Below are 230,686 nucleotides of genomic sequence, written 5' to 3' on the forward strand. Positions count from 1 at the left end.
GTCTCGACCAATATAACAATGGTGCTCCAAGCTGAGCTTATGTTGAAGCTTCCTCGTCCCCATTCGAGGATGCTTTAAACGAATACGTTGCACTCGATTGACCACATCATTGTTTAAGTCGTCTTCTTGTTTGGCTAATAAACAGCGTTTGTAATAAGCTTGTCTTGTGATACCAAGATAGCGACAACATTCAATGACGCTAAAACCATCTACTTTCTTTTCTTGGATCGTTTGGCAAGCGGCTTTTTTGACACGTTTACTCCGTAATCGCGCTTTAAAACCATGATCATGTGCTCAAAGAACTCAGCCTTTCTCTTAGTCTCAACCAGCTCAGTCTCAAGCGCTTTAATTCGTTGCTCTGGGGTAAGCTCATTCGCCTCATTCATAAGATCTCCTTTTGGATGTAAAGGTGAAGCACCTTGCTCCCAATTTAGTCGACCATGCTTTCGAAGCCAAATTAAAACAGTTGATCGGCCCTGAATGCCGTATTTACTTTGAGCTTGTTTATAGGTCAACTCGCCTTTTTCTACTTGATCAACAACTGCCAATTTAAAGGCGAAGGAATAGTCTCTCTGTGTACGCTTAGGTGTTGTAGTCATTGCACTCTCCAATTGAAGTATTGAAAAGTGACAACCTTATTTAGGACGGGTCATTCCATAAAAAAAGGACTCTATTTGAGAGTCCTTTTTCATCCCGTTAAAACGAATTAAAGATTGATTCTATTTAGTTTTAACGACGCTTTATCTACATTTACCATTTTAGCTAATGCTTCTTGTAACTCACCCATATTGCTGTATTGAGTCGTTGGATCATATTCGTCTCTAAAATAGTGACCTTCTTTGTTAAATACTTGGCCAAGCTGAAACTTGTCACCCTTTTCACCACGCCCACAAATTAAATAGACATCAAGTTCCATAAATACTCCAACCGTCATCATAAATAAGAACGATTATTATACATATAGAAACAAGGTGAGAAAGACAAAGATCACTAGGAAGAGCCATTTTGTGTGAATCAGAATGAAACACTCTAAACTCTTCTATCTAGTCATTTAAATCACAATGTCTTGTTGTTGACTGAATTCGATGAATGCTTTTTCAAATGCTCTGATGCCTTCTTCAAATTCATTTCTTGTATTGAATCCACCAAGGGAAATTCGTAAGGCGTTTAAGCCAATGGAAACAGTTGACGAACTTGGATGTCGAAATAAATCTGCGGTTCTAACTTTCACGTTTTTGGACAATAAAAAAGCGTTGAATTGGTTTACATTTATGTTATCCGGCAAACTGAGCCATACATTTAAGCCACCACAACGAACACTTAAACCCTGTTTTTCCACCATTACTTTAAAGGCATTTTGGCGATAACGCATTTCACTTTCTAACAAGGACTGGTTATGAATAAAACCTTCATTGGTTAAAAATCGCGCTGCAAGTTCGAAGTTCAACGTAGAAACCATCCAGCACTGGCTGTGTACATTGGCGTTAAATGCTTGTTGCCAATCTTTCGGAACGATTGTGTAGGCGACACGTAATCCACCAGCAACGTATTTGGATAAACTGGAAACATAAAACACTCGATCTGGTGCTTTCTGCTGTAAAGGCAAACGCCAACTTTCTGATAAACAATAGTTCACATCATCCTCAATGATGTAGAAATCGTATTGTCGACTTAACTCCACAATGCGACCAAGCTGATCCTGAGTGTACTGAATGTTGGTTGGATTCTGCATATTAGACGTGATGTAAAGCAACTTAGGTTTATATTGCTGGCAATACTCTTCCAAAACTTTTAGATCTAGGCCATGCGGTGTAATGGGTACGCCTAATGGCTTTACTCGACTTGCATCTACTGCACGAAAAAAGCCTGGGTAGGCTAATTCTTCATGCAATACGTAGTCGCTTTCTTTAGTGAGGATTTGCAAGCAAGTATAAATCCCCTGCTGCGCACCTTGAGTGAAGACAAGGTCGTGTGTTTGTATTGTGATATTTTTTCTGGCTAACCAATCTGTGAACACTTGTTTGTGTTTGGCTACACCTTGAGGTGAATATGTCATCACTTGCGTAACCGCACTCACATCTTGAGCAAGTTCGCTTAGTGCATTTTTCACCAACACCTGCTGACCAAGCATAGGCTGCATACTGGATGCGAAATCATACTCTTTAACCTTAGATCCGTTCAGCTGATCGTTTTTTTCGCTATGATTTCTTGCTGAACCAGGAGAGTTCACATACGTCCCCGCGCCTAATTTCGCAGTCACTAAACCTTTCTTTTCCAACAACTCATAAGCTCTGGTCACTGTGCCATGAGTAATACCTAAATGATCTGAAAGTAATCGCTGTGCAGGCAATTTTTGCTTATCTGGCAGCTCTTCCGCCAAGATAGCTTGCTCAATTAACCACACCAATGCTTTGTATTTTGGCTGAGCCAAACAAGCCTCATCAAACTCTATTTTACTAATATTCAAAATTGTATTCATAACAATAAATAAATTGCCCGTTATTGTATTATGTGAGAATCTTGATGCATACAATAAACCACAAATTGTATCAATACAATTTCCAAATCACATATTGATTTTTTGGACCACTAAAATGAACCCTGCTTTGTTAGACATCTTGCCAGCCCTCATCCTTTTTTGCCTTGTGGCTACGGTAACACCTGGGCCTAATAATATTTTGCTAGCCAATTCCGGTGCCCATTTTGGCGTCCGAAAAACCCTACCTCATGTACTTGGTATTCGTATTGGTATGACTGTATTGCATATTGCTGTTTTGCTTGGCCTAGGCCAAATATTTAAGCATTGGCCTATCCTACATGATGTATTCACGGTCGTTGCCGCCGCTTACATTATTTATATGTCAGCCAAAATTGCTTTCGCAAAACCTCATGATACTAAGAATAACTTACAACCTATGAGCACCAAAGAAGCAGCGCTTTTTCAAGCTATTAATCCAAAATCTTGGTCGATGTTAATAACTGCAAGTTCTGTTTTCACCTTAACCGGAGATCTTTTCTGGCCATCCGCCATAATGTGCCTTATTGCTTTTAACACAGCCACTCTGCCTGGAACTTTTATGTGGATCACCATTGGAAAACTGGTTGCTAGTAAACTGCAGAATCCTGTCTTTCATCGAAACTTCAATCGTTTAATGGGGGTGTTACTGCTAACAACTCTTCCAATGATGTTTCTCTAAAATAAAAAAGGCGACATCGAGTCGCCTTTATAAAAGAAACCTGTTTTATTCCGGTATAACAACTTTCACAACGGAAGAAATGGCCTTTCCCTCTTTTGCCCATTCACTGTGATTGTTCGCATTCAAGGTCACTTTCACCAGGTTTTCGCCCGGCTTTAATGCACTGGTCGGTAAATGGAACCAAGTAGAATAGACTCGAGCATATTTAACGCCGTTTACATAAATATGAGCATGCCCTGAATTATATTCAGGCTGACGATTAATGGCTGCTGGTGTGAACTCAAAATTACGCGCTAAGATTTGAATATTAAACCCACCCATCACATCAGGAAACATTAGATGCGTCACTGATGGAACAGGAAGTGTCTCAGAGACAGGCAACAAAGGATGGTCATGCATTTCCAGTGGATCAAGCATAGTGCTGTCAGATGTATTCATGACATTGTCAGCGGTTTGCTGTGAAGGCAAAAAAGTCATGACAGTCACACTAATAGCCGCACCAATCACTAAATAGGCAATTCTTTCAATCATAGTAAACTCAGTGCTGTGGCGGCGGAGGTAGCGCTGCACGTAACGCTTCTTCTGTTACACCCAGCTTTTCTGCTGCATCTGCAAAGTTAGGCGGCATTTCCTGACCTAATGCTTGGCGGATTTCATCTTGCGTCACATTCAAAGCAACGGCTGCTTCAGAGAAGTCTGGCCCTTGTCCTTGCGGGTGACCTTGTTTAGCGAGATCACCGACATCGCCGTGGTAGCAATTAATCATGTAAGGCGCTTCATCGGCGGTTAAATGATAATGATAAATCCCTTCTGGAAATTCAGGTGTTGGACCAAAATGGCCACTGCATTCATCTAGATCATCATTGGTTACGATGACGCCTGCTGTATCGTGATTTCCATAGACAGGGAATCCATCTTCCAATACACCAATCATTGTTGAATGCTGACCTTCTTGATCAAGCTCCCCAGTGATACACAAAGGAATACCGTGATAATGATAGTTGGTACCATCCACCAAGGTGTGTCCATTACATTCGTCCACAAAAGGAACATGATCATGAACAACATTGTCGTCTAATGCGGTGATAGAACGTTCCATATCTTCATAGTCATTGAAGATTTGCGCACCGGTAATGGCAACACCGATACGACCTAGAGACGTATTAGTAACATCGTCCACATAAGCAGGACGCGTTGTAATCGTGGTGTCAATCTTGGTTTCTTTGAAGTACTCACTTGATTTAACCACGGTAAATTCGTCTGCCGCATTGTCAGAAAATGGCATAGAACCCACATCATTTGGAATCAGATACTTTTCTGCAAAACCATGACTAGGAATCCCATTTGATTGGAAGCGAAAGGTGTTTTCATCATCATTTATGGTAATGGTGACATTATCAGCCCAGTTCGCATTTGCGACCGCTTGTGAAGTATCGACATTACTGCCAGATTTTAATTGCACAGCAGCAAAAGCCATGGCAACTGACGCAAGCGCAACGCCAAGGAGTACTTTTTGTTTCATTCAGTTAGATTCCAAATTTCATTGATTATAAGTTACTAAGAAATATACATAATTAAAAAGTAGACAATGTGAAGACTCACAACAAGAAATGAGAACAAACACACATTCTCTACTCACTTAATCGAGATTTAGAGTACCAACTGATGCATGACCGCTTTTTAAAAGTCAGCCAAGCGAAAGCCTGCAATCTTATGAACTTCATTTAACGCGCGATCAAACTCTGTTTGCCAATCATTTGGCGTTCTTTTTTCAAATCCATCTAATATTTGATCTTTGGTTGCGCCTTTTACCGCCATGATAAAAGGAAAACCGAACTTGCTGCGGTATTCATCATTTAATTGAAGAAAGCGAGCCAATTCTTCATCGCTGCATTGATCCAAACCGGCACCAGCTTGCTCAGATTTTGATTCGTTAGTCATAGTACCCGCCAACGCTGCTTTTCCGGCTAAGTCTGGGTGAGCACGCAACAGCATCAATTTTTGCTCGTCTGTGCTTTGATCTACCACCTCTTTCATGGCTGCTTTAACTTTCTCGATGTCATCGAAATAGTCTTTTGGATGCTCGGCTTTTTGTCGCCACACTTGCTCAGCAACCCAAGGAGAGTGTTCATACACACTTCCAAATAAAGAAACAAAGTCCGCTTCGTCTAATGAATCAAACAAGACTTGTTCGTTTTGCATAATCGCTCTCCAACACCTAATAAAATACGGGGTAATCGCTCTTTCATTGCCATCGATCACTAAAAACTAGATAAAACAAATGGCACACATATTGATTATCATGAAACAATACTTTCATTGTTTGTTAATATCAAAAAATAATACACAGAAAGTGTCTGCAAAAAACAGGCAAACTCTTTTTATGACATCACTTAGCTAAGGAAACATTATGGGCTACTTAACAACACATATTCTCGACACAACAAAAGGCATAGCTGCGGCTAATGTTGAAATACAGTTATTCAAGCACAATGCTGACGGCCAACGTACTCTCATCCACAGCACAGTTTCAAATAGCGACGGCCGATGCGATAAGCCTTTACTAGAAGCTGACAACTTTACCGCTGGCGTTTATGAACTAGAGTTCGCGATTGATGAATACTTCGCCAAGCAAGGTATTGAATCGAAAGAGCCAAGTTTCTTAAATACCGTTGTTATTCGCTTCGGTATCTCTGATGAAGCAGCTCATTACCACATTCCTTTGTTGGTCTCGCCTTATTCGTACAGCACTTATCGCGGCAGCTAGCACTTATTACGCACCAAAAACAAACAAAGCACCAAAAAAGTTCATCAGACACATTAAAAACGGAAAATAGTCGCTTAACTAGCTTATCTTTGGAAAAGGATTTCCATTCCAAAAAGATCAATAAAACAAAGGTTTCACATTTTATTTTATGGTAACTTTTGTTTCATGGTACGCATTTTGCGTTTTAGATTGCAAATAGACACAGAGGAAATGACATGAAAGCATTAATCATTGGCGCTGGCATCGGCGGCATGACCGCAGCAGCGGCATTAAAACAACAAGGTATTGATTGTGAAATTTTTGAAGCCGTAAAGGAAATCAAACCTGTTGGTGCTGCCCTTTCTATTTGGTCTAACGGTGTGAAATGTATGAACCATTTAGGCATGGGTCATATTATGGATGAACTTGGTGGTCCGATGCATAACATGGCTTACCATGATGGTTTAAGTGGCGAAGTCATGACTCAATTCAGCCTTAGCCCATTAGTGGAAGCCGTTGGCGAACGTCCTTGTCCTGTTTCAAGAGCCGGATTGCAAAGCCAAATGATTGATTGGTGGGGCCGCGATAAGATCCAATTTGGAAAGCGCATTGAAAAAGTTGAGCAAACAGACACAAGCGTAACCGCATATTTCACCGATGGAAGCTCCGCTACGGGCGACTTTATGATTGCGGCAGACGGCACTCACTCCATTGTTAGAACCCATGTTTTGGGCTACCAAACTGAACGACGTTACGCAGGATATGTGAACTGGAATGGTTTGGTTGATATCGATGAAAACATTGCTCTAGCTGACCAATGGACAACATTTGTAGGCGAAGGCAAACGTGTTTCCATCATGCCAATTGCTGGCGGACAATTTTACTTCTTCTTTGATGTGCCATTGCCTTTGGGCTTGGAAGAAGACAGATCCACAGTCGTTTCTGACCTAAAGGGTTATTTCGAAGGTTGGGCAGAACCTGTACAAACACTGATTGACGCCATTAATCCAGAAACAACCAATCGTATCGAAATCCATGACATCGAACCATTTGATACGCTCGTAAAAGGCAACATCGCTTTGCTTGGTGATTCTGCGCACAGCACAACGCCAGATATCGGCCAAGGTGGTTGTTCCGCCATGGAAGACTCTGTTGTATTAGGAGAATGCTTCGCAGAAACAAAAGATATTGTCGCTGCTCTTAAAAGCTATGAAGAGAAACGTCGCTTCCGAGTGAAAGACCTAGTCTTAAAAGCTCGTAAACGATGTGATGTTACTCACGCCAAAGACCCAGAGGAAACGCAAGCTTGGTACGATGAGCTAAGAGTAGAGAAAGGTGACAATATTATCGAAGGCTTACGTAACACCATAATCAATGGCCCGTTGGGCTAAACAAGACTCAATATCAAATAACTAAAAAGGTGGGCATTTAAATAATGTTCACCTTTTTTATTTTGCTTTCTCTTTTAATTTTGCTACCAAAACCCTTTCCTAAAAATACCTTAAAGCAGCCATTTCTAACCTAGTTGCCCTTCAATCATTATTAAAAATTTGGTTCATCTCACAAATATTTACAAAACATTTAATTTAACCGATAAAAAACTACCTAACTTAATAATCACGCTATAAGATATAGCAATCCCCTAGTAAAACCGATAAGGAAACCACCTCTATGACGGCTAAAGGCAAGTTACTTGGATACATAGGCGCTTTGTTTGTATCTGCAATCTTAATTGTATCCGCTACAGGCTATTTCAATTTCAAATCAGCATCTGACCAAAACGCTACCGAGAAATTAAAAATTGAATCCTTTCTTATTTCCAACGCAATAGATCAAAGGGTACAAAGGTACTTTGACAGCCTAGAAGCCATTCGAAATGATTTAGCCATCGACAAAACTGGCATCACGGATGTAGAACCAACCGTTAAAAAATTCCAAGAAATGAAACAGTCTCTTGACGTTTCCTCTGTTTATGTAGGCCTTGCCAGCGGCATAACCTATACAGAAAATGGAGAGCTAGCGAACTTTAACGCCAAAGACCTTAACCGAGAGTGGTTTAGACGCATCTTTGGCGGTGAAAAACGCATTATGACAACACCTTTTAATGCGGCGGATGGCACATTTTCAATGGCATTAGCCGTACCGATTTTGCGAAACAATGAGGTTGTATCGACTTTAAATATCAACCTTCCAGTTGATGCCATCACTCGTTTTGCGGCAGGTCTTTCTGAACTAAACCAACTTATTGTCAGTCGATCTGACGGCTTCATTTTGGCTTCGCCCGATACCGAAAGCATAGGCAAAAATGTCTTTGAGCTTTTCCCATCATTTAAAGAGCATTACAACAAAGACGTTAGCCAACATTCATACTACCATCAGGGTGAAGATTACCTTGTTAGCAGTGCAAAAGTGGCTTCTTTAGGTTGGACGGTTTGGGTATGGGATAAAACCAGCCATATTAATGCGCCTTCAAATTCCAATCTAATCGAAGGTTTAACCTTATCCATTATTTTGATTTTGATCTCTCTCGCGATCATCTACTTAACTGTTGTTAAATTGATGTACAAACCGATTGGCGGCGAACCAAAAGAAATCGAAGAACTTGTTAAGCGTGTTGCGAACGGTGATTTAACACTGAATACACAAGTGACAGGTCAAGAAACAGGGGTTTATGCAGCCACTATTTTGATGATAAATAACCTAAAATCCATTATCCGTAACATCGATAATGCGACTGGGCAGCTTAAATCTTCTTCAGACAAGGTTTCTGAATCAGCAACTAAGACAAACCAAAGCTCTGAAGATCAAATGGTGCAGTTAGAAAACACATCAACCGCCATGAATGAAATGACCATGACGGCTGAAGAAGTAGCCCGCAACGCAGTACAAGCATCTTCTGCGGCAAAAGAAGCGAATCAATTCTCTGATGAAGGTATCAAAGTCGTTAAAGAAATGAATGACGATATTGCCACTCTATTGTCTGGTATTGAAAAAGTAATGCTTGTTACTACGAAACTTGAACAAGAAACCCAAGGCATTGGCGCAATCCTAGAAGTCATCGATGCGATATCTGAGCAAACCAACCTACTGGCATTGAACGCAGCAATTGAAGCAGCTCGTGCTGGTGAACATGGTCGTGGCTTTGCCGTCGTTGCCGATGAAGTTCGTAACCTTGCTAACCGCACTAAAGAAAGCACAAACGAAATCCAAGGTGTGATTAGCAGTTTACAGGGTGAAGCAAAACGCTCTGTTCAATTGATGAATAGCAACATGGAAGATGCGAAAACAACCGCGAGTAAATCAGACGATGCTAACAAAGCACTGCAATCTATCAGACAATCTGTCTCTGTGATACAAGACATGAACGTCCAAATTGCAACCGCCGCAGAAGAGCAAACTCACGTTGCGTCTGAAATTAACGTCAGCATTGTTTCCATTAACGACCTTGCTAAAGCAACTTATGAAAGTTCCAACAGCAACAAGAACATGGCATCTGACCTGACTAACTTAGCGCTAACATTAGACAAATCGGTAGATGTGTTTAAGTTGTAACTTAATGTTAGACAAATGAACGTCTTTTAATTAAGACGTTCTACTGCAACAAAGAAAACGCCACCTGTACAAAATATCGGTGGCGTTTTTTTACCTAAAAAGTCAAAGGATTATCTATGTTAGGCTTAACCGTTTGGGGCTTATCTCTTGGGCAAGCACTGTTAATTACAGGCAATATTTTACTCGTCTCTGTAACCGCATTGGTTGGTAATGAGATCAGTCCATCAGCCGACCTTGCGACGGTTCCTGTAGCACTGCAATTCATCGGTCTAATGGGAGCAACCTTACCGGCTGCATTATTGGTACGCTTGCTCGGTCGAAAGAAAGTCTTCTTGATTGGCAATAGCATCGGTTTATGTGGTGCCGCTCTGGCCTATTATGCTTTGAATCAAAGTGATTTTTGGCTGTTCTGCCTGTCCACTTTCTTACTTGGTGTTGCCATCGGCATTGGCCAGCAATATCGCTTCGCAGCGGTTGAAAACAGCCCAGAAGGTAAAGGCCCACAAGCCATCAGTTTGATCATGGGTGGCGGTGTATTGGCCGCTGCACTTGGTCCTAACCTCGCCGTCTGGTCTGAATACATCATTCCAGATACTCAATACGTTGGTGCTTTTGCCGCCTTGTTTGTGCTTTATGCAATCACCACATTACTCGTCGCTGTTCTGCCACTGAAACCAGCCAGCCTTGAAGAGCAAACGGGCACTCCTCGCTCATACAAAGAACTACTTAGCCAGCCGCTACTGCTGGCTTCCATTATCTCTGGAGCAATTGGTTACGCCGTCATGGTCTTGATTATGACAGCAACGCCACTTGCCATGCACAGTCATGGATTTCATTTCGGACACACGGCCAGTGTGATTCAATGGCATGTGCTAGGTATGTTTGCTCCGTCATTTTTTACTGGCTATTTAATTAAAAAATTCGGTACTAGCAATATTGTTCAAGCAGGTTGCCTGTTGCTGATTGCCTGCATTCTGCTAAACCAATTTGGCACCTCTTACTGGTACTTTTGGACCGCATTAGTTTTTCTCGGCATCGGCTGGAATTTCACTTTTATCGGTGCAACCAACCTACTCACGCAGACTTATCAACCAGCGGACAAGGCAAAAACTCAAGGCTTGAATGACTTTTTGGTATTTGGCTCTTCCGCCGTGGCAAGTATTCTTGCAGGCTATTGGCAGAGTTTATTTGGTTGGGAAGTTTTGAACTTATTAATGCTACCAGCGATTTTCATTGCCATGTTTGCTGTTTACCTCAGTATGAAACGATCAAAGTAAGTCATTTAGATTAAAAATCAATCAAACTGAACAATATACACACAATAAATAACGGTAAGAAATACTGGAAGGAGATGTAACCAATAAGAACGTTTTGCCATCTTTTTCCATGCAAAATACAACACAGTCAAAGCAACAATGATGCTAGATAATGGAATGACTATAAAAGATAGAGTAAAAATAAGATCTTGAAATTCGCTAATCTCATTGTTGTTTACAACGCCTGCCGCAGAAAAAATAACGAACATGGCCGTCATACCTGCAAAAGAGAGTTGCGCGAAAGTCATTAAGAAAAGTACAAAGTAACGCATAAAATCGGCCTATTCTTTTTATATTGAGCACTTACGTAAAGTAAATAGCCAAGAAGACCATATTAAATGACAGCTACAGAGAAAATGCCACTTCAATAGATTTTATTACGCTAGCCACTTCAGGCAATACGCTGATATTGTCACCTTGCATATCTTTAAACAAAGCAAAAATAAAAGGTCGTTGTTCAGGATAATCTTGCAACCAAGCATGCAAACGAGCCTGTACGTCTAACATCTGCATATCCTCCTCAACGGGCACGCCAAGGCCTTTTAACTTTTCAATAAAATCCACTTCATCGATTAAATCTACAATCATCATAGAAGGCTTACTCCTAAATTTAGGCTTAACGAATGACCTTCTCTTCCAATAAAAGGTCAAAGATCGCCTGAGCTTTTTCAGCTGGCGTTCCTTCTTTCAGAACTTGACCGCCGCCACCTGCTGGTTTGGCTGTAGCGGCTTTAAAACGATCTGCCGCTGTTTTCGCTTTCACCACCTTCATACGTTTAGGGCGAGGTTTGGCCGGTGAAACTTGCCAATTCAGCGCCAAATCGTCCACAGTCGATTCGCTTGAAACCACCTCAATCTTTGCGCGTAAGCCTGAACCATAAGCGGTTTGACGAGGCGCAGACGCCGCATTATCAAGCGTTGCAATAAAAGGCAAAGCAACCTGTACCGCGCGACGTTGACCACGAGGCAAAGCCAATAACACATCGGCCACGCCCTCTTTGATATCAACAATGTCCGCAATACGAGAAACAATAGGCCAACCCAGCTTTTCCGCAAGCAAATAAGGCAGCAGACCTGATGATTCACCAGACTCAGCACGCACGCCCATTAACACAATACCGGCCTCGTTATCCTGCAAAAACTTGGCCAAACTGGGTAAGACATCCGCATTTTCTTCCTGCTCTAGCAGTGTCAAAGCGGGCAGCCCCATTCCAGCGTATTGGCGCAAGACTGAATCATCCTGCTGAGCACTGCCAGCGTGCACAAGATTCAAATCACGCCCCACCAAGGTTAGTCCTAATTCGACTGCTCGGGCATCTTGTTCAGCTCGACGAGCACGCCCTGATTGAGGGTGACGACCAATAGACAAAAGGGAAAACACTTTTACATCAGGCAACATGATTTTCCTCCTTTGGCAGAGCATCATCGACCAAAATGCCTTTGCGCTCATTCGCCAGTGCCATCAATGCTTGCAGCACTTCTTCGCTGTCACCGATCACAGCCAGGTCCGCTCGCTTCACCATGTCACAACCCGCATCGGTATTAATGGCAATCACCTTGTCGCATTGCCCGATACCTTGCATGTGCTGTATCGCACCTGATATGCCAACAGCCAAATAGACTTGCGCCGTCACCCAAGTACCAGACGCGCCCACTTGTCGAGTCCGTGGCATAAATCCGTCGTCCACCGCCACGCGGCTCGCGCCTTCTGTTGCGCCCAATGCTTTCGCACAGGCATGAAATTGCTCCCAATTATGAATGCCATTACCCGCAGACAAGATGAATTCTGCTTCCGCCAAAGGCACCGCATTAGGATCAACATCAACCAAGCCGTTGTCTTCAATACGCGTATCCGTCATTTCAAAACGGTCCAAGGTTAATGGCAAAACTTCATGGCGTGTTTCATCAATGGCGTTTCCACACTCTTCTAGTAGCATTAAAATACGCGGTGTTTCCCGTTTGATATCTAGGCTTGCTGACGCACCTCGACACACAGTTTGAGCAATCGACACCTGCCATGCTTGTGCCGCCGCTCGCTCTCCAATACGCGCAGACAAGCGCGACGCCAAATCCGTTCCACCATTGATGGAATCAGGAAACAGCCAATGCTTCGGTTGGTACATTTGATGAATATTTTGCAACGCCGCTAAACGAGCTTCTGGCGAGAAACCTTCGTATTCCGCGCTGGACAAATGAATCAAGCGATCCACACCAGCCAATTCAAATTGGGTTTCTTTACTTTCCCCAAAACACACCGCCACCACGGCCATGTTATCGGCGTACTCTTTTATTAAGCTGTGAGCCAGACCTAAAATATCTTTATCATGGGTAGTTAAACGCCCACCGACCATGTCTGGCACAACCACAATGTAACCCGTTGGATCGATCACTTGATGCAAAGGAAGCTCAATGTCTTGCGCGGTAGTCGAGCGTTTTTTCCCCGCCATTAAGCCAGAAGACGTATTCGCCCGATCAATTCGCTTAATGCCATTTGGCCCAATAAAACCGATAACATGAGGATTTTTACGCAGCAAACCCGAAGGGCCACGGACTTCTGCGCCATTGGCCGCCATGATGCTGTCATGCAAAGGATGTAAACGATTTCGTGCAATCCATTCCGCTCTTGGGTCACGACGAAGAATCTGAGAGAAAGTGTCTGTCATGAATGCACCTCAATCAACTGGCTCGCTAATATTTCGGCAATGTCTTTCACCACAGGTCGAGGCTCCACAACGCCTTCCAGCATGGCCGTACACTGCTGACAACCCACGGCAACCATTTCCGCGCCTGTGCTGACCACATCTTCCATGCGCATATCCGCAATACGTCTTTCGCCAGGAATATCGGTAATAGGTGCACCGCCGCCACCGCCACAACAACGAGAGCGATAACCTGAGCGTTCCATTTCTTCTATTTCAATGCCCAATGATGCCAGCAATTCCCGTGGCGCTTCGTATTCCCCATTGTATCGACCAAGGTAACAAGGATCGTGATACGTCACTTTTCCACCTTTAAAACCTTCTACTTGCAAACGCCCAGCCTTAATCAACTGATTCAAAAAGGTCGTATGATGAAGCACGTCAACGCCTTCCAAGGCATCGGAGCCAAAGTCCCCATACTCATTTTTCAAACAATGAAATGCATGAGGGTCAGTTGTCACAAGCGTTTTAAATTCATACTGTCCTAACGTCGCCAAGTTACGTTTTGCAAGACTTTGGAAGGTGGCATCGTCACCCAAACGTCTCGCCACATCGCCACTGTTACGCTCCTCGTCTCCCAGAATCGCCACATCCACATTGGCGGCTTTTAATAGCGTCACGAAGGAACGTAAAATCCGCTGACTGCGCATATCAAAGGCGCCATCAGACACCCAAAAAAGCACCTCGGCTTTTTTCACGTCTTTCATCAGATTCAAATTTTGGTCAGCCGCCCAGTGTGTTCGGCTGGCTGGCGAGTAACCATTTGGGTTGTCTGTGGCAATAATATTGTCGAGAATTTCTGCGCCTTTGTTTGGTGTTTCGCCTTTTTCTAAGGTCAAAAAACGACGCATATCGACAATCGCATCCACATGTTCAATCATCATCGGACACTCTTCAACACAGGCGCGACAAGTGGTACAAGACCACAAGGTTTCAGGGTTGATTAAACCGTTGGTGATGATGTGATCTACGCCACCTTTGGCCTCGCCAACCGCTTTGCCTTCGACCGCTTTATCTGGATAACGGCTGCCCGCGTAGTGTTCATCTGTTCCACCAGCAAAACCCACCACCATATCTTGAATCAGCTTTTTCGGGTTCAACGGCTGCCCTGCGGCAAACGCCGGACAAACCGCTTCACATCGTCCGCATTGCACACAGGCATCAAAACCTAATAGCTGATTCCATTTAAAATCGGAAGGCTTCGCCACACCGAGCACCTTACCAGACGCTAAGGCATTATCTTCTAAATCCACTGGTTTCAGTCCGGTAGAACGGCCTCCGCCAAAGCGTTCTGGTCGACGGTGAAATGCCAAGTGCAACGCGCCAGCAAAGGCGTGTTTCATCGGCCCGCCCCACGTCATGCCAAACAACATTTCGCTTAGGCTCATCAACACCAAGGCAGACAACACAAGCGTCAAAAACCATTGCCCCATAACGCCTAATGTAAAACTCGCTGGCAACACACCCGCCGCTGGCAAGGTTAAAACAAAGAAGGTAACGGAAAAGATCAGGAGATTTTTCGGCAACCGCATCCACGGGCCTTTTGACAAACGAGACGGTGGATTTCGTCGACGCTTAAAGACAAACACCGCACCACAAAACATCATACTCAAAGCCCCTAACAGCATCCAAGAAAGCACCTTGCTTTCAATACCAATTAGGTGAACTAAGATCACCAACGCCATGGCCAAAACAAAACCACCACCTGTGGCAACGTGAGTGCGCGACATGTATTTGTCGCGCTCAACCACATGATGCAAATCGTGCAGATAACGCTTCGGCATCGCCAACAAACCCGCGACAATATCGACCTTTTCCGCCTGTCCCGCGCGCCACATATTCATACGACGTACAGCACCGATTCCCGCAAGCACCAGAAGCGTTAAAATGAGAGTCGGAAGTAACCAATCAAGAATCATTTTTCACCCTCAACATTGGGCATATTTAGCACAAAAAATATCATTAACGATGAGATGAGCGATTTAAAGACAAGGCAAAAATGAACGAGAAAGCAGAGTTTATAAGTATAAATGAGCATTTCGAGTTCATTTTTAACACAGTATTTACGAGCTCAACCATCGTTTCCTATAGGTCTTTGCAGAGGCGAAGAGCATCATACATAGCCGCATGAATATTGCGCTGCGAAACACAATCTCCCAAGCGCCACAAAATCATGCCTTCGCTATCACCACTCAAAACTGGCTGAGGTTTGATATCGAACAAGGTTTCATTATCGATTTGGCCTTTATTCACCGAGCTTTCCTTCAGTGCGTAATACAGCTCATCATTGGCTTTTGTACCATTCTCGACAACAATCTGATCCACCACGCGTTCTTCTTGTTGGGCTGTGTATTCGTTCTCTAGCACAGCAACCAATTTATCTCCTTCGCGATAGACTTTTTCCAGCAACATGTCCGACGTCATGATGACTTCTTTCTCATAAAGCGAACGGTAATAGGTTGGGAAAGTCGTACCGCCAATGCCAACCCCCGGTTTGATGTCGTCTGTCACCAATTCCACCAACGACCCTTTTGACGCCAAATAATCCGCTGCAGACATACCAGAAAATTCACAGATGGTGTCGTAGATTAAAACGTTTGTACCCGGCTCTACTTTGCCACTCAAAATATCCCAAGTGGACACAACCAAACCTTCCGCGGCGCCCCATTCTGGATTTTGATCCAAGAAAGGACGACCGCCAGTAGTTAAAATACACACGTCTGGATTCAGTTCTTTAACAAGGTTTTCATCCGCTGCGGTATTCAAACGAATCTCAACACCTAAGCGCTCTACTTCCATGACTAACCAACGAGAAATTCCTGCAATTTGGTCCCGCTGTGGGGCTTTCGCCGCCAAGGTGATTTGGCCGCCAAGCTCTGGGGCTTTTTCAATCAGGGTAACTTTATGACCGCGCTCTGCTGCAACTCGCGCCGCTTCCAGACCGCCAGGCCCACCGCCAACGACAACCACATTACGAATGGGGCCGGTGGTTTTTTCAATGATATGAGGCAAGCCCATGTACTCACGAGACGTGGCGGTATTTTGAATACACAAAACGTCCAAACCTTGGTACTGGCGATCAATGCAATAGTTGGCGCCAACACACTGGCGAATTTGATCCACCTGATCCATTTTGATCTTGGCAATGAAATGCGGATCGGCAATATGCGCTCGGGTCATACCAACAAAATCCACATAACCTGCTTCAATGATGCGTTTCGCTTGATTCGGATCTTTGATGTTTTGCGCGTGAATCACTGGCACATTCACCACTTCTTTGATGCCTGCTGCCAAATGTAAGAAAGGCTCTGGCGGATAACTCATGTTTGGGATTACGTTCGCCAAGGTGTTGTGTGTGTCACAACCAGAACCCACTACACCAAAATAATCCACCATGCCAGTGGCATCGTAATATTGCGCGATTTGTTTCATGTCGTCGTGGTTCAAACCGTCTGGGTGAAATTCATCTCCCGTAATACGCATTCCCACCACAAAATCTGGGCCGACTTCTTCTCGTACCGCTTTCAGCACTTCCATGCCGAATTTCATGCGACCTTCAAAGGTTCCGCCCCACTCGTCCGTGCGTTTGTTCACTCGTGGCGACCAGAACTGGTCAATCATATGTTGGTGAACCGCAGACAATTCAACACCATCCAAACCGCCTTCTTTAGCTCGACGAGCCGCTTGCACGAAATCGCCGATAATGCGCCAGATTTCTTCTACTTCGATCACCTTACAGGTCGCGCGATGCACAGGTTCACGAATGCCTGAAGGCGACATTAAGTTCGGCCAGTTTTCACCGTCCCAACGAGAACGACGACCCATGTGGGTGATTTGAATCATGATCTTGCCGCCGTGTTTATGTACCGCGTCAGCAAGGTTTTGGAAATGCGGAATAATGCGATCCGTGGACAAATTCACCGAGCTCCACCAGCTTTGCGGGCTATCAATCGACACCACGCTGGAGCCACCACAAATGGACAAGCCACAACCACCTTTGGCTTTTTCTTCGTAATATTTCACATAGCGATCTGTCGTCATGCCGCCATCGGTTGCATACACTTCAGCGTGAGCCGTACTGACTATTCGATTTCGGATGGTAAGTTTATTGATTTTAAGAGGCTCGAATAGAACATCATATTGGGACATAAAAAGGACTCCCGCTTAACTGGAAAATATAAAAATAAAGAAAACGCTGTGCCTTGCCCGCACAACGTGTATTCACTAGCTACAATCTAAAAAGAAAAACGAATCACAATATAAAAAGGAAACCTTAAAGAGGAAGAACCTCAAAATACCCAACATCATGCCCTTCTTCCGCACCACTTTGTGTTTGCATGGCTTTGGTTCTTAAAGACAAACCTTGGCTTTCTAAGATCTGATCCAACGCGCCAGCAAACCAGCCAGTAAACATATAATCCACCTTGCGATTCACTTTTTTACCGTGGATTTTTTCGTAGTGATAAACAAAAGCAGAGTTTTCTAAGCGAACTTTTGCGGTGCCTTTTTCAATGTCCAATTCTTCGGTGATAAAAAAGCCCCAACCGCGCTGAGATAAGCGTTTTAGATAATGATCCCAAATGTCTTTGCCATAAATTCCATGGCATTCTGATTCTTGCTCACACCAAAAATACGCTGATTTATAACCCGCTTTGTACAAGATTTCGGCATAACGCTCAGCGCCAATTTCGTCTTCGATTCCCATGTGATTATTCACAAAGAAATGACGAGGCACATAAAGCATTGGCAAGGCATCGGTATTCCAAACACCGGTTTCATCGTCTACTAGAATTGGCATTTCTGGTGCGTGAAAACCCATCTTTATTCTCCCCAAACTTCTTTTAAAAGATTCACCCAGTTCTCGCCCATAATCTTCTCCACCTGACGCTCGCTAAAACCATGTTTCAACAAGGCTTCTGTCAAGTTAGGAAAATCCCCCACTGTACGCATGCCCAGCGGATTAATGATCTCGCCAAAACGGGTTAAGCGGCGCGCATAGCCTTTATCGTGAGTAAGGTATTCGAAGAAGTCTTGACCGTGACCTTGAGTAAAGTCGGTGCCAATGCCAATCGCGTCTTCACCGACTATGTTGTAAATGTATTGAATGGCCTCGACGTAATCGTCAATGGTGGCGTTGATGCCAGCTTTTAAGAAAGGCGCGAACATGGTGACACCAACAAAACCGCCTTTGTCAGCAATGAACTTAAGCTCTTCATCGGTACGGTTTCTCGGATGTTCTTTCAGACCAGCTGGTAAACAGTGGGAATAAGCAACAGGTTGTTTAGAGGCTAGGATCACTTCTTTCGCGGTGTTTGGCCCAACGTGAGATAAATCACACAACATGCCAACGCGATTCATTTCTGCAACAATTTCATGACCAAATCCAGACAAGCCGCCATCGCGCTCGTAGCAACCTGTGCCAACCAAATTCTGCGTGTTGTAGCACATTTGCACTATGCCAACGCCCAAGTCTTTAAAGACTTGTACATGGCCAATTTGGTCTTCAAACGCATGGGCATTTTGAAAGCCCATCATCACACCTGTTTTGCCTTCGGCTTTGGCGCGATGAATGTCTTTTGTTGTGTAGACTTTTAACAGTAGGTCACTGTTCGCTTCAATAAGCTGATTCATTTCAATGACATTTTTCACTGTGCCTTTGAAGTCTTCCCAAAACGACACAGTACAATTTGCCGCGGTTAACTTGCCTTTGGCCATGTCTTCGAATAGATCTCGATTCCATTTCGCACAAATTAAACCATCGATAATAATGGATTTATCATGTAACTCTGCTGCGTTCATTGCTCTTCCTTACCTAATAAATCGGCGCTTTAAGTAAATAACGATTGATGAACTCAGTGTAATTTTTCACGAAAGGAGGAAGCAGGCTGTAAACGACGAGACAATTACCAAAAGCGACTCGACTTGAAAACTGATGTCGTATTAATGCAAGATGGACATAGGCAGTGTTTTTAACTCTGTTTTCACATCACACTTTGTTAATCGAGTTCTCAATTTTATTGGTTTGGAAGAATATGAATAATAAATTAACCGGAAAAAATGTTCTCATCACCGCAGGTGCCCAAGGCATCGGCGAGGCCATCACAAAACACTTTATTGATAGTGGCTCAAATGTCGCTATTCATTATTTCTCAAGTGCAGACACCGCGAATCAGTTAATCGCATACGCGCACAGCAAGGGACAAAAAGCCATTGCGATCAGTGGCGACTTAACCAATGAAGCCGATGCTAATGCCTTGGTCGAAAAAACTGTCGAAGCGCTTGGCAGTCTAGACATACTGATCAACAATGCAGGATCTTTAGTGGCTAGGAAGTCTCTTAATGATATGGAAGCCGATTTTTGGCACAAAGTGATGGACATCAACATGACGTCCATGATGTTTGTGACTCGCGCTGCGTCGCCTTATCTGGCTAAGCAAGAAAACAGCAGCATTGTGAATCTAGCATCCCTTGCTGGCCGTAAAGGTGGTCATCCTGGCTCTCTCGCCTACTCAACAAGTAAAGGCGCCATTCTCACTTTCACTAGAGCACTCTCTGCTGAGTTAGGCCCTCAAGGTACTCGTGTTAACGCAGTTGCTCCGGGTCTAATTCTTGGTACGTCCTTCCACAATACGCATACAACCAAAGAATCTGCGGATGAAACCATTAAAGGTATTCCGATCCAGCGAGCAGGCAATGCAGAGGATGTTGCCAGAGCCGTGGCGTATTTGGCCTCTGAATACGATGGTTTTATCACTGGTGCCACACTGGACATCAATGGCGGTGTTTTTAACATGTAAACTTTTTTGTTATTCGCCCTGAAAACAAGAAAGCCAAATCCTAGAATTTGGCTTTCTTGTTTTACTTTCTCGCTTCGAAGAAGATTATTTCTTAATCAGCAAGTCTTCTAGTTTCAATCCTGTTGCCTTATGAATACTGCGCCACAGGTAATAAAAAATCGCCATCATCATGATCATGGAAGGAATCGCGATCATTGGGTAACTGTATAGCGTCATTTGCCCTAGCTCTTCGTTAAAAGCTTCTGTTCCTGCAGGGCTGGTTACAATCCACTTAGCCAGTACGTAATTCATCGTCGCAGAAAAAGCAAAAGAACCTGCGATAAAGTAGGTCGCATTCATCAACTTCTTCTCGAACATTTCTGTGCTGTTATTTTCCTCTAACTTTTGCTTGATGGTTTCTGTATCCATAACAGAGGCATTAAACAACAAGGCACGAATTAGAGGATAAGGCGTAAAAGTAGACACCAACACAGCAATACCAATGATGGCTGGAACCGCTGCTTCTTTTATCGCCAACCATTGATTATCCAACTCAAACAGACCAATACTGCCCGTCATCAAAACACTCACCAAACCCAGTAAAGCAATAAAGTTAAATTTCTTATACTTCACTAGCTCGAAAATCCCCCAACCAAGAGGAAACGCCAGCGCGGCAATCAAACCACCACTCACACCTAATGCATCTTCACCACTCAACTTCATCAAAATAAGGGATGGCAAAATAACACTGACAATAAGATCCACCATCGGACGTGGCTTATGTGTAGGAGAACTGCTCATAATTTTAAAATTCCAACTTAAGTTCAAACACGATTCAAAATACTATTGGCGACTATCATAAAGGAAAAATCATCATGGCAGTACATAGACACTTTCAAAAAATGAGAAATGCCAAGGAAATTTGGTTAAATGTTCTGACAAGCCACCTCAACACCACTAAGCGTTTTTTGTAAAAAATTAAATACAATTTTTTAGGCAACTGAAAACATAGTATTCATATAACTTGAGCTACAACGCTCTAGACAATAAAAAATTGGAGAAGGTATGAACAACCGAATCATGAAAGGTGGTCTGAAAATTGATTCAGATTTATACAACTTAGTAACTAACGAAATTTTGCCTGAAACCGGTGTCAGCGAAGAACAAGTTTGGCTTGGATTAGAATCAATTGTTAATAGTCTTGGCGGTCGTAATAAGGCTCTCCTAGAAAAGCGCCTAGAGCTTCAAAATCAGCTAGATAAATGGCACCTTCAAAATAAAGGACAAGAAATAGACATACCAGCTTACCAAACCTTCTTAAGTGATATTGGCTACCTTACTCCCATTGAAGAAGAAAGCTTCAGTATATGTCCAACGAATATCGATGATGAAATTGCCACCATCGCAGGGCCACAGTTAGTTGTACCAGTAAACAATGCACGCTTCGCTTTAAACGCAGCCAATGCCCGCTGGGGAAGCTTATACGATGCACTTTATGGTACGAATGTTGTGCCTTATGAAAACGGTGAAAAGCCAAAAGGATTCGACCCTGTTCGTGCGAAGAACGTAATCGATTGGGCCTCTGAATTTTTAGATGGCGCGGTACCGTTAAAAGAAGGCTCCCACACTCAAGCTTCTCATTACACTTTTGAAAACAACACCTTTAGTGTTGAACTGACTGATGGCACCACTACGTCACTCAAAGAGCCTGAAAAATTTGTTGGTTTTTCTGAATCTGGGGCAATTTTAACTCTTCTACTTTGCAACAATGGTTTGCATATTGAACTCGTCATTGATACTGCTAGAGCAAAAGAAGATGCCGTTTTAAAAGACGTCATCATTGAATCTGCTATCAGCACTATCATTGATTGCGAAGATTCTGTCGCTGCTGTAGACGCTGAAGATAAAGTCCTCGTTTATCGTAATTGGTTAGGCTTGATGCAAGGCACCTTGGAAGAAAGTTTTGATAAAGCAGGTAAAACCATTACTCGTCGTTTAAATGCAGACAGAACTTACACTAACACTCAAGGCAACACCTTTACTCTACCTGGCCGAAGCTTGCTATTAGTACGAAATGTCGGACATTTAATGACCACTGACGCAGTACTTGACAAAAACGGTAATGAAGTCCCAGAAGGCTTTTTAGATGCGGTTATCACAACACTTTGTGCCCTTCATGATTTGAAAGGCAACAGCCGTGTTAAAAATAGTCAAAAAGGCAGTATCTATATTGTTAAACCTAAGATGCACGGTCCAGAAGAAGCAAAACTGACCAATGACTTATTTGAACAAGTTGAACAAGTATTCGGACTTACTCCATTCACACTGAAAGTAGGCCTTATGGATGAAGAACGTCGTACTTCAGTAAATCTCAAAGCTTGTATCAAAGCAGTCAAAGAGCGCCTATTCTTCATTAATACAGGTTTCTTAGATCGTACTGGTGACGAAATCCATACTTCAATGGAAGCTGGTGCAGTCCTACCAAAAGAGACCATCAAGGAACAACCTTGGATCGCTGCCTATGAAGATCGTAACGTAAATATTGGCATTGAATGTGGCCTACGTGGTTTTGCTCAAATTGGTAAAGGAATGTGGCCTAAACCAGACGAAATGCTTGAAATGATGGAAACCAAAATCACAGCACCAATTTCTGGCGCAAACTGCGCATGGGTTCCTTCTCCAACTGCCGCGACACTTCATGCCACGCATTATCATCAAGTAAATGTATTCGAGCAACAGTCATTAATAGCAGATCGTGAACAAACGACACTAAATCCCCTGTTAAACATCCCATTACTGAAAGATAAAAAACTGTCTGCAGAGCAAATCAAATTTGAACTAGACAACAACGCCCAGGGTATTCTTGGCTACGTTGTTCGTTGGGTTGAACAAGGTATCGGCTGTTCTAAAGTACCTAATATCAATGATGTGGGCTTAATGGAAGATAGAGCAACATTGCGCATTTCTAGTCAACATCTTGCAAACTGGATACACCACGGTGTTTGCACAGAAGCACAAGCATTAGAGTCTCTAGAAAGGATGGCAATTGTTGTTGACCAGCAAAACAGCGCAGATAAAGATTACAAGAAAATGGCACCCGACTTTGCTTCCAGTATTGCTTTCAAAGCTGCTTGCGACCTAGTCTTCAAAGGATGTAAACAACCTAATGGTTATACAGAACCTTTATTACATGCACGACGTCGTGAAGTAAAAGAAAACAATCAGTAATTTACTATTCAAGTGGCATCGAAAAACCACTTACATTTTTAAGATAAGGAAAGCACATGTTAACCATTACACGTTTAGATCAAAGTGATGCGCAATTATTAATTCAAGGCGCTCGTGAAAAAGCCTTAGAAATCGGCATACCAATGTGTATTGCTATTACAGATGAATCTGGCTCCTTAATTGCTTTCGAACGCATGGACGGAGGTAAAATCACCAGCATTACTGTAGCGCAAGACAAAGCCTTCACAGCTGCCGCAGCTAGAAAAGCAACACACGAATACAACCAAGCTTGTGTGCCAGGGAACCTTGTTTTCGGTATTCATACCGAAGTGGGTGGACGATTGAGCATTGTAGGCGGCGGTTTACCTATCACTGTAAATGGTGAAGTTGTTGGCGGGATTGGTTTAAGCTCAGGCACTCCTCAACAAGATATGGAGTGTGCAGCTGCCGGCATTGAGTACTTCTTGAGTAAAATTTAGCCCAGATAAAATCAAAAAAATAGCTAGAAACACGAAAGCCAGTATCTTTTACTGGCTTTTTTCTACATCTATCTTTCTCTTAAAAATCATCTATAGCTCCCAACTTACTCAATGAGAAAGTAACGGATGATTCCATAAATGTACAAAACAGAAAAAATAATATTGATGTACTTAAGCTGACGCTCCGTGTGCAACCATGCGCAATAAACCCAGATCAAACAAAAAGGCAAACTGATGAACATGGTGTAAGGATACCAATCTTGCACTGTTGCAATTGTGCTCATCACTCCTAATACCAAGGCAAACCATTTTAGGTTTTGCTCCTGCTTAGCAAGCACTTTCCCAATATCCTGTGTTAGATAGGATTTCAATCTTACATACATTCCTTTTCTCCCTCTTAGCTAAGCATTTTCCTATAATTTTAATCTATCAGAACTAGCCCAAATATAGATAAAAATCATGCACCGAATAGCATTACACTCTAAGTTATCTAGTAAGTAATCACCACTATTCAGAAACAAAAGACCGCATTATGAATGCCGTGGTTGAAATTCGCCCCATCAAAAGTCACTTTTTTAAGTGCACCAATAACTCGCACTAAAATATCAAACTTTGGTATAAATTCTTATTTTTGACCAAAAGGTTATGTTTTAAAAGAGTTTTCCAAAAGCGCCAAATAAACGCACAAAATCATCGAAATACCCCTTTTTTGTGCATAAAAACTTAATTTTAGAAATTTTAAAAATTCGATTGATACACCAAAAAAAGTATGTAATAACAAAAAAGCTGACCAAACGGTCATACATAATTAATTACAAATACCAAAGGGGACATATCAGTGAAAAAGGCTATTTTAGGTCTATCAAGCATGCTGCTAGCCGGCAGCGCATTAGCGGCGGATTATTCGGATGATATCCACAAAAACGATTACTCATGGAGTCAGTTTAATTTGATGTACGCTGTTGATGAGCTACCTGGCGAATCAACACACGATTACCTAGAAATGGAGTTTGGTGGACGCTCAGGTATTGTTGATTTATATGGATTTGTTGATATTTTCAACGTCACTTCCAGCGAAGACAGTGACAAAGCAGACAGTGATAAAATCTTCCTGAAGCTCTCTCCACGCTTCTCCCTAGATGCCATCACTGGCAATGATTTATCTTTCGGTGCCGTTCAAGAAGTTTACTTAGCAACTCTATTCACTCTTGATGGTGGACAGAATGGTGTAAACAACTCATATCTAGGTTTGGGTGCAGATGTGAACGTACCTTGGCTAGGTAAAGTCGGTATGAATGTTTACGCACTTTACGATCAAAGTTTTGGTTCTCGTGATGGCTTAAATGGTTACCAATTTTCTATGAACTGGTTTAAACCATTCAAGTTCTTTGAAAATGGTTCATTCCTATCTTACCAAGGTTACCTTGATTACCAGTTCGGCATGGACAGCGATTATGTAAGTGCAACGTCCGGTGGCGCGACTTACCAAGGCCTTTACTGGCATTCAGATCAATACTCTGTTGGTTATGGTTTAAAACTGTACCAAGACATTTACGGTATCGAAGATTCTGAAGGATTCAAATCTTCTGGCGTATCTCATTACTTTGCAGTGACATACAAGTTCTAAGCACGACGCAAGGCATAATAAAAAAGAGCCAAGTGGCTCTTTTTTATTTCAAAGCTCACCATGAAACTGCTTTACCCATTCTTTTGGCGACAAGCCTGTTTTCTTACGAAATACCCTAGCTAATACTGAACCATGCTCATAGCCAACTTGATTCGCCACAAAGCCCACCGACTTTTCTTTCACCAATAATTGTTGCGCCAATGAAATGCGTAAATCCGTTAAGAAGTCATTCGGTGTTTGCCCAACGGTATCGCGGAAGACTTGAGCAAATTTAGAACGAGACATGGCCGCATCTTGCGCCATCATATCCAAAGTCCAAGCCTCTTCTGGCATTTCTTGTAGTTTCACTAAAACTGGCGCCAAAGCAGGATGACTCAATCCAGCCAACATGCCTTCAATCACTACACCATCTTGAGATAAGGTACGCAGCATTTGGATTAGCAAAATATCGCACAGTTTTCCCAACATGCTTTTTTGCCCTAAACCACCAGATGACACTTCAGAAAAAATCCATTCAACCGTATTCGCCATAGGCGTGTTCTCAAGCGTCAAACACACTAACTTTGGCAAACTAGACACCAATTGCTGTTGCTCTAATGCCGAAAAGTGAATCGCCGCACACACCAGTTCCGCTTGGTCTGTTTCAGAAGAGATAATGCGATGCGTAGTGGAGAAAGGTAAAAGAATAACGGCAGGACGATCAAACACCACTTTACGGCCTTCTGCATCGATCACAGTCAATGTCCCAGATCGAAGATAATGTATGTGTCCACCATTGTGCTCTTGGTCATGACCTAGGCTTTTATCGCCACAAAAGCCACCGCTAAAAATCACTTCAGACTGAAGAGAAAAACGCTCTAATATATTGTCAAATTTGCTCACACATTCACACTTTCATCAGGTTGGACGATTGGTTTCAACTTTTGGACATTTGGATGCTTTATCCTTCAAGATAAACCCTAAACTGGTTTCATTCTTTCAACATGACATAAGGTTCAAACAATGAAACTAACTAATCTAATCAAAACTCTATTAGCAAGCGCAACCATCTTAATGAGCGCTTCCTCATTTGCTGCGGATATTGACATGAATGCAGACAAGCACAACGTGTCTATTAAAGGCTACGATACTGTTGCTTACTTCACCGAAGGCAAAGCGGTACGTGGTAATGCCAATTTCACAGCAACCTATAAAAACACCACATTCCATTTTTCATCTGCTGAAAATAGAGATCTATTTAATTCAGATAAAGACAAGTACGCGCCACAATACGGCGGCTTCTGTGCAATGGGTGTTGCGATGAATCAAAAGTTCGATGTTGACCCACAAGCGTGGAAGATCGTAGACGATAAGTTGTATTTAAACTACAACAAAGATGTTCAGAAAGCATGGTTAAAAGACGTACCAGGCAACTTGAAAACAGCTGAGCAGAATTGGCCTGAACTAAAAGGCCTAACACCTGAAGAAGCACAAGCAAAAAACGGCTAATTCTTCTTCATAAAATGCAAGAACGATAAAACCTACAAAGCCAGTATTCAACATACTGGCTTTTTTGGCGCTATAACAAAATAGAGTCGGAGAATAAAAGACTCTCAGTGAGTTTATATGCGTTTTCTATCACTCTTCAAAGCGATCGGACGATATCCAAAAGTCTTTAATGAATTGCCTGAAATCGGCTGTATCATCTTCTTCCAATAAACTTTCACGTCCAGCTTTGGCAACATCAGCACCCACGGTTTCTTCAAGCATATGACATAAGCCAAGAATGTATTGAGATGACATTTCTGGATGGCCTTGCGTCGTTAAAATTTGATTCTTATATTGAGTCACAAAATACGGTGTGAAATCGCTTTTTGCGCAAACCTCAAAACCTTCCGGTAACACATCCACCTGATCTTGATGAAAGACTAACAAGTTTAACGCCTGCCCTTTCTGCCAACCTATTTTACTAGCTGGCGGATGACACCATTCATTTTGATAATGCCCAATGCCCCAGCCTTTTTCTGATTTAGAGACAGAACCGCCTAATGCACAAGAAATGGCTTGATGGCCAAAACACACACCTAGCAGCTTTTTATTCGCCGCCACTATGTCACGAATACAGGCAAACAACGGCGCGATCCAAGGTAAATCTTCATACACTCCCGCTTTACTACCAGACACAATAAACCCATCGAACTGTTCCACTTTCGGGAAGCTTTGCTCAATATCTCCATGCTCATTGGTGCTTAAATAAATCGGAAAAACAGTCAGTTCATCTGTTTCATTAATCACATCGAGAAACATATTTCGATAACCTCCAAACTCACTTAACAGCTCAGAGTTGGATTCATCACACAGTAGCAATGCTATTTTCATTCTTTTCCTTTGATTCTTCGAAGACAAGAGAATTGCGATTTTGGTTTTTAATAAGAAAAAAGGCCACACATAAAAAAATTGGCTAACAAATGTCAGCCAATTTCATATTCTACGAGCATTAAAGAATACTTATTTTGAAATAAATTGATTCCAAAAAGTATTCTTTTCCAGTCTGATTAGTACTCAAACTTGTGCGCTGTGTACAGTTTGAAAGCGGCTTCCCATACTTTGCCAACAGTGCCATTGCCAACTGTTTTGCCATCAATGCTTGTTACAGGCGCGATTTCTTTACTTGAGCTAGTTACCCAAACTTCGTCCGCATTAAAGACTTCTTCCATTGTGATATCACGTACTTCAAACGGAATAGAGCCGTCTTTTTCCAAAATATCAAGAATCAGCTTACGCGTAATACCTGGTAAGATTTGGTTATCTAAAACAGGCGTAATTACCACACCGTCTTTCACGATAAACGCATTAGAAGAGCTAGCTTCCGTCAACACATTGTCTTCGTTATAAAGTAGGATCTCATCGTTTCCACCTTCATAACCTTGTTGGAAATGCATAACGTTACCTAGCAATGCCGTTGATTTAATATGGCAACGCTTCCAACGCATATCTTGAGTCGTACCAACAGAAAAACCTTTTGCTGTGCTAGCGTCTGCTTCTACAGGTGGTTTGATTGCATTGGTCATGGCAAAGATCGTTGGCTCAACGTTTTCTGGGTAAGCATGGTAACGCTTTACGTCAGCACCACGGCTCACTTGCAAGTACACACCAAGGTTGCCATTGCCATTTTTACTTAGCAACGTTTGGATAATTTCTTTCCATTCTTCTAACGTTTTTGTGCTCTTGATGCCAATCGCTGCTAGGCCATCAAACATACGCTGCATGTGAGGCTCTAAACCAACGGTCTTACCATCGTAAGATGGAATCACTTCATAAATGCCATCGCCAAAAAGAAAACCACGATCAAGTGGTGAAATTTTCGCGTCTTCAATTGGCATGAAAGTGCCATTTAAATAAACAGTGCTCATTGTTGTCTCCGTATCAATAATCAAGGCACTTACTTATCGTTATGTAAGTGCCATAAAGTTAAAAGCCCGACAAGCGGCGCAATTCTAAAATTAAAGCGTCTCCGACTTCGACGTCTTGACCATCTTCTGTAAGCTGGTTTAAGCGAGTCACGCCATCCACACTGCCTAAACTGGATAAATAACGCAGAATCTCCAACGGATTGATGTCTGCCAATAAATCCGTATTAGCTAATCGACCTATCATAGCGATCAAGCCATAAGCGCCCCAGTTGGACACATCCGCTACCAATAATTCATCGCATTTCGTCGTCGCAGCCACTATGTCTAAAGATTTCAGCGCTTCTGTAATATTGCCCATACCGATTTCATTACCGCCATCGCCAATCGCAATGGTTGGGCAAGTCGCCTGATTCATAAAGCTATCGAAGCAGGCAGAACGAGCGCTGATGTTTTCACCACGCATGTTGTAATAATGGCCGTCTTCCGCCTGACCTGGACGCTCAATGGAAAACACCACTTTCGGTTGCAACTCATCTAATACTGCTTGCGCTTCTTGGTCTTGCTTGTCGTGTTTGCCAAGCTGAATATCAATCACTCGATAATCATTTTTAAGCGCTTGGGACAAAGGCGCACCACACACAATGTAAGGTGTTGAGCCAATTTTCTCTAATGTTTTATAAAGCGCAATTGCTCCTAATGGGCCGTCTGTTTCGAACGTATCTGTGACAGGAAAACCGGTACCAATAAGCACAACGCCCTTTGCATCAAACAAGGTTTGCGCAGCTCGTAAACAGTAACCTTCTTGCAAAGCAGGTCGCACATCGGCCATGCCGCGTAAATTGCGAGCCACTAGGGCTTCTTCAATATTGGTACTGATTGTCTCAAGTGAGTTCGACATTTCTATTTCCTATCATGGATAAGTGAGCTCTGGATTAATCCAGACTCAATAACTGTATTTGTGATTCTTTGTATTCCGCCAACAAGTTAATAGCGTGAGCATCTTCAATGCTTACCGCTTCAAAAAACACCTTATTACCTTGTGTCATTTGCGCCAATCGAGCTGTATCTCGCGCCATTACGGAACCCAACTTTGGGTAGCCGCCAATGGTTTGTCGATCGTTCAACAAGATGATTGGCTGCCCGTCTGGCGGTAGCTGAATCGCTCCGTGACAAATCCCTTCAGACAACATGTTACTGATCGTTGAGCGGCACTCTGGGCCAGTTAAGCGATAGCCCATGCGGTCCATGCGCTCACTAACCGTGTATTCGCTGCTAAAAAAGTGCGCTTTATCAACACGGCTAAAACTGTCTGCTTGATAACCCAGCACCACTCTTAATGGCTGAATCTTGTACGCTTTTTCACTTGAGCTATTCTGCGGATACACAGGTCGGCTGTTCTCTGGCATCATCAGCATTGGCTTGGCTTCCAAAGGTGCTAACTCAATGCTTGTCCCTTTGCTTAATGCTTCACCGCTTAACCCGCCCATTTTTTCTCGTACTACAGTGGCGCTACTGCCAAACTGTGGCGCTACTTGTAAACCACCTTGTACAGCAATATAGATACGGCATCCGGCGCTAGCAAAGCCCAGTTTTAATACGTCACCCGCATTCACTGACAAGGTTTGCCATTGTTCAACCGCTTGGTTATTCAGTTTTACATCAACCTCAGCGCCCGTCACAGCAATTTGTGTTGCTTGAGTAAACTCAGCCACAAAACCACCGATACTGACTTCAATCGCACTGGCATTATCATCATTACTACACAATCGATTTGCCCAACAAAAAGCAAATGGATCCATTGGGCCACCAACGGTTAAACCAATACGATGCTGACCAAGGCGACCACCATCTTGCACCAAAGCCAAAACTCCCGGATTGTTAACAATCAAACCGGACTTTGTCTGAGAAGAAAGGTTGTTTGTACTCACAAAACACCTCCCATAGAAATAAACTCAGCTTTAGAAATGGCTTCAAACTTCACTTTATTACCCGTCGCCAATGGCATACTCGGTGTTTTTAATGGTTCAAACATAGGCACAGGGCATAAACCAATAAGGTTCCAACCACCAGGAGAAACTGATGGATAAACCGCTGTTTGTCTGTCTGCAATCGCAACCGCACCTTTCGGTACCGCTTTACGAGGCGTGGATTTACGAGGCGCAGCAATGCGCTCATCCACTTGCCCTAAAAAGGCAAAACCTGGAGCAAAACCAATCGCATACACTTGATAAAGCCCAGCTTGATGAATAGCAATCACCTCATCGGTTGTTAATTGCACATTTCTCGCCAATTCTTCAAGGTCTGGCGCGGCTTCTACACCATAATAAACAGGCAAAGTAATAATCGGAGCATTGCCCTCTTCTGCAGTATTATCTGCCTGTTGTGCCGCTTCTATTTGAGAAATAATTGTCTGCAAATATTGTTTCAGCGAGTAATAGTTGTAACGGTTGTGATCATAAATAATCAGCAACGAAGCATAAGATGGAACAAGATCAATAATACCATCGCCAACCAAAGCTTCTAATGCTTGTGTCATCGCGTAAATTTGCGCACTGGACGCATCGCTGACTTCGTCAGAAAAATACAAAATTAATGCATTTTCACCGGCTACTTCTATCTTCATTTTTTATCCTGTTACCATTGCTTTGATTGCTTCAATTGCACGAACACCAGCTTCGTTATCGCCGTGAACACACAAAGTATCAACCTCTAGAGCCAGTTCTGTACCACTGACCGTTGTCACTGTGCCTTTTTCTACTAATTGTTTCACTTGTGCCAGCATTTTCTCTTTCGTATGCACTGCACCTTCTTTTGAGCGAGCAAGCAAACGACCATCGTCGTCGTAGCAGCGATCGGCAAAGGCTTCAAACGCCAGTGTAATACCCAATGCTTGCGCTTCTTTTTTATGCTCTTCCGAAGCAGGCGTTGCTTGCAAAACAAGGCGAACAGGACGATAGTAATTTGCCACCGCCTGCATGATATTCTTGCGAACAAAAGCATCAGCCATCATGTCGTTATACAAAGCGCCATGGGGCTTCACATACGTCATTTCTAACCCCTGACAACGTGCCATACCGTCTAACGCTGCCATTTGATATTGCACAAGGCTTTGAATTTCTTCCGCTGAACATTTCATACTACGACGACCAAATCCAACCAGATCTGGATACGCAGGATGCGCACCGACTTCCACACCATGTTGAGCCGCTAAGGCTAGCGTTTTTGTCATCCACAAAGGGTCGCCCGCATGAAAACCACAGGCAATATTCGCCTGATCAATATGAGGCATTGCTTCGCTGTCTAAGCCCATTTTCCAAGAGCCGAAACTTTCCCCAAGATCACAATTTAGTTTCATTACTACACATCTCAAATTTGTTACAAAATCATTAGCTCAATCAGGCTATGACGACTTAAAGCACTGCCAACTGACTATTGCGCAAATCCGTCACCAACATACAACCAGGGCTGTGAGTAATGCACAAAGGTGGCTTAGCTTGTTCTAGCGCGACCTGAGGTGTAACACCACAAGCCCAAAACACTGGCACTTCACCTTCTTTAATGGTTACCGCATCGCCAAAATCTGGCTGGTCAATATTACTAATACCGATGTCAGCAGGATTACCAAAATGCAAAGGCGCACCATGAACAGAAGGGAAACGTGTGCAAATTTGAATGGCACGAATCGCGTCTTTTGGCTTCATTGGACGCATGCTCACAACGGTTGTGCCTGAAAATGGTCCAGCAGAGCGACACTCAATATTGGTGCGATACATAGGTACGTTCACGTTTTCTGTGATATTACGAATTTCCAATCCGTCCGCCACCAAAGCTTCCTCAAAAGAGAAAGAACAACCTAATACAAATGTCACTAAATCATCTTGCCAAACGTCACTAATGTCTGTGACTTCATCAACTACTTCGCCATTACGGAAGACTTTATAACTTGGCACGTCAGTACGAATATCAACGTCCTGACCAACCGAAGGCAATAGAAAATCACCCGGATTGTCAGACATTCCAACAATTGGGCATGGCTTAGGATTCATTTGGCAGAACTTTAAAAAGTCGTCAGCCCAGCTTTTTGGCAGGATCACAATGTTGCCTTGAACAAAGCCAGAAGACACACCAGATGTGTTTGTTTTCCACTCGCCAGAACGAATCAATGCTCTGACTTCTGCTGGCGTCATTGCTTGCGCTGCTTTTTCATGAACAGACATAAATACCCCTTACAAATGCGATTTTTCCGAATTAAACCATCAAAGCCCTAAATCTGCTACAAATAGAATACAGGAGAGCCAAAAAAACTTAAAAACAAAAACATTACAAAATAATCACCTTAAAAACTAATATTTTTCAGTCATAAAAACCAAAACACAAAAAACAGATCCATAACATAAAATGAGATGTTCAAAAGGTGATTTTCTGTCGTTCTGCGCTTTCGTTGCAATACTTCTGCCAAGCACTCTCAATAAAGCAAACAAAAGCTTCATAAGAAGAGAGACGAACAATAAAAGCACAACAGGAATAAACGACATTCTTTAATTTATATAATGTGCCCTAATACTAGACAAAGCTACCCTATCTATCTTGAAAGTTATTGAAATGAACTGTGTTACCCGCTGATAAAACCCCGTAAAATCCCTGCTATTGGTACATGTGTGCTGTTAAGTGAAATGACAACAAGATAAGAGACTGTAGAATGACAGAACAAGTTAAAGTAATCGCAACGCACAATGGAAACTTTCACGCAGACGACGTATTTGCTGTCGCCGCCCTTAAACACATTTTGCCTTCCATAAAATTAATCCGCACACGTGACTTAAACGTCATCGCCAAAGCAGACATAGTGTTAGACGTAGGTGGAATATACGATCCAGAAACAGACCGTTTCGATCATCACCAAAAAGGTGGCGCAGGCGCACGAGAAAACGGCATTCCCTTTTCATCCTTTGGATTAATCTGGCAAAAATACGGAGTGGAAATCTGCTCGGACAGCAAAGAAATCGCCGATTCATTAGACAAAAACCTGGTATCCGTTATCGATGCGATCGACTGCGGACACGTAGAGGGTGTTCAAACTGGTATCAGCCTAAGCCAAACCATTTCCATGTTTAACCCAACATGGCAGGAAGAAAGCAGCTTTGATGAGTGTTTTAACGAAGCCGTTGACTACGCATCACGCCTATTAACGAGATTCATTGCCGCGGCCAGCGGAGGCATAAACGCAAAAGAAATCGTCGCCAACGCCATAGAAAAAGCCGCAGACCCAAGAGTGATTGTGTTAGAGCAATACACGCCGTGGAAAACCACTGTGCTTAGACTATCGCAAAACGCCTTGTTTGTGGTTTACCCATCCGAAACAGGACAATGGCGCATTCAAACCGTACCGGTTGAACTGGGTTCATTTGAAGACCGCAAAAAACTGCCTGCTCCTTGGGCTGGATTGTCAGACAAGGAACTGCAAGACGTCACAGGATTAAGCGACGCCATGTTCTGTCACAACGGCTTATTTATCGCAGGCTGCGCCTCATTTGAAAACACCATGAAAATGGCGCAAATGGCACTGGAAGCGTAAATCGCGCTCATAAAAAAACCGATGTTATGAAAATAGCATCGGTTTTTTCGTTTAAAGGGATCAGATCCCTTTAAGTTAAAACATTTCACCACTCTGCTTATCCGCTAATTTTAAAGAAAGATAGCTCTTTATTTTGCTTAATAATCAATTCAGAGAGGCTTTGTATTTCAGTTTCAGTCTCTTTAACTGAATCCACATTTTCATTCACTAAATCAAATGTTCTAACTGCATTTTTGTCTATGCCTTCAGTAACATCCTGTTGTTGCTGTGAAGCCGTAGCGACAAGGGTGTTTGTATCAGAAATTGTGTTAACCGATTCCACAATGTTATCAAAAGAAGCTTTAACATTTTTTGAGATCACAACAGACTCTTTTATTGAGCTAACATTATTAATCATGTTCTCATTGGCTTTTTCTGACTGGGCCTGCAATTTAGCAATAATCTCTTGTATATCTTTTGTCGATTCTTGGGTTTTTGCGGCTAGACTCCTCACTTCATCGGCCACAACAGCAAAACCACGCCCTTGCTCACCTGCTCGTGCTGCTTCAATGGCTGCGTTTAACGCCAATAAGTTTGTTTGCTCTGAAATAGAGTTAATAACATTCGTTACTTCACTAATATCAAAAGAGTTATTTTTTAATTGCTCTATCATAGAAGCCGTATCTTGTACGGATTGATTGATGCTTTCTGTTAACGCAATAGATTGATCAAGCGCATGACTTCCTTCGTCAAGGTTCTTAATTGCTCTTTTCGTTTCATCTTGAGCCTGTACAGCATTCAGAGACATTTCTTTTGATGTACTCGAAAGCTCACTAATCGCTGTCGATATTTCACTGATTTGTAGCATCTCATTTTGAGTGTTTCGGGATGTCTTCTCCATTACATTGGTTAATTTATTTGATGACGACATTACGTTATCAGATACAGAAATTAAAGATTCAACAATAAGTACCAACTCTTGGCTTAACGCCTGACAGGATGACGTCAGTATCGATAACTCACTGTTACCAGTCACTGCAATATGTGTTTTTTTGATTTTGCCAACAGAAAGGTCTTTTAATGTAGATGAAACAGAAGCCAAAGAGCTTGTTAATGATTTGGTAATAAAATATATAACAAATAGGATCGTAAAGAAGAGCAAGGTACTCATACCGATAATCAGAGTTCGAGTTTCATCACTGATAACAATAATATTATTACTGAATGAATCGAGCTTCCCGCGGGCAAATACTTCAAATTCTTTAGAAATAGACATAGCTTCCTCTATGTCCTTGTCTTGAATCGACTCTTCAAGCTTTTTAATAACCGCTTTATCGCCTAAAAAACGCTCTTCCAATACCTTTATTTTCTGTTGTGCCTGATCAAACTCACTATTTAAGATAAACGCTTTAATATCTTTAATCGCTAAGAGCACAGTGATTGGATGTCGTTCCATTTTTATTAGGTTTTCATGAATATTATCGAACTTAGTATTAACCGTTAAAGCAATAACAAGAAAACCAATAAATATAACCCCACATAAAGACAGCATAATTGTCTTAAGGTTGTACTTAACCAGCAAATTATTCATGTAAATTTTTCCTATTTTTTTAAAATTCAACGACAAAGCAGAACATTTCCTAAATTAAGCTATATTCCTTAGCAACTCCTCTACTATCTTAGTTGTTAATCTAAATATTTCCCATTTTTTAATACCCCTGAATTCTTGTCTCCCGTGGTCTTTAACAATACGAGGCCTTCAAAACATACTTTGGATCTATATCGACAGTTTTCAATAACACCTTGGCTGGCCTTGTTGGTTGGTGTTTAGGAACTGCAAGACGTCACAGGTTTAGACGACGCCATGTTCTGTCACAACGGCTTATTTATCGCAGGCTGCGCCTCATTTGAAAACACCATGAAAATGGCACAAATGGCGCTGGAGTATTAGAAGCATTTAAGACAAAAAAGACCGATTTTCTCATTTAACAATTGAGGCACGCCTCATAAAATCGGTCTTTTTTATTTGCTAGAATTGGAAGCGTGATTGTTCAATCATAGAAATAAACAAGCATTTACCCTAGACCTGTACACGCCGCAGATACTTTCCAAAACTTCTTTTGTAGATCGACTTTTTTCGCGCGTTTATGCGGATTAATCTGTTTTTTCTTATAAAAATATTTCCCTGACACACCCTCAACTTCAGGAGATGTACAAAGATAAATAGACGTGCTCGCACCCTGTTCTGGCTTTTTTAAGTTTTTAACTATCTTCCGCCTAATCATCCCAATAATCCCTTTCGAATCAGGCCATATATTGCTTGCTACTCCTCCCGGATGTAGCGCATTTACAGTCACTTTATGATCGCTTAAACGCTCAGCTAACTCTTGAGTGAAATAAATATTCGCTAACTTTGAATCCGCGTAAGTGATAAGCCCACGATAAGGTCGTCGCTCTTTAATCGTATCCCCAGAAAATTTAATCTTTCCTTTCATATGAGCTTTAGAAGAAACATTAACAACTCGTGCTCCAGGGGTCTTTATCAGTGCATCTAACAAGAGGTTTGTTAACAAGAAAGGTCCCAAATGATTAACCCCCATTGTCAATTCGAAACCATCAACAGACTTTTGCTTATCAAGACAAACCACTCCCGCATTATTGAGTAAAACATCAAGGCGATTGTGTTTTTGATTAAACTGACTAACAAAGTGTCGAATAGACTCAAAACTCGATAAATCTAAAGGGATAAAAGACAGCTGAGCATTGGGAACCGATGCTTTAATTTCTTCCATGACATCAAATACTGACTTCTCATTGCCGTAGGCGGTTTCCCTGCATGCCATGACAACATGAGCGCCCATTTCACACAACTCAAGTGCTGATTGTTTTCCAATACCAGAATTTGAACCAGTAACAATGACCGTTTTATTCAACATCAGCATATTAAACTTCTTCCTTAGGCATCTACTGAATCCCCTATTAGAGATTCAACACCTCATGTTCTCCGCACAAAAACGAAGAACCATTAATAATAAGTAACCTCACGATTATCAATGACCCTATTGATTTCCAACAATATTCTCAAGATATTTTTTTCTAACAGGGCATCAGGTTTTAACTTTAAGAAAATCAGACTCCTTTAAGTATTCGTCCAGCTCATTTCAAACTGTTCTTTCCCTGTATGTTCACAGGTACATTTTCCGACATCAACGAAGCCATGATAAAGATAAAACTGATGTGTTTTTTCATTCTCGGCATAAACCGTTAAAGTGAGTTCCCTGTACTTGCCTTTTACATGGTTTAATAACTGAGTGCCGATACCAGCAGATTGTGATTTTGGGTCTACAAAAATAGCGGGTATGCTCCCTTCATAATAAGATACAAAACCCAGAATATTTCCTGCGTCTTCATAAACCCAGGATTCACAATTCGGTAAATACATATCACGCATGTTCTTCTTCTGAGAGCGCCAATAGTCGTCAGAAATGAAGTTGTGAGCTTTAATTGATGCCGAAAACCAGATAGATACGGCACGATCTAGATCTTCCGTGCGTAATTGTCTAATCATATTTTCTCCAATAATTCATAAAATCGAATGATGGCTAATAGCCTTTTTTAAATCTTCGGGATGCGTTCTGGGTGCTATTTATTAACTTGCCAAACGCTTTGTCTTTGGATCTTTTCTCTGCCAACGAGGCGCCATTGAAAGCTTGCTCTCGCATCAGTTTTTGATAATTCATTAGGCGTCGTTCCGACAGGAGCCCAGATGCAATGGCTTGCTGAATGGCGCAATCAGGTTCAGAGGTGTGTGTACAACCAGAGAAACGGCACGTATCTGCAAGCTCAGCTATCTCGCTGAAAGTCTCCTTAACGCCTTGCTCACAACGACTGAGTTGCAGCTCTCGCATTCCTGGTGTGTCCATAAGAATCCCGCCTTGAGGAAGGAGCTTGAGCGCCCTGTGAGTCGTGGTATGCCTTCCTTTGCTATCTTCTTCTCTAATGTCTCCTGTCTGCTGAGACTCATAACCAATTAACGCGTTTACTAACGTAGATTTTCCAACTCCAGACGATCCTAAAAACGCCAGAGTAGAACCGTCGTAGCAGTAGCTTTTAAGCGGTTTAATATCGTCTTTATCCAACGCATTTATCGTGTAAACCACCAACATAGGATCGAGCTCTTGAACCTGTAACCGTTTGCTATCGGACTCTTCACATAAATCAGATTTAGTCAGAATGACCACAGGCTCAACCATTGCTTCCCGTGCAATGGCTAAATATCGCTCTATTCTGTTAAGGCTAAAATCGTGATTGAGCGAGCAGACAATCATGACGGTATCAACATTGGCCGCTATCAGTTGTAGTGAGACTTTGGAGCCAGAAGCTTTACGCTGGAATATCGACTGTCGCTCTAAAAGACGGCATATTCTCAATGCCTCATCGAACAATACCCAGTCACCTACGCAGAGTTGTTCATCAAAAGACAAAGGCCTTAAGCTTGATTTACCTTGCGGAGACATAACGACAATGCGATCTCTGTGCTGTTCCACAACCCGACCAATAGCGAGATTGCTAAGCTCTTCAAGATTGACTTGTTGTTGAAAGAAAGGCTTCCAGCCAAGCTGTTGAAGTGTAGGGGTTGGGCTGTTCATATTGTTGTTCCATTAAACTGTTCAGATCATAATAGTGAAACGGAAGCGAACAAGATTGAACATTTCCGGCAGATTATGTGGAGCTAACCCCACCATAAACATCAATCGTTAAACCTCGTTCTTTTTCATATGTTTTAGGGGTTAAGCCAATGTGCTTTTTTAAATAGCGAATAAGATGTGGTTGGTCACTAAAACCAAACTGAAAGGCGATCTCAACCCAATCAATATCATCTGCATCTCGCTGATAAAGGTATTCCAACATCGCCTCAAGTTTATTCATAGATTGGCACTGTTTTAGCGTTAAGCCCGTCACTCTGTTGAAACTTCTTTCTAATCTACGTTGTGAGCAATAGAGCTGGTTGCCCAGTTCAGAAATTGTGCCTGAGTTCAGCACGTTAAGTGCCTTTCGAGTAATCAGGCTATGTTGATCCTCGTGACTGTTTAACGCCAAGGGTAGAAACAAACTATCCAATGTCTCACAACACAAATCTGGGTTACTTCGCGCCAGTTCAATCAGTTGCGTTTCACTCTCAAATAAATCAGCAAACAACATACTTAGCTGAACTTCGTCCACGCAATCGAGTATCGGCTGTTGGCCTGAAAATGCTGACAGTGAATAAAGAGCTCCAACATGAAATTTGACGCCAAGATGAGCAAAAGGTCTGGAGTGATCGAGTTGATAGGTCTGATGGTGAGGGAACAACCAGTGACTTCCTTTACCCTTCACCACGCCAAGATTCATATCATAGTGATAATCCTGCTTCTCTGGAGAAATAATAAGATGAGCAGACGGATCTGGGTTTAATTTGGGGTAATCGAAACTCTTGCCATCTGGTCGTTTTTCAATAAACCAATAACACTCGATGTATTTTGCTACTTCAGGTATTTTTGATGGCTTCAACCAGTGAATCATAATGCTCTCAAAAAATGTGCGATATGGACAATCACTAAATGCTAGGTTCGTGATCAAATTCTATCTGAATTATACGGTTTAAAGGTCTTAGCCCCGCTCGATGTATTGCTTTTTGTGCTCCCAAATTGCTACTTTCCGTTGAGCAAATAGCGAGTAAACCACGTTCATTTGCTAACCCCACTAAACGGCTTAACACGCGAGTCGCTATGCCTTGGCCTCGTTCAGACTCAGCGACAATCATGCCTAGATCGGCATATTTCGTCTGATACTCATCAAATAAACGGCATTCTCCCGTTGCTAATAATGCACCGTCTTTCCAATAACCCCAAAGCTCTTTTCGTTCGATTAGGTTATCAAAGTACCCAGATAACCATTCTGCAGGCGCACCAATATTCTTCGTTGCAAATTCAACGAAGCTTGGTAACTGCTCCTGACCTGCAAGAACTAACTCTAAGTCTATTGCGTTTTTAGAATCGAAAGGAGCAACTTGCTGATACATTAGCGCATTCACGTTAAATGAAGAGGAATTATCAAGGCAAAGTGACAGGTAACGAGGCTCAGCTGTACTCACAAACGCACCTTTAATCAAACCGATCACCGAGCTGTTTTGCTCTGCAATCAAATTAAACAATTCTCTCGGTTGAGTGTGAGCTGACTCTGACAAATAAAACTGCAACATATAACCGTCACCATTAATGCAGCAATAGCCCATTAATAAGTCACCCTCATAAAAACCGTAATGAGAAGACATAGGAACAAAACCAAAGTGCCACATTCCATCAAGTGGTGCTGTTGATTGCTCAAAATACTGCTTTTTAAATTCGTTAATTTCTTCTAATTCTTCAATGGGCTTAATTACTAACATGGCTATTTTTCCTAACTATAAATGTAATATTACTGTGAAAGAAAACACCACATCAGAGACGACGTATCGCTTTCAATAACGAAAATAGTAGGCAATGGTAGACATGAAAGATTGAACAAAAACGGCAATATGTATTAGGTGATTGCGGAGTTTAAAGGGGTATTTAATCAGCCACCCGCTTACGCGTTAATCCTATCCCTAAAATGATTAGTATCATCGCCGCTAGGCTGTGCCATTCAATGGCTTCGCCCAATAGAAGCACGCCAGTGAAATAAGCCACAACAGGAATCACGTAATTAATGTACGAAAGAAACGTAGGGCCCGCCGTGGCGATAACAGCAAATAAGAGAATGGTGCCAAATGCAGTTGGGCCAACACCTAACCACAACAAGGATAACGTGGCTTTTAAAGAGTAACTTTGTTGCCACGGTAAATCTTGCCACAACCACAATGGCAAGATAACAATGCTGGAAATAATCATCATACCAGCCGCTTTGACAACGGGATTATAAGAAGGCAATCGCCTCACTAAAATGGCATTTATCGCATAACTAAACGTAGCGAGAAAAATCAATAAACCACTTATTAAGTTACTGTGAGCATTAACCAAGGATGGCCAAAGCACAATCGCCACGCCAGTAATGCCTAATACAAAACCGAAGATCTTAAATCGATTAAGACTTTCTCCTACCACAAAATAATGTGCCAAGATCATGGTCGCCAACGGCATAAATGCCATCAACAATCCCGTAATGCCTGAACTAATGTCCTTCTGGCCTGTGGAAATCAGAAAGAATGGTAACAGATTCCCCATAATACCCAGCAGCAAAAATACCGCCCAAGCCAACGGCTCCACCGGCAAACGCCAACCTTTAGCATACATAAAGAGCGTTAGAATAATCGCTGCAATCAAGACTCTGAGAGAGACTATCGCCACTGGGCTAAAGCTTTCTAGTGAGACAGCGGTAAACATAAATGACGTCCCCCACAGCAGAATAAGCATCAGCAGAGAAAGCCAGTTTTTAAAAGTCGGAGTGTCGTTGTGAGCCATGTAATTGATCCAATTAGCTTTAAAGGGGTCAGATCCCTTAAACACCGAGTAAAGTTATAGAGTTAACATCGTGATTATTTTTAAGGGATCTGACCCCTTTAAGTCATTACAAGTAGCGTTCTTCTAAATGCTTTCTAAAGTGCGAGGCATTCAGCGTCTCGCCCGTGGCACGTTTCACCAGTTCATCCGTGGTATGAAGCGATGCCTGTGACCAGATGTTGCCGCTAAGCCATTGGAAGATTGGGCTTAGGTCGCCGTTTTGAATAGCTGCTTCTATGTCGACGCTGTTGGTCATGGTCGCTTTGTATTGCGCGGCGTACATGGCGCCAAGTGTGTAGCTTGGGAAGTAGCCGAAGGCGCCGTCTGTCCAGTGAATGTCTTGCATGCAGCCGTTTTTAAAGTTGCCTTTGGTGGTGATGCCAAGAGCCGTTTTCATTTTCTCATCCCAAATGTCTGGCACGTCTGTGTGTTCAATCACGCTGTTAATTAAGTCGCGTTCGATCTCATAACGCATGATGACGTGCGCTGGGTAAGTCAGTTCGTCGGCGTCCACTCGGATAAAGCCTTTTTCAACGCGAGTGTAGAGTTTGTAGAGATTCTCTTCCGCGAATACTGGGTCTTTGTGTGCGCTGAAAGCGTCAGCAGAAAGACGTGACAAATGGGTGATGAAATCTTTGCTGCGGCCAATTTGCATTTCAAAGAACAAAGACTGGGATTCATGAATTCCCATGGAGCGGGCTTCACCAACTGGCAAACCTGAAAAGGCTTTTGGTAAACCTTGTTCATAACGCGCGTGGCCGGTTTCGTGAACGATGCCCATGAGCGCTTGTATAAAGTCACTTTCATCGTAGCGCGTTGTGATGCGCACATCAGACGGCACGCCACCACAAAATGGATGAACACTTTGGTCAAGGCGGCCGTGGTCGAAATCGAACTTTAATAGCTTCATGATTTCTAAACCCAATGATTTTTGCGCGGCGGTTGGGTAAGTGCCAGATGGCATTATGATGGATTCAGACGCTTGCTTGGTGAGTGCTTTTTCGATCAGTTCTGGCAACCATGTTTTTACATCGGAAAAAAGCACATCAAGCGACGCCGTCGTCGTGCCCGGTTCAAACTTGTCGAGCATGGCGTCATAAGAGGTTAAACCAAGCGCTTCGCCTCGGATTTTTGCCTCCTCGCGAGATAAGGCAACCACTTCTTTCCAGTTTTTCTCGAAGCCTATCCAGTTGTTTTCTTGGCGTTGTGATCGCCATGCGTGTTCGCATTTTGAACCAGCGATAGATTGCGCTTGTACCAAGTCTTCTGGCAAAAGCGTGGCTTGCAGCCATTGGCGTTTCATTTCTCGCAAGCTGGCGGTTTGTTCTGTGTTTAAGGCTTCGTTTTCTGCATTGTTAAACCACTCGCCAAGCTGTGGCTGAGTCGATAAACGATGTACATGAACAGACAATTCCGCCATGGCGTTTGAACGAGCTTCGTTGCCACCAGCAGGCATGTTTGCAGCAGCGTCCCAACCCAACATGGCTTGAGCATGATTAAAGTGGCTAATAGTTTGATAGTGGGCGGTGAGTTTTTCGTAATGTGACATAAAATTCGGCTCTGCTTGTTCGAGGCTGTTGTTTAAAAACGATTATCAGCATCTTATTACATCCCTCTTTCGTGGAACAGACCAAGCCAAAAACAAGCACAATAAAGGTGATTCACAATTACTAAACGTAATGGTAAAGAAATTTAACTATCCCCTATTGACGCGAGCTCTAATCTCAATTAACTTTACCATATCGTTTAGTTAATAGTTGAGACGAAGATGACACTTCGTCCGTTCCAGTAGGAGTCTTTCATGAAAAGCAATAATGGTTATTACGGAGAATTTGGCGGCAGCTACATTCCCGAAATACTCTACCCTAGCCAACAACAAATTCTTCATGCTTTTGAAGAAGCGAAAAATGACCCAGAGTTTATTGCAGAACTGAAAGACACTTGGCAGAACTACTCTGGTCGCCCTACGCCGTTAACCTTTTGTAAGAACTTAACGGAGCATTTTGGTGGTGCTCAGATTTACCTAAAACGCGAAGATCTAAACCAGTCTGGCGCGCACAAAATGAACAATGTAATTGGCCAAGCTTTATTGGTTAAACGCATGGGGAAAAAGCGCGTTATTGCGGAAACAGGCGCAGGTCAACACGGCGTTGCAACAGCTTTGATCGCTGCGCGTCTTGGCTTGGAATGTACCATTTACATGGGTGCGAAAGATGTAAAACGCCAATATCCAAACGTGTTCTGGATGAAGCAGCTTGGCGCAACCGTTGTATCTGTGGCCGAAGGTTCACAAACACTGCGTGATGCCCTCGATGAAGCCCTACGTGACTGGTCTTCTAGCCATGAGGAAAGCCATTATTTGATCGGTACAACCTGTGGTTGTGCGCCTTTCCCTGAAATGGTGGCCTTCTTTCAATCCGTCATTGGTGAAGAAGTAAAAGAGCAAAGCCAAGCGCAATTTGGACAATATCCAGATCGTTTGTACGCTTGTGTAGGTGGCGGTTCTAATGCTGCGGGGATCTTCCTACCCTTTTTAGATGAAGAAAAAGTGGAAATGGTCGGCGTAGAAGCAGGCGGCAAAGGCTTAGAACTAGGCCAACATTCCATTCGTTTGTCTCACGGCTTAGGCACCAAAGGGATCGCCCAAGGTTTTGCGACCATGTTTTTACAAGATGCAAACGGTCAATTGCAAGACACACATTCCATCGCAGCAGGTTTGGATTATGTGGGTGTTTCACCAATTATTGCGCACCTTGCACAAGAAGGCCGTATTCAAATGAAGTACGCCATGGACGATGAAGTCGTTGACGCTTGTTCATTATTGTTACGCAAAGAAGGCATTATTCCTGCGCTTGAATCATCTCATGCGTTGGCGGGTGCTTTTAAAGACGCGCCAAACTTGCCGAAAGACAGCCGCATCGTTATCAACCTTTCTGGTCGTGGCGACAAAGACATTTTCAATGTGGCAAAAGCTATGAACGATGAAACCTTCCCTGATTTCTTGGAAGATTATTTGGCTGACTACAAAGAACACCTAAACCACTCAGATAAAGGAGAAGCCTAAGCATGAGTCAATTAGCGAACTACATCAGCGAAAAGCGCCAGCAAAAGCCAATCCTATCCATGACGCACGTGGTTTATGGTTATCCGTCTATTCAAGAAAGTCTGGATTGGATGGCGGCATTATTAGCAGCAGGCGCGGACTTCATCGAAGTTCAGTTTCCATTCTCGGACCCAGTTGCCGATGGCCCAACCATAGTCGCAGCTTGTCACGGTGCGCTGCACAAACAAAATCCAAGCGTCGAACAATGCCTCACAGACATTGGCAAGCTCAGCCGCGATTTTCCAGAAAGCCGCATTGTACTAATGAGCTACCTCAACCCTATGTACCATTTTGGCTTGGAAAAGTTAGTCGCTCGTTGTGCTGAGGAGAATATTCTAGGTTTGATTCTGCCCGATCTACCTTATGAGCAAGCGGCAGATTTACGCGCTTACTGCACCGAAAAAGGCATTGATCCAGTTTGGCTGGTAACGCCAGTTACACCAAAAGATCGACTCGCATTTTTAGCCAGCGAAGCCAGCGGCTTCCTGTATTGTGTGGCGCGCTCTGGCGTGACAGGGAATTCCAACCACAATGGCGAAAAGCAGCAATCATTAGATGAGTATCTAGCGGAAATTGCTCAACACGCTAACGCGCCAATGGGCGTCGGTTTTGGTATTCGTGAGCGATCTCATGTTGAAGCCCTTATAGACAAAGCTGATGTGGCCATCATTGGGTCGGCTTTATTGGATGCATATAACCAAGGCGGAAAAGAAGCAGGATTGGAATTGTTCAATCGCTTATTTAATGAATAATCAGTCTGTTTAATACCGTACTGGAAACAGGCAGATAAAACGTTTTTATCTGCCTGTTTTTTTATGCCAAATAACTGTCTAAGCGTTTCTGTAACGTCTTTCTGAACGAGTAACACTTCAATAATTCATCGAACAAAATAATGCCAAACACAATATAAAGCGGCGCGCTAAGGTAAATCATCAAGGCGCATAAAGGCAGCGCAATCAACCATTGAGTAATGATGTTAATGCGCACAATCATGTAGCTGTCGCCCATGGCACGGATCATGTTGCCGCAGAACATATTATTGGTTCTGACCAGAGGCAATATGATGTAAATCGGCGCAATAATGCTCAAGGCGGTTAATGTCTCAGACGACAAGTTAGGATAAAAATAAGGGAAAGATACACTTAACAGAAAGAACCCCAAGGCAATAAACACGGCAATAATGCGTGTCACCATGAGCGATTGATAAACAAAAGGAGGAATACTGGAAAACTCTTTTTTGCCTAAATATTGGCTTACCATGATGGTACTGGCTTGTGCCCACGTATTGGCAAACATGGAACCAAACTTAATCCAAGGCAACACCAAAGTAATGGCCGCGTAAGCAGGCACAGGCAGTTGCGCGAACAAAATTTGAAACAAGAGTAATCCCGTCAATAAGACAATGAAGTTCGCTACAATGGGCACCACTTCTTGAATATGAGCAATGATAGATTCTCGGCTCAGCACACTAAAGCCCATTACATTCCCCAGTTTTTTCTCTTGAAAAAATCGATAGGCAAGGTAGAAAAAGCGAATACCAATAGCGGCAACACTGCCAAGGGCGGCGCCTTCCAGCCCCATTTCAGGCGCGCCCCACAAACCATGAATAAGCACAGCACTGCACACCACGTTAAAGGGAATTTCAATCATGAAGCCATATAAAGGAATGCGCGTTTTCTTATTGGCGTTAAAGTAGCAAACCACCACGCTTGAAGCCGAGGAAAAGACCAGTAAGAGTAAAGAAATATAGATGTAATCAATGGCTTCTGAGGCGACCACAGCATTATCGGTTATGCGTGTCACAATCACTTCTGCCAGTAGAAATAAACTCACCAGCGCCATGCTAGAAAACCCCAGATTAGTCACCCACCCAGACGCCATTTCCAATCCGACTTTTTTTCTATCCCCTGCTCCCACTGCTCGGGAAAGCACCAGTTGTGTGCCATTCGCAATGGCCGCTTGAATACCAAGAATGAAGGCGACGATCGCGCCGGCAATACCAAAAGCAGCAATGGGTTGTTCACCTAACGAGGCAATGAGAAGTAGATCAATAATGGTGACAGACTGCATTAAAAGCGCATTGCAAGTCATCGGCCACGCCAGAGAGGCGTTCTGCACAAGAGTTTTTCTAGAAAGTTTCATAGGTCTACGCGTTATTGTTTTTAGAGAGATACGAAAGAAATGTTACAAAACGTAATATAGCACGGAAGCTTAAAAGCCCAACTTTATTCTTCCATATCAAGATGATTTCAACTTTTTATGCATTAGACGCTTGACCTTGGATCTTACTTCAAGGTTTATACTTAACCACATTGATACAAGACATTTAGAAACTCAAATCACTGGAGTGACTATGTACAAAGTAGGCGAACTTGCAGCTCTGTTTAACATCAGCGCAGACACCCTTAGGTTTTATGAGAAGAATGGCATTTTAAAAGCCTCAGAGCGTTCAAGCAGCGGCTATCGACTCTACACAGAAGCCGATAAAGACAGACTGGATTTTATTCTGAACGCCAAGTCAGCGGGCTTTACCTTGGTCGAAATTTCCGAGCTGCTTGTTATAGAAGTCAACAAAGACCAAAGAACCTGTCGCGATACCAAGGTACTGATTGACCATAAACTCAGTCATGTACAAGAGAAAATACAAGAACTACAACGCATCGAAAAAGCCCTAAAAACATTGTCGGACTCCTGCGTAGGGGATTCTACCAGTGCGCTTTATTGCACGATTTTAGAATCTTTAGAAAGTAAGAAAATTTAAGAAAAGGTATTCCTATGCTACTCACAAATTTCATTGAGCTGTTCCTAGATTCTGCTCCTTGGTTGTTAATCGGGTTGGTTTTTGCAGGTGTATTGAAAAGCTTTATCCCAATGGCTTGGATGAACAAGCAGTTGGGCAACAACAAAACTTCCTCTATCTTTAAAGCTGCTTTATTCGGTGCGCCTTTGCCATTGTGTTCTTGTGGCGTGATTCCTGCCGCTATTGGGTTAAGACGGGCTGGCGCGTCAAAGTCAGCAACCACTTCGTTCTTAGTTTCCACACCAGAAACAGGCATTGATTCCATCTCTCTTTCTTACGCCATGTTAGGGCCTTTTATGGCGATTATTCGCCCTATTGCCGCTGTCAGCAGTGCGATTTTGGCTGGTTTATTAGTCAGAAAAGAAGACATGCTGGATTCTCCAGCGACTGAACCAAAGACACAATCTAGCTGTTGTTCTACAAAAACCACTACAGAGAAAAAAGAGCTAGAGAAAAAAGAGCCAGAAAAGAAAGAGAAAACAAGTTCCAGCTGTTGTTCTTCTCAAGCGAAAGAAACCGTCGAAGTGGCAAAAACAAGCTGTTGCTCGACAAAGCAACCTGTTGAAGAAAAAGCACAAGAGAAACCAAATTCAAGCTGCTGCTCTTCAACACAAACAAAAGAGCCAGCGGCTGAAAAGGCTCCTAAAAAAGCAGACGTGACAGCAGCAACACCAAGCTTTATGGAGAAAATTAAATCTGGATTAAGCTTTGCCACCAGCAATCTGGTTAGAGACATTAGCATCTGGTTGATCATTGGTTTGTTCTTCGCCGCTTTGATAGAAACCTATGTGCCTTCTTCCTTCTTGGCTCAATGGGGCAACGGCATTATCGCGATGCTCGTTATGGTGGTGATTTCTATTCCAATGTACATTTGCGCCAGCGCTTCTACGCCAATTGCCGCAGCCTTGTTATTAAGCGGTGTTTCACCCGGTGCGGTATTGGTCTTTATGTTGGCAGGACCTGCGACCAACATTGCAACATTGGGCGTAGTCTATAAGGAATTAGGAAAACGTAGCCTGATAGGTTACTTATCTGGTGTCTTGATTGGCGCTCTGTTTTTCGGTTGGTTGACCGATTTACTGGTCAATAAATTCGCCATTAATGTTACCCCGTTAATAGGTCATGACCACCAACTTTTGCCTGAGTTCATCACTATAAGTACAGGGATCTTACTTGCTATATTGATGATAAAAGAAGGCGCAAAATCCATCGTAAAATGGAAACGCGCCTAAACATAAAAGCATTAATAAATCGGAACTAAAGTGATCTTTTAAGCGGTATTAACCTTCAAAGATCACAGTCCGTTTGCCATTTAAAAAAACACGCTTTTCGATATGACATTTCACCGCATTAAACAGAGTCACCCTTTCCACATCTTGGCCTTTTGCCACTAAATCTTCTGGATAATAAGCGTGATTCACCGTCTGGATACCTTGGGAAATAATTGGCCCTTCATCTAAATCATTATTCACGTAATGCGCGGTTGCTCCCACCATTTTCACCCCTTTTTCCCAAGCTTGATGATAAGGACGCGCACCTTTAAAACCTGGCAACAAAGAGTGATGAATATTAATGGCTCGACCATCTAAATATTCACACATACTAGGAGACAACACCTGCATATAACGGGCAAGCACAACCAGCTCCGTGTCGTATTCTTCAATCAGTTCTCGAACTTTCGCTTCTTGCTCAAGCTTGGTTTCTGCTGAAATAGGCAGGTGATAATAAGGAATCCCATGCCATTTCGCTAAAGGCTCTAAATCTGGGTGATTCGAAATAATCACAGTCACTTCAATGTTGAGCTGACCAGTACGGAATCGATACAACAAATCATTTAAACAATGGTCATATTTGGACACCATAATCGCGACTTTAGGCTTATGGTCGGGCGCAGTTAGCTGCCAATCCATATCAAATTCTGTGGCACGCTTTTCAAACTGTCGTGCAAATATAGCTTCGTCAAAACCATCATGAGGTAAAAATTCGATACGAATAAAAAATCGCCCCGACGCTCTGTCATCAAATGAGTGAATTGCATCCACATAATGACCAGAACCAGCTAAGTAACGTGTCACCACATCCACTGTACCGATAATACTTGGGCAGCTCGCGGTAAAAATCCAAGGCGCAGTATTCGATTTCATATATAAGATCTCATAAAGGTAACATTAGTGTGTAAGAGATCGGCCGGTCATTCGTCCTGAACAACCAACCTACATCACTTATTTAAGAAAGGAATAAAAAGAGACTAAGACGCTTCTACAACCAAGCCATATTCTAGGCTAGCGTCTTGAATCCAAAGCCAAACATAGTCAGCAAAGCTACGTCGAATCACCAGTTCAAAGCGATTCTCGTCTAATCGACGCATGGTGGTTGTGGTTTTCGCAAACAAGGTAGACACCACTTTTCCAATAGGAAAAGCCGTGATGTACAAATCCACTGGCGTAGACTTTTGCAACAACTCAACAACCTTGTCACCAGACAGCTCTAAAACAGTCGAACCACCGCTGCTATTCACCAATGAATAATGCCCCGGCATTTCGTCACGAAAAGCCGTTTCAATATCAAAGGTTTCCAAACCTGGTACTAAAATCAGCCATTCATCTGGCGACATCCAACGAATAGAGTAATCGCCCTTTTCGACTGAAGTCAGTGGTGTGAGTGGCAAACCTACGCCCAACACACGCTCAACAGCGGCTAATTGATCGGCATTGCTTGGATTACAGCGTAACGTCAAATGGCCTAATAATTTGCGCTCACGAAGGTAAACACCACCAGTTTGAGCACCTTGCTTTGCCAGTGTTTCAAAATCCGCATGATGAAGTGGCGATTGCCCTTCAATCTCTGAACCGGGAATTTGATTCATTACCGCTGCTTTTGTCGCAGCACTTTCTGCTGCCGTCATTTGATTCACATCAGACATTTTGACGCTCCCCTTTCGGATCAAAGAAGATCGGGCTGCAAATTTCAGCTTCAATCATGGTGCCATCGGCCATTGGGTAATAAACCGTTTCACCCATTTTATCCAAGCCTCCTTTTATGAAACCCATGGCAATGGAATGCCCAAGCGCTTCACTCCAATAACTCGAACTAATATGGCCTTCAATCGGTATTGGCATTTTCGCCTTCGGATCTAATATTGCAGCAGATCCTTCAGGAATCACTTGTTTTGGGTCTTTGGTTTTCAAGCCGACTAACTGCTTACGATTTTCTCGAACGCAATCAGAGCGATTCATTCCGCGCTTACCGATGTAACTAAAAGGCTTCTGATTCGATACACACCAACCCATGCCTAAATCGTATGGCGTAACCGAACCATCTGTATCTTGGCCTGCGATAATGAAACCTTTTTCAGCACGAAGAATGTGCATGGTTTCTGTTCCGTATGGCGTTAAACCGTATTTCTCGCCCGCTTCAATTAGTTTTTCCCAGACCGCCATTCCGTAGTTGGCTTGGACGTTAATCTCGAACGATAACTCTCCAGTGAAGGAAATTCGGAACACTCGTGCAGGCACGCCTGCCACGGTGATCTGTTTCCAATCCATATAACGGAAGTTGTCGTTGCTAACATCAAAGTCTGTTAGCTCTTCCAACAATTTACGGCTATTTGGACCAGTGATTGTGGCAGTAGACCAGTGATCTGTGACCGTATTGAAGTAAACTTCCAGCTCAGGCCATTCTGTTTGATGGTAAAGCTCTAACCACTCATAAACATGGGCCGCGCCACCTGTTGTGGTTGTCATCACAAAGTGATTTTCGCCTAAGCACGCGGTAACGCCATCGTCGAATACCATACCGTCTTCGCCACACATTAACCCGTAACGACATTTACCAACGGCCAATTTGGCCCACGCGTTGGTATAAACACGTCCCAAGAATTCACGGGCGTCTTTACCCTGAATGTCGATTTTACCCAAGGTTGAAGCGTCCAAAATTCCGACCGCATTACGTACAGCCAAACATTCACGATTCAATGTCTGTTGCATGGTTTCGCCTTCTTTCGGGAAATACCACGGACGCTTCCACTGGCCGACATCTTCAAACAAGGCACCTTGTTCAACGTGCCATTTGTGCATCGCCGTATAACGTTTTGGCTCAAATAAAGCGCCACAGTGGCGACCAATAACGGCACCAAATGCAATCGGCGTATAATTCGGACGAAACACCGTTGTGCCCGTTTCAGGAATGGATTTATTCAACGCCTTCGCCGCAACAGCCATACCATTGATGTTGCCCAATTTACCTTGGTCTGTGCCAAAGCCCATGGCGGTATAACGCTTCACATGCTCAATGGCTTCAAAACCTTCACGACAAGCGATTTCAATGCCAGCCGCTGTTACATCGGTTTGATAATCCACAAATTGTTTAGGCGCTTGAGAGGTTGGCTTCAAATGCGGAATATGGAACAAGCTCATAGGCGGCGTGATGTCTAAGGTTTTCACCTTTGGCAAAGTAACCTCTGCTGCGACCAAACCGAGGCTTCCTAAAGCTTGCTTGCCTGCGGACAAACCTTCTTCTAATACTTGTGAAGTTTCATATTGGCCGTTAATGCCACCCGCCGTAAGCTGTTTCTGTATCGTTGGTCCAGGCAAGAAGCCCACCACAGAGTCGCTCCAAACAGGTCGGCAACCTGTATGGCAAGATAAGTGAATAACTGGGCTCCAACCACCAGACGTCGCAACCGTATCGGCTTTTAGTTTCGCGATTGAGCCAACCACTTGGCTGCCATCGTCACTTAACTTAGCTACAGACACACTGGTAACACGCTTGCTGCCCTGAACTTCAATGACACCAGAGCCAACCATGATAGTAATGCCTCGCTCACGGGCTGCCTGAACCAATGTGCCTTCTGGATTCTTACGAGTATCAACAATCGCCACCACATTACGACCAGCATCTGCCCAATCTATAGCCGCTTGATAGCCATAATCATTGGTCGTCATCACCACCAGCTCATTGCCCGGTACCACACCATAGCGATTGATATAAGCAGAAACCGCGCTGGAAATCATACAACCTGGAACATCATTATTGGCATAAACCAAAGGACGTTCATGGGCACCTGTTGCTAACACAACCCATTTTGCTCGCACACGGTGCATACGCTGACGAACATGATTTACAGGCGCGATGTCGGCCAAGTGATCTGTTCGACGTTCGTGAACCGTCAGGAAATTATGATCGTGATAGCCGTTTACCGTCGAGCGCGGCAACATGGTGACATTGTCATAAGAACCTAACTCTTTCACCACAGATTCAACCCACTCTGTAGCTGGCTTACCGTCTAATGTTTCGGCGCTGTTTAATAAACTTCCACCGAATTCATTTTGTTCATCTGCAATGATGACACGAGCACCACCGCGAGCCGCCGTTAACGCAGCAGCCAAACCTGCTGGTCCAGCACCCACCACCATCACGTCACAATGTTGATTCATAGTATCGTAAGTATCTGGGTCTATTTCCTTTGGCGCGCGCCCCATGCCTGCGGCTTTACGAATCATGGACTCATAGGTTTCCCACAAAGACTCTGGAAACATAAACGTTTTGTAGTAAAAACCGGGCGGCATCATGTTCCCGCCGATTTTGCCAATCATGCCCATGACATCCGTATCCACACTTGGCCAACCATTGGTGGATGTGGACACCAAACCATCGAATAATTCTTGCTGAGTTGCTCGAACGTTAGGAACTTGCGTGGCTTCTGTAGCGCCTAATTGCAGCACGGCATTTGGCTCTTCTGCACCTGCAGCAACAATGCCTCTTGGGCGGCTGTATTTAAAACTACGCGCGACAACATCAATGCCGTTAGCCAACATAGCAGAGGCCAAAGTGTCACCTTGGTAACCTGTGTATTTTTTACCGTTATAGGTAAAAGTAAGCGGTTTAGAACGGTCAATTCGACCTACGCTATCGAGGCGATTCTGTTGTGTCATGATTGCACTCCTAACGTATCCTGTGGCGGAACAGCATCAGCAACGACAGAAGGTTGCTCGCCAATTTTATAAACTTCTTTGATTTCATAACTCTGAGTGTCGCGGGTCATATTGAAGAACTTCCGACAACCCGCCGCGTGAACCCATAATTCATGGTGAAGACCTCGTGGGTTTTTGCGAAAAAACATATACTCGCCCCACTCTTGATCAGAGCAAGCTTCTGGATCTAATGGGCGAGCAATGTGCGCCTGACCAACGGCATGAAACTCTTCTTCTTCTCGATATTCCGCACAATGCGGGCAGTAAATATGTAACATTTTGATCCCCTATTAGTGTGCTACGCCGGCGGCACCGTGCTCGTCAATCAATGCGCCTGTGTAGAAGCGTTTAATGGAGAAAGGCTCTGCGATTGGATGAGGTTTACCATCTGCCAAAGTATGAGCAAACAGGTTTCCAGAGCCGGGCGTTCCTTTAAATCCACCGGTTCCCCAGCCACAGTTAAAGAATAAATTCTTCACCGGTGTTTCCGAGATAATCGGGCTGGCGTCCGGGCATGCATCAACAATACCGCCCCACTGACGGTTCATGCGAACACGGCTAGTGCAAGGGAACATTTCCACGATGGCTTGCAACGTATGCTCAATAATGCCGTATGAACCACGCTGTCCATAACCAACCCAACCATCGATGCCGGCACCAATGACTAGGTCGCCTTTGTCGGATTGGCTCATGTAACCGTGAACATGGTTAGACATTACCACTGTGTCCAAGAAAGGCTTGATTGGCTCAGATACCAAAGCCTGCAAAGGATGGGATTCTACTGGCAATTCAAAGCCTGCCATTTTCGCCAACACGCCGCTGTTTCCAGCCACAACACAACCTACGCGATCCGCTTTTAACACGCCGTGTTGTTTGGTTTTCACGCCTGTGATCTTGCCGTCGTTTATTTCCATATCGATGACTTCACAGTTTTGGATAAGATCCACACCCAAGGCATCCGCTGCTCGAGCATAACCCCACGCCACCGCATCGTGACGCGCGTTACCTGCACGACGTTGAACCGACGCCCCAAGGATCGGATAACGAGCATTTTTTGAACAATCTAAAGTAGGAATTTCTTTTTGTAGCTGCTCTGCATCCACCATTTCGTTGTCGATGCCTTGCAAACGGTTTGCCGCCACAAGACGCTCATTGGCCCGCATGTCCTGCAGTGTGTGACAAGTGTGATAAACGCCACGCTGGGAAAACATCACATTGTAATTAAGCTCTTGTGCCAAGCCTTCCCAAAGTTGCATGGAATGCTCGTACAAAGCGGCCGATTCATCCCATAAATAATTAGAACGGACAATGGTAGTATTACGGCACGCGTTACCACCGCCCAAATGGCCTTTTTCCAACACAGCAACATTGGTAATGCCATGCTCTTTTGCCAAATAATAAGCCGTCGCCAAACCGTGGCCACCACCGCCAATGATAATGACATCGTATTTCTTTTTCGGCGTTGGATTACGCCATACTCGTTGCCAGTTCTCATGATGGCTAAGACTGTGTTTTAACAACCCGAAGCCTGAATAATGCTGCATCAGATCAGCTCCCTTAGATAAACAATCAGCATCGCTAATCGTCGTGGTGAAAAAATAAAAAATGGGGATGGCTCAAATCAGCCCAGACCGCCATAGGCCATGCATTTGCACTGATAATAAAGACAATGATTTAGGCTCTTATGCTTAAGAACGTCCAGTGAATGACAATTAACGACAGCTGACCAAAAACGACCTAAAAGCAAGTGTAAGAAGGAATTTTAAGAACTGATTTATGACAATGAATATTGTGGAATATTTAATCACTAGAAGAGGTTAATGCTTTCATTTCTTCATGTAACCAATCACGAAAAACAATGGCTGATTTTGTCAGTGGTTTGTCTTTAGGAAAGGCTAAATAGTAATTATCTTTGGTGTTGATTTTGGCATCGAATGGCGCTCGTAACTTCCCTTCGAGGCACTGTTTCATCAATAAGTCTGGATAAGCCAACATCACACCGAGCCCAGATTCAACCATCAGACTGGCGGCAAGTATGGTATCGACTTTATGGTAAATAACCTGATTAGGATCCATCTTGATGCCAAACTGCTCAAACCATTCATCCCAAGAGTGACTGACACCTAACACTTCAATCAAAGGCAAAGATAGAAGATCCATAGGCTGTGAAATAAGCTTGGCAATTTTTACTGAGCAAAATGGAGTTATCTCAGTCTTAATTAACGGCTCCAAACTGAGGTTAGGCCAATGACCGCTGCTATTCATAATCGCAAGGTCATGATTGTTTTCCGAAAAGTCTCGATCCCAATTCGAGTGAACCAATTGCAATCGAATTTCTGGATAACGAGTACAGAACTTATGAATATTATTAGATAGCCAAGTATAAGAAAAAGCGTAGTTCACATGCAGCACCAAACGCCCCTGCCCAACCGGAGAAAAAATATCCGCCGTCCGTCGCTGTAAGTTATTAAGCGTACTTTGCACAACGGGGAGATAGGCCAGTCCGCTGTTGGTTAAGGTGATTTTTCTGTGTTTACGAATAAACAAGTCGTCGCCAAGGTGATGTTCTAACAATTTGATCTGTTGGCTAACAGCCGATTGCGTCATATTCAATTCGCGAGCCGCCGCACTAAAATTAAGCAAGCGCGCTGCCGCTTCAAACGTTTTGACCCAATTCATCGCTGGAATGTCTGTTTTCATTATTCGTTCGCCTAATTCTCAAATCATTCATTAGCATTACTTATCATAATACCTAAAATTCATCATTTTCATAAAAAATACAACCCGTTTAGCATACTGCATATCAACCTAATGACCTTCTCCCAAGGATTACGCCATGATATCAAGTGCTGTAAAGACGACTAACTCGAATCAACTCATTGTTTCCGTAGAAAAGGGTCAATATAGCCTCACAGTAAAATGGCATGACGGCTCTGAGTCCGAGTTCCATTACCTTTGGCTTAGAGACAATTGCTCAGCTGGTTTCCACGAAATAACTAAGGAAAGATCGTTTAACTTGCTCAGTGTCAGTGAAAATATTCACCCGACTCAAATACAAATAGAAGAAGAAAACCTAATAATTGAATGGTCAGAAGGCGAACACAGAAGCGTTTTTTTACACTCATGGCTATTAAAACACAGCTATTCACGCACCGAAGATTTGACTCATGAAAGTCGTTACCAAAGTTGGGATGCTTCTTTTATTCATCGTCTCCCTCATGCAGATTACAACGATATAATGGCGGACGATTCAGGTTTGTACCAATGGATGGTGGCGCTCGATAAATTCGGATTAACCATTGTTGACGGTATGCCAGACACTATTGAATCAACAACCTCGCTGGCATCTCGCATTGATTATCTAAGACAAACAAATTTTGGGACAACCTTTAATGTTGAGTCCGTTGCGACGCCTATTAATTTAGCTTACACCTCTATCTCTCTGCCACTGCACACGGATTTACCGAATCAAGAAACACCACCTGGTTATCAGTTTTTACATTGCTTGGCGAACGAGTGTAAAGGTGGTGAATCTATTTTTGTTGATGGTTTACGCGTTGCTGAAGAATTACGTAGCCAATGCCCTGACCATTTCAAGATCTTGGCAGAGCAAGCCATTCCCTTTCGCTTCCATGATCAAGACCATGATATTCGCCAACACCACCCAATTATTAATTTAGACAACTTCGGTAATATCATTGAAATCAAATATAACGCTCACCTCGCAGATGTCTTTGATGTGCCTGCGAACCTGATGCATGAATATTATCTGGCGTATCGTAATTTAATGGCTCGTCTAAGAGATGAACGTTTTGGCATTCAATTCAAACTGCAAGCAGGTCAAATGGTAGTATTTGATAATCGAAGAGTATTACATGGTCGTAATAAATTTGAGGACTCAACTGGTCGCCGACATTTACATGGCTGTTATGTGGATCGCACGGAATTCCAAAGCCGCCTACGAGTATTGGCTCAGAAACATCAATAACACGGCTTTTAAATCTGATTCACTTGATCTCTTAACCAATCACAAAAAGCTTTTATCCTTGGGTCTTGTTGTAGGTTATTTAATGTCAGAGCGGCGTAGCTATAACCCGTTTTTTCCATACCAAGTGGTGCAATGAGTCTTTGTTTTTCTAAATCATCAGACACCAAAGGTGTCGAACCAATTGCGACACCTAACTTATCTTGCGCTGCTTGTAGGGCATAAAAAAAGTGATCAAAATGCTGTTCACTCTTCGGACTTTCTTTTTCCAAATCAGACGTATTGATCCAGTCATTCCAAGCATTGGGGCGAGTTCGGCTGTGTAACCAGTTGGCGTTAAAAAGGTCTTCTTGGCTGTATTTTCCCCAGTAATCTTGTGTACACACAGGGCCTGCCAATTCTTCACATAAAAGTGTTACATGGTAGTCTTCGGGAATACCAAAATCGGTCCGACGAATTGCGATATCACAGTTTTCCGACAGCAAGTCAATCGGGCCACCCGCCATTCTCAGATCAACATTCAAATCTGGATATTTCTCACGAAAACCGCCTAAACGAGGCATTAACCAACGCATAGCCAAACTCGGTTCACAAGACACAGTCAAAAATGGCGATGCTTTATCGTGTCTATGTATCTCTTCTACCGTTTGGTTGAGTGTGTTTAACGTTTCCGTGGCAGTTTTAAAGAGTCGTTGCCCTGCCGTTGTGAGATACACACGTCGATTGCGTCGTACGAATAAATCAACGCCGATACGCTCTTCTATTTGAGCAACCGCTCGGCTGATTGCACCGTGAGTTAAATGCAGCTCTTGAGCCGCACGCGAAAAGCTTTGGTGCCGTGCGGCTGCTTCAAATGCAGGCAAAGCAGATAAAGGCGGAAGCCGTCTTTTTATGTGAATATTACTCACAGTATTTACCATTTTTTATCGATTTTATGGAGTTTTAAAATAATTCATACTCTTATTATTCACAAATAAGAGTAACTTACTATGTTAAATATAGATCACTTTGAACTCTACTCCGTCGCCGTCATCACCTTGTTAGCGGTTATCAGCCCTGGGCCAGACTTTGCAATGGTATCAAAAGTGGCGCTACTCAAAGGAAGAAGAAATGGTATTGCCTGTGCTTTAGGCATTAGTGCTGCAATTGGCGTGCATTTAGCCTATACCCTTTTTGGGTTAGGTGTCCTGTTTGCCAATAATATCTGGGTGTTAAATACATTACGCTACCTTGGCGCCTTGTATCTTATTTGGTTAGGTGTATCGGCATTATGGCCGGATATCAAAGGCGCTTTCTCCAAGAAAAACTCAGAAGTAATGCCAAGTAAGGCAACGCAAAGACTTGATCCAATCAAAAGTACATCGCCATTTTGGACTGGGTTTGCTTGCAACGCATTAAACCCAAAAACCATGTTATTCATCGTGGCTTTGTTCAGTCAGGTTATTTCAGACAAAACGCCATTGGCAATGGAATTGGGATATGGAATTTATATCGCATTCGCCCATTTTGTATGGTTTGCTCTGGTGGCGTGTTTGCTTACTTCGGCAAGTATTCAAAAGAAAGTATTGGTGTTTAAGGCATGGATTGAACGCGTCACGGGAGTCTTGCTAGCGTCATTTGGGATACGTTTGCTACTCGAATAGCGCTTAGATTATCAGCTTTATCTAAAGTCCGATATGAACTAAAAAGTAAGCTAAAACGATAACTAAACACCTTAGTTATCGTTTTATTTCTGTGTAAAAATGCTTGGCTTTTAATACAATGAAACTTCAAAAAATAACGTGCTTCTTAAGCTCTATCGTACCAAAGCATCGCGGTGGCTAAATCTTCGATTGAAGAGCCAACCGCTTTAAACACTGATATGTCATTTTCAGGATCTTTAAAGGCTTTACGTCCAGCATGTTGGCCGCGGCTCAAGCTCAAAAAGTCGCCTATAATATGATCTTCCGTTATTGAGCCACTTTTAATTGGGCTAATAAAGTCTCCTGTTTCCGTCAAGGCTGCGGCTTTAAAATCAGCAAAGACTTGTGCTTTTTGCATCAACTCATCATCGACTTCACGCATATAAGGGGTAAAGCTACCGATTAGATCAATGTGTGTTCCCGGAGTAACCCACTCTCCCAGAACCATAGGCTCTTCGCTCAATGTCGCACAGCTGACAATATCAGCCCAAGCCACGGCACTCGGTAGGTCCTCTTTACTGACCACACTGGCTTTAATATTGAGCTCTTTTTGAACCTGTTCCGCTAGACTTGCTGCGGATTCTTCGTGAATGTTATAGATCTTGATTTCTTCTAAATCTCTTACGGTTGCCATGGCGGGAATCACTTGGCTAGCCACTTTACCCGCACCAACAACCAATAAGTTTTTAGATTCTGGTCGAGATAAGTATTTAGCGCCCAATGCGGCAGCTGCAGCGGTACGTCTGGCTGTAATCACATTGCCATCAAACTGAGCCAATGGCAGACCTGTTTTTGCGCAGCTAAGAATATAAATACTGTTTAAACCTGGTAAGCCTTCCTCACCATTGCTAGGAAAAACACTAACCTGCTTTACACCAAAATACAGACCTTCTAACCAAGCAGGCATTAACAATAATGTGGCGTCTTTTTTATTCGGAACGTTTAAATAGTGATGATGACGAATTGGGCATTTTATATCTAATTTAAAGGCATCATCCAATGCTGAAATTACCTTCTCATAAGGTAAACAACCATCTTCATACTGCACAAAAATATTTTTCATTTGAGGTTCCCTTAGTGCTATTACAAGCCAATTTTCTCAAGAGTTTCTTGAAGTAGATAACAACAACCGATTGAGCAATTAGCAGCAGATCACCCTATTGATACAGATAAGTTTCATAGTCGAGCTCTGCCGTTTGCTTTTTCTTCGCCCACAAAAGTAAACAAAAACAGAGAAAAATCTTACCTATTTTGTGAAAAAGCCATGTTTTCAACAAAAACATCAGGATTTTTGACAAATTGAACTCTTCGAAACCCCATACAATCGATACACACCTTATGAAAAAGGGTTGTTTAATAAGAATTACTCTCAACCCAAATGCATCTTTATCTTTCAATGATAAAGATAAAAGAACACAACAAAGTTCTAAAAACCTAACTCAGCAATAAAGAAGAAAATAGGTTTGTAAGTAAACAGCACTCCGCTATTTGGCGAATACATTAAAACAACAAGCTATTCACGGAAGGCCGCTTTTTTCGTAAGGACTCAGACCCAATTTTGATAAATCATTAAAACGACAAAACATATAGGAACGAATATGAAATCAATTAAAAGAATTTTATCAACGACTCTTATTGCCTCAGCTGTTATGACGGCGAGTGTAAATATCAATGCGGCAGATAAAGAATGGCGCATGGCAACACCTTGGTCTGGCGGCCCTTGGCTAGAACGTGATGCGCAAGGTTTTGCGGATCATGTCAATTCAATGAGTGACGGTGGCTTTGAAATCAAAGTATTCCCAGGTGGTACATTAGGTAGCGCACTAAAAGTCACAGAAACAGTAAAATCAGGTGTCGCGCAAATCAGCCAAAACTACATCAACTATGATTATGGCGTTGACCCAACAGCAGCACTGCTTGCTGGTCACTCAAGCGGCCTAACACCTGAAGAATTCATGTTATGGATTTATCAAGGTGGTGGCCTTGAATTGTACGAACAGTTCCGCTTAGAAAAATCGAAAGTTGTTGCTCTTCCTTGCTCTGTTTTGGGCACAGAAATCTTCCTTCACTCTAATAAAAAAGTGCAAACCTTTGAAGACTTCCAAGGCCTACGCCTTAGAACATCTGGCGCTTGGGCGGAAATCGCATCACGTTTGGGAGCTTCAACTGTCGTAATGGCAGGCAGCGAAATTTACAGCGCACTGGAACGCGGCGTAATTGATGCCGCTGAATGGGGAAGCCCAGAACTAAACAAACCAACAGGATTCCAGGAAGTGGCAAAATACGTCATGGTACCTGGCATCCATCAATCTGGCGGTGTTTTAGAATGTCAGGTTAACAAACGCGAATGGGACAAACTCTCTGAGAAAGAACAAAACGTATTGCGTAATGCAGCAAAATTGTCTGTATTTGATTCTTGGTTAGCCTCTTCTTATGCCGATCTAGCCGCTTATGAAGAACTAAAAAGCGGTAAAAACGAAATCGTTAAGCTAGATCCTAGCTTTATTACTAAAGTCCTTGAAGAAACAACTGCGTGGGAAGATGAAAACGCAGCGAAAAACCCTTGGTTTGCCAAAGTGTTGAACTCGCAACGCGCATTCAAAGCAGAAATGACAAACTGGTCAGAATATCGCCTAACGATTGGTGAATCTGAACTTTAATAAATGAGAGAAGAGACGCTAAAGGCGTCTCTTCTGTTTTATTTGTCCACTATTTAAAACAGTACCTTCAGGAAAACAATGATTCTTATAAAACTGTTAGAGATGACAACGCGTTTCTTTGGAGCCATTGCCGCCCTATTGATCATTCCGCTTGTCGGCGCTCTCATCATCGAAGTATTCAGCCGCCATGTTTTAGGGTCACCAACTGCTTGGGCCTTTGAAATTAGTTACATGGTAATGGGAACGCTGTTTGTGCTTGGCATGGCGAATGCTCTACGTCTTAAGCAACATGTCAGTGTCGATCTTCTCACTATGAAAATGCCAGTAAAACTCGCCGCTGGTATTCGAGCCATTTTTTATATCATGCTGTTGCCCATTCTTATTTGGTTAACTTGGGAACTTGCCCACTACTTTTACGAAGCCTACGAAAGTGGCGAAAGATCTGGACGATCTGCGTGGAACCCAATTATTTGGCCAATTTATTTCACTTGGTTCTTAGGTTTCTTATTACTCGTTTTGCAACTTTTCGCCGAGCTCCTTAAAGCCATCATTACCGTTTTTAGTAAGAAAGAGGATGACTTTGCATGAGTGATTTCCTACCTATTTTAATGTTTCCTGTGCTCATCCTATTTATTTTTCTAGGAGTGCAAATTGCGTTCGCCATGCTACTCACCGCCGCTATTTTCGGCTTAATGATGTTTGGTGACGTCACAGCTTATCAACTATTAACCAAAATCGAAGAAACCGCGTCGAACTCTATACTCGCCGCCGTGCCTTTATTTATCTTTATGGGTGCCATGCTAGAAAAATCCGGCATAGCAGAGCGACTGTTTCATGCGATCCACTTATGGACCAAACGCCTACCTGGCGGCATAGGTGTGGGAACTATTCTACTAGGTGCCATCTTCGCAGCATCCAGTGGTGTGGTTGGTGCAACGGAAGCTGTTATTGGCTTGCTAACCATTCCTATTATGCTCAAGCATCAATATGACAAGCGCTTATTATCTGGGCTCATTTGTGCCAGTGGCTCCTTGGGAACCGCGATTCCGCCTTCTATTACCGTTATTGTATTAGGTCCTGTTGCGGGTATTTCAGTTGGTCAATTATTCAATGGCCTATTGATTCCTGGGCTATTAATGGCGGCATTATTTGTGATTTATGTAATTGCCTTGGCTTATTTCAAGCCTGAGCTTGCACCAAGAGAACAAGGTGAAGTCGGTGTACCACTTGGAGAAAGATTAAAAGTAACCGCGACTGCTATTTTACCTGCTGCTGCTTTGATCTTTACAGTACTCGGTACAATTTTACTGGGTATTGCAACGCCAACTGAAGCCTCTGCTTGTGGTGCGCTCGGTGCCGTACTGCTATCGCTTTGTTATAAAAGCTGCAGTGTTAAAGTACTGTGGGATTCTATGTTGCGTACAGTGAACATCACCGCAATGATCTTATTAATTGTTATGGCTGGTGGTATGTTTGCAGGAATTTTCTTTGCAACAGGTGGCATGCAAACAGTTCAATCATTGCTAACTGGATCTGGTTTTAGCCCATATACAGTGCTGGCATTAATCTTGTTTATTGCCTTTATTGCGGGGTTCTTATTAGACATGATGTCGGTTGTGCTCATAGTCATCCCAGTGGCTATTCCAGTGGTTCGCTTACTAGGGTTTGATGACATCTGGTTCTGTGTTGCTTTCTTAGTCGTATTGCAAACCAGTTACTTAACACCGCCTTTGGCACCATCGATTTTCTACCTAAGAGCGATCTCGCCAGCCAGCATTACGTTAAAGCATATGTACGCTGGAGTGATACCTTTCATCATCATCCAGTTGATCGTTTTGTTCATCATTCTAATCTTCCCTGAAACTGCTCTATGGTTACCAAGAGTGCTTGGTGGACCGAGCTGGTAAAACCTCAAAACACAACTCAGCAGAAGCCTTTTTGTTGAGTTGTGTAATCGATAACAATTCCTATTGACTTAACCTAAAAAATATAAGAATGTGTAAAGATTGACAGAATTTTTAGGTTCAAAATGCATGTAAAAAGTGTTGTTTTAGCTAATGAAAGTGACCAACATAACCACAACCACCATCAACTGATTATCGCAGAAAAAGGACATGCACTCTTCGAAATTGGTGGTAAAGGTGGTGTTGTTGACAATCTTCATGGCTGTATAGCGCCCGCCAGTGAAACACACTATTTCGAAGGAATTGGTGAAAACAGTCACATCGTTATAGATATACCGAGCCTACCTCTGCACAGCCGATTAGAAACGCTTTTTGAACAACCTCATTACTTCTCTGCCGACGATAGCCTGAAAATGTTGATCTCATATCTAACAAAAGAGTCCAACACGTTTGAGTTATTCCCTGAAGCAGGTCAAGGCTGCACACTTAGCTTAATCGCCTCCCTACACTCTCGAATTCTAGGTGATACACGCCAATATAAAGACCGTAAGAAACTCGATATAGACTCTATTTCACGCTTTATCGACGAGCATATTGATCAAAAACTTTCCATTGCTCAACTTGCTGAAATGCATCATGTCAGCCCTGGTCATTTTAGTGAGCTGTTCACCAACGCTGCGTCAATTACACCTTATCAATTCATCCTGAGAAAACGTCTAGAAAAAGCCTACAATCTTATTGTGACAACGAACAAACCTTTATCCATCGTGGCCGATGAAGCTGGATTCAGCAATCAGAGCGCCATGACACACTTGTTCCAGCGTCATTACGGGCATACACCCAAAAGCTTGCGTTAATATACAGAATTGTTAGGAAGGCTACTGGTTTTTACAAGCAGCAGCCACCTTTTGATTAGTAACCGTGTGATTCGTGATCAACAAATTCGATTGGCGGAAGCAGCTCAAGTTTCACTGTTTGCGCTGTGTCGCTGGTGATATCAATCATTTTCTCTGAAGTCACACCTTCAATGAGTCTTTCGCTCCAAAATGACACTTTATCGCCTAACTTAGCTGGCAAGGTGACTTGGCCGTTTTTATCTGTTTTAACCGTGTATTCATTGTCAGCCACGTAAATATAGCCAATCATGCTGTCATGAATATTACAGCCTAAAACAACCATGCCCGGCGCATCAAATTGTATTGGTGGAATTTCAGAGCCCTTATAAAGCTTGATTTCAAAGGCTTTAGGAATAGAAAAACTGTAAACATGGTGACGAATATCATCACTGTTTGGAAAGCTCACATATTGGTCTTTCTGAACAATTAAAACGCGAGGCACGAAAGAGGAATGTATTTGGTTCATCTTCTCTACCTCGTCTGGCGTCGAAACAAAGCTGCCAGACAAACTCACAGCGGCATTGGAAACAGGCTGATCATTTTGATCATGAATAGTTAAAGTCATATCAGCCCAAACATTTGATAGGCTTAAGCTACAAACTAAAGCGATTAAATAACGCATGATGTTTCCTTTTAATTTTAGTTTTAAACTGTGTACGATTTATAAGCTTAATCAGATTATAATGAATACTTCAAAAAGTCCCACAAAGTAATGTGTTTCTATTACAGAATTAAGAAAACAGTCACCTTTTTAAGGAGCTAATACGATGCGAAATTCTATCGAGGTTATTTCCTATAAAGGTACGGCTGACGCACATCTTCATTCTCACACTCAAATTGTTCTGCCACTTTCTGGTAGCCTACATTTGGAAGTCGAAAAGCACCAACAGCCTATTCGCTTTGGCCAAGCTTGTTATATTTCCACCAGCCAAGCTCACACTCATTTGGCCGAACAAGACAATCGCTGTTTGGTATTAAATGCCCTACCTGTCTGGGACCAGAAAATCGAAAGCGAATTCAATTTTATTAACTTAACACCACAAGCTCAGGCCTATTTGCCTTTTCTGTCTAGCCTAACGGCAGAAGCCAATAACAGTGTTAAAACACACCAAGCTCTGAATTTACTTGAGCATCTATTACCTATCCCTCAAGACAAAATCAGTCATTCTGATGTCCGCTTAACAAAAGCAAAACAGCGTTTAGACAAAGACTTTCAAGCCTCTTGGAGTTTGGCGGAACTGGCCGAAGACGTACACTTAAGCCCAAGCCAATTAAGCGTTTTATTCAAGCGTCACTTTGGTATGACGCCAAAACAATACTTGCTCAACCGCCGTTTAGAAGAAGCCAAAATATGGCTCTCATCCACAAACAAAAGTTTAGACTACATCGCCTACAAAGTCGGATTAAGCAGTGCCAGTGTGTTGGTAAAGCTCTTTTCCAAACATTATCAAACCACACCTGGGCGCTACCGTAGCCAGCATTTTTCTTCGTAACACCCGCTATTCTCCCTTGATTTCTAAAGCCGCTTCCCAGTTACGAATAAAGCGTTTTTGCTTTGCAAAATCTCGCCCAACCAAAAGTTGCTGATCAAGTTCTATCACGCCAGTGGGTCCCGGCGCACTGACCACATACAAGTTATTTGGATTATTCGCGTCAGGTTGGATAGGAAATAAAAGATCCTGAGTCTGCATCATTTGTTGGGCCGTATCAGACAACAAGAAATCAAGAAACAGCCCTGCGTCTCTAACATTCGGAGCATTATTCGGGATGAATGCCGTCCGCATTAACATGAGAGTATAATCTTTTGGCAAAATCATTTTCAGCCGATCATCTTCTTGTGCCCTTTGTGACGCATAAGAGCCAAGTAAGTTATAGCCAACGGCCAGTTTTCCGCTCGCAATATCGTCGATAATTTCATGAGTACAACAGTAAGTTTGAATGTCGTGGTTACCGAACGCTTCTAACAAACGCCCCCATGTTGCGTCAGCTTGTCGCGCATCCTGACTTGCTAACAAATAACCGACACCACTCTGGCGAATATCATAGGTTCCAATCCGCCGAGTCATCTCTATGCCATGCTGTCGAATGGTTTGCAATAAGGACTGTCTGTCCTCAGGCAAAGCATCAGGAAAAGCCTGTTTATTCACCAACATTACAACCGGTTCTAGTGAAAAAGCAAACAGCTGATCCCGCCATTTAAAGTTGTCTGGCAAGAGCATAGTGGCTTCTGATTGGTAGGTTTGAGCGTACCCGTCGTTGACCAGTTTAAGGTGTAAATCCATCGCACTGCTGATGGCCAAACTGGCAACAGGTTCCTTCTGTTCTTCCATGACGAGAAAGTACAAATCCTGCGTACTTACATCTCGATAAGCCAATCGAACATTCGGATAAAGGGAAACAAATGTATTTAAAATCGGTTCAAAAGAAGCCAAATCCATGGTCGAATTTATGTGTAATATACGTGTCGCATTTTTATTACCAAACCACACCGCGTCATTGGCGAACGCGCCTAAACTGATCACACTGAAAAGCAACACGACTAACGAAACTATGACTTTTTTCATCACAAATAATGATTTCATACGGAGCGACTCCCCATTCTAAACTTGGCAAAATCAACCTGAAAAGTGGTGCCTTTCGGTTCCGTGTCCGATATCAAAATACGTGCAGAATGATGGTCAACAATATCCTTCACCATAGCCAACCCCACACCGCTGCCCGCCATGTCATATCGGCCTCGATAAAAGCGTTCAAACACCCGCTCTTTTTCGACATCTGGAATCCCAACGCCGTAATCAATCACGTTAATGCGATAAAACTCATCAAACTCCTGAACTTGAACAATGATCTCCGATGCATGTTCCATGTCTGCGCCGCTATAACGCACTGCATTCTCAATGAGATTTTGCATCATTTGCTGAATCGCAAAGCTATCACCCAATACCAAGGCCGTTTTTATGGTGCAATCAAGAGACAATAAAACCCCTTGATGCAACGCCGTCACCGCCTGTTCGCGGCAAGACGCTGTGATCGGTTCCAACAAATTCACAGGCTCTAATCGCTGTGTTTGTAAGCGATGGGAAACAACCGCTTGATTAAGCAACAAGGTCACTGTTTGCCCTAAGGCATCACATTGCTTCACAATGTTTTCAAGCGCTTCGTGTTGTCTTTCTGGGGAGGTGTTGTCTCGTGCATTTTCAGCCAAAGCACGCAGACTCGCTAGCGGTGTGCGCAATTGATGCGCTGCGTCGGCTGTGTAATTTTCCAGCTGTTCCAAGTTAGTTTGCAGCCTGACCATGAAATGATTAATGGCCACTTTTAAATGGTGTGTTTCTTTTGGCGTATTAATATCAATTGGCGTTAAATCTCCCATAGCACGGTCTTCTAATGCCCGTTCGATACGATGTAACGGCCTTAAAACAAGATGACTCCCTATGGCGATCAACGCAATCGCAACCAAGGCAATCAGCACCACAACCTCTACCGCTCGGCGCGTCACAGCGGAAGCCATTTCTTCTCGTGATAATCGAGTATGACCTAATATGATTCGCACAGTCTGCGCCCCTTCAGGATCAGTAAGGTGGCGCTCAAGCCAAGCAAAGCGCACCATTTCGCCAGAATATTCTTGGTTGTAAAATTGGATTTGATTTAACACAGGAGGATTGGGCGGCAAACTATGAAGGTCTTCATAGCCTGTAATGTAACCTTGTTCTAAGCTCTCTACTTTATAGAAAACGCGGTCTTCATCTGCTTGCGCCAAGGTGGCAAAGGCAGACCAAGGAATATCAATACTGACTTCATTTCGGATCAGGCCAACATTTTCATCCATCTGCAACAAAGCACTGCGCAATAGACGATCATAAGATAAATCCGCTAATTTACGGCTGTAGTCAAACACCAAATTCACAGCCAATGCCGCAATAATGCTGATGACTAAAACACCCGCCAAAATAAAACGGAAACGCAAAGAAGGCGCTTTATTTAATGCGGTGATTTCCTCTTCACTCAGATTTTGATGGTGTAGAGATTTCGGCCACATAACCAATGCCCCTTAGCGTATTGATGGTTAAATCCCCTTTGATCATTTTCTTACGTAAGCGACCAACATACAGCTCTATAGCGTTTGGCCCCGGTGTTTCATTGAAATTAAACAAATGATCGGTGATTTCGTCTTTGCTCAAAACACGCCCTAAATGGCCAAGAAAAATCTCTAGTAAGCGGAATTCACGGTTGGTAATCGCCGTCAGTTCACCATCAATAAACACCTGACGGCTGTCTCGATTCACCAGAATATTACCATGCTCGGTTGTGTTAGCAGCATAACCTTGCTTTCTGCGTAGCAAAGCTCGGCAGCGAGCTTCTAGCTCACCAAAATCAAATGGTTTGGTTAGATAATCGTCTGCGCCTTCATCCAATAATCGGATTCGATCTTCTATCTGATCGCGGGCAGTCAAAATTAGAACAGGTGTGTCATCTTCACGCTGGCGCAGCTTTTGTAATAATTGCAGGCCAGATAACCCTGGAAGATTCAAATCCAGCAAGATCAAATCAACAGATTGGTACTTCAGCAATTCATCCGCTCGCTTACCATCTCCGATCAAATCGACACCATGACCTAGACTTGTTAACCGCTCGCAAATTGCTTGCCCTAGAATTTGAGTGTCTTCAACTACTAAAATCCGCATATAACTCAACCATCTTATTATTTTTGTGTATTGTCTTTTTGTTTAAACGAAAAAATTCGAACCGCCAAAAAACGGTTCGAATTAAAAAGTTAACTGCAATTTTTTGACGTTAACTGTCTTCTGATACAGCTTTTGACTTCGCCATTTTCGCTCTAACAATAGGGCCAACAATGATAGGCAAAATCAACCCAAGGATAGCAACTGTCCAAAGACCAATGCTTAAGCCACTGTTGAATAATACCCTCCAATCACCGTCAGAAAGTACTAATGCATGACGTAAACTTTTCTCCATTTCAGGCCCAAGCAACATGCCCAAAATAATAGGTACAAGAGGGATATCGACTTTACGGAAAATGTAACCCAATACACCAAAGCCAACCATAAAATACAAATCTAACGCGCTGTGGCTCACCGAGTAAATACCAACCGATGCAATTAGCGTCACGATTGGCATCAAGTATTTAGGTGGAATGCTCAGCAACTTAACAAAGATGCCCACCATCGGAATGTTTAATAGCAACAACACAAGGTTGCCCACGAACATCGCCGCGATAACACCCCAAACTAGGTCAGCATTTTGTTGGAACAACATAGGGCCAGGAGAAATATTCAAAGAGATCAACATCGCCAATAATACAGCCGTTGTACCACTTCCAGGCACACCTAAAGTCAACATAGGCACCAAAGCACCAGATGCTGCGCCATTGTTACCGGCTTCTGGCGCGGCCACACCGCGAGGATCACCTTTACCAAACGAGCCATCTTTATCGGACACGCGTTTTTCCAATGTGTAACTAATGAAACTTCCCAAAGAAGCACCCGCTCCTGGAAGAACACCTGCAACAAAGCCCAATACCGCGCCACGGAAAGAAGCTGGAAGCACTTTCACAATGTCTTTTGGAGACAGTTTCAGTTTGTTAATAGCCACTTGTTTCAAGCCATCACCTGCGTGACGCTCTAGGAAAAACAGCAATTCACTGATCGCAAACAAACCAACAATGGCGATAATGAAATCCACCCCTTCAAACAACTCAAGCGTGTTGAAGGTAAAGCGTTGAACGCCAGTAGAAATATCGATACCAACAGAGGCAATCATCAAACCAATCGCTGCGGCCATTAGCGTTTTAAACTGATTTTTTCCTGTTATACCACCAAGAGTGGCAAACGCCAGCGCAAACAAAGCAAAGTATTCTGAAGGGCCAAATTTCAACGCAAATTTCGCTAAGATAGGCGCCAGAATCACCAAGCCAATTGTTGCAATGAAACTACCAATGAAAGAGGCAATGGCAGAGATCGCCAAGGCTTCTGCAGCCTTGCCTTTCAGCGCCATAGGATAACCGTCTAAACAGGTCATCATGGCAGGCTCATCACCCGGAATATTCAACAGGATAGAAGAAATACGACCGCCATACATGGCACCCGCGTAAACAGAGGTTAATAAAATCAAAGACGACGTTGGCGATAAACCCAAGCTGAACGCAAGAGGAATCAAGATCGCCACACCGTTTGCAGGGCCAAGACCCGGCAAAGCACCAATCAAGGTACCCAAAATAGCACCAACAATGGCAAACATGATGCTTTCAGGCGTTAATGCAACGGCAAAACCGTTCATTAATAAGCTCATAGTATCCATATTAAAACTCCAATAGACCCAGAGGCAGTGCTAGTTCAAGCACATTATTGAATAGGAAGAAGATGATTACTGAGCTTGTCACACCCGTGATCAGACTCTTAGCAACACTTGCTCCCATACGCCAACTTAAAAAGCTCACAACCAAGGCCGCGGCAGGCATAAAGCCAATCGGCTCAATTGCCCAAGCAAAAGCCAGCATGGAAAGAACAACAACGCTCAATTCGATAAGCATCGCCACTGGCGCCCACTTCTCATCGGGGTCTGGACGAACAATCATGTAAATCGAACTAATGCCTAAAATGATGGATAACATGATAGGAAAAGTTTCAGGTCCAACACTTTCGTGTCCACCAAAAGGGACGGGGAACTGAGTCGCTTCCCAACCGTAGGCCACGGCAAGAATTAACATCAGCATGCCAAACACACGATCATTTATGCGCATGTCTCTGCTCCATGTAAGTAAATCGTAGGGATAAAAAGAAAACAGGAGGGGTTGCCCCCTCCAAATAGCGGTTCAAAATCACTTAAGAGGTATTATTTGATTAAACCTATGTCTTGAGAAAGGATTCTGATGTCCATCGTTTGGTTCTTCACGAATTGGTCAAATTCAGCACCAGACTTGTGGAATGGGATAAGGCCGTTTTTCTCCATAACATCTTTCCATTCTGGTGTTTCGTACAATTCATCAACTGTATTTACCCACCAGTCGTAAGAATCTGAACTCGCGTTACCTGGTACGTAAAATCCACGCCAGTTTGGCGCGATAGAATCAATGCCCTGCTCCATTGCAGTAGGAATATTATCGAAAGGCGCTGGCAAGCGAGTTTCAGAAAGCACCGCTAGAACGCGTAAATCGCCAGAATCCATAAAGCCTTTTACTTCTGAAATATCACCAGTGAAAGCATCAACGTGACCGCCAACCACTTGCACTAATGCTTCAGAACCACCGCTGAATGCTAAGTAACGAACTTGAGGAAGTTTTTCAACATTGGCTTTTTGAGCTGTCATCAAGACTTTCAAATGATCCCAACCACCAGAAGCACTACCACCAGCAAATTTCACAGAGCTTGGGTCTTTTTTCAACGCTTCCATTACTTGAGTAAGAGAGGTGTATTTTGAATCTTTACCAACGGCGATGATGCCGTAATCTGCACCCAAAGTACCTACCCATTTCACTTGGTCAGCACTCATGCCAGGGAATTGGCCCTGAGCAAGACGGGTTGTTGTCGCTGTACTGGCAGCCACAATTAGGTTGTCATCTTTTGCACGTTTACTGATTGTGTGAGCGAAAGCAACACCGCCACCCGCACCAGACATATTCACCGTTTGAACATTGCCTTTAATGTATTCAAGGTCAACTAAAACCTTGCCAACACTACGACAAGTAAAATCCCAACCGCCACCAGGGTTTGCTGGTGCGATACATTCTGCACTGCGAGCGGGTTCGTACGCGTAAGCTTGGCTGGCAACCGTTAAAACAGCAGCACTAGAAATAAGAAGGGATTTCAAAGAAAAGGTATTAAGCATGACAGTCTCCTGCTTGTTATTTTTTTTGTTAGGTAATCATGTCCCGAAAAGTAGGCTTTCAGTAAACTAGATTGCGTAAACCTTACTCTCCAAACCTGTCACCACCCTGTCATGGTTTAAGATTTCTCATTAAATTATGGTCACTTAAACTTTTTTACGGATAACATCATCACTTTTGACAATTCATAACAGGCATTTTTGACAACCGCTCAGCAAGAAAATAAGTAACATTAGGTCACCTTTACGCCGACCAAAAAGCCATTCACCTTAGCGTTTGCCGAATCGCTTTTTTTGAGCGGCTAGACGTTTGAACCAATACATAAATTCCAAGCAAGATGTTTTAGGAAGTACCATGACCAAACACAACCCAAGAGCCACCTTAATTGGCAGCATTGCGATTTTACTTTGGAGCACACTGGCTCTGTTCACGACACAAGCCAATTTAGTGCCGCCGCTTTTATTACTGACGCTCACGTTTGGCGTGGCGACCATGCTCTTCTTTATTGTGTATTTACTAAAAGGCGAGTTGAAACGCTCTTGGCAACTCACACCTAAAAGCGCCATTTTAATGGGCGGTTTAGGCTTCTACTTTTATCACTTCTGTTACTTCTACGCTTTCCAACATGCACCACCAGTAGAAGCTGGATTAATCGCCTATTTATGGCCGCTTCTGATCGTCTTAATGGCGGGAATGACAAAAGGAAATTCTTTGTCTTGGGCGCATTTAGTGGGTGCTGTTATCGCCTTTATTGGCACAGGAATCATGCTACAAAGCAAAGGGCAAGTGTCTGACTCTCAAATAGACAACGCATATCATTGGACAGGTTATGGTGCTGCTTTTGCCTGCGCTCTAATTTGGTCAAGTTATTCGGTGGCCAATCGACGATTTCACGCGGTTCCTTCAAGCTCAGTACTTTGGTATTGCTTGGTCACGACCTTATTGGCTGGCGGCTCTCATTTTGCCTTGGAAGAACAAAACTGGTCTTTCCCTGTTTCTACATGGATTGCCGTTCTAGGGTTAGGACTTGGCCCTGTGGGAGTGGCATTTTTCTGCTGGGATATGGGCGTTAAAAAAGGCAATTTATCTTTACTAGGCGTGCTTTCTTATACTGCACCAGCGCTTTCCACGGTTTGGTTGGGGCTCTTTACAGAAGCGCAATTAACCATAGGACAAATCATCGCTTGTACACTGATCACGCTAGGCGCTTTGTTCGCTAGCCTAATGCCGAATAAGCAGTCAAACAAAAAAATGCCTTCAGTTTCTCAGGAAACAAAAGGCATTTGATTCATAAAAAGTATTGGAAAACTAAGCTACTTGATAAAGAGGACGAGGTGTTTTTTGCAAGTAGCTTTCCATTTCTGCCATGCCATTCGGCTGGTCAACTTTAATACCTAAATCGCGCATTGTGCTACCAAAGGCATGCAGTGTACGGAACAAGTTATGTTCGCGGCATTGCTCGCCCATTTGACCAATACGCACGATCGGCTGCCCAAACGAACCTGCAATTTCCACTCGGTACATTTCTGAAATATGTCGGCAAATTTGCTTCGCAGTTAAACCTTCTGGAATATTGATTCCGATGACAGAATTCAAGCGAGATTCGTTAGGTATGAAGAGATCTAACCCCATTCCTTCAATCCCAGACTGCAATGCTTTTGAACAACGTAAATGACGAGCAAAACGGTTTTCTAACGTCTCATCACACACCAGTTTTAATGCTTCATGCAAGGCCATAATGCCAGACACAGGCGCGGTGTAATGATAGCCGTCTTTGTGCCAAAAATTCTCGGCCAATTGAATATCGAAACACCACTGAGCCGGTGGCTTGCTGCGGTTTTTCGCCGCCGCCCAGGCTTCATCGGAAAACGCCAACAAGGACACCCCAGGAATAGACGACAAACCTTTCTGGCCGCCTGTGATCACAACGTCTACTTTCCATTCGTCCATTTTCAGCGGCATGGTACTGAGTGTACAAACCGCATCCACCACAACCAAACAGCCGTAAGATTTCGCGATTTTCGTGATCTCTTCCAAGCTATGGTTGAACACAGTGTTAGAGGTTTCACCTTGCACCATGGTTAATACTTTTGGACGCGTTTCTTCTATGGCCTTTCTCACTCGCTCTGGATCAGCCGCTTCATGAACGCCCACATGCAATTCATGTACATCCGCACCAACACGCAACGCCATTTCCGCCATACGATGACTAAAGAAGCCATTGTTGATACATAAAATGCTTTCGCCCGACTGCATTAGATTCGCTACCGCCATCTCCATCGCAGCGGAAGCAGGGCCCGCAACACCAATCACCCATTTAGATTCAGTCTGGAACACGTAACGTGCCATGCTCTTAACCTGACCAATAACCTCTGCCATCACATCGCCAAGATGGTTTATCACCACAGAGTTGGCTCGGGCGACGCGCTCTGGAATGGGTACTGGGCCTGCGCCCATCATAAGCAAAGGTTCATGAGGAAGGATTTCATCTAAAGATTTCACCTGCGGACGAGAAACACCCATTGGCGATGAAGCAGTCATTTTATGCAGCCTAATTTTCAAGAATTAAAGAAAAACATTTCTACAGTAAAAAGCCGTTTTCAAGGAATTTACAGTAGAAAATCTCGTGTTTTGTTATTTAACAAAATAATATTTTGAAATACTACAATACTCTTATAGAAAATAAGAGACGACACAGTCAAAAAAGTGCAATAAACCACAAGCGGATGCATTCGCACTAGATCTGACTCGTTTCTCTTCTCACAGCCAGTATTTTTTACTCTGCGTCAATCGAATGAAGTGTGCGATAATGGCCAAAACCACCCTATTCAGGACTCTTTTATGATTACTTGCGGTATCGAGATCAAAGGCAGCGAAGTCATTCTTTGCCTTATGACCAAACAAGACGGCTTATTCCAAATACCAGACTGTCGCCAAATACGACACACATTGAGCAATTCAAACGACAGTGAAGCCGTTCGAAAATTTCAATTCATGCTTAAGAAACTGTTTGAAGACTACAAGGTAACAAGAGCCGTTATTAAAGAACGCCCAACCAAAGGCAAATTTGCTGGCGGTGCCGTCGGTTTTAAAATCGAAGCAGCAATACAACTGATCGATACTGTTCAAGTGGATCTTTTCAACTCGGCAACAATCAAAGAGGTTCTGCAAAAGAACCCAATGCCGATTCCATTTAAAGCAACAGGGTTACGAGCCTTTCAAGAAGGCGCATTCACCACAGCGTATGTGGCTTTATCTGAGCAAACGACTGATAAATAAGCTCTGACAAAACGCAAAGAGACATTAAAAAAGCGGACTTAGTAGATCAAGTCCGCTTTTTTGTATCACCAAAACGGATTATTTATTTCCCTGCTCAAACTGCAGCTCACACAAACGCTGATACAACGGCGATGAGGCCAACAAAGATTGATGCGTTCCCGTATCAACAATGTGCCCTTTATCCATCACCACAATCTTGTCCACATGAATCACGGTCGCCAGACGATGTGCAATCACGATCGTCGTTCGATCCGCCATTAACTCATTCAATGCCTCTTGCACATGAAACTCACTTTGCGCATCCAGCGCGCTGGTCGCTTCATCAAGCAATAACACATCAGGGTCTTTCAAAATCGCGCGAGCAATGGCAATGCGCTGCTTTTGACCGCCAGACAAACGCACACCTTGCTCCCCTAAAAAGCTCTCATAGCCTTGCGGCAATTGCTCAATAAAATCGTGGGCATTGGCACGCTTTGCCGCATCCACCACCTCTTCAAATGACGCGCCAGGTTTACCGTAAGCAATATTGCGCATCACATCATGACTAAACAACACAGGCTGTTGCGGCACCATGCCCATCACATCTCGTAATTCAGGCAAGGATAACTGCTCAATAGAAACGCCATTGAGTGTAATATGGCCTTTTTGTGGATCGTAAAAACGTTGCAGCATTTCAAACATGGTGGTTTTGCCAGCGCCCGACGGCCCAACCAAAGCCACAGTTTGCCCATGTTCAATAGCAAGATTGATGTTCTTCAGCGCCGCCACATCAGGACGAGAAGGATAGTAAAAATCCAAATCATGAAAACCAATCGCAAGGGAAGCTTGATCCGACTGTTTTTCAGGAAGCGATTGCGGATGGCTTGGCGAGGTAATCATGCTCTCAATCTGCAACAACTCCAACAAACGCGTTGCCGAACCCGCCGCCCGTTGCAATTCACCATACACTTCCGCCACCGTTGCCACAGACATGGCCACCATAATGGCGTAGAAAACAAACGCACCTAATTCACCGCCCGTCATTCTCCCAGCAATCACATCCATGCCACCCACCAGCAACATGACACTGATCGCCGCAAAGGTTAATAAGATCACCGCCGCAAACAAAAACGCCCGCTGCTTAATGCGCTTCTTCGCCACATCAAAGGCTTTTTCAACTTCATGACCAAAGGCTTTCTGTTCAATCGCCTCGTGATTGTAACTTTGCACCACCTTGATGTTTTGAATCATCTCGCCCGCGTAAGTGCCGATATCGGCAATAGCGTCTTGGCTGCTCGATGCCAACTTCCTCACACGACGACCAAACACCATCATGGGAATCAGCACAAAAGGAACGCACACCACCACAATCATCGACAGCTTAAAATTGGTCACGAACAACATAATCAAGCCGCCCAACAACATGAAAAGCGAGCGCAGCGCCATGGAAAAAGACGAACCAATAATGGATTGCAGTAAAGACGTATCGGTCGTGAGTCGAGACATCAACTCACCACTGCGATTTTCTTCGAAGTAACTTGGATGCAAACGAATGATTTGATTGAACACCGCCGTTCGAATGTCAGCACTCACTCGCTCACCGAGCCACGACATCAGGTAAAAACGGAAAAAGGTCCCAAAAGCCAACAAAGAAATCATGCCAATCAGCAACAAAATCGTGCTGGTAAGCTGCTCCACCGAGCCAGAAATAAACCCGCTGTCGATCACCACCTTCACGCCCTGCCCTACCGATAAACTGATCCCCGCCGTGAAGACAAGAAAGAACAAGGCCAAAGCCACCTTAACTTTGTAAGGCTTAATAAAGCGAAAAATCGGCAACAAACTTTGATAAGCGCCAGCGGAAGGTTTGGAGTCAGAAGAATGTGGCAAGAGAAGGCCTTTTAGTAGACGAGAAGAATGAAAAAAACAGTAGCTTACTAACGTCTTTTCAATTTAATTACTGCCAATTAAGCTTTAGTTCCTTATGGCTTTGAGCACACTCTTTAAGGTAAAGATTAATTAGGTTTTGATAAGGCACGCCATTTTGCTCAGATAGCTGCTTAAAATAGTCGATTACATCTTGATCTAAACGAATCGTTATTTGTTTTTTAGACTTTTTTACATACGGATTAGGTACAGAATTAGAAAAGTCATATTGATCACGCATATCTATACTCCTCGTATTGTTTACGTTCATTTTTGTCTGCTTTTCTCGCAGAAATGATACGAATTCTATCATCTGGCTCCCTGTAGCAATGACACACAATTAACACTTTTAAATCAATGCTTTGGCCAAGAATAAGAAAACGCTCCTCCCCAAAAGAACTATCTGGGTCAGGTATTAAGCGAGCATGCAAATCAGAAAATACAGATTGAGCTTCATCGAAACTCACACCATGCTTTTTGATATTTATACTGGCTTTTTGAGGGTTCCATTCAAAAGTAATATCTTCCATAAATTACAGTGTAGTTATATTGTAATGCAGACGCAATACGATAAATTCAGTTAACCACTCACAAAAAAACGAAAAGGCAAATCCCCAAAGCCCCAGATCAAGGTTCCTGTCATCAACAAAATACCTTCGTGTTTCATGGTTCTTTTTTCTAAACCGGTTTTCAAATCGTCTTCCAATGCTTCCGCTTTCTGCTTCCAGATCTTGACCTTCTTTTCATCAAGACGCTTATGCTCATATTTTAAATTCGCATAGGCATTGGGCGCTTCACGCTTTAGCACTTTATGATCATCTTGATGCGCATAAAACTCTAAGATCGTGTACAAAATACCAACGATCACGATAAGCGAACCACTGCGTGCAAACCAGTCGATATCATCAAGGAATTCAACGTAAGACAATGTTGCTCCCAGACAAGCAATAAGAACAGCAACACAGTAAGTGATATAAGTGTTCATTGGGGTTTTGTTCCTTAAACAAAAGCGGAAAGGGGTTATCAAGGCGCATTATACAGACATTTGTTGAACGCCCACTTTATGAGTCAGCCCTCTTTTCGGATATTAATACTCAATCAGATACTTCCTTTAGGAAACGTTTTAATAGTACACATGCGCGTTATTGTCACAAAATTAGAGAGCCACACAAGAATGATGAGGGTTCAGATACGAGGGAATTGAATTTGCGTTTAATTCAACCCTGCTCCCAATTATTGGTGCAGGTGTTAATCTAGATTGCGAATACGGTACCAGTACTCGTAGCTTTGTTGAAATTCCATTTTCTCATACAAGCTAATTGCTGGCTTATTGCCTGCAACAACTTGAAGATATGAACGAGTTGCACCGTTTTCTACTGCCCAGTGAAGCATGCCTTCTATTAATTTGGTGGCATAGCCTCTATTTCTGACAGATTTATAAGTTGCAATATCAAAAAGCCCAAACAACCCATTTGCTATCACGCCTAACCCACAAGCTACTTCTACTCCATCTTCAACCAAAACAGCAAAAAGTGTTTTATCCTCAATTCGGTCAATCATTTCAAGATGTGTTAAGTGCTCATCAAAACTTAACTCACTAATCTTGCAAAACGATTTCATCCAAGCTCTGCTGGTGAGTTCAGGGAAGCAAACCTCTTTAAAGCTGTCGTTTTCAATTGACCTTTCCAAAACAAGAGAGCGATCTAAATAGCTATATCCTGTTTCTTCTAGGTAGCTATCAAATCTTTGATTTTCACTAAAAGACGTTAAGCGAAAAATACAAGGAAGATTCTTGTCCTGAAAGTATTGCTCGTATCTGCCCACAAGTGAGTCGAAATCTGAGACTTGCTTTTGAAGTAGGTTTACAGAATTAGCCCTTTTCGTATATCCATTAGAAAAGCGCAATACAATGCCATCTGATTCCGACTCTTCTAATGCAGGCCAAGATCTGAATCCTGCTTTTTCGATTTCTGTAAAATACAAAATTCGGCCTCATGTTTGGGAAGGTTAACGCCCAGCTAAGCCGCCGGAACGGAGTTGATTGTTTTGTGCGAGCGTAGCGAATAAGCACAAAACGAGCAACGCAGTGGAGGTCGGATTGAGCTGTTTGTTATAAGGCATTTAGAATACAGTTTTAATAACTTTCTCAACGCCTTCTACAAGCTCTAGTACATCTTCTTTAGTCGGTTCACGATCCTTGCTGTGATCGCATAAATTTCGGATATCTCCCAGATGCTGAATAAACCTCCATTTGGGTGTGTCAATGACATCATTTTCTTTAAGTAATTGATAGTAATCTGAAATGGATGGATGTTTCTTTCTAGATTTATGACCATGCATTTCACATACATGACCAAGGTGTTTCTCCAAAACAACACCCGCAATCGCGCCACCGCCACGCACGAAACCTTTTTTAGCCAACTCTTTCGCAGCCATTAGCTCAGAATCAAACATATCAGCTTGAAGCACTTCTTGAATGTCAAATAAGGAACTTTCAAACCTTTTGCTCGCTGCCTCAAGAATTGAGTTCTGTATTTGCATTTTTCCTACCGCTGCAGAGCCATCCGCGACCACATTAGTTCCTCCGTGACTTGTAGTCCTAAGCCCTAGCAAATAGTCAGCGACACCGTAGGTTAAAAAATCAATTTCTTTTCTTTTCTCGTCTTTATACTGTTTTGTGAAATCAGAGTATCTATCAGGAAGTATCTGTTTAATTACTAATAAGGCTTCGGAATACCATGTATCGTACTCATTTTTAAAATTAGGAAGCTTTATCTTCTTTTCTTTCAGGTCTTTTTTAAAATCATCAGGTAAGCCTTGAACATCTTCGATCATCGAAAGATAAAGATGATTTCCTTTCTTTATAAGGGACTTTAATTCGTCTTTCATAACTTCCAGTTTTGTTGCCATATTGTCTATGCCTTATAACGCCTCATTCAGAGGCAATAAAATAGCTGGTTAAAATTAGCAAGGCACGAGCAAAAACCAGCTGTTTTTTGTCCTGCTGAAATGACTTGTTATATTTTTATACATGCTCTGTAATGATTTTATTTATTCCGTCATCCCCATCATCATAAAGGGCGTCAGGAATGATTTTTCTGAAATACATATCTCGCCAAATTATGTTGACAATATATTCTGGTTCTTCATTCCATTCCAGATGCCCATTTAGATTTGCCATTGCAACCACACCTACAGCGTGTATTTTATTTCCATTTCTTTGATTAAAATATTGTTGAAGAGAGGCAAGTTGATCCCTTTCTTGATAAAACTCATTCAGCATGCTTTCTTTGTCATAATAACCATCATCCCAAATAGGGGTATCTTTCATTCCAAGTTGGGTTTGGAGGTATTGTTCATATTCTTCTCCAACATGGCTGACATGCTGATTTTTAACACATAAAGTCCAAACATCTATTTTGGATTCTTCATAAATACCGCTTTCAGAACCCATGATTGCGAGATTGTAACTACTAGATCTGCAATGACATTTTTCAACGTAGTTTGATGAAAATGCTTGATAGTAAGACACCAAATCATAGAATTCATGAAGAAATTTTTTTACTAATTTATAATCTTGTTTAATAACGACAATATTTTCAAAACTGTCTTTTGCTTTTCTAGACCAGTTGAAGCTACCTGTAATCACAATTTCATCATCGATAACACAAAATTTATTGTGCATAAATGCTGTTGCTAACCTAGTATCAATTGCATATGTAGCATATAAATTGGTGGTCAATAACCCGTGATTAGTGTTTGTTGGGTCATTATTAAACACTACTTCAACTTTCACTCTTCTCAGTGCTAACCCTTGTAAAACAGGAGCATAAACCTGCTTACTAATCCACGCTACACAAATACGAACTGATTTACGGGAAGAACGAAGTAGTTTTATTATTTCCCGATCAATATCTTCAAAATATGCTTCAATATTCATAATTGAGAGTTTCACCTACATCGAAAAAATATAACGCCGCCAGCAGGGGCTGGAGCACGCAGTACGGAAGTCCCTCTGGCTGGCTTTGTTATGCATTTGAATCATGGTAGATATCAAATACGTAGACACGTAATTGAATTAGGCGACTATCATCGTCTTTGGACATAAATTCAAAGTGCCACTCTCCCTCACCAACATCTTTTACGTGTTTTTTAAAACGAGGATGAGACTTCAATATTTCTGGAGTTTTCTCCAGTAACTCGGTGAACTTCTTGTTATGCTTATTGAATATAATCACTGATGCTTTGCAATCGCGCCATGTAAGGTATCCAAGTAGCTGGTCTATGGCCTTGCTAAGCTCGGAAGCACCTCGCCAGACTTTACATTCAGCGATAAATGCCGCTCTATTGTCACTCTCAATTTTTATATCTGTTTTGCCTAACTTCCTAAAAGCTTCGCCAGAGGCTGCGCCTTTATAATGCCCATTCAAGTGCGCAAGAATGATATCCCGAAGTTCTTCTTCGTCGTGAACGGCATAAGTTTTTGGTGTAGCCTCAAAGGTGGCACCTTCATGCCGGATAACTGAGAGAATATGCTCATAATCCTCCACTGTTATACCAGGCTCTGCCGCATAGCCAGACTGAGGTGACGGAGGTAAAGGCTTCACTAATTTCTTTTTAATATCGATAGGTTTAAAACTAGGCGCAGAATTGTTCCTTTTCATTGAGATGTTAAGAAAGTCGGCAAGGCCATCATGCTTATTTAGTCTCTCTCTCCTAGCTTCTACGAGCCTTCTAACATTTACCTCAAGAGCTTGGTTATGCCCTTCAATCTGTGAGGACTGGCCATTGATATAGAATCTAACCCCATCAAGGACGTCGTCAATGTGTGCCTTTATTTGTTGTTGAGGGTCATCGGTTGGTTGCTGGATAACAATATCCAGATAGCCAACACCATCCCTATTGGGCGAGCGAATATCTCCATGTGGAATAGTCGGCCTCCACTGGTTTGGCTTTAGCTTCCACAGTGAAGGGTCACCCGTATATGGAATTGATATGGTAACTTTGATTCCTGGAATCATTATTGGGCCACTATCACCGAAAGAATTTCGGTTGCCATTATGGCTTACATCTACCCTGACTTCTTGCTGATCCATTTCTGCTCTATCTTCATAGAGTTCTAATGGGGTGACATATAAATCATTTACAATGTGGGCAACCAAATCATCGATTGGATTCGCTAAAAACTGGTCTTGATGGATAGCGTCAACTTTATCTTTGGCTGATTTGGCGTGATTATCTAAGGCTGCGCTTAAATCGCCATCCCAAAACAAAGTGTTTTCCCTGCCTCTTCTATACATCTACTTTTGTACTCCGTGTTTATGCATAGCATTTTAATAGTGCGCATGAGCGTTTACACATTTTAAAAACTCTCTAAATACCTCTATAACTAACTGAATTGTTAGTATTTTATAAAGCTATTCACAAAAAACAAAAATGGAAAAACGAGCGTGCGCGTTATTTTCAAAGGAATAAAAAGAAGGGATTTTACGAGGGTTAACCATCCGTTAGTCACTTTATTTTCATTCCGTTATGACATGAATGTAACGTGAGTTAAACGGATTTACCAGTATCAAACAGTAGGGTCAAAGCCCTTTTTGATGATGTCTTCTGTGGTTGTGAGGTTTTGTCGCTCAAAAAGGGGTTCGACCCTTGAGGTTTTGTCACACTAAAGTGTGACTTATGTCGGAAGGCGGAAATGCTAAATTGGAGCAAGCCAAACACCTAGAGCGAGGTCAAACGGTTTCCTAGAAGAGTAACGTCGAGCAGTGGTGTTTGGTTTGCTTCAGATGCTGAGGCTGAGCTTAGGTCAAAGAGAAATTCATCCCTTGGGACTATCACCTTAGTTAAGAGAAGCTTGCCAAGCTTTATCTGCTTGGGCTTGGTAAGTTTTCCAGTCGCCATTTAGCCATCTTTGGCGCCCGCGCTCTGCAAAAAACAAATGCAGCTCTTCTCCAAAAAATTCCCAAACCTGACCGCTAGTAGGAATTAAACCCTCGCCTAACGCCAGTGCATTGGCACAAAAACCATTGTAACGGGGAACGTATGTATCGGGGTTGGCGGCAAATTTATCCGCTGACGCTTGGCTTGCGAAATGCCACTCTGCGCCGTTCCATGTCACCACAAATTGATTAGAGCCTTTTGTCACTGGGCTACTGCCTTCAACACCTTCACGATAATAATCTAATACATCGTGCCCGCCGATGGCCGAGTTGCTCCAATATCCTGTACTCACAGGTTCATTCGCCATAGCAGAGCCAGATAGAATACATACTACAAAGAAAAACCATTGAGCTAACATTCTACTTTTCATCATTCTTTCTCTTATGTTTGCTGAGTTTTATTAAGAACGCTTATCTCTCTATAAAGTTCCTTTCGCTTTATTTAGGCAGAAAAAAGCCAAACAGGAGTTTGGCTTTTTGAGTTCATTTTAATACTTTTTTAAGCACCCTGTTTTGACTCACAGGCTTGTCTATTTTGATGCGATGAAAACCTATCGCACCAAAAAAGTGCAAATTAAGCTTTTTTCTTTTTCCCTAAGATGACCAACAAAACCCCACCTAATACACCTGCGGTTGCAATAATGAGATGCAAAGTCACGGCTTCACTGGCGAAAATAACGCCGCCAATCGTTGCGATAATTGGCACTAACAATTGCAAAACAGCCGCTAAAGAAGCACTAAGTGAAGGCAGTACAGCGTACCAAAGTGCGTAGCCAACACCTGACATTAAAGCCCCTGAAACAATAGCGAATAATATTCCTTCTGAACTGGCGGTTGTTAAGCTGTAGCCTTCCAAAAAACCAATACATATCAAAGCAATAATTAGGATAGGTACAGTGCGTATGAAGTTGGATGCAGTCGCGAATAATGGCAGTGAAGAAATCTTCCCGCGCCAAGTGTACAGCCCCCAAGCAATGCCTGCGAATGTCATTAAGATAAAGCCAACCAATGAAGGCGAAGACAAGGTTGGGAAGACCAAATACACAAAGCTCGCAAAGGCAACGAGTAAGCCGATCCACTCAAGGGATTTAAGCTTCTGCCCTGCCCAAACCGCCATCAGAATCAGTGTTAGTTGAACAGCACCAAAAAGTATCAGCGCGCCAATCCCTGTCTCTAATGTGACGTAAGCGTAAGAGAAGCCAATCGCATAAATAAACAGCGAAAACGCAGATAACCAACTACCCTCTAACCACACCTTTTTTAGAGAGGTGCTGTTTTGCTTCATGCTTTGCAAAACACAAAGCAATGCCAAGGTGATAGCACCGCTGACTAAGCGCAACATGGTGAAGTTTGCTGGGTCAATTAATCCGCCATCTAACGCTAATCGACAGAGTATGGAGTTGGCCGCGAAGGCTAATAAGGAGAGAGCAATTAAGACATATAACCGTAGTGAAGCTGTCATTTATTTGTTTAAAAGTTCAGTTAACCTGAACCAGTACCTTAGTTGGAGAAATTCGGCCAGTTTCAATCACTGGCACCAGTTTTGCAAGCCTAACAGTAACGCCGACCAGTTATTTTTGGTCGCCTAAATATGGAATCTACATGACGAGTCTTTTAGTATTTTCGGATTTAGATGGCACTTTACTTGACCATCACACATACAGTTTTGTTCCCGCACAAACGGCATTACAGTCGTTAAAAACCTTTTCTATTCCTTGTGTTATCAATACCAGCAAGACATTTCATGAATTACTTTCTTTGCGAGAAGCGTTGGATCACCAAGATCCTTTCATCGTAGAGAATGGCTCTGCTGTTTACATTCCTAAGCATTTATCCCTTTTTATCGATGAAGAATTAGAAGATTGCGGAGACTATTGGGTAAAAGCCTTTGGCCCTAAGCGCAGCACTCTGATTGAGCTAACCGACAGCCAAAAAGACAACTACACCTTCAAGCGTTTCAGCGATATTTCCTGCCAAGAGCTGATGACATTAACCGGCTTGAGTGAAGAAAACGCCACATTAGCCATGCAACGAGAGTTCACTGAACCTATGGTGTGGACAGATTCAAACGTGGCATTAAACCAGTTAAGAGAATACCTAGCGCCTTTTGGTGTGCAAATTCAAAAAGGCGGTCGTTTCTCCCACTTAATGGGCAAACACTGCGATAAAGCCAATGCCATGCTTTGGCTAACCGATTTATACGCCAGCCAAAGTGACGAGGAAATTACCACTATGGCGTTGGGCGACGGTGAAAATGACATTGGCATGTTAAGCGAAGCCGACATTCCGGTTGTTATACGTTCACCAGTGCATGCGCCACCAGAAGTCCCTAATCGTATCGACGCGTGGTTGACGGATGGTTATGGACCGGAAGGTTGGGCGCAAGCCATAGATTTAGTATTAAGCAAACAAGGCATTATTTAGCTTTCTTGTTTTCGGATTTACTCAAACAAAAATTATTATTTGTATTTTATTAGGAGATTTTCATGGGCGATTTTCATCAGAACGGCATCATTACGACACTCCATAACTTGGCGAACCGCCCGTTAGAGGAAATGGAGAAAGAGTTGTGCGAGTTTGCAAAAACACGTCCTATGTCTCTTATTTTGCCTTGCCTATATTCTGAATTAGAAACAGACGCAATGCCGAATATCATTAAGCATTTGCAACAGGTTCCTTACCTTTCTGAAATCATCATCGGCTTGGACAGAGCAACAGAAGAGCAATACCGCCATGCTCTAGAATTCTTTAGTGTGTTACCGCAAAACTACAAGGTACTTTGGAATGATGGCCCTCGATTAAGAGAAATCGACAGTGTCTTGAAAGGCGAGCACCTTTCCCCTTCTGATCCAGGTAAAGGCCGAAATGTTTGGTTTTGCATGGGCTACAACTTAGCGGCAGGTAAAGCAGAATCCATTGCCATGCACGACTGTGACATTGTGACTTATGACAGAGAGTTATTAGCACGATTAATCTACCCAGTGGCGAATCCAAACTTCAACTACGAGTTCAGTAAAGGTTTCTATGCTCGTGCTGCCAACGGCAAAATGAATGGTCGCGTGAGCCGTTTATTGGTTACCCCTTTGCTTCACTCCTTGAAAAAAGTATTCGGTCATCTAGACTATTTAGATTACCTAGACAGCTACAAATACCCACTTGCTGGCGAGTTTTCCTTCCGCCGCGATGTTATGACAGATTTACGTATTCCAAGTGATTGGGGTTTAGAGATTGGTGTTCTGAGCGAAATGTACCGCAACTATTCACCAAACCGTTTGTGTCAGGTGGATATTGCTGACATTTACGATCACAAACACCAAGACTTATCCGCAGATAATGACAATGGCGGTTTGTCTAAAATGTCGATCGATATCACTAAAGCCATTTTCAGAAAACTGGCAACCAACGGTACGATCTTCAATCAAGAGACTTTCCGTACGATTAAAGCGACTTACTACCGAGTTGCTTTGGACTTTATCGAAACCTATCGAAATGACGCCGAAATCAACGGCTTAAAACTTGATGTTCACAGTGAAGAACAAGCGGTTGAATTGTTCGCCAGCAATATAATGAAAGCGGGCAACCAGTATTTAGAAAACCCAATGGAAACGCCTTTTATCCCAAGCTGGAACCGCGTAGTCAGCGCATTCCCAGGTGTTATGTCTCAACTTGCTAAAGCGGTTGAACAAGACATGGCCGAATACGGTAAAAAATAACTCGCTTGTATCCGAAAAAGGCTGCGGCCTTTTTCGGATACCTAAGTGTTGCTTCATCCACTTATTGAAAGACAGGTAGGTAACTATGGAAAATGTATCTCTGTCGCATCTCGAACAAAAGCTCATTGTTCATTTGCAGGTGCTTTACCCAAACTTGGACACGGCGGAGTTGGCACGAAAATGCTTAGCTACCTTTCATCTTGATCCAAACACAGAGTCACCTCGCCCCCATAATAATTTATGGGATCAATCCGATATCATGCTGATTACTTATGCAGATACATTGCGATGCGAAGGTGAAGCCCCACTTGAGACACTGCACAAATTTGTGAAGAGTAAATTAGCCGACAGCATTTCTGCTGTGCATCTTTTACCGTTTTTCCCATACAGTTCAGATGATGGCTTTAGCGTGATGGATTACACCACGGTTAATCCGTCGAGCGGTAAATGGGATCACGTCGAGAATCTCGCCAAAGACTTTAAAGTCATGGGTGATTTGGTTATTAACCATTGTTCTAGCCGTAGTATGTGGTTTGAAAACTACAAAGCGGGCGTGCATCCGGGCGCGGATTTCTTTTATGAAGCTGACCCAAATGCCGATTTAAGCGCTGTGGTTCGTCCAAGAACATCACCGTTGTTACGAGAAGTACAAACCAAAAATGGAACAAAACACGTTTGGTGTACTTTCAGTCATGACCAAGTGGATTTGAACTTTGAAAACCCAGCGGTTTTATTAGAGTTCTTAGGCATTATTCGCTTATACCTTGAAAAAGGCATTCGCTGGTTCCGCCTTGATGCTGTGGCGTTCCTTTGGAAAATACCGGGCACAAGCAGTATTAACCTTCCACAGACCCATGAAATGATTCGCTTACTGCGCTTGATGATTGAGCATTATGCGCCTGAGTCTGTGATCATCACGGAAACCAATATTCCGAACCAAGAGAACTTAACTTACTTTGGTAACGCCAATGAAGCGCATTTGATCTATAACTTCTCTTTGCCACCATTGCTGATTAACAGTCTTGTGACCGGTAATTTCAGTCACTTGAAAAAGTGGTTAATGAGTATGCCACCAGCGCAACAAGGCACAACCTATTTGAACTTTTTGGCTTCTCACGATGGTATTGGTTTACGCCCAACAGAAGGCTTATTGTCTGAATGGGAACTGGAAACCTTGATCAACACAATGAAGCGTTTTGGCGGAAAACTCAGTGCTCGAACTACGCCACAGGGTGAATCCAAGCCTTACGAGATAAACATCAGCCTTTGGAACGCTTTATCTGGTTCTGCTCAGCAAGGTCCAGACCAATGGCAGTTTGCGCGCTTCTTATGTGCCGCTGGTGTGATGATGGCGCTAGAAGGTGTTCCAGCCTTTTACATTCACAGTTTGTTCGGCACAGAGAATGACTTAGAGCGAGTTGATAATACAGGGCATTTTCGATCCATTAACCGACATATTTGGGACATGGATGAATTGGATCATGCGCTGAATACTCCGACTCATCACCAAAAAGTCTTCCAGAGTATTTCGCAGTTAACCAAAATTCGTCGTGCTCAACCTGCGTTCCACCCGAATGCAACCCAATACGTTTTGCACATGGGTGACAACCTGTTCGCGTTTTGGAGACAAAGCATAGACAGACGACAAAGCTTGTTTGCGGTTTACAACATGACGGATCAGCCTCAGAGCTTTAACTTGTCTGAACTGAACTTGATTGCCACAGATGAATGGACAGATCTTGTTTCTGATGCTGTGTACGAAGACCACTTAGGTAAGATCATCCTAATGCCTTACCAATTCGTTTGGTTGGCGAATAAAAAAGGCAAAATCAAAACAAGCTAGTTGCTTTGATCAAGCCATAAAAAAACGCGACTCACTGGGTCGCGTTTTTTGTTTTCGCTTTTCTTTTCACTTCTGTTTTTCTTTCATTGCTCGTTTAGCAACCAGGAACATCTAACAAATAAGCCTTTCTTAAATATGAATTAGTGACTCACTGTTTTAGAGAATACGTTAATAATCACCACACCAGCCACAATCAGAGAAATACCAATACAGGCTGCAACATCGAGCTTTTCATTGGCAAACAAATAGCCAAAGATGGAGATTAAAACCACGCCCAAACCAGACCAAATTGCGTAAGTCACACCAGTTGGCAAAGTACGCATCACGATACTTAGCAAGTAAAAAGACACCGCATAACCCACCACCAAAATAATACTTGGCCCAAGTTTAGTAAAAGAGTCCGACGCTTTTAATGCTGTGGTCGCAACCACTTCAGCCAAGATGGCTAAAAACAAAAGCAGGTAAATCATAGTGCTTCTCCTAAACCGTGCAATGAGTATGAGTGACGCCCTTTACTGTGCCGTATTGTCTTTTTCTAGGTCAATATCTTCTGCTAAAAAACCGCCAGTTTGATGTGCCCACAAAGAAGCATAAATGCCTTTACCTTGAATCAACTCTTCATGGCTGCCCTGCTCAACGATCACACCTTTATCTAACACGATTAAGCGATCCATCGCCGCAATGGTAGAAAGTCTGTGTGCAATCGCGATCACAGTTTTACCCTGCATGAGTTTGTACAAACTGTCTTGAATTGCCGATTCTACTTCTGAATCCAAAGCGGACGTAGCTTCATCTAAAATTAACAAAGGCGCGTCTTTTAATAGCACTCGGGCAATGGCAATACGCTGTCGCTGTCCGCCTGACAATTTGATTCCGCGTTCACCCACCATAGCATCGTAGCCAGAATTACCGTACGGGTCGGTCAAAGTTTGAATAAACTCATGAGCTTCGGCTTTTTTCGCGGCGGCGATCATTTCTTCTTCTGTCGCTTCTGGACGACCGTAAAGTAAGTTCTCTCGCACCGTTCTATGCAGCAAAGATGTGTCTTGTGTCACCATGCCAATTTTAGATCGCAATGATGCTTGCTGAACTTGGCTAATATCTTGCCCGTCAATTTTAATTTGCCCAGATTCAATATCATGGAAGCGCATCAACAAATTCACTATGGTGGACTTTCCGGCACCAGAACGACCAACAAGCCCGACTTTCTCTCCTGCTTTGATCGACAAAACAAGATTCTCAATTACTTTTCTGTCCTGCTTTCCATAATGGAAATTCACCGCTTCGTAATCAATTGAACCATTAGCAACCACTAATTCTGGCGCATCAGCTTTATCTTCAATTTCAATCGGGCGAGACAGTGTTTTCATGCCGTCGTTTACCATGCCGATATTTTCAAACAAGGCGCTGACTTCCCACATAATCCACTGAGACATGCCGTTCATGCGTAGCGCTAAACTCACCGCAATGGCAATGGCACCCACACTGATAACACTGTCCGTCCACAACCAAATAGACAGTGCAGCAATGGAAAAAGTTAAAAGGTAATTACAACCTTGGACACCAACATTGAGCATGGTGACGAGACGCATTTGTCGATAAACGGTGATTAAAAAACCATCCATGCCTTCTTTTGCGTATTCTGCTTCGCGCTGATGATGGGAGAAAAGCTTTACCGTAGACACATTGCTGTAGCTGTCTACCACTCGCCCTGTCATGGTCGAGCGCGCATCAGCCTGATCTGCTGAGATTTTCTTAAGCTTTGGAATAAAGTAAAACTGCAAAGAAATATACAACACAAGCCACGCGAGCATTGGCAACATGAGTCGGTAATCGGCATTCGCGATTAAAACCACCATAGAAACAAAGTACACAGCGATGTACATCAATACATCCAGTAACTTCATCACGGTTTCACGCACAGCAAGGGAAGTTTGCATCACCTTAGTGGAAATACGCCCTGCAAACTCATCCTGAAAGAAGGACATACTTTGGCGCAAAATATAATGGTGCGATAACCAACGAATTCGCATGGGATAATTACCCAGCAAGGTCTGATGGATAATCGCAGAATGCAAAAACGTCACTATTGGCATCACGACCAGCACCATCAATGACATTAATAATAAATGCATGCCCTCTTCAGCAAAGAACGTGTCTGGATCTTTGTTGACTAACCAATCCACCAGCTTTCCCATGAAGCTAAACAAGGTTACTTCTAAAATCGCCATCGTAGCGGTTAAAAGGGACATAAGGATGAGTGGGATTTCAACGCCTTTCGAATAGTAACGACAAAATGCGAACAGTGTTTTAGGCGCCTGCACTGCTTCCACTTCAGGATAAGCCTGCACCCACTTTTCGAAAAAACGTAACATAAAATTCCTTATCAAACTTGAAGAGAGGCTCTAATTCTTAAGAGCAGAATAAATTATAAATCCACCGCAAGGCATTTAATACGTTTTTGCGGTTTCGTAGGCATAAACCCTACCTAAAAAATAAGTGCGAAATTGAAACACGTTAGTAAATTGAAAACCAGACAATATAAAAACGGGCTCTATTTCCTATACGCTTTACTTACTGTTTGCATAATTAAATCAGCCTAAAAAAGCAAAAAGATATTATAATTCGTGCCTATTTATTCACTCGACGTAAGCGATTATATGAAACTGACTCTGCCGATCATTCTAGTACTTGGGTTGCTTGCGGGATTGACTCCTATGGCAATCGACGCATACCTTCCTAGTATTCCGACGATTTCAAAAGATTTGGATACCAATATCGATTTAGTGCAAATGACGGTCAGCATGTACTTGCTGGTTTTCGCTTTCTTGCAAATCCTCTTTGGGCCAATTTCGGATGCGATTGGTCGCCGCAAAGTCGTGGTGGGAGGCCTAAGTATTTACGCTATCGGCAGTATAATCTGCGCCTTGTCACAGAATTATGAAATGCTTTTAGTCGGCCGAGCGGTTCAAGCTCTTGGTGGCGCAGCAGTTGCTGTTTGTGTTCCTGCCTTGGTTAAAGATGGACTCTCCATTAACCAATTCGCCAAAGCCATGTCGATGGTTATGCTGGTAATGGCACTGGCGCCTTTGGCCGCGCCGATTATTGGTGGTGCGATTTTAACTGTATTGAGCTGGCACTATATTTTCGGCTTTCTCTGTATTTTATCGCTCGTTGGAATGACGCTGTTTTTATTAACTATTCCAGAAACACTGCCAGTAGAAAAACGTACGCCTTTTTCTTTTTCTAATGCCATTGGTAATTATGGAAGATTATTAAGTAATCGTACTGTTTTGGGTTACCTTGCCGCTTCTGCCTTTTTCTTCGGCGGGATGATGAGTTTTATCACCGGATCTTCTTTTGTTTATATTGAACTTTATGGCGTAGACCCTGCTCATTTTGGTTTCTTCGTTGGATTAAACGTTATTACCATGATGTCGGCATCTACTATAAATAGCCGTTTTGTAGAAAAATTGGGCACGGAGTTTTTATCGAAATACGCCATTATTGTGGTGTTATCTTCGTCCATTGCGATGATCATTTTAACCTTCTTCGAACACCCTCCTTTGGCTCTTATCATCATTTCGAGCATGCTGTTTATGGGACCAATGGGGATTCTAGGAAGTGGCTTCATGGCAGGCGCACTAAGACACGCTGGCAATCATAATGGCAGTGTTACCGCGCTGGCTGGTACATCACGTTTCGCCTTCGGCGCCCTTGGTGGTGCTGTAGTGAGTCTGCTGCACAATGGTACTTTTATCCCAATGCTTGCTACTATGGCGAGCTGCGGCATTATCTCATTCGTTATTTTTAAAGTTACAACTCGGTATGCCGCGCCGACAGACACAGTATAATTAGAAAAATTTACTCAGTTTTATGGAGCTTGAATGTTAAATACTCAAACGCTAATCGAAAAAATCAAACAATCACCTGATCAGGTTCAATTCAAAGAAGTGATCGGAGTGATCGAGCAAGAATACGATTTCACACCAACTTCATTTGTAAATGGTGAGCAAAACAACGCCATCAATGAAAACAATGGCTCTTGTAAGATTTTTTCTTTTGCCGCTATTCACCAATTAGCAGAAGCAGACACATTGCATTTGTTCGGTGACTTCTACCGTGTTGATGTACTTCAAAACCCAGAAGGCAGTGACCATCAAAACATCCGTCAATTCATTAAAAATGGCTGGAGCGGCATTACTTTCAACGCCATCGCTTTAACACCAAAAAGCTAACAAAGCTGACCGCAGCAATGAACTTGCTGCGGTCAACTCATGATGAATGGTTGAGTTCAGCACCTAAAAAAGCCATAGTTTCGAACACTTAATATATGAGGTGGTTATGGAATTAGTCGCATTTGATTTAGATGGTACGCTACTGAATCGGCACCAACGTCTCTCTGAATACACAATAGACACTCTTGAGCGTTTAAAGTCCGCAGGCATTTTTTACACTGTCGCGACAGGACGAACTCACCTTGCCGCCATGCCTTGTATCCAAGGTCATGATTTCCCTCATTGGCAGATTTTCAAAAATGGCGTGGAATGGTGGAATCCTTCACAAAGCCAATATCGCCACCGCAACTTATTATCTCAAGGCCACATCACAGATTTGCTGTCTTCTTTTGAAGAACACCAAGTCACACCTTTTATCTTTTGCTTAGAAGATGACGGCTCACATCGTGTTTATCATGCGCCTTTAAATGGCCACATGAGTGACCATATTGCCAATGAACTTGGCAATCATAAAAGCATGAGTCTTCACCCTTTAGCGGAATTATCCAGCGAAGCGAAAATCACTAATATCAGCGCTATGGGTAGCCCGACGCTCATCAATCATATTGTTGAAGCAAGTAACAAACACGATCACTTAACGGCTTATTCTGGTGGTGGCATCTATAACCCAGATGCCTATTGGCTAGACATACATCACAGCAATGTCTGTAAAGGTTCTGCTTTAATGGAACTTAAAGAAGAAATTGGTGCCGAACGATTAACGGTGTTTGGCGACGGCGATAATGATTTATCTATGTTCTCCGTATCCAATGAAGCCTTTGCGACAGAGAATGCTCACGACCACATCAAAGATGCGGCGACCGATGTCATCGATCATCATGATAAAGATGGTGTAGCGAAGTTCTTAAGAAAAAGATACGACTTGTGACCGTTTTTTAGAAAGCGTTTGTGAAGGGTTGATTTTTAAACAATACCCTCCATTAACTAAAAGACAACATAATGGACTATACTAAATCATCAAAATGAAACATGATGGTAAACAAGAATAATTAGTTTGGAGAAATGCCATGTTTGAATTTTTACTTTTCGTAGCGGCTTGTGCCGTGATTGCTTTCTTGGCAAAGAACATTCAAAAAAGCGTAGCTCAGCCAAAATCAAAGCTGCAACCGATCAAAATTGAGCGTGAAGAAGTTCGTCGCCCGACGCCTCGTCATAGACGCCCATACTAATTCCCTTCTATTTCATTAGTCTCTTTTTAAGATGAATAGAAAAATAGCCGCATTGGAAGGCTTTCCAATGCGGCTATTTTGTTCCTATCCCATATTCTTTTAGCTTGTTTGCAATGGTGCTGTGACTCATTCCCACCGCTTTGGCCAAACGTCTGGAACTGGGAAACTCTGGGTACAATCGTCTTAATAATTCAGCTTCCCAATGTTTCACTGTTTGATCCAATGAGTTGTTGATCAAACTCAAATTCGACATCAAATCCATTTCGGGCAGAGCCACATCTTCTGCCTGCCAGTTTTTTCCTTTCACCGTCAAAAAGGTTTGCAAGCAACGGTTTTGCAGTTCTTTTAGATTGCCCGGCCAATCATATAAAGCCAATTTCGTCATGACTTCCTTGGAAATATTCGGCACGGTGACTTTGTGCCTTTCCGCTAACGCCAATACCAATTGCTGTACCAAACCTTCTATGTCTTCCTTGCGTTCCCGTAACGGCGGCATGGTTAATACCAAGGTGGCGAGAGAGAAATACAAAGCCTTGTTAAGCGCCTTGCTTCCAAGCAACTCCTGCTCGCTAAGTGACGACAAACTGATCACTCTTAATCTTTTATCAAAACTGATGCCAGCGCCCTGCTGACGATTTAACCAAGCCATAAGCGCCGCTTGAGCTGCGTCGTCCAAATGCTCAATATCCTCTAAAACCAGCCAGCCTGAAACACTCTCTAATGCTGATATATCTTCTTGGTTCAAGCTGTTGGCAGGGCGAATAATCAATTGTGCGTCTGGGTCAGCTTGATGCTTTTGCCAATATTGAAATAAAGCTTCTACAAAATGTCGCTTTCCAGAGCCCATTTCGCCCATGACAAATAAAGGTTCATTGCCGCTGCTAAAGGCTTCTGCTTTCGCTAGAGTTTCTTGCATAGCAAAGCTTTTTACAACGGAAGGTTGAAAGTAGGCTTCCAAAGGGTTTTCAGCATTTGGGGCTTGTTTTAAACGCGCGGCTTGTTTGTCTAAGCGCAGTTCTGATTTCAAATAAATCACACTTCCAGCGAGGTTTTCAGTGCCTTCTTCGTCGGAAACAAAGATAGGCTTCATTTCCAATAAAAAAGTTTTATTGCGAATACGAATACGCTTACTAATGCTTTGTTGCTTGCCTAACAGGTCTTTGGAAAGACTCACGCCTTTCAACACCTGCGACAAAGGTTGATACAAACAATCCACTACTGTGACATTTAAGTCTTCGGCGGCTTGTTCCGTCATCATGGTAATTCGACCTTTTAAATCAACAGAAATCACACCATCCGGTAAAGATTCCAATAAGAGATGAAGAGAATGATGCTCTCTTTCAAATGGCGTAAACATGACGGTCTTCACGTCTTCCACGCTGTCTAATCGACGAATTTCTGCCAAAAGGGTTTGTAGCTGAGAAAAAGGAATATCAGAGAAACCACAGTAAATACAACGTTGCTTGGTATCCACTTCAATCAAGCGAATATCAATTTTATGCGGCACAAAAAGGTCTAGAATCTCGCGTATCATGCCAATTCTGTCTTCACACTGTATTTCTAATCTCATGTGGATTATTTGCCTTTATGGGTGATTTTCATTGATTGAAGATAAAGCATTATTTCTCTTTGGCATTCACTAATAATATATTCTTTTGCGGCGCAAACATCTCATAAAGCGGTAATACCGCAGCACCTAAAACACCAGCACTGTAACTGGTTTGGGCTACTCGAATAGCTGGCAGAGGCAACAAGCTATGGGATTTTTGCGTTTCTTCAATATGGCGAATAAGAGAAACCAAGACAGATTCTGGCAAACGCCCACCGATCAAAATCGCTTCTGGGTCATACAAGGCGATGACAGACGCCAAAGCAGGCTGAACTTCCAATGCCACTTCTTGCGACCATTGTTCCGTCAAACGAGTAACAGAAGCGGTAAACCAGGCTTCCTCCGTTTCTGGCCAATCTTGCTGGTGTTCTGCAAAAAAGCGCCTTAATGAAGACAAAGACAAGGCTTCCAAAATCCACTTGCCATGTTTGCCTGTTGCCGCTGGAATCAAGCCAAAGCTGCCCGCTTTGCCAGTTGCACCTGCGTAACATTCACCATTTGCAACAAAGCTACCGCCGCACGCCGTACTCACAAAAAGATAAAAGAAATGCTGTGGCGAATCTGGGCTTAACAATAGCTCACTGGTAGCGGCTGCGCCGGAATCCAATTCCACAAAACAGGTTAAGCCTGTCACATCAGCCAACCAAGTTTCAAAAGCATTCGATTGCCAATAGGCCAATGCGGCTTTCAGACTGATCAAATCCGCTCTTTGATGAGAATCCGTTACTAATGTATCAAGCCAAGCATCCATATAATCTGGTCTTGCTAAACCAATGCCTTGAACCTTGCTCCAATCCACGCCTAAAGTGGTTTTTACCTCTTCGATTAAATCTTGAGCAATGTCTTTCGCTAGCGCCTCTGTCGGAAAAGAAACCGAACGCTCCAACAGCAAAACACAAGCACCACTGAAATCTAGCAATGCAGCGCTAATGTGATCACGGTCAACATTGATGCCTAATCCATAAGCGCCCTTTTCATTGATACTTAGCTTAACGGAAGGCTGACCTCGGCGACCTTTTACCTTTCCAGTGACATGCAGCAGTTGTCGATCCAGCAAGGAAGAAGTGATTACGGAAATCGTCTGAGCGCTCAATCCCGTACGTTCGGCAATGCTGACACGAGAAATTTCAGGGTTCTGTCTTACTAGGTGAAGAATGATTCGCTCATTGTAGATGCGACTTTGCTCAGAGGTACTGCCGGATGATTTCATAAAATTCACTCTAATTTTCGTGCCTGTAAATTAATCAATTAGATTTAATAAATCTAATTGATTTAAAACTATAACCTCATTAGTATGAAATAACGATCAAAAAAGTATTAATAAAAATAACAAGGCTCACCTCATTTTCCATGCAAAAGCAGAAAGTGAAGGAAACGCCAAAACTAAAGGATTGCATCATGCCAGACTTCCAGTCTCCTGAGTTTTTGAAACGTCATATTCAGACCACGATGGATTTTTATCATCCACATTGTCTCGACCCAAATGGCGGCTACTTTCAGTTCTTCAAAGACAATGGCGATATTTACGACACAGACACACGCCATTTGGTCAGCAGCACACGTTTTGTTTTCAACTATGCCAAAGCCTATGAAGCAGAAGGAAAACCAGAATATTTAGAAGCCACTCGACATGGTTTGAACTATTTGAGAACTCGACATCGTCGAGACAACGGCGGCTATGTTTGGCTTCTCAATAAAGACCATAATCTTGATGAAACCAACCATTGTTATGGCTTGGCTTTTGTTCTTCTTGTTTACGCCACAGCTTACAAAGCGGGTGTCGAAGAGGCGAAACCTTGGATCAAAGAAACCTTTGATTTAATGGAGCAACATTTCTGGGATGCGGAGTTTGGCCTCTACAAAGATGAAATTTCTAGCGACTGGCAACAGGTATCACCCTATCGCGGCCAGAATGCCAATATGCACACCTGTGAAGCACTTCTTGCGGCCTACGACGCCACACAAGAAAACCATTATTTAGAACGTGCAAAGTTACTGGCAGAGCATATTTGTCTTCGCCAAGCTGAGCTCGCCAATGGCGAAATCTGGGAACATTACACCGAAACTTGGCAAGTTGATTGGGACTACAACAAACAGGATCCAAAGCATTTATTCCGACCTTGGGGTTTTCAACCTGGTCACCAGACTGAATGGACAAAGTTACTACTATTGATTCACCAAAGATCACCACAAGATTGGCTGATTCCAAAAGCAAAAGCACTCTTTGATCAAGCTTGGACAAAAGCGTGGGACAAACAACACGGTGGCCTTTGCTACGGTTACGACACCCAAGGCCAAGTCTGCGACGGTGATAAATACTTCTGGGTTCAAGCAGAGTCTTTCGCGGCTGCGGCCTTATTAGCAGAGGCCACTCAAGAGGAAGAATATTGGGATAAATACAAAGCACTGTGGGATTACAGTTGGTCGCACATGATAGATCATCAATACGGCGCTTGGTTTCGAATCCTGACTCAAGACAACAAAGCTTTCGATGATAATAAAAGCCCAGCGGGTAAAACCGATTATCACACCATGGGCGCTTGCTATGAAGTGATCAACTTGCTCACCAAGTTACGCTAAACCATTACAGAATTTAGGGGCATCATTCTATTTGTATGCAAAATACAGTATGATGCAGCCCCTACGGTTAGTGGATGAGCCCTTTCATATATGCAGTTAGATAAAATAGATCTTAATTTACTTCGTTATTTAGACTCCTTATTGAGAGAGCAAAACGTTACCCATGCAGCCAATCAACTTGGCATCACACAACCCGCCATGAGTAACGGATTACGACGTTTACGAGATTTATTTCATGACCCTTTGTTGGTAAGAACCAGCGATGGCATGATGCCAACGGCACTGGCCATTCAACTGCAACCTCGCGTACGAAGCATTCTTCAATCAGTCGATGAAGTATTACACTTAGGGCAAAGCTTCGAAGCTGAATCCAGCTCTCGTGTTTTCCGCATCATGGCGAGTGATTACGCAGAAGCAACATTGATTCCCCCTTTGATGGAAAAACTGCAAGAAGAAGCACCAAATGTCATTCTAGATGTGATGAATCCAAGTGATGTGAGCTTTCACGATGTTGAAAAAGGCAAAGTGGATTTGGTCATTAACCGCTTTGAAACACTGCCTCAGTCTTTCCACCAAAAATCCGTTTGGGTTGACCATTTCTCTTGCTTAGTACCCGCCAATTCCGATATCGCCAAAGACTTCAACCTAGAAACCTACCTTGCTTCTCCTCATGTTTGGGTGAGTAAAACAGGCTTCGGGGTGGGCGTAGGTATTCAACCAGAAGAAGTGCAAAAGCTTGGTTGGGTAGACGGTTCTTTGGCAGATTTAGGGTTCAAACGTAATATCCGTTTGTTTACTCGCAACTATAATGTTGCCATGCGAGCAACAGAGCAGTTAGGTTTGATAGCGACCTTGCCATCACTGGCTACACGCTTAATGAAAGACAACGAAAATGTTGTCGTGCTACCGCCACCCTTTGAGATCCCACCAGTGGAATTAAAGATGCTTTGGAGCCCTTTATTGCAGCATGATCCGGGACATATTTGGATTCGCTCTACTATTGCAGGCTGTGCAAGAACCATTGCAGAAAACAACAATTTATAAAACACCTTCTTACTCGAAAGCACTTCAAAAGCTTCCAATCATTGCATAAAAAAGAACGAGCACTTGGCTCGTTCTTTTACATTCTTCATTAAGAAATACATCGTCTTAACTACATATTATTCAGTTGTGCCCTTGATTCTTCCGCATTAGAAACCGTCACCTCTAAATCTTTAATGTGACCATTTCCTAAGCTGTAGCACCAGCCGTGTACATGAAGCTCTTGGCCAATGCGCCATGCATTTTGCACAATGCTACTTTGGCAAACGTTCGCAACTTGCTCCACTACGTTCAATTCGCACATACGATCGAAGCGAGTATGCTCGTCTTCGATGCTGTCAATTTCTTGTTTATGCAGGCGATATACGTCTTTAATGTGACGTAGCCAGTTATCTATCATGCCATGTTCTTCTGTTCCCATTGCGGCTTTAATGCCACCACAACCGTAATGACCAACCACCATAATATGCTTTACTTTTAACACATCGACAGCAAATTGAATCACAGACAAACAGTTCAAATCTGTGTGAACTACAACATTGGCAATATTGCGATGTACAAAAACTTCACCTGGTAACAGGTCAACAATTTGGTTTGCTGGAACGCGGCTATCAGCACAACCAATCCAGAGATATTCAGGCATTTGTTGTTTTGACAAAGTTTCAAAAAACTCAGGATCTTCTTCCGTAACTTTGGCCGCCCATTCCCTGTTTTTATCGAACAATTCCGTCAACTTATTGGACATAACCTACTCCGGCAGTTTTTTACGATACCAACGGAGTTTAATATCCGCGGTTAAATTAATAGACTCAAGCTTTTTTACCGCCTCTTTTCCATCATAAGACGCTTTATGGATATGAGGTGTCATACTTAATAGGTCTTGAATTGCTGCTTGAGAATTCAATGTAAATTCAAAGTTTCTCACCTCTTCAGACACAAGCTCAAACCCATCAACGCCTTCACTGTGAGTTGGTTTGTATTCATGAATGGAGGGGTACAATATCTGACGCAGTTCAATCAAATGATTGGCACCAGACTCAACTAAAAGCAGCAAGCCTGAATCAGTCAATGCTCTTGAAAACTCATTAAAAATAGGAAAGCCAAACAAGCATAAAATAGCGTCAAAGCGTTCAGCTGGCGTCGGCAAACTGGCATTACTGCCAACTAACCAGCTGATGCCTTTATCTCGTTTGCTGGCTGCTGTTACCGCCCATTTTGAAATATCCAAACCGGTTAATTCGGCTTCAATTTGTTTATCCAGCAAGAGCTTATTTATTTCATTCAGGTAATAGCCTTCACCACAGCCAGCATCTAATACTCTGACACCGCTGACTAAATGCTCTTTTGGCCAAGTCTCTAAGACTGCTTTTACAATCGGATAATAAAAATCTTGGTTCAAAAAGGCTTGGCGAGCCGCCACCATAGCTTTGCTGTCGCCTGGGTCTTTAGAACGTTTATTTTGTACAGGTAGAAGATTCACATAGCCAGTTTTGGCTAAATCATAAGTGTGTCCGTTGTCACACTTTAGACTGTTACCATCACGGCTGAGTGACAGCGAGTCTATCGGACAAGAAAGGTTTTCAAGCGTTCTCACAAGGCATCCATTTTTTGTTAATTGACGTTCTCACCATGCGGCACTTTTATAAAGCACACTGAACATCAAGTATTGAGAGTATAAAGAAGCGAGTCATTCTTCGCTATGAAAACAAAGCCTGAACGTCATCAGTAAATGTGATTTACATTAAGACTGCACAGGCATTATTTATACTATTGCTTTGCATATACGACAAGAAATCCACACTGTCTAACGGCTTAGAGAACAAATAGCCTTGTACTTCTAAACAGTCATAATGATTAAGTGTGTCCACTTGAGAACGGCTTTCTACACCTTCCGCAATGATTTTCAAATTCAGACTGTTTGCCATGGCAATTGTCGCTTTTACAATCGCATCATTGTCATTGTTAATGCCCAAATCATTAATGAATGATCTGTCTATTTTAAGGGTTTGAATTGGGAACTTCTTCAAATAAGCGAGTGAAGAGTAGCCGGTACCAAAATCATCAATAGAGAGTGTTAAGCCCAGCTCACGAAAGCCATGTAGCTTTTCAATCGACTGCTGTGCGTCTGTCATCAACATGCTTTCAGTCAACTCAAGTTCTAGGTATTCAGGGTCAACGCCTGTCTCTTCCAACACACGTTTAACCATTTCCACCAAGTCTGCTTGCATAAACTGACGACCTGATAAGTTCACCGAAAGTTTAATGGGAGGATGACCAGACTCTCGCCATTCTTGTAGCTGGCGACAGGCTCTTCGAATCACCCACTCCCCTAACGGAAGAATCAAACCACTCTCTTCTGCCAAAGGAATAAATTTATCTGGACTGATCATACCTAATTCTGGATGCACCCAACGAATAAGGGCTTCTGCCCCTACAACCGTTTCATCAGGAAGACGGATTTTAGGTTGGTAATGAAGCACAAACTCTTCTTCCTCAATGGCTTTTCGCAAGCCACTGCCTAAGGTCAAATGAGCATTGATATTTTCAGCCATGTGGCCTTCATAAATACAATACATGTTGTGACCCATTGCCTTTGCTCGGTACATAGCGGCATCAGCATTTTTTAGCAAATTATCAATATCATCAGCATGGCTTGGGTAACTTGCAATGCCAATACTAGCCGTAATCATCATTTCCATATCAGCAACAAGATAGGTATTACTGGCGCTCTGCTTGATGTTATAAGCAATGCTTTCTAATTCTTGTGTGTTGTTCGTCATCTCTAAAACAACAACAAACTCGTCACCACCTAAGCGATACAAACAAGCTGTTGGCGGTATACTGCCTTTAATACGTTCAGCAACCCGCTGAATCAGCTCGTCACCAACACGATGGCCGAAGTTATCATTAATCACCTTGAAACCATCTAAATCTAGGTACAAAAGACCAAATTCTCGCTGGCGCTTTTTCGCATTAGATAAGGCACTTTCTAACTGCTGATAAAGTAGGTTTCGGTTAGGTAGCTGAGTCAAAATATCGTAGTTTTTTAAACGATAAAGCTCGACTTCGTGATCTCTTTTTTCTTGGATATCGTGAACCAACAAATAAACATGGCTGTTTTCTGTGTTATGGGTCACTTCAATCTGATGCCAACGAACACCATGTTTCGTAGACAAACGAATTTCTTGAGATATATTTTCTTGCTTTGCGATTCGACGAATAAAGCTGTTCGCTGCACCGGATACCGCGAATAAATCACGAATGTCCGCTAGATCGCCAAATAGCTGAGAGAAGCATTCACTTGAGTCTATGTACTGACCACTTTTATCAAATACACCAAAGGACAAGGTTTTAAACTGAGACAACAAGCCAACGTGGCTATTCAATTTAGGAGGAAGCAAATCAGAAATTTGATGTTGTTCAGAAACGTCTAAAGCCGCAGAAGAAACGCAAGGACGAGCTTCTACAGAAAGCCCTTTGCGACTTTTTCCGAGTGAAATTACAGAACCTGTTACTTGGTATTGAGAGCCATCTTTGGCAATGAAGGGCCATTTGAAGGGCAATTCAGCCCCTTCTTCGAGTTCTCTTAAGTGAACCGCAAGACGTTTCTGCAAAGCGTCATTGATGACTCGTCGGCCAGATTCTATATCGTGTAAGGAATCAGCTAACAAGGCTTCTGCCGCTTCGTTAAACCAAGGAATCGTCGCGTTTTCTATGTCTATAATCCAAGCGGCCAACGGCATCTTAGATTGAAGTAAAATTGATAAGTCGGTCATTTATATAAAATACTGCCAATTAAGATCTTAAAATTAGATCCTGTTTAACCTCTTACCATGAGTCAGGAACAACAAACACACTTCGCTTTATGTCCTTTCCTACTTCCCATAAAAGTATATGTTGAGGGCGTTCATCCTGTAGGAAATGACCTACAAGATTGTAGGCAGATTGCAGAGAAAATAAAGTAAAATTCTCATTTATATTTGAAAAAGCCATCCAATGCGGCTTCTTTAATATAAGAAAGTGGGAAAAGTACGACATTAGCAGTATGAATTCCGAAGCACGAATCCAGCCACCTCTACCTTGCTCAAGCCATCGCTCAATGTCGTCGTTATCTTTTAACCCATAATACAATCGGCCGAAGACCAATAAACTTGAGTTTATTTTTCGATTATTTGCGATTTCATTGATAATCGACAAACCTTCGGGTGTTTCAAGGATAGATAACTGGTGCTCTCGCGCTCGATTCACCTTCTTTAATAAGCTGTCATTTTTGTTGGGACCAATCCAAGAATGTGGCGCAAGATCAGGCCGTTCTAAATAAAACTTAATCGCTATTTCAAATTGATGAAGCTGACCGCAAGGTGTTTCCACCAACATATCCACTTCTCCCAATGTGCCACTCTCTCCCTGAACCTGAAAATGCTCCAACACAACCCTGAGAGAAGACAAATGCTTGATGGCATAAGAAAACAAGGTTTCAAAATAACTGCCCAGAAAATGAGATTTGCAGGCATTCACTGCATTGATTAAATCGTCAGGGTTACGATCCAACTCAGTCAATCTTGATAGCAGATCGTCTAACCAATAAGGTTCAAGATCAAAATCCTTCTCAATGTAATGACCTTCCACCAGCCAAGCAAGATCTCTCACAAAAGGATGATGGAACTCAGAAGTCATCATGAAGGATTACTTAGATGCTGGTCGATAAGGTCTAAACAACGAACCAAAGCCGCAACACTTTCTTGTGGCTTATCTTTAAAAGCCTCTTCGGCCATTGGTGAAATGTGACAGCGAGTCGGTAATGCTCCGCCAGTTTCTAACAAGACTCTAAAACGCTCAATCATCACAAACTTAAGCCATTGCTCGAACAACATCGTATCTATACAAAATGGCTCTTGGCTCTGTAAAGCTTGTGGCGTTGGTGTTTCACAATCCCAAACACCACAGGCTTGCATCGCCATTTGTAAGTCAATGAGCAAATCAGCCAATGTGTGATGGGCAGAAAAAGCCTTTTTCAACCTGATTTCTCCCTAGAAAAACGGTAAGATGTGTGATCTTTTTTTCACTGATTAACGGCATTTTTACGCTCTTATCAGCAACTTGAGTCTATATTTTATCATGAACAAAATTGAATCTCTTTCTGACTTATTTGATATGGTCGGATGTGACGTTACCTATTACGACCTTGGACGAAACATCACAAAAATCACGCCTCAGCAGGCCACCCAATTCGACCGAAAGCAGCAAGCCTACCCTTTTCCATTTCGCCAGCACGCTTGGCTTGCTTGCCTTTTAAAAGCCAAAGACAGCAATAAGAAAAGTGTTATTGATGAAAGTGTAATTTGGTTTCTGAAGTTACCGCTAGACGAAGCAGGCTGTTTGAATTTAGGAACCCGCGATCATTTCATAAAAAGCATCGTCGATAAAATTCTTCACAAAGGTGAAGAAGCAGGCTTGTCTGAAGCCTTGGAAGATAACCCTTATGTCTTTAAGCCTGACCAAGAGCGCATGGCGAGCCTTCACGCCATTTTAGGCAAAGACTTAAAATCCGATCCATCCCATTATTTCCACGCTGTCGTTGAATACCTTTCTTCCGATCAAATAGAAGAAAATGACCAATGGCAAACGCTTGGCCTACAAGGCATTGCCGAACTCGCAGCAAGAGTCAACGAAACACAATACGAAGCGCTGATTGATAAAGCGATAAAACGTGCCGCTCCTCAAGTCGTGAGTGCACTTTGTCACGCGCTAGAACACCAAGCGCTGCCAGCAACCCTACAAGCTGAAATCATTACTAAATTGCAAACGGAGCAAGACCCGTTAATTCAAGCCAGCTACCTCCGTGCATTATCCAGATCCACGTTGGATGACTCACTTCTCTTGCCTTTATTCAGCTTACTGGGCAGTTTAACCGAATGCAACGATGGCGACATTCACACCATTGCGGCACTGGCTGCGAAATGCCCAAACTGGCTGAGCCAAAACCCTCAACTGCTTAGAATCATCATGGAAAAACTGGCTCACAGAGAAGATGGTTACATAGCTTTCAAACAAGTGACAGCGGAACTCAGCCAACACCCAGAAACCAAGCAACCACTTTGGACTTTATTACGTGGAAACCACATCAGCCCTAAACTCGCTCAAGCGGTAAGTTATCTGTTCACAGAAACACCAAAGTCACTGCATTAGTGCTGATTTAACGACTACATAGATAACATAAAAAAGCCCCATTAGATTTCAGAGAAAAATAATGGGGCAAAGTAGCCTCAGCTAACATTACAACAACACCAGGAACACAGTTAATGATGAACTGGTTTCACGCCTTCACGCAGTTTTTTGCGATGAGCTATAAATTCTTGAGTAAGCTTATAATTGCCTTGTTCGGTACAAAGCGCACCTCTATCAATAAGAGCGTCTAATGTTTTCGGCAATACTTTCTGCCGACGCTTCCCTTTAACAAAGTAGAATTGCTCGCCTAACTGGATAAGTTCAAAACCAGATTCTAGATAGCCAACACATAAATTTTGAGTTGGCGTTAATTTGAGTTTCATAATTTCCCTCACTTTGCCGTCTCTTACTTAAATTGCTTTATTAACTATAGACTCTTTTTCTCACAAGATAGAGTTTGCATACCTAAGATTACAAAAAGATAAAAAAAAGGAGGCGGTTTACAAACCGCCTCCTTTTTCATGACGCATCTAAGAAGATGCGATGACTATTTAAACACCTGATATCACTAAGTTTTAAGCAGTGAGCTTATGCTTAATGATGTAACACTGGTGAATTTTACCATTACGATCAAAGTCAGGATCCAACGTTTCACGAGTGATGTTTTTCACTTCAAACTCTTCTTCTAAATCTGCATCCAGTACAAAACGGCGGTAATTATTAGAGAAAATCAGCTCCCCTTCTTGCTCTAGTCTTGCCATCGCCAAGCGGACTAATTCACCATGATCACGTTGAATATCTAACACATCCGCCATTTTTTTTGAGTTTGAAAACGTTGGAGGATCCATAAAAATCAAATCAAACGTGTCTCGACTTTGCTTAAGCCATTCAATGCAATCTGCTCGCTCGACTTGGTGATAAAGTTCAGAAAACTCGTTCAATTCTATATTACGACGCGCCCATTCTGTGTAGGTATTCGACATATCAACACTTAAGGAACTACGAGCACCACCTTGTCCAGCATGTACAGACGCGGTTGCCGTATAACAAAAAAGGTTCAAAAAGCGCTTACTATCGGCTTTATCTTGAATCAATTTACGCACAGGTCGGTGATCCAAAAATAAACCTGTGTCCAAATAGTCCTTCAAGTTTACGATGAAATCACAGCCATATTCTTCGACAATCATTTCATGTTTGGATTGATCAAGCTTTTCATATTGCTCTTTACCTGACTGTCTTTGACGCTGCTTAAGAACCACTTGAGACTCTGAAATATTCAACGCCGTTGGAATGGCCGACATCACTTCAAACAAACGCTGCTTAGCTTTTTCTGGATCGACACTTTTTGGCGCTTGATACTCTTGAACGTGAGCCCAATCATTGTAAACATCAATCGCAACAGCGTATTCCGGCATGTCTGCATCGTATACTCGGTAACATTGGATCTTGTTTTTCTCGACCCATTTTTTCATTTTCTTGGCGTTTTTCTGCAAGCGATTAGCAAACATTTGAGCGCCAGGCGTCATCACGGATTGAGCGACAACGTCTTCTTTAATACTGCCTTGCAACAATGGAAAAATATAAGCACGACACTCAATGCCACCGTTAATAACACGAGTGCTTTTTTCTGGTCGAACCGGAATTTGACGCGCTAAGTGGTCATTACTGGTTAGCATCATAAATTGCCAACCGCGCACATTGCTGACAACCCATTCGCCCAATTGACGATACAAGGCGATCAATGCCATTTCGTCGCCAATACGTTCACCGTAAGGTGGGTTACAAATCACTAAACCCGGCTTCTCTTGGTTAATGTCAAACTCGTGCTCTTGGAAAGGCGTCATGGACACATCGATGATTCCCACCATGCCTGCACGTTTAATGCTTTCACGGGAAGCGGCAATCGCTCGCTGGTCTCGATCCGTACCTTGAAAGCGCAAACCCAGTTCTTCTGCGTTTCTTTTACGATTTTTGGCAAAATCCATTAACTGCTGCCACATACGGTGATCATGCTGCTTCCAGCCTTTAAATCCCCAGTAATGACGACCTAAGCCTGGCGCAATATCCAACGACATCATGGCGGCTTCTACTAAGAAAGTACCAGAACCACACATAGGATCGATCAGCTGAGTTAAGCCACAATCTTTGCCCCAACCTGCGCGTAACAACAAACCAGCCGCTAAGTTTTCTTTCAACGGCGCCATACTGCCCTGTTGACGATAGCCACGGCGATGCATACTTTCGCCGGACAAATCGATGCTCACAGTGACCACTTCACGCTTAATCCGCAAAGCGATACGCACATCTGGCTGATTCTTTTCAACGCTTGGACGTTCGCCAGATAAGGCAACAAAATAATCTGCAATCGCATCTTTGGCACGAACCGCACCAAATTGAGTATTGCGAATGTGATGGTTAGTGCCGTGGCAATCAATCGCAATCGTGTTGGTTGCTGACATGTGTTCAGACCAAGGAATGGCTTTTACTGCGTCATACAAATCATCTGCGGAATCGATCTTAAAATTCGCGATTGGCAACATGACTCGAGTGGCTACACGCGACCAAAGACACGCTTTGTACATGCCTTCTAAGTCAGTCGTCAGCTTAACTTGCCCTTCGCCAAAACGAGTGTTCGTCAAACCTTCGCTGTGCAGCTCTTTTTCTAAGACATTCTCTAATCCTAAAGGACAGGTTATTTCTAATGCGTAAACCTGATTTTCAGAATCAGTTGTCTGTAATATTGTGCTCATTTTTAAATTACTTTTTTAAATTCAATGGATATTCAACAAATAAAGAAGGCGAGATCATGTCTCGCCTTCTTCACAGCTCACTAAACACTTTCAGTTAGATGGCTGCTTTATAAGTTCGTTTTAAAATGCCTAAATCACGCTCTCGGTAATAAGCATCTGTCGTGGCAATCGCCTCTTTTATCATCTCTGGACCTTGATAAATAAACCCAGAGTAAATCTGTACCAAGCTCGCACCAGCTTGCAATTTTTCAACCGCATCGGCACCACTGGAAATACCGCCGACACCAATAATTGGCAAGGTGCCTTTCAGATGCTCAGCCAGTACTTTAACAACATGAGTAGATGCATCACGCACTGGCGCGCCACTTAGGCCGCCCGCTTCTTCTTCAAACTGATGTCCCACAACCGCATCGCGAGACAAGGTCGTATTGGTCGCAATGATACCATCAACGCCTTGTTCCACTAACGTATCAGACACCAGTTTAATTTCGTCATCTGTCATGTCAGGGGCAATTTTCACGGCCAATGGAACGCGTTTTCCGTGCTCCGCTTCATAGCGATCACGGGCTTCCGTCAATGGCGCAATTAACTCCGCCAAGCTTTCACCGAATTGCAAACTACGTAACCCTGGTGTGTTTGGCGAGCTAATGTTCGCTGTAATGTAATCCGCGTAAGGAATAACAGCGGTTAAACAAGCCAAATAATCCGCAGCAGCATCTTCAACTGAGGTGGTCAAATTCTTGCCAATATTAACGCCCAAGACACCCGGATAACGATGAGATTTAATACGTGAAACAAGGTGATCAACACCTTTATTGTTAAATCCCATTCGATTAATAATGGCTTCATGTTCTGGCAAACGGAATAAGCGTGGCTTCGGATTACCAGCCTGACCTTTTGGCGTCACAGTACCCACTTCAACAAAACCAAAACCAAGTGCGCCTAAGGCTTCAAATGCGTCGGCATTTTTATCTAAGCCTGCCGCTAAACCAACTGCATTGGGAAAACGTAACCCCATGACTTCAACTGGCTTAGTTGATGGCAATCCACCTAGAAATTTGTTCAAACCCAATCGACTGCTTGCGGCCAGAAGATCTAATGACAATTCATGAGAAACTTCAGGGTCCAATTTAAAAAGTAACGAGCGAGCAAGGTTGTACATAAAATAAGGCTCCTAGGTGTTTACGTTGCACTATCTAAGTTGAGTAATGCCAATTAATTTATTCGAATCATCAAATTCTACTTCAAACACACCATTAATACCTTGATGTGTTACAAAACGTTGAAAAGCCGCCAAAGGAAGTTGTACTTTGCGCCCATCCAAACTGTTCGCTACTAAGTTTTTTGCAGCGCCCGCATACATAGCTTCATATTTGAATGCGGGCAACGCCACACTCAATACAAGTTTTGCCATTTTTTATTCCTATGCTTACGTTACTCTTACAGACGTGACTCTGTGCGTAAAGATTTGAATCCGATAAGATGAGGGTTATTATATTGTGTTGACACTTTTTTTGACAGAAGTATAAGGAAGCTAGGTTCGATGGTAGCTGTAATTGAACAATTAAAAGACCACCTCAATCGTGCCATTATTGGCCAACCTGATTTAACCCATGAATTACTTGTCGCTTTAATTGCTAATGGCCATGTCCTTTTAGAAGGCCCGCCTGGTATTGCAAAAACCACGGCAGCCAAAGCGCTGGCCAATGCAATAGACAGCCGCTTCCAACGTATTCAATTCACGCCTGATTTACTGCCTGGCGATGTGACTGGCTCGGATATTTACCAACAAGAAAACGGTCAATTTAGCTTCATTCCTGGCCCAATCATGAACGAAATTGTATTGGCTGACGAAATCAACCGCGCACCTGCAAAAGTACAATCTGCGTTACTCGAAGCCATGGGCGAAAACCAAGTGACTGTAGGCAATAATAGCTATACTTTGCCGCCTTTGTTTTTTGTCATCGCAACTCAAAACCCCATTGAGCAAGAAGGAACTTATCCTTTACCAGAAGCTCAGCTTGACCGCTTTATGTTGAAAATCAACCTTGGCTATCCGAGTGCTGCAAGTGAATTAGAAGTACTCAGATTGGTCAGACAACAAGACCTGCATAAAACCGCCACCAGCACGGCTCAACCACTTTGCAAGCCGAGCGATATTCTTGAACTACAGCAAAAAGCACTGTCTTTATATATGTCGGAAAGTGTCGAGCAATACATAGTGCAATTGGTCATGGCAACAAGAGAACCTGCTCTTTATCTTGGTGAAGCAGGCAAAGTCGAAAACCTCATTGAATTTGGTGCAAGTCCGCGCGCCACACTTGCTTTAGACCGCTGTGCTCGCGCCAATGCCCTACTTAACGGCAGAGACTTTGTAACACCAGATGATGTGCGCCAAGTGGCTTTACCTGTTTTGCGTCATCGCATTATTACAACCTTTGAGGCGCAAGCAGCAGGCTTATCTGTCGATGATTTATTAAAACGATTAATCAGTCACGTTCCGGCACTGTAACATTATGAGCCCATTATTATCTCCAGAATCACCGGAGTTAGATGAAGCGCATTTTGCCCTTCTGGCCCATTATGCGAAGCATTTAGGCCGAGCACCGAAAGCCATTCGTTTTGCGACGAACACTGGCGAGCGTCGGTCTCGCCAGAAAGGTCACGGCATGGAAATGCTAGAGCTACGAGCTTATCAAGCAAGTGATGACTTGAGGCACATAGATTGGCGTGTCACAGCTCGTACAGGTCAAGCGCACACTCGTCTTTATGCTCAAGAAAATGACCATCAAAGATTGTTGTTGGTTGATTTGTCCAATCACGCTTACTTTGGCACTCGCCATACTTTTATTTCCACTCGCTTAATTCAGCTTGCGGGAATCATTGCTTGGCGCTCAAAACAGCAAGGCGACACCTTGTCTTATTGTTTGAATTATGGCGAACAAGAATACGCCAACAACAAACAAAGCATGTTTCCTACTTTGCTTCATCAATTACAAGACGCTTCTCGATTAGACAATAGAAGCGCAAAGCCGAATCAAAAAAGTGTGTGGTCTCGCTCTCTATTGACGTCTAAATCACACAATAAAGATGTGATTATTTTGACAGATAAGCAAAGTTGGAGTGATGAGGAAGAAAGCTCGCTTATGCAACTTGCCAAGCATAATGCCGTTCACTGGATTCAAGTCATTGATAGCAACGCCTACAATTTGCCAACAGGTCAATATCAAATGGTCGGCCAATATGGCATCCAACGAGTGAATGTCAGCCAAAAAACCATGCAACAGGCAAAGGCCGCTTTCTTTGAGCAAAACGCGGTTATGCGTAAAAAGCTTTCCGCTATAGGCATTCGCCATCAATTGTTCGACCTAACGGAATCCCCTGAAAAAATCGCTCGCTATTTACTTTCTCAAGGAGCCTTACGCTAATGCCTGCCGGTCAAACACAGGCAACAATGAGTTTGCCAAATGAAGCTTATTTGCTACCCGAATCCATTCCAATGTGGCCGCCCGCGTGGTGGACATGGCTAATTCTTGCATTGCTGCTTTTGCTCATTGGTGCCTTTGTTTTTTATCGTTATCGACGCTACAAAAAACGCGCCTACCGACGTGAAGCACTTAATGCCATCACTAAAGCACCGACTGATTTATCAGACAAAGAATGCATATTGCTTTGCCATGAAATGATTCGTCGTTGTTTCATCAGTGAAAATAAAATAGAAATGGCCGCACTGCCTAGTTCAGCTTTATTGGAAAAAATAGATCTCACTATGCCTAAAAAATACCAATTTTCATTACTTGGAAACGCATTTTTTGATGGCCCTTATCGCAGCAAGGTTGAACTAACACCAGAACAACGAAGCGCCATGATCAAAACCACAAGTTATTGGATAAGGAAACACCATGCTTGAATTAACTTGGCCTTGGTTTCTACTGCTTCTTCCTATTCCTTTAATAAGGTTCTTTGCTCCTAAAGCAAAGCCAAAAGGAAATGGTATTTGGTGGATGAATACAGATGAATTGGTTCATCACCAAGACACCAAGCTGGCATCAAAGCGTTTTCAGTTAGGGCCTTTGTGTCTGACGATTGCGTGGATTTTACTCGTCCTAGCCATGACCAAACCCGTTTGGTTGGGCGAACCAACTAAAGTCGTTCCATCAGGTCGAGACTTGTTAATCGCATTGGATTTGTCCGGCAGCATGCAGGTGTCTGATATGACACTCAACAATCAATCTGCAAACCGACTAGAAGCCGCTAAATCTGTATTGTCAGATTTCATTGAAGCCCGTCGCGGTGACCGCATCGGGATCATCGTTTTTGGCTCTAAAGCCTATTTACAAGCGCCTCTCAGCTTTGACACAACTACTATTAACCAGCTTGTCCAGGAAGCACAAATAGGCTTTGCTGGTGAGCAAACCGCCATAGGTGATGCGATTGGCTTGAGCATTAAAAGACTCGAAGACAAACCATCCGACAAAAAAGTTTTAATCCTTATGACGGATGGCGCCAACACCGCAGGCCGAGTTCAACCTGAGCAAGCAGCGGAGTTTGCCGCCTCACAGAATGTTCGCATTCACACCATAGGCATTGGTGCGGACAGCATGTTAGTACAAAGCTTTTTTGGTTCAAAAGTCGTCAACCCATCGAGCGATCTGGACGAAACTCTGCTTAAAAACATTGCCGCTCAAACTGGCGGCGAATATTTTCGCGCTAAAAGCACAGAAGATTTAAGAGCGATTTATCAGACATTAGATGAACTAGAACCCACGCCAGCAGAAGACATTTGGCAACGCCCTTTAACTAGCCTTTTCCACTGGTTAGGCCTAGGCGCCATCGCTTTTCTAAGCTTGGCTTTGCTGTCTAACAGAGAAATCGTTTGGCGCAAAAGGAGTCACTCATGATGCTGTTTGACATGATCCATTTCGAGCGACCTTACTGGCTGCTGTTTATTCCCGTGACGCTGCTCATTGCTTTTTTATTCAATGCCACAGCGTCACAAAAAAATGCTCTGGACAGCACGGTAGACGCCAATCTACTTGAGCATTTGGAATACAAAAACCATTCAAGTAACAAGAACAAATGGCTTGGCGTCATTAGTCTGATTCTGTGTTGGATTGGGTTAGCTGGCATCAGTTGGACACAAGTGCCAACTGAAATGTTTGAAAGCACCCAGAAAACCGTTTTGGTTGTCGATCAATCTTTGTCTATGTATGCGACGGATATTTTGCCCAACCGCCAAACACAGTTAAAGCAAACCATCCGAGATATTCTAGAGCAAACAAAAGAAGGCGATATCGCCCTAGTGGCTTTTGCTGGAGAAGGCTTTGTTATCAGCCCTTTCAGCCAAGACAGAGAAACCATCACTCATTTCTTGTTGGCTCTCGAACCCATTATCATGCCTGTGTATGGCAGTAATTTAAGCAGTGGTATTGAGACGGCACTATCACTCAACCAAGACACAAGTACGCCTTTGCACATCATTGTATTAACAGATGATCTGAGTGAAGAAGATGAAGAACGAATCCCTTCTCTGCTGAAAGGGGCTAACACGCAACTGGATTTAATCGCTGTTGGCACAACTAACGCTTCCCCAATTAAGCTTCCTGACGGCCAAATCATGAGACAGAATGGTAAAAACGTCATCGCAGCCACTCCTATTGATAAGTTAGAAGCCTTTACTCAATCATTAGGCGGGCAGTTTTATGAAGGACGCTTGACGCCAAATCAGCTGGCTCAAGTCACCCATACTTCATTGGACAATCAGCAAACTCAGAAATCGGAAAACAAGAGTATTTATTGGCAAGAACAAGGTCATTGGTTTGCCTTGCCTTTGTTGCTTTGGCTCGCATTCCAATTCCGAAAAGGCATGCTGTTCATCTTACTTATTGGCATTTTCTCCCTTCCTTCAGAAAAGTCCTTTGCTTCCCCTTTAGATTGGTTTTTAACACCAGATCAAAAAGGCCAACAGGCCGTTGATCAAGGCGATTGGCAAACAGCTGATCAATATTTCACTCAACCTGATTGGAAGGCCGCGTCATCTTATGCCCTAAAAAATTACCAAGAAACCATAGAATCTCTTGAAGGCATAGAAAGAAACGCCTCTGAAAACTATAACTTAGGCAATGCTTTCGCATTATCTGGTGACGTATCAAAAGCCATAGAAGCGTATGAAAAAGCCTTAGAGCAAGATCCGACTCTTGTGGTTGCCAAAGAGAACCTCGACTACCTCAAAAAACAAGAGCAAAAAAAGAACGAACAAAACGACGAGTCTCAGGATCAAAACTCTCAGGACCAAAATCAAAGCAGCAACCAGAGCAAGAACCAAGAGAGTCAACAGTCGTCATCAGACTCAGATGAAAAAAATGAGCCAAATGACTCTTCAGAGTCAAAAAATGACAATAAAAAGAACGAAACAGAAGACAAAGAGAAATCACCTAAGGATAATAAGCAAGAAGCTGATTCCCAGAGCGAAGCAGAAAAGAAAGAGACAGCCGACAGCACTCTCGACAAAGAACAAACTCAAGCTCTGAATCAATGGTTAAGACAAATTCAAGATGATCCTGGGTTATTACTGCAGCGTAAACTCTGGTATCTGCATCAAGAAAAACGTAACGAAAATCGATTTACACAAGAGGATGGGCAAAACCCATGGTAATTAAGCAAACTTTCTTTTCATCCAATCTGAAACGCAGCATGCGATGTTTGCTTTCCATTTTGGTGACGATATTGCTTGCAGCCTCATTCTCTAACAATCTTTATGCGGACACAGTAACCGCATCGCTTAATAAAAGCACTATTACCGAAAACGAGATTGTCCAGCTCACAATCAGAGCCGATTTCAGCGACACAGGAAATGGCCCAGAATTGGCCCCCTTACAACGTGATTTTGATGTTTTAGGCAAAAGCCAAAACAGTCAGTTCAGCTTTAATTTAGGTACCAGCCGTGCGATGAATTATTGGGTCATCTCCTTGATGCCAAAATCAGTTGGCACCTTTGAGATTCCTCCTATCAAAGTCGGAGAGCATGAATCTCAAGCAATCAAATTGGTCGTGCAGAACTCACCTCAATTGCTCGACGGAAATGGCAATCCTCCGGTTATTGTAAAAACAGAAGTCTCTGAAATTGAGCCGTATTTACAACAGGAAGTTATCTTAAGCGTCCAGCTTTATACTTCTGTTGCTCTACAAAACGCCAACCGTTCCGTACCATCACACCCCGATCTTGTTATTGAGCGCTTAATCGATGACCAAATGAGTTATCAGACGATTAATGGCACACAGTATCAGGTGATTACACGAGAATATCTTGCCTTTCCTCAGCGCAGTGGCTTGCTCACCATTCCACCACAAACACTGCAAGCCATGATCAATACGTCAACTGGCAGAAGAATGATTAAGGTGCAAAGCGAGCCGTTGAATTTGCAAGTGCTGCCTATTCCTGCAAGCTATTCTAGCGACACATGGTTACCAAGCTCGAATGTGACTGTGTCAACAAAGCTAGAAAAAACCAACGACTCGCCACGAGTGGGAGACACATTAATCTGGACGATTGATATCAAGACAAAAGGTGCGCTTCCTGAACAAATCCCTACCTTGGATTTCAACAGCACGCGCGATTACAAACTCTACCCAAAGCCACCTAAATTCAATACGCAAAAAACAAGTAATGGCGCCACTGGAAACCAAACAATCACGGTCGAGGTTGTACCCACAGCAGATGGAGCCCTTCAGCTACCCGACGTGAACATTACTTATTGGGATACGGAAACAAGAGCAATCAAAACAGCTTCAGCCACCACCGAAGAAGTTTTGATTGCACCTTTACCAAGCAGTGCAACACAAAATCAAACCGACTCAAGCACTCCTAAGATCAGTGAGCCTCTTCCTGCTCAACCACGCTCTGTTGCGCCCATATCCTTAGCGAAAACACCAACGAAAAAGACAGACACTGCAAATGAACCGGCTTCAATTGAAGTCGCTATTACAGAAACTTCTTCTAGTTGGTCATTACGAGGTTATTTAATTGCTGGGCTGCTGCTACTCTCTTTATTGACGATCGCAGGCTGGTTGGCTATCTGGTTTAAAAAGCGACAAAAGAGCGCCCCTGAAAGCGCAACACAAGTTCCAACATTACAAGATTTCGCCCCATTGAGCACAGCAGATGAAAACTCGGCTTATAAAGCCTTAATTGAATGCTGTCACAACAACAACCTTTCGGAGCTGAGATCTTGTCTATTAGAGTGGGCTAGACACCGTTGGGGAGATCACGAAATTCATAGCGTCGATGACATCAAACGACTCACGTCTGTTGAAGTAACTCAACTACTCATGGAATCAGAGCTTCTTATGTATTCCAACAATCCGATCCATGAGTGGTACGGTGAGTCTCTCGCAGATGCTTTAGAAGAATTTACTAGCGGCCAGCCTAAGCCTTCTCAGGCTGGACAGCTAAAAACACTTTACCCAAACTTTTAAGATAAACCGATTACAAAAGGACTATCTGAATGACTTCATTCCAATCCGGCATTATTGCTGAAGCGTCGAGTGACGCCCTTTTTATTACTCTTAACATTAAGCGCTCAGATATTAGCAAAGCTAAACAAGCCCTTGCTTCTGTCCCTTCTATCGTGAAAGAAACACAAGAACAGTTTCCTGACGGGCAACTGCATGCTTGCGTTGGATTAAGCAGCCAAGTTTGGAGTGAGTTCGACCAGAAACAACCAAAAGAGTTGGCACCCTTTCCTCACATTAAAGGTCAAGAAATAGACGTTGTTCCGACTGATGTGGATTTAGTATTGCACATTCGTTCATCACGACACGATGCGAGCTACGAGCTTGGCAATAAGATCTTTTCTGCATTTGGGTCCAGCGTTGAACTCGTTGAAGAAGTCAGCTGCTTTAAATATTTAGATAACCGAGATCTAACTGGCTTTGTCGATGGAACAGAAAACCCAGAAGGTGAAAACCGCAAGAAAGTAGCTCTTGTTGGAGAGGAAGATCCTGATTTCAAAGACGGTTCTTACTTTAATTTAATGCGCTTTGTTCACGACCTAGAAAAATGGGAAAAACAACCCATCAAAACGCAAGAAGACACCTATGGTCGAACTAAGTATGACAATGAAGAATACGCTTCTGCAGATAAATCTGTGCATGCACATACCAAGCGTACATCGCTTAAAGACGACAATGGAAACTCAATAGAGATTTTACGCCACAGCATGCCATTCGCTTCATTAACTGAAAAAGGCTTGATGTTTGCGAGCTATGGAAAAACACCAACCGCATTTAACCTTATGCTAGAAAGCATGGTGAAAGGCGATGAACACGGCAACACGGATCACTTAATGAAATACACCAGCATTAAGACTAGCCAAGCTTTTTTTGTTCCTGCCGTTGAGTGGTTTACCTCTCTGAAAGATTAACCTTGTCAGCTGATATTTAGACAATAAAACAAAGCAAAGGCCTGCAAGAACACACAAAAAAGCCACTCAATAGAGTGGCTTTTTTAGTAGCAATGGCGACCAATTAACGTTCTATCGTCGCTTTACCTTGTAGATAACTTTGCTGACCTTCTGTGCTCAAGCTCGCTTGAATTTGATTCAAGTATTGCTCGTAAGCAAGTTTCTGCTCATCTGCAACTGAGTCTTCACCAACTGTTACGGCATTCAATCGAATCAAGACCAGATCACCATTAGCAAGGCCTTTAACCTGTAACTCAGGACCCGAAGTTGGGTGAGGCAGAGAAAAAGCCAATGAGGCAATTTCATCTTGGCCACGCTTAGCATTGGCAACAGACGTCCATTCCGTATCAGAAGCCTCTTTCGCAGCTTCTGCTTTCGCTTGAAGCGATTCTAGTGCTTTGTTTTGAATAACAATGGAAGCAACCTGATCTTTAGTCTCTTCAAAAGTCTGGAATGCTTCAGCTTTGTGATCATTCAAATGTATCACAGCAACTTGATCATCACTTAATTCAAGTAGATCACTGTTTTGATTATCTTCCAAAACAGAAACACCAAAAGCAGAAGCGATTACAACAGCATTACTGGTAATTTCGTCATCACCGCCTTCACGACCAAAGTACGCACTTTGAAGCACGTCTACGCCATATTCTTTAGCGATATTATTTAGGTTGTCACTTGCGTAAGCCAAATCTGTAATATCTTCGTGAGCGCTTAGCAAAGCATCTCTGGCTTTAATTTCGATCAACTGTTGCTTAAGTTCAGCTTCTTGTGAAGCAAAGCTTGGTACATCTGCATCAACGATATCGTTTAGCTTAATTAAATGATAACCAAATGGGCTTTTAGCAGATTTAACTTCATCTTTTTCCATTGAAAACAATGCATCATCAAATGCTTCATCAATAGAACCTTTCTCAATGTAGCCAAGATTACCGCCATCATTCTTCGATCCGATATCATCAGAATATTCCGCAGCCAACTCCGCAAAACTTACACCAGAATCCAGTTTAGCTTGCACTTCATCAAGACGAGCTTTTGCTTCTTCATCACTTCTTTCTGACGTATCAATTAAGATATGGGAAGCGAATCGCTCTTCTTTTGCTAAGCCAGCAATAGATGCTTCATAAGCACTCTGTAATTCTGCATCTGTTACTTGAACTTTTTCATAGAAGTCAGAACTAGAAATAACAACGTAATTTACTTTTACTTGTTCTGGTGTTTTAAAACTTTCTTTGTTCTCTTCGTAATAAGCCTGTAGCTCGTCATCACTAACGCTCGTCAGTTCTGATTCATCTGCTAGAGAATACGTAGCGTAATCGTATGAGCGCTCTTGCGACTGTAAAGCAGAGACACTGTCTACTTGATAAGGTAGAACGAATTCCGAGCCAGCTATTGCATTTCGCGGCTGCTGAATAAGAACGTCTTGTTTAATGCGTTCTTTAAAAGCCAAAGGTGTAAAGCTCAAAGACTGAATGAAGCTGAGGTATTTATTCTGATCAAATTGACCGTTTGTTTGAAACTGCTCTGCTTGCAATAAATAGGAATCTACTTGAGCGTCTGATACACCTAGCCCAAGATCTGCCGCTTGATTTGTTAATACAGCACGTTGAATCAATTCATCCAAAGCACGGCGTTGCAGCAAACTATCTTCTAATAACTCAGGGCGAATCTGCCCACCCATCATGGAAATTAATTGGCGACGTTGAGTTTCGGCACTTTGTAACAATTCTGTACGTGTAATTTCAACACCATCAACTTCGGCAACCGTTTCCGAAGAGTTAAAACTTGTAACTAAAGCGTCTACGCCAAATAGAGCAAAAGTCACAACGATAAAGCCAACAATGATCTTTACCACAATGCCTTGCGACTTATCTCTGATATCTTGGAGCATTACTGCCTCCGAATGAATGAATTAAATAACTAATAAAAAAGGTGCATTCCGCTCGGAATACACCTTTTGTGTCTAATGGCGGAACAGACGGGACTCGAACCCGCGACCCCCTGCGTGACAGGCAGGTATTCTAACCAACTGAACTACTGCTCCAAAAACATTAGTTTACAGCGTCTTTAAGACCTTTACCGGCTTTAAAACCAGGCACTTTCGCTGCTTTAATTTGGATTTCCTCACCTGTTTGAGGATTACGACCTGTACGCGCCGCACGTTCTTTAACTGCAAAAGTACCAAAACCAACTAGTGTAACCTGGTCACCTTTTGCTAACGCTGCTTCAATTGTTTTCAAAGTAGCATCAAGCGCATTGCTTGCAGAAGCTTTAGATAAATCAGCAGACGCCGCAATAGCATCAATCAATTCAGATTTGTTCACGTTGTACCCCTTCAGTATTTTCGTGGTTCCTTAGAATTATTTTCGGCGCAATATAAATGCCTACTCACAAGGCCGAGCGAGAAGTTATACAAGCCCGACCTACTTCCTGTCAACACAGGATATGACTTTAATGATGACTGACAGTTTCTTGTTCATCAACAGTTTTTTCACTCGAAGGTAAGGTTTCTACCTTTTTTGGCGAGGGAATATACTCCAAAGCAATATCAAGTACTTCATCAATCCATTTCACAGGAACGACCTCAATGTCAGCCTTGATATTATCAGGAATTTCTTTCAAATCACGAGCGTTTTCTTGAGGAATTATCACCGTTTTAATCCCTCCCCTGTGAGCCGCCAGGAGCTTCTCTTTTAGGCCACCTATAGGTAGAACCTCTCCTCGAAGAGTAATCTCGCCAGTCATCGCCACAGACGCTTTAACAGGGACCTTTGCTAACACAGAAACAATTGCTGTACACATGGCAACACCAGCACTTGGACCATCCTTCGGAGTCGCCCCTTCTGGAACATGCAAGTGAAGGTCAGTTTTTTCATGAAAATCATCATCAATTCCCAAGCCAGCAGCACGACTTCGAACAACTGTCAAAGCAGCTTGAATAGATTCTTGCATCACATCACCAAGGGAGCCGGTTTTAACATGGCGACCTTTACCTGCAACACCAGCTGCTTCGATGGTCAATAATTCACCACCTACAGAGGTCCAAGCCAAACCTGTTACCTGACCAATTTGATTTTTTTCTTCCGCTTTTCCATAACTAAATTTATGAACACCAGAGAAATCTTCCAAATTAGCAGCACTTACTTCAACTGCTTTCGCCGCTTTACCTTTGCTTAAAGCTTGCTTTTTAACCACTCGACGGCAGATTTTACTTAATTCTCGCTCTAATCCACGAACACCCGCTTCTTTCGTGTAATAACGAATAACGTCCATTAAAGCATCGTCAGTAACTTGAATTTCATTCTCTTTTAAACCTGCCAACTTAACTTGTTTTGGTAACAAATAACGCTTAGCAATGTTCAGTTTTTCATCTTCTGTGTAACCCGGAATACGAATAACTTCCATACGATCAAGCAAAGGACCTGGAATATTCATACTGTTAGAAGTACAAATAAACATAACATCAGATAGGTCGTAATCGACCTCAAGATAATGGTCATTAAAGGTATGGTTTTGCTCTGGATCAAGCACTTCTAATAATGCAGAAGCAGGATCCCCACGCTGATCCATGCCCATTTTGTCGATTTCGTCCAATAGGAAAAGTGGATTCTTAACTTTCACCTTGGCCAATTTCTGTATTAATTTACCTGGCATAGAGCCAATATACGTACGACGATGCCCGCGGATCTCAGCTTCATCTCGAACACCACCAAGCGCCATACGTACATATTGACGGTTTACCGCTTTCGCAATTGATTGACCCAATGAAGTTTTACCTACACCCGGAGGCCCAACCAAACACAAAACAGGACCTTTTACTTTTTTCACGCGCTGCTGAACAGCCAAAAACTCAAGGATTCGCTCTTTTACATCTTGAAGGCCGTAGTGGTCTTGATTCAACACTTTTTCTGCGTAAGCCAAATCATTACGAACTTTGCTGCGTTTCTTCCATGGTAAAGAGATCAACCAATCAATATAACCACGAACAACTGTTGCTTCCGCAGACATAGGAGACATCATGCGAAGCTTTTTCAATTCCGCTTCCGCTTTATCTTTTGCCTCATCGGTCATTCCAGCTTCAAGAATTTTTTCTTGTAGCAAGTCGAGTTCATTACCACCGTCTTCCATATCACCAAGCTCTTTTTGAATGGCTTTCATTTGCTCATTCAAATAGTACTCGCGCTGGCTTTTTTCCATTTGCTTCTTAACACGGCTACGGATGCTTTTCTCAAGGTGAGCAATATCCAACTCACCATCCATTAAGCCAATTAAATACTCACCACGCCCAACCAAGGAATCAATTTCCAAGACTTTCTGCTTATCTTCAAGCTTTAGGCTCATATGACCTGTAATGTTATCAATCAACTTAGACAGATCATCAATAGACTTTAAAGAAGCAACAACCTCTGCTGGGATACGCTTACTACCGGCAACGTATTCATCCAATTGTTTTAATAATGCATTACGGATAACACCATATTCGCTTTGATCTTCTTCTTTTAGGTCTAGCTCAACGACGCCACCCAAAACAAAACCGTCTGCTTCTTCCATTTTTTCAAGACGAGCACGATTACCACCTTCAACCAACACCTTTACAGTGCCGTCTGGTAGTCGCAACAATTGCATTACTTTTGCAGTGGTACCAATAGAATAAAGATCGTCTAACGTAGGATCGTCTTTGGATGCATCCTGTTGAGCAACAAGAAAGACATACTTATCATTTTCCATCGCAGACTCTAGTGCTGCTATAGATTTAGCTCGGCCGACAAACAATGGCAAAACCATATGTGGATATACCACCACATCACGAAGTGGCAGCATTGGCAGGAGTAAGGAATCCGTCATATTAATTTCCAATCTGGGCGCATAAACAAAAGCGCACTTTATATTTCAACATTGATTAGGAAAGAGATAAGGGCAAAGCCTTAAATTACAAGAGTAATACCTATTTGATTTTAGCCTATAGAAAAACTTTAGAGGTAAAGGAGCATAAAAAAAACCGAAATGAAGCTAAATATTCATTTCGGTTTTTAGTCATGTATTTAAGATCAGACCATTACGGCTAAGCGTTTTTCGCTAAATCTTCTTTCTCAACCACCATCAAAGGCGCTGATTCGCCGCGAATAGATGATCCATCCATAACCACTTTAGAAACATCGTTCCGTGTTGGAAGTTCATACATGCAATCCAACAAAGCAGATTCCAAAATACTACGCAAGCCACGAGCACCTGTTTTACGCTCTAACGCTAACTTTGCAGCTTCACGCAAAGATTCAGGAGTAAACTCTAACTCAACACCTTCAAGCTCAAACAAATGCTGATATTGCTTAACAAGCGCATTTTTTGGCTGACTCAAGATGGTCATTAAAGCTTCTTCATCAAGTTCAGATAAAGTCGCAACTACAGGTAAACGACCAACAAACTCAGGAATCAAACCAAACTTAACCAAGTCTTCTGTTTCTACACGATGAACCGCTTCTGAAAAAGATTTCCCTTCTTCTTTACTCTTCACCATAGCTGAGAAACCAATACTACTTTTCTCTGTTCGGTCACTGATCACACGTTCTAAACCTGCAAACGCACCACCACAAATGAACAGAATATTAGAAGTATCAACTTGCAAAAATTCTTGCTGAGGATGCTTACGACCACCCTGAGGAGGAACAGAAGCAACGGTTCCTTCGATCAACTTAAGCAATGCTTGCTGCACACCTTCACCGGAAACATCACGCGTAATAGATGGGTTATCAGATTTTCTAGAAATCTTATCAATCTCATCTATATAAACGATCCCACGCTGTGCTTTCTCAACATCGTAATCGCAGCTCTGCAATAACTTCTGAATAATGTTTTCCACGTCTTCACCAACATAACCCGCTTCTGTCAGGGTTGTCGCATCAGCAATGGTGAAAGGCACATCAAGAACACGAGCAAGCGTTTGCGCCAGCAAAGTTTTACCACTACCTGTTGGACCTATCAGCAAGATATTACTCTTACCTAACTCAATGTTAGTGTCTGACTTACCTTGGTGACGCAAGCGTTTATAGTGATTATAAACCGCTACTGCTAATACTTTTTTCGCCTTGTCTTGACCGATAACATAATCATCTAAAGACGCGCTTAGTTTCGCTGGCGTTGGCAATTCATCTTCTGTCTCTCCGCCTTCTACTGAAGCTTGAGACAACTCTTGAATGATAATGTTGTTGCATAAATCCACACACTCATTACAGATATAAACCGATGGGCCTGCAATAAGCTTTTTGACTTCGTCCTGACTCTTTCCACAAAAAGAGCAATACAATAGTCGATCCGAGTGGTCACCACGGCTAAAATTATCGTCCGACATTTATTCCACCCTTTTTAAACTGTACGTTTCTGTAAAATATCATCAATTAAGCCGTACTCTTTTGCCGTTTCCGGATTCATAAAGTTATCACGGTCAGTATCAATAGCGACTTGCTCTATATCTTTACCAGTATGGAAAGAAATAATTTCATTAAGCTTATGTTTAATACTTAGAATCTCACGAGTATGGATCTCAATATCAGATGCTTGCCCTTGATATCCACCTAAAGGCTGGTGAATCATCACACGTGAATTTGGTAGACAATAACGCTTACCTTCCGCACCTGCAGTCAGTAACAAAGCACCCATGCTTGCTGCTTGACCAATACACATGGTGCTTACATCAGGCTTAATAAATTGCATTGTGTCATAAATAGACATGCCCGCTGTTACAGAGCCACCTGGAGAATTAATGTATAAATGAATGTCTTTATCTGGGTTCTCAGACTCCAAAAACAAAAGCTGAGCAACAACCAAATTGGCCATGTGGTCCTCGACTTGACCAACCAAGAAAATCACTCGCTCCTTCAACAAACGCGAATAAATATCAAAAGATCGCTCGCCTCGGGCTGTTTGCTCAATAACCATAGGAACAAGGCCATTACTTGTAATTGCAACAGGGCCTGTAGTTGGGTTCGTCAAATTCATATTGCATTCCTTAAAAGCAAAAAAGCCGACATAACATGAGCTATGTCGGCCTTTATTAAAAAGATAAGCTAATGCTTATGCTTCTTCCCCAGCTTCTTCAGCTTGGGCATTTGGCTTGATAGCATCTTCATAACCCAAAGTTACTTCTGTAACTTGAGCAGATTCTAACAGTTTATCAACAACTTGCTCTTCAAGTACAGCGGATTGCACTTGCGCTAGTTGCTCTTTATTCTTCAAGTAAAATTCAACAACTTGCTGTGGTTCTTGGTAGGCTTGCGCCATATCTTCAAGGAAAGCACGAACACGTTCGTCATCTACTTTCAATTCGTTTTGCTTGATTACTTCAGAAATCAAAAGACCAAGTTTAGCACGTTTCGTTGCTTCTTCTTGGAACAATTCTGCAGGTAATTGGGAAGCATCAAAGCCTTCACCACCAAACTGGCTAGCAGCTTGTTTACGCAAAGCATCAACTTCTTGATCAACCAATCCAGAAGGAACTTCCACCTCGTTAATAGAAAGCAAACCATCAAACAAAGCATTTTTCAGCTTAGCTTTAACCGCTTGGTTAAGTTCACGCTCCATGTTTTTACGCACTTCTGCACGCAAACCTTCAATCGTAGCGTTTTCTAAACCGAATTTTTCAACGAATGCTTCATCCAATTCAGGAAGCACTTGCTCAGCTACTTCAGATACTGTGATCTTAAAGCTAGCTTCTTGTCCTTTTAGGTTTTCTGCTTGGTAATCTTCTGGGAAAGTCACAGAGATCGTACGCTCTTCACCTGCTTTAGCACCAACGATGCCAGATTCAAAACCAGGAATCATAGTGTTAGAACCAAGAACAAGCTTATGACCTTGAGCTGCACCGCCTTCAAACGCTTCATCACCTAAGTAACCAACAAAGTCGATTGTTACTTGGTCGCCGTCAGCAGATTCACGCTCAACAGCATTCCATTCAGCATTTTGCTTACGCAAAGTTTCTAGCATCACATCAAGATCAGCATCAGTTACTTCTGAAACAACACGATCAACTTTGATTGTTGAGTTATCAGCTAAAGCAACTTCTGGGTAAACTTCTACTTTAACAACAAACTCAAGATCTGCGCCTTCAGCGAAGTTCTTAGGTTCAATAGAAGGCATGCCAGCTGGCTGAATAGACTCTTTTTGAATCGCTTCAACATAAGCATCACGCATAATTTGCTCAACAGCATCCATACGGATACCTTGACCGTAGCGTTTTTTAACTAGGCTAACAGGAACTTTACCCTTACGAAAACCATCGATGCGAACTGTTTTCGCAGTTTTCGCCACTTCAGCACTTACTTTTTCTTCGATACGAGCAGCAGGAACACTAATTGTTAAAACGCGCTCAATTGGAGACGTTGTCTCTACAGAAACTTGCATAAAACTTCCTCACGGGAACTTGCTTTAATTTGTTGGTCATCTATCAATCAATAAGACATAGATTTAATCGTAACCAACAAAACCTAAATAAAAACTTAATTAAAGTAATCGACTGAAATGGTGCTCCGTACTGGATTCGAACCAGTGACCTACCGCTTAGAAGGCGGTTGCTCTATCCAGCTGAGCTAACGGAACTAATGTCATTACATTTCATTTGGTGGGCTATTATAGGGATGGAATAGCAATCGTCAACAGATAGACATAAAAAAGCCCAGTAAACTGGGCTAAAATGACTATTTGCAACTAAGGAACCGAGAATAGCTTTAGAAGCTATCTCTTCAGCACAAATATCACAAAAGGAACAAGACGAATAATACAAGTCTATTCAAAGAAAAACAAGCCGAGTGCGCCAAATAAATGCACCTTGCACCCTATTTGTGCAATTCGATTGCAAAGAAGTTTTTATAATCTATTTGCAAGCTGTGTTATCTTGATAGCATCACTTTCAAAACGATATAAATCATGCAAGATCACACATCTCACTCACTCTTAACGCTCAAACGATATGCATTGCTAACAGCAAACCGATTTAAGCGCAGCCAACTCCCTCAAAAGGCCGCCCAACTCACGCTTTCAAGTTTACTTGCTGCAGTTCCGATTATCACAATCATTCTAGGGATACTCAGTTTTACTCCCGCTTTAGAAGCCATGCAGACACAGCTTTTTCAACTGCTTGAGCAACATCTGGCACCTGGCTCTAGTGACATCGTACTTCCTCACTTAATGAAGTTTGCCTCTCAAACTAAAAACCTGCCTATTGCGGGTCTTGTCGCCCTTTTCTTGACTGCTTTACTACTACTGAACAGCTTTGAAAGCAGCGTTCAATCTATTTGGCAAATTGAGAAAGCCAGAAAATTAAGAGAACGACTACTAACTTATTGGGCAATCCTAACCTTAGGGCCCATCATCTTCGCGACATCCTTGAGCCTTTATGGAACACTTATTTCCATCCAAATAAGAAATGTCGATGAGAATATTTGGCTTAGTAGCCTATTAGAAGCAGGTAGTATCATTCTGTATTTTCTAATGCTATTAACATTAAACTTTCTAACACCCAATGCAGATGTTTCAATCAAATGGGCTGCAGTATCCGCACTAGTTGGAAGCATAGGTTTATATATCTTGAACACCATATTCGGCTCATTCGCACAGTTTTTCACAAACTACCAAGTGGTTTATGGTGCCTTTGCCGCCATTCCTATTTTCCTCATCTGGTTACAGAGCTCTTGGTTAATCGTACTTGCCTCTATTTGCCTTTGTGCCACATTACACAGCATAAAGACTTAGCATCAGGTCAGGATTAATGTAAAATCGCGCAAATTTTCTATAATAGGCCCAGCATGACCAACACGATTACCGACTTAAACAAAATACTAGATGAAGCAGATTGCTTAGTTGATGAAGCAGAACTGAACACAGCGCTAGATAAAATGGCGGCTCAAATCACTACAGATCTTTCTGACAAGCTACCTCTTGTTCTTTGTGTTATGAATGGCGGATTAGTCCCAACAGCGGCTTTGATAGAAAGGCTTAATTTCCCACTTGAACTAGACTACATTCATGCAACTCGCTATGGAATGGACACAGAAGGTGCGACCTTAAACTGGTTAAGCTACCCACAAACTAGCTTAAAAGACAGAACCATCCTTGTTATTGATGATATTTTTGACCAAGGCCATACATTGCAAGCCATCCAAAAATGGCTAGAACAGCAAGAAGCCAATAGCGTTTATACCGCCACCGTCATCAATAAATTACACGACAGAAAAACAAACATGACTCCCGACTATATCGGCACAGATGTAGCTGATCGCTTCTTGTTTGGTTACGGCATGGATTACAAAGGATTTTTCAGAAACCTTAAAGGTATCTATGCAATAAAAGACAGCTAATTCATTCTTTTATTTCTAGAGTAACAGCCATAAAAAAACGCCTGACTTTCACAAGTAAGGCGTTTTTTTGTTTCTACAAAGCGTAATTAGAAAACTCGGTTAAAACCATTTAGAGCGGCAACACGATACGCTTCAGCCATCGTTGGGTAGTTAAATGTCGTATTCAGGAAATACTTCAAGGTATTCTGTTCGCCCGGCTGTTTCATAATAGCTTGACCGATATGAACGATCTCAGAGGCTTGGTCACCAAAACAGTGAATACCTAGCAATTCCAAAGACTCACGGTGGAAAAGGATTTTCAGCATCCCGACCGCTTCCCCTGTAATCTGAGCACGCGCTGTGTTCTTAAAGAATGCACGCCCTACTTCATAAGGTACTTTTTCAGCAGTCAACTCTGCTTCCGTTTTACCAATGGAACTAATCTCAGGAATAGTGTAGATACCAGTAGGCACTTCACTAATAAATTCACCACCTTCCAAGCCAAACATATTCGCAGCAACAGATCGACCTTGATCATAAGCAGCACTTGCCAAACTAGGCCAACCAATAACATCACCAGCGGCATAAACATTTTCAACTTGAGTTTGATAATTATCGTTCACTGCAAGCTGACCACGGCTATTTACTTCTAAACCAATTGATTCTAGCCCTAAATTATCTGTGTTACCGGATCGGCCATTACAGAATAATAAAGCATCAGCTCGTAGTTTTTTACCTGAAGCCATATGCATAACAACACCGCGATCTGTAGCTTCGACTGATTCATAAGTTTCATTATGACGAATCAGAACACCACTATCGCGAAGGTGATAACTTAATGCATCTGTAATCTCATCATCCAAGAAGCTCAACAACTTCTTCGCAGGGTTTATAAGTTCTACACGAACACCCAATCCACAAAATATTGAAGCGTATTCAGATCCGATGACACCCGCACCATAAATAATCAAGGAACGAGGAGTATGGCTCAAACTCAAAATAGTATCTGAGCAATAAACACGAGGATGAGAGAAATCAATATTAGTCGGTCTATATGGACGGGAGCCAGTAGCAATAACAACCTTCTCTGCAACAAGAAGCTCAGGGCCTTTCTCGTACGTATTTACTTCTACCGTATTGGCATCTTTAAACTTGCCTCGACCAAAGTAAATATCAATGCGGTTACGAGCATAATATTCTGTGCGACCTAAAACTTGCTTATCGATCACTTTGTTTGCGCGATCCAACACTTTAGGAAAAGAGAACCAACGAGGCTCACCAATATCACGGAACATTGGGTTCGTGTTGAAGACAATGATTTCTTTTACAGCATGACGCAAAGCTTTCGACGGAATGGTCCCCAAATGCGTACAGCTCCCGCCAACTTGCGAGCTCGCCTCAATAACAGCAACTTTTTTACCCGCTTTAGCTGCACTCATAGCAGCACCTTCACCCGCAGGACCCGTACCTAAAACCACAACATCATAATGCCTTGTTGTCATAATACCCTCTTCCCGTTAAATTATTTCGATGCGTCGTAAAACGTATCATCAGAAGTTTGTTCAGCAATGCCTTTTTTCGTTTCTTTCTCGCATTTGCCTTTATCGCCACCGCAAATATCGCAAGCGACTTCCATACCTAAAGAGCTCATTCCGCCGCACGATCCAGAGATAGGCTTACGCCCCATCAAAACACCGACAGCCATAGCTGCAACCAATAAAAGCATTAGAGAAAATGCCAAAACAATTGTTAACATAAAATTTCTCCTAAAATCTAAACTTACTTTATTTCAAATAAGACTGAAACGCATCCGAATAAAGCTCTTCAAAACCAAAATCTGTCTTTACCAATAGGTATGCAGAAATGCCATTATCCTGAGCAAACGCCAAACCTTTTTCTGGACCAAGCACGGTAATCGCCGTTGCTAGGCCATCGGCCATCGTCGCCGCCTTATCAATTACAGTAACAGAAACCAAGCGATGAGAAATTGGTTTTCCTGTTATAGGGTTAATAAGATGAGAATAACGCACCCCATTTTTTTCAAAATAGTTTCTATAATCACCAGACGTAGCGACTGCCACATCATCAAGAGACAAAATCCGTTCCGCCATAGAATGGCCACCCGCCGGACTCTCAATGGCAATTTTCCAAGGGGAACCATCGGGCTTCACACCTTGAGATGAAATCTCTCCGCCAACTTCGACCAAGTAGCTTTCTACACCTTTATCACGCAGCACTCTTGCGACTTCATCAACACCATAACCTTTTGCAACAGAAGATAAGTCAACGTAAATATCTTTCTCTTTTGTTAGACGTAGGTTATCAAGTGCTAAATATCGATACCCAACTCGCCGCTTAGCCTCATCAATTAAATCTTGGCTTGGTACTTTGTCTTCTCGCTGACCTGGACCAAAGCCCCAGAGGTTAGTCAAAGGGCCTACAGTCACATCATACTCGCCTGATGTCATTTCGCTTATCAACAAAGCGCTATCAACCACGTATGCCATATCCTTGCTAATGTCCGCAGATTGGCCAACAGGAAGCTTGTTAAATTCAGAAAGCTCTGATGTTGGATCATAAGTCGACATCAACTTATTGACTTTAATGAGAACCTCATCCACATCGTCTTTCAAATCCCAAGGATTGCTTATCTGCTCCGTGGTATAAAACTTCACTGTATATGTTGTACCCATTGTAGGGCCAGAGAAGCTTACCAATTCAGGAGAAAAGGAGGAAAGACGATAAACGATAGCTGCCGCTATAAGAAAAAAAGCAGGGAACAGTATTTTTTTGCGCATATAAAATCTTTTTTCAATCATCAACAAAATAAAGACCCACCAATTGGTGGGTCTTTATTTAGATACTAGCCGCCGAAATCATCAAGCAAGATGTTTTCTTTTTCTACGCCTAGATCTTCTAGCATTTTAATCACCGAAGCGTTCATCATTGGAGGCCCACACATGTAGAACTCACAATCTTCTGGTGCTGGGTGATCTTTCAAGTAGTTCTCATATAGAACATTATGAATAAAGCCAGTCTTACCTTCCCAATTATCTTCAGGTTGTGGGTCAGACAAAGCTAAATGCCACTCAAAGTTATCATTCTCTTCTTGTAGCTTGTCATACTCTTCCATATAGAATGCTTCACGCATACTACGAGCACCGTACCAGAAAGACATCTTACGCTTAGAGTTGAGACGTTTAAGTTGGTCAAAAATGTGCGAGCGCATTGGCGCCATACCCGCACCACCGCCAACAAAGACCATTTCTGCTTCAGTGTCTTTAGCGAAGAACTCACCAAATGGACCGTACACTTTGATCTTGTCGCCTGGCTTCAAACTAAAGACGTAAGAAGACATCTGACCTGGAGGCAAATCATCTTTACCAGGTGGTGGCGAAGCAATACGAATATTAAACTTCACAAGACCCTTTTCTTCAGGGTAGTTTGCCATTGAATAAGCACGAATAACGGTTTCATCAACTTTAGAAGTAAACTTCCATAGGTTGAATTTATCCCAATCACCTCGGTACTCTTCTTCAATATCAAAGTCTTTGTAGTGCACTGTATGAGCTGGCGCTTCAAGCTGAACATAACCACCTGCACGGAAGTCTACGTTCTCACCTTCAGGAAGCTTCAACGTTAACTCTTTAATGAAAGTAGCAACGTTCGGGTTTGACTCAACTGTACATTCCCAAGCTTTAACACCGAATACTTCTTCAGGAACCTCTACATCCATATCTTGCTTAACAGCAACCTGACAAGATAGACGGTAACCTTCTTTTTCATCTCGGCGAGTAAAGTGAGATTGCTCTGTCGATAGCATAGAGCCACCACCGCTTGTCACTTTACATTTACACTGTGCACAAGTACCACCACCGCCACAAGCAGATGATAGAAAAATGCCACTGTTTGCCAAAGTTTGAAGTAATTTACCGCCCGCTGGAGCAGTAACTTCTTTTTCACCATTGATGCGAATTGTAACGTCACCAGTACTTACCAAACGAGCACGTGCAGCAAGGATAATTGCCACTAGCGCAAGTACGATAGCTGTGAACATCACCACACCTAGAATAATCTCTAAGTTGACCATGTTAGTTAAACCTTATTCTTGGTTGTCCCACTGTGCAGCAAATTAAAGCTGCACACCAGAAAATGACATGAAACCTAAACTCATTAGACCAACAGTAATGAACGTGATACCAAGACCACGTAAACCTGCAGGAACATCTGAATACTTAAGTTTCTCCCGAATACCAGCAAGCGCAGCAATAGCAAGCGCCCAACCAACACCAGCACCTACACCGTACACAAGACTTTCACTGAAGTTGTAATCACGCTCTACCATGAACAAAGAAGCACCCATAATTGCGCAGTTTACAGTGATAAGAGGCAAAAACACGCCCAATGCGTTGTACAACGCAGGCATATATTTATCTAATGTCATTTCTAAGATCTGAACTACTGCGGCGATAACACCAATGTAGCTCAACAAACCTAGGAAGCTAAGATCAACACCTGGCAAGCCTGCCCACTCAAGTGCACCGTCTACCAAAAGGTTCTGATACAACAAGTTGTTCAAAGGAACTGTGATCGCCAAAACAACCACAACGGCAATACCTAAACCAATTGCTGTTTCTACTTTCTTAGACAAAGCCAAGAAAGTACACATACCTAGGAAAAAGGCCAAAGCCATGTTTTCTACGAAAACAGCCTTAATAAATAGACTTATATAATGTTCCATTTATAGCGCCTCCTGAGCACGTGAGTTGGCAGCAATCTTATATTCTGGCTCTTCAACTTGCTCAGTTTTGTAAGCGCGTAACGCCCAAATAACCAAACCAATAACGAAGAAAGCACTTGGTGGCAACAACATCAAGCCATTAGGCTGGTACCAACCACCATTCTGAATAGTCGTGAAGATTTCAACACCAAACAACTTACCAGCACCTAACAACTCACGGAAAATAGCTACGATGATCAACATTGCGCTATAACCCAAGCCATTACCAATACCGTCAAGGAAACTCATCACTGGACCGTTTTTCATGGCGAAGGCTTCAGCACGACCCATTACGATACAGTTAGTGATAATCAAACCTACGAAAACGGAAAGTTGCTTACTGATTTCAAAAGCAAAAGCTTTCAATACCTGATCAACCACAATTACCAAAGAAGCGATAATGATCATTTGAACAATGATACGAATACTGTTTGGAATATGATTACGAATAATAGCAATGAAGAAACTAGAAAAAGCCGTTACCAAGGTAAGAGCGATCGCCATTACCAAACTAACACTTAAACTACTCGTTACCGCCAAAGCAGAACAAATACCCAAAATCTGCAAAGCAATTGGGTTGTTCGCAAGAATTGGCCCAAAAAGGACTTCTTTCACATTAGACATTATTGAGCTCCTTCGCTACGTAGCACTGACAAGAAAGGACCAAAGCCTTCTTCGCCTAACCAGTATTGAACAAGGTTTGTAACACCACGACTTGTTAATGTGGCACCAGACAACCCGTCTACTTTATGAATTGCTTGTGGATCAGCACTGTCTACACCACCTTTAGCAAGCTGAATAACAGCTTCACCTTGGTCGTTATAAACTTTTTTACCTTCCCACAAGGCTTTCCAGTTAGGGTTATCAACTTCACCACCTAACCCTGGTGTTTCACCTTGGTCATAGAAGCCAAAACCGATAACAGTATCAAAGTCATTTTCTAGTGCGATAAAACCGTACATGGTTGACCACAATCCGTAACCGTGAACAGGTAGGATTACACGATCAATACCAGTATCAGATTTCACCAAATAAACAGAAGCAAACTTAGCGCGACGTTTAATACTTGCAGGATCATTTGCACCAGCAAGAGCAACAGACAAGGCAGGATCTTTCGCTGCAGCTTGCTGATCGTAAGTATCTGGAGAGATACCCGCAACATCAAGCTCTTCTTGAGTTGCAAAAACACCTGTTTCAAGGTTTACAAGGCGCGTTTCAATTCTTTCGAATACCTCATCAACAGATGTTGAAGCATCCAACATATTTGCCGCAGACAAGATATTACGCTTACGGTCTAAGTCTTTATTAGCGCTCTGTATTGGCTTTAAACCTACCGCTGCTGCTGCAACAAATATAGAACATACTAGACATAGAGCCAAAGCAACCGTAATGGTTTTTTGAATACTATCGTTATTGCTAGCCATTGCGTGCAATCCTCCGTTTAATGTTCGCCTGAACAATAAAGTGATCTATGAAGGGCGCAAATAAGTTTGCAAACAAAATCGCCAACATCATACCTTCTGGATAAGCTGGATTCACTACGCGAATCAAAACAACCATGACACCAATCAAAGCACCATAGAACCACTTACCACGGCTTGTCATTGAGGCAGAAACCGGATCCGTCGCCATGTACATCATACCGAATGCAAAGCCACCTAAAACAAGGTGCCAGTACCAAGGCGTAGAGAACATTGGATTCGTTTCGGAACCAATCATATTGAATAGTGAAGAGGTAACAACCATACCCAAGAACACACCAGCAACGATACGCCAAGCAGCAATACGCATTACTAACAGAGCACCACCACCGATCAAGATTGCAAGAGTCGATGTTTCACCCATGGATCCTTGAATAAAACCAAAGAAGGCATCTTGCCAAGCTACAGTTAAACCAGCAACGCCATCAGCAGCCAATTGGCTTAATGCTGTTGCGCCAGAGAAACCGTCGATCGCAGTCCAAACCGCATCACCAGACATAGACGCTGGGTAAGCGAAGAACAAGAAAGCACGACCAGCAAGTGCTGGGTTAAGGAAGTTTTTACCTGTACCACCAAATACTTCTTTCGCCAAGACAACACCAAAAGTGATACCTAAAGCGACTTGCCATAAAGGAACAGTTGCAGGTAAAGAAAGCGAGAACAGAATAGAGGTAACAAAGAAACCTTCATTCACTTCATGCTTACGAACAGAAGCGAATAACACTTCCCAGAAACCACCAACAACAAAGGTAACAAGATAAACAGGCAAAAAGTACATTGCACCGTAAATCATATTATCCCAAAGGCTAGACACATCGTAGTTGGTCAAACTTCCAATAATAGCGTGACGCCAAGAATCAGGAGCAGAAACACCCATTGCATCAATAGCGCTGTTCGCTTGGAAACCAATATTGTACATACCAAAGAACATAGCAGGGAATGTACACATCCAAACCAAAATCATGATGCGTTTCATATCCACAGCATCACGAACGTGTGAACCATTTTTAGTAACAGAACTTGGACGATAAAAAATAGTATCTACCGCTTCAAAAAGCGCGTACCAGTTTTCGTATTTTCCACCTTTGTGAAACTCAGGTTCTATTTTATCGAGTACTTTTCTAAGACCCATGAATTAACCCTCTTTCTCTATTAGAGTTAGACAATCCCGAAGGATCGGGCCGTATTCGAACTTACCTGAACAACTGTAAGTACACAAAGCCAAATCTTCATCATCCAGTTCAAGCGCACCAAGTTTCTGTGCCTGTTCAGTATCATTTACAACCAACGCTCGTAGTAATTGAGTTGGTAAGATATCTAACGGCATCAGACGCTCAAAGTTACCAAGTGGCAACATGGTACGATCACTGCCATTTGTCGTTGTTGACATATCAAACGACTTTTTACCCGTAAGCTTAGATAAGAAAACATTCATAATAGAATGCTTCTCTACACCAGCGCGTAGGTAATGCATCATTTGACGCTCACGACCTTCAAGCAATACAGATACTTGAGTGTGATAACGACCTAGGAAAGCAAAAGGGCCAAACGCATTACGGCCAGAAAGTACAGAACCAGAAATCACACGATTTTCACCGTCTAACAACTCGTTCGCAACTAAACCTTCTAAGCTTGCGCCAACTTGAGTGCGAACTAAGCGAGGCTTTTTAACTTGAGGGCCAGCGAGAGCAACAACACGCTCAGAGCTCAATTCACCGGACACAAACAATTTACCAACAGCAACAACATCTTGGTAATTGATAGACCAAACTGTTTTCTTATCGCTTACTGGATCAAGAAAATGAATGTGTGTACCAGCAAGACCCGCTGGGTGAACACCAGCAAACTCTTCAACAGTCACATCAGCAGTTGTTGGAATTTTTGCACCTGGGGCTTTACAAAGAAACACCTTACCTTCAGTCAAACGTGTTAACACTGTAAGACCGTCAGCAAACGCTTCTGCTTGATCAGCAAGAACCGCTTCAGGGGAAGCTGCTAATGGATTAGTGTCAATAGCAGTAACAAAAATAGAGTTTGGCACTGAAGCAACTTCAGGAACCTTAGAGAAAGGACGCGTACGGAATGCAGTCCACATACCCGATTCGACTAGATTCTCAACTACTTTTTCGCGCTCTAATGATTTTAATTCAGAGCTAGAATAAGCAGCAAACGTTTCAGACTCATCGCCTTCAACATTAATCACGATCGATTGAAAAACGCGACGTTCGCCACGATTAATGGCAGCTACCGTTCCAGAAGCAGGCGCGGTGTACTTAACACCTTCCGTCTTTTTATCTGTAAAGATAACTTGCCCTTTTTTGACCTTATCTCCTTCCTGTACCAGCATAGTAGGTTTCATACCATGGTAGTCAGGACCGATAACAGCAACTGCTGTTGCAGCGGCCGCACTCTCAATCACTTGATTGGGAGCACCGGATATCGGTAGATCTAGGCCTTTTGTAATTTTAAACATATGTTCTGCCCAACAATAAATTGAACACAAAAAGCGTAATGTGCAGCGCTTACACCCCCCTCCGGGAAAACATGCATAAGCAAACAACTAACGTAAAGTTAATTGTAAAGCACAAACTCACTTCACCAAAAAACCGAAGTATTATAAAGATCATTGATCGCCTTGACTAGCGCAGGACACCGTCTTTGAGCGCCAACTTTTACTTAAAAATGAAACTTTATCCTTATCTGATGATATATCGAACAAAAAAAGATCACTTCTTAACCATTTGATTGCACTTATTTAAAGGCAAATAAATAACAAGTCTTAAGAATTAAGAAAATCCAATACAGAGACTGGTAACGTATTCATCTTCATCGCCTTGTTAAGTTGCCTTACAAGACCGAAAACAGCACAATATCCTCTCATTAAATGAGCCAATTAAGCGGAACCACTGACATGATCATGCCAGAAGCTCAAATACACATTAAAAATCTACGTTTACGAACGTATATTGGATTCAACGAATCTGAAAAAAACAACAAACAAGATGTTGTGATCAATGCTTGGATTCAGTACCCAGCCAATCACGCTTACGACACAGACAATGTAGAACACGCGGTAAACTACCGCACTATTTGCAAAGCGATGATAGCTCACACAGAAAATAACCGTTTCCTTTTACTTGAAAAGCTAACAGCGGAATTACTCGACCTCTGCATGCAACAAGAGTGCGTTACTTTTGCAAAGGTCGAAGTCGCAAAACCTCATGCTTTACGCTTTGCCGACTCCGTATCTCTCACACTTTCCGCCACAAGAGAACCATAAAACTAAGATGTCCGATTCTGTATCAATTACGTCAAAACCAGGCTTTAAAAATTTAATCAACGGATTGAATGGCAGCCAGAAGGCCCTACAACTATTAGCCATTGCCGATCAGCACAAAAAGCCCATTCTTTTTATGGTAAATACGGTTGCTGAACTAAACGAGCTTGAAGACGAAATACAGTTCCTTAATCAAGGAAAGAAAGAGCTACTAAGATTCAGTGATTGGGAAACCCTTCCCTACGACGCTTTCTCGCCGCATCAAGACATTATTTCTCAGCGATTAGAAACTCTCGCAAAGATATCTGAAGTAAAGAACCCTATTATTCTCACAACCGTTGCTTCTTGTCTAACTAGACTTTGCCCAAAGCAGCACATTGATGCCCAGCGCTTTCATCTACAAGAAGGGCAAGAACTGCCTCTCGAACAACTGTCGAAAAAACTTACTAGCGCCGGATATCTAAACGTCGAAAATGTTCACGGTCATGGGGAATACGCCATACGCGGCGCCTTGATGGACATTTACCCAATGGGCGCAGACAACCCAATCAGGGTAGATTGGTTCGACAATGAAATTGAGTCAATTCGCTGGTTTGATCCAGAAACACAGCGCAGCATAAATAAAGTCTCAGAAATAAAAATGCTTCCGGCCAAAGAATTCCCTACAACGTCACAAGGCATTCAACAGTTTCGCCAAGCCTTTCGCGAGCGCTTTAATACAGCACCACTTTCAAGCCCCATTTATCAAGATATCTCAAATGGCTTAATCCCAGCCGGTATTGAATATTATTTACCTTTATTTTTTGAACAAACCTCAAGCATTTTCGACTATTTACCAGACAATACGTTTATTGTTCGTTCAGACAATTTCAACGAGCAAGTCGCTAGCATTCAGCTGGATTTTCGCAGTCGTCACGAATCACTTAACTACAACATAGAACAACCTATTTTAGAGCCAAATGAAATTTGCCTAAAAGAAGACGAACTGTTTGCTCAATTAAACTTATTCACTAATGTGATTTTCTCAGCCGAAGGACAGCACCCTGCTTATCAAGCACTTGAAAGCGTCAAAATTGATTCAAAAGCGCCTTCACCGTTAGGAAGATTACAGAGCTTTTTAGATCAAACCAGTGCGCGAGTACTGATCGTTGCGGAATCCGCAGGTCGCCGAGAAGCACTTTTAGAGCTTCTCAAAAAACACAAGATAACCCCAAAACAAGTGAAAGACTGGCAAGACTTTAAAAAGTCAAAGCACGCCATTGCTATTACTGAAGGCAATATTGGCCGCGGCTTTATCATCAATGATGAGCTGGCTTTAATCGCTGAAAGTGAAATTCTGGGTGAACGTGTCTCTCAACACCGCAGACGAAACAAGCAAAACAACATCAGTGAAGACGCTATTATTCGTAACCTCACTGAATTGCGCATGAACGCTCCCGTCGTTCATATTGATCATGGTGTCGGGCGCTATCTTGGCCTCACCAATTTAAGCATTGATGGACAGGAAACCGAGCTATTAACTCTAGGCTACGCTAATGATGCCAAACTCTACGTTCCCGTTTCGTCGTTACAACTTATTTCTCGTTACACGGGCGCAGATGAAGACACAGCCCCACTTCACAAATTGGGCACAGACAAATGGAGTGTCGCAAAACAAAAAGCCGCTGAAAAAGCCCGCGATACCGCAGCTGAGCTTTTAGAAATCTATGCAAAACGCGAAGCTCGCGTGGGTTATGCTTTTGCGAAGCCGGACGATCAATACGAGTTGTTTGCAGCCGGATTTCCATTTGAAGAAACTCCAGACCAGCAAATGGCCATCGATGCTGTTATGAAAGATATGTCAGCGAAAAAGCCGATGGACAGACTGGTTTGTGGTGATGTTGGTTTCGGTAAAACAGAAGTCGCCATGCGTGCTGCATTCTTAGCAGTTCAAGATGGCAAACAAGTTGCCGTACTTGTACCAACCACCCTACTCGCTCAACAGCACTATGAAAATTTCTGCGACCGCTTTGCTGATTGGCCTGTTGAAGTTGAGTTACTCTCTCGTTTCCGTTCGGGTAAACAATCTAACGCCGCCATTGATCGACTCGAACAAGGCAAAGCAGACATTGTTGTCGGCACTCACAAATTGATTCAAAGTGATATTAAATTTGCCAACCTAGGACTGGTGATCATAGATGAAGAGCACCGTTTTGGAGTGAAGCAAAAGGAGCAATTTAAAGCTCTACGAGCGGAAGTGGACATACTGACACTGACAGCCACGCCGATTCCTCGAACACTCAACATGTCTCTTTCTGGCATACGCGATTTATCCATTATCGCCACACCACCAGCCAAACGACTGTCGGTTAAAACCTTTGTGAAGCAAAAGGATGACCACCAGATAAAAGAAGCCATCTTGCGAGAGCTTCACCGTGGCGGGCAAGTTTACTTCCTTCATAATGAAGTGCAGACGATTCAAAAAGCCGCAGAGGAATTAGAAGAACTGATTCCAGAAGCTCGCGTCATTGTCGGTCATGGTCAAATGCGTGAACGCGAACTAGAACAAGTGATGTCCGACTTTTATCACAAAAGAGCCAACGTACTGGTGTGTTCAACCATTATTGAAACAGGCATAGACATACCTAACGCTAACACCATCATCATTGAAAGAGCAGACAAGTTTGGCTTAGCGCAATTACACCAATTACGGGGTCGCGTTGGGCGCTCACACCACCAAGCTTACGCTTACTTGCTGACGCCAAGCGACAGAAAAGTCACCAGTGATGCAGAGAAACGCCTAGAAGCCATTACCTTAGCGGACACTCTTGGCGCCGGCTTTACCTTGGCCACACATGACTTAGAAATACGCGGTACAGGTGAATTATTAGGCGACGGGCAAAGTGGCCATATCGAACACGTCGGCTTCTCACTCTTTATGGAAATGCTAGATCGAGCTGTCGCTTCGTTGAAGAATGGCGAATCGCCTGACGTTGATATATCTTCACCGGCACAAACAGACATTAACCTGCGTGTGCCAGCGCTTATTCCTGAAGACTACCTAGGTGATGTACACTCTCGACTAATACTTTATAAACGCATCGCCAGTGCGAAAACAAATGGCGAACTTAAAGATTTACAGGTAGAAATGATTGACCGATTTGGATTGTTGCCTGATGCCACTAAAAATCTCTTCCGCCAAACAGAATTGAAACTGAAAGCGGAAAGTCTTGGCATCAACAAAATCGAGGCAAACGCCAAAGAAGGGAAAATATTCTTCAACAGCAAAACACCTGTCGACCCAATGAAGCTCATTCGGTTAATTCAAACCAAACCGGATACGTACAAGCTTTCAGGGTCAGATACTTTAAGATTTATAGCAACAATGAACAGTGCCGAAGAGCGCTTCCAACAAACCACCAAAACATTGGAACTATTACATTGAAAGCCTTAACGCCGATATTTTTATCTCTTAGCCTATTAAGTACGCCGCTATTTGCCGACGACGGGGACATCAACCCAGACACAGCAAGAGCATACCAAGGCTACATGCTGACTTTTTTATGGCCAGAGGGACAATCTAGCGAGCACATTGATTATAAAAATGTGTTCACTGTGGACAATTTAATCCGTCTTCCAAAAGAAAGTGACGAAGAAAACATCTCTGTGACAAACAATGAAGCGTCAGCCTCTTCTGAAAGTACGCCATTTGACAATATGGAGCAGAAATTGAATCGCCGCGTGACCATTCTCGCCAATGAAAAATGGACTCTTATTTTTAAAGCGCCTGGCGACACAATCAAAAAACAATTCACTAGCAAACAAGTGAAAGACGGTTACCCTGAACTGACTGGAGACATCGCTATTAAACTTGGTCGTTATCTAGAATCCGACATCCACTACAAACACTACCTATTTGATAGTTTTACTCAGCCAGAGATTGACCCAGAAACTGTAAATAACAACGAGAGTAACTTATTCTCTCAAGATACTGGCAATACAGAATCTGATGTAAAAGCGTTTGAACCCGCTCTCGTTCTTCAGCTTCACATGTCTAATAGAACCGCGAGTAAGAAAGTAAACTACTTGGATCATCCTACAATCGGCACACTTCTATATTTTCACCCTATTGAGTTAGAAGACGCCATGGCGGCCATTGCTCTAGAAACCATGACACCCGAAACGGGAGCCAGCCTAGATTACGACGAACTACAGAGTACGAATGAGCTGTTTGAATCCAGCACCAAAGTCGATCCTCCTTTTATTCCTCAATAAAAAATAAAAAGGGCAACATCAAAAATGTTGCCCTTTTTATTTTGCCTACTCGCTTTATGCCATCAACCGATGAACAAGCAGAATTTAATAGCCTTTCGATTGAGTCAACTTACTGAACCAAGAAACCGCCTTTTGCTCAAAAGCAGAAAACACAGATAAACCAAAACGCTCTGCCATGCCTTTTGGTTGCTTATAAGTAACCTGTATGACATCTGCGTTGTCATAATGAGAGACAAGATAAGCATCGCTTGTCATTACTGCATCAACCAACTTATTTTCCAAGGCTTCAGAGCCATACCAAGTATCACCTGTTGCAATGTCTTCTATTTCCAACTGCGGACGCTGACTAGAAACAAAACGCTTAAACAATCCATGAGTGTCTTCCAAATCTTGCTTGAATTTCTCACGACCTTCATCAGTATTTTTGCCCAACATAGTCAGAGTTCGCTTATAACGCCCAGCCGTATGAAGCTCAACGTCGATCAAGCTTTTATCAAGTAATCTATGCACGTTAGGAACCTGAGCAACCACACCGATAGAACCTAAAATCGCAAATGGCGCAGCAATAATTTTGTCGGCCACACAAGCCATCATGTAACCACCACTAGCCGCCACTTTATCAACACAAACAGTTAGAGGGATATTGGCTTCGCGAATACGCTGCAATTGAGATGCTGCCAAACCATAACCATGAACAACCCCACCGCCACTTTCTAAACGCACAACCACTTCGTCTTGAGGTTTAGCCACACTCAATACAGCCGTAATCTCTTCACGCATAGAAGTCACAGCAGACGCCTTAATATCACCGTCAAAATCCAAAACATATAGTCGTTTCTTTTCTTCCGTTACGGCCTCTTCTTTCGTTGTTTTCTTCTGTGCTTTCTTTTCTAACTTTGCTGCTTTTTTCTTTTCTTTCTCTTTGTTTTTAAGATCTTTCTTATCTAATAACTGGCGGTCTAACTCCGCCTTCATGGCATCGTAGCTTTCATTTAGCTTGGTAACAGACAAACTACCCGGTTGAGTTTTGCGTTTTCCGCTAGCAATCATGGCTAAGATAACGACAATAAAAATGCCAATACTGATGAGCTTTAACAAAAAGCCCGCATAGTCAGTTAAAAATTCCAATCTTATATTCCTCTAAATAATTCTAAGTTCCTGAGATAATGGGGCTATTTGCGCAAATAACAACATCTATTGCTCATTAATCGTTATAGATAGTCCCTTACTTATCACTTATTATCTGCGCACTTTCAAAATAGATAAAAATAATGCTTTTAAAAGGAGCAATAAATGAAGACCTCTTTGTCACAGGCGCTTGGCAATAACTTTTTGGGAAATTCTCCCTTATGGTACAAACAAGCTGTGATCGCTTTTCTTATTATCAACCCAATCGCTGTTCTTACGCTCGGCCCTTTCATCACTGGCTGGCTGTTGATTATTGAGTTTATATTCACTCTTGGTATGGCACTAAAATGCTACCCTCTTCAACCTGGTGGATTAATTGCCATTCAAGCCGTCTTATTAGGCTTAACCACACCCGATGGTGTTTATCATGAGGTTATCAAAAACTTCGACGTAGTTTTGCTATTGATGTTCATGGTTGCTGGCATCTATTTCATGCAAGACATGTTGCTGTTTATCTTCAACAAATTGCTTATTAAGATACGTTCCAAAGTCCTTATTTCTCTCGTATTCAGTTTTGCTGCTGCTGTTTTGTCTGCGTTCCTTGATGCCCTTACCGTTACCGCCGTGCTCATCAGCGTCAGTGTCGGGTTTTATTCTGTTTACCACAAAGTCGCATCTGACCAGTCACCAAACAGCAAACACAACCCAAACAGCGACGACAACATTTTGCCTGTTAACCAAAAAGATTTAGCTGAATTTCGCTCTTTCCTACGCAGCTTGCTCATGCATGGCGCAATAGGAACAGCCTTAGGTGGTGTTTCAACTTTGGTTGGCGAGCCTCAAAACCTGCTTATCGCAAAAGTAGCAGGCTGGGACTTTGTGGATTTCTTTTTACGCGTGGCTCCGATTTCTATGCCGGTATTGGCCTGCGGCTTACTTACCGTCATTGTTTTGGAAAAAACAAAATGGTTTGACTATGGTGCACACCTGCCAGAGAACGTACGCAACATACTTAAAAATTTCGAAGAAGAAGAGTCTAAAAAAAGCACGAACAAACACAAAGCTCAGTTAATTATTCAAGGTCTTGTCGCCATCGTGCTGATACTTTCATTGGCCTTCCACGTTGCGGAAGTCGGCCTAGTCGGATTGATGATTATCGTCTTACTAACAGCATTTAATGGCGTGATCGAAGAACACCAAATCGGTCACGCTTTTGAAGAAGCGTTGCCGTTTACTGCATTATTGGTTGTCTTCTTCACCATTGTTTCGGTTATTCATGAGCAGCATTTATTTCAACCTATTATTGATGTTGTATTAAATATGCCAACCCATTCTCAGCCCATCATGTTCTTTATTGCGAACGGCATTTTGTCCGCCATCAGTGATAATGTCTTTGTAGCAACGGTTTATATTGGGGAAGTCAAAGCGGCTCTGGACGCAGGCACCATTAGTCGTGAGCATTTTGAAACATTGGCTGTTGCGATCAACACAGGAACCAACCTACCAAGTGTAGCAACACCAAATGGCCAAGCGGCTTTCCTATTCTTGCTGACATCCGCCATTGCGCCGTTACTAAGATTATCTTATGGAAAGATGGTTTGGATGGCTTTGCCGTACACCATAGTACTTAGCTTGGTTGGCGGCTTTTGTGTTGTCTATTTTCTATAACTAAACCTAAGTCATCACAAAACGAGGCTGCTGATTTCTATTCGATATCAGCGGCCTCTTTTATTTCACCTCATGAAAACATCGACAACAGCTTTTTCATTCAAAATGTCGTATTATCCCCCGTTATTAGCCACTGACTCAGCATTCTAAATTGATTCCTATGATACGACTTTCCAATATCCAGCTTCCTCTTGATCACAATGACACAGCACTAAAAGACAGCATTTTATCCATGCTAAAGATTTCAGCAGACCAATTGCTAAGCTTTAATGTATTTCGCCGTGGCTATGATGCTCGTAAAAAAACCAACATCATGCTGATCTACACTTTGGATATCGACACTACTTGCAACCAAGAACTACTTGAACAATTTGCAGATCACCAACAGGTGAAAGAAACACCTGACTTGGACTACCATCCTGTCGCCCAAGCGCCGAAAGATTTGAGCGAACGCCCTATTGTCATTGGCTTTGGGCCATGTGGTTTATTGGCTGGGTTGGTACTCGCGCAAATGGGTTACAAGCCTATTATTTTAGAACGCGGCAAAGAAGTTCGAGAACGCACCAAAGATACTTTCGGCTTTTGGCGTAAAAAGATATTGAACACAGAATCTAACGTGCAATTTGGTGAAGGTGGCGCAGGGACTTTTTCTGACGGCAAACTTTATAGCCAGGTCAAAGATCCAAAACAATATAGCCGAAAAGTATTGAACGAGTTTGTTACCGCAGGCGCACCAGACGAGATTCTTTACGTCAGCAAACCTCACATAGGTACCTTCAAATTGGTTGCCATGGTGGAAAAAATGCGCGCACAAATCATCGAGCTAGGCGGCGAAATTCGCTTCAGCGCGCGGGTTGATGATTTGCATATTGAGAATGGCCAGATCACTGGCGTTACCCTTGCCGGCGGCGAGCAGTTGAATTCAAGCCACATTGCCATCGCCATTGGTCACAGTGCCCGCGATACTTTCGAAATGATTCATAATAAAGGCGTTTACATTGAAGCCAAGCCGTTTTCTGTTGGTTTTCGAATCGAGCACGAACAATCTGTCATCGATAAAGCGCGCTTTGGCCCAAATGCAGGCAATGAAATTCTTGGCGCAGCGGATTACAAACTGGTTCATCACTGCAAAAATGGTCGCTCTGTTTACAGTTTCTGTATGTGTCCAGGCGGAACCGTGGTTGCCGCCACATCAGAAGAGAATCGTGTTGTGACCAACGGCATGAGCCAATACTCACGTAACGAACGCAACGCCAACAGCGCCATTGTAGTCGGCATTGACCCGAATGATTATCCAAGTGGACCATTAGCCGGTATTGAATTCCAACGTAAATTAGAAAGTCATGCTTATGTTATGGGCGGAAGTAATTACGATGCTCCAGCACAAACCGTTGGCGCCTTTTTAAGAAACGAAACACCGGAAGACCTTGGAAGCGTTACACCTTCTTTCAAACCAGGTATCAAACTCACCAATCTAGCAGACGCTTTACCTGACTTCTGCATCGAAGCCATTCGCGAAGCCATCCCAGCCTTCAATAAAAAGATTCGTGGATTTGCCTTTGATGATGCGTTATTAACAGGCGTGGAAACACGAACGTCAGCACCAATAAACATCAAACGCGATCCAGAAAGCTTAGAGAGCATCAATACAAAAGGCTTATACCCAGCAGGTGAAGGCGCAGGCTACGCTGGCGGAATTATGTCTGCCGCCATAGACGGCATTAAAATCGCTGAGGCCATGGCGCTGAGTATTAACGCCAAGCACACACATTAAAAAGCAAAATACCCTCAATAAAGCGCATCTGATTTTCAGAATGCGCTTTTTTTTGATCTTTTTTCACCTTTTTTTCGACAAAATTGAGAACTGACATTCCTTTTTCCCCGTTCTCTGAGGAATTAAGTTTCTAACCATTCCATAAAACCAAATGATATGAAAAAATATACTCAATATACAAATATAAAGAGAACAAAATGCACCTAGATAACGTAGATTTGCAACTGCTTGCCTTAATTCAAAGCGATGATAGTATTTCAACCGAAGCCATGGCTAAGCAAGTTGGCTTGTCGAAAACACCCTGCTGGAGACGCGTTCAAAAGCTCGAAAAAGCCGGATTTATCAAACGTCGCGTCGCTTTGTTGGACGCAGACAAATTAGGGTTGGGCGTTTCTGTTTTCGTACAAGTTAAAACCAATCAACACGACGCCAATTGGGCCATTGAGTTTGCACGTGCGGTGGCCGAGTTTCCAGAAGTCGTGGAGTTTTATCGAATGGCAGGAGACTACGATTACTTGCTTCGAGTCTTGGTAAAAGACATTCCGTCTTATGACAAATTTTATAAACGATTAATCAGTGCAACCGCTTTAACAGACGTGACATCTAACTTCGCCATGGAACAAATTAAGTGGACAACGGAGTTACCTTTATCCAGTGAGTAAAGGCTAAGACATCTTGTTTGCTAAGGCTATCGCTAAAAAGGACAAAACATGCCGACAGCAACATTAGTCAAAACAGAAGCTCACAGTGAAAACCAGAACTCTCTATTGGCCCGTATTCGCGAAGGTATTATCGGTAAAGACTGCCAAATCACCACACCATTTGGCCTAAGACAACTGACTTATGCTGACTACACCGCTTCTGGTCGCAGCCTAGATTTTATTGAAGACGCCATTCAACAGCATGTTCTGCCTTTTTACGCCAACACACATACAGAAGCGAATGCGACAGGTCAGCAAACCACAGCTTTTCGCGAGCAAGCTCGACATCAAATCCGCGCCGCCATCAATGCCAACAGTGAAGACCTCGTTATGTTTTGTGGCAGTGGTGCAACCAGCGCAGTCAGTACGCTTATCACTCAATTAGGCCTACGTAATTTATCGCCAGAAGAAAAATCCAACGTCTGTGTTTTCATTGGCCCATATGAACATCATTCCAATGAGCTACCTTGGCGCGAATTGGGCATCAATGTGATTCGAATCGCGGAAGCCAAAGAAGGCGATGTTTGCCTTAATGATTTAGAACGACAACTCCAAACTCATCAAGGAAAACGTCTCATTGGCAGTTTCAGTGCTGCTTCAAACGTCACTGGCATACTTTGTAAGCAAGACGATATTACTGCGCTTTTACATAGTTACAATGCGGTTTCTTTTTGGGACTTTGCTGCGGCGGCACCTTATGTTGAATTAGATATGAATCCACAAGCAGACCCAAAAATGGCGAAAGACGCGATGTTCTTTTCCACTCATAAATTTATTGGAGGACCTGGCACACCTGGCATTTTGGTTGTTAAGAGAGCCATTATCGAAAACCAAAAACCAAGTCTTGTTGGTGGTGGAACCGTCTCTTTTGTCACGCCTAACGATCATACCTTTTTACCTATTGGCGAGCGTCGAGAAGAAGGTGGAACACCGGGGATTGTTGAATCCATTCGTGCGGGCTTAGTCTTCCAACTTAAACAAGAAGTTGGCGCAAAAACGATAGAAACGCGCGAGCACGAATTGGTTGAAATGATAGACAAGAGATGGCGTAAGAATCCGCTAATTGAGCGTTTAGGTCACCAAGAAGCCATTCGTTTATCTATTACCGCATTTCGCATCAAAACGGATCATGGCTATTTGCACCACGGTTTTGTTACCGCCCTACTTAATGATCTATTTGGCGTACAAGTTCGCGGTGGCTGCTCATGCGCTGGTCCATATGGACATCAGCTATTAAACATTAATGAGCAAGAATCAAAACGCATTCAAGAAGCTATAAAGCAAGGCGAGAAATTGGTAAAACCAGGCTGGGTTCGTTTCAATCTAAATTACTTTTTAGAGGATACGGAAGCCAACTTCATTTTAGATTGCATTGATTTTGTGGCGGAATATGGTTTAACCATTTTGCCTTATTATGCTTACGACCAAGGCGCTGATTTATGGCATTTTCAGGGAAAAACCACCTTGCCAAGAGCGCTATCAGATTTGCTCTGGCAATCTCTAAAGCAATCTGAAAACACCCTAAATAACCAAGCAGAAAACAAAAAAGAAAGTGACAAGAGTCTCTACTTAAAGGAAGCATTAGACATTGTTCAACAATGCAAATCTGGCCAGTTCAGCATTCAAGAACAACCTTTTAATACAAACTTTAACGACCTAAAGCGTTTTGTATTGGCTCAAGATCTTCTATAAAAAGCGAGATACGATACAAGAATGAAAAACGCCAGAGGGGCAAAACCACTCTGGCGTTTTTCGTTAGCATTTGTTTCTTGTTGGAATAGCTAAGAAGACGAGCCTGATAAAGTGACCTGCATTTTTCGATAAGGAATATCACCTTTATAAAATCGCTCTCCCTGTGGTTGCATTCCAAATCGACGATAGAGTAACATGGCATTTTCTCTGGCATCACACCAAAACGTCTCGACTAAATGTTGCTCAAGGAACGAAATAATATGCTGTAATACAGCACTGCCAATGCCTTGTCCTTGATAGGCTTCCAACGTCGCAAACTTACGCAAACGGGCCGTCTTTCCATCAATAAAAATTGACGCCACACACACTAAATCTTGCCCAATAAAAACACCAAAGTGATGACCTGTTTCGTCGTCATCTACTCGGCATTCATCCTGAGTTTTGTTTGGCCATAATACTTGATGACGAATCGGCAAGGCTTGTTCAACAGTAACCTGAGAAATAGTCCAAGGGTTATTCTTTTCCAAAGAACTCCTGTACGCGGGTAAATTTTCCTTCATAGCTCTACTCATTTGCTTCAATCATGGCATAGATCTTTGTGGCTTTTTCAAAGTGATTAAGCTGATGTTTTTCGATCCACCAGCGAGCCACTTCCATCAATGCAACAGGATCGTCATTTTTATTCGCAAAAAAAGCATAAAACGAAACCTGAACGCCCTCGCCTTTTTGCTTTATTTTTTCTGCACATACCGACAGAATCTTGTCTCTCATTCCTATATTCATAAATTTTATCTCTTTTATTTCCAAGCTTTACGCGCGAATCATGTGCAGTACAAGCATGATAAAGAATACCTTTATGAGACTAAAGTCTGACTTCTTATTAATCGGACGCCTGCTAAATTAACTAGGCGTATAAAAATAATTATAAGGAGATCGACAATGTCAGATCATAACAATAATGCAGAAAAATACTGGCAAGCAAACTTACGGCTGATTCTAGGCAGCTTAGTGGTTTGGGCACTCGCCTCTTATGGCTGTGCCATCATACTTCGTCCTATGCTTTCGGGCATTATGATTGGAGGTGCTGATTTAGGCTTCTGGTTTGCTCAGCAAGGTTCCATCCTCGTATTCATCATTTTGACCTTCTTCTACGCTTGGAGAATGAACAAACTTGATGAAGAATTTGGCCTTCAGGAGTAAGTCGTATGGATCAGTTTACTATTAATCTACTTTTCGTCGGTGGCTCTTTTGCGCTTTATTTCGGCATTGCGATTTGGGCAAGAGCTGGATCAACAAAAGAATTCTATGTCGCTGGTGGCGGCGTTCACCCTGTCCTAAATGGTATGGCGACTGCCGCAGATTGGATGTCTGCCGCCTCCTTTATATCCATGGCCGGGCTCATTGCAGCAGGCGGTTACGCTAACTCAACCTATCTAATGGGTTGGACTGGCGGTTATGTTTTGCTTGCTATGCTATTAGCACCTTATTTGCGTAAATTCGGCAAATTTACTGTGCCAGATTTCATTGGCGATCGCTTCTACAGCAGCACCGCTCGCTTAGTTGCCGTGGCATGTTTGATCATTGCTTCAGTAACATACGTTATCGGTCAAATGACTGGTGCGGGCGTGGCTTTCTCTCGCTTCTTAGAAGTAGACAATAATACTGGTTTAATCATCGCTGCTGTTGTGGTGTTCTTCTACGCAGTATTGGGCGGCATGAAAGGTATTACCTATACTCAGGTTGCTCAGTATGTCGTATTGATCATCGCTTATACAATTCCAGCGGTTTTCATCTCCCTACAATTAACAGACTCTTTCATTCCTGCTATTGGTCTTTTCTCGACTCATGCTGAGTCTGGTGTGCCTTTATTGCAGAAACTGGATGAAGTGGTACGTGAACTTGGTTTCCAAGATTACACCGCCGATGTGGATAACAAGCTAAACATGATTCTGTTTACTCTATCCTTGATGATAGGTACTGCAGGCCTGCCACACGTTATCATTCGATTCTTCACAGTACCTAAAGTTGCTGACGCTCGTTGGTCTGCTGGTTGGGCGTTAGTATTCATCGCATTATTGTACCTAACAGCACCTGCTGTTGCGTCTATGGCTCGTTTGAATCTATTAACGACTATTTACCCATCTGGCCCAACGGAACAACCAATTGAATACGCTGAACGCCCTGATTGGGTTCAAACTTGGGAAACAACAGGTTTAATTAAGTTTGAAGACAAAAATGGTGACGGCCGAGTTCAGTTCTATAACGACGTTCCTGCTTTCCAAGAAGAAGCAACAGCTCGTGGTTGGGAAGGTAATGAATTAGTTGTTAACCGTGACATTCTAGTATTGGCTAACCCAGAAATTGCGAACTTACCAAGTTGGGTTATTGGTCTAATTGCAGCTGGTGGCCTTGCGGCTGCACTATCAACCGCAGCAGGCTTATTGCTCGCCATTTCTTCCGCAATCAGTCATGACTTAATAAAAGGCTCTATAAACCCCAATATCAGTGACAAAGGTGAGCTTAGGGTGGCAAGGGTCTCCATGTTCGTCGCCATCGCTGTCGCCACCTATTTGGGAATGAATCCTCCAGGCTTTGCAGCCCAAGTAGTTGCTTTGGCATTCGGTATCGCAGCGGCTTCTATCTTTCCTGCTTTGATGATGGGTATCTTCTCAAAACGTGTGAACAGCACAGGTGCGGTTGCCGGTATGCTTGCAGGTTTGATCTCCACCTTGGTTTATATCTTCCTATTCCTTGGTTGGTTCTTTATTCCTGGCACAGCATCTTTCGCCAACACACCAGATAACTGGTTGTTCGGTGTATCACCATTGTCATTCGGTGCCATTGGTGCGGTGATTAACTTCACGGTTGCGTTCGTTGTTTCTTCTATGACTGCGCCACCACCAAAAGAGATCCAAGATCTTGTTGAAAGTGTTCGTTACCCACAAGGTGCTGGCGGTGCGGTTGATCATTAATCAATGTTGATATTCACTAGTGCGAAAAAGCACTAGTACAACAACGTACTATCTGTAATGATCGAGCCTTCTACTCTTAGAACTAGAATGTAGAAGGCTCGATTCCTTAACACCTTTTCTAGTAAACAACCCTTAATTAAAAAAGAGAAGATTTATGATTTGGGAACTCATTGCGACGATTTTCGCCGGTGTCGGCGGCGCGGGTATTGCCCTACTAATCAGAAAACTATCTAAACAAATGACGCCAAAATGGTTAGTTCCTGCATTTGCAGGTATGGCTATGTTGGGGTTTCAAATACAAGGTGAATACGACTGGTACGATCATCAAACAAGCTTATTGCCTGATGGCGTTGTAGTTGTAAAAGCCGTTGAGGAAGAAGCACCATGGCGACCTTGGAGCTATGTGTTCCCTCAAACAATGCGATTCATTGCTGCGGATGTAGCAAACTCTGCGAAGAATAAAATTGATCCGAGCTTGGTTCTTGTAGATTTATACTTTTTTGAACGACGCAGCCTAGCGAAACGAGTACCTCAAATCATTGACTGCGTAAACGAAGCAAGAACAGACTTTACACAGAGCTTCAGCGCATCTACACATAATTCAGCGACTTCAGGCAACCCTGTTGACTCATCAACTAATTGGTTCCCTCTAGAAAGCAACGACCCTTTAATTACCGCACTATGCAGTTAATCATTTATAACTATTATTTTGTATTCTTATCGTCCTAAAGCCAACCGTTCTAGGGCGATTTTCTTTTCAACCGACACAAAGAAAGCAAACCTTCAAAGTTGTTTATTACCTCAATGACCTTTGATCTCTTCGTGGTTAAGAAATAGCACTTCTGAACAAAAGGTTAGTTTTTTTCATCTATAACGGTATTTTTTATCGTTTGTCATCATTCCTAGTGGCGCCTATTATTTAACCATCGAAAGGCAAAAAAATTTAACCAAAACCACTAGGAGCACATTATGAAAAACACTCAATCAATCATTGTACTACTTGATGCAGTTGATACTTCACACATGACTGAAGCAGAGAAATATGCAATGTTCGCTAATGCAGAACGTGCTGAATATCTATCATCTGGTATCGTTTCTTTAGCAAAATCAATCAAGAAAGTTTTCGCTAACCTTAAGACTAACTTGAACCCACGCACTCTTAAGCACGCATAATATTATTAGCAATACTGAGTATCTGTTGGTTTAAGATCAACAAACTAGCTCACTCCAATGGAATGGTCGCGAGAATAAAAATATCAGCGCACCACCCATCCATTTTTTCCCTTCTACTTTTCTAATCCTTCATCTTTATTCTTCTGCTTACAAAAAGCATGGATTTCCTGTTCCCAATCTTTCTTGAACCCCAGTAAAAACAAAGCTTCAACCACAACAAATAACGGCCCAATGACCAAGCCAATAATGTCATCAACAAATGCTGGTTTCTTACCTTCAAAATAATGGCCAATGAACTGGATTATCCATCCGACAACAAATAAGCTGATGCCTACACTTAACCAGATGCCTGTTTCTTGTGATGCAATATAGCTTGAAAACCATAAAGACAGTCCTAGAAGAAACACCATCAGCAAGCCAACAACTTTGTCTAAAGATAAGTAAAATATTCCAGATATCATGGCGGCTATCAAAGCGGGTGTAAGCTCTATGCCAAAAACAGAGAATAGCGGACGAGATAACAAGACCGTAATCGCCACCAAAATCATTGGAATTCCTATAAAATGGGTCACGATATTTTTACGATTTTGATGATAGAAAGCGTATTGTGATAGATATTCAAGTATGGTTTTCATTTTGACCTTCTTATTTTTATTATTTTAGACATAATTAAAATGCATTTCTAAAGAGAGTAATAAATCACTCTATGCATATCAATATTTTTAAATTAACAACGCAATCTAGTTGGGAAGTACATGATGCTGAAATGGCACTGCAAATTATTTGACGAACTATCTCTACATGAGCTCTACGATTTACTGAAAATACGTACTGATATATTTGTTGTAGAACAAAATTGCCCTTATCCGGAGCTAGACAATATCGACAAACATTCTGAAACCAAGCATTTGTTCGCCTTGGACAAAGACAAGCCTGTCGCTTACGCCAGAATAATCGCGCCAGAGATTAGCTACCCGTCACACTCAAGTATTGGTCGAGTGCTTGTAGTTGAAGAACACAGACAATATAAAATTGGTCATGAGCTTATTAATCAAGCTATAGACGTTTGCCGCAATACATGGCCAACAAACTCGATCAAAATAGGGGCGCAATCACGTCTTGAAAACTTTTATCAATCTCATGGCTTTATGACGTCATCTGTGCCTTACATGGAAGATGGGATAGAACACATATCTATGATACTGGCTGTTTCAAGTGAGAAAGGTGATTAAGTAGAGTGGCAGTCTTTGATATGTAGAAGCCCAGCGCACTGGAAATCAAAGCTTCTACATATAAAGATCATTTTAATTAGTGCATTACTTTAAGGTCATAAAAGGTAGCCTGAGCATAATCATCCGGCTCACCTGATTTATTTTGATTATACACACCAGCTTTGAAATACATGTACTGACCACCTTCATCGTAACCGCTGTCGCTCATATCAGTCACTTTCACAATATCGGCTTTGCCTGGGCGCATAATGGTCACTGTTAGCTTATTACCAACAACGTCAATTCGATAACTGAATTTCTCATCTAGAGCAACGCCATCTTTTGGGTTCTCTGCTCTATCACTTCGACTACCAATCATCTCAACATACACTTCTTCGTTCACTCTAGGCTCATGGGCATAATAAATAGAACCAAGTGTGTTACCAGGCAGTTTACGATAGTAAATACGTACAGGCTCATCATCATTCGCATGGATTTGACCAATGATTACTCGACCAATCTGATACGCTTTGCCTGTTGTTGTGACATGGTTAACAGCAAGAGTGGCTTCCATAGAACCATCCACGGCACCTGCATTCTCTAGGTCTTTTTCTGGCGCAGTTGAAAACACCCAATTGTTACCCGTCACGCCTTTTGTTTTATGACTTGTGTCTCCGCGACGAATCATTTCACGCAATTCAGAGCGAGTGTAAGTTGTATTTTTGGAGGTTTTAGCCCCCTTTACCGGTGACTTAAATACCATACCGCCGTCGTCATTGAGGTAGAAAAAATCAGATGATACATAGCCCGCATTCAACTGTTTCTCTTTAATTTGATCAGACTTACCATTACCGTCCTCGTCTACTGGAACACTAAGCGTCCAACCCAACAAATCAAACTTGGTTGATGGCGCTTCTGCAGCGATCACAGCATTACTGGATACAACAGACAGCAACAGTAAACTCTTAATTAAAAGACCCTTTTTCATGTTTACCTCAAATTTTATATTTTTTAACCAAATCCCTGATTATTTCAGGCGTTCATTCCAAACCTGATTGGCAGCTTGATGAAGTAAACTGTGTCGCCAAGCTACTTTTTCCTCCTGCCTATCGTACCCTCCACCGATAACACAAGCGGTTGGAATATTAAGAGTCATGCAAGCATTAATAACATACTTGTCTCTTTCTAGAATACCGTTGTCCGTTAAATTCACGTACCCAAGTCGATCATCTTGATGAACATCGACACCCGCATCGTAGAAAACAAAATCCGGTTGGTGCTCTTGCAAAATATTAGGGAGCGTCTTTTTAAGAATATCTAAGTAGTCCGAATCTCCTGCTCCTTTTGGAATCGGTATGTTTATCCCCGCTGTTTTTTTAATCGCTGGGTAGTTTTCCTCACAATGCCAAGACACAGGAATAATGTCCTCTCGCCCTTCACAAAAAGCAATCGTTCCATCACCTTGATGAACATCGCAATCAAGTATCAGCACTTTCTTGGCTTTATTTGTAGTAACCAAATTAAAGGCAGCAACAGCAAGATCATTAAAGATACAAAAACCTGAACCTGAGGCAGGATGAGCATGATGCGTTCCTCCCGCAAGATGGCACGCAAGGCCGTATTGAAGAGCAAGCTCGCTTGTCAGCAAGGTTCCAGAAACAGCACGCAAAGTACGCTCAACCAACCATTCGGACCAAGGTAAACCAATTTCCTTGACCTCTAACGGCGTAAGCTCTCCTCGAATGAAACGCTGAACATAGCCAGAGTCGTGGGCTTGCATCAAGGTCGTAAGTGAAAGTGGCTCTGGGGTGTATTCATTTTCATTGGTTAAAATACCTTGCTCACGCAAAGTTTCAGCCAGAAAACGAAACTTAGACATAGGAAACCTGTGGCCAGCTGGAAAAGGAATACTGTAGTGCGGATGAAACACAAGAGGCAATAATCGGTTATTCATATTAAAGAAAGGCCAACTGCATATTATCGGCTTTTCGCCACTAGGGCTTTACGCATTGCAGAGTTAAAAGACTGAATAAGATGAGGTGGAAATGCTTTACCACTTTCTAAATTCACCATTTGAATGGCTCGCATAGCACTTTTATTGTATTCCTTGCCAGATTTCCCCCAAACGATATCAAGAAACATAACCGCCATAGAGATAATAAATGCGCCCTGTGGAATTAAAGAACCAATTAAACCATCTGGTGAACCAGTACCATCAAATCGCTCTTTATGATGCTTGACCATTAAAGCGGCCTCTTCCCAGCCTTCATGCTTGGCTAGCAATTGAGCACCAACCATAGGATGATTCAACTGGGCATGCTTCTTCGCTTCTTCGTCATCATCACTGCAATTCAGAATTTGAGCCTTTCCCATATTATGCATGTAAGCCGCAGCGCTTAATTGCGCAGGATCAACAAGGTCAACACATTCAGAATTAATCAACTGACATAGCTTAAGAATTCTCTCGCTTCTTTCATTAGAAAAGCCAAGCAATCGATTCAATTTCTGGCTAAAGCCTGAAAATAAATCAATGTCTGCTTGCTGACTTTCAGAGTATTCAACCTTGATGATGAGTGACTGAGATTCCGACTCTTCTTCCTCTTCATCAACCTCTTGATCACATTTCTTCAACAGACTCACCGTCAAGGACAAACGCTTAGCTTCATCTTCTTCTTTGTAAATAGCGTCCAAGCCTGTCTGCAAAATGTCTCGCACTTCGCTTTCCGCTACATGAAACTGATAAATTTCTTTTAAAAGGACAAAAACTTTTTCAATCACACATTGAATCAATTCACCTAAATGAATGTGGTACTGAATATAGCCGCCTCTCATGCCGTCAACGATTTCTTCTAATCTATGTAAAACATCAACTAAGGGGTCTAAAAAACACACTGAACAGTTCCCCTTCATGCTATGAAGAGATCGAAATAATTGGTCTAGCTTATCAAACGAAAAACCGTCTTTGTCGATCGCAATGAGGATATCTTCTATCTCTTCTTGTGCTTCTACATAGCATTCCAGCAAATCATCTTTTAGTTCTTTCTCTAATCCCGAAAATTCTTTACACGCAAAGTGACTCATATTTACGATCCATTAGGACAACGAATATTTCCTCAAAATATTGAGACTATTTTTTAAAAGTATCAGGTAACTTTAAGGCAATCCGTAAAAATTTAATACCTCTTTATACCAGTAGATAAAATTCTCATAATCGTTAATATATTGTATGTTTTTCAATCAGATTAGATCATTATGACAAACTATTGGATCATGAAATCTGAGCCAGATGCTTTTTCCATTGATGACTTGAAGCGTTTGAAGAGTTCATCATGGGATGGCGTGCGAAACTATCAGGCTCGAAACTTCATGAAAGAAATGAAAGTGGGCGATCTAGTATTTTTTTACCACTCAAGTTGCTCACCAGCAGGCATTGTTGGTATTGCAAAAGTATGTAAAGAAGCTTACCCCGACTATACCAGTTGGGATAGAAACAGTCCGTATTTTGATAAAAGATCGACCGAAGAAAAACCACTTTGGTTCATGGTTGATATTGAGTTTAATCAGAAGTGGTCGAAAATGATCACTCTTGCAGAGCTCAAAAAATCACCAGACCTGCAAAATATGGCGTTGGTAAGGAAAGGCAATAGACTTTCTGTTATGCCCGTTACAAAAAATGAATGGGAACACATAACGTTAATATTAAAAAGATCTGCTAGCATACAGCAAACTGCCTATAATATACTTCTTGAAGATATGAATGCAGCCTGAATTTTCTTTAAGGAATTCAAAGTTACGGTAACTATAATTGCAGATTGCCTCGGCCCTAAGCAGTCGTGAATATATAAGTTGGGCATGGAGAGAATAATGAAAAAGCTCATATTAGCGTCATCACTTCTATTACCTACATTTCCTGTTCATGCAATTGAAAGTTTACCATGGACTCAAGCTTCTTTAGCTTATACTAGAGTAACACCCTCTATTTCTGATTCAGCTTATACAAAAGCAACACCTTCTGCTTCATACAATCTTCATGGAGTATCTTTTATAGGTACTAACTTACTAGACGAGAATGCTTTTGTTACAGGACGTCTCGAGTCAACATCGAAGACCGGCGGTGCTACTGCGGCAGAATTCATGAGATTGTCACTCGGAGTGGGTTATCGCCAAAGTATTCTAGATACTATAAACATATTCGGCAAAGCTTCTTATGAAAGCAATTATTTTAAAGAGTCATCATCAGAAAGCATAAGTAACTACGGTTATGGCTTAGAAGGAGGGGCTCGTTTTTTGATAGCGCAAAGGCTAGAGCTAGGAGCCTCATTATCTAGAATCACTTTTGCAGGCGTATCAGAAGCCGCACTTAATCTAAGTGCGGCTTTTCATATATCAAACCATCACTCTATCGGTTTATTTAACTCAAGATATGAAGACGCTTCTTATACTGACTTAAGATGGACTTATTCTTTTTAAGTATCTTACAAGTAGCTAGCTCTCTACGCTATGTCAAACAAGCTTAACAAAAGCAAAGAGAGCGACTTTCTATTTATAAGCACTTATTAAGACACAGCATCATTTACTTGACGTTAAAAATTTCAATATCTTAATGAAACTCTTTTTCTCGCTGTTGCAAAGAGACATTATGGTCAAAGTAGTATTGGAGGATAACGCCTAAGTAATCATAGTCTTCGCCTGTTCTGAATATAATTCCAACGCTTCCCTTCTGCTCATATTTCTTGGGTTGGTAGTAGGTTTCTAGACGCCAACCTATGTTCTCTTCACCGTATTCTTCTCTGTAGAAGGAGATACGCTGATCTTCATTGATATAATAACCAGCCCCAAAACGAGAGCTTGTTACATTGCTTAGTGTCAATTCGTTGGAAATATAATGAGCCGACAAAGAGAAGTCATCGATAAATAGCTCCCCAATAACCTGCCCCATTAATTCTCGCTCAACATCTAAGCTTTCATCCATGGGCTCTAACTCGCTAAAACCTAAGCCAAAGCCTATTCGTCCATAACGATTACTCAAAAACCAATTGGAAGACAGTTCAGATTGCGCAAAATTTTCTTCAGTTGAACCTGTGATCAAGTAGTTACTATTTAACAGCACTTGCGTGGATATATGTTCCGCCACTGGCATATTAATAGCGAAATCTATGTTCACCAGCGAGTCATTATCTAATACGCCATAACCTAGACCAAACACAAAGTTAGGGTGTTCTACTTCTGCATAAAGAGGGCGAGCAATAGCACCTACACAGATCAAAAACCTCAACACAGAAGCACGAAAATAAGTTTTCAAAACATCTCCAAAACCAATCCATTAGTTCAACTATTCTGACCTCTCTTGATTAAAAGCTCCAGTCAGAAAAAGCATGACTCTCTCACGTTACTTTTTTTACTTAAAAACACAGGGAATTCATAACAGCTCTGGGCTTCCAGAGCAAAGCCCAATATAATAACCCCAAAGTCGATTAGACGAACTCTTTTTAGGTTTATAGGTTACATGGCAAAGAAACTTTTTATCCAAACTCATGGCTGTCAAATGAACGAATACGATTCTTCTCGTATGGCAGATCTACTTGGCGAAAGCCATGAAATGGAACTCACAGACAACGCAGACGAAGCAGACGTACTGCTTCTAAATACCTGTTCCATTCGTGAAAAAGCACAGGACAAGGTATATCACCAACTTGGACGCTGGAAAAAGCTAAAGCAGAAAAATCCAGACCTTGTAATTGGTGTTGGTGGCTGTGTTGCAAGCCAAGAAGGCGACGCAATACGCAAGCGAGCTAAACACGTAGACATGATTTTTGGACCTCAAACACTGCATAAGCTGCCTGAAATGGTCAATGCAGCAGGTAGCCAAATTCCAATTACCGACGTCACTTTCCCGGAAATTGAGAAATTCGACCACCTTCCTGCGCCTCGCGTAGAAGGCGCGGAAGCTTTTGTTTCCATTATGGAAGGTTGCAGTAAATACTGTACTTTCTGTGTCGTACCTTACACTCGCGGTGAAGAAGTTAGCCGACCATTCGATAGCATTCTTGTCGAAGTGGCTCAATTGGCCGAACAAGGTGTACGCGAAATCCATTTATTAGGACAAAATGTCAACGCATATCGTGGTGAGTCGCCTGAAGGCGATGAAACGGATCTTGCTGATATTATTCACGCGGTTGCACAAATTGATGGTATCGAACGTATTCGCTTTACAACGTCTCACCCAGTTGAGTTCACGGACAGCCTTATTGAAGCCTTCCGCACTGAACCTAAACTGGTAAGCCACTTACACTTGCCAGTTCAAAGTGGTGCTGACAACATTTTAAGTGCGATGAAACGTGGGCACGATCGTCAATACTACATTGATAAGATCAACCGCATTAAAGAAGCTCGCCCTGGTATCAGTTTGTCTTCTGACTTCATTATCGGTTTCCCTGGCGAAACGGATGACGACTTCGTTGATACTATGAACCTCATTCAAGAAATTGGCTTTGATCACTCTTTCAGCTTTGTTTATAGCCAGCGCCCTGGCACTCCGGCGTCTGATTTAGAAGACGATACACCAGAAGATGTTAAGAAAGAGCGCCTTTCTATTCTACAACGCCGTATCAGTCAGCAAGCTTATGACATTAGCTTAGCCATGGTTGGTGAAGTGAAACGTATTCTGGTCAGTGGTTATTCACCTCGTGATCCAGGACAGCTTCAAGGTCGAACAGAGAATAATCGAATTGTGAACTTCCGCGCATTCGATCCTCAATTGATTGGCAAATTTGCGGATGTCGTTATCACAGATGCTTACCCTAATTCTCTGCTTGGTGAATTAGTTGGCTCTGAACTCGACACTGACTTTGTACTTCAATAAGCTTTACATTGAAAAGCTTTTTACTCAAATAGACAAAGGCAAACCTTGGAAATTACACAGACAACTCAACAAACTCGTCTAACTCCAGCCAATGCTGATGCTTTGGCTGGTCTTTGTGGTCAGCTCGATGAAAATATCAAGCTAATAGAAAAACGCTTGGATATTTCTATTCAATATCGAGCAGACCTCTTTAGTATTTCTGGCGACGACTCAGAGCACGTAGCCGCAGCTAAGATGCTTCTTGAAAATCTTTACCGAGAAGCCCTTGCCAGCAAACAAATTTCGCCTGAAACCATTCACTTGTACCTTCAAGAGTCGGCTATTGAGTCTCTTACTAGCAGCAAAAGAGAGAGAAATGATCAGGTTGTGATCAAAACTCGCAAAGCTTACATCAAGCCAAAAGGCGCAAACCAGCAGGGCTATGTTAAGCAAATTCGCCAACACGATATTAACTTTGGTATCGGTCCAGCAGGAACAGGAAAAACCTACTTAGCCGTTGCTTGTGCCGTTGAAGCCTTAGAAGCAGATCGAGTTGAGCGTATCATGTTGGTTCGACCTGCGGTTGAAGCAGGCGAGAAACTGGGCTTTTTACCGGGCGATTTATCACAAAAAATTGACCCTTATCTACGCCCTCTTTACGATGCTTTATATGAAATGCTTGGCTTTGAGCTAGTCGACAAGTTGATTGAAAAAAATGTCATCGAGATTGCTCCTCTTGCCTTTATGCGCGGACGTACACTGAATAACGCTTTTATTATTCTCGACGAAAGTCAGAACACCACACGAGAGCAAATGAAGATGTTCCTCACTCGTATCGGTTTCGGTTCAACCGCTGTGATTACGGGTGATACGACACAGGTTGATTTACCTCGTGGTACGTCTTCTGGTTTGGCTCACGCCATGCATGTTTTGAAAGGCGTGAATGGCATTAGCATGGCTATGTTCAATTCTTCAGATGTGGTTCGTCATCCAATTGTTCAACGCATTGTTGAAGCTTATGATCGTTTTGATATCGAAGAAGAAGCCGAAAAGAAAGCTCGTAATGAAGCTCGCCGCGCAGCCCAAGCTGAGCAGATATCCAGCGACAAAACTACAGGTAAAGAGTAATGGCTCACTTGGATTTAGACCTACAAATAGCGACTGATGCTGTAGACAACTTGCCAAGTGAAGCTGATTTCAGACTCTGGGTAGAAAAAGCACTACCAACCTCTGGTGATGAATTTGAAGTAACCATTCGCATTGTCGATGAAGAAGAAAGTCACGCACTCAATCATGAATATAGAGGCAAGGACAAGCCGACAAATGTGCTTTCTTTTCCATTTGAAGCACCACCTGGGCTAGAGCTCCCATTATTAGGCGACCTAGTCATTTGTACTCAAGTTGTCGAAAAAGAAGCAAAAGAACAACAAAAACCCTTACTTCATCATTGGGCACATATGACTGTTCATGGTATCTTGCATTTACGCGGCTATGACCATATAAATGATGATGAAGCAGAAGAAATGGAATCAATAGAGACCGAGCTGTTAGCGTCTCTGTCCATTTCCGACCCCTATTTGATAAAAGAGTGAGTTAACACCCTAATGAGCGATGACCGATCGAGTTTACCTAACGATCAACAAAAATCTTGGTTTGAGCGTTTAACGCAAGCCTTCAATGATGAACCACGCAGCCGAGGCGATATCGTTAAATTGCTAGAAGCCGCTGTAAAATCCGACATTATAGATAAAGATGCTTTCACTATTGTTGAAGGTGCTTTAGAAGTATCGGAAGTGCAAGCACGTGACATCATGATTCCACCCTCACAAATGGTCGTCATTAAGTCTGAGGATGATCCAAAAACGTCGATTCGAAAAGTAATCGATTCCTCCCATTCTCGCTTCCCTGTTGTCGGGGAAGATTCAGACGAAATACTCGGTGTATTACTAGCGAAAGACTTACTTCCTTTATTGTTCAAAGAAGAAGGCATTTCAAACGAAGACATTCTTGCTCGTTTGCGCCCTGCCAATTTCATTCCTGAAAGTAAACGCCTTAATGTTTTGCTTAACGATTTCAGAACCAAGCGCAATCATATGGCATTAGTGCTAGATGAATATGGCAGCGTATCTGGTTTGGTTACCATTGAAGACGTACTTGAACAAATCGTCGGTGAAATTGAAGATGAAACCGATAAGCACGAAGATGAAAGTATTCAGATAACAGGCGAGCCAGGAGTATATTTGGTTCCTGCTCTTTGTAGCATAGAAGACTTCAATGAGTTCTTTAAAGTCGAACTTAACGAAGAAGAGTTCGATACTGTTGGCGGTATTTTGGTTCAACAATTTGGCCATGTACCATTGCGAGATGAAGAACTGATTTTTAACGGTTTCCATTTCCGTATCGTTAAATCCGATGGACGACGAATCAAAACGATTCAAGTTTCAAAACCAACACGAGAAACCTCAGAATAATATGTCAACTCCCCACCCCGACTTAACAAATCACAAGACGGGGCGGGAGTCTCGTCTTCTTAAATTACTTAATCAAGCATCTCCTAAAGTAACCATTCTAATCGGCCTTATTGCGGGTGCATTAGGTGTCACTAGTTTCGCGCCTTTTCACTTTTGGCCAGGTTACTTTATTAGCCTAATCGCCTTTACGCTATTCATCTTAAGCAGCCCGACGGCCAAAATCGCCAGTCAACGTGGCGCATCCGTTGCCTTAGGTTTTTTTGGTGCTGGGGTTTCATGGGTTTACGTCAGTATTGCCGAATATGGTCAGGTGGGCGTTATTATTGCCGCTATGATCACACTGGCTTTTGTCTCTGTACTTTGCCTATTTTGGGCTTTTTCAGCATGGCTATCTTGGCGCTTAATTAACAAGTTCTCTCAGTTACCAACCAGCCTTTGGGTCACTCTCGCACTACTCTTAGGCGAATTTGCTAGAAGCACTCTCTTCACTGGCTTCCCTTGGCTGCTGCCGGGTTATGCGATTGAAAATACTTGGTTGTTTGAATTGCTTCCTATCGGCGGCATCTGGCTATCAAGCGCTGTTGTAATTTTAACAGCCAGCACTATTGCCAGTTTATTGTTGAAAAAATCCAATCACATAGCCCCAGCGCTAACGGTTCTTGTTGTTTGGGCTGGAGCCGCATTTTTAAGTTACTTTCCTGTCTCCTGGGTAGAAGAAACTGGCTCATTAAAAGCCACCTTGGTTCAAGGAAATGTGAAACAGGACGAGAAATGGCTTGCCCACATGGCAGGAAAATCACTTACTGAGTACCAGCAAGCCACAATGGAACACCTAGACAGTGATCTTGTAGTTTGGCCAGAAACCGCCATTACTTATGCTTATGCACAAATAAGACCTCACTTATCTTCGTTCAGCCAAGAACTTGCAGACAGCAACACGACTTTGATCACTGGTGTTCCTGATGTCAGCGATGATGGAAAAGATTACTACAATGCTATTTGGGCAACAGGCAATGGCTTTGGGCTTTATTACAAACAAAGACTCGTGCCATTTGGTGAATACACACCTCTCGGTGACTACATTGGTCCTTTGCTTGATATTTTCCAAATGCCAATTTCCAATTTCAAATCAGGTGACGATAATCAACCCGTTTTGCAAGCTGGAGAATGGGGAATTGCGCCTTTTATCTGCTATGAAATTGTCTATGCCGAGCAAGTACGGCGCATGGTAAGAGACAGCGACTTTTTAATCACCATCAGTAACGATGGCTGGTTCGGCACTTCTTTTGGCCCTTGGCAACATCTACAAATCGCACAATTTAGAGCTAAAGAAGCAGGTCGCTACTTGATTCGAGCAACTAATACAGGCGTCACTGCGTTTATTAACGAAAAAGGGGAAATTGTTGCTCAAGCGCCACAATTTAAGCAAACCACACTCACCGCTGAAGCAAAAGCTTTTACAGGTATAACACCTTATGTCAGCCTTGGTTATTGGCCGACCTTGATCTTATTGGCATTCTGCGCTGTATTTTCCTATTTAAGTGGTTTGCTCATTAAGCGAAAAAATAACTGATCATGTGAAAAAGAGCGAGCCACTCCCCTTACACACTCGCTCCTATTTATTGGCTATGTGTCGACATCAATCCGTAATGACATATTTCACAAGGCGTTAGTGCCTGCTTGCTTTCTAATACATTGTCATGACCACAAGACATACAATGATACGTTCCGGACTCGACAACACTACCGGCAACATGACATTGCTCTAGTGGCACAGGATTATTATTAACATGATTGATCAACCACAATAGCGCAGCGTCTTCTTTTTCATCCAGCTCCTCAATTAATTCATGCCCTTCGTCCAAAACAAGATGCCAATTTGCATCAACCCAAGCTTCGGTATAGCCCATTTTGTCGTGCCAATAAGCGCTCATCAAAGCAACATCTTCCAACAACCAATCTTTCGCACCTTGCAATGTTTTACGCGCTTCTTCCACTAAATTAGAACTCTTAATGGATTTTGGTAAATCTTTTTTCATTGATTTCATAACTCCTCCTCCATGCACCTTCTAATTAAGGCTTCATCTCTATAAAATAGCGTATATTTTTTAACTCTGTTGGCCATTTCAGCATTATCTTGCGCTATGTCGCTATAATGCTTCCGCTTTATCAAAAGAGAATATGGGTCTGCCAACCTCACGTCGATCATGGGATACGATTACATCATGCAAGAACAATATAATCCGCAGCAAATTGAACAAATTGCACAATCTTTTTGGGACGAAAACAAAGTCTTCAAAGCCGTCGCTGACTCTAGTAAAGAGAAGTTCTACTGCCTTTCCATGTTCCCTTACCCAAGCGGCCGACTTCACATGGGCCATGTTCGTAACTACACCATTGGCGATGTAATCTCTCGCTATCAGCGCATGCAAGGTAAAAACGTTCTACAACCAATGGGTTGGGATGCGTTTGGTCTGCCAGCAGAAAACGCAGCCATTAAAAACAAAACCGCACCAGCCAAATGGACAATGGAAAACGTTGCCTACATGAAAGGCCAACTAAAAGAGCTTGGCTTTGGCTACGACTGGGATCGTGAAATTGCCACTTGCACACCTGAATACTACAAGTGGGAACAATGGTTCTTCACTCAATTAGTTGAAAAAGGTTTGGCTTACAAAAAGACTGCAGCTGTAAACTGGGATCCAATCGATCAGACAGTATTAGCCAATGAACAAGTTATTGATGGTCGCGGCTGGCGCTCTGGCGCTTTGGTTGAACGTAAAGAGATTTCTCAATGGTTTATCCGCATCACAGATTACGCAGAAGAGCTATTAAACGATCTTGATCAGTTAGATGGCTGGCCTGAAAATGTTAAAGCCATGCAACGTAACTGGATTGGTCGTTCTGAAGGTCTAGAATTCAGCTTCGAAGTAAAAGGTAAAGAAGATCGCTTGTCTGTTTACACAACTCGCCCAGACACCATCATGGGCGTGACTTATGTGGCTGTTGCGACTCAGCACCCATTGTCTTTAGAAGCTGCTGAAAAGAACCCTGAATTAGCTACTTTCGTTGAAGAATGCAAACTAATCTCTACAACAGAAGCTGATTTGGCCACTGTTGAAAAGAAAGGTATGGACACTGGTTTTAAAGCCGTTCACCCAATTACAGGTGACGTGGTGCCAGTTTATGCAGCCAACTTTGTCTTGATGGACTACGGCTCAGGCGCGGTAATGTCTGTTCCTGCCCACGATCAACGTGACTTCGAATTCGCTAAAAAATACGACTTGGAAATCAAACAAGTTATTCAACCAGCGAGTGAAGAAGCAATTGATTTAGACAAAGCCGCATTCACTGAAAAAGGCATCTTATGTAATTCTGGTGAATTTGATGGTTTGGCTTTTAAAGAAGCATTCGATGCTATCTCAGCTTGGATGACAGAGCGCAAAATTGGTGAAGTCAAAGTCAACTACCGCCTTCGTGATTGGGGTGTTAGCCGCCAACGTTACTGGGGAACGCCAATCCCAACCATCAACCTAAAAGATGGTTCTGTGGTTCCTGTTCCAGCCGATCAACTGCCTGTTGAATTGCCAACAGACGTTGTGATGGATGGTGTTAATTCACCCATCAAAAACAACCCTGACTTCTCTAACATCATATTCAACGGTGAAGAAGCCGAACGCGAAACCGATACTTTCGATACCTTTATGGAATCTTCTTGGTACTTCGCGCGCTACTGCTGCCCAGACTCAACGGATGCGATGTTAACCGAAGAAGCAAACTACTGGCTTCCAGTAGACCAATATGTTGGTGGTGTAGAGCATGCCATTCTTCACCTTTTGTACTCGCGTTTCTTCCATAAGCTGCTTCGCGATGCAGGCTTGGTGAACTCTGATGAACCATTCAAACGCTTGTTGACTCAAGGCATGGTAAACAAAGACGGCACCAAGATGTCGAAATCGAAAGGCAACACGGTCGATCCTCAAGAAATGATCGAGCAATATGGTGCAGACACAGTTCGTTTGTTCATCATGTTTACCGCACCGCCAGAGCAATCCCTTGAATGGAATGACGCTGGTGTTGATGGCGCTTCTCGCTTCTTGCGTCGCCTATGGGCGCTTTCATACCGTCACGTTAATGCAGGTAAAGTTGGCAAACTGGACATTGAAGCTCTTAATGGCGCACAAAAAGCATTGCGTCGTAAAACACACGAAACCATCCAAAAAGTGACTGATGATATTGAACGTCGCCAAACCTTTAATACCGCCATTGCTGCTGTCATGGAGCTTTGCAACGAGATCAGTAAGTTTGAAGATCAATCTGAACTTGGTCTTGCGGTAGAACGTGAAGCATTAGAGGCAGCAACCTTGTTGTTGTCTCCTATTGTTCCACACATCGCTCACCAACTTTGGACAGACCTTGGCCATACTGACAATGTCGTTGATACGCCATGGCCGACATTGGACGAAGCCGCGTTAGTTAAAGATGAGCTAACCATTGTGGTTCAAGTACTTGGTAAAAAACGTGCAGAGTTAACCGTTTCAGCCAGTGCCGATGCGAAAACCATCGAAGCTGAAGCACTTGCTCACCCGAATGTTGCCAAGTTTCTTGAAGGCAAAACGGTTCGCAAAGTCATTGTTGTTCCTGGCCGTTTGGTAAATATCGTTGCCAACTAATAGGAAATAAAACAAGGGGTAACTTAAGTTACCCCTTCTTTCTTACAACACAATACAGAAGGGAATATGAAAGCCACATTCATACACACTACTCGCTATTTCTTATTCGCGATATTGGCGATGAGCCTGACTGCTTGCGGCTTCCATTTACGCGGCCAAGTAGACCTTCCAATCTCTCTTAAGACGTTAACTTTAACGTCAGAAAGTGGCTCAGATGAATTTGATCGAGCTTTGCGTATTGCGTTAGTAAAAGCTGGCGTTGTCATCCTTGAAGAAAGTAACGCAAACAAAAATACATTTAATCTGAAAGTGAACAAAATCACCTCCTCAGATACAGACTTAGCCTACGACTCGTCAAATGATGTAACACAGGTTCAACGACGTTTAAGCAGTTATTACTTTATTCGTCAGGCTGATGGAAAATCACTCTATGGCCCAAGGCAAATCAGCACTAGCAGAGTATTAGAAAACCAAGATAGCTCAGCAAGTACCGCTTTGTCTTATAACACGTCGCAGATGAAAGCCATGTACACTAATCTGGCGGCGCAATTAGTCAGTGATTTGAATTACGCTCCGCTATAAGCAAATCGCTTTTAGGCCAACAAAATGAAAGTACGAGTTGATCAATTAGAGCAACAGCTGAAAAAAAGCCTCGCACCCATTTATATTATTTCTGGGGACGAGGTTTTGTTGTGCCAAGAAGCCGCGGATGCCATTCGCAAAGCCGCCCTTGCTCATAACATTGATGAACGCTTACGCTTTGTCGCCGACGCACAATTTGATTGGCAAGATGTGATAAACGAAAACAACAGCTTATCGCTTTTCTCATCCCGTCGCGTCTTTGATATTCAAATCGACAAAATGGCAGAAAAACACAGTAAAGCACTGACTCAACTTGGTCAGTCCCTTAGCGACGATAATGTTGTTTTACTCACGCTTCCGAAAGTAGACGCTCGTACACAAAAAGCCAAATGGTTCACTCAATTAGAATCAAAAGGCGTATTTGTTCAAATTTGGCCCATTGATAGCAACCGCTTAGGAGCTTGGGTTCAACAAAGAGCTCAAGCGCTTGACCTGTCTTTAAGCCGTGACGCTGCCAGCATCATTTGTGAACGTGGCGAAGGAAACCTTCTAGCCCTATCACAAGAGCTTGAAAAGTTGGCATTAATACATGGCTCTGGCGCGAAAATTGACGCAGAAAAAGTCGTTGAATCCGTCGCAGATAGCAGTCGTTATTCCATTTATGATTTGAGCGACCGCTTACTCATGGGCAAAGTAAAAGAAGCCATGCATTGCCTTAGTCAACTTATCAGCGAAGGCGTTGAGGCAAACATTATTCTCTGGTTGTTTAATCGCGAAATACAAACTTTGACGAACCTACTTCAAGCGATGAAATCCTCTAGCTTAAGACAAGCTTGCCAAGGGGAAAGAATTTGGGATAAACGTATCCCATTTTATGAAAGCGCCATGTCTCGTCACAACCAAGTAACGCTTCCTTATATGCAGAACTATCTTGCCCTTATGGACAAAACCGTTAAAGGCTTAGAAGGACCAGATATCCATACAGGATTTCGTAATCTGGTGATGATGTTTTGTGGCTTCAAACCAGTTTCAACAGAGTTAGATTTGCCTTATTAATCTAACTCTCGCAGCATTTTTATTTAGGCCTGAATTATGATCGACACTCCTATTATCGAAGAAATTAACGCATGGACAACGCCTTTGTTTGTCACCACCATGCCCGATCATGATTTTTTAAAAGAGGCTTTACTGGCCGCTGTTTATCAACAGAAATCCTTACAAACGACAGCAATCGAGAGCCGCATCGCGCCAAAAGCCAAACACGCGCTTCATGAAAGTACATTGGATTTTTTAGAGATTGCAGATGCCAATATCATGGAAGCAAAACGAGTCTTTGAGGAATTAATTCTTGAAGTGGCAGCCTCGGTTAACCAAGCATTCTGGCCTGAAGATATGGAAGCAGACGCACATATCATAGAATCTTGGTATCACGTTACTCAAAGTGGTGGCTACCATGATGTTCACTCTCATCCTAATTGCTCTTGGTGCGGTATTTATTATCTTGAACCTGGCGATGCCAAAAACGAAGGCTGCGGTGGTTTGAACCGTTTCTACGACCCAAGAGCCAATGCCGAGCATTATGCTGATCCTGGTACCGCTTATTTAGGAGGACAAGGCGTTTGGGACTTTACACCGACAGAAGGCCAAATCATCCTTTTCCCTTCGTATCTTAAACATTCTGCGTTGCCTTATTTTGGTGAAAAAGATCGAGTGGTTATTGCTTTCAACAGCATCATAGAAGCCTACTAGAAGGTCAAAATAAATTAGATCAAAACGCATCTGGTATGCGAGCCTTCGTTATTTTGTACTGGCTCGCATCAAACCGACATTCATCTCATTGTTTTTCTTTACAATAAATTTCATAAGTTTCCACTCAAACATTCACAATCAATTGCTATCTGTAGTAATTTAATAAGTCATGTTTAACGGTGAGGAAATTTATGCGTTTCCAATTTGATCAACTTTCAGGCAATCAGCGTTATCACTTAATTACTCAAACGATCACACCGCGCCCTATTGCATGGATTTTAACGAAAAACGAAAACACAAAGTTAAATCTGGCGCCCTTCTCTTACTTTGCCGCTCTTTCTTCTGACCCTGCACTATTAGTTGTTTCAATTGGCAACAAAACAGACGATATTGCAAAAGACACAAAGCAAAATCTTCTCCGTGAAAAGGAATGTGTTTTGCATATTCCTAGCGGAGAGTTAATGCATGCAGTGAACGAAAGCGCAATGAATCTGCCAACGGGAGAATCTGAACTTTCTCAAATAGGCTTGTCTCTCATTGAATTCACAAAAACATTGCCAAGAATTGAAAAGGCGAAAGTTGCACTGCATTGCCGATTATTTGATGTGCATAAACTAGGCGATAGTACTTTTGATAGTCTTTACTTAGAAATACTGGATTTATATGTGGATGATGAATTAGTCACCCAAGAGAACGATCGAGTCATTATTGACAATAAAAAGCTCAACCCGCTCGCTCGATTAGGCGGTAATGATTATGGCCTTTTAGGCGAGACAGTGACGATTAAACGTCCCAACTAGGGCAATACAGATTTTGAGGTATAAAAGATGGACGTAATTAAACAAATACAAGCTTTTCCCTTTATAGAAAATGCCGATGCAGATTTAATCTCCGCTCTGGCGGATCTCGCCAGCGTCAAAACCCTAAAACCAGAAGAAGTATTAGCAAAGCAGTTTGAAATTGGGCAGCATATTTACTTTCTAGTGAAAGGCGAAATTGCCATTTCTGTTCCTCTGCAAGAAGCAGGAAAATCCTATAATGTTGGCCTGATCAATGATCCTCTTGCTCCTATTGGTTGGTCTGCATTTCGTCACCCGTCTCGCTACGCAACCACCTTTACTGCCACAAAATCCTCGACATTATTAATGTGGCCTATTTTAGAGCTGCAAAAGATCTTAGAAAGTACCCCTGAATTTGCAGAACAATTTCTACAATTTATCTATCAAGAATCTTTACCTGTTCTCACAAACATCCAAAACCAAACACGCCCCTTCTTCTCAAATGAGTCTTTGGCTTTTGAGGAAACTCGCCCCTTCTCAGGCAGTGAAACACAAACTCATTCTTTGAAAGACGCCATTAGTTTGCTGAATTATGCTCCCTTCTGTGAAACCTTCACTCAAGCGGAAATACACACCTTAGCCAAAAAATCGTCCATCTTGTTAGCGCACCAAGGCGACATACTTTGCCAACAAGACCAACCTTCTGATGGCTTATATTTACTGATAAAAGGCAAAGTGGTTGTCAGCTATCAAACAGATTCTGGCGACATCATTACCACACGTTCGATTTCCCGTGCAGGTACGGTTTTATCTTGGACAACAAAAAATGCCACCCTAAAAAACCGTTCTTCTATCATCTCGTCAAGAGACAGCAGCATCTTGTTTATCAAACGTGATGACCTGCTCACCATACTTGAAGATAACCCGAAGCTGTCTGTTAAATACTTATATCGACTCATTTGGCTTGTAGGCACTCATTTATTGGCCGCTCGTATGCGTTATTTGTCGCAAAGTGCTAACGATGAAACGCTTGCCGTGACAAACGTCATCGAACAAAATGCCGCTCTTTTACCAGTGAGTTCGCCACTTTACAAAGTCGGCGAATTACTAAAAAGTGCGATAACCACAGATGAAGCCTTCGGTGTGCTTTATAAATGCTTACATTTCGGCAGCGTCTTAGAACGTACAATTGCGGGAATGTGTCTCGATATTCTGAAAGACTTACAACGTGAAAACGCTTTTTATCGTCACCTTCAAAATGTCTACGACAGCATTAACAGCCTGCCAAAAGACACACCAAGCTTAGATGCAAGACGATTAGGAACTGAGCTTTTCAAACAAGCTTTCCAGCAAGTGCCTTATGTTATCAAAGGCTTGGAAAACCTACCGAAAAAAGCCGGTTCTCTGTTCATTTATAACCACTTATTAGGCTCGCCTACGAACCGCTTACCAAATGGCTTCCGTTTCTCTATGGACGCCCAGTTTATTGGCTCCATGGTCATTGATAATGAATACGGTATTTCTGGCCAGCGTGTTGTTCGTCGCAGTAAAGAGAGCGAGTTTTGGCGAGATGACTTCTACGAAAAATTTGGCAACCTCTTCATCCATAGCTGGGAAAACCTGACCCGAGACACACCTGAATACGAGCAATTTATTCAACAGTCTCAAGAAACTTTGCGCCAGAATTTCCCTTTAATGATTTCTCCAGAAGGCCAGAGTTTCAACACTCATCAGTCGCCTGGAAGCTTCTTACCACATGCCTTTGAAATCGCTGGTTCCATGGGCAGTGAAGAGCCTTGGATCGTTCCTATTGCCGTTGCTAACTTTGATAAACGCGCCGACCATAATATCTATACGGTTATTATCAAGCCCGCTTTCAAGCTGTCTGATAAAGTAGATTACACGGATAAAGCGGCGTTGAATCAATTCCTAACGGCTTACCAAGAAGAATACAAAGGCTATGTGAATGAAGCGGTCGAACTGTCCAAAGAAATTCGCCAATACCCTATTTTTAGTGGCAAAAATGGCTACCGCTCAAATGTCATGAGCTTGAACCAAATTGACGTTGAGTTTGAATCCGATGTACGAGAGTTAGAATTCCACTTAGCTCACCAAGAGTACAAAGATCAGCCAGTAGCTTTTTATGGCTCTTCCACCATGCGTTTATGGCATGATTTTGATAGCAACTTCCGAGAAAAAGATGGCATAAACTTAGGTTTTGGTGGCGCGACATTAGAAGCCTGCGTCTATTACTTTGAGCGTATCATTCTGCCTCATAAACCTCGGTCTTTGGTCATTTATGCAGGAGACAATGACATAGGTAACCATTACGACAGCAACAAAGTCGTTGAGTTGTACATTGAATTACTGCAGAAAATAGATCGTCACTTACCGGGCATTCCTGTGACCTTGATCAGCATTAAATGCAGCCCAGCTCGCCTTAAAATGCGAAAAACAATTGAAACCACAAACATACAATTAGAACGCTTAGCAAAAACGCGCCCTAACACACAGTACATTGATTTGTTCTCAACCTTGCTCGATCAGGAAGGCGAAGTAAAAGAGAATCTGTTTGATGGTGATAAGCTTCATTTAACTAAAAAGGCTTATGAACTTTGGACAAAACGTCTGATGAAAGCTGAAGAATTCATTTTTACTAAATCATTAAAATAAAGGCTATATAATGACTACAAAAAAATTCCGTCTCGTTACCCGCAGTGATTTTGACGGCTTGGTTTGCGCTGTTCTATTGAAAGACTTAGATATAATCGATGACATACTGTTCGTACACCCAAAAGACATGCAAGACGGTAAGGTCGAAATAACGTCAAATGACATTACCACTAACTTACCTTATGTAGCAGGATGTCATTTAGCATTCGACCATCACCTTAGCGAAACAGTGCGCAATAGTGACAAGATTGAAAACCATATTATCGACCCAGACGCCCCTTCTGCCGCACGAGTGGTATATGACTATTATGGTGGCCTAGAGAAATTCCCAAACATCTCTGTTGAGATGATGGACGCTGTAGATAAGGGCGATTCCGCACAATTTTCTAAAGATGAAATATTAAACCCTAAAGATTGGGTGTTATTAAATTTCATCATGGATGCTCGCACAGGTTTAGGACGCTTCCGAGAATTCCGTGTTTCTAACTATCAACTAATGATGCAATTAATTGACTGTTGCCGAGACTACTCTATAGAGCAAATTCTCGCTCTGGAAGACGTTCAAGAGCGCGTCAACCTGTATAAAGAGCACGATGCATTAGCTAAGGAGCAAATACAGCGTTGCGCTACCCTGTACGGTAACCTTGTGGTACTAGACTTAACTGCGGAAGAAACAATATACACAACAAACCGTTTTGTTATTTACGCTCTGTACCCAGAATGTAATATTTCTATTCATAAAATGTGGGGATTGAAAAAACAAAACACAGTTTATGCCATAGGAAAATCCATCACTAACCGTACCTCTCAAACCAATGTAGGCGAACTTTGCTTAACCTATAATGGTGGAGGACACATGAATGCCGGCACTTGCCAAGTTGATAATGACAAAGCGGACGAAACCCTTAAAGCCCTTATCCAAAAGATCAATATGGACGGCTAAGTAAGTCATTAAAAAGCGCTCAGAATACATAAAGCATTCTGGGCGCTTTCACAACAACTACAGCTTATTTAGGTAAAGATCACTTTCAAACCAATCATAATAAGCAAACATCCCATTATTCGATCGACCCAAACCATATTTTTACGCAACCAAGGCAACACTGGACCGCTCGCCAATAGCAACGCCACTAAGACATACCAACCACCGTCAATCACAACCACAGTTGTCCAAAATTGAAGCTTCATGATAGTGGTCATTTCAGCGTCAATCAGCTGGCTAAATAAAGCTAAAAAGAAAAGCGCAATCTTCGGGTTCATTAAAGAAATCATAAGCCCGTCACGCATGGCTTCCCAATAGGATGATTTAACGGCTTCCACTTCGTCTACCTGACTTTTACCAGCGTGACGCAATGCTTTGATGCCTAACCACGCCAAATACAGCCCGCCCAAAACCGTCAATACAGAGAACACTTGCTGATGTTGCTCTATAAGAACCGCCAGACCTTGAAGGGTAATAAATACCCAAAAGCCAACGCCTAAACCGTGTGCAACAGAGGCAAGCACACCATGTAAAGCAGTCTGAGAAATAGACAAACGTAAAATAACCGCGAGACTTGGCCCAGGTGAAATGGCTCCCATCACACATACGGCAACCAAAGAAAGCCAGGTTGTCAGTTCCATACACACTCATCCTTTTTAACAGCTAACGTTATACTTATTATTAGAAATCAATTATTTATGACGGGCGCTATAGTATCGAACAGATACTTGAAAATCGAGGATATAAAAACGAAATAAGGCCAACAGAGGGGAACTGTTGGCCTTATTCATTCATCAGGTTTTAAATACGATCTCTAGTGAATCACACCGCAAATTGATTCATTGTATTATCCTTACCGGACGCTTTAAGCGCTTGTTCGCCAGAGAAGTACTCTTTGTGATCATCACCTATGTTTGATCCAGACATATCTTGGTGTTTCACACAGGCAAGACCTTGGCGAATCTCTTTACGCTGTACTTCTCTTACATAACCCAGCATACCCTGCTCACCAAAGTAGTCTTTCGCTAGATTATCGGTAGACAACGCCGCTGTGTGATACGTTGGCAAAGTGATCAAATGATGAAAAATACCGGCTTGTGCCGCAGCATCTTTCTGGAAACGTCGAATGCGTTCATCCGCTTCTGCAGACAAAGCAGAGTCATCATAATCTTTCGACATTAATTGATCACGCTGGTATTCCGTTACATCTTTGCCTTCAGTTTGCCATGCATCAAACACCTGTTGGCGGAAATTTAGTGTCCAATTAAACGATGGGCTGTTGTTATAAACCAGTTTCGCGTTTGGTATAACATCACGAATACGATTCACAATACTCGCAATCTGCCCAATATGCGGCTTCTCAGTTTCAATCCATAATAAATCCGCTCCGTTTTGCAAAGACGTGATGCAATCAAGCACCACTCGATCTTCACCTGTATTAGGTTTAAAACGCACCAAACCATTAGCCAAACGAATCGGTTTAATCAGACGTTCACCTAATTTGATGGCCATATCACCAGATGCTATTTGATCTAAAGAAGTCACCTCTTCCCCATCAATAAACTCGTTATACTGCTCTGCCAAGTCACCCGCAGTTTGAGATACTGGAATCTTCTGCGTTAAACCTGCCCCTAAAGAATCCGTACGAGCCACGATGACACCATCGTCCACACCAAGCTCTAAAAAGGCATAACGAACCGCATTAATTTTTGCTAAGAAGTCTTCATGTGGCACGGTTACCTTGCCATCCTGATGTCCGCATTGTTTGGCATCAGATACTTGGTTTTCAATTTGAATACAGCAGGCTCCTGCTTCAATCATTTTCTTCGCTAACAAGTAGGTCGCTTCTTCGTTACCAAAGCCCGCATCAATATCCGCAATAATGGGAACAACATGAGTTTCAAAACCATCGATTTTTTGTTGAATTGCCTGCTCACGCACTCGATCACCTGCCTCTCTTGCTTCATCCATTTCTTTGAATAAATGCTGAAGTTCACGAGCATCGGCTTGCTTCAAAAAAGTATAGAGCTCTTCAATTAAGGCTGGCACAGAGGTTTTCTCATGCATGGATTGATCTGGTAAAGGACCAAACTCAGAGCGCATGGCTGCAACCATCCAGCCAGATAAATACAGGTAACGACTACGAGTTGTACCGAAGTGTTTTTTAATGGAAATCATTTTCTGCTGGCCGATGAATCCGTGCCAACAGCCTAAAGACTGAGTGTAGTTTGCTGGGTCTTTATCATAATTCGCCATGTCTTCACGCATAATCTTAGCCGTGTACTTCGCGATATCCACTCCGGTATTAAAACGGTTCTGCAACTGCATTCTCGCGACAAATTCAGGATTCATCCCGGCCCAAGTAGGGCCTTGTTGATGAATAGTATTGTTCGCTTGCTGGGTTTTATTATTATAAGTTTGCATAGTTTTTCTCACTCTTTAGGTTGTCTAAATTAATACGCCTTATTATTGATACATTCACTTTTTCATCATTCAGTTAATGGGCTTCTTTTACCTGTATTCGGTAAGCATGCAGTAATGGTTCTGTGTAACCATTAGGTTGAATATGTCCTTTAAAAATCAAATCTTGCGCCGCTTTAAATGCCTGACTCCCCCCATTAAATGCCATCGGCTGATAATCTTCAGTCGCACTATTCTGCTCATCTACCACAACCGCCATGCGCTGCATTACGCCATCAATCTGCTTTTTAGTGCACACGCCATGCAGCAACCAATTCGCCAAATGCTGACTGGAAATTCGTAATGTGGCTCTGTCTTCCATCAAACCAACGTTATTGATATCAGGTACTTTAGAGCAACCAACACCCGCTTCGACCCAACGAACCACATAACCTAATAATCCCTGAACGTTATTTTCTATTTCTCGCTCAATAACCTGATTCGATAAGGTCAAATTAGTTGGAATCATCGGTATTGTGAGCAAATCCTTAAGACTCGCTTTTTCACGATGTTTTATGCGTTGCTGTACTTCAAATACATTTATCTGGTGATAATGCAAAGCATGTAGCGTTGCTGCTGTAGGCGATGGTACCCAAGCTGTATTAGCACCCGCTTTGGGGTGTGCATTTTTTGTTGCCATCATGGCTGCCATTTCATCTGGCATGGCCCACATGCCTTTACCAATTTGCGCTTTGCCAGGTAAACCACACTGCAAACCGATGTCTACATTGCGGTTTTCATAAGCTTGAATCCAAGGCTGATTTTTAATCTGATCTTTTGGTAAAAAAGCACCGGCCTGCATACTGGTGTGAATTTCATCTCCAGTACGATCCAAGAAACCCGTATTAATAAAGAAGACACGTTCTTTGGCCTGTCGAATACACTCTTTCAGGTTCAAAGTCGTCCGGCGCTCTTCATCCATAATGCCAATTTTGATGGTGTTTTTTTCCAATCCGAGCATTTGCTCAACTCGACCAAATAACTCACAACTGAACGCCACCTCATCCGGCCCATGCATCTTAGGTTTCACAATATAAATACTGCCAGTACGGCTGTTTCTCATACTGTCAGAACCCTGCAAATCCAATGCTGCAATTAAACTGGTTACAACCGCATCCATGATGCCTTCTGGCACAAAGTTGCCTAAGTTGTCCTGCATCAAATCACATTCCATTAAATGACCTACATTTCGTACCAACAAAAGTGAGCGACCATGGAGACGGTATTCTTGACCGTCTAAATCCGTAAAAATACGATCAGGATTCATGCGTCGTGTTTGCTGTTGGCCGTTTTTGCTAAAACTCGCTTCTAGCGTACCTTGCATCAGCCCAAGCCAGTTTCGATACACCTCGACTTTGTCTTCCGCATCCACTGCCGCCACAGAATCTTCACAATCAATAATGGTGCTAAGTGCCGACTCGATAATAATGTCGTTTATATTGGCTTTATCTTTTGCTCCGTTCTTCCCATTACGGTCAAATTGGATCTCTATATGGAGGCCGTTATTCTTCAATAAAATCGATTCTGGATCGCTGCGTTGACCATTTACTGCCACCAGCTGGCAAGGCTCTTTTAAACCTGTCTGACTGCCATCTTTGAAAAAGGCCAACAGATGATGGTAATAAACAAGGTAGCTGGTCACATTGTGATGAGAGCCAAATTCAAGTGGAAATACCTCATCTAGAAAGTCTTTCGCTTTAGTAATTACCTGTTCACCGCGAGCTGGATCATAATCAAGTGTCGTTCGCTCAATGTCTTTTTTAATCACATCGGTGCCGTAAAAAGCATCGAACAAACTTCCCCATCGAGCATTTGCAGCGTTTAAGGCAAAGCGTGCATTTTTAACCGGCACAACTAATTGAGGCCCGGCTAAATGCGCAATTTCGTCATCTACATTTTCTGTTGTGATTTGGAAGTCATCGCCTTCTTCAACCAAATAACCAATGTCACGTAAGAAAGCTTCGTATTCTTGAACATCAAGGCTTTGCCCTTTACGAGCTAAATGCCATTGATCAATTTGTTGTTGCATCACATCACGAGTCACCAACAATTGACGGTTAATAGGAGACAAATCCGCGATAAGCTGCTCAAGGTCGTGCCAGAACTTCGTTGGTTCAATAGCATGAAGTGGCAACACCTCGTCATTGATGAAGCTGCAAAACTCAGGGTGAATCTGACTGTTGTTTTTGGGTAAAGGCATATTCATCTCGCTTTCCTTCTTTAATAAGCTTTCTTCTTATTGTTAGCTGTTGAGCAGTTGGGAGAGGTCAATTGTGAGTCACATTCCCGCTTGCTTGATTTATAGTCTATGTCTTACTAAGCTGAAATTTCACAATAAGAATTACACAGTGTAAATTTTACAAAAATGAAGAATAAAAATAGCCTTAATAGAAAAGCCCATTTTTTGGGTACCAAGATCCGCAACCTGCGTAAACGCAACCGTTTGACGATGGAAGATCTATCATCGAGATGTGTAAAAATAGACGCGGAATGCGCGCCTTCTGTGTCTTATTTATCCATGATAGAAAGAGGAAAACGTATTCCCAGTGAAGACGTTTTAGAAGTCATCGCAAGTGTTTTTCAAAAAAATGTCGAATGGTTTTTGGATGATATTCCAGAAGAAGAGGCCATCACTCCGTCAAAAGGTTCTGGTGGTGGCATCAATGGCATGGCGTTAGAGCCAAACTTTTTATTTTCCAAAGAAATCTTACAAATAGCCATTCCAGAAATGTTGTCTCAGACAGGAACCAGTGGCCGACAATTTGCGCATTTACTCATTCGAGCTCATCAAGAGCACCATCAAAACCATTTTCCTGATTTAGAAAGGGCTGCAGAAGAAGTGGGGCTTAAGCGCTTACCTTTAAGTCTTGATGAAATTGTCGCGATTACCAAACAAATGGGACTACAGATCAAGTGGTTTCGCAAAACACCGTTAGCCGTTTTGAACGAAATGGGCATGAATGAAAGTCACCTTGTGACCTCTTTTTTTAATCCACCAAACAGCATCTACATCAATCAAATCATGAAAGCCCAGCCACAACGCTTAAAATACAATCTCGCTGTGCATATAGGCCATGCGGTATTGCATGATAAAGACGGCATGAAAAACATATTGGTCACGGGTCGAAATGAAATCTCTCCGCTACAAACTAAAACATCAAAAATACAATCCTCTGGCATGGATGCGCAGGACATTTTATACGCTTGGCGCGACTTCGAATGCAGCTTTTTTGCGGGCGCACTGCTCTGTCCAAAAGTGCCATTCAGGCAAATGCTCGACCGTAATGGTTATGAGATTAATACAGCACAACTGGCCGGTGTATCTGAATCCGTCACCATGCGCCGAATGACCGCGGCTTCTCCCTACCCCCATTGGCATTATTTTGATGCGTATGCGCCAGGCAAATTAAAAGCGGTTTATCGTGGCAATGGCATTCCTCTGCCTTGGGGAAATATGAGTATGGTAGAAGACCCTTGCCAGCATTGGTCTGTGTTCCGAAAAATCAGCGACCCAAGCACAGGAACGTCTACTCAAATCTCCATTTTAAATGTGGGTGACGAGCCTAAAATTTATGCCTGTGAGTCCATAAAAGTGCACGATCTTGCTGGCAACAGTCATGTTTTGTGCTCTGGTATCGACCTTAATCCAGCCATTCAGGCTCAAGGAAAAGATGCTCTATCCATTGCAGCGGATTTACGCCAAGTATGTGTCACAAAAGGTGGTTCAACAAAAATACCCAGAAGCATTCAAAAAGACCTCATGAGTGTTGCAAAGATTCTCAATATTAACTGGGTCGAGCGAGGTATAGAAAACGATGCAAGGCTTATTTGCTCCCGTGGCGCCGTCTGCCCAAGATCACCAAGCTGTTATCAGCAATGTGAAGTGAATTGATCTGGTTTGAAGCCGCATTAGAAAACATAGGAATTTCTGGACAAAAAAATCCCCGTTAAAGTTAACGGGGATTTTTAGGGTTAAGCAAAAGCGCTATATAACAATTAGTGCTTCGTTGTTAACTTATAAAAAGTCGCTTGTACATAATCTTCTGGGTCGCCAGAATGGTTTTGATTATACACACCGGCTTTGAAGTACATGTATTGACCACCAGCATCATAACCACTGTTGCTCATGTCTACTTTTTGCACGGCATCAGGCTTACCATCACGAGAAACAGTTACCGTCATGTCATTGCCTTTTACTTCGATGCGATAGCTAAACACTTCACCCAGTGCAATGCCGTCAACAGGATCCGCAGCAGCGCCAGAATGGCTACCAATTAGATCATAGTAAACATCAGAACCTTCATTTCTGTTTTCATGAGCGAAGTACACAGATCCCTTTTTATGACCTGGTAACTGTCGGAAATAAAGGCGGATAGGCTCATCATCATTAGCATGGATCTGACCAATAATGAAACGACCTACTTGCTCAGGTTCACCTGTTGTCGTTGTGTGATCTATTTTCAATGTTGCTTCTAATACACCGTCAACTGCGCCCGCATTTTTTCTGTCTTCTTCAGGAGCAGAACCAAATACCCAGTTGTTTTTCGTCACACCTTTTAAAGGAATGCTTTCATCACCACGGCGCAACATTTGACGTAGTTCAGTACGAACATATTTTGTGTTTTTAGAAGTGCGAACCCCCTTGATAAAGCTTTTGAAGACTAAGCCGCCATCTTTCGCCGTATAGAAGAAATCAGGATTCTCATAACCTTGGGCAAGGTACTGTTCAGGCACATCATCAGGCTTACCATTTGCGTCATGGTCTGTTGCAATTGATAAGTACCAACCACCTAAATCAAAGTTTTGACCTGGTTTAAAGTCAGGGCGAACTTGTGCTGGCACATCTACAACTGGTAGAGGAGCTTCCCACCACTGACAAGTTGGGTTTGTTTTCAAACAAGTACAGTCAGATACTTTCGCATCACATATTAAAGGCACATGTGTTCCGAAATCACCTGGACGAACTTTTGGCTTTTTGCTTTCAGCCAATTTTTTCGCTTCTGCTTTTGCTTTTTCAATGGCAGCCATTTTTTCAAGTTCAGGCGCTGTTTCACTGATAGGACAAGCATCTACAGCACAGTTAGCGGCCAAGAACTCTGTTACGCTGTTCCATGTATTGGATGTGTTACCGTAACCAACATACTTAATGTAACGCGCTTTTGTTGACTCTAACTCGAAACGCTCTAGATTATTAGAGAAACCTGAACTGCTTGTTTTTGGCAAAATAGTATTCCAAATTTTGCCATCTTCACTGCCTTCTAACAGGAAAGACGTTGCTCGAGCATTACCTTTATGGAAAGCTAATTTCACAGCGTCTAATTCAATGACTTTACCGTAATCGAACTCAACCCATGCGCCGTCGCCATTTGCCGACCAACGTGTTTTCAAGTCATGATCTAGCAGTCTATCAGGACCGTTACCATCATGATCACTTGCTGTCACACTAACAGGAACAGAGGCAACTGCCATCGGGTTTAATTCAGATGTAGGGCAGCTATCTACTTCACAATTTGCCGCCATGAGTTCCGTAAGGCTGTTCCACGTATTAGAAGTGTTACCAAAACCGACATATTTAATATAACGAGCTTGAGTCGCTTCTAGGTCGAATCGTTCTAATCCTAAACTCGTACCTGAGCTTTGTGTTTTTGGAAGAAGAGTTGTCCATGTTACGCCATCATTACTGCCTTCAATCATGAATGATGAGGCTCTGGCGTCGCCTTTGTGGAAGGCCATTTTAACGGCGTCGATGTCTATATTTTTGCCGTAGTCTAATACTGCCCAAGCACCATCGCCATTGGCAGACCAGCGAGTTTTTAGATCGCCATCAATAAGTCTTTCGGGAGCATTACCGTCGTGATCGCTAGCAGTAGCAGTCACTGGAGGAGGAGTTGGGATCACTGCACAGCCAACAGCCAGTACAGACAGGCAAACGCCCATCGTCCCTTTGAACAAGTTAGTCATATCAACACCCTTTTATTATTGTTGGTGTAATTAATGTTTGCTTGTAGTGAGAATCACTACTGACAAATAAAATATATGAAGCCATATTATAATACAAATAAAAAATTCACTTTTTTTGCATAAACACCGTAAAGATAAATTTCTCGCATGTATTGACCTTTGATAGAGAACACGGCAGCATAGAAACCACTTAATCAGTACACGTAACAAACTTTATGAACCACTCTTTCTTAAATAAACGCAACGGCGATAAACGTAAGGCTAAGAAGCTTTGCGGTGCTGACGTGCGGATTTAAGATTCAAAACTCCCCGGCAGCATTCTTGCTGGCGGACGAACTCTCCCTTTTCAGCAGAATGCTCCGGCTAAAAAATATATAAGGTAACTGTATGTTTCACGGTGCAATCACAGCGTTAATTACTCCTTTTAGAAATGGTCAGCTTGACGAAGAAGCCTTACGCAATATAGTGCGCTGGCAAATAGATCAAGGGATCAATGGTCTAGTTCCTGTTGGCACAACAGGCGAATCTCCTACTTTGAGTGAAGAAGAACACAAACGTGTTATTGAAATTACAGTTCAAGAAGCAAGCAAAGCTGTACCTGTTCTAGCCGGCGCTGGATCAAACAACCCTATTGAAGCAGTAAATTACTCTGAGTTTGCCTACCAAGCTGGCGCAGACGCGACTTTGCATGTTGCCGGATATTACAACCGACCAAATCAAACTGGCTTGTATGAACATTTCAAATATGTGCATGACAACAGCAAGCTCCCTATGATTATTTATAACATTCCACCTCGTGCTATTGTCGGTGTGGAAGTGACAACATTGGCGCGTCTTGCTGAGTTACCGAGAGTCATAGGCGTAAAAGATGCTACAGGAGACCTAACCCGCCCAATTCGTGAGCGCGCGCTCATCACCAAACCTTTTGACTATTTAAGCGGCGATGACATAACAGCTGTTGCTTATAATGTTGGAGGCGGTCAAGGTTGTATCTCCGTCACCTCTAATATTGCGCCAAAGCAAGTCGCAGAATTACATAGATTGTGTAATCAAGGCTTATTCCGTGAAGCGGCCGAGTTACAAGACAAATTATTTGCGTTACATAACGCTCTATTCATAGAGCCTAATCCTGCAGGGCCAAAATACGCGCTGTCCCTACTTGGGCTATGTTCAGAGGAGTGCCGTTTACCTATTGTGCCTTTACAAGAGAGTACAAAAGCCACAATTCGAACGATTATGGAAGAACTAGAACTTATTTAGTTTTTCAGGTTTTACCTTTGCAAGAAGGTTGATACAAAAATGCCAGCACACATGTTCTGGCATTTTATAGAAAGTATAGTTAGTTATAAAAACTATCACCATTATATTGAGTCACAAAGCAATCTTGTCCTTTCTTTCTCAATACATTACAAAAGCGTTCCGCATCAGATTTAATTGGAAAACCTCCAACTTTCAATTGATACATATCTCGCCTATTAATTGTTTTTTGATAAACACGAGGTTCAAGACCTTTGAAAGACTCTGAATCATTCCTTTTTAATTGATTCCAAGCATGAATAACTTCGAGCCTAGTTCTATAGGCTGCAAGCTGAACACCATACTCTTTTAGAGAAGATGCCTCTGTCTCCGTTTTTAATGGTTTTAAAGGTGCTGTCTCTATTTTATCAGCATCAGTCTTAGTAACTTCCTTACTAGCTGAAACTGACCTTTCCGACTCCATTTTTGTAGCATTATGCATATTACTTTGAGCCATATGCTCTATTTCTTCAATTTTATTGGCTAAAGCAGCTCTTTCTTCTTTTAAGTCTGCGATTTCAGCTTCTAAAGCATCAATTCTTGTTAATGTAGGTTGTACATTTTTCAATTTTTCATCGTGCTCTCGAACTTTCATCTGCACATCACTGAAGCTCAAAAATTCTTCTCTCTCTCCTACAGACGAACAAGCACCTAATGACAATCCAGCGATAACAAGGACCAATTTTTTTGCTATTCCCATTGTTCAACTCTCCTATTAAATCATTAAGGCACTCTATTCTTTACTGATGCTCTAGGATAAAAAAACACCATATCAACTAAAGAACAGGTTTTGTCCCCATAAAAGTAAAGCGTAACGTATTGCTTTACCAGCAAATACTAAAGGTAAAAAGTACCAGATAGAGGTTCGTAATACACCTGATATTAAAGTAATCCCATCACCAACAACAGGTAACCAAGTGAATAATAAGCTCAAAATGCCATAACGATTAAAAACTTTTTCTGCTTTCACTCGCGTAGCATGACTGATTGGAAACCACTTTTTGTCTTGATATCTCAGTAAATACAAACCAAGCCACCAATTCACGACACCGCCTAATGTGTTCCCTAAACTGGCAACAAGCCAAAGAAAAAACACGGATAAAGAGCCATCAGAAGCATAAAAAAGCAAGGCGCCTTCAGAGCCTAAAGGCAAAATGGTCGCCGATAAAAAAGCAATAACAAATACGAAACAATAATCCAAAAATTTCCTCTTACCGCTTTTTCAAATGAAATAAATCAATAAATAACAAAACAATGACTTAGAGCAACCTTTCCACCTAGGCAGCTTTTCCTAAACCCTTTAACCTAGGGAAGGTACGAACAAGCCCACTGGCTTCAGCGTGTGGATAAACCTTTATTATTCGAGGCAAGCTTCGCAGTCCAATATGAACATATTGGCAAGAAGCTTAACAAAGAATAAAAAGAGTTTAGCCCACGCCCTTCGGGTCTTTCAGAGAAACGGCCTCTCTGCGTTAAGAGTGATTGAAAGGTATTAACATTCCTGCTCACTCTTGCCTTGATAGACCGTTTCTCTGATAAGACTGAAGCTCAGAAGACTTATTCGCACCTTCCCTAGCTTCAACGTAGAGTTATTTCTCTGCCTCTATTAAATCACGATTAAACAATAACCTCATACGCGGTGGAGAGAAAATGCAGGATCGCATTAATAACATAAAAATTCGTTACAAATTATGGGCAATTATTGGGCTCATGTCAGTCGGAACCACAGCGCTTATTATTGTTTCCCTCACTACGTTATTTAATAGCCATGTAGACGCAAGACAAGACCGAACTCAGGATATTTTGGACATAGTCCATACCGCTATTTTGCCCATCTATGAGCAACAAGAAGCCAACCACCTGACAGAGAAAGAAGCCAAACAAAAAGCGATTCAATTACTCGCGAATTTTAACTATGGCGACAACCAAGGTCTTTGGGTCATTGATAAAAGCAATCACTCTTTGCTTTCTGCTCCAAACAGCTACCAAGGATCAAAAGCACCGAACTCTCTCGTCAATGCATTGCAATCAAGCACTTCCAGTACGCCTTCAAAACAAAGCAAGGAGAGTATTGGGTTCTCCTTTAAAGGTACAAATGGCTCGCTTCATCGATTCATTGCTAGCAGCTTTTCCTTTTCGCCATGGAACATCACCATTGTTGCCACTTCTTCCATGGACGCCGTGATTGATTTCTTCCTCACAGCTTTAGTGGATTACAGTATTTTAGTCGGTGTATTGACTATCTTGGTTGGAGGCTCGGCACTTTATATCATTCACCTAGTCACAAGCCGAGTAACATCTTTATGTAAAACAATGACTTCTGTTCAGCATTCTGGTGATTTAACTCAACGAGTCGAGTTCAGTGGTCACGATGAAATGGGAGAAATGTCTCATGCCTTTAACAGCATGATGAATGATTTTCAGGCCATTGTACGCAATGTCAGCCATTCTAGTGAAACGCTAGACACCATAGTTGACCAAACAAATTTATCGACAAACAAAACAGCCCAAGGCGTTACTCAGCAGTTATTCAACATCGAAAAAGCTTCTACTCTGATGCAAAGCGTCATGGCCTCGGTGCATGAAACATTAACCATTGCGGAACAAGCCAACAGCACCACTCAAGAATTAGGTAAGCACTCCAAACAAGGATTAGGAGTGATGGATAAAGCAAACCAAGACATTCAACAACTTTCGAATGAAGTCGGTGACGCAGCAGTACAAATTCAAAAGTTGCGCGAAGCAGTTACTAACATCAACGATAGATTAGGGATTATTACCGAGGTTGCAGATCAAACCAATTTATTGGCATTGAACGCAGCGATTGAAGCCGCAAGAGCCGGAGAACAAGGCCGAGGCTTTGCCGTTGTTGCCGACGAAGTTCGTCAATTAGCACAGCGTTCCCAGCTGGCCGCAACGGAAATTGGCGGATTAATCGAGCAGCTAACTCAACAAACCATGAAAACAGTGGATGTCATGTCATTGGCAAGAGGCACAGCCAACCAAGGGGCAGAGCAAACATCACAAGCGGGACAGGCTTTTACTGACATCGCAAATGGCGTGTTGTCGATTTCGCAACTCAATAGCGATATCAGTGAGGCGGCAAACCGCCAACATGAATCTTCTCAAACGGTTCACCAAACACTAGAAAGCATTGCTGGAATCAGCGAAGAAACAAGCCATAATTCAAATAACATTCAAACATCGGTTAACAACCTACAAGATTGCGCATCTCAATTACGACAATTGGTCACGCAATTTACCGTATAGGCTCAACTCTACACCTTAGGTTTGAAGCCCATACGGAAGCCGCCCCAATGTTCACCGTTCACAAAAATGGGGACCGATAAATCATGAAGAATCTCACCGGTATCGCGCTTATAAGTTTGCAATAAGAAAGAGTCTGTATGAGCGCCGCATCGGGATCCAGTTGGGTCATTAAAGATCCGTTTAGTACGGTTATTGACTAGGTCTTTTTCGTAATTGCCACTCAAAGGTTGGCTGAATTTTTTATTATGGGTTGGAAAATACCCATTAACATCCACAGCGCCAGCGAACATCACTTCTTCGTATTTATCTAAAACCGCTTCCTGAATCGCTGGGAAAGTTTGGTCACTAAAAGCGTCGTACGCTGTGCTGTATTTTTGAGGATTGGTTTGCTGAATCGGCTGATAATCTCGTGAAAAAACAGCATCTTTTGTTAGTTTTCCATTTTCTATAGCTGTTTCGAAAAGCTGTCCAATGTCTTGAGCGCAAGACTTTGCGCTACTAACCAAGTCAGAAAAAAACAATGAATCATCTACTTTATCTAACTCTCTAAAGACCACCTCAGCACCATTGCTTAAATTAGAGGCCTCTTTAGACAACACATCACTCCGCGCTGAAATGTCTTCCAAAGAATGACTTATACGCGAAATAGAGCTATTAATTTGTGCGCTGGTTGCACCCAATGATTCCCCTGCACTTTCCACTTCTGCTAACACCTTAGACGCTGTTTGAATCTCTTCTGCCAAAGAAACAAAACGCTGAGTTTCATCCAACATGGTTGCAGAAAGTGATCCAGTGAGCGCTTTTACCGAAACCATCTCGCTGTCTGTTAATTTACTATTGCGACGAACTTCCGCTAACAGACCTGAAATTTGCTCAGAAGCATCGGCACTCTTAGCAGCCAAAGCACGAACCTCATCAGCAACCACAGCAAAGCCTCGCCCTTGTTCTCCTGCTCTAGCCGCTTCGATCGCCGCATTTAAAGCCAAAAGATTGGTTTGTTCTGAAACGCCAATAATAACGGTTGTGATGCTGTCTATGTCATCGGCACTTTTCGTCAGTAAAGCCAATTGCTCGCTGGCTCTTTGCACCTTGTCAGTAAGTTCATTTATTTGCTCAGCACTTTGAGTCAATGCCGCTTGTGCTGTCTGGCTCGACTGAGCCGTATGAGAAACCGTTTCTGACAGTTGCCCCAAGTTATGAGACAACGTCAGACCAGTATTAGACAAGCTTTCAACCGCTTGGGTGATTTGTTCGCTATCCGTATGAGTATGATGAATGTCTTTCGTCAGTGTATCGACAAAATGAGAGACTTCCGCTGCGCCAATTGCCATTTTTGACGTTGCATCCGTGACTTTTTTACTCATGTCTGAATACAAAGAAGTTTGTTCGTACTTTATCTCGGCATCATTTTTACACGACTTCTTAGCTTTATTTGGCAAATTTAAAAGGATTAAACATAGACTAAGCAAAGAACCGACAACAACGTATGGTAATGAAATGGCGTCAAAGAAATAACCACAAACAAATACTATGAAAACACCTAGAGCGCTAGAAAATTGGAAATACAACATCACACATCCCTTCTCTTTTAATTATTATTTTTTCTAGTGTTTAACGCAGCTCATGGAAGGTCAACGTAAAACAAGGAACCTAAGACTAAAGTAGTAGTTATCAATGAACCGCCCAAACCAGTATAAAAGGTTATTTTTTGCGTAATAATTAGTAATTTTTGGTAAATTGAGAGTTACCGCTAGTATTTTTTCAATCCCATTGGTATAAGTGAAGAAAGATGGAATTTATTTAAGGCTTAAATTATCGGGTAATATTGTGATTAACGTAACGCTTAGCAACACGGAAAGTAGCAATTTAGTTCAGCAAGAATTCACTGACTTATCAAACAAACGTGTTTTGATTATCGAAGACATTGGTGAAATGCGCATCATGCTGAAGTCCTTCATGATGTCCTTGGGTTACTCCAATATTGATGTTGAATCATCCGGCCAATTTGCCATTAAACGCATTTTAGAAAAACACTACGATGTCGTACTGTCTGATTACAACCTAAATGGCAGCATTGATGGACAGCAAATACTAGAAACAGCCCGCAAAAACTACTCTCAAGATCACTCCACTGTTTTCATTATGGTTACCGCCGATACCGCTTACGAAAGTGTTGTAAATGTGTTGGAATACCAACCTGACAGTTACATAGTTAAGCCTTTCCCGCCAGCCGCTTTTTATCGTCGATTCGAACGAGTACAAAAGCAAAAGAAAATACTCGAAGACATCAATACAGCGCGAAAAATGAAAAACTACGAGCTAATGGAAACGCTCGCAAGAGACGTTATGGCGCAACATCCAAACTTTACAAGCCAATGTCTTAAAGTCATCGGTGAATCACTCCATGCCCGCGGCCATTATAAAGACGCCAAACGACATTACATGTTAATTATTCAAAAGAATAAGAACCTCGCCTGGGCTCACTTTGGTGTGGCGTTATGTGAATTGAAGCTTGGCAACGCCCTTGCAACAATCAAAAAGCTAGAAGACACTATTCAGCTAAGTCGTTACTTCTTGTCTGCCTATGACCTACTTGCCGACGTTCAAGAGGGTTTAGGCAATTTAGAAGCAGCACAAGCTGCTATGTCAAAGGTAATTGAAGTATCGCCTCGAGCCATTGATCGATCTGTACGCTTAGCTCAAATCAGTATGACCATGGAAGATTGGACAACGGCTGAACATGCCTATTCTCGTGTCATTCGTTTAACCCGAGAAACCGCATTTGAAAAAGTAGAATATCATTACGATATTTTGAAATGCCTTACTCATTTAATGGAGTCCGCCGAAGATAACCTTAAATTGGCAGACAAATTTAAGCGCATATTAATAAGACTACGCACCTTTGGAAAAGCAAACCCTGCTGTGGTTTCTAACTCATTTAGGCTTGAAATACAGCAGTATTTGGTTCGAAATCATCAAGAAGCCGCAGTCAAATCTTGGATGCAATGGAACCATCTCATCAACTCAAAACAAGCCTCACCACTAACAGACGCCCAAACCTATACGCTAGAAAAACGCCTTGGCTTAAAACATTAGCCCTTCTTTCTCTTTACCTTTGCTTGCTATAACGCCTCGTCCTCGTTATCGTCACCGTTCGATTTTCTACCTCTAATGCTGACACCATGCTAGACATTAGAGCTAAAGGTAAAGTTAAGAGGTTAAACCATGTCTGCAAATAACACTTCAGCTAAACAAACTGACAAAGCCACAACATCGGCTAGCCTCGCGTTTTCCTCTCTTATTCCTGATGTCATTTTAGATGCGGTTGAATCCACAGGACTTTGGAGTGACTCTCGGATTTACCCTTTAAACAGTTATGAGAACAGAGTTTATCAGGTGGGAATTGAAGACAGCGCTCCTGTCATTGCCAAATTTTATCGACCAGAACGTTGGACTGAAGCACAAATTCTTGAAGAACATGCGACATTACTAAAACTAAAAGCAGACGATGTACCTGTAGTTGCACCATTGGAATTTGAAGGCAAAAGCCTTTTTAGCCACAAAGGGCTTTTTTTCTGCTTGTCCCCAAGATTGGTTGGACAACACCCTGAAGCCGATAATTTAGACGAGCTCTATCAGTTAGGCGAGCTCATCGGCCAAGTACATCAAAAAATGTCAGACCAGCCCTTCTCGCAGCGAATCAGCGTGTCACCTTTGATGCAAATTGATCAAGCAGCAAAGCAAATTCTATCGGCAAATGTTTTACCTAAAAAACTGACACCCATTTATCAGCAACAAATCGCCAAGTTACGAGACATGTGTGAAAAACGCATACAAACTTATTGGCCAGCTCAGCTGCGTCCAGTACATGGGGACAGCCACCGTAGTAACCTCATGTTGCATCAAGGTCAATTTCATTTACTGGACTTCGATGACTGCCAAAATGGCGTTGCCGTACAAGATTTATGGTTGCATTTAACCCAGACAGAAAGCCCAAGACAGCAGCTAAGCGAAATTATCGAAGGCTACGAGAACTATTTGCCTTTTGAAACAAGAGAACTAGACTTAATCGATGTATTCAAAAGTGTGCGTGTGATCAATTACGCCGCTTGGTTGCAGAGTCGATGGAGCGACCCTGCGTTTGTAAAAGCATTTCCTTGGTTTGGCTCAGAAGAATATTGGCTAAATCATTTAAATGAATTAAAAAATTGCGAACTAGAATGGGGGAATATTTCCCGATGAAACGAATGGACTCGGCAGAAACTATGGAGAACTCACTACACGCTCTGTTTGGCTTTGATCAATTCCGTGAAGGACAAAGACAAACCATCGAACAACTTTTATCTGGCCACTCTTCTCTTGCAGTATTTCCAACTGGTTCAGGTAAATCCTTATGCTATCAATTCACAGCCACGCAACTTCCCCATTTAACCTTGGTGATTTCGCCGCTCATTGCCTTGATGCATGACCAACTCGAATTCTTACGTTCTAAAAACATTGCTGCGGCAAGCTTAGACTCAAGCCAAACAAAAGAAGAAAGCCAAGCAGTTATGGCTGGCGTTCAGAACGGCTCAATCAAAGTCTTAATGATCTCAGTAGAACGCTTTAAAAATGAACGTTTTCGACGCTTTATTAAACAGATTCCAATATCCATGTTGGTCGTTGACGAAGCCCACTGTATCTCGGAATGGGGTCATAACTTCCGACCAGATTATTTAAAGCTTCCCCATTATCAACAAGAATTAGCCATTCCCTTAGTCTTATTGCTCACCGCAACCGCGACGCGTCGAGTGCAAAAAGACATGGCACAGAAGTTTTCTATCCACCCAGAACACATAGTGCAAACAGGATTCTATCGACGTAATTTAGACATCGATCTGATTCAGACACCCAGTCACGAGAAACTTAACCGATTAAAAGCCGTACTAAACGACTCTCAGAACGCCCCTCAAGGCGCGAGCATTGTTTACGTCACTCAACAGAAAACAGCAGAAGACCTTGCCAACGCCTTACGTGCCGATGGCTATTCAGCAACGGCTTACCATGCAGGCTTAGGAAACGAGATTCGAAGCCAAATCCAAGCTGACTTTATGACGGGTAAAACTCGCATCATAGTGGCGACCATTGCCTTTGGAATGGGCATTGATAAATCCGATATTCGTTTAGTTGTGCATTATGACTTACCTAAATCCATTGAGAATTACAGTCAAGAAATTGGCCGCGCAGGACGGGACAACCAAGCCAGCCGATGTGTTCTGCTCGCTAATTTAGAAGGCCTACACACGCTCGAAAACTTTGTTTATGGCGACACACCAGAACCACAAAATATCGACTCATTACTCACCATCATTGCAGAACAAACCAATGACTTAGAGTGGGAAACTCAGCTTTATGGATTGTCTAACCAAACCAACATCCGCTCTTTGCCCTTAAAGACCCTACTCGTTCAATTAGAGCTGCTTGGCGCAATAACGCCAAAATACAGTTATTACGCTGATGTTCGACTCAAGTGGGAAGGAGACAGAACCGCTTTTGCAAGCCAGATTCCACCAGAATGGCAAAGCGCCTATCAAGCCATTTTAAAAGGTATTCAATACAAAAAAATCTGGGGAACACCTAACTTCGAACAGCTATTTAACCAAGCAGGTTTATCGAGAAGCGACGTTTTACTAGTCCTAGAGTTTGCCGCGGACAAAAACGTTCTCACTCTAGAAAGCAAAGGTCTAACAGAGGTTTACCAAATTAACCCAGACGCTTTTCATCATCAGATTCTCGCCAATCAATTACATGAATACGTTGAGGAAAAGCAAACTGCAGAAATTTCTCGCATTGCAACAATGATTCGCTTTTTCCAACTCGACCGCTGCTTAAACCATAATCTCGCCCGTTATTTTGGGGATCAAAACGCGCCAGAGAATTGTGGTCATTGTTCAGTGTGTCGGAAGAACGTCTTGGTTTTCTTGGATAAGCCAAAGACAACAGAAGAAAATTCGTTTGAAATGGAAGCATGGCGAGAACACCTTGCCATGCACGTAGAAGAGTTCATTCAGCATGTTCGCCATAAAAGCCCAAACACGCTGATTACGGCTGTTTTGATTACTCGCTTCTTAACAGGCTTAACACAGCCTATTTTCACTAAAATCAAAGCTCGCCAACTAAAAGGCTTTGCAATATATGAAGAGCAAGCTTATCAAGCGGTGCTAGAAGCCGTTACTCCGCTTCTTTCTCGTTAGTATCTGGCTCAATAGAATCGGATGAAGGCTCCACGGGCTCATTCTCTGTGGAGTCTAAATACACACTCACTTCGATAAGGTTATTGTCTGGATCATTAAAATACACAGACTCAATTGGACCTTGAGCACCAGATTTAGCAACAGGACCTTCTAGAATAGACACATCACATTCTTTTAGGTGAGCAATCACATCCGCCATCGCCCAATCCGTAATCAGGCACAAATCACCTGAACCTTCCATTGCGTGATTTCGAAGCTCTTCGCCTAGCAACTGCAAATTAATTTTTTGCTGACCAAACTTCACGGCTTTTCGCCCGTCACCAAAAGTGATCGCTTCCATTTTCAGTACGGTTTCATAAAAAGACACCGCTCTGTCTATATTTGCCACAGTTAATACAATGTGGTCAAAATGACTAATCATAGCGCCTTATCTCCATCTTATAAGCCATTAAAGAATACATCTCATGCTACGAATGATTGCCCAGAAAAACAAGCTTCTCCAAAGGTCTATTTTCTCAACAAGTGGATGTCGATTACGCCATTAATCAATTGTAATTTCTGACGTTTATTCAATTGTTTAACTTGGTACTCCAGCTTAAGAGCATCACTTTTAGTGCCCACTTCTTGCTGCCAAACTAACTCTAATGGCCCCTTACCTTTTAAGTAACGTGCGGCGCGCTTACTGTCTCCAGAATGCTCTTTAAAGCGACGCGCCACATCAAGGCTGATTCCCGTGTACAAAGTATTTAGACGGGTTTTAATCATATAAATACTCCACTGAGGTGCCGTTGTATTTTCTTCAGTCATGCCATTAATCTTGAATAATCATTAATAAGGTTAACGCTGTTGCCACACCCATCATAATATTAAATGCTCTTTGACGTGTAGTATCCGTTAACCAACCACGAATGCTCACACCTAATCCAGCCCAAAGTGAAATCGTTGGAAGATTCACACAGGCAAAAATAACCAGAAGAAAAAGCCCCGATTGCACATACAAATCCCCAGGAACAGTAAAGGTTCCCACGCCACTGATCGCCATCATCCAAGCCTTCGGATTAATAAACTGAAACAAAGCCGCCTGCCACCAGCGCATAGGCGCAGCCTTTTCACCTGAGCCTGTCGATAAACCATTAACAGGCGCATTGGCAATCTTCCAAGCCAACCACAGCAAATAACCGCCTCCTAGCCATTTGAGCAAACTATACAAAGGTGGATATAAGGAAAACAAAGCGCCCAGCCCCAGTAAAGCTGATGAAATCAACATCGCCATCCCTATGCCAATTCCAAACATGTGAGGCAAGGTTCGTCGAAAACCAAACTGAGCACCAGACGCTAACAACATAATATTATTTGGACCCGGTGTTGCAGACATCACAAAAGAGAAGATCGCCAACGCCAAGAAAAAAGACAATTCCATCATAATAATGCCCTGCCTTTTTTGATTCTATCGATCAGGTCTCGTGTAAAACCTTTCACAGAGGCTTGAGAAAGTTCTGTTTGTTGGCGTTCTTGTGTCATTCCAATATCTGTCATCTGTGCAGCTGTTAATGACACCAAGGCCTTACGAGTTTTATAACGCACAACGCAATGCTGAATATGAACAAACAAACTGATGATTAGCATAACTTTCTCTCCTTATGTCGCACTGCTTAGACCGTTTAAGCAGTTACCATGTGTATGATTAACCACTTTAGAACAAAGCCATAAGGCAATACAGATTCAAAAAAACACTAAAATAATCATACAGAACTGCATTTATTGATCTGTATGGCAGAATAAATTGAAATCTGTATGGTCATCCAACAAGACTTAACGTTTTACAATATATGACAAGACGTGAAAGATAGGTTTAAAAAAGGAGAAGCCATGACACTTTATCAGAAACTCGCTAAGCGCTTACGAGAACACATACAGCATGGCTTCTATAAAGCAGGTGACAAACTGCCTTCTGTGCGCCAATTAGCACAGGAACACAATGTCAGCATTTCAACCGTACAAGAAGCTTATCGTCAGCTAGAACAAGACCAGCTTGTCGAAGCAAAGCCAAAGTCTGGCTATTTTGTTTGCCAACCGAAAAAAGACAATTTACCCAGTACATCACGGCCGCCACAGCGCCCTCTTGAGGTTTCCCAATGGGAAGAAGTCCTCAATATGCTGATGATTCGTGGCAGTCTCAAAGGCGTGCAATTGCAACACGCCATGCCAGACATGAAAGCCCCGACACTAAAGCCGCTACTCAAAACCCTCTCGGATTTATCTAAACAAAAGCCAGAGTTAGGTTTATCTTATGCGGATATTCGAGGCGCTGAAGAATTACGCTCACAACTGTGTCGATTGGCTGTTGCTTCTGGCTGCCAACTACACCCTGATGATTTAGTGGTCACATCCGGTTGTCAGGAAGCTATTTCAGTTTGCTTAAGAGCCGTTACAGAACCCGGCGATATTATTGCCATTGAATCACCAAGCTTTTACGGTTCTATGCAAGCTATAAAAGCAGCCAACTTGAAAGCCATGGAAATTCCCACGCATCCAGAAACTGGCATGAGCATAGAAGCCTTAGAATTGGCGTTAGATCAATGGCCAATCAAAGCCATTTTTGTGACACCGACTTGTAATAATCCGATGGGCTACACCATGCCTGAAGAGCGTAAAGAGCAGCTTTATAAACTGGCGCAGAACTATGACATCGCCATAATAGAAGACGATATTTATGGGGATATTTCGTACCAATTCCCACGTCCAAAAACCATTAAATCCTTCGATACCGATGGCCGAGTACTCTTATGTTCGTCTTTCTCTAAATCCATTGCACCGGGTATTCGAGTGGGATGGATTGCTCCGGGGCGTTATCGCGACAAAGTCACTCATGTGAAGTACGTGAGCAGTTCTATGTGTCCTGTTTTTCCACAGCTCGCCATTGCCAAATTTATTCGCCAAGGTGGCTACAATAAGCACATACGCCAAATGCGGCATAACTATGAGCCACAAAGGGACCATTTGCTAAAAGTCATCAAAGCGCATTTTCCAAGTGACACACGCGTCAGCTTTCCAGATGGCAGCTTCATTTTATGGGTCGAGCTGACTCCTAAGATTGATAGCATGAAATTAGTAGAAAGGTGTCGCAAGGAAGGGGTTGGCTTTGCGCCCGGTCCGTTGTTTTCCGCAACAGGCAAATACAGAAACTGTTTTCGTTTGAACTTCAGTGAACAAAATACAGAGCGACGGGAAGCAGCCATCAAGACATTAGCCAAAATCATTAAAGAGACTCTTGCAGAAAAGAGCTTGCAAAAATAACAGCGGATTTTTCTTGTTAAATCCACTTCGGTGTAGAGATCAAACCTTCTGGTATTGATTCTCTACTTTGTTTTCACTCTTTTAATATTGATCAAGATTGGACTGCCCGTCATAGGATCAGGAATTAAATCGCATTCAATGCCATAAAGTTCTAAAACAAGCTCTTTCGTCATAATGGTTTTTGGACAACCTTGGGTAATAATCTTGCCATCTTTCATTGCAATAACATGGTCAGCGTAACGGCATGCGCTCGCCAAATCATGTACCACCATTGCAATGGTTTTGCCTTCTTCAGACAGCTCTTTGATCAGCTCAAACACTTCGATTTGATGCCCTAAATCCAACGCAGAGGTTGGTTCATCCAATAGCAACAATGGCGTTTCTTGAGCTATCGACATGGCAATCCAAGCTCTCTGACGTTGACCTCCAGACAAGGTGTCCAAAAGGCGGTTTCCTAAGTCACTTAAATCCGCTGCATTTAATGCATAATCAATGGCTTCTTGATCACCCATCATCCATTGCTTCATCGCACTATGATGAGGGTGACGACCAAATCGAATCAGTTCTGTCACTGTGATGCCATCAGGCGCTATGGTATCTTGCGGCAACAAGGCCAAACGGCGAGCCACTTCTTTCGATGGTAATTTATGAATGTCTTTACCATCCAACAGAACCGCACCAGTACTTGACAGATGAATACGCGACAAACCATTTAACAAGGTGGACTTACCACAACCATTTGGCCCAACAATGGCCGTTACTTTCCCACTTGGTAAAGCAACATCTAAATTTTCAATGATGGTGGTTTTAGCGTGCTTTAAGGTCAAATTTTCTGCACTTAAAGGGACTGTTTTAACATTGTCCGACAATGATGACTGAGTCACGAAATACCTATCCTTTTTATCAAATCTAGGGCGAATATCATTTACAAAGTGTGCTTGGAGCCTTGGCGAACCAAGATCCAAATCAAGTAAGGTCCACCAACAATAGAAGTCACTATTCCCACAGGCAATTCGATGGGCGATAAAATCGTCCGTCCGACCAAATCAGCAACCACCATAATTAAACCACCCGCTAATGCAGAGCCAATAAGCGGAATCCCACGATAACGGGCAAAGACTCTGGCCATTTCAGGGCCAATCAAGGCGATCAAACCAACTGGGCCAGCAACCGCAACGGCCAGCCCTGTTAATAAAACCGACAGGCTCAAGGCCACAACACGTAGCATTTTCATGTTGCTGCCTAAGCTAGTTACCACCGCATCGGAAAATGACATAAGCGAGAAGAAATGTGTGAGCAATAAGCAGCTGACCAGGCTTATTAATAACCCAACGCCCAAAATACTGACCATCAAACCAGAGCGAGCACTTAAGCTTCCTACTGTCCAAGGATAAGCCTCATTTGCCGTATCTATTGCCACTTGGCTTAATAATAACTGCGTCACTGCTCCAGCAATGGCGCCAATGCCAATACCAGCAACAATAAAACGATAACCCCTTGTGCCACTGCTTCCAGCTAAACCAAAAGCCAACGCCGTCGCCGTGGCCGCACCAGCTAGTGCCATCGCTGACGGTGCAAGTGAAATCCCCACACCAACGATAGATGAAACCGCAAACGCCATCGCAGCATTATCGATACCAATAATACCTGGTGTCGCCAACCTATTACGCGCCAAGGTTTGCATTAAGCAACCAGCCAGACTGAATGCCGCTCCGGTATACACGCCTGCCAGTAATCGCGGTAGGCGTAAATCCTGAACAACAAACTGACTCATTACATCGCCTTCCCCAAATAAGGCTTTCACCACTTCCAAAGGTGCTAAAACCACAGTTCCAATCGCCAACGAAGCCACACAAGCCATGATAAGCAAACCACACAGAAGAAGATTTCGAGACACAGCCGCTCGGTCAACCAAGCAAGCATAGTTGGCCACTGAAAGGCACCAATAGCCTTCAGGTGCGGATGCTTTTAAATCGTGAGGCTTTATCATAATGTTGGTAACCGTTGAGAACGGACAATAGCCAATAAAACAGGCGCGCCCACAATGGCCGTTAGCACTCCTAAAGGCATTTCGGCAGGTTGTGCAATCAGCCTTGAAAAGACATCCGCACTGATGATCATCACAGGCCCTAAAGGCAAACAAAGCCACAAGGTTCGGCGAATATCTGCGCCGACTAAAGCTCGTGCTGCAAATGGCACGACCAAACCGACAAAAATCACTGGCCCAGCAATGGCCGTCGCCGCGCCAACCAATAAAGCAACAGCAAACACAACAATCAAACGAATCCGGCTCGGTTTATAACCCAAGCCAATGGCCACTCTTTCACCCAATGCGAGAGACGCTAAAGGTCTCGCGACATAAAGCACACAGCACAAAGCAATCAACAAGGAAGGCAGTAAAGTTACGAGTTGATCAAGATGACGGCCAGCCACACTGCCCGTTACCCAGAAGCGAATTTCGTCAGCGGCTTTTTCATTGTAAAGCAAGAGGATAGAAGTCATGGCGGTTAGCAAGCTAGTTAAAGCCGCACCGGCTAACACTAAGCGAATAGGATCATTTCTCTGACCTTGCATTTGCGCCACACCAATGACACAAAAGCAGCCAATTAAGGCGCCAATTTGTGCAAGTTCAACCGGTAAAGTGGCAATACTCATTCCGAGCGATAGAGCAACCGCCACAGCAAATGCACTGCCCGCACTGACGCCAAGCAAGCCCGGCTCAGCTAATGGGTTACGAGCCACCGCCTGCATCAAGGCGCCAGCCACACCTAAACAAAGCCCTGCAACCAAACCCACTAAAGTACGAGGAAGTCGTAATTCATAAATAACAAAATGTGCGTCATCACTGCCGTTTCCAAGCAAGGCTTGAATTGCCAACCTAGGACCAATTTCACCTGCACCAAACAGCAGGCTACAGACACAGCAAAGTGCCAGCAGTAAAACGGCTGGCACTAATACACTTACTATGGATCTTTGCGCGGGCGCTGAATTAAACCAAAGGGTCATTATTAATGAAGTTTATGGTCAAGCACGCTTTGGATATCATCTAGAATCGCTTGCGCTGCAATCGGACCAGTCGCACTTGTCCAAAGCTGTCCATGAACTGGAATGACGTGACCTTTTTTCGCCACTTCTAAGCGAGCAAAAGCAGGTGATTTTTCAGCCGCAGCCAATGCATCTCTTGCTTCATCGTCTAATGTCGCCATAAAGATCCATTCATTATCAATGCTAGGAAGGTTTTCTAGACTTAAAGGGCTGCTGTGTGGACGACCCGCTTTCACCAAACCTGCGTCAGTCACATCAAAACCAGTTTGAGCAAGAATCGCATTTGAGAAGAATTTTGGCGTTAAGATAACCGCGCCTTGAGGCATCCAACGCAACAAAGAAGCACCACGTTGATCCGCAGGAATCTTCGCTTCCACCATTTGCTTCATGCTGGCAATACGGTCATTAACTTTAGCAATAATGTCTTCTGCCAATTGTTCACGGTTTAACGCTTTTGCGTAAAAGCGAAACTCATTAATCCAAGTATCTGGCTCAATACCACCTTCTACAGGCACTAGAGTAGGTGCAATTCTAGACAACAAGTCATACTGCTCTTTTGGCAAGTAATATGGCGCTAAAATCACATCAGGACGCTGAGCAACAACCGCTTCAATGTTCAATTCTCGCATGCTGCCCACTAGTGGAACATCTTTGGCGATCTCTTGAATGTAGCTTGCAACACCATCACCGCCACGAGTTGAAATGGCGCCAACAGGCTTAAAACCCAAAGCGAAAGCGCCGTCTAAGCCACCTTCGTATACAGTCACAATACGTTTAGGCTCATCTTTAACAACCACATCACCGAACTTTGTCGCTACCGTAATATCTGCAGCATACAAGTTAAGAGCACACAATAAACCAAAAGCAACACAACCTAATTTTCGAGATAAAGACATAAAAAATCCCTTATTTTCAGCATCTAAAATGAATGAATTAAAGCTTCGTAGCGGTTCGAATAGGCGAGCTATTCTATGTAAAAAACAAACAAATGCAAATGATAACACTTATCGTTGATAACCTATGAGCTCAATATATCAATACACCACTCCTACACACTTTGTTTATACTGGTTTCATTATGTAAAGAAGTGAAAATTTTATTTAATGAACTAAACAGAAAATACGATACTCTGAGTAGAGCAAAATGTAATATCTGAACAACTAAATTGATCAGAAAGCATATCAAATTGATTGTTTTGCATAATAAATCGCGTTGTTGAACTCAATATATTTACTTATTTTCATTAGGATTCATTGAATGATGAACAGGCCGTTTCGCAATACTGGAGTACTTTGCCTTAGTTTATTTTTGGCAGCGTGTAGCAGCACAGGTAGTAACTCAGAAAACCGCCAAAACTATGCCGAATTAGCTCAAAGTGAGTTCGATACCGTAAGCGAGCAAAAATCCGCTCAATGGCAAGATCTCGATAAAGTGGCTCCTGTAAGTTACTTAACCGATTTAATTCAAGACTCTCAATTAGATGCTCTCATTCAACAGGCTCTTGAGGCGAACCCTAGCCTTCAACAAACTCAACTCACTTTACAAGCCAGCTTGTGGGATATTAAAAGCCAACATGGTGATTCCTTACCAAGTGTTGAAGCAGGCTTTTCCGCAGATAAAACTGAAGGCGACAACATCAGTTACGATGCCGACCTAAAAATCAGCTGGGAATTGGATCTTTGGCAAAAGCTCGCTAATTCAGAAGAAGCCTCTACCAAGGCTCTAGCCAGCGACGAAGCGCTTTATCAAGCGAGCCGTGACACATTGGTAGCAAATGTCATTAAGTCTTGGCTTGCTATCACAGCCAAACAACACGCCATAGACATTGAACAAAAACGTTTAACCCTGTTAGAAGCAAACGAATTACTGATTCAAAAACGTTTCAAAAATGGTCTTGGTGACCTAGAAGAACTGGATGCAGCTCGCACATCCACCTCACAATCAAGATCAGACCTAGTGGAATATCAAGAAGAACTCGCCATTGAAATGCGTACTTTACAGCTGTATTTAGGAAGTGCGGATTCGCTCAACTTTGTCGCCAATGCAGATTATCCTGACGTCAATTTATCTTTCAGCAACTTACCAGAGCAAGCTCTACAACGTCGCCCTGATTTAAAAGCCGCTTATCTAGACATTGAAGCCGCAGACTTAAATACCTCTGTGGCTTACAAAGACATGCTACCGAGTATTAGCCTCAGCGCCACATTAAGCGAAACCGCTGCCTCACCAACGGGCGCCCTGTTCGGCTCACCTATTTGGACTTTATTAGCGCAATTGACTCAGCCGCTGTATCAAGGTGGTCAATTAAAAGCCGCAGCAGAAGTAGCAAAATTAGAAACGGCGCAAGCCTTTCAAGCCTACCGTGAAACCTTATTAACTGCCGTAAACGAAGTTGAAAACACATTGGGACAGGAGAAAGTCTTGTCTCTACAGACACAACATATTCGCGATGCTTTAAACAGCTCAAAGAAAAACCTCAGTCAGTATGAGAAAAAATACCGCTCAGGTCTTGTGGAAATCAGTGACCTGATTGATGTGCAAACCACTACCTTTGATCTGGAAGCACAATTAGACGACATCATATATCAACATTTATCAAACCGAGTCGATTTAGGGCTCGCATTAGGGCTTGGAGTAAACGAAGAATGAAACGCCTTTCACTATGGATCACCTTAATATTGGCCCTAATTTCGATTGTTGGAGTGTATTTCTACATTACCAGCGCGGTTGAAGCTCAAAACAACAAGGTACGAAAAGCTCGCCCAGAAGCGCCAGAGCAAGCCTTGCAAATAACCGTCATGGATGCCGAAATAGGTACTTATGCTTCTTCAATAAATACATCTGGTTTGGTTGAACCAAGATACTCCCTAACATTAACCAACCAAGTGAGCGGTGAAGTAACACAAATATCGAACCAATTTGAGTCAGGCCAAGTCATCAAAAAAGGCCACCTTTTGGCGACTCTTAAAAACACCGAATTAAACAGTGATGTGGCAAGCGCGAAAAACACATTAGCCAGCGCGGAACTCGCACTAAAAGAAGAAATACGCCAAGGCGAGCAAGCCAGAGCAGAATGGGAAGCATCTGGTTTTGATGAAGCACCAGACTCTGACCTTGTACTACGAGAACCACAACTTGCCGCAGCCCAAGCAGAGTATGACGCTGCCAAAGCCGAATTAGAAAACGCGCAAAACGATTTGAAAAACACCAAGCTTATTGCCCCTTTTGATGCTCTGGTTGTAGAGCGTTCGATCTCGCCTGGTTCTTATCTCAGCAGCGGAGACGAAGTAGGCACACTTTACAGTATTGATCGTGCTGAAATTCAAGTCGATCTATCAAGCAGTGATTGGCTCAAGTTACCAGACGTCCAAACTCTGCTTACCTCTAATTGGCCAGTGACCATCAGCAGCGTCGATGACAACGCTACTTGGCAAGGGAAAATACTCAGTGTTGGCCTGCACATTGATGAATCAACACGCATGCGCAGCCTCATTATTAGTTTAGACAAGCCATTGGAACAAACACCTCAGCTGATTCCTGGCTCTTTTGTTGGCATCACGCTACAAGGCAAACAGCTTGAAAACTTATGGCGTTTACCGAACACAGCCTTAAGCCAAAAAAGCGAAATATGGTATCTGGACGAAGACAAGCGCTTGAGCGCCTTTGAAACAACACCTCGTTTTGTGGATTCAAACTACGTTTATATTCAAGTTCCAGAAAGCATGAGAGAAGGAACTTACCAAGTACTCGTGCAGCCTTACAACAGCTACATCAAAGGCACGCTAGTTGATCCGATTAAAGCACCAACAAAAACCACAAACGCAGCAGCAAAGGGCAATAATCCATGAGCCCTATCGACCAACACAAAGGCATTATTCCTTGGTTTGCGAACAACCCAGTTGCTGCGAACTTATTGCTAATCCTGATGATCACATTGGGTGTGATCAATATGGGTTCCATCAACAAAGAAGCGTTTCCTAGCTTATCGCCTAACAGGGTTTCGATTTCCGTCAGTAACGACAGTGGTTCCGCCAAAGAAAACGAGGAAGGCATTGCCATTCCTATCGAGCAAGCGTTACAAGGCACGTCTGGCATTAAAAACATCACCACCTCGTCAACCTCAAGCTCAACCGGTGTGAGCATCGAAATGATCGATGGATATGACATCGATGTTTTAAAAGAAGATGTTGAAGACGAAATTAACCAAATTACCTCTTTCCCAGACGACGCTGACCCTGTGGTTGTTAGCAAGGCAGTTCGTGAAGAACACTCCATCTGGATTCAACTTTATGGGGACGCCGATCGTCGTACTTTGCAAAAGCTAACCGACGAACTGGAATCAGACCTGCTCGCCAGTGAAGACATAAGTGCTACTTCTATCACAGGTTGGTTAGACCCAACCATGATGGTTGAAGTGGATAGGAATAAGCTCGAAGCCTACGGCCTGACACTAACAGACATCGCCACCGCGATTAATGCAGAGTCTTCTACAGCGAAAGTCGCAACGCTACGCAATGAGGATATCTACCTAAGCATCAGTGCGTCTGAGCAGGCCTATATCAAAAGCCAATTCCTGCAAATTCCAGTCAGAACCAACGAAAATGGCGGTAAGCTTTTACTCAGTGATATTGCCAATATTCGCGACGTTTTTGACGAAGACGAGTTTGTCTTGTCTCGCTTCAACCGTCAGAACAGTTTGGCTATTCAAGTACTCACCAAAGGCACCAGCGATATATCCAATTCGGTTATTGCTGCAAAAGCCGTCATTCAAGATTGGCAAGACAGCGGCCGCTTACCTCCAAATGTGAGTTTAGATACTTGGTACGATCGCAGTGAATCCATTAACCAGCGCTTAGAGCTCATGGTCGAAAACGCGGTGACAGGCGTGTTCCTAGTCTTTGTACTGCTAGCCATTTTCCTAAACATCACAGTGGCATTTTGGGTTGCCATGGGTTTACCGTTTATCTTTTTCGGCACCCTCTTTTTCATGGGAACGGAAAGCATCGGCTTAACCTTGAACATGTTCACCACCTTCGGCTTTATCATGGCCTTAGGGATAGTGGTGGATGACGCCGTAGTGGTCGGGGAAAGTATTTATACGGTGCGATCCAAAGAAGGCGATACGCTCGGCAGCACCATCAAAGGCACCATGATTGTGGCGGTGCCGACTCTGTTCGGTGTATTTACGACAGTGGCGGCTTTTTGGGCGCTATCCAATATTGAAGGACGTTTAGGGCAACTTTATTCTCAATTCGCCATTGTTGTTGCGATTTGTCTTGTGTTGTCTGTGATTGAATCAAAAGTCATTCTACCGGCTCACTTGGCTCATATTAATACGCGTAAATCCACTCGTACTAATCCAATAGCAAAAGGTTGGGCCTTGGTTCAAAGAGGTGCGGATAACGGCTTACAATGGTTCAGTGATCGCATTTATAAGCCAAGCATCGACATAGCACTAAACCACAGATATGCGATCTGTATTTTCTTCTTTGCGGTTTTCCTATTGGTGATGTCCATGCCGTTCACTGGCGCTATTCGTATTAGTTTCTTCCCCCAAATTCCGGGTGACACTGTACGAGGCAGTCTCACTATGTACAACGATGTGAGTTACGGTCAAACCAGCCGCGTCTTGTTAACCTTAGAAGAAGCGGCTTACAAAGCGGATATTGCCCTACGAAGCGATACTGGTGAACGCCGCCGTCCACCAAGACCAGATGCCGAAGGTGGCGACAATACAGCTAAACCCAAAGCAGAAGCTGGCAATCGCCCAGCAATGAAGAAACCACCAGAGCCCAAAGGTGATGTGGCAATTCAAAACATTCAGGTAACGTCCAGCGATGAGCAATCCGGCAATATTCGGATCGAACTCGTCACTGATCGACCTTACACCTCTGCGCAATTTGCGGCTAAGTGGCAAGAACTGTCTGGCATGCCAGAAGGCGTGAAAAACCTAAGAATTCGAAGCGCACGAGAAACCGTTGACGCATTAAGAATAGAACTAAGAGGCAATGATTCCAGCGTGTTAAACGGCGCTATGGATGAATTATTAAAACAGCTAGAAACCTTACCCGCTGTCACAGGTATTGAGCAAAATACAGAACTGACTGAATCTCGAATGGTATTAAGGCTCACCGAACAGGGTCGTTTGTTAGGCTTATCCACCAGCGATCTTGCCTCTCAAGTGTCGACCAATTTCGACGGTCAAGTGGTGCAGGAATATCAACGAGACAATGCCGAAGTGGAAGTACGTTTGGGTTATCCTAACGACCAGCAAGAATCCCCTTCTGCTGTTATGAACACTAAAATCACACTGGACGATGGCACGCGCATTCCTTTGTCTTCTGTGGCGACTTTATTCCAAGAAGCAGCAGAAACCACGATTGTTCGGATTGATGGCAAACGCTCTTTGTATTTATCTGCCGAGGTGGATAAAGACGAAATGTCTTCAACTGAGGTTGTCGAATATTTAGAGAAAGCGGTAGTGCCACAAATGGAACGCCAGTTCTCAGGTGTGTCTGTGTATTTCTCTGGTGAAGCGGAACAAAGAGCCGAAACTCAGTCGTCCATGTCTGAAATGTTCCTTATTGCCTTGTTAATCATTTATGGTTTACTGGCAATTCCGTTGAAGTCTTACAGTCAGCCGCTGATCATCATGATGGCGATTCCATTCGGTATTATCGGTGCTTTGCTTGGTCATTGGATGAACGACTTAACGTTGGGCATTTTCTCTCTGAACGGCATTCTTGCTCTCAGCGGTGTGGTGGTAAACGATAGCTTGTTACTTGTGTCACGTTTTAACGATCTGCGCCATGAAACCGATCATGTTAAAAAGGCCATAAGCTTGGCTTGTCGTAGTCGATTACGTGCCGTTCTGTTGACGTCTTTCACCACTTTCGCCGGTTTGATTCCTATTCTTTGGGAAACCTCAAGACAAGCGCAAATGTTGATTCCAGCTGCCGTGTCCTTGGCATACGGCATCATGTTCGCAACCGTCATTACCTTGGTGTTGATCCCAGTGCTTCTTATGATCAAAGAAGACATACATAACCTGATTGCTAAGATCAAAAAGAACCCTAGTGATGATTCTGATATCAGCAACCAACAAGCTACAACGCTTTAGGTTAGCTCAGGCTAAATAAGCACACGCTTAGCAACATCATAAAAAAGGCCCTTCCAACGTAAGTTGAAAGGGCCTTTCTATTTATTTATCGATCAACAAGGGCCAAACAAAACAGCCCAATAATGAAAAATCGAATTATTCTTGAACATCCATGTATTTAGATGCCCAAACGCGGTTATCTTCCAAAGTAGAATAACGCGTTGAAAGTTCAGAAGCGTTCAAAGTACCTTCTGCGATGCCACGTTGTTCACGCAAGCAATCGTAAGTTGCTTTGATCGCAGCGAAGTACGCCGCATGACCATTAACAACAATACGAACACCGTTTGCAGCAAGGCGAGCACGGTCACGCAATTCTGGGTTATCGTACGCAACCAGCATAATCGGAATAGAAATATGCTGAGCAATTTCTTCCAAGTGAGCGAAATCTCGAATACCCACCATGCAAATGCCGTCTACACCAACAGCTTGATAAGCTTTTACACGTTGGATGGTTTCTTCTGTGCTCAATTGACCTGCATTTGTACGTGCGATAATGCTCATCACAGGATCAATACGCGCTTCAATTGCTGCTTTTAATTTACCAACCGCCTCTTCAACTGGAATCAAATCCGTCGATTTATGGCCGTATTTTGCTGGCAATAAAGTATCTTCAATTGTTAACGCCGCAACACCCGCTCTTTCCAACTCAGTAATGGTACGCATCACATTCAATGCGTTACCGTAACCATGATCGGCATCGGCAATAATAGGCAAACGTGCAACTCGACCAATACGTGTTGCTTGCTCAGTGAATTCACTCAATGTAATCAATGCGAAATCCGGTGCCGCTAAAACCTGAAGCGAAGCGACAGAACCACCTAAAATACCTACTTCAAAACCAAGATCTGCTGCAATACGAGCAGACATAGGATCAAAAGTAGATGCCGTGTAATAACATTGCTCGCTCGCTAAGAGTGCTCGAAAGTCATTACGTAAATCATGTTGAGATGGTGTTGCCATAAAGAAACCTCTAATAAAGCTATAAAATTAAATTCTGTAAATATGCGCAGATTATACTCGTCTTGGTATTTTGCGTCTTTACACTTTGCCCCTTTATTTAGATTTACTCTGTAAATAATATTTTTAATTGTAACGGTTCATTTTTATCAAAATCTTTACAATAAATTTAAAAATCTACATTCTTTCCAAAAACCAAAATCGACTTATCTTTTTCTATCATAAACCTACGCTTTTTTATGATTTTCTTTCCTTTGTTTCTGGTTCCAAGCGTTTTTCTGAGGAATTAAAGCCAAGTAAGCAACAGCAAAAAAGTACAACTCAGATTCTCATAAAAACAGGTCGTTTTTTAACCACTTCATTCCGTGACAGCCACCAGCCTTGCATATAGAATGCCTGCCATTGCTCGTCCGTAGCACACCCAACCTACCTAATTATGACTTTACCTAAATGAAGGCACACAAATGAACGCTTGGTATCTCATCTGTTTTTTATCAGCTTTGGCGGTTTTTATCGCCTTTACCAACCAATTTATCTTAAAGATGCAAACCACAATCGCCATTACAACTGGCTCGGTGGTGATCTCTTTACTATTAATCATTGCTGTAAAAATGCTAGGGGATGAAACCGCCCTTTTTATTACTCAGGTCGTCGGTGGCATTGATTTTAACCAGTTGCTTCTTAAAGGCATGTTAGGCTTTTTGCTGTTTGCTGGCGCACTGGAAATCGATCTAACCGCCTTAAGAAAACAACGCTGGGAAATCACCATCTTGGTGCTGTTTTCCACTCTGGTTTCCACCTTCTTAGTCGGCTATTTAAGCTATTACCTGTTTGCACTGTTTAACTTCCCAATCCCATTTATTTACTGCTTGTTGTTCGGTGCTTTAATCAGCCCAACAGACCCTATCGCTGTCTTGGCGATTATCAAGCAAATGAGCGCGCCACAAGGCATTTCCATTCAAGTGGAAGGAGAGTCTCTCTTTAATGACGGTGTCGGCTTGGTTATCTTCACAACTATTTTCGCCGTGGCTTTTTACGGTACAGAAGCCAACTTCCATGACGTTGCGGAGCTGTTTTTGACTGACGCTATTGGTGGCATTTTATTCGGCCTCGCTATCGCGCTACTGGGTCACTTCACTATCATCAACTGTAAAGACGTCAACACTCGTTTGCTGGTTACCTTAACCATTCCTTCTGCTGGTTTTGCCTTAGCCAATATCTGGGAGATTTCAGGCGCATTAGCCATGGTGACAAGCGGTATTTTGCTCGGCAACATCACTCGTGAAAAAGCTTCTAAACGACGCGGCCCAGAAGGCACTCGTTATGTAAAAGACTTCTGGCATGCCACTGACAGCTTCTTAAATGCCCTACTTTTCCTGATCATAGGCATGCTCATTGTTGCTATGCCATTAAGTTGGGAGGTCATCGGCTTAGGTTTGCTTATGGTTCCTGTGGTTTTATTCGCACGTTTTATCAGTGTTGGCAGCCCGTATTTAGTGTTCAAGCGCTACCGCAGTTACGACAAACACTCTGTGAAAATTCTGACTTGGGGCGGTTTAAGAGGAGGTCTTGCTTTGGCAATGGCAGCCGCGATTCCATCCGATAAAGTCTTCATTCAAGGTTTGGATATTCATGACATCATGGTCATCATCACTTATGTTGTCGTTATCTTCTCTATCATTGTTCAGGGCTTAACTATTTCCCCTTTGATACAGAAAAGCATTCAAGCAGCGGAAGAGAAAGCCAACTTAGAATCCCAAGGGAAATAGCCCTTTTCTCTTTCACATCACACAGTAAAAAGGGGAGCTAAATAGCTCCCCTTTTTACTATTGTCTCGCCCGCAAACGCTAATAATCAATATCAGCAACAAGTAAGATTAATTTAATGCCGCAGACAAGAATTGTTGTAGACGCTCACTTTTAGGATGATCAAATACTTGATCCGGTGAACCTTGCTCTTCAATTTTACCCTGATGTAAAAAGACAACATGATTTGCGACGTTACGTGCAAAGCTCATTTCATGTGTTACAACAATCATGGTCGTTCCTTCTTCTGCCAGTTGTTGCATAATCTTCAACACTTCGCCCACCAGCTCAGGGTCTAAGGCCGAAGTCGGCTCATCAAAAAGTATCACTTCAGGCTCCATTGCAAGTGCTCTAGCAATGGACACGCGCTGCTGCTGGCCACCTGAAAGTTGTGATGGATAACGCGCCTGCATTTTTTCATCAATGCCTACTTTTCTTAAATAACCAATCGCCCTTTCTTTAGCTTCTTGCTTATTCACTCCCAAGACTTCAATCGGGGCTATCATCACATTTTCCAGCACACTCATATGACTCCAAAGATTAAAGTGCTGAAATACCATGGTAAGTTTTGTTCTCAGTGATTGCAGTTGTTTTTTATCAAATACCTTCAGCTGACCATCTGAGTCTCGCACCATATTGATAAACTTCCCTCCAATATGGATACTTCCCTCTGAGGGTTTTTCAAGGAAGTTTAAACAACGTAAAAATGTACTTTTACCCGAGCCAGAAGAGCCAATGATGCTAATCACATCACCAGCTTTGGCCTTTAAAGAAATGCCTTTAATGACCTCATTATCACCGTATTTTTTATGCAACTCTGTTACGGCTAACTTTGTATTTTCTAAGCTCACTTGAATACCTCGGATGATAATGCTCGCGTTGTAATCTGTTTTTCTATCAAGACTCAATTATGGAAAAGTCACATAAGCATGGAAGAACAAAAAATGATTAAGAAGGCAACTCTACTTTTTTGCTAATGAAGCGAAAGCCACGGCTCAAAAGCCATGCAAGGAGTAAATAGAAAGCACCTGCAATAATTAACACTTCAAAAGGCGCATAGGTTTTCGCAGCGAAGCTCTTCGCGATACCCGTCATGTCCATCAGCGTAACCGTGCTAACAATTGAAGTGGCCTTAAGCACCAAAATCGCTTCATTACCAATAACAGGTAAGATGTTTCGGTAAGCTTGAGGCAAAATGATTTTTCTGTAGATGATGAAATTCGATAGGCCCACAGCCATTGCCGCTTCATGCTGCCCTTTCGAAATGTCTTTGATTGCCCCTCGAACAACTTCACATGTATAGGCTGCAGAATTTAATCCGATGGCTAAAATAGCGGCGTACATAGGCTCACGTAACACAGGCCAAAAAAAGCTTTCTTGAATGAAAGGCACGCTTGCTAACCCATAATAAATAATAAAAAGTTGAATCAGTAATGGGCTTCCTCGCTCAATAAAAACAAAAGCTCCTGATAACTTACGATAAAATTTATTTGAACAATCTCTTAATAGCGCTAATGGTAAAGCCACAATTTGCCCTAATACAAAGGACGCAACAGTGAGCAATACCGTCATCCAAAGCCCATTTAGAACCACTGGAAATGCACGAGTGAATAATTCAGCTGACATCATTTACCCTCTCCCTAACTGAGAACCAAGCTGCATGCGGTTAATAATGACTTGGGATACATAGGATATAAATAAATAGAAAGCCGCAGCGACAACATAGAAAAGTAAGTGCTGTTGAGTAGATCCAGCAGCAACAACGGTGACACGCATTAACTCCTCAAGACCAATAACAGACACCAAAGCGCTTTCTTTTAAACTAACCAGCCATTGGTTTGCCATTCCCGGCGCAGCACGCCGAATTGCTTGAGGTAACACAATGAAACGAAATATCTGAATTTGAGAGAAACCATAGGCATAAGATGCTTCCCATTGCCCCTTATCAAGGCTCAATAACGCGGCTCTTAATATTTCAGTCAAATACGCACTGGCAACAATGGCCAACGCACAAATGCCAGCCGCCAATGCGCTTACCTCAAAATAACTCCCTGAGATATTCGTTAGCAGAACCGTGCCGCCATAGTAAAAGAAAAAGATAATTAAGAGTTCAGGCAATCCTCGAAATGTATCAACGTATATTTTGATCAAAAACCGAACATAATGAGGCCCATATATGGAAAGTGGCGCCATGAATAGTGCAATCACAAGCCCAATAGCAAAGCTTGAGATTGAAACTTCAAGTGTGATCAAAGCACCTTCTAATAAGGTTAGAAGATAAGGTTGAAGAAATGTTAACGTATTCATGACGCAGGCCTTTTTAATCTACATGTTAATTATAAAAAGTGAGCTTATTGCGCACTCAAATCATAACCAAACGTAGCGTTCGAAAGGCGAACAATCGTTCCGTCTTCCATCATGGCTTTCAGTGCTTCATCAACACGTGCTTTAAGCTCCGCATTGCCTTTACGAATCACAATACCCTGACCACGACCCAATTCAGAAAAATCACCACCTTTTAATAGAGGGCCTACATATTTAAAATCCGTTGGGTTTTCACCGACTAAGCCATCCCAAGCGCTACGCTGAGTGAAGCCAGCATCAATTCGTTTGGCTTTGATATCAGTAAGGATTTGCTCTGGGCGCTCATAAACTCGCACTTGAGCACTAGGAATATGGTTAATAACAACTTGTTCTTGGGTGGTACCAGATTGAACACCGACTTTCTTTCCATCAAGAAAAGCTAACAACTTAGTTGTGTCGATATCAGACTCAACTGTGTTACTAGAAGAGATAATAAAGCTCGATGGAGAATCAGCATACGCAATGGAGAAATCAACATTCTTTTCACGCTCAGCATTAATAGATAAAGCCGCCAATACTAAATCGAATTTACCAATGGCCAAACCAGGTAATAAACCATCAAAATTTTGGTTTACCCATACACATTCAGCACCAATTCGAGCACAAACTTCATCACCAATATCACGGTCAAAACCAACAATTTCACCAGCACTGTCAACGGATTCCCAAGGTGGGTAGTCCGCGCTCGTACCTATTCTAAGAGTCTCAGCAGACGCAGAAACACTAAATGTCAGTAAAGCTGTCGTAAGTAAAGTATTAATACGCATAATTGTTCCTTATGTAATTGATTTTTGTGTTTTGAACCTTTTTACCCTTATGCAAATAAGAGTGTATTCAAATGAATCTGCTCATGATTTTTATTTCAATGCATAGATAGGTTCATTTATGCATTCCTTATTTTTATGGTTAGAGCAGATAACATGCCAGAAAACTAAAACGGTAAAAGTAAACTTTAATTCCTTAAGAATTGGTTTTTAATCCAAAATCACGCGGATAATTAAAATAAAATTCACCATTGGATAACATTTTTGCACAAAGTACGGAGAATACTTTGTTTCTAACTGAACGCTTTTTCCTCCACAAATCACTAAAAAATTAACGCACTATAAATGTGCTGTTAATGCACTAAATATAGTATTCCCCTCATCAGATTAACGAGAGACTTCAACCATTAGCCTCTCTCTAACGAAAAGTATTCAAGGCTCTAACGCCATTAACTATGGTCTGTTGCTCTTTCGAAAAGGATAAACGCAGCAACTTGTTGTCCGTGCCGTCGCTGTAGAATGCAGATAATGGAATCGTTGCAACGCCATGCTTGCAGATTAATTGCTTAACCACTTCTGAATCACTCTCTTGCGTTAAATGCCCATAATGAATCAGCATAAAAAACGAACCAGAACTAGGTAAGACTTCAAAAGGCCCCGAGGCCAATTCCTGAATCATCAAGTCTCGTTTGCTCTGGTAAAAATCCGATAGACCAAGGTAAGTGTTTGAGTCTTTCATATGCTCGCTGAAAGCGTATTGCATCGGAGTGTCTGCAGAGAACATCATAAACTGATGAATTTTTACAATTTCATTCATAATGGCAGCCGGAGCAACACAACACCCCACTCTCCAGCCAGTAACATGGAAAGTCTTACCAAAAGACGTCACCACCACACTGCGTGCAGCCAATTCTTTGTGACCGGATACACTCAAATGCTGTTTACCGTCGAAAATAACATGCTCATACACCTCATCAGAAAGAACAATAATATCGGTATCTCTAATGAGTTCTGCCAATGTGTCCAAATCCGCTTGGCTCATCACACTGCCAGATGGATTGTGTGGTGAATTTAAAATGATCATTTTTGTCTTAAGCGTTAATGTGCTTTTAACCAGATCCCAATCAATTTTAAATTCCGGCACGGTCAGCTTAAGACCAACAGCCTTCGCACCTTGCAATCGAACAATCGGAGCGTAGCTGTCAAAACATGGCTCGAAGTAGATGACTTCGTCTCCAGGTTTCACTAATGAAGATATGGCGGAATACAACGCCTGACTTGCACTTCCCGTAATTAAGACTTCTTCGTCAGGATCATAATTTTGATTATGCAAGCTTTTGATTTTTAGTGATATTTGTTCTTTCAGACTCGGCAAACCAGTCATAGGTGCATACTGGTTATGATTCGCCTGCATCGCTAATTCAACTTGTCTACGCAGGTCTTCAGAACAAGGAAAATCAGGTGATCCTTGAGACAAATTAATCGCATTAAATTCACTAGCAAGCTGACCAATAACACTAAATATCGTGGTACCAACACCATCTAACTTAGATACAGGACTAACCGGCGAAGTAATCATAATAAATCCTAATACAGGTAAAAATTTATACTTCTATTAAATAAGATATTATTGGTGACAACTAACTAAGTTTTGTCATAATAGCCATGAGAAAAACACATAGCTAAATAATGAGATCAACTTTATGGCACATGGAACTCCTCCTTTTAATGCCTTATATACTTTTATTATCACGGCAAAACACCTCAACCTCACCCATGCTGCAAATGAGTTATTTGTCACGCAAGGCGCTGTCAGTCGCCAAATTGCGTCATTGGAATCATACCTTGGATTCAAGGTTTTTCTTCGCCATGCGAGAGGCCTGAGCCTGACAGCAAAAGGCACTGAAATCCTGCCGAACATTAAAGCCGCTTACCAGCAGATCTTAGACACGACAAAACTGGCGATGGAATCCAACGGGGAAATAAAATTAAAAGCGACAACCTGTTCGACACGTTGGTTGATTCCGCATCTCGTCAAACTTCAAAATAACCACCCTGAATCGAATGTTATTTTAACCGTCTGCACAGAACACGAAGTGGATTTTGGAAAGGAAAACTTTGATGCCGCCATCATCTACACAGAAAACCCAAAAAGCTTTGTAGACAAAGCCGCCAAAACAAATGCATTAACAATAAAGCTATTTGATGAGCGACTTTGTCCTGTGATCGCTCCAAGCTTAATGGAAACCAGCAAACATTTTGATATTAACAACTGCACTTTTCTTCACCCAACTGAAGATAAAAAAGATTGGCAATTGTGGATAGATGAAAACAAGCAAGATGGCATCACCATGATGAAAAACCAACACTTTGAAACCATGGACCTCGCTATCAGCGCGGCCATTCAAGGGTTAGGAGTGACCATTGCAGACTTAAGTCTGGTGCAAGAAGATATCCGCATGAATCGACTGCAAAAAACAATGGATCACGATGTGCTGACAGGTGCGAGTTATTACCTAGTATTCAACCCTCTACAAATCATGACACCAGCGGTTGAAACCTTCATTAACGTATTAACCAGTAATAAAAAATAGAACCCTAAGAGAAAAGCAAAAATCCATTCATCAGTAAGCGATCAATAAAAACGCCTTCTTTTCCCGTCTCAGAAAAAAGAAAGCGCCATAATAAAACTCACTTTATAGGAAAGGTTTCCAAGCTTGATCTGGCAAGATGTGCATGCCATTTTCAAATTGATCGCTTTGCTCAAACATGTGTTTTACGCCAGCGGCCATCAGCGCCAAAGACACATCAAATGCGTTTAAGCTGTCACCATAACCCGCGGTCAGATTAAACATAGCGCCATTCGATAACGCATAAAAATAATGCTCGCCTTGACGATATTCGTAAATTTCCGGCATGACTTCTTCTACTTGATAGTCTGTCATAGCATCAAGGCGAATCTCGTGGCTTACATGCCCTACACTCATCACAAACGCGCCAGCCTTCAACTGGCTCAGCATGCTTTCACTCAACACACCAGCCACGCCTGTGGCCGTCACAACCACATCGGCTTGTGCAATCACATCATTCAAAGACGCCGTATGCCAGCCGTCGTAAGCCGCTTGTAAAAGACGAGAAGGATCGTTTTCTGCCACAATGACTTGCCCACCAAATGACTTCGCAGACGCAGCACAACCTTGTCCAACCAAGCCATAACCGATAATCACAACTTTCTTCTCATGCAATGACAAATGCGTGCGCTCCATAAAAGCTTGCCAAGCACTCAATCCCACCATGTGGCGATTATGCAAACCTTCTTTGGCATCCAAATCATCCCAATTAAATACCGGATGCTTTAATGGCATCTTATCCAACACAGACACGCCAGAACCTGTACCTTCTAAGCTGGCTGTCACACCAGAAAATTGTGACGATCCATGATACAAACCACCCAACTGAGCGCCAAATTCACACAAATGGGTTGGTTTCCAATCCAAGGCTTTTTGCAACGATGCCTGCCAATCAGACTCACTCATGTTTTTCCACGCACTGGCTTCTGCGCCCAGAGACACCAAATACTCAACCACTTCATCTCGCACTGTGGTTGGGTTGCAAGTGGTTAAAAAAAGCTCGCCACCTTGCTTCAAATAACCTTCGTAAAACGACACCATCTTGATGTCTAAATGGGTACTCACCGCCAACTTCTTACCTTCACAGTTTTGCAGCTGTGAAACAACATTGGCTGTACGTAACATATGGCGCGCATTCCACGCTAAATCTTGTGTAAAACTCATTTTTTTATTCCTAAATTGGTGTCACTAAGTTAGTAAAGCGTAATAAAAAGAAGAGAAAAACTGGCCGTTTGGGGGAAGACAAGCAATAAAAAGCCACATTTATTCACTATAAATAGCTGAAAACATGAATCTTTTTTAAGGCTATGTTTGCCGACAATATTCGCAAGTATCTCTTTGTATCAATACAAAAATACAGCGAGCATTCACTGTTGTTTTTTGACTGTATTGATAGTCATCAGATTCCTTGCTGAACATTCCCGACAGAGAAACTGAGGGAGGCATCATCCTGATAATGCAGATGGTGATTTAACCGAATCTGGAACAATAGGTCAAGATCATTCCTTGACCCACAAAGCCGCATCAATTCGCACATCGCGAACATTCATACGCCAATCAAGATGTGGCCCTGTAGAGCGACCAGTGGAGCCAACAGCGGCAATGGGGTCACCCTTTTTCACCCACTGCCCCACTTTCACATCCACACTCGACAGATGCAAAAAAGTACTGCTGACGCCCGCACCATGATCCAGAATGATCGTCCCGCCACTGTAATATAAATCATCTTCGGCCAAGACTATCTTGCCGCCCGCTGGCGCATAAACAGGCTCGCCTTTAGGTGCTGCGAGATCAATTCCCCAATGGGGGCTGCCCGATGCAATGCCGTTATAAAATCGCTCACTGCCATAAACGCCAGTAACACGACCTTCAATTGGCCATTGAAATGTATCGGTTCGCCAAAAATCATAATCGCCCACATTGGCACGAGCTTCTCGAACCTGAGCCGCTTCCGCCGCAATACGCTTTGCCACATCATCTGGCGGCGTCACACGAGAAGGCGGAACCCCATTTACGCGTTGCACTTTATATTGTCGTGACGCAATGTTGAGCGTACTGCGTTTCACTTCGCCAGAAGGTGATGCAATGGTAATGCGATGCTTCCCAGACACATCACGACCTAACCCAATGGCAAGATAACCTTTTGAATCTAACAGATAAGACTTCCCAAGAAACTCAACAGAAGAACGCGGCGCAGCCTGAACAATAATATAACCACCACTTTGATACTGCTTTTCAGTAAAAGTGATGAATTGCGCGCTCAGCGGTAAACAGAGGAACAGACAGCACAGAACGACTGCACGTTTTAAGTGATTCAACATAGCTCCCCCTTTATCTACATTGTTTGCCACAGCTTCCGAAAGAAAAGCGATTAAGAAGCCACCAGCAATTCATCTCTCACCAAGGATAACAAAAAGGTTTCCCGCTCAATGGACATACCTTTCTTGTCGCTGTTTTTGATCGTATTCAGATTATGTTCAATCGCATCATGAACATTAATCCATACGGCTTTCATGCCATTTTTTACTTCATAATCTTCAAGATTCGTCTCGCCTAATTCGTCATCAATATCACAGGTATAACAGTAAGACTTCATCTGAACAATGTCGAAATCTTCCTTGTACCAAGGGCGAAATTCCTCATACATACCAAAGGCTTTCACATTACGAATATTCTGCGCGCCCGTTTCTTCTGCCAATTCACGAATTAACCCTTCAATCTGATTCTCACCTTCATCTATGCCACCGCCCGGCAAGGTGTAATCATCATAACGTTGTGTATAAAGCATTAAAATTTCCTCGCCTTTTAACACAATCCCTCGTGCAGCAAGACGCAAAAAAGAAGACTGATCGAGGGAGTTAAGGCTTGGATGAACGGTCGATTTTAACAGACGCATAAAGAAGAATACTGTAGTTGTTGGAGTGAGGATGGATGATAACGGTTAGATAGTGGTAATTGAAGGTGGTATCAAAAACTTAGTGGCTTATGATGAGTCAAAAGCCTTTAACTACTCTTCTCTGGATTTCCAAGATTCTGGCTTTTGATGTAAATGGGAAACAGCCACTATAAGAATTTCGTTTCTTCTGACCTGATAAATTAAACCGTAAGGAAAACGGTGAACAAGGCATCGACGAGAATATTTACCAATTTCTTGATATGACGTAGGGAATTTTTTAATACGTTCAATTGAACGCTCAATTTCATCGACAAATTCGTAACCTAAACCACCCAATAAAGATTGGTAATATTCAAACGCATCGTCTAATTCGAGCTCTGCAGGTTTAAGAAATCTAACATTCATGGACGAGTGTATTTTCCTAATACTGTCTCCACAGATTTAGCAGAAACCTGCCCTTTTTCAAATGCTTCAATTCTTGCATCTGACTCTTCAGCCCAAATATTATCAATACTTGCATCTGGGTTATCCAAACTAGCAAGCAAGCCTTCGATAAATTGAACTTTTTCGCGCGAGCTGAGCTTTAATGCCTGTTTCAAAAGCGCATTCGATCGATCAGTCATACCCATTCTCCTGAAAACCTATTTGTACAATATAGTACTTGTGCTTAACGTGTTAAAGGGATTATAACTCTTGAATTTAGGATTGGTTGTACCTAACCCAATGCATTTATTGCCCTATATTAAATAGAAAACTCAACACTGAGAGGAAGATGATCACTCACACCAATCCAATCATTTCTTTTTCCAACCATTAGTTTAGATTGACTCAGTATATCATTAGAAAGAAATGCATAATCTATGTGGTATGGCCTTTCTTCTTTTCTATGCAAATAAAAGGTCGGTTGAGTTTCCTGCCCCTGCTCCTCAGCGAACTGTTTATGATATAAGCTAAATATCTCCATTTCATTCAACTCAGAAACAACGTCACTATGACTCCACCAACGATCCGGCTTATCCCAAACAGCATTGCTATTAAAATCACCCAGTATCATCGTCTTTTTATTCATTAAATCCGTTCTATGTATTTGAAGATATTTCCAAAACTGCCCCATATAGCCAAATGCTTGATCACCTGAGCCTTTTGTCCAAACAGCTAAAACTGTGACATCATCATTAATAGTAAATGGGAGAAACAAGTTCAAATCAGATGTTTTCCAGTAAAGCGAGGGACTTTTTGAAGATAAACCTTTTAATTGAAACTCCCCATTCCAATCTAATGCTTTTATTGTGTTACCGTTTTTAGGGAATATGCCGATCCCCTTATTCTTTGATGCTCCTACCCATAAATAGTCACCCGCCCACTCCAAGTATTGAGCTGTAGACCTAGCAGGATCTTCACATTCTTGCACAACTAATATATCTGCATTGAGAGAGTCGATTTCGATGGTCTTATTTCGTAAAGCGCCATTACAATTCCATGTAACGATTTTCATGACTAAATCCTGTTTGGATAATTTTTTTGGGTACTAAGCATACATTTTACACATCTTTGTCGAGATAAATCTCGACCTACGTAATAGTGAAAAATAACTCCTTATAGTTCCCCCCCCTTGAAGAACAAGGAAAAACACTAGACACAAAAAAAGAGGCCTAAGCCTCTTTCCTGCAACCAAATAAATAATATAAACCTAAGACTTATCGCCCGAAATCCGGCTGCCAACTGCAGAGGTTTGGTTTTTGTATTTCGCGTTGTCACGTTTGTTGTAAGGGCGATCTGCTGAGCCAGACATGGTTTCAAAGTTGATTGCGCCGATAGTCATTCCTGGACTTAAAGCGATAGGCAGTTTGCCACCGTTGAGGAATTCCAAAACAATGCCACCGCTCCAACCTGGGTCGATTCGATGAGCCGTTACGTGAACCATTAAACCAAGACGCGCCAAAGACGAACGACCATCTAACCAACCAACCAGATTATCTGGCACAGTGACGGATTCTTTCGTCACACCCAAAACCAATTCACCAGGGTGGATAAAGAAAGGTTTGCCGTCTTCCACCAAAATTTCATCGCTCATAACGGATTCAATCACTTTGCTTAAATCCGCTTTTGAGCTACTAAGGTCAAGGTACGGCGCTGGGTGACCTTGAAAAACTCGAAACGAATTCCCCAATCTAAGATCCACAGACACTCCGCTGATAACACTGTTATCAGGACGAGGATCAATGACGATAGAACCCTCATCTAAGGCTTTTATGATATCTCGGTCACACAAACGCATTGCTTTTCCTTAATAGGCAGTTAAATCATTGTCTTTCTTTAATCATCGCTCATGCCAATGGTTGGCATGACAAATTGCTGATTATCTGAAGCACCTTGTTGGGACGTAAGGGTAGCACCAAGCTTGCGTGCAATCGACTGATAAATGCCTGCCGCATCACTTTCTGGCGCATCAGCAACAATCGGCTTTCCTGCGTCACCTTGTTGGCGAATCGCTAAACTCAATGGCAACTTGCCCAATACGTTAACATCGTATTCTTTGGCAAGGCTCGCGCCACCTTCGTCACCAAAGATAGCTTCATGATGACCGCAATTAGAACAGATGTGTGTGGACATATTTTCAACCACGCCCAACACAGGAATCTTCACTTTATTAAACATCTCAATGCCGCGGCGAGCGTCTAACAAGGCGATATCTTGTGGCGTCGTCACAATCACAGAGCCAGCTACTGGCACTTTTTGCGCCAAGGTAAGTTGAATATCGCCCGTTCCCGGTGGCATGTCGATGAACAAGTAATCAAGATCATTCCAATCCGTTTGCGTCAAAATCTGCATTAGCGCACCTGTTACCATTGGGCCACGCCACGCAACGGGTGTATCTTTGGTCGTCAAAAACGCCATCGACATCACTTGCACGCCATAAGCGGTTGGTGGAATGAAGAACTTTTCTTCACGTACTTCTGGTCGAGTACCATCAGCAAAACCCATCATCATGCCTTGGCTTGGGCCGTAAATATCCGCATCTAAAATACCAACGCGCGCGCCCTCTTTCGCCATCGCTAATGCAAGGTTCACTGTGGTTGTAGATTTACCAACACCGCCTTTACCAGAAGCAACTGCAATAATATTTTTCACACCTTTTAAGCCTGGGATGTTACCTTGAGTCGGCTGACTTTTTATCTCGTGCGTTATTTCTAAAATGATCTCTCGGCTATCGCCCAATGCCGTTTTAATACGCGCTTCCAATGAAGCCTGTTCCGTCTCTGCTGGATAACCCAAATTTAATACGATATGCAGGCGACTTTCATCACCAGTGACTTCCCAAACTGCGCCATAGGGCTGACCGCTGTTTTCATCAATCAGGCTTTCTAGCTTGGCGAGCAATTCTGTTTGTTGCGTGTTTGTTGTCATTTAGCGCTCCTAGTGGTGAGAAGAAAACTTGTAAAACGGACAAGAATAAGAAGTACAACACTTTTCCTTGCCTTCATTCCAACTTCGTTCTCAGCACTCTTTGCAAAAGTAAATTAAAATCATGTGGCAAATGTGGGGGCAAATTGCGGAAAAGCAAGTCTAGCCCTTGCACACGAGAGGCTGAGACTTATAATTACGCCTTCTAAATGCTATCCGTATTTTTGGCTATTTATTGAACCATTATCTTAGTTTAATTACCGATAGAATAATCGACCTTTTTTAATCCAGCAGGCTTATCAAAAATGGCACAAACGCAACGCAAAATATTAGTTACCAGCGCGCTTCCTTATGCAAATGGCCCTATCCACCTTGGCCATATGATTGAACACATCCAAACGGATATTTGGGTACGCTTTCAAAAAATGCGCGGTCACATGTGTACAGCTGTTTGTGCCGATGATGCTCATGGTACCGCCATCATGATCAAAGCTGACCAAAACGGCATCACGCCAGAAGAGCTAATCGACGGTGTTCGCCAAGAACACATGGCGGATTTTAACGACTTCTTAATTGGTTACGATAACTACCACTCCACACACTCGGAAGAAAACCGTGAGATATCTTCAAGCATTTATAAAGCCTTGAGAGAAAACGGTAAGATTTCTGTTCGTTCCATTAAGCAAGCTTACGACCCTGAAAAAGAAATGTTCCTTGCCGATCGTTTCGTAAAAGGAACTTGCCCTAAGTGTAAAGCAGAAGATCAATACGGCGATAACTGTGAAGTGTGTTCTGCCACTTATAGCCCGATGGAAATGATCAACCCACGCTCTGTGTATTCTGGCGCTACACCAATTGAAAAAGAATCAGAACATTACTTTTTCAAACTGCCAGACTTCCAAGACTTCTTAGCGAAATGGACACGCAGTGGCACCTTGCAAGATCAAGTCGCCAACAAACTTTCAGAGTGGTTAGATTCTGGCCTACAAGAATGGGACATCAGCCGTGATGCTCCTTACTTTGGTTTTGAAATCCCAGATGCGCCAGGCAAATACTTCTACGTTTGGCTGGATGCTCCTATCGGCTATATGGCCAGCTTCCAAAACTTATGTGACCGTACAGAAGGCCTAAACTTCGACGATTACTGGGCGAAAGATTCTGATGCTGAGCTGTACCACTTCATCGGTAAAGACATCATTAACTTCCATGCTTTATTCTGGCCTGCGATGTTAGATTGCGCTGGTTACCGTACACCAACTAAGGTGAATGCCCATGGATTTGTGACCGTTGATGGCAAGAAAATGTCCAAATCTCGCGGCACTTTCATTAAGGCTCGCACTTATTTGAACCACCTTGATCCACAATACTTACGCTACTACTTTGCAGCAAAATTAAACTCAAGCGTGGATGACATCGATTTAAATTTAGAAGACTTCATCCAACGAGTGAATTCAGACGTAGTAGGTAAAGTTGTTAACATCGCTAGCCGCACAGCCAGCTTCATCACGAAAAAGTTTGACGGACAATTAGCAGCGCAAGTAAGCGAAGAAGCCATGATTCAATCTTTCATTGATGCGGGCGACCTGATTGCTGAGCACTTTGAAAGCCGTGAATACGGTAAAGCAGTTCGTGAAATTATGCGTCTTGCAGATATTGCCAATACCTATATTGCTGAACAAGCGCCATGGGTATTAGCGAAAGATGAATCGACTTTACCTAAGGTTCAAGAAGTTTGTACTGTTGCCTTAAACCTATTTAGTATTTTGGCAACTTACTTAAAACCAGTAATGCCAAGCTTGGTTGCCGATGCAGAAGCCTTCTTGAACAAAGAACTTACATGGGACAACCGAAGCGAGCTTTTGTTTGGCAACAAGGTAAACACCTTCAAGCCTCTTATCGGTCGCATCGATCAAAAACAAATCGACGCCATGATCGAAGAAGGCAAAGTTGAAGCGGAAGCCGCTGCACAAGCAACCGCTCAGGCGAGCCAAGTAGAAACAGAACTCAGCAAAGAACCTATTGAAGCAGAAATCAATTTTGATGATTTCGCGAAAGTAGATCTTCGTATTGCATTGATTGCAAAAGCAGAGCACGTTGAAAAAGCCAATAAGCTATTAAAACTGACTTTGGATATTGGTGGTGAAACACGCACTGTATTTTCTGGTATTAAGTCAGCTTATAAGCCAGAAGATTTAGAAGGCAAATTAACCGTGATGGTTGCTAACCTAGCGCCTCGTAAAATGAAGTTTGGTTTGTCTGAAGGCATGGTATTAGCAGCAGGCCCTGGTGGTGAAGAAATTTACCTGCTTGAGCCTCACAGCGGTGCCAAGCCTGGCCAGCGTGTCATGTAAGATCAGCGCTGATCTGCTCTCTATTGCTTGGCTTATTGGAAATTAACACTCTAAATAAGAAGAGTTCTTAATAAGCTAAGCAATAGAATTTTCAATTCAATATAAACTCTATTTATATAAGTCTAGCTTATTATCTATATACTTAATCAGACTAAAAATGCAGCACTTTTAGCTTTGTTAGTTATAAGCAGATTGGTATAGTTACGCCATTAAAGATACATCTATAAACTCGTATCTATACTATTCAATTCACCATATATTTTTTTGGACGTGAGATGACTGAATATCTCTTGATACTAGTCAGTACCATACTGGTTAACAATTTTGTCTTAGTACAGTTTTTAGGACTTTGCCCTTTTATGGGCGTGTCTGGCAAACTGGAGACCTCTATTGGCATGGCAATGGCCACAACCTTTGTATTGACTCTGTCGAGCCTATGTAGCTATCTCACTTTCACTTATATTCTCCAGCCATTTGGCCTTGAATACTTGCAAACCATCTCCTTTATTTTGGTGATTGCCGTTGTGGTTCAGTTCACTGAAATGGTGGTGCGAAAAACCAGTCCTTTGCTTTATCGCGTTTTGGGGATCTTCTTGCCTCTTATTACAACAAACTGCGCAGTATTGGGTGTGGCATTGCAAAACATCAGCAAACAAAACGGCTTCGTCGAATCCATTCTTTATGGTTTCGGGGCAGCGGTCGGCTTCTCTTTTGTCTTGATTCTATTCTCTGCCATGCGCGAACGTATCAACGTGGCTGATGTACCTGTTGCTTTTAAAGGCTCTGCGATCGGCATGATCACGGCAGGACTTATGGCGCTTGCTTTCATGGGCTTCACCGCCCTTGTACAGATTTAGGAGCCATCATGTTAACTGTTTTACTTGCCATTGGTGTGTTGGTTCTTTTATCGCTTATTTTCGGTGCAATTCTAGGTTATGCCAACGTCCGCTTCCATGTGGAAGGCGACCCAATTGTTGATCAGATCGATGCGCTTTTGCCACAAACCCAATGTGGTCAATGTGGCCATCCTGGTTGCCGCCCTTATGCCGAAGCCATTGCCAATGGTGAAGCCATTAACCATTGCCCTCCTGGTGGACAAGCCACGATTCAAGCCTTGGCGGATCTTTTAGACGTAGAAGCCATTCCTTTGGACGGCGACCACGGAGAAGAAACAGCAACCAAAGTCGCCGTGATTCGTGAAGACGAATGTATTGGCTGTACTAAATGTATTCAAGCTTGCCCAGTAGACGCTATTTTGGGCGCAGCAAAGCAAATGCACACCGTCATTTCGGACGAATGTACGGGTTGTGACCTTTGTGTTGAACCTTGTCCAGTAGATTGTATTGATATGGTAGAAGTTGGCGTGACAGCAAAAACATGGTCTTGGGATAAACCTCAGGGTATTGCAGCAAGCTCATTGAGCATTATTGCAACTGACCGTCAGTCGGAGGTTGTTCACTAATGGCGACAGCAAGCACAACATCTGCAAACATTTTTTCGTTTCACGGCGGCATTCACCCAGCCGAAAACAAAGTGCAATCTTTGCAACTTCCTTTGGGTCGTCCAAGCCTACCAAATGAGCTGATTTTACCTTTAGGTCAGCATATTGGTCAGGCATCACGTCCTGTTGTGGCGGTTGGGGATTATGTTTTAAAAGGCCAGACGATTGCCGTTAATAATGGTTTTTTAAGCAGCCATCTACACGCGCCAACTTCTGGCACCATTGCGGACATTGAAGAACGTGCAATCGCTCACCCTTCTGGCTTAAGCGATCTGTGCATGGTGATTTTTCCAGATCATAAAGATCAATGGATAGAACGCACGCCATTGGAAGATTGGCAAGCAAAACCTGCGACAGAAATCCTTGAATACCTAGCCAATATGGGCATTGTAGGGATGGGCGGCGCTGGTTTCCCAACCCAAGTGAAGCTACAAGGTGCACATAAAAACGCGCTAAAGTATTTCATCATTAATGCGGCAGAGTGCGAACCTTACATCACAGCCGATGACATGCTGATCAGAGAAAAGACTCAAGAGCTTATTTCTGGCATCGAAGTTTTGCAGCATATTGTGAACGCAGAACAAGTTATTATCGGTATTGAAGACAACAAGCCAACCGCCATTGCTGCACTTAATGCTTTATTGAGTGAACAAAACAGCAGCATCCAAGTAGCTGTTGTGCCAACAAAATACCCTTCTGGCGGCGAAAAACAGCTTATCCAACTATTAACAGGCCAAGAAGTTCCAAGTGGACAATACCCTGCTGATATTGGTGTTTTATGTCAAAATGTCGGTACATGTGTCGCGGTTCACGACGCTATTTTCCACGGCCAACCCTTGATTTCACGATTCACCACACTAACAGGTGACGCGCTAAAAGCACCTCAGAACGTTGAAGTGTTATTGGGAACACCTGTGACTCATTTATTAGAGTACGCAGAATCCCAACCAAATAACCTTCACAGACTTGTGATGGGTGGCCCAATGATGGGTTACACGCTGGACTCTGCTGCTGTTCCTATCGTGAAAACCAGCAACTGTATTTTGGCTGCGACAAAAGAAGAACTGCCGCCACCAGCGCCAGAACAAGCTTGTATTCGTTGTGGTATGTGTGAACAGGCTTGCCCAGCGAGCTTGTTACCACAGCAATTGCTTTGGTTCAGCAAAAGCCAAGAGCATGAAAAAGCCGAACACTACAATCTGTTTGATTGCATCGAATGTGGCGCTTGTTCTTACGTTTGTCCAAGTAGCATTCCTTTGGTTCAGTACTACCGCCACACGAAAAGTGCCATTCGAGAAGCCCGCGAAGCCAATGTGAAATCTGATTTAGCGAAACAGCGCTTTGAAGCTCGTAAAGCTCGCCAAGAAGCTGAAGCCGCTGAAAAAGAAGCGAAGCGCCTTGCTCGTCAAAAAGCATCGTCAGCGAAACCTGCGGTGAAAACCGCTGCGCCTAAGGCTGCTCCAAGTGCGCCTTCTGCAACACCAGGCATCAGTGACGAAGCTAAAAAGTTAAAAGTAGACATTGCTATTGGCAAAACAAAACTGAAGAAAGCTCAGAAGCTACTGCTTGAAGCTCAAGAAAATGAGCACCTAGAAGACATCAAGTCACTACAACTGAAGGTGACAGAGCAAGAAACACAGCTTGCGTCATTAGAAGATCAGCTGAGCAAACTGACACCTGCGGCTGCTCCAGCGAAAGCCGAGGCAAAACCAGCTGTTAGTGATGAGTTGAAAAAGGCAAAAGTAGATGTTGCTCTCATTGGTGTAAAGCTGAAAAAGCTGAATAAGCAATTAGAAGAAACGCCTGATGACCAAGAGCTAAAAGAGAAAGCAGCTGGCTTGGAAGCGGATCTAAAAACCGCACAAGCGACAGTTGAAAAACTAAGCACTGACTCAGCAGCATCACCTTCTCCTGCGGCCGCACCAAAAGCAGCCATCAATGACGAGCTGAAAAAGTTAAAAATCGATGCCGCTATCGCCAAAGCCGCAGTCAAGAAAGTCGAAAAGGCACTGAAGAAAGCGGAAGAAATTCAGGCGCCAGAAGTGGATGCGATTCGTCAACAGCTGAAAGAAGCTCAACAAAGAGCAGATGAATTAGAAAAAGCGTTAGCAAATCCACAAGCGACCAACACTAACTCTGCACCAGCGCCAAGCAGCCCAAATGCTGACGTAGAAAAGAAACGTAAGATTGATTTAGCCATCGCCAAAGCAGGTATCAAGAAAGCCGAAAAGAACATCGCTCTCTTGAAAGAGCAAGGCAAAGATGACGCAGAAATAGACGCATCAGAATGGCCGAAGAAGCTAGCGGAAGCACAAGAAAAACTGGCAGCGCTTGAGAACGAATCTGCACCAGCGGCAGTTGTGGAAGCGAAAGCAGAAGTCACCGCACCTGCAAATGCGGATGCAGAGAAGAAACGCAAGATCGACTTAGCCATTGCCAAAGCGGGTATCAAGAAAGCCGAAAAGAATATCGCGCTCTTGAAAGAACAAGGCAAAGACGACGCTGAAATAGACGCATCGGAATGGCCGAAGAAGCTAGCGGAAGCACAAGAAAAACTAGCAGCGCTTGAGAATGAATCTGCACCAGCGCCAGCTGTGGAAGCGAAAGCAGAAGTCGCGGCACCTACAAACGCGGATGCCGACAAGAAACGCAAGATCGACTTAGCCATCGCCAAAGCGAGCATCAAGAAAGCTGAAAAGAACATCGCTCTCTTGAAAGAACAAGGTAAAGACGACACTGAAATAGACGCATCGGAATGGCCGAAAAAGCTAGCGGAAGCACAAGAAAAGCTTACTGCACTGGAATCGAACGATGATAACTTGTCGACAGAGAAAAACGCTGAGAAATCTCCAGAGCCCAAAATAGCCCAAAGCCCTGCTGATTTGGCTGGTCAAATAAAACAGCAAAAAATTGCGGCTGCATTAGCAAAAGCACAAATCAATAAGCTAACTAAGCGTCTAGACAATGAGCCAGAAGCCGCTGACAGTATTCAGCAAGAAATCGCGGCCACACGTCAAAAGCAACAAGACGCGGAAGCTTTATTAGCAAAACTTACTCATTCGCAAGAGAGTCTCTAAATGGCATTATTGAGGATTTCATCACCCCACACTCAACGTGCAGGACATCGCACTTCTTGGGTTATGCAGATGGTGATCTTAGCGACCATTCCTGGTATCGCAGTACAAACTTGGCTATTCGGTTGGGGAACGTTAATCAACCTAATGATTGCGAGTATCGCCGCATTAGCTTGTGAAGCGGCTATTTTGTCGATCCGTCGCCGTTCTGTTGCTTTCTTTCTAAAAGATTACAGCGCCCTACTCACTGCAGTTTTACTGGGTGTCGCTTTGCCGCCAACTGTGCCTTGGTGGGTAACAGTAACCGCTGTCGGCTTCGCGATTATTTTTGCGAAACAGCTTTATGGCG

General features: G+C 42.7%; 211 protein-coding genes, 2 tRNA genes and 1 pseudogene (1 of these 214 cut by a window edge). 87 read left to right on the forward strand and 127 right to left on the reverse strand.

Features of this window, described 5'->3' with window-relative positions:
* The 3 genes and pseudogenes from ACMUMQ_RS04315 to ACMUMQ_RS04325 form a co-directional block, all read right to left on the reverse strand.
* Positions 1–599, reverse strand: a pseudogene (locus ACMUMQ_RS04315) (transposase family protein); the annotation flags it as partial.
* A gap of 107 nt (positions 600–706) precedes the next feature.
* Positions 707–916, reverse strand: a complete 210-nt coding sequence (locus tag ACMUMQ_RS04320; RefSeq protein WP_414680786.1) for a hypothetical protein — start codon at positions 914–916, stop codon at positions 707–709.
* Positions 917–1,051: 135 nt separating this feature from the next.
* Positions 1,052–2,479: an aminotransferase-like domain-containing protein gene (locus ACMUMQ_RS04325; protein WP_414680787.1), complete on the reverse strand. Its 1,428-nt coding sequence runs from the start codon at positions 2,477–2,479 to the stop codon at positions 1,052–1,054.
* Positions 2,480–2,594: 115 nt separating this feature from the next.
* On the opposite strand from ACMUMQ_RS04325, the gene ACMUMQ_RS04330 reads away from it, so the two are divergent.
* Entirely contained in the window at positions 2,595–3,197 is a 603-nt protein-coding gene (locus ACMUMQ_RS04330) for a LysE family translocator (RefSeq protein WP_414680788.1), read from the forward strand.
* 45 nt (positions 3,198–3,242) lie between these two features.
* Here the strand turns inward: ACMUMQ_RS04330 and ACMUMQ_RS04335 are convergent, their stop codons facing one another.
* The 3 genes from ACMUMQ_RS04335 to uraD form a co-directional block, all read right to left on the reverse strand.
* Complete coding sequence (locus tag ACMUMQ_RS04335) at positions 3,243–3,728, reverse strand: hypothetical protein (RefSeq protein WP_414680789.1); 486 nt, start codon at positions 3,726–3,728, stop codon at positions 3,243–3,245.
* A gap of 7 nt (positions 3,729–3,735) precedes the next feature.
* Complete coding sequence (locus ACMUMQ_RS04340; RefSeq protein WP_414680790.1) at positions 3,736–4,719, reverse strand: YHYH protein; 984 nt, start codon at positions 4,717–4,719, stop codon at positions 3,736–3,738.
* A 158-nt stretch (positions 4,720–4,877) separates the two neighbouring features.
* Complete coding sequence (gene uraD, locus ACMUMQ_RS04345; RefSeq protein WP_414680791.1) at positions 4,878–5,399, reverse strand: 2-oxo-4-hydroxy-4-carboxy-5-ureidoimidazoline decarboxylase; 522 nt, start codon at positions 5,397–5,399, stop codon at positions 4,878–4,880.
* 208 nt (positions 5,400–5,607) lie between these two features.
* Between uraD and uraH the strand changes: the two genes are divergently transcribed.
* From uraH to ACMUMQ_RS04365, 4 genes are all read left to right on the forward strand, one after another.
* Positions 5,608–5,964, forward strand: coding sequence for a hydroxyisourate hydrolase (gene uraH, locus ACMUMQ_RS04350; RefSeq protein ID WP_414680793.1), 357 nt, complete (start codon positions 5,608–5,610; stop codon positions 5,962–5,964).
* 215 nt (positions 5,965–6,179) lie between these two features.
* Entirely contained in the window at positions 6,180–7,334 is a 1,155-nt protein-coding gene (gene hpxO, locus ACMUMQ_RS04355) for an FAD-dependent urate hydroxylase HpxO (protein ID WP_414680794.1), read from the forward strand.
* Between the two features lie 280 nt (positions 7,335–7,614).
* Complete coding sequence (locus tag ACMUMQ_RS04360; RefSeq protein ID WP_414680795.1) at positions 7,615–9,495, forward strand: methyl-accepting chemotaxis protein; 1,881 nt, start codon at positions 7,615–7,617, stop codon at positions 9,493–9,495.
* Between the two features lie 116 nt (positions 9,496–9,611).
* Entirely contained in the window at positions 9,612–10,772 is a 1,161-nt protein-coding gene (locus tag ACMUMQ_RS04365; RefSeq protein ID WP_414680796.1) for an MFS transporter, read from the forward strand.
* A gap of 17 nt (positions 10,773–10,789) precedes the next feature.
* Here the strand turns inward: ACMUMQ_RS04365 and ACMUMQ_RS04370 are convergent, their stop codons facing one another.
* The 8 genes from ACMUMQ_RS04370 to ACMUMQ_RS04405 all read right to left on the reverse strand — a co-directional run bounded on the left by ACMUMQ_RS04370 (position 10,790) and on the right by ACMUMQ_RS04405 (position 19,309).
* Positions 10,790–11,083 (reverse strand): hypothetical protein, encoded by a 294-nt coding sequence (locus ACMUMQ_RS04370; RefSeq protein WP_414680797.1) that lies wholly within the window; start codon positions 11,081–11,083, stop codon positions 10,790–10,792.
* Between the two features lie 73 nt (positions 11,084–11,156).
* Positions 11,157–11,402: a hypothetical protein gene (locus ACMUMQ_RS04375; RefSeq protein WP_414680798.1), complete on the reverse strand. Its 246-nt coding sequence runs from the start codon at positions 11,400–11,402 to the stop codon at positions 11,157–11,159.
* Between the two features lie 25 nt (positions 11,403–11,427).
* Positions 11,428–12,210: an electron transfer flavoprotein subunit beta gene (etfB, locus tag ACMUMQ_RS04380; RefSeq protein ID WP_414680799.1), complete on the reverse strand. Its 783-nt coding sequence runs from the start codon at positions 12,208–12,210 to the stop codon at positions 11,428–11,430.
* Positions 12,200–13,474 carry an electron transfer flavoprotein subunit alpha gene (etfA, locus tag ACMUMQ_RS04385; protein WP_414680800.1) on the reverse strand — a complete coding sequence of 425 codons (1,275 nt, stop codon included), beginning with the start codon at positions 13,472–13,474 and terminating at the stop codon, positions 12,200–12,202. The genes etfB and etfA overlap by 11 nt, the downstream gene beginning before the upstream one ends.
* Positions 13,471–15,429: a (Fe-S)-binding protein gene (locus ACMUMQ_RS04390; RefSeq protein WP_414680801.1), complete on the reverse strand. Its 1,959-nt coding sequence runs from the start codon at positions 15,427–15,429 to the stop codon at positions 13,471–13,473. Before ACMUMQ_RS04390 ends, etfA begins: the two co-directional genes overlap by 4 nt.
* 166 nt (positions 15,430–15,595) lie before the next feature.
* The gene (dgcA, locus tag ACMUMQ_RS04395; RefSeq protein ID WP_414680802.1) at positions 15,596–17,659 is read right to left on the reverse strand and encodes a dimethylglycine demethylation protein DgcA; all 2,064 of its coding nucleotides are present in this window, start codon (positions 17,657–17,659) and stop codon (positions 15,596–15,598) included.
* A 124-nt stretch (positions 17,660–17,783) separates the two neighbouring features.
* The gene (locus ACMUMQ_RS04400; RefSeq protein WP_414680803.1) at positions 17,784–18,329 is read right to left on the reverse strand and encodes a DUF5943 domain-containing protein; all 546 of its coding nucleotides are present in this window, start codon (positions 18,327–18,329) and stop codon (positions 17,784–17,786) included.
* A gap of 2 nt (positions 18,330–18,331) precedes the next feature.
* A complete protein-coding gene (locus ACMUMQ_RS04405; protein ID WP_414680804.1) occupies positions 18,332–19,309 on the reverse strand; it encodes a dipeptidase in 978 nt (325 codons plus the stop codon).
* Positions 19,310–19,542: 233 nt separating this feature from the next.
* Here ACMUMQ_RS04405 and ACMUMQ_RS04410 point away from each other — a divergent pair, with 233 nt between their 5' ends.
* A complete protein-coding gene (locus ACMUMQ_RS04410; protein WP_414680805.1) occupies positions 19,543–20,307 on the forward strand; it encodes an SDR family NAD(P)-dependent oxidoreductase in 765 nt (254 codons plus the stop codon).
* A gap of 84 nt (positions 20,308–20,391) precedes the next feature.
* Here the strand turns inward: ACMUMQ_RS04410 and ACMUMQ_RS04415 are convergent, their stop codons facing one another.
* Complete coding sequence (locus ACMUMQ_RS04415) at positions 20,392–21,087, reverse strand: VC0807 family protein (protein WP_414680806.1); 696 nt, start codon at positions 21,085–21,087, stop codon at positions 20,392–20,394.
* A 264-nt stretch (positions 21,088–21,351) separates the two neighbouring features.
* On the opposite strand from ACMUMQ_RS04415, the gene ACMUMQ_RS04420 reads away from it, so the two are divergent.
* Positions 21,352–23,514: a malate synthase G gene (locus tag ACMUMQ_RS04420; protein WP_414680807.1), complete on the forward strand. Its 2,163-nt coding sequence runs from the start codon at positions 21,352–21,354 to the stop codon at positions 23,512–23,514.
* Between the two features lie 56 nt (positions 23,515–23,570).
* Positions 23,571–23,993, forward strand: coding sequence for a GlcG/HbpS family heme-binding protein (locus tag ACMUMQ_RS04425; RefSeq protein WP_414680808.1), 423 nt, complete (start codon positions 23,571–23,573; stop codon positions 23,991–23,993).
* 104 nt (positions 23,994–24,097) lie between these two features.
* On the opposite strand, the gene ACMUMQ_RS04430 is transcribed toward ACMUMQ_RS04425, so the two are convergent.
* The gene (locus ACMUMQ_RS04430) at positions 24,098–24,376 is read right to left on the reverse strand and encodes a hypothetical protein (RefSeq protein ID WP_414680809.1); all 279 of its coding nucleotides are present in this window, start codon (positions 24,374–24,376) and stop codon (positions 24,098–24,100) included.
* Between the two features lie 455 nt (positions 24,377–24,831).
* Between ACMUMQ_RS04430 and ACMUMQ_RS04435 the strand changes: the two genes are divergently transcribed.
* Positions 24,832–25,620 carry a nucleoside-specific channel-forming Tsx family protein gene (locus ACMUMQ_RS04435; protein ID WP_414680810.1) on the forward strand — a complete coding sequence of 263 codons (789 nt, stop codon included), beginning with the start codon at positions 24,832–24,834 and terminating at the stop codon, positions 25,618–25,620.
* 48 nt (positions 25,621–25,668) lie between these two features.
* On the opposite strand, the gene ACMUMQ_RS04440 is transcribed toward ACMUMQ_RS04435, so the two are convergent.
* A complete protein-coding gene (locus tag ACMUMQ_RS04440) occupies positions 25,669–26,502 on the reverse strand; it encodes an AraC family transcriptional regulator (RefSeq protein WP_414680811.1) in 834 nt (277 codons plus the stop codon).
* Between the two features lie 120 nt (positions 26,503–26,622).
* Here ACMUMQ_RS04440 and ACMUMQ_RS04445 point away from each other — a divergent pair, with 120 nt between their 5' ends.
* On the forward strand, positions 26,623–27,108 hold the full coding sequence (locus tag ACMUMQ_RS04445; protein WP_414680812.1) for a YHS domain-containing (seleno)protein: 486 nt from the start codon (positions 26,623–26,625) through the stop codon (positions 27,106–27,108).
* A 129-nt stretch (positions 27,109–27,237) separates the two neighbouring features.
* On the opposite strand, the gene ACMUMQ_RS04450 is transcribed toward ACMUMQ_RS04445, so the two are convergent.
* The 7 genes from ACMUMQ_RS04450 to ACMUMQ_RS04480 form a co-directional block, all read right to left on the reverse strand.
* On the reverse strand, positions 27,238–27,978 hold the full coding sequence (locus ACMUMQ_RS04450; RefSeq protein WP_414680814.1) for a type 1 glutamine amidotransferase: 741 nt from the start codon (positions 27,976–27,978) through the stop codon (positions 27,238–27,240).
* A gap of 176 nt (positions 27,979–28,154) precedes the next feature.
* Entirely contained in the window at positions 28,155–29,012 is an 858-nt protein-coding gene (locus tag ACMUMQ_RS04455) for a D-amino acid aminotransferase (protein ID WP_414680815.1), read from the reverse strand.
* 58 nt (positions 29,013–29,070) lie between these two features.
* Complete coding sequence (locus ACMUMQ_RS04460) at positions 29,071–29,910, reverse strand: DUF4392 domain-containing protein (protein ID WP_414680816.1); 840 nt, start codon at positions 29,908–29,910, stop codon at positions 29,071–29,073.
* Between the two features lie 34 nt (positions 29,911–29,944).
* Positions 29,945–30,940 carry a 5-oxoprolinase subunit C family protein gene (locus ACMUMQ_RS04465; RefSeq protein ID WP_414680817.1) on the reverse strand — a complete coding sequence of 332 codons (996 nt, stop codon included), beginning with the start codon at positions 30,938–30,940 and terminating at the stop codon, positions 29,945–29,947.
* Positions 30,937–31,635 carry a 5-oxoprolinase subunit PxpB gene (pxpB, locus tag ACMUMQ_RS04470; protein WP_414680818.1) on the reverse strand — a complete coding sequence of 233 codons (699 nt, stop codon included), beginning with the start codon at positions 31,633–31,635 and terminating at the stop codon, positions 30,937–30,939. The genes ACMUMQ_RS04465 and pxpB overlap by 4 nt, the downstream gene beginning before the upstream one ends.
* Before the next feature lie 3 nt (positions 31,636–31,638).
* Positions 31,639–32,367 (reverse strand): 5-oxoprolinase subunit PxpA, encoded by a 729-nt coding sequence (locus ACMUMQ_RS04475; RefSeq protein ID WP_414680819.1) that lies wholly within the window; start codon positions 32,365–32,367, stop codon positions 31,639–31,641.
* 55 nt (positions 32,368–32,422) lie between these two features.
* On the reverse strand, positions 32,423–33,229 hold the full coding sequence (locus ACMUMQ_RS04480; protein WP_414680820.1) for a putative hydro-lyase: 807 nt from the start codon (positions 33,227–33,229) through the stop codon (positions 32,423–32,425).
* A 482-nt stretch (positions 33,230–33,711) separates the two neighbouring features.
* Between ACMUMQ_RS04480 and ACMUMQ_RS04485 the strand changes: the two genes are divergently transcribed.
* Positions 33,712–34,587 carry an MYG1 family protein gene (locus ACMUMQ_RS04485; RefSeq protein ID WP_414680821.1) on the forward strand — a complete coding sequence of 292 codons (876 nt, stop codon included), beginning with the start codon at positions 33,712–33,714 and terminating at the stop codon, positions 34,585–34,587.
* A 97-nt stretch (positions 34,588–34,684) separates the two neighbouring features.
* Here the strand turns inward: ACMUMQ_RS04485 and ACMUMQ_RS04490 are convergent, their stop codons facing one another.
* Positions 34,685–36,157 carry a methyl-accepting chemotaxis protein gene (locus ACMUMQ_RS04490; protein ID WP_414680822.1) on the reverse strand — a complete coding sequence of 491 codons (1,473 nt, stop codon included), beginning with the start codon at positions 36,155–36,157 and terminating at the stop codon, positions 34,685–34,687.
* A gap of 243 nt (positions 36,158–36,400) precedes the next feature.
* On the opposite strand from ACMUMQ_RS04490, the gene ACMUMQ_RS04495 reads away from it, so the two are divergent.
* Entirely contained in the window at positions 36,401–36,517 is a 117-nt protein-coding gene (locus tag ACMUMQ_RS04495; RefSeq protein ID WP_414681133.1) for an MYG1 family protein, read from the forward strand.
* A 124-nt stretch (positions 36,518–36,641) separates the two neighbouring features.
* On the opposite strand, the gene ACMUMQ_RS04500 is transcribed toward ACMUMQ_RS04495, so the two are convergent.
* The 7 genes from ACMUMQ_RS04500 to ACMUMQ_RS04530 form a co-directional block, all read right to left on the reverse strand.
* The gene (locus ACMUMQ_RS04500; protein ID WP_414680823.1) at positions 36,642–37,508 is read right to left on the reverse strand and encodes an SDR family oxidoreductase; all 867 of its coding nucleotides are present in this window, start codon (positions 37,506–37,508) and stop codon (positions 36,642–36,644) included.
* Positions 37,509–37,705: 197 nt separating this feature from the next.
* Entirely contained in the window at positions 37,706–38,134 is a 429-nt protein-coding gene (locus ACMUMQ_RS04505; RefSeq protein WP_414680824.1) for an N-acetyltransferase, read from the reverse strand.
* 34 nt (positions 38,135–38,168) lie between these two features.
* Positions 38,169–39,215, reverse strand: a complete 1,047-nt coding sequence (gene rsgA, locus ACMUMQ_RS04510; protein ID WP_414680825.1) for a ribosome small subunit-dependent GTPase A — start codon at positions 39,213–39,215, stop codon at positions 38,169–38,171.
* 73 nt (positions 39,216–39,288) lie between these two features.
* Positions 39,289–40,128: a helix-turn-helix domain-containing protein gene (locus tag ACMUMQ_RS04515; RefSeq protein ID WP_414680826.1), complete on the reverse strand. Its 840-nt coding sequence runs from the start codon at positions 40,126–40,128 to the stop codon at positions 39,289–39,291.
* Positions 40,129–40,162: 34 nt separating this feature from the next.
* Positions 40,163–40,993 carry a GNAT family N-acetyltransferase gene (locus tag ACMUMQ_RS04520; RefSeq protein ID WP_414680827.1) on the reverse strand — a complete coding sequence of 277 codons (831 nt, stop codon included), beginning with the start codon at positions 40,991–40,993 and terminating at the stop codon, positions 40,163–40,165.
* A 163-nt stretch (positions 40,994–41,156) separates the two neighbouring features.
* Positions 41,157–42,044, reverse strand: coding sequence for a DMT family transporter (locus ACMUMQ_RS04525; protein ID WP_414680828.1), 888 nt, complete (start codon positions 42,042–42,044; stop codon positions 41,157–41,159).
* 106 nt (positions 42,045–42,150) lie between these two features.
* The gene (locus ACMUMQ_RS04530) at positions 42,151–43,632 is read right to left on the reverse strand and encodes a carboxypeptidase M32 (protein ID WP_414680829.1); all 1,482 of its coding nucleotides are present in this window, start codon (positions 43,630–43,632) and stop codon (positions 42,151–42,153) included.
* Between the two features lie 252 nt (positions 43,633–43,884).
* Between ACMUMQ_RS04530 and trpB the strand changes: the two genes are divergently transcribed.
* Entirely contained in the window at positions 43,885–45,147 is a 1,263-nt protein-coding gene (gene trpB / locus ACMUMQ_RS04535; protein ID WP_414680830.1) for a tryptophan synthase subunit beta, read from the forward strand.
* 2 nt (positions 45,148–45,149) lie between these two features.
* Positions 45,150–45,938, forward strand: coding sequence for a tryptophan synthase subunit alpha (trpA, locus tag ACMUMQ_RS04540; RefSeq protein ID WP_414680831.1), 789 nt, complete (start codon positions 45,150–45,152; stop codon positions 45,936–45,938).
* Positions 45,939–45,999: 61 nt separating this feature from the next.
* On the opposite strand, the gene ACMUMQ_RS04545 is transcribed toward trpA, so the two are convergent.
* Positions 46,000–47,277: an MATE family efflux transporter gene (locus ACMUMQ_RS04545; protein ID WP_414680832.1), complete on the reverse strand. Its 1,278-nt coding sequence runs from the start codon at positions 47,275–47,277 to the stop codon at positions 46,000–46,002.
* Between the two features lie 262 nt (positions 47,278–47,539).
* Between ACMUMQ_RS04545 and zntR the strand changes: the two genes are divergently transcribed.
* Positions 47,540–47,947: a Zn(2+)-responsive transcriptional regulator gene (gene zntR, locus ACMUMQ_RS04550; protein WP_414680833.1), complete on the forward strand. Its 408-nt coding sequence runs from the start codon at positions 47,540–47,542 to the stop codon at positions 47,945–47,947.
* A gap of 14 nt (positions 47,948–47,961) precedes the next feature.
* Positions 47,962–49,218, forward strand: coding sequence for an SO_0444 family Cu/Zn efflux transporter (locus ACMUMQ_RS04555; protein ID WP_414680834.1), 1,257 nt, complete (start codon positions 47,962–47,964; stop codon positions 49,216–49,218).
* A gap of 48 nt (positions 49,219–49,266) precedes the next feature.
* Here the strand turns inward: ACMUMQ_RS04555 and purU are convergent, their stop codons facing one another.
* The 6 genes from purU to ACMUMQ_RS04585 all read right to left on the reverse strand — a co-directional run bounded on the left by purU (position 49,267) and on the right by ACMUMQ_RS04585 (position 56,658).
* Entirely contained in the window at positions 49,267–50,130 is an 864-nt protein-coding gene (gene purU, locus ACMUMQ_RS04560) for a formyltetrahydrofolate deformylase (protein WP_414680835.1), read from the reverse strand.
* 104 nt (positions 50,131–50,234) lie between these two features.
* Positions 50,235–50,909, reverse strand: a complete 675-nt coding sequence (locus tag ACMUMQ_RS04565) for a sarcosine oxidase subunit gamma (RefSeq protein ID WP_414680836.1) — start codon at positions 50,907–50,909, stop codon at positions 50,235–50,237.
* Positions 50,902–53,919 carry a sarcosine oxidase subunit alpha family protein gene (locus tag ACMUMQ_RS04570; RefSeq protein WP_414680837.1) on the reverse strand — a complete coding sequence of 1,006 codons (3,018 nt, stop codon included), beginning with the start codon at positions 53,917–53,919 and terminating at the stop codon, positions 50,902–50,904. Before ACMUMQ_RS04570 ends, ACMUMQ_RS04565 begins: the two co-directional genes overlap by 8 nt.
* Positions 53,916–54,236, reverse strand: coding sequence for a sarcosine oxidase subunit delta (locus ACMUMQ_RS04575; RefSeq protein ID WP_414680838.1), 321 nt, complete (start codon positions 54,234–54,236; stop codon positions 53,916–53,918). Before ACMUMQ_RS04575 ends, ACMUMQ_RS04570 begins: the two co-directional genes overlap by 4 nt.
* 12 nt (positions 54,237–54,248) lie before the next feature.
* Complete coding sequence (locus tag ACMUMQ_RS04580) at positions 54,249–55,502, reverse strand: sarcosine oxidase subunit beta family protein (protein WP_347982280.1); 1,254 nt, start codon at positions 55,500–55,502, stop codon at positions 54,249–54,251.
* A 256-nt stretch (positions 55,503–55,758) separates the two neighbouring features.
* Positions 55,759–56,658 (reverse strand): LysR substrate-binding domain-containing protein, encoded by a 900-nt coding sequence (locus ACMUMQ_RS04585; protein WP_414680839.1) that lies wholly within the window; start codon positions 56,656–56,658, stop codon positions 55,759–55,761.
* A 136-nt stretch (positions 56,659–56,794) separates the two neighbouring features.
* Here ACMUMQ_RS04585 and ACMUMQ_RS04590 point away from each other — a divergent pair, with 136 nt between their 5' ends.
* Positions 56,795–57,946 (forward strand): TauD/TfdA family dioxygenase, encoded by a 1,152-nt coding sequence (locus ACMUMQ_RS04590; protein WP_414680840.1) that lies wholly within the window; start codon positions 56,795–56,797, stop codon positions 57,944–57,946.
* 8 nt (positions 57,947–57,954) lie between these two features.
* Here ACMUMQ_RS04590 and ACMUMQ_RS04595 read toward each other — a convergent pair whose 3' ends face one another.
* Positions 57,955–58,851: a LysR substrate-binding domain-containing protein gene (locus tag ACMUMQ_RS04595; protein ID WP_414680841.1), complete on the reverse strand. Its 897-nt coding sequence runs from the start codon at positions 58,849–58,851 to the stop codon at positions 57,955–57,957.
* A gap of 81 nt (positions 58,852–58,932) precedes the next feature.
* Here ACMUMQ_RS04595 and ACMUMQ_RS04600 point away from each other — a divergent pair, with 81 nt between their 5' ends.
* A complete protein-coding gene (locus ACMUMQ_RS04600; protein WP_414680842.1) occupies positions 58,933–59,586 on the forward strand; it encodes a LysE family translocator in 654 nt (217 codons plus the stop codon).
* Positions 59,587–59,731: 145 nt separating this feature from the next.
* Here ACMUMQ_RS04600 and lhpI read toward each other — a convergent pair whose 3' ends face one another.
* Entirely contained in the window at positions 59,732–60,688 is a 957-nt protein-coding gene (gene lhpI / locus ACMUMQ_RS04605) for a bifunctional Delta(1)-pyrroline-2-carboxylate/Delta(1)-piperideine-2-carboxylate reductase (RefSeq protein WP_414680843.1), read from the reverse strand.
* Positions 60,689–61,223: 535 nt separating this feature from the next.
* On the opposite strand from lhpI, the gene dctP reads away from it, so the two are divergent.
* The 4 genes from dctP (at position 61,224) to ACMUMQ_RS04625 (ending at position 65,046) form a co-directional block, all read left to right on the forward strand.
* Entirely contained in the window at positions 61,224–62,285 is a 1,062-nt protein-coding gene (dctP, locus tag ACMUMQ_RS04610) for a TRAP transporter substrate-binding protein DctP (protein WP_414680844.1), read from the forward strand.
* Positions 62,286–62,363: 78 nt separating this feature from the next.
* A complete protein-coding gene (locus ACMUMQ_RS04615; RefSeq protein ID WP_414680845.1) occupies positions 62,364–62,873 on the forward strand; it encodes a TRAP transporter small permease subunit in 510 nt (169 codons plus the stop codon).
* Positions 62,870–64,192 (forward strand): TRAP transporter large permease, encoded by a 1,323-nt coding sequence (locus ACMUMQ_RS04620; protein WP_414680846.1) that lies wholly within the window; start codon positions 62,870–62,872, stop codon positions 64,190–64,192. Before ACMUMQ_RS04615 ends, ACMUMQ_RS04620 begins: the two co-directional genes overlap by 4 nt.
* A 122-nt stretch (positions 64,193–64,314) precedes the next feature.
* Positions 64,315–65,046, forward strand: coding sequence for an AraC family transcriptional regulator (locus tag ACMUMQ_RS04625; protein WP_414680847.1), 732 nt, complete (start codon positions 64,315–64,317; stop codon positions 65,044–65,046).
* Positions 65,047–65,101: 55 nt separating this feature from the next.
* Here the strand turns inward: ACMUMQ_RS04625 and ACMUMQ_RS04630 are convergent, their stop codons facing one another.
* Positions 65,102–65,707 carry a cupredoxin domain-containing protein gene (locus ACMUMQ_RS04630; protein WP_414680848.1) on the reverse strand — a complete coding sequence of 202 codons (606 nt, stop codon included), beginning with the start codon at positions 65,705–65,707 and terminating at the stop codon, positions 65,102–65,104.
* Positions 65,708–65,852: 145 nt separating this feature from the next.
* Between ACMUMQ_RS04630 and ACMUMQ_RS04635 the strand changes: the two genes are divergently transcribed.
* Positions 65,853–66,578, forward strand: coding sequence for a helix-turn-helix domain-containing protein (locus tag ACMUMQ_RS04635; protein ID WP_414680849.1), 726 nt, complete (start codon positions 65,853–65,855; stop codon positions 66,576–66,578).
* A 6-nt stretch (positions 66,579–66,584) separates the two neighbouring features.
* Here the strand turns inward: ACMUMQ_RS04635 and ACMUMQ_RS04640 are convergent, their stop codons facing one another.
* The 6 genes from ACMUMQ_RS04640 to ACMUMQ_RS04665 form a co-directional block, all read right to left on the reverse strand.
* On the reverse strand, positions 66,585–67,667 hold the full coding sequence (locus ACMUMQ_RS04640) for an ABC transporter substrate-binding protein (protein ID WP_414680850.1): 1,083 nt from the start codon (positions 67,665–67,667) through the stop codon (positions 66,585–66,587).
* The gene (locus tag ACMUMQ_RS04645; protein WP_414680851.1) at positions 67,664–69,124 is read right to left on the reverse strand and encodes a sensor histidine kinase; all 1,461 of its coding nucleotides are present in this window, start codon (positions 69,122–69,124) and stop codon (positions 67,664–67,666) included. The genes ACMUMQ_RS04640 and ACMUMQ_RS04645 overlap by 4 nt, the downstream gene beginning before the upstream one ends.
* Entirely contained in the window at positions 69,087–69,770 is a 684-nt protein-coding gene (locus ACMUMQ_RS04650) for a response regulator transcription factor (RefSeq protein ID WP_414680852.1), read from the reverse strand. The genes ACMUMQ_RS04645 and ACMUMQ_RS04650 overlap by 38 nt, the downstream gene beginning before the upstream one ends.
* 109 nt (positions 69,771–69,879) lie before the next feature.
* Complete coding sequence (locus ACMUMQ_RS04655; RefSeq protein ID WP_414680853.1) at positions 69,880–71,403, reverse strand: tripartite tricarboxylate transporter permease; 1,524 nt, start codon at positions 71,401–71,403, stop codon at positions 69,880–69,882.
* A gap of 1 nt (position 71,404) precedes the next feature.
* Positions 71,405–71,845, reverse strand: a complete 441-nt coding sequence (locus ACMUMQ_RS04660) for a tripartite tricarboxylate transporter TctB family protein (RefSeq protein WP_414680854.1) — start codon at positions 71,843–71,845, stop codon at positions 71,405–71,407.
* 92 nt (positions 71,846–71,937) lie between these two features.
* Positions 71,938–72,930 carry a Bug family tripartite tricarboxylate transporter substrate binding protein gene (locus ACMUMQ_RS04665; RefSeq protein WP_414680855.1) on the reverse strand — a complete coding sequence of 331 codons (993 nt, stop codon included), beginning with the start codon at positions 72,928–72,930 and terminating at the stop codon, positions 71,938–71,940.
* 352 nt (positions 72,931–73,282) lie between these two features.
* On the opposite strand from ACMUMQ_RS04665, the gene yddG reads away from it, so the two are divergent.
* Positions 73,283–74,215, forward strand: coding sequence for an aromatic amino acid exporter YddG (yddG, locus tag ACMUMQ_RS04670; RefSeq protein ID WP_414680856.1), 933 nt, complete (start codon positions 73,283–73,285; stop codon positions 74,213–74,215).
* 21 nt (positions 74,216–74,236) lie between these two features.
* Here the strand turns inward: yddG and ACMUMQ_RS04675 are convergent, their stop codons facing one another.
* Positions 74,237–75,469 (reverse strand): pyridoxal-phosphate-dependent aminotransferase family protein, encoded by a 1,233-nt coding sequence (locus ACMUMQ_RS04675; RefSeq protein ID WP_414680857.1) that lies wholly within the window; start codon positions 75,467–75,469, stop codon positions 74,237–74,239.
* A 300-nt stretch (positions 75,470–75,769) separates the two neighbouring features.
* Between ACMUMQ_RS04675 and ACMUMQ_RS04680 the strand changes: the two genes are divergently transcribed.
* Complete coding sequence (locus ACMUMQ_RS04680; protein WP_414680858.1) at positions 75,770–76,207, forward strand: DUF3010 family protein; 438 nt, start codon at positions 75,770–75,772, stop codon at positions 76,205–76,207.
* 78 nt (positions 76,208–76,285) lie between these two features.
* On the opposite strand, the gene ACMUMQ_RS04685 is transcribed toward ACMUMQ_RS04680, so the two are convergent.
* From ACMUMQ_RS04685 to ACMUMQ_RS04730, 10 genes are all read right to left on the reverse strand, one after another.
* On the reverse strand, positions 76,286–78,076 hold the full coding sequence (locus tag ACMUMQ_RS04685; protein ID WP_414680859.1) for an ABC transporter transmembrane domain-containing protein: 1,791 nt from the start codon (positions 78,074–78,076) through the stop codon (positions 76,286–76,288).
* 67 nt (positions 78,077–78,143) lie between these two features.
* Positions 78,144–78,353: a BrnA antitoxin family protein gene (locus ACMUMQ_RS04690; RefSeq protein ID WP_317004461.1), complete on the reverse strand. Its 210-nt coding sequence runs from the start codon at positions 78,351–78,353 to the stop codon at positions 78,144–78,146.
* Positions 78,346–78,642: a BrnT family toxin gene (locus ACMUMQ_RS04695; protein WP_414680860.1), complete on the reverse strand. Its 297-nt coding sequence runs from the start codon at positions 78,640–78,642 to the stop codon at positions 78,346–78,348. The genes ACMUMQ_RS04690 and ACMUMQ_RS04695 overlap by 8 nt, the downstream gene beginning before the upstream one ends.
* 50 nt (positions 78,643–78,692) lie before the next feature.
* Positions 78,693–79,097 carry a hypothetical protein gene (locus ACMUMQ_RS04700; protein WP_414680861.1) on the reverse strand — a complete coding sequence of 135 codons (405 nt, stop codon included), beginning with the start codon at positions 79,095–79,097 and terminating at the stop codon, positions 78,693–78,695.
* A gap of 263 nt (positions 79,098–79,360) precedes the next feature.
* The gene (locus ACMUMQ_RS04705) at positions 79,361–80,095 is read right to left on the reverse strand and encodes a GNAT family N-acetyltransferase (protein ID WP_414680862.1); all 735 of its coding nucleotides are present in this window, start codon (positions 80,093–80,095) and stop codon (positions 79,361–79,363) included.
* Between the two features lie 138 nt (positions 80,096–80,233).
* Positions 80,234–81,022, reverse strand: coding sequence for a hypothetical protein (locus tag ACMUMQ_RS04710; RefSeq protein ID WP_414680863.1), 789 nt, complete (start codon positions 81,020–81,022; stop codon positions 80,234–80,236).
* Between the two features lie 115 nt (positions 81,023–81,137).
* The gene (locus tag ACMUMQ_RS04715; RefSeq protein WP_414680864.1) at positions 81,138–82,052 is read right to left on the reverse strand and encodes a phospholipase D-like domain-containing protein; all 915 of its coding nucleotides are present in this window, start codon (positions 82,050–82,052) and stop codon (positions 81,138–81,140) included.
* An 88-nt stretch (positions 82,053–82,140) separates the two neighbouring features.
* The gene (locus tag ACMUMQ_RS04720; RefSeq protein ID WP_414680865.1) at positions 82,141–83,385 is read right to left on the reverse strand and encodes a hypothetical protein; all 1,245 of its coding nucleotides are present in this window, start codon (positions 83,383–83,385) and stop codon (positions 82,141–82,143) included.
* Between the two features lie 569 nt (positions 83,386–83,954).
* Complete coding sequence (locus tag ACMUMQ_RS04725; protein WP_414680866.1) at positions 83,955–84,428, reverse strand: YHS domain-containing (seleno)protein; 474 nt, start codon at positions 84,426–84,428, stop codon at positions 83,955–83,957.
* A 200-nt stretch (positions 84,429–84,628) separates the two neighbouring features.
* On the reverse strand, positions 84,629–85,516 hold the full coding sequence (locus tag ACMUMQ_RS04730; protein WP_414680867.1) for a DMT family transporter: 888 nt from the start codon (positions 85,514–85,516) through the stop codon (positions 84,629–84,631).
* A 140-nt stretch (positions 85,517–85,656) separates the two neighbouring features.
* Here ACMUMQ_RS04730 and ACMUMQ_RS04735 point away from each other — a divergent pair, with 140 nt between their 5' ends.
* The 3 genes from ACMUMQ_RS04735 (at position 85,657) to ACMUMQ_RS04745 (ending at position 89,610) form a co-directional block, all read left to right on the forward strand.
* Positions 85,657–86,478, forward strand: coding sequence for an HAD-IIB family hydrolase (locus ACMUMQ_RS04735; RefSeq protein ID WP_414680868.1), 822 nt, complete (start codon positions 85,657–85,659; stop codon positions 86,476–86,478).
* 62 nt (positions 86,479–86,540) lie between these two features.
* A complete protein-coding gene (locus ACMUMQ_RS04740; protein WP_414680869.1) occupies positions 86,541–87,767 on the forward strand; it encodes a glycosyltransferase family protein in 1,227 nt (408 codons plus the stop codon).
* Between the two features lie 85 nt (positions 87,768–87,852).
* The gene (locus ACMUMQ_RS04745) at positions 87,853–89,610 is read left to right on the forward strand and encodes an alpha-amylase family glycosyl hydrolase (RefSeq protein WP_414680870.1); all 1,758 of its coding nucleotides are present in this window, start codon (positions 87,853–87,855) and stop codon (positions 89,608–89,610) included.
* A gap of 140 nt (positions 89,611–89,750) precedes the next feature.
* Here ACMUMQ_RS04745 and ACMUMQ_RS04750 read toward each other — a convergent pair whose 3' ends face one another.
* A complete protein-coding gene (locus ACMUMQ_RS04750; protein ID WP_414680871.1) occupies positions 89,751–90,080 on the reverse strand; it encodes a DMT family transporter in 330 nt (109 codons plus the stop codon).
* Between the two features lie 42 nt (positions 90,081–90,122).
* The gene (locus ACMUMQ_RS04755) at positions 90,123–91,985 is read right to left on the reverse strand and encodes an ABC transporter ATP-binding protein (RefSeq protein ID WP_414680872.1); all 1,863 of its coding nucleotides are present in this window, start codon (positions 91,983–91,985) and stop codon (positions 90,123–90,125) included.
* A gap of 285 nt (positions 91,986–92,270) precedes the next feature.
* Here ACMUMQ_RS04755 and ACMUMQ_RS04760 point away from each other — a divergent pair, with 285 nt between their 5' ends.
* From ACMUMQ_RS04760 to ACMUMQ_RS04775, 4 genes are all read left to right on the forward strand, one after another.
* Positions 92,271–93,464, forward strand: a complete 1,194-nt coding sequence (locus tag ACMUMQ_RS04760; protein WP_414680873.1) for a Bcr/CflA family multidrug efflux MFS transporter — start codon at positions 92,271–92,273, stop codon at positions 93,462–93,464.
* Positions 93,465–93,497: 33 nt separating this feature from the next.
* A complete protein-coding gene (locus tag ACMUMQ_RS04765; protein ID WP_414680874.1) occupies positions 93,498–93,848 on the forward strand; it encodes a HopJ type III effector protein in 351 nt (116 codons plus the stop codon).
* Positions 93,849–93,954: 106 nt separating this feature from the next.
* The gene (locus ACMUMQ_RS04770; protein ID WP_317004483.1) at positions 93,955–94,776 is read left to right on the forward strand and encodes an HAD family hydrolase; all 822 of its coding nucleotides are present in this window, start codon (positions 93,955–93,957) and stop codon (positions 94,774–94,776) included.
* 139 nt (positions 94,777–94,915) lie between these two features.
* Positions 94,916–95,077, forward strand: coding sequence for a hypothetical protein (locus tag ACMUMQ_RS04775; RefSeq protein ID WP_317004484.1), 162 nt, complete (start codon positions 94,916–94,918; stop codon positions 95,075–95,077).
* A 73-nt stretch (positions 95,078–95,150) separates the two neighbouring features.
* Here ACMUMQ_RS04775 and ACMUMQ_RS04780 read toward each other — a convergent pair whose 3' ends face one another.
* Both ACMUMQ_RS04780 and ACMUMQ_RS04785 read right to left on the reverse strand, forming a co-directional pair.
* Positions 95,151–96,647 carry a TyrR/PhhR family helix-turn-helix DNA-binding protein gene (locus ACMUMQ_RS04780; RefSeq protein WP_414680875.1) on the reverse strand — a complete coding sequence of 499 codons (1,497 nt, stop codon included), beginning with the start codon at positions 96,645–96,647 and terminating at the stop codon, positions 95,151–95,153.
* 49 nt (positions 96,648–96,696) lie between these two features.
* Entirely contained in the window at positions 96,697–97,896 is a 1,200-nt protein-coding gene (locus ACMUMQ_RS04785; RefSeq protein ID WP_414680876.1) for an ROK family transcriptional regulator, read from the reverse strand.
* A gap of 188 nt (positions 97,897–98,084) precedes the next feature.
* Between ACMUMQ_RS04785 and ACMUMQ_RS04790 the strand changes: the two genes are divergently transcribed.
* Positions 98,085–99,266 carry an AGE family epimerase/isomerase gene (locus ACMUMQ_RS04790; protein ID WP_414680877.1) on the forward strand — a complete coding sequence of 394 codons (1,182 nt, stop codon included), beginning with the start codon at positions 98,085–98,087 and terminating at the stop codon, positions 99,264–99,266.
* A gap of 90 nt (positions 99,267–99,356) precedes the next feature.
* Positions 99,357–100,310, forward strand: coding sequence for a LysR family transcriptional regulator (locus ACMUMQ_RS04795; protein ID WP_414680878.1), 954 nt, complete (start codon positions 99,357–99,359; stop codon positions 100,308–100,310).
* A gap of 109 nt (positions 100,311–100,419) precedes the next feature.
* Here ACMUMQ_RS04795 and can read toward each other — a convergent pair whose 3' ends face one another.
* The 5 genes from can to ACMUMQ_RS04820 all read right to left on the reverse strand — a co-directional run bounded on the left by can (position 100,420) and on the right by ACMUMQ_RS04820 (position 105,325).
* Positions 100,420–101,052: a carbonate dehydratase gene (gene can, locus ACMUMQ_RS04800; RefSeq protein WP_414680879.1), complete on the reverse strand. Its 633-nt coding sequence runs from the start codon at positions 101,050–101,052 to the stop codon at positions 100,420–100,422.
* 3 nt (positions 101,053–101,055) lie between these two features.
* Entirely contained in the window at positions 101,056–101,901 is an 846-nt protein-coding gene (locus tag ACMUMQ_RS04805) for a putative RNA methyltransferase (protein ID WP_414680880.1), read from the reverse strand.
* A gap of 142 nt (positions 101,902–102,043) precedes the next feature.
* Complete coding sequence (locus ACMUMQ_RS04810) at positions 102,044–104,083, reverse strand: sensor domain-containing protein (RefSeq protein WP_414680881.1); 2,040 nt, start codon at positions 104,081–104,083, stop codon at positions 102,044–102,046.
* A gap of 52 nt (positions 104,084–104,135) precedes the next feature.
* Entirely contained in the window at positions 104,136–104,987 is an 852-nt protein-coding gene (locus ACMUMQ_RS04815; protein WP_414680882.1) for a DUF1853 family protein, read from the reverse strand.
* Positions 104,984–105,325, reverse strand: a complete 342-nt coding sequence (locus ACMUMQ_RS04820; protein WP_414680883.1) for a YqcC family protein — start codon at positions 105,323–105,325, stop codon at positions 104,984–104,986. Before ACMUMQ_RS04820 ends, ACMUMQ_RS04815 begins: the two co-directional genes overlap by 4 nt.
* 100 nt (positions 105,326–105,425) lie before the next feature.
* Here ACMUMQ_RS04820 and ACMUMQ_RS04825 point away from each other — a divergent pair, with 100 nt between their 5' ends.
* Complete coding sequence (locus ACMUMQ_RS04825) at positions 105,426–106,496, forward strand: DUF3549 family protein (RefSeq protein ID WP_414680884.1); 1,071 nt, start codon at positions 105,426–105,428, stop codon at positions 106,494–106,496.
* Between the two features lie 110 nt (positions 106,497–106,606).
* Here the strand turns inward: ACMUMQ_RS04825 and ACMUMQ_RS04830 are convergent, their stop codons facing one another.
* The 4 genes from ACMUMQ_RS04830 to ACMUMQ_RS04845 form a co-directional block, all read right to left on the reverse strand.
* Complete coding sequence (locus ACMUMQ_RS04830) at positions 106,607–106,858, reverse strand: formyltetrahydrofolate deformylase (RefSeq protein WP_317004497.1); 252 nt, start codon at positions 106,856–106,858, stop codon at positions 106,607–106,609.
* 192 nt (positions 106,859–107,050) lie between these two features.
* A complete protein-coding gene (rlmKL, locus tag ACMUMQ_RS04835; protein ID WP_414680885.1) occupies positions 107,051–109,225 on the reverse strand; it encodes a bifunctional 23S rRNA (guanine(2069)-N(7))-methyltransferase RlmK/23S rRNA (guanine(2445)-N(2))-methyltransferase RlmL in 2,175 nt (724 codons plus the stop codon).
* A gap of 94 nt (positions 109,226–109,319) precedes the next feature.
* Positions 109,320–110,387, reverse strand: a complete 1,068-nt coding sequence (locus ACMUMQ_RS04840) for a quinone-dependent dihydroorotate dehydrogenase (protein WP_414680886.1) — start codon at positions 110,385–110,387, stop codon at positions 109,320–109,322.
* 30 nt (positions 110,388–110,417) lie between these two features.
* Complete coding sequence (locus tag ACMUMQ_RS04845) at positions 110,418–110,639, reverse strand: DUF2835 domain-containing protein (protein ID WP_317004500.1); 222 nt, start codon at positions 110,637–110,639, stop codon at positions 110,418–110,420.
* Positions 110,640–110,768: 129 nt separating this feature from the next.
* On the opposite strand from ACMUMQ_RS04845, the gene ACMUMQ_RS04850 reads away from it, so the two are divergent.
* The 7 genes from ACMUMQ_RS04850 to ACMUMQ_RS04880 are packed head-to-tail and all read left to right on the forward strand — an operon-like array spanning position 110,769 to position 118,647.
* Complete coding sequence (locus ACMUMQ_RS04850) at positions 110,769–111,737, forward strand: AAA family ATPase (protein WP_414680887.1); 969 nt, start codon at positions 110,769–110,771, stop codon at positions 111,735–111,737.
* A 4-nt stretch (positions 111,738–111,741) separates the two neighbouring features.
* A complete protein-coding gene (locus tag ACMUMQ_RS04855) occupies positions 111,742–112,653 on the forward strand; it encodes a DUF58 domain-containing protein (RefSeq protein ID WP_414680888.1) in 912 nt (303 codons plus the stop codon).
* A complete protein-coding gene (locus ACMUMQ_RS04860) occupies positions 112,653–113,135 on the forward strand; it encodes a DUF4381 family protein (RefSeq protein WP_414680889.1) in 483 nt (160 codons plus the stop codon). Before ACMUMQ_RS04855 ends, ACMUMQ_RS04860 begins: the two co-directional genes overlap by 1 nt.
* Complete coding sequence (locus ACMUMQ_RS04865) at positions 113,128–114,126, forward strand: vWA domain-containing protein (protein ID WP_414680890.1); 999 nt, start codon at positions 113,128–113,130, stop codon at positions 114,124–114,126. Before ACMUMQ_RS04860 ends, ACMUMQ_RS04865 begins: the two co-directional genes overlap by 8 nt.
* Entirely contained in the window at positions 114,123–115,880 is a 1,758-nt protein-coding gene (locus tag ACMUMQ_RS04870) for a VWA domain-containing protein (RefSeq protein ID WP_414680891.1), read from the forward strand. The genes ACMUMQ_RS04865 and ACMUMQ_RS04870 overlap by 4 nt, the downstream gene beginning before the upstream one ends.
* Complete coding sequence (locus ACMUMQ_RS04875) at positions 115,874–117,700, forward strand: BatD family protein (RefSeq protein ID WP_414680892.1); 1,827 nt, start codon at positions 115,874–115,876, stop codon at positions 117,698–117,700. Before ACMUMQ_RS04870 ends, ACMUMQ_RS04875 begins: the two co-directional genes overlap by 7 nt.
* A gap of 29 nt (positions 117,701–117,729) precedes the next feature.
* Entirely contained in the window at positions 117,730–118,647 is a 918-nt protein-coding gene (locus tag ACMUMQ_RS04880; RefSeq protein WP_414680893.1) for a Dyp-type peroxidase, read from the forward strand.
* A 103-nt stretch (positions 118,648–118,750) separates the two neighbouring features.
* Here ACMUMQ_RS04880 and ACMUMQ_RS04885 read toward each other — a convergent pair whose 3' ends face one another.
* From ACMUMQ_RS04885 to ACMUMQ_RS04920, 8 genes are all read right to left on the reverse strand, one after another.
* Positions 118,751–120,574: a SurA N-terminal domain-containing protein gene (locus tag ACMUMQ_RS04885; protein ID WP_414680894.1), complete on the reverse strand. Its 1,824-nt coding sequence runs from the start codon at positions 120,572–120,574 to the stop codon at positions 118,751–118,753.
* A gap of 76 nt (positions 120,575–120,650) precedes the next feature.
* A tRNA-Asp gene (locus ACMUMQ_RS04890) sits at positions 120,651–120,727 on the reverse strand.
* A 7-nt stretch (positions 120,728–120,734) separates the two neighbouring features.
* Entirely contained in the window at positions 120,735–121,007 is a 273-nt protein-coding gene (gene hbs / locus ACMUMQ_RS04895; RefSeq protein WP_036163501.1) for a non-specific DNA-binding protein Hbs, read from the reverse strand.
* Between the two features lie 127 nt (positions 121,008–121,134).
* Positions 121,135–123,528 carry an endopeptidase La gene (gene lon / locus ACMUMQ_RS04900; RefSeq protein WP_414680895.1) on the reverse strand — a complete coding sequence of 798 codons (2,394 nt, stop codon included), beginning with the start codon at positions 123,526–123,528 and terminating at the stop codon, positions 121,135–121,137.
* 217 nt (positions 123,529–123,745) lie between these two features.
* Positions 123,746–125,029 carry an ATP-dependent protease ATP-binding subunit ClpX gene (gene clpX, locus ACMUMQ_RS04905; protein ID WP_414680896.1) on the reverse strand — a complete coding sequence of 428 codons (1,284 nt, stop codon included), beginning with the start codon at positions 125,027–125,029 and terminating at the stop codon, positions 123,746–123,748.
* 14 nt (positions 125,030–125,043) lie between these two features.
* Positions 125,044–125,676 (reverse strand): ATP-dependent Clp endopeptidase proteolytic subunit ClpP, encoded by a 633-nt coding sequence (gene clpP / locus ACMUMQ_RS04910; protein ID WP_347982335.1) that lies wholly within the window; start codon positions 125,674–125,676, stop codon positions 125,044–125,046.
* Positions 125,677–125,751: 75 nt separating this feature from the next.
* Positions 125,752–127,077 (reverse strand): trigger factor, encoded by a 1,326-nt coding sequence (gene tig, locus ACMUMQ_RS04915; protein WP_414680897.1) that lies wholly within the window; start codon positions 127,075–127,077, stop codon positions 125,752–125,754.
* 118 nt (positions 127,078–127,195) lie between these two features.
* Positions 127,196–127,272: transfer RNA gene (locus tag ACMUMQ_RS04920), tRNA-Arg, on the reverse strand.
* A gap of 327 nt (positions 127,273–127,599) precedes the next feature.
* On the opposite strand from ACMUMQ_RS04920, the gene ACMUMQ_RS04925 reads away from it, so the two are divergent.
* Positions 127,600–128,424: a YihY family inner membrane protein gene (locus ACMUMQ_RS04925; RefSeq protein ID WP_414680898.1), complete on the forward strand. Its 825-nt coding sequence runs from the start codon at positions 127,600–127,602 to the stop codon at positions 128,422–128,424.
* 53 nt (positions 128,425–128,477) lie between these two features.
* Positions 128,478–129,029 carry a hypoxanthine-guanine phosphoribosyltransferase gene (locus ACMUMQ_RS04930; protein ID WP_414680899.1) on the forward strand — a complete coding sequence of 184 codons (552 nt, stop codon included), beginning with the start codon at positions 128,478–128,480 and terminating at the stop codon, positions 129,027–129,029.
* 86 nt (positions 129,030–129,115) lie between these two features.
* On the opposite strand, the gene sthA is transcribed toward ACMUMQ_RS04930, so the two are convergent.
* From sthA to ACMUMQ_RS04975, 9 genes are all read right to left on the reverse strand, one after another.
* Positions 129,116–130,510 carry a Si-specific NAD(P)(+) transhydrogenase gene (gene sthA, locus ACMUMQ_RS04935; RefSeq protein WP_414680900.1) on the reverse strand — a complete coding sequence of 465 codons (1,395 nt, stop codon included), beginning with the start codon at positions 130,508–130,510 and terminating at the stop codon, positions 129,116–129,118.
* A 20-nt stretch (positions 130,511–130,530) separates the two neighbouring features.
* Entirely contained in the window at positions 130,531–130,764 is a 234-nt protein-coding gene (gene nqrM / locus ACMUMQ_RS04940) for a (Na+)-NQR maturation NqrM (RefSeq protein ID WP_317004397.1), read from the reverse strand.
* A 28-nt stretch (positions 130,765–130,792) separates the two neighbouring features.
* On the reverse strand, positions 130,793–131,806 hold the full coding sequence (locus ACMUMQ_RS04945; protein WP_414680901.1) for an FAD:protein FMN transferase: 1,014 nt from the start codon (positions 131,804–131,806) through the stop codon (positions 130,793–130,795).
* 65 nt (positions 131,807–131,871) lie between these two features.
* Positions 131,872–133,098, reverse strand: a complete 1,227-nt coding sequence (gene nqrF, locus ACMUMQ_RS04950; RefSeq protein ID WP_414680902.1) for an NADH:ubiquinone reductase (Na(+)-transporting) subunit F — start codon at positions 133,096–133,098, stop codon at positions 131,872–131,874.
* Between the two features lie 42 nt (positions 133,099–133,140).
* Positions 133,141–133,749: an NADH:ubiquinone reductase (Na(+)-transporting) subunit E gene (gene nqrE, locus ACMUMQ_RS04955; protein ID WP_317004399.1), complete on the reverse strand. Its 609-nt coding sequence runs from the start codon at positions 133,747–133,749 to the stop codon at positions 133,141–133,143.
* Positions 133,750–134,412 (reverse strand): NADH:ubiquinone reductase (Na(+)-transporting) subunit D, encoded by a 663-nt coding sequence (locus tag ACMUMQ_RS04960; protein WP_347982342.1) that lies wholly within the window; start codon positions 134,410–134,412, stop codon positions 133,750–133,752. It abuts the gene before it with no gap.
* Positions 134,412–135,212, reverse strand: a complete 801-nt coding sequence (locus tag ACMUMQ_RS04965) for a Na(+)-translocating NADH-quinone reductase subunit C (RefSeq protein ID WP_414680903.1) — start codon at positions 135,210–135,212, stop codon at positions 134,412–134,414. Before ACMUMQ_RS04965 ends, ACMUMQ_RS04960 begins: the two co-directional genes overlap by 1 nt.
* On the reverse strand, positions 135,205–136,401 hold the full coding sequence (locus ACMUMQ_RS04970; protein ID WP_414680904.1) for an NADH:ubiquinone reductase (Na(+)-transporting) subunit B: 1,197 nt from the start codon (positions 136,399–136,401) through the stop codon (positions 135,205–135,207). Before ACMUMQ_RS04970 ends, ACMUMQ_RS04965 begins: the two co-directional genes overlap by 8 nt.
* A 3-nt stretch (positions 136,402–136,404) precedes the next feature.
* Positions 136,405–137,742 carry a Na(+)-translocating NADH-quinone reductase subunit A gene (locus ACMUMQ_RS04975; RefSeq protein WP_414680905.1) on the reverse strand — a complete coding sequence of 446 codons (1,338 nt, stop codon included), beginning with the start codon at positions 137,740–137,742 and terminating at the stop codon, positions 136,405–136,407.
* 438 nt (positions 137,743–138,180) lie between these two features.
* Here ACMUMQ_RS04975 and folX point away from each other — a divergent pair, with 438 nt between their 5' ends.
* Genes folX through ACMUMQ_RS04990 form a run of 3 tightly spaced genes read left to right on the forward strand, consistent with a single transcriptional unit; the run spans position 138,181 to position 142,800 of the window.
* Entirely contained in the window at positions 138,181–138,549 is a 369-nt protein-coding gene (gene folX / locus ACMUMQ_RS04980; RefSeq protein WP_410506548.1) for a dihydroneopterin triphosphate 2'-epimerase, read from the forward strand.
* A gap of 7 nt (positions 138,550–138,556) precedes the next feature.
* A complete protein-coding gene (mfd, locus tag ACMUMQ_RS04985; protein WP_414680906.1) occupies positions 138,557–141,970 on the forward strand; it encodes a transcription-repair coupling factor in 3,414 nt (1,137 codons plus the stop codon).
* Entirely contained in the window at positions 141,967–142,800 is an 834-nt protein-coding gene (locus ACMUMQ_RS04990) for a hypothetical protein (protein WP_414680907.1), read from the forward strand. Before mfd ends, ACMUMQ_RS04990 begins: the two co-directional genes overlap by 4 nt.
* A gap of 84 nt (positions 142,801–142,884) precedes the next feature.
* On the opposite strand, the gene sohB is transcribed toward ACMUMQ_RS04990, so the two are convergent.
* Positions 142,885–143,928, reverse strand: a complete 1,044-nt coding sequence (sohB, locus tag ACMUMQ_RS04995) for a protease SohB (RefSeq protein ID WP_414680908.1) — start codon at positions 143,926–143,928, stop codon at positions 142,885–142,887.
* A gap of 165 nt (positions 143,929–144,093) precedes the next feature.
* Here sohB and nhaB point away from each other — a divergent pair, with 165 nt between their 5' ends.
* From nhaB to ACMUMQ_RS05015, 4 genes are all read left to right on the forward strand, one after another.
* Complete coding sequence (gene nhaB / locus ACMUMQ_RS05000) at positions 144,094–145,596, forward strand: sodium/proton antiporter NhaB (RefSeq protein WP_414680909.1); 1,503 nt, start codon at positions 144,094–144,096, stop codon at positions 145,594–145,596.
* Between the two features lie 160 nt (positions 145,597–145,756).
* Positions 145,757–147,370 (forward strand): NAD(P)/FAD-dependent oxidoreductase, encoded by a 1,614-nt coding sequence (locus ACMUMQ_RS05005; RefSeq protein WP_414680910.1) that lies wholly within the window; start codon positions 145,757–145,759, stop codon positions 147,368–147,370.
* A 197-nt stretch (positions 147,371–147,567) separates the two neighbouring features.
* Positions 147,568–148,032, forward strand: a complete 465-nt coding sequence (locus ACMUMQ_RS05010; RefSeq protein ID WP_414680911.1) for an Lrp/AsnC family transcriptional regulator — start codon at positions 147,568–147,570, stop codon at positions 148,030–148,032.
* Positions 148,033–148,080: 48 nt separating this feature from the next.
* Complete coding sequence (locus ACMUMQ_RS05015; RefSeq protein WP_414680912.1) at positions 148,081–149,763, forward strand: aminotransferase class V-fold PLP-dependent enzyme; 1,683 nt, start codon at positions 148,081–148,083, stop codon at positions 149,761–149,763.
* Between the two features lie 89 nt (positions 149,764–149,852).
* Here the strand turns inward: ACMUMQ_RS05015 and ACMUMQ_RS05020 are convergent, their stop codons facing one another.
* Both ACMUMQ_RS05020 and ACMUMQ_RS05025 read right to left on the reverse strand, forming a co-directional pair.
* On the reverse strand, positions 149,853–150,290 hold the full coding sequence (locus ACMUMQ_RS05020; RefSeq protein ID WP_414680913.1) for a GNAT family N-acetyltransferase: 438 nt from the start codon (positions 150,288–150,290) through the stop codon (positions 149,853–149,855).
* A gap of 37 nt (positions 150,291–150,327) precedes the next feature.
* Positions 150,328–150,546, reverse strand: a complete 219-nt coding sequence (locus ACMUMQ_RS05025) for a DUF6500 family protein (protein ID WP_414680914.1) — start codon at positions 150,544–150,546, stop codon at positions 150,328–150,330.
* 156 nt (positions 150,547–150,702) lie between these two features.
* Between ACMUMQ_RS05025 and ACMUMQ_RS05030 the strand changes: the two genes are divergently transcribed.
* The 4 genes from ACMUMQ_RS05030 to ACMUMQ_RS05045 all read left to right on the forward strand — a co-directional run bounded on the left by ACMUMQ_RS05030 (position 150,703) and on the right by ACMUMQ_RS05045 (position 153,908).
* Positions 150,703–150,963 (forward strand): DUF4212 domain-containing protein, encoded by a 261-nt coding sequence (locus ACMUMQ_RS05030; protein WP_036160285.1) that lies wholly within the window; start codon positions 150,703–150,705, stop codon positions 150,961–150,963.
* 5 nt (positions 150,964–150,968) lie between these two features.
* Positions 150,969–152,735, forward strand: a complete 1,767-nt coding sequence (locus ACMUMQ_RS05035; protein WP_414680915.1) for a sodium:solute symporter family protein — start codon at positions 150,969–150,971, stop codon at positions 152,733–152,735.
* A gap of 154 nt (positions 152,736–152,889) precedes the next feature.
* Entirely contained in the window at positions 152,890–153,426 is a 537-nt protein-coding gene (locus ACMUMQ_RS05040) for a hypothetical protein (RefSeq protein WP_414680917.1), read from the forward strand.
* 278 nt (positions 153,427–153,704) lie between these two features.
* Positions 153,705–153,908 (forward strand): hypothetical protein, encoded by a 204-nt coding sequence (locus ACMUMQ_RS05045; RefSeq protein ID WP_317004412.1) that lies wholly within the window; start codon positions 153,705–153,707, stop codon positions 153,906–153,908.
* A gap of 113 nt (positions 153,909–154,021) precedes the next feature.
* Here the strand turns inward: ACMUMQ_RS05045 and ACMUMQ_RS05050 are convergent, their stop codons facing one another.
* Positions 154,022–154,543 (reverse strand): Mpo1 family 2-hydroxy fatty acid dioxygenase, encoded by a 522-nt coding sequence (locus ACMUMQ_RS05050; RefSeq protein ID WP_414680918.1) that lies wholly within the window; start codon positions 154,541–154,543, stop codon positions 154,022–154,024.
* Between the two features lie 120 nt (positions 154,544–154,663).
* Here ACMUMQ_RS05050 and ACMUMQ_RS05055 point away from each other — a divergent pair, with 120 nt between their 5' ends.
* Entirely contained in the window at positions 154,664–155,140 is a 477-nt protein-coding gene (locus tag ACMUMQ_RS05055) for a GNAT family N-acetyltransferase (RefSeq protein ID WP_414680919.1), read from the forward strand.
* 76 nt (positions 155,141–155,216) lie between these two features.
* On the opposite strand, the gene ACMUMQ_RS05060 is transcribed toward ACMUMQ_RS05055, so the two are convergent.
* The 3 genes from ACMUMQ_RS05060 to ACMUMQ_RS05070 are packed head-to-tail and all read right to left on the reverse strand — an operon-like array spanning position 155,217 to position 158,200.
* A complete protein-coding gene (locus ACMUMQ_RS05060) occupies positions 155,217–156,107 on the reverse strand; it encodes a polysaccharide lyase family 7 protein (protein WP_414680920.1) in 891 nt (296 codons plus the stop codon).
* 39 nt (positions 156,108–156,146) lie between these two features.
* Complete coding sequence (locus tag ACMUMQ_RS05065) at positions 156,147–157,073, reverse strand: histone deacetylase family protein (RefSeq protein WP_414680921.1); 927 nt, start codon at positions 157,071–157,073, stop codon at positions 156,147–156,149.
* A 23-nt stretch (positions 157,074–157,096) separates the two neighbouring features.
* Positions 157,097–158,200: an HD domain-containing phosphohydrolase gene (locus tag ACMUMQ_RS05070; protein WP_414680922.1), complete on the reverse strand. Its 1,104-nt coding sequence runs from the start codon at positions 158,198–158,200 to the stop codon at positions 157,097–157,099.
* Between the two features lie 189 nt (positions 158,201–158,389).
* Here ACMUMQ_RS05070 and ACMUMQ_RS05075 point away from each other — a divergent pair, with 189 nt between their 5' ends.
* Positions 158,390–158,887, forward strand: coding sequence for an EVE domain-containing protein (locus tag ACMUMQ_RS05075; RefSeq protein ID WP_414680923.1), 498 nt, complete (start codon positions 158,390–158,392; stop codon positions 158,885–158,887).
* Positions 158,888–158,983: 96 nt separating this feature from the next.
* Positions 158,984–159,589: an outer membrane beta-barrel protein gene (locus tag ACMUMQ_RS05080; RefSeq protein WP_414680924.1), complete on the forward strand. Its 606-nt coding sequence runs from the start codon at positions 158,984–158,986 to the stop codon at positions 159,587–159,589.
* Between the two features lie 130 nt (positions 159,590–159,719).
* Here the strand turns inward: ACMUMQ_RS05080 and ACMUMQ_RS05085 are convergent, their stop codons facing one another.
* Entirely contained in the window at positions 159,720–160,421 is a 702-nt protein-coding gene (locus ACMUMQ_RS05085; RefSeq protein WP_414680925.1) for a hypothetical protein, read from the reverse strand.
* A 204-nt stretch (positions 160,422–160,625) separates the two neighbouring features.
* On the opposite strand from ACMUMQ_RS05085, the gene miaB reads away from it, so the two are divergent.
* From miaB to lnt, 5 genes are read left to right on the forward strand one after another with little or no spacing between them, the layout of a single operon-like run.
* A complete protein-coding gene (gene miaB / locus ACMUMQ_RS05090) occupies positions 160,626–161,981 on the forward strand; it encodes a tRNA (N6-isopentenyl adenosine(37)-C2)-methylthiotransferase MiaB (RefSeq protein WP_414680926.1) in 1,356 nt (451 codons plus the stop codon).
* Positions 161,982–162,026: 45 nt separating this feature from the next.
* On the forward strand, positions 162,027–163,088 hold the full coding sequence (locus ACMUMQ_RS05095) for a PhoH family protein (RefSeq protein ID WP_414680927.1): 1,062 nt from the start codon (positions 162,027–162,029) through the stop codon (positions 163,086–163,088).
* On the forward strand, positions 163,088–163,552 hold the full coding sequence (gene ybeY / locus ACMUMQ_RS05100; RefSeq protein WP_414680928.1) for an rRNA maturation RNase YbeY: 465 nt from the start codon (positions 163,088–163,090) through the stop codon (positions 163,550–163,552). Before ACMUMQ_RS05095 ends, ybeY begins: the two co-directional genes overlap by 1 nt.
* Before the next feature lie 12 nt (positions 163,553–163,564).
* Positions 163,565–164,431, forward strand: coding sequence for a CorC family transporter (locus ACMUMQ_RS05105; RefSeq protein ID WP_414680929.1), 867 nt, complete (start codon positions 163,565–163,567; stop codon positions 164,429–164,431).
* A gap of 1 nt (position 164,432) precedes the next feature.
* A complete protein-coding gene (gene lnt, locus ACMUMQ_RS05110) occupies positions 164,433–166,004 on the forward strand; it encodes an apolipoprotein N-acyltransferase (protein ID WP_414680930.1) in 1,572 nt (523 codons plus the stop codon).
* Positions 166,005–166,050: 46 nt separating this feature from the next.
* Here the strand turns inward: lnt and ACMUMQ_RS05115 are convergent, their stop codons facing one another.
* Complete coding sequence (locus ACMUMQ_RS05115; protein WP_414680931.1) at positions 166,051–166,479, reverse strand: zinc ribbon-containing protein; 429 nt, start codon at positions 166,477–166,479, stop codon at positions 166,051–166,053.
* Between the two features lie 177 nt (positions 166,480–166,656).
* Here ACMUMQ_RS05115 and leuS point away from each other — a divergent pair, with 177 nt between their 5' ends.
* The 7 genes from leuS (at position 166,657) to ACMUMQ_RS05150 (ending at position 175,830) form a co-directional block, all read left to right on the forward strand.
* Positions 166,657–169,104, forward strand: a complete 2,448-nt coding sequence (gene leuS / locus ACMUMQ_RS05120) for a leucine--tRNA ligase (RefSeq protein WP_414680932.1) — start codon at positions 166,657–166,659, stop codon at positions 169,102–169,104.
* Positions 169,105–169,170: 66 nt separating this feature from the next.
* Positions 169,171–169,686, forward strand: coding sequence for an LPS-assembly lipoprotein LptE (locus tag ACMUMQ_RS05125; protein WP_414680933.1), 516 nt, complete (start codon positions 169,171–169,173; stop codon positions 169,684–169,686).
* A gap of 24 nt (positions 169,687–169,710) precedes the next feature.
* Complete coding sequence (holA, locus tag ACMUMQ_RS05130) at positions 169,711–170,742, forward strand: DNA polymerase III subunit delta (protein ID WP_414680934.1); 1,032 nt, start codon at positions 169,711–169,713, stop codon at positions 170,740–170,742.
* Between the two features lie 36 nt (positions 170,743–170,778).
* The gene (locus ACMUMQ_RS05135) at positions 170,779–171,435 is read left to right on the forward strand and encodes a putative 2OG-Fe(II) oxygenase (RefSeq protein ID WP_414680935.1); all 657 of its coding nucleotides are present in this window, start codon (positions 170,779–170,781) and stop codon (positions 171,433–171,435) included.
* 191 nt (positions 171,436–171,626) lie between these two features.
* Positions 171,627–172,235, forward strand: coding sequence for a flavin reductase family protein (locus ACMUMQ_RS05140; RefSeq protein ID WP_317004521.1), 609 nt, complete (start codon positions 171,627–171,629; stop codon positions 172,233–172,235).
* 27 nt (positions 172,236–172,262) lie between these two features.
* Positions 172,263–174,887 (forward strand): cyclic nucleotide-binding domain-containing protein, encoded by a 2,625-nt coding sequence (locus tag ACMUMQ_RS05145; RefSeq protein WP_414680936.1) that lies wholly within the window; start codon positions 172,263–172,265, stop codon positions 174,885–174,887.
* Between the two features lie 10 nt (positions 174,888–174,897).
* Positions 174,898–175,830: an exopolyphosphatase gene (locus ACMUMQ_RS05150; protein WP_414680937.1), complete on the forward strand. Its 933-nt coding sequence runs from the start codon at positions 174,898–174,900 to the stop codon at positions 175,828–175,830.
* 68 nt (positions 175,831–175,898) lie between these two features.
* Here the strand turns inward: ACMUMQ_RS05150 and ACMUMQ_RS05155 are convergent, their stop codons facing one another.
* The 3 genes from ACMUMQ_RS05155 to ACMUMQ_RS05165 form a co-directional block, all read right to left on the reverse strand.
* The gene (locus ACMUMQ_RS05155; protein WP_414680938.1) at positions 175,899–176,510 is read right to left on the reverse strand and encodes a LysE family translocator; all 612 of its coding nucleotides are present in this window, start codon (positions 176,508–176,510) and stop codon (positions 175,899–175,901) included.
* 181 nt (positions 176,511–176,691) lie between these two features.
* Complete coding sequence (locus ACMUMQ_RS05160; protein WP_414680939.1) at positions 176,692–178,293, reverse strand: isocitrate lyase; 1,602 nt, start codon at positions 178,291–178,293, stop codon at positions 176,692–176,694.
* 73 nt (positions 178,294–178,366) lie between these two features.
* Positions 178,367–180,535: a malate synthase G gene (locus ACMUMQ_RS05165; RefSeq protein ID WP_414680940.1), complete on the reverse strand. Its 2,169-nt coding sequence runs from the start codon at positions 180,533–180,535 to the stop codon at positions 178,367–178,369.
* 198 nt (positions 180,536–180,733) lie between these two features.
* Between ACMUMQ_RS05165 and ACMUMQ_RS05170 the strand changes: the two genes are divergently transcribed.
* Positions 180,734–182,221, forward strand: coding sequence for a DUF3612 domain-containing protein (locus tag ACMUMQ_RS05170; protein ID WP_414680941.1), 1,488 nt, complete (start codon positions 180,734–180,736; stop codon positions 182,219–182,221).
* Positions 182,222–182,325: 104 nt separating this feature from the next.
* On the opposite strand, the gene ACMUMQ_RS05175 is transcribed toward ACMUMQ_RS05170, so the two are convergent.
* A complete protein-coding gene (locus ACMUMQ_RS05175; protein WP_414680942.1) occupies positions 182,326–184,290 on the reverse strand; it encodes a polysaccharide lyase family 7 protein in 1,965 nt (654 codons plus the stop codon).
* A gap of 387 nt (positions 184,291–184,677) precedes the next feature.
* On the opposite strand from ACMUMQ_RS05175, the gene dapA reads away from it, so the two are divergent.
* Complete coding sequence (gene dapA, locus ACMUMQ_RS05180) at positions 184,678–185,550, forward strand: 4-hydroxy-tetrahydrodipicolinate synthase (RefSeq protein ID WP_414680943.1); 873 nt, start codon at positions 184,678–184,680, stop codon at positions 185,548–185,550.
* 79 nt (positions 185,551–185,629) lie between these two features.
* On the opposite strand, the gene ACMUMQ_RS05185 is transcribed toward dapA, so the two are convergent.
* Both ACMUMQ_RS05185 and ACMUMQ_RS05190 read right to left on the reverse strand, forming a co-directional pair.
* A complete protein-coding gene (locus ACMUMQ_RS05185; protein ID WP_414680944.1) occupies positions 185,630–186,286 on the reverse strand; it encodes an SPOR domain-containing protein in 657 nt (218 codons plus the stop codon).
* A gap of 72 nt (positions 186,287–186,358) precedes the next feature.
* A complete protein-coding gene (locus tag ACMUMQ_RS05190) occupies positions 186,359–186,787 on the reverse strand; it encodes a YqaA family protein (protein WP_414680946.1) in 429 nt (142 codons plus the stop codon).
* A gap of 449 nt (positions 186,788–187,236) precedes the next feature.
* Between ACMUMQ_RS05190 and ACMUMQ_RS05195 the strand changes: the two genes are divergently transcribed.
* On the forward strand, positions 187,237–188,856 hold the full coding sequence (locus ACMUMQ_RS05195; protein WP_414680947.1) for a methyl-accepting chemotaxis protein: 1,620 nt from the start codon (positions 187,237–187,239) through the stop codon (positions 188,854–188,856).
* An 8-nt stretch (positions 188,857–188,864) separates the two neighbouring features.
* On the opposite strand, the gene ACMUMQ_RS05200 is transcribed toward ACMUMQ_RS05195, so the two are convergent.
* Positions 188,865–190,427, reverse strand: a complete 1,563-nt coding sequence (locus ACMUMQ_RS05200; protein ID WP_414680948.1) for a methyl-accepting chemotaxis protein — start codon at positions 190,425–190,427, stop codon at positions 188,865–188,867.
* Positions 190,428–190,683: 256 nt separating this feature from the next.
* Here ACMUMQ_RS05200 and ACMUMQ_RS05205 point away from each other — a divergent pair, with 256 nt between their 5' ends.
* From ACMUMQ_RS05205 to ACMUMQ_RS05215, 3 genes are all read left to right on the forward strand, one after another.
* Positions 190,684–191,952: a response regulator gene (locus ACMUMQ_RS05205; protein ID WP_414680949.1), complete on the forward strand. Its 1,269-nt coding sequence runs from the start codon at positions 190,684–190,686 to the stop codon at positions 191,950–191,952.
* A 129-nt stretch (positions 191,953–192,081) separates the two neighbouring features.
* A complete protein-coding gene (locus ACMUMQ_RS05210) occupies positions 192,082–193,098 on the forward strand; it encodes a serine/threonine protein kinase (protein WP_414680951.1) in 1,017 nt (338 codons plus the stop codon).
* Entirely contained in the window at positions 193,095–195,089 is a 1,995-nt protein-coding gene (locus ACMUMQ_RS05215; protein WP_414680952.1) for a RecQ family ATP-dependent DNA helicase, read from the forward strand. Before ACMUMQ_RS05210 ends, ACMUMQ_RS05215 begins: the two co-directional genes overlap by 4 nt.
* On the opposite strand, the gene ACMUMQ_RS05220 is transcribed toward ACMUMQ_RS05215, so the two are convergent.
* The 4 genes from ACMUMQ_RS05220 to ACMUMQ_RS05235 form a co-directional block, all read right to left on the reverse strand.
* Positions 195,067–195,510, reverse strand: coding sequence for a VOC family protein (locus ACMUMQ_RS05220; protein ID WP_414680953.1), 444 nt, complete (start codon positions 195,508–195,510; stop codon positions 195,067–195,069). The genes ACMUMQ_RS05215 and ACMUMQ_RS05220 overlap by 23 nt on opposite strands.
* Before the next feature lie 86 nt (positions 195,511–195,596).
* On the reverse strand, positions 195,597–195,896 hold the full coding sequence (locus ACMUMQ_RS05225) for a GIY-YIG nuclease family protein (RefSeq protein WP_414680954.1): 300 nt from the start codon (positions 195,894–195,896) through the stop codon (positions 195,597–195,599).
* A 4-nt stretch (positions 195,897–195,900) separates the two neighbouring features.
* Complete coding sequence (locus ACMUMQ_RS05230; RefSeq protein WP_414680955.1) at positions 195,901–196,512, reverse strand: LysE family translocator; 612 nt, start codon at positions 196,510–196,512, stop codon at positions 195,901–195,903.
* Entirely contained in the window at positions 196,509–196,715 is a 207-nt protein-coding gene (locus ACMUMQ_RS05235) for a hypothetical protein (RefSeq protein WP_317004542.1), read from the reverse strand. The genes ACMUMQ_RS05230 and ACMUMQ_RS05235 overlap by 4 nt, the downstream gene beginning before the upstream one ends.
* A 243-nt stretch (positions 196,716–196,958) precedes the next feature.
* On the opposite strand from ACMUMQ_RS05235, the gene ACMUMQ_RS05240 reads away from it, so the two are divergent.
* A complete protein-coding gene (locus ACMUMQ_RS05240) occupies positions 196,959–198,386 on the forward strand; it encodes an aminotransferase-like domain-containing protein (RefSeq protein WP_414680956.1) in 1,428 nt (475 codons plus the stop codon).
* Positions 198,387–198,448: 62 nt separating this feature from the next.
* Here the strand turns inward: ACMUMQ_RS05240 and ACMUMQ_RS05245 are convergent, their stop codons facing one another.
* From ACMUMQ_RS05245 to ACMUMQ_RS05260, 4 genes are read right to left on the reverse strand one after another with little or no spacing between them, the layout of a single operon-like run.
* Positions 198,449–199,270, reverse strand: a complete 822-nt coding sequence (locus ACMUMQ_RS05245; RefSeq protein WP_414680957.1) for an ABC transporter ATP-binding protein — start codon at positions 199,268–199,270, stop codon at positions 198,449–198,451.
* A gap of 41 nt (positions 199,271–199,311) precedes the next feature.
* Positions 199,312–200,376 carry a FecCD family ABC transporter permease gene (locus ACMUMQ_RS05250; protein WP_414680958.1) on the reverse strand — a complete coding sequence of 355 codons (1,065 nt, stop codon included), beginning with the start codon at positions 200,374–200,376 and terminating at the stop codon, positions 199,312–199,314.
* Complete coding sequence (locus tag ACMUMQ_RS05255) at positions 200,373–201,392, reverse strand: FecCD family ABC transporter permease (protein ID WP_414680959.1); 1,020 nt, start codon at positions 201,390–201,392, stop codon at positions 200,373–200,375. Before ACMUMQ_RS05255 ends, ACMUMQ_RS05250 begins: the two co-directional genes overlap by 4 nt.
* Positions 201,393–201,394: 2 nt before the next feature.
* The gene (locus ACMUMQ_RS05260; protein WP_414680960.1) at positions 201,395–202,327 is read right to left on the reverse strand and encodes an ABC transporter substrate-binding protein; all 933 of its coding nucleotides are present in this window, start codon (positions 202,325–202,327) and stop codon (positions 201,395–201,397) included.
* Between the two features lie 361 nt (positions 202,328–202,688).
* Between ACMUMQ_RS05260 and ACMUMQ_RS05265 the strand changes: the two genes are divergently transcribed.
* The 3 genes from ACMUMQ_RS05265 to ACMUMQ_RS05275 are packed head-to-tail and all read left to right on the forward strand — an operon-like array spanning position 202,689 to position 208,551.
* Positions 202,689–204,080 carry a TolC family protein gene (locus ACMUMQ_RS05265; RefSeq protein WP_414680961.1) on the forward strand — a complete coding sequence of 464 codons (1,392 nt, stop codon included), beginning with the start codon at positions 202,689–202,691 and terminating at the stop codon, positions 204,078–204,080.
* Positions 204,077–205,279: an efflux RND transporter periplasmic adaptor subunit gene (locus tag ACMUMQ_RS05270; protein WP_414680962.1), complete on the forward strand. Its 1,203-nt coding sequence runs from the start codon at positions 204,077–204,079 to the stop codon at positions 205,277–205,279. The genes ACMUMQ_RS05265 and ACMUMQ_RS05270 overlap by 4 nt, the downstream gene beginning before the upstream one ends.
* Positions 205,276–208,551: an efflux RND transporter permease subunit gene (locus tag ACMUMQ_RS05275; protein WP_414680963.1), complete on the forward strand. Its 3,276-nt coding sequence runs from the start codon at positions 205,276–205,278 to the stop codon at positions 208,549–208,551. The genes ACMUMQ_RS05270 and ACMUMQ_RS05275 overlap by 4 nt, the downstream gene beginning before the upstream one ends.
* A gap of 135 nt (positions 208,552–208,686) precedes the next feature.
* On the opposite strand, the gene ACMUMQ_RS05280 is transcribed toward ACMUMQ_RS05275, so the two are convergent.
* Positions 208,687–209,550 carry an oxaloacetate decarboxylase gene (locus tag ACMUMQ_RS05280; protein WP_317004550.1) on the reverse strand — a complete coding sequence of 288 codons (864 nt, stop codon included), beginning with the start codon at positions 209,548–209,550 and terminating at the stop codon, positions 208,687–208,689.
* 461 nt (positions 209,551–210,011) lie between these two features.
* Between ACMUMQ_RS05280 and ACMUMQ_RS05285 the strand changes: the two genes are divergently transcribed.
* Positions 210,012–211,316, forward strand: coding sequence for a cation:proton antiporter (locus tag ACMUMQ_RS05285; RefSeq protein ID WP_414680964.1), 1,305 nt, complete (start codon positions 210,012–210,014; stop codon positions 211,314–211,316).
* A gap of 107 nt (positions 211,317–211,423) precedes the next feature.
* Here the strand turns inward: ACMUMQ_RS05285 and hisP are convergent, their stop codons facing one another.
* From hisP to ACMUMQ_RS05310, 5 genes are all read right to left on the reverse strand, one after another.
* On the reverse strand, positions 211,424–212,203 hold the full coding sequence (hisP, locus tag ACMUMQ_RS05290; protein WP_414680965.1) for a histidine ABC transporter ATP-binding protein HisP: 780 nt from the start codon (positions 212,201–212,203) through the stop codon (positions 211,424–211,426).
* A gap of 97 nt (positions 212,204–212,300) precedes the next feature.
* Positions 212,301–212,981 carry an ABC transporter permease gene (locus tag ACMUMQ_RS05295; protein ID WP_414680966.1) on the reverse strand — a complete coding sequence of 227 codons (681 nt, stop codon included), beginning with the start codon at positions 212,979–212,981 and terminating at the stop codon, positions 212,301–212,303.
* On the reverse strand, positions 212,982–213,659 hold the full coding sequence (locus ACMUMQ_RS05300) for an amino acid ABC transporter permease (protein WP_414680967.1): 678 nt from the start codon (positions 213,657–213,659) through the stop codon (positions 212,982–212,984).
* A gap of 44 nt (positions 213,660–213,703) precedes the next feature.
* Positions 213,704–214,483, reverse strand: coding sequence for a transporter substrate-binding domain-containing protein (locus ACMUMQ_RS05305; RefSeq protein WP_414680968.1), 780 nt, complete (start codon positions 214,481–214,483; stop codon positions 213,704–213,706).
* Between the two features lie 415 nt (positions 214,484–214,898).
* On the reverse strand, positions 214,899–216,059 hold the full coding sequence (locus ACMUMQ_RS05310; RefSeq protein WP_414680969.1) for a methionine aminotransferase: 1,161 nt from the start codon (positions 216,057–216,059) through the stop codon (positions 214,899–214,901).
* Between the two features lie 124 nt (positions 216,060–216,183).
* On the opposite strand from ACMUMQ_RS05310, the gene ACMUMQ_RS05315 reads away from it, so the two are divergent.
* Positions 216,184–217,074, forward strand: coding sequence for a LysR substrate-binding domain-containing protein (locus ACMUMQ_RS05315; RefSeq protein ID WP_414680970.1), 891 nt, complete (start codon positions 216,184–216,186; stop codon positions 217,072–217,074).
* Positions 217,075–217,176: 102 nt separating this feature from the next.
* Here the strand turns inward: ACMUMQ_RS05315 and ACMUMQ_RS05320 are convergent, their stop codons facing one another.
* From ACMUMQ_RS05320 to apbC, 8 genes are all read right to left on the reverse strand, one after another.
* Positions 217,177–218,274, reverse strand: a complete 1,098-nt coding sequence (locus tag ACMUMQ_RS05320; protein ID WP_414680971.1) for an NAD(P)-dependent oxidoreductase — start codon at positions 218,272–218,274, stop codon at positions 217,177–217,179.
* Positions 218,275–218,609: 335 nt separating this feature from the next.
* Entirely contained in the window at positions 218,610–219,431 is an 822-nt protein-coding gene (locus ACMUMQ_RS05325) for a M23 family metallopeptidase (protein ID WP_414680972.1), read from the reverse strand.
* A gap of 50 nt (positions 219,432–219,481) precedes the next feature.
* Positions 219,482–220,006: an NUDIX hydrolase gene (locus tag ACMUMQ_RS05330; RefSeq protein WP_414680973.1), complete on the reverse strand. Its 525-nt coding sequence runs from the start codon at positions 220,004–220,006 to the stop codon at positions 219,482–219,484.
* A 111-nt stretch (positions 220,007–220,117) separates the two neighbouring features.
* Positions 220,118–220,411, reverse strand: a complete 294-nt coding sequence (locus tag ACMUMQ_RS05335; RefSeq protein WP_414680974.1) for a type II toxin-antitoxin system RelE/ParE family toxin — start codon at positions 220,409–220,411, stop codon at positions 220,118–220,120.
* Positions 220,408–220,629 (reverse strand): addiction module protein, encoded by a 222-nt coding sequence (locus ACMUMQ_RS05340; protein ID WP_317004680.1) that lies wholly within the window; start codon positions 220,627–220,629, stop codon positions 220,408–220,410. Before ACMUMQ_RS05340 ends, ACMUMQ_RS05335 begins: the two co-directional genes overlap by 4 nt.
* A 119-nt stretch (positions 220,630–220,748) precedes the next feature.
* Complete coding sequence (locus ACMUMQ_RS05345) at positions 220,749–221,501, reverse strand: endonuclease/exonuclease/phosphatase family protein (RefSeq protein ID WP_414680975.1); 753 nt, start codon at positions 221,499–221,501, stop codon at positions 220,749–220,751.
* A 195-nt stretch (positions 221,502–221,696) separates the two neighbouring features.
* Entirely contained in the window at positions 221,697–222,284 is a 588-nt protein-coding gene (gene dcd / locus ACMUMQ_RS05350; protein ID WP_414680976.1) for a dCTP deaminase, read from the reverse strand.
* 38 nt (positions 222,285–222,322) lie between these two features.
* A complete protein-coding gene (apbC, locus tag ACMUMQ_RS05355) occupies positions 222,323–223,414 on the reverse strand; it encodes an iron-sulfur cluster carrier protein ApbC (RefSeq protein ID WP_414680977.1) in 1,092 nt (363 codons plus the stop codon).
* A gap of 302 nt (positions 223,415–223,716) precedes the next feature.
* Between apbC and metG the strand changes: the two genes are divergently transcribed.
* The 5 genes from metG to rsxD form a co-directional block, all read left to right on the forward strand.
* Positions 223,717–225,762, forward strand: coding sequence for a methionine--tRNA ligase (metG, locus tag ACMUMQ_RS05360; RefSeq protein WP_414680978.1), 2,046 nt, complete (start codon positions 223,717–223,719; stop codon positions 225,760–225,762).
* Positions 225,763–226,037: 275 nt separating this feature from the next.
* Positions 226,038–226,619 carry an electron transport complex subunit RsxA gene (gene rsxA / locus ACMUMQ_RS05365; RefSeq protein WP_414680979.1) on the forward strand — a complete coding sequence of 194 codons (582 nt, stop codon included), beginning with the start codon at positions 226,038–226,040 and terminating at the stop codon, positions 226,617–226,619.
* Positions 226,620–226,627: 8 nt separating this feature from the next.
* Positions 226,628–227,224, forward strand: coding sequence for an electron transport complex subunit RsxB (gene rsxB, locus ACMUMQ_RS05370; protein WP_414680980.1), 597 nt, complete (start codon positions 226,628–226,630; stop codon positions 227,222–227,224).
* Positions 227,224–230,340 carry an electron transport complex subunit RsxC gene (gene rsxC / locus ACMUMQ_RS05375; protein WP_414680981.1) on the forward strand — a complete coding sequence of 1,039 codons (3,117 nt, stop codon included), beginning with the start codon at positions 227,224–227,226 and terminating at the stop codon, positions 230,338–230,340. The genes rsxB and rsxC overlap by 1 nt, the downstream gene beginning before the upstream one ends.
* A protein-coding gene (rsxD, locus tag ACMUMQ_RS05380) for an electron transport complex subunit RsxD (protein ID WP_414680982.1) crosses the window boundary here: on the forward strand, positions 230,341–230,686 show its start. Its footprint extends 713 nt past the window's final position; the window shows 346 of its 1,059 coding nt (coding positions 1–346); its start codon is at positions 230,341–230,343; its stop codon lies off the right edge, out of view.

This window comes from Marinomonas algae, assembly GCF_047525555.1.
In the GTDB taxonomy this organism is placed as follows: domain Bacteria; phylum Pseudomonadota; class Gammaproteobacteria; order Pseudomonadales; family Marinomonadaceae; genus Marinomonas.

What these genes read in the sequence shown, in the direction of transcription:
- lnt (WP_414680930.1), top strand. Translation starts at nt 164,433, where the DNA reads ATGTCAACTCCCCACCCCGACTTAACAAATCACAAGACGGGGCGGGAG.
- ACMUMQ_RS04575 (WP_414680838.1), bottom strand. Translation starts at nt 54,236, where the DNA reads ATGTTACATATTTACTGCCCGCATTGTGCGGAATATCGAGAAGAAGAA.
- ACMUMQ_RS05080 (WP_414680924.1), top strand. Translation starts at nt 158,984, where the DNA reads ATGAAAAAGCTCATATTAGCGTCATCACTTCTATTACCTACATTTCCT.
- ACMUMQ_RS04530 (WP_414680829.1), bottom strand. Translation starts at nt 43,632, where the DNA reads ATGTCACATTACGAAAAACTCACCGCCCACTATCAAACTATTAGCCAC.
- ACMUMQ_RS05005 (WP_414680910.1), top strand. Translation starts at nt 145,757, where the DNA reads ATGATACGACTTTCCAATATCCAGCTTCCTCTTGATCACAATGACACA.
- ACMUMQ_RS04660 (WP_414680854.1), bottom strand. Translation starts at nt 71,845, where the DNA reads ATGCGCATAAATGATCGTGTGTTTGGCATGCTGATGTTAATTCTTGCC.
- ACMUMQ_RS05275 (WP_414680963.1), top strand. Translation starts at nt 205,276, where the DNA reads ATGAGCCCTATCGACCAACACAAAGGCATTATTCCTTGGTTTGCGAAC.
- ACMUMQ_RS04455 (WP_414680815.1), bottom strand. Translation starts at nt 29,012, where the DNA reads ATGAGCACTGTTTATTTAAATGGCACTTTCATGCCAATTGAAGACGCG.
- ACMUMQ_RS05030 (WP_036160285.1), top strand. Translation starts at nt 150,703, where the DNA reads ATGTCAGATCATAACAATAATGCAGAAAAATACTGGCAAGCAAACTTA.
- purU (WP_414680835.1), bottom strand. Translation starts at nt 50,130, where the DNA reads ATGAAATCGAATACTGCGCCTTGGATTTTTACCGCGAGCTGCCCAAGT.
- ACMUMQ_RS05345 (WP_414680975.1), bottom strand. Translation starts at nt 221,501, where the DNA reads ATGAAAATCGTTACATGGAATTGTAATGGCGCTTTACGAAATAAGACC.
- ACMUMQ_RS04520 (WP_414680827.1), bottom strand. Translation starts at nt 40,993, where the DNA reads ATGTTAGTAATTAAGCCCATTGAAGAATTAGAAGAAATTAACGAATTT.
- ACMUMQ_RS04960 (WP_347982342.1), bottom strand. Translation starts at nt 134,412, where the DNA reads ATGTCTAATGTGAAAGAAGTCCTTTTTGGGCCAATTCTTGCGAACAAC.
- ACMUMQ_RS05010 (WP_414680911.1), top strand. Translation starts at nt 147,568, where the DNA reads ATGCACCTAGATAACGTAGATTTGCAACTGCTTGCCTTAATTCAAAGC.
- ACMUMQ_RS04775 (WP_317004484.1), top strand. Translation starts at nt 94,916, where the DNA reads ATGTTTGAATTTTTACTTTTCGTAGCGGCTTGTGCCGTGATTGCTTTC.
- ACMUMQ_RS04615 (WP_414680845.1), top strand. Translation starts at nt 62,364, where the DNA reads ATGATTCTTATAAAACTGTTAGAGATGACAACGCGTTTCTTTGGAGCC.
- ACMUMQ_RS05200 (WP_414680948.1), bottom strand. Translation starts at nt 190,427, where the DNA reads ATGTTGTATTTCCAATTTTCTAGCGCTCTAGGTGTTTTCATAGTATTT.
- ACMUMQ_RS04785 (WP_414680876.1), bottom strand. Translation starts at nt 97,896, where the DNA reads ATGAAATCATCCGGCAGTACCTCTGAGCAAAGTCGCATCTACAATGAG.
- ACMUMQ_RS05215 (WP_414680952.1), top strand. Translation starts at nt 193,095, where the DNA reads ATGAAACGAATGGACTCGGCAGAAACTATGGAGAACTCACTACACGCT.
- trpA (WP_414680831.1), top strand. Translation starts at nt 45,150, where the DNA reads ATGAGTCAATTAGCGAACTACATCAGCGAAAAGCGCCAGCAAAAGCCA.
- ACMUMQ_RS04570 (WP_414680837.1), bottom strand. Translation starts at nt 53,919, where the DNA reads ATGACACAACAGAATCGCCTCGATAGCGTAGGTCGAATTGACCGTTCT.
- ACMUMQ_RS04795 (WP_414680878.1), top strand. Translation starts at nt 99,357, where the DNA reads ATGCAGTTAGATAAAATAGATCTTAATTTACTTCGTTATTTAGACTCC.
- ACMUMQ_RS04630 (WP_414680848.1), bottom strand. Translation starts at nt 65,707, where the DNA reads ATGCGTTATTTAATCGCTTTAGTTTGTAGCTTAAGCCTATCAAATGTT.
- ACMUMQ_RS04485 (WP_414680821.1), top strand. Translation starts at nt 33,712, where the DNA reads ATGACAGAACAAGTTAAAGTAATCGCAACGCACAATGGAAACTTTCAC.
- ACMUMQ_RS05075 (WP_414680923.1), top strand. Translation starts at nt 158,390, where the DNA reads ATGAAATCTGAGCCAGATGCTTTTTCCATTGATGACTTGAAGCGTTTG.
- yddG (WP_414680856.1), top strand. Translation starts at nt 73,283, where the DNA reads ATGACCAAACACAACCCAAGAGCCACCTTAATTGGCAGCATTGCGATT.
- ACMUMQ_RS04400 (WP_414680803.1), bottom strand. Translation starts at nt 18,329, where the DNA reads ATGGGTTTTCACGCACCAGAAATGCCAATTCTAGTAGACGATGAAACC.
- ACMUMQ_RS05325 (WP_414680972.1), bottom strand. Translation starts at nt 219,431, where the DNA reads ATGTTGAATCACTTAAAACGTGCAGTCGTTCTGTGCTGTCTGTTCCTC.
- ACMUMQ_RS04360 (WP_414680795.1), top strand. Translation starts at nt 7,615, where the DNA reads ATGACGGCTAAAGGCAAGTTACTTGGATACATAGGCGCTTTGTTTGTA.
- ACMUMQ_RS05230 (WP_414680955.1), bottom strand. Translation starts at nt 196,512, where the DNA reads ATGATGGAATTGTCTTTTTTCTTGGCGTTGGCGATCTTCTCTTTTGTG.
- ACMUMQ_RS04405 (WP_414680804.1), bottom strand. Translation starts at nt 19,309, where the DNA reads ATGAACGCAGCAGAGTTACATGATAAATCCATTATTATCGATGGTTTA.
- ACMUMQ_RS04885 (WP_414680894.1), bottom strand. Translation starts at nt 120,574, where the DNA reads ATGCTCCAAGATATCAGAGATAAGTCGCAAGGCATTGTGGTAAAGATC.
- rlmKL (WP_414680885.1), bottom strand. Translation starts at nt 109,225, where the DNA reads ATGAGCACAATATTACAGACAACTGATTCTGAAAATCAGGTTTACGCA.
- ACMUMQ_RS04740 (WP_414680869.1), top strand. Translation starts at nt 86,541, where the DNA reads ATGGGCGATTTTCATCAGAACGGCATCATTACGACACTCCATAACTTG.
- ACMUMQ_RS05250 (WP_414680958.1), bottom strand. Translation starts at nt 200,376, where the DNA reads ATGATAAAGCCTCACGATTTAAAAGCATCCGCACCTGAAGGCTATTGG.
- ACMUMQ_RS04750 (WP_414680871.1), bottom strand. Translation starts at nt 90,080, where the DNA reads ATGATTTACCTGCTTTTGTTTTTAGCCATCTTGGCTGAAGTGGTTGCG.
- ACMUMQ_RS05270 (WP_414680962.1), top strand. Translation starts at nt 204,077, where the DNA reads ATGAAACGCCTTTCACTATGGATCACCTTAATATTGGCCCTAATTTCG.
- ACMUMQ_RS04600 (WP_414680842.1), top strand. Translation starts at nt 58,933, where the DNA reads ATGTTAAATATAGATCACTTTGAACTCTACTCCGTCGCCGTCATCACC.
- ACMUMQ_RS04515 (WP_414680826.1), bottom strand. Translation starts at nt 40,128, where the DNA reads ATGATTCACTGGTTGAAGCCATCAAAAATACCTGAAGTAGCAAAATAC.
- ACMUMQ_RS05185 (WP_414680944.1), bottom strand. Translation starts at nt 186,286, where the DNA reads ATGGGAATAGCAAAAAAATTGGTCCTTGTTATCGCTGGATTGTCATTA.
- ACMUMQ_RS04765 (WP_414680874.1), top strand. Translation starts at nt 93,498, where the DNA reads ATGTTAAATACTCAAACGCTAATCGAAAAAATCAAACAATCACCTGAT.
- ACMUMQ_RS04830 (WP_317004497.1), bottom strand. Translation starts at nt 106,858, where the DNA reads ATGAAACTCAAATTAACGCCAACTCAAAATTTATGTGTTGGCTATCTA.
- lhpI (WP_414680843.1), bottom strand. Translation starts at nt 60,688, where the DNA reads ATGAAAAATATTTTTGTGCAGTATGAAGATGGTTGTTTACCTTATGAG.
- ACMUMQ_RS05340 (WP_317004680.1), bottom strand. Translation starts at nt 220,629, where the DNA reads ATGACTGATCGATCGAATGCGCTTTTGAAACAGGCATTAAAGCTCAGC.
- ACMUMQ_RS05115 (WP_414680931.1), bottom strand. Translation starts at nt 166,479, where the DNA reads ATGAAATCAATGAAAAAAGATTTACCAAAATCCATTAAGAGTTCTAAT.
- ACMUMQ_RS05145 (WP_414680936.1), top strand. Translation starts at nt 172,263, where the DNA reads ATGGACGTAATTAAACAAATACAAGCTTTTCCCTTTATAGAAAATGCC.
- ACMUMQ_RS04790 (WP_414680877.1), top strand. Translation starts at nt 98,085, where the DNA reads ATGCCAGACTTCCAGTCTCCTGAGTTTTTGAAACGTCATATTCAGACC.
- metG (WP_414680978.1), top strand. Translation starts at nt 223,717, where the DNA reads ATGGCACAAACGCAACGCAAAATATTAGTTACCAGCGCGCTTCCTTAT.
- ACMUMQ_RS04445 (WP_414680812.1), top strand. Translation starts at nt 26,623, where the DNA reads ATGAAACTAACTAATCTAATCAAAACTCTATTAGCAAGCGCAACCATC.
- nqrF (WP_414680902.1), bottom strand. Translation starts at nt 133,098, where the DNA reads ATGGTCAACTTAGAGATTATTCTAGGTGTGGTGATGTTCACAGCTATC.
- ACMUMQ_RS04420 (WP_414680807.1), top strand. Translation starts at nt 21,352, where the DNA reads ATGAACAACCGAATCATGAAAGGTGGTCTGAAAATTGATTCAGATTTA.
- ACMUMQ_RS05060 (WP_414680920.1), bottom strand. Translation starts at nt 156,107, where the DNA reads ATGAAAAAGGGTCTTTTAATTAAGAGTTTACTGTTGCTGTCTGTTGTA.
- ACMUMQ_RS04680 (WP_414680858.1), top strand. Translation starts at nt 75,770, where the DNA reads ATGATTACTTGCGGTATCGAGATCAAAGGCAGCGAAGTCATTCTTTGC.
- ACMUMQ_RS04855 (WP_414680888.1), top strand. Translation starts at nt 111,742, where the DNA reads ATGAGCCCATTATTATCTCCAGAATCACCGGAGTTAGATGAAGCGCAT.
- ACMUMQ_RS05045 (WP_317004412.1), top strand. Translation starts at nt 153,705, where the DNA reads ATGAAAAACACTCAATCAATCATTGTACTACTTGATGCAGTTGATACT.
- ACMUMQ_RS05150 (WP_414680937.1), top strand. Translation starts at nt 174,898, where the DNA reads ATGACTACAAAAAAATTCCGTCTCGTTACCCGCAGTGATTTTGACGGC.
- leuS (WP_414680932.1), top strand. Translation starts at nt 166,657, where the DNA reads ATGCAAGAACAATATAATCCGCAGCAAATTGAACAAATTGCACAATCT.
- folX (WP_410506548.1), top strand. Translation starts at nt 138,181, where the DNA reads ATGATCATGCCAGAAGCTCAAATACACATTAAAAATCTACGTTTACGA.
- ACMUMQ_RS04650 (WP_414680852.1), bottom strand. Translation starts at nt 69,770, where the DNA reads ATGCGGATTTTAGTAGTTGAAGACACTCAAATTCTAGGGCAAGCAATT.
- ACMUMQ_RS05320 (WP_414680971.1), bottom strand. Translation starts at nt 218,274, where the DNA reads ATGAGTTTTACACAAGATTTAGCGTGGAATGCGCGCCATATGTTACGT.
- ACMUMQ_RS04555 (WP_414680834.1), top strand. Translation starts at nt 47,962, where the DNA reads ATGCTACTCACAAATTTCATTGAGCTGTTCCTAGATTCTGCTCCTTGG.
- pxpB (WP_414680818.1), bottom strand. Translation starts at nt 31,635, where the DNA reads ATGAAGATAGAAGTAGCCGGTGAAAATGCATTAATTTTGTATTTTTCT.
- ACMUMQ_RS04945 (WP_414680901.1), bottom strand. Translation starts at nt 131,806, where the DNA reads ATGCGCAAAAAAATACTGTTCCCTGCTTTTTTTCTTATAGCGGCAGCT.
- sthA (WP_414680900.1), bottom strand. Translation starts at nt 130,510, where the DNA reads ATGACAACAAGGCATTATGATGTTGTGGTTTTAGGTACGGGTCCTGCG.
- ACMUMQ_RS05265 (WP_414680961.1), top strand. Translation starts at nt 202,689, where the DNA reads ATGATGAACAGGCCGTTTCGCAATACTGGAGTACTTTGCCTTAGTTTA.
- ACMUMQ_RS04745 (WP_414680870.1), top strand. Translation starts at nt 87,853, where the DNA reads ATGGAAAATGTATCTCTGTCGCATCTCGAACAAAAGCTCATTGTTCAT.
- ACMUMQ_RS04710 (WP_414680863.1), bottom strand. Translation starts at nt 81,022, where the DNA reads ATGGCAACAAAACTGGAAGTTATGAAAGACGAATTAAAGTCCCTTATA.
- ACMUMQ_RS05040 (WP_414680917.1), top strand. Translation starts at nt 152,890, where the DNA reads ATGATTTGGGAACTCATTGCGACGATTTTCGCCGGTGTCGGCGGCGCG.
- ACMUMQ_RS05175 (WP_414680942.1), bottom strand. Translation starts at nt 184,290, where the DNA reads ATGACTAACTTGTTCAAAGGGACGATGGGCGTTTGCCTGTCTGTACTG.
- ACMUMQ_RS05050 (WP_414680918.1), bottom strand. Translation starts at nt 154,543, where the DNA reads ATGAAAACCATACTTGAATATCTATCACAATACGCTTTCTATCATCAA.
- ACMUMQ_RS05260 (WP_414680960.1), bottom strand. Translation starts at nt 202,327, where the DNA reads ATGTCTTTATCTCGAAAATTAGGTTGTGTTGCTTTTGGTTTATTGTGT.
- ACMUMQ_RS04715 (WP_414680864.1), bottom strand. Translation starts at nt 82,052, where the DNA reads ATGAATATTGAAGCATATTTTGAAGATATTGATCGGGAAATAATAAAA.
- uraD (WP_414680791.1), bottom strand. Translation starts at nt 5,399, where the DNA reads ATGCAAAACGAACAAGTCTTGTTTGATTCATTAGACGAAGCGGACTTT.
- ACMUMQ_RS04585 (WP_414680839.1), bottom strand. Translation starts at nt 56,658, where the DNA reads ATGAAAACAGACATTCCAGCGATGAATTGGGTCAAAACGTTTGAAGCG.
- ACMUMQ_RS05280 (WP_317004550.1), bottom strand. Translation starts at nt 209,550, where the DNA reads ATGGCAACACCATCTCAACATGATTTACGTAATGACTTTCGAGCACTC.
- ACMUMQ_RS04335 (WP_414680789.1), bottom strand. Translation starts at nt 3,728, where the DNA reads ATGATTGAAAGAATTGCCTATTTAGTGATTGGTGCGGCTATTAGTGTG.
- ACMUMQ_RS05335 (WP_414680974.1), bottom strand. Translation starts at nt 220,411, where the DNA reads ATGAATGTTAGATTTCTTAAACCTGCAGAGCTCGAATTAGACGATGCG.
- ACMUMQ_RS04780 (WP_414680875.1), bottom strand. Translation starts at nt 96,647, where the DNA reads ATGAGATTAGAAATACAGTGTGAAGACAGAATTGGCATGATACGCGAG.
- ACMUMQ_RS04970 (WP_414680904.1), bottom strand. Translation starts at nt 136,401, where the DNA reads ATGGGTCTTAGAAAAGTACTCGATAAAATAGAACCTGAGTTTCACAAA.
- ACMUMQ_RS04340 (WP_414680790.1), bottom strand. Translation starts at nt 4,719, where the DNA reads ATGAAACAAAAAGTACTCCTTGGCGTTGCGCTTGCGTCAGTTGCCATG.
- ACMUMQ_RS05240 (WP_414680956.1), top strand. Translation starts at nt 196,959, where the DNA reads ATGACACTTTATCAGAAACTCGCTAAGCGCTTACGAGAACACATACAG.
- ACMUMQ_RS04425 (WP_414680808.1), top strand. Translation starts at nt 23,571, where the DNA reads ATGTTAACCATTACACGTTTAGATCAAAGTGATGCGCAATTATTAATT.
- etfA (WP_414680800.1), bottom strand. Translation starts at nt 13,474, where the DNA reads ATGACAGACACTTTCTCTCAGATTCTTCGTCGTGACCCAAGAGCGGAA.
- ACMUMQ_RS04930 (WP_414680899.1), top strand. Translation starts at nt 128,478, where the DNA reads ATGACCAACACGATTACCGACTTAAACAAAATACTAGATGAAGCAGAT.
- ACMUMQ_RS04475 (WP_414680819.1), bottom strand. Translation starts at nt 32,367, where the DNA reads ATGAAACTAAATTGTGATCTTGGGGAAAGTTTCGGCTCTTGGAAAATG.
- ACMUMQ_RS04755 (WP_414680872.1), bottom strand. Translation starts at nt 91,985, where the DNA reads ATGTTACGTTTTTTCGAAAAGTGGGTGCAGGCTTATCCTGAAGTGGAA.
- rsgA (WP_414680825.1), bottom strand. Translation starts at nt 39,215, where the DNA reads ATGAACAGCCCAACCCCTACACTTCAACAGCTTGGCTGGAAGCCTTTC.
- ACMUMQ_RS04665 (WP_414680855.1), bottom strand. Translation starts at nt 72,930, where the DNA reads ATGCTTAATACCTTTTCTTTGAAATCCCTTCTTATTTCTAGTGCTGCT.
- ACMUMQ_RS04500 (WP_414680823.1), bottom strand. Translation starts at nt 37,508, where the DNA reads ATGCTGATGTTGAATAAAACGGTCATTGTTACTGGTTCAAATTCTGGT.
- ACMUMQ_RS05225 (WP_414680954.1), bottom strand. Translation starts at nt 195,896, where the DNA reads ATGACTGAAGAAAATACAACGGCACCTCAGTGGAGTATTTATATGATT.
- ACMUMQ_RS05065 (WP_414680921.1), bottom strand. Translation starts at nt 157,073, where the DNA reads ATGAATAACCGATTATTGCCTCTTGTGTTTCATCCGCACTACAGTATT.
- ACMUMQ_RS05195 (WP_414680947.1), top strand. Translation starts at nt 187,237, where the DNA reads ATGCAGGATCGCATTAATAACATAAAAATTCGTTACAAATTATGGGCA.
- ACMUMQ_RS04525 (WP_414680828.1), bottom strand. Translation starts at nt 42,044, where the DNA reads ATGGCTCACAACGACACTCCGACTTTTAAAAACTGGCTTTCTCTGCTG.
- ACMUMQ_RS04545 (WP_414680832.1), bottom strand. Translation starts at nt 47,277, where the DNA reads ATGACTTGCAATGCGCTTTTAATGCAGTCTGTCACCATTATTGATCTA.
- ACMUMQ_RS04690 (WP_317004461.1), bottom strand. Translation starts at nt 78,353, where the DNA reads ATGCGTGATCAATATGACTTTTCTAATTCTGTACCTAATCCGTATGTA.
- tig (WP_414680897.1), bottom strand. Translation starts at nt 127,077, where the DNA reads ATGCAAGTTTCTGTAGAGACAACGTCTCCAATTGAGCGCGTTTTAACA.
- can (WP_414680879.1), bottom strand. Translation starts at nt 101,052, where the DNA reads ATGTCCAATAAGTTGACGGAATTGTTCGATAAAAACAGGGAATGGGCG.
- ACMUMQ_RS05125 (WP_414680933.1), top strand. Translation starts at nt 169,171, where the DNA reads ATGAAAGCCACATTCATACACACTACTCGCTATTTCTTATTCGCGATA.
- ACMUMQ_RS04815 (WP_414680882.1), bottom strand. Translation starts at nt 104,987, where the DNA reads ATGATGACTTCTGAGTTCCATCATCCTTTTGTGAGAGATCTTGCTTGG.
- lon (WP_414680895.1), bottom strand. Translation starts at nt 123,528, where the DNA reads ATGACGGATTCCTTACTCCTGCCAATGCTGCCACTTCGTGATGTGGTG.
- ACMUMQ_RS04675 (WP_414680857.1), bottom strand. Translation starts at nt 75,469, where the DNA reads ATGACTGCTTCATCGCCAATGGGTGTTTCTCGTCCGCAGGTGAAATCT.
- ACMUMQ_RS05140 (WP_317004521.1), top strand. Translation starts at nt 171,627, where the DNA reads ATGCGTTTCCAATTTGATCAACTTTCAGGCAATCAGCGTTATCACTTA.
- ACMUMQ_RS04320 (WP_414680786.1), bottom strand. Translation starts at nt 916, where the DNA reads ATGGAACTTGATGTCTATTTAATTTGTGGGCGTGGTGAAAAGGGTGAC.
- ACMUMQ_RS04365 (WP_414680796.1), top strand. Translation starts at nt 9,612, where the DNA reads ATGTTAGGCTTAACCGTTTGGGGCTTATCTCTTGGGCAAGCACTGTTA.
- ybeY (WP_414680928.1), top strand. Translation starts at nt 163,088, where the DNA reads ATGGCTCACTTGGATTTAGACCTACAAATAGCGACTGATGCTGTAGAC.
- ACMUMQ_RS05165 (WP_414680940.1), bottom strand. Translation starts at nt 180,535, where the DNA reads ATGAATATGCCTTTACCCAAAAACAACAGTCAGATTCACCCTGAGTTT.
- etfB (WP_414680799.1), bottom strand. Translation starts at nt 12,210, where the DNA reads ATGTTGCCTGATGTAAAAGTGTTTTCCCTTTTGTCTATTGGTCGTCAC.
- ACMUMQ_RS05255 (WP_414680959.1), bottom strand. Translation starts at nt 201,392, where the DNA reads ATGACCCTTTGGTTTAATTCAGCGCCCGCGCAAAGATCCATAGTAAGT.
- ACMUMQ_RS04640 (WP_414680850.1), bottom strand. Translation starts at nt 67,667, where the DNA reads ATGAAATCATTATTTGTGATGAAAAAAGTCATAGTTTCGTTAGTCGTG.
- hpxO (WP_414680794.1), top strand. Translation starts at nt 6,180, where the DNA reads ATGAAAGCATTAATCATTGGCGCTGGCATCGGCGGCATGACCGCAGCA.
- ACMUMQ_RS04760 (WP_414680873.1), top strand. Translation starts at nt 92,271, where the DNA reads ATGAAACTGACTCTGCCGATCATTCTAGTACTTGGGTTGCTTGCGGGA.
- dapA (WP_414680943.1), top strand. Translation starts at nt 184,678, where the DNA reads ATGTTTCACGGTGCAATCACAGCGTTAATTACTCCTTTTAGAAATGGT.
- ACMUMQ_RS04975 (WP_414680905.1), bottom strand. Translation starts at nt 137,742, where the DNA reads ATGTTTAAAATTACAAAAGGCCTAGATCTACCGATATCCGGTGCTCCC.
- ACMUMQ_RS04965 (WP_414680903.1), bottom strand. Translation starts at nt 135,212, where the DNA reads ATGGCTAGCAATAACGATAGTATTCAAAAAACCATTACGGTTGCTTTG.
- nhaB (WP_414680909.1), top strand. Translation starts at nt 144,094, where the DNA reads ATGAAGACCTCTTTGTCACAGGCGCTTGGCAATAACTTTTTGGGAAAT.
- ACMUMQ_RS04770 (WP_317004483.1), top strand. Translation starts at nt 93,955, where the DNA reads ATGGAATTAGTCGCATTTGATTTAGATGGTACGCTACTGAATCGGCAC.
- ACMUMQ_RS04735 (WP_414680868.1), top strand. Translation starts at nt 85,657, where the DNA reads ATGACGAGTCTTTTAGTATTTTCGGATTTAGATGGCACTTTACTTGAC.
- ACMUMQ_RS04390 (WP_414680801.1), bottom strand. Translation starts at nt 15,429, where the DNA reads ATGATTCTTGATTGGTTACTTCCGACTCTCATTTTAACGCTTCTGGTG.
- ACMUMQ_RS04860 (WP_414680889.1), top strand. Translation starts at nt 112,653, where the DNA reads ATGCCTGCCGGTCAAACACAGGCAACAATGAGTTTGCCAAATGAAGCT.
- nqrM (WP_317004397.1), bottom strand. Translation starts at nt 130,764, where the DNA reads ATGTTAACAATTGTTTTGGCATTTTCTCTAATGCTTTTATTGGTTGCA.
- ACMUMQ_RS05220 (WP_414680953.1), bottom strand. Translation starts at nt 195,510, where the DNA reads ATGATTAGTCATTTTGACCACATTGTATTAACTGTGGCAAATATAGAC.
- ACMUMQ_RS05015 (WP_414680912.1), top strand. Translation starts at nt 148,081, where the DNA reads ATGCCGACAGCAACATTAGTCAAAACAGAAGCTCACAGTGAAAACCAG.
- ACMUMQ_RS04480 (WP_414680820.1), bottom strand. Translation starts at nt 33,229, where the DNA reads ATGTCTGTTCATGAAAAAGCAGCGCAAGCAATGACGCCAGCAGAAGTC.
- ACMUMQ_RS04565 (WP_414680836.1), bottom strand. Translation starts at nt 50,909, where the DNA reads ATGTCTGATGTGAATCAAATGACGGCAGCAGAAAGTGCTGCGACAAAA.
- rsxC (WP_414680981.1), top strand. Translation starts at nt 227,224, where the DNA reads ATGGCGACAGCAAGCACAACATCTGCAAACATTTTTTCGTTTCACGGC.
- ACMUMQ_RS04880 (WP_414680893.1), top strand. Translation starts at nt 117,730, where the DNA reads ATGACTTCATTCCAATCCGGCATTATTGCTGAAGCGTCGAGTGACGCC.
- ACMUMQ_RS05235 (WP_317004542.1), bottom strand. Translation starts at nt 196,715, where the DNA reads ATGCTAATCATCAGTTTGTTTGTTCATATTCAGCATTGCGTTGTGCGT.
- rsxB (WP_414680980.1), top strand. Translation starts at nt 226,628, where the DNA reads ATGTTAACTGTTTTACTTGCCATTGGTGTGTTGGTTCTTTTATCGCTT.
- ACMUMQ_RS05330 (WP_414680973.1), bottom strand. Translation starts at nt 220,006, where the DNA reads ATGCGTCTGTTAAAATCGACCGTTCATCCAAGCCTTAACTCCCTCGAT.
- ACMUMQ_RS04635 (WP_414680849.1), top strand. Translation starts at nt 65,853, where the DNA reads ATGCGAAATTCTATCGAGGTTATTTCCTATAAAGGTACGGCTGACGCA.
- trpB (WP_414680830.1), top strand. Translation starts at nt 43,885, where the DNA reads ATGAAAAGCAATAATGGTTATTACGGAGAATTTGGCGGCAGCTACATT.
- zntR (WP_414680833.1), top strand. Translation starts at nt 47,540, where the DNA reads ATGTACAAAGTAGGCGAACTTGCAGCTCTGTTTAACATCAGCGCAGAC.
- ACMUMQ_RS04695 (WP_414680860.1), bottom strand. Translation starts at nt 78,642, where the DNA reads ATGGAAGATATTACTTTTGAATGGAACCCTCAAAAAGCCAGTATAAAT.
- ACMUMQ_RS04625 (WP_414680847.1), top strand. Translation starts at nt 64,315, where the DNA reads ATGCATGTAAAAAGTGTTGTTTTAGCTAATGAAAGTGACCAACATAAC.
- ACMUMQ_RS05135 (WP_414680935.1), top strand. Translation starts at nt 170,779, where the DNA reads ATGATCGACACTCCTATTATCGAAGAAATTAACGCATGGACAACGCCT.
- ACMUMQ_RS04655 (WP_414680853.1), bottom strand. Translation starts at nt 71,403, where the DNA reads ATGGATACTATGAGCTTATTAATGAACGGTTTTGCCGTTGCATTAACG.
- ACMUMQ_RS05210 (WP_414680951.1), top strand. Translation starts at nt 192,082, where the DNA reads ATGTCTGCAAATAACACTTCAGCTAAACAAACTGACAAAGCCACAACA.
- ACMUMQ_RS05105 (WP_414680929.1), top strand. Translation starts at nt 163,565, where the DNA reads ATGAGCGATGACCGATCGAGTTTACCTAACGATCAACAAAAATCTTGG.
- ACMUMQ_RS05310 (WP_414680969.1), bottom strand. Translation starts at nt 216,059, where the DNA reads ATGATTACTTCGCCGGTTAGTCCTGTATCTAAGTTAGATGGTGTTGGT.
- mfd (WP_414680906.1), top strand. Translation starts at nt 138,557, where the DNA reads ATGTCCGATTCTGTATCAATTACGTCAAAACCAGGCTTTAAAAATTTA.
- nqrE (WP_317004399.1), bottom strand. Translation starts at nt 133,749, where the DNA reads ATGGAACATTATATAAGTCTATTTATTAAGGCTGTTTTCGTAGAAAAC.
- ACMUMQ_RS04375 (WP_414680798.1), bottom strand. Translation starts at nt 11,402, where the DNA reads ATGATGATTGTAGATTTAATCGATGAAGTGGATTTTATTGAAAAGTTA.
- ACMUMQ_RS05160 (WP_414680939.1), bottom strand. Translation starts at nt 178,293, where the DNA reads ATGCAAACTTATAATAATAAAACCCAGCAAGCGAACAATACTATTCAT.
- ACMUMQ_RS04810 (WP_414680881.1), bottom strand. Translation starts at nt 104,083, where the DNA reads ATGACCGACTTATCAATTTTACTTCAATCTAAGATGCCGTTGGCCGCT.
- ACMUMQ_RS04825 (WP_414680884.1), top strand. Translation starts at nt 105,426, where the DNA reads ATGAACAAAATTGAATCTCTTTCTGACTTATTTGATATGGTCGGATGT.
- holA (WP_414680934.1), top strand. Translation starts at nt 169,711, where the DNA reads ATGAAAGTACGAGTTGATCAATTAGAGCAACAGCTGAAAAAAAGCCTC.
- miaB (WP_414680926.1), top strand. Translation starts at nt 160,626, where the DNA reads ATGGCAAAGAAACTTTTTATCCAAACTCATGGCTGTCAAATGAACGAA.
- dgcA (WP_414680802.1), bottom strand. Translation starts at nt 17,659, where the DNA reads ATGTCCCAATATGATGTTCTATTCGAGCCTCTTAAAATCAATAAACTT.
- ACMUMQ_RS04700 (WP_414680861.1), bottom strand. Translation starts at nt 79,097, where the DNA reads ATGAACACTTATATCACTTACTGTGTTGCTGTTCTTATTGCTTGTCTG.
- ACMUMQ_RS04725 (WP_414680866.1), bottom strand. Translation starts at nt 84,428, where the DNA reads ATGATGAAAAGTAGAATGTTAGCTCAATGGTTTTTCTTTGTAGTATGT.
- dctP (WP_414680844.1), top strand. Translation starts at nt 61,224, where the DNA reads ATGAAATCAATTAAAAGAATTTTATCAACGACTCTTATTGCCTCAGCT.
- ACMUMQ_RS04415 (WP_414680806.1), bottom strand. Translation starts at nt 21,087, where the DNA reads ATGAGCAGTTCTCCTACACATAAGCCACGTCCGATGGTGGATCTTATT.
- ACMUMQ_RS04840 (WP_414680886.1), bottom strand. Translation starts at nt 110,387, where the DNA reads ATGTACAACCTTGCTCGCTCGTTACTTTTTAAATTGGACCCTGAAGTT.
- ACMUMQ_RS04410 (WP_414680805.1), top strand. Translation starts at nt 19,543, where the DNA reads ATGAATAATAAATTAACCGGAAAAAATGTTCTCATCACCGCAGGTGCC.
- ACMUMQ_RS05070 (WP_414680922.1), bottom strand. Translation starts at nt 158,200, where the DNA reads ATGAGTCACTTTGCGTGTAAAGAATTTTCGGGATTAGAGAAAGAACTA.
- ACMUMQ_RS04645 (WP_414680851.1), bottom strand. Translation starts at nt 69,124, where the DNA reads ATGTGGCCGAAATCTCTACACCATCAAAATCTGAGTGAAGAGGAAATC.
- ACMUMQ_RS04430 (WP_414680809.1), bottom strand. Translation starts at nt 24,376, where the DNA reads ATGTATGTAAGATTGAAATCCTATCTAACACAGGATATTGGGAAAGTG.
- ACMUMQ_RS04450 (WP_414680814.1), bottom strand. Translation starts at nt 27,978, where the DNA reads ATGAAAATAGCATTGCTACTGTGTGATGAATCCAACTCTGAGCTGTTA.
- ACMUMQ_RS04875 (WP_414680892.1), top strand. Translation starts at nt 115,874, where the DNA reads ATGGTAATTAAGCAAACTTTCTTTTCATCCAATCTGAAACGCAGCATG.
- ACMUMQ_RS05315 (WP_414680970.1), top strand. Translation starts at nt 216,184, where the DNA reads ATGGCACATGGAACTCCTCCTTTTAATGCCTTATATACTTTTATTATC.
- ACMUMQ_RS04730 (WP_414680867.1), bottom strand. Translation starts at nt 85,516, where the DNA reads ATGACAGCTTCACTACGGTTATATGTCTTAATTGCTCTCTCCTTATTA.
- ACMUMQ_RS04330 (WP_414680788.1), top strand. Translation starts at nt 2,595, where the DNA reads ATGAACCCTGCTTTGTTAGACATCTTGCCAGCCCTCATCCTTTTTTGC.
- ACMUMQ_RS04845 (WP_317004500.1), bottom strand. Translation starts at nt 110,639, where the DNA reads ATGGCAAAACTTGTATTGAGTGTGGCGTTGCCCGCATTCAAATATGAA.
- ACMUMQ_RS04370 (WP_414680797.1), bottom strand. Translation starts at nt 11,083, where the DNA reads ATGCGTTACTTTGTACTTTTCTTAATGACTTTCGCGCAACTCTCTTTT.
- uraH (WP_414680793.1), top strand. Translation starts at nt 5,608, where the DNA reads ATGGGCTACTTAACAACACATATTCTCGACACAACAAAAGGCATAGCT.
- clpP (WP_347982335.1), bottom strand. Translation starts at nt 125,676, where the DNA reads ATGAATTTGACGAACCCAACTACAGGCCCTGTTGCAATTACAAGTAAT.
- ACMUMQ_RS05025 (WP_414680914.1), bottom strand. Translation starts at nt 150,546, where the DNA reads ATGAATATAGGAATGAGAGACAAGATTCTGTCGGTATGTGCAGAAAAA.
- ACMUMQ_RS05155 (WP_414680938.1), bottom strand. Translation starts at nt 176,510, where the DNA reads ATGGAACTGACAACCTGGCTTTCTTTGGTTGCCGTATGTGTGATGGGA.
- ACMUMQ_RS04580 (WP_347982280.1), bottom strand. Translation starts at nt 55,502, where the DNA reads ATGCAGCATTATTCAGGCTTCGGGTTGTTAAAACACAGTCTTAGCCAT.
- ACMUMQ_RS05300 (WP_414680967.1), bottom strand. Translation starts at nt 213,659, where the DNA reads ATGAATACGTTAACATTTCTTCAACCTTATCTTCTAACCTTATTAGAA.
- ACMUMQ_RS05035 (WP_414680915.1), top strand. Translation starts at nt 150,969, where the DNA reads ATGGATCAGTTTACTATTAATCTACTTTTCGTCGGTGGCTCTTTTGCG.
- ACMUMQ_RS04325 (WP_414680787.1), bottom strand. Translation starts at nt 2,479, where the DNA reads ATGAATACAATTTTGAATATTAGTAAAATAGAGTTTGATGAGGCTTGT.
- ACMUMQ_RS04925 (WP_414680898.1), top strand. Translation starts at nt 127,600, where the DNA reads ATGCAAGATCACACATCTCACTCACTCTTAACGCTCAAACGATATGCA.
- ACMUMQ_RS05055 (WP_414680919.1), top strand. Translation starts at nt 154,664, where the DNA reads ATGATGCTGAAATGGCACTGCAAATTATTTGACGAACTATCTCTACAT.
- ACMUMQ_RS05295 (WP_414680966.1), bottom strand. Translation starts at nt 212,981, where the DNA reads ATGATGTCAGCTGAATTATTCACTCGTGCATTTCCAGTGGTTCTAAAT.
- ACMUMQ_RS04620 (WP_414680846.1), top strand. Translation starts at nt 62,870, where the DNA reads ATGAGTGATTTCCTACCTATTTTAATGTTTCCTGTGCTCATCCTATTT.
- ACMUMQ_RS04490 (WP_414680822.1), bottom strand. Translation starts at nt 36,157, where the DNA reads ATGAATAATTTGCTGGTTAAGTACAACCTTAAGACAATTATGCTGTCT.
- clpX (WP_414680896.1), bottom strand. Translation starts at nt 125,029, where the DNA reads ATGTCGGACGATAATTTTAGCCGTGGTGACCACTCGGATCGACTATTG.
- ACMUMQ_RS04850 (WP_414680887.1), top strand. Translation starts at nt 110,769, where the DNA reads ATGGTAGCTGTAATTGAACAATTAAAAGACCACCTCAATCGTGCCATT.
- ACMUMQ_RS04460 (WP_414680816.1), bottom strand. Translation starts at nt 29,910, where the DNA reads ATGTCGAACTCACTTGAGACAATCAGTACCAATATTGAAGAAGCCCTA.
- ACMUMQ_RS05285 (WP_414680964.1), top strand. Translation starts at nt 210,012, where the DNA reads ATGAACGCTTGGTATCTCATCTGTTTTTTATCAGCTTTGGCGGTTTTT.
- ACMUMQ_RS04870 (WP_414680891.1), top strand. Translation starts at nt 114,123, where the DNA reads ATGATGCTGTTTGACATGATCCATTTCGAGCGACCTTACTGGCTGCTG.
- ACMUMQ_RS04505 (WP_414680824.1), bottom strand. Translation starts at nt 38,134, where the DNA reads ATGATTAGACAATTACGCACGGAAGATCTAGATCGTGCCGTATCTATC.
- ACMUMQ_RS05305 (WP_414680968.1), bottom strand. Translation starts at nt 214,483, where the DNA reads ATGCGTATTAATACTTTACTTACGACAGCTTTACTGACATTTAGTGTT.
- dcd (WP_414680976.1), bottom strand. Translation starts at nt 222,284, where the DNA reads ATGCGTTTGTGTGACCGAGATATCATAAAAGCCTTAGATGAGGGTTCT.
- ACMUMQ_RS04590 (WP_414680840.1), top strand. Translation starts at nt 56,795, where the DNA reads ATGATATCAAGTGCTGTAAAGACGACTAACTCGAATCAACTCATTGTT.
- rsxA (WP_414680979.1), top strand. Translation starts at nt 226,038, where the DNA reads ATGACTGAATATCTCTTGATACTAGTCAGTACCATACTGGTTAACAAT.
- apbC (WP_414680977.1), bottom strand. Translation starts at nt 223,414, where the DNA reads ATGACAACAAACACGCAACAAACAGAATTGCTCGCCAAGCTAGAAAGC.
- ACMUMQ_RS04865 (WP_414680890.1), top strand. Translation starts at nt 113,128, where the DNA reads ATGCTTGAATTAACTTGGCCTTGGTTTCTACTGCTTCTTCCTATTCCT.